Consider the following 230,686-nt stretch of genomic DNA (forward strand, 5'->3'; position numbering starts at 1 on the left):
CCCCGAGGCGGCTCCGGAAGAACCCACCTACATTACTTTGGGTTTTGAGAAGGGCGATCCCGTTTCTATCGACGGTGAGCGCTTAAGCCCTGCTACTTTGCTTGAGAAGCTGAATAAGTTGGGCGGAGCCAACGGTATCGGTCGTCTGGATATCGTGGAAAACCGCTACGTGGGAATGAAGTCCCGCGGCTGCTACGAAACACCGGGCGGCACCATTTTGATGAAGGCGCACCGCGCCATTGAGTCCATTACCCTGGATCGCGAAGTTGCGCACATGAAGGATTCCCTGATGCCGCGCTACGCCGAGCTGGTTTACAACGGTTACTGGTGGTCCCCGGAGCGCAGCATGCTGCAGGCTGCGATCGATGAGTCCCAAGATGTGGTTAACGGCGAAGTTCGCCTGAAACTGTACAAAGGCAGCGTGAGTGCTGTGGGCCGTCGCTCTGCGGACAGCCTCTTCGATGAGCGTATCGCTACCTTCGAAGACGATGCTGGCGCTTACGACCAGAAGGATGCGGAGGGCTTTATCAAGCTCAACGCCCTGCGTCTGCGCATTGCCGCAGGTAAAGGAAGAAAATTGATTTAGTTGATTTAGATCAGCAATCACCGGGCAAGGATGCGCTTAAATCCTTATCCGGCCAATAGTAACCACAGTGCCTCACACATTGTGGTTACACACCTTCTGTGGTGGGCCAGTCCCGCACAGTGGAACCGAATCTTAAAAGCAACGGAAGTAAAAACATGACGACAACGGTGGCAAAGACCGGCCCTGTGCCGGACTATGACTACAATATCGTGCGCCAGTTCACCATCATGTCCGTGGTCTGGGGCATTTTTGGTATGGGCATGGGCGTATTGATCGCAGCCCAGCTAGCCTGGCCTGAACTCAACGACTTTTGGCAGCCCTTCTCGCACTTTGGGCGCTTGAGGCCCCTGCACACCAATGCGGTAATTTTCGCCTTTGGTGGTAGTGTTCTCTTTGCCACTTCTTACTATGTGGTACAGCGTACCTGTCAGGTCCGCCTTTGGGGTGGCTGGCTGATCCCCTTCACCTTCTGGGGATGGCAGGCCGTTATCGTCGCCGCGGCAATTACTCTGCCGATGGGCTTCACTTCCACCAAGGAATACGCTGAGCTCGAGTGGCCTATCGATATCCTGATCGCCCTGGTTTGGGTTGCTTACGCGCTGGTGTTCTTCGGCACCATCATGAAGCGTAAGACTTCTCACATCTACGTGGCGAACTGGTTCTTCGGTGCTTACATCGTAACTATTGCTGTTCTCCATATCGTTAATAACCTGGAGATTCCTGTTGGCCCGTTCAAGTCCTACTCTATCTATTCGGGCACTAAGGACGCAATGATCCAGTGGTGGTATGGCCACAACGCAGTAGGGTTCTTCCTGACTGCAGCCTTCCTCGGCATCATGTACTACTTCGTACCTAAGCAAGCTGGTCGTCCGGTTTATTCTTACCAGCTGTCTATCGTTCACTTCTGGGCACTGATCTCCCTGTACGTATGGGCTGGTGGTCACCACCTGCACTACTCAGCGCTGCCCGACTGGGCTCAGAGCCTGGCGATGGTTATGTCCCTGATTCTGCTGGCACCTTCCTGGGGCGGTATGATCAACGGCATCATGACCCTGTCCGGCGCATGGCATAAGCTGCGCACCGACCCGACCCTGCGCTTCCTGGTGGTATCCCTGTCCTTCTACGGTATGTCTACCTTCGAAGGTCCGATGATGTCCATCAAGACTGTAAACGCTCTGTCTCACAACACTGACTGGACCGTTGGACACGTACACTCCGGCGCTTTGGGCTGGGTTGCCATGATCTCTATCGGTGCTCTGTATCACCTGGTTCCGGTTCTGTGGAAACGCCGCGAAATGTACAGCTCCAAGCTGATCAACGCGCACTTCTGGCTGGCCACTGTAGGTACTGTTCTGTACATCGCCGCTATGTGGGTTAACGGTATTACCCAGGGCTTGATGTGGCGTGCATTTAACGCCGACGGCACCCTGACTTACAGCTTCGTAGAGAGTGTTGTAGCCAGCCATCCGGGCTATGTAGTTCGCTGGTTGGGCGGCGCCATGTTCCTGGTGGGTATGCTGCTGATGGCTTACAACGTTTACCGCACGATTACCGAGAAGGTAAACGATGCCGAAGCCGATAACACCGTTCGAGCAGTGCCTGCGGCATAGGAGTTTAGATCGTGAAGAATCATGACCTCGTAGAAAAAAACATCGGCTGGATGATCTTTTTCACCATTATCGCCATCAGTTTCGGCGCCCTGGTTGAGATCGTTCCGCAGTTCTTTACCAAGGATAACTACACGCCGCTGCCGGGGCAGAAGCCGCTGACAGCAATGGAGCTGGAAGGTCGCGATATCTACATTCGCGAAGGCTGCCACGTTTGCCACACTCAGATGATTCGTCCTCTGCGTGCGGAAGTTGAGCGTTACGGCCACTACTCCATGGCTCAGGAATCCATTTACGAGCACCCCTTCCTGTGGGGCTCCAAGCGTACCGGTCCAGACCTGGCGCGCGTAGGTGGACGCTACTCTGATGAATGGCAGCGCGCGCACTTGTACAACCCGCGCAGTGTTGTGCCTGAGTCAATCATGCCTGCTTACCCCTGGTTGTTCGACAATGTGGTAACTGGCGAATACACCGCACGTAAGATGGAAGCGCTGCGCTTCGTCGGTGTGCCCTACACCGATGACGACATCGCCAACGCCGCTGAGCCTTTCAAAGGTGGCAAGGTCAAGGAAATTGACGCGCTGGTCGCTTACTTGCAACAGCTGGGTACCCTGGTTACCCAAAAACGCTAATAGCGAGGAAGGAAACTCGTGACTATTGAAACTTTGCGGGAAATCGGTCTGGTTCTGGGCTCTGTGGCTTTTCTGGCTATCTGCTGGTGGGCCTTCTCTCCGAAGCGCAAGAAGCGCTTCGAAGAAGATGCCAATTTGCCATTTGCCGATGAAGAGCGACAAGCCGACAAGGACAAGTCGGCCGCTCAGCAGGACGAATCCAATTCCGGGGATAAACCCGGAGCCAATCGAAAACAGGGGCAGGATAAGTAATGAGTACATTCTGGAGTGTGTGGGTAATTGTGCTCACCCTCGCCAATCTGGCGTTGATTACCTGGGTGCTGTTCGCCAACCGAAAGGTGGCAGTGGATGACCAGGCTGAACCGGAAAACAAAACCACGGGCCACGTTTACGACGGCATCGAGGAATACGACAACCCGTTGCCCAAGTGGTGGTTCATGTTGTTCGTCGCCACCCTGGTGTTCTCTGCGGGATATCTGGTGGTTTACCCGGGTCTGGGTAACTTCAAAGGTTTTGGCAACTGGACTTCTGTCGGTGCATTGGAAGCTTCCCAGGCCAAGGCTCAGGAGAGATTCCACGAGACCTTCGGTAAGTACGAAAATATGCCTATCGAGCAGATTGCGCAGAGCCCTGAAGCTCTCAAGATGGGTTCCCGGATCTTCGCTAACAACTGTGCGGTATGTCACGGTGCAGATGCCGGTGGTAACTTCGGCTTCCCGAACCTGACTGATAACGCCTGGCTGTACGGCGGCACTCCGGAAAAAATCCTGGAAACCCTGTACAACGGTCGTCAGGGCATGATGCCTCCTCAGGGTCCGGTGATCGGTGAAGAAGGTGTTAGAAATGCGACAGAGTATGTTCTCTCCCTGAACGGCCTGGAGCATGACACCGCCATGGCCGCCGAAGGTCAGAAGGTATTCAACACCGTGTGTATGGCTTGTCACGGTATGGATGCCAAAGGCAACCAAATGCTGGGTGCGCCGAACCTGACCGACGACATCTGGCTGTACGGTAGCAATCGCGAACAGATCCAACACACTATTCGCGGTGGTCGTACAAATATGATGCCCGCGCAAAAAGATAAACTGCGTGAAGACAAAATCCGCCTCGTAGCGGCCTATGTCTACAGCCTGTCGCAGCAGGAAGAAGAAAAGCAGTAATTAACTATTGAGGCCCGGCATTTGCTGGGCCTTGTTTTATCAAGGGACTCCGGGCGCTGCAGGGACGGAGAAAAAAGCCTCAACATAAGGGGCTACCTGGCCCACGTACAAGATGTGCCCGTGCGAGAGTGAGGTTTGTGTGAGTGATTTAATTCCAACCCGTGAGGAACAGGAAGGTGATGGCGAAGTTCGCTATCGCATGCTGTATGAGTCGGAAGACAAAGTCTACATCCGACATATCAAGGGTGTTTTCACCCGTGTTCGCAAATATACCGGCCTGCCTTTGCTGCTGGCTTTCTTCTTCCTACCCTGGATCAATATCGACGGGCGCCAGTCGGTCTTCTTTGATCTCCCCACCCGCCAATTCCATATTTTCTGGACTACTTTCGGCCCCCAGGACGGCTTCCTTCTAGGTTGGCTGCTGATCATTGCCGCCTTCGCGCTGTTTGCGGTCACCACTTTGCTGGGCAGGGTGTGGTGTGGCTTCACCTGTCCGCAGACCGTCTGGACCATGATGTTTATCTGGGCAGAAAGGGTTTGTGAAGGCGATCGCAACAAGCGAATGAAGCTCGACAAGGCCCCCTGGAACCTGGAAAAGGTTCTGCGCAAGGGTGGCACGCACACGATCTGGCTGCTGATCTCACTGGCAACTGCACTGGCATTTGTGGGTTATTTCTACGGTGTGCGCGAGCTGGTCGTGGATCTGGCGACGTTTAACGCGCACCCGCAGGGTGTTTTCTGGGTCGCTTTCTTCACTTTTGCCACCTATATGAACGCCGGCTTCCTGCGTGAGCAGGTGTGTAAATACATGTGCCCCTATGCCCGTTTCCAGTCGGTGATGTACGACGAGGATACGCTGGCGGTTTACTACGATGCCAAGCGGGGTGAGACCCGTGGTCCGCGCAAAAAGAACGTGGATTACAAGGCGGAAGGTATGGGCGACTGTATCGACTGCTACTGGTGTGTTCAGGTGTGTCCGGTGGATATCGATATCCGCGACGGCATGCAGTACGAATGTATCAACTGTGGCCTCTGTGTCGATGCGTGTAATAGCGTGATGGACAAGATGGGCTATGAGCAGGGCTTGATTCGCTTCACCTCTGAGGACGAATTGCAGGGTGGAAAGACCCGCTTCCTGCGCCCGCGCCTATTTGGCTACGCGTTGATACTGGTTGCGATGACCGGCCTGTTTGCACAGCAAGTGATGACTCGAAGCCCAATCGAGGCAGAAATCACTCGCGACCGCGGTGCTCGTATGTTCCGTGAGTCCCAGGGACAGGTGCAAAATGTCTACACGGTAAAAATCAATAATATGGATCAGGCTCCCCACGAATTCACCATAAAGGTGGAAGGTAAGCCTGAATACGATTACTCCATTCGCAAGCCGAAGACGATTTACCTGGTGCCTGGAGAGATGTTCTCCGTTCCCATTCGGGTAAGCGTTCCCAGAGACCAGCTGAAGGATACCAAGCACGATATCGAGATTGTTGTCCAAGCAGTCGACAATCCTGAGCTGGTTGATAAGCACCGAACGGTGTTTATTGGTCCAAAGCAGTAGACGGGACGCCAATCCCGTTGCAAAGTACGGGCCCGCCCAGGCGGGCTCGACTTTTGTGCACAAACGGTAACTTTTTGGTAACGCGATGAATGAATCAACCCCAAAACCCTGGTACCGGGAACCTTGGGCGTGGATGGTACTGGCCCCACTGATTACAGTGGTGGTTGTCTCCACAATTACAGTCTCGATAGCGGTGCGCTTTGCTGACGATAAAGTCAGTGATACTTACTACAAAGACAGCCGCATGTATCACTTCAGCGCCGAGCAGGACTTGCGTGCGAAAGAGCTGGGTTTGGCCGCTTTGGTCCAGTTTCAGCCGTCTGAAAAATCGGTTGTCGTGGAGCTGAATGGCGACCTCGACTACCCCAAGGCCCTACTGCTCACATTGAGCCACCCAGTGGAGTCTGACCTGGATAAGCATATCGAGCTCTCCCAGCTCTCCGTGGGCCGCTACCAGGGCACTTTGCCTGAAGGCGTTGGGAATCGTTGGTATCTGCGCTTGATGCCGGAGCTCGATCCCGATGCGCATCAGGACGCCAACTGGCGCCTGAAAGGTGAAATCAACTTCGATCTCGGCAATGCCGCGCCACTGAACGCAGTAACTCAATGACTTCGTCTTCCTCCTCCTGTTATCACTGCGGACTCCCAGTCCCACCCGGCAGCAACCACTCGGTGGTTATCGACGGGGCCGCCCGGGATATGTGTTGTCCAGGTTGTGAGGCGGTAGCCAGCGCTATCGTTTCCGGTGGTCTGGATGGCTTTTATCGCTTCCGGGAGAAGGAGAGTGACAGGCCGGAGGAAGCTCAACCCCAGGACCGCTGGGCGGCATACGATTTGCCGGAAGTGCAGCAGCAGTTTGTTCACGATTGGGATAACGGCAACAAGATTGCCTCGCTGTTGATTAGCGGTATTACCTGTGCGGCCTGTGTGTGGTTGATAGAAAAGCACCTGGGGCAGTTGGACGGGATTGAGAAGGTCTCTGTCAACGCCAGTACTCAGCGTGCCCAGATTGGTTTTAATCCCGACAAGATCAAACCCAGTGAGCTGTTTGGCGAACTGGAAAGGATTGGCTACCGGCCGGCCCCGGCTACTGCGGCCAACCAGGAAAGTGTGATCCAGAGCGAACACCGCGCCGCCCTGCGCCGCCTGGGTGTCGCTGGACTCGGCACCATGCAGGTGATGATGTTTGCCATCGCCCTGTATTTTGGTGCTGCAGCGGAAGAGGGCGTCGGCGAGTTCGAACGCTACTTCCGCTGGGTTTCTCTGCTGGTGGCAACGCCAGTGGTTTTCTATGCGGCGCGTCCATTTTTCAGTGCCGCTTTGCGCAGTCTGCGCGCCCGACACCTGAGTATGGATGTGCCGGTGTCCCTGGCGATTGGTATGGCCTATGTCGCCAGCTTTTACGCCACGGTATTTGGCACCGGCGAGGTGTACTTCGAATCTATCTCCATGTTCACCTTCTTCCTGTTGTTGGGACGAACGGTGGAGATGCGCGCCCGCCATCGGGCTGGCTTAGCCAGCGGTGGTCTGGCTCAGTTGCTGCCGATGACGGCGGCCAAATACCAAGGTGACGATATTGTCCATGTACCGGTGGCCGCATTGGTCGCTGGGGATAAAGTCTTATTGCGCCCGGGAGACACTATCCCCGCCGATGGGGAGGTGCTGGAGGGCGTTAGTGGTGTGGATGAATCCCTGCTCAGTGGTGAATCGGCACTGCAGCAGAAGTCTGCAGGCAGTCCGGTTTATGCCGGTAGTGTCAACGGCGATTCCACCCTGACTATTCGAATTACGGCAGCGGGGCAGTCGACTCGCCTGTCCGCCATTGAGCGCCTGGTAGAACGGGCGCAGTTAGATAAACCCAACCAAGTGGCCCTGGCAGATCGGGTCGCGGGTATTTTTGTCGGTGTCGTTTTATTCGCGGCACTAGCGGCGTTTGTTGTCTGGTGGCAAATCGATCCCAGTCGCGCTTTTTGGGTATCCCTGTCTGTGCTGGTGGTGACTTGCCCCTGTGCACTGTCGCTGGCAACCCCTGCTGCCCTGGCCTCTGCCACCCTGCGTTTACAGCAGTTGGGACTTCTTGTGGCTGGAGGCAGCCTACTGGAAACGCTGCCGCGTATCGGCCGGGTGCTGTTCGACAAGACCGGTACCCTGACGCGCGGTGAGCCGAGAATCCTGCATATTGATTTGCTGCGGGCCAACTGGAGCGAGCAGCGGGTTAAGGATGTTGCCGCTGCCCTGGAATCCCAGACCAATCACCCCCTGGCCAGGGCCTTCCGTGCCTGGCGTGGCAATCTCATCGCCACTGATCTGAAAGTTCATACCGGGGCTGGTCTGGAAGGGCAGATCGAGGGGGACAGTTACCGACTGGGTAAGGCGAGCTTTGTCTCCAGTGAGGATGTTTCTACACCCGAAGGGGAGGGGCAGTGGCTGCTGCTCGGCGACTCCCTGGGTCCTATTGCCTGGATTGCGTTGGGGGATAAGTTACGGGATTCGGCAACCACCGCTGTTGAGGGTTTGACTGAGCAAGGTCTTTCAGTGGAACTGCTCAGTGGTGACCAGTCTGCGGAAGTTGAGCGGCTGGCAGGGCGAGCGGGTATCGACAACTACCGCGCCGGTGCTTCACCAGAGGACAAGCTCAGCCATATGAAGCAGCTGCAAAGCGATGGTGAGAAGGTGTTAATGGTGGGGGATGGCATCAATGATGTGCCAGTGCTCTCCGGTGCTGATGCCTCTGTGGCGATGATGTCAGCGGCGGATCTGGCCCAGTCCCGCGCCGATGCCATTTTGCTGAACGGAGATCTCGAAGTGCTGCCCAAGGCTATAGAGCTGGCGCACAAATGCCGCCGAATTGTGCGGCAAAACCTGGCATGGGCTCTGGGCTACAACGTGATTGCCCTGCCGTTGGCATTTTGCGGTCTGGTGCCGCCCTGGGCTGCGGCAATCGGTATGTCCCTGAGTTCTCTGATCGTAGTGCTAAATGCGTTGCGTCTGTCCCGTGGACAGGAAGTCGACGAAAACCCTGTGAGCGCCGCGGCTTAATCCCGTGCTCACAGAAAGAGAGGAGGTGTAACTGATGGAAAGTCTGTATTTCCTGATTCCCATTGCGGTGATTTTGGTTGGCTTTGCGGTGAAGCTCTTTTTCTGGGCCGTGAATAACGGACAGTACGATGACCTGGAAACGGAAGGTCGTCGTATTTTGTTTGATGACGATGATGTTCAGCAGGATAAATCTGACGCGGAAAGGAAGCAGGAGAAGTAAGTGGGGGACTGGGGTTTTTTAGCGGCGGCTCTGGCTATCGGTTTTTTGGGTAGCAGTCACTGCATCGGTATGTGTGGGGGAATCTCCGGAGCGCTGGGTATGGCGACACCGGGGAAAAAGACTGCTTGGGTGCAGCTGGGCTCTTACCAATTGGGTCGCCTGGGTAGCTATGCGCTGATGGGAGCGCTCGCCGGTGCCCTTGGTGCGGCGATATTGCCCGCTCTAACTCCACTGCGCTTTGCCGCCGGGGTCATGCTGATCCTGATGGCGCTGTATATCGGCGGTATCTGGCAGGGATTGGCTTGGATTGAAAAAGGGGGCCGTTACCTTTGGCGCTATGTGCAGCCACTATCGGCCAAATTGTTGCCGGTTCGCTCAGCGGGGCAGGCATTGGCACTGGGCTCCCTGTGGGGCTGGTTGCCCTGTGGTTTGGTTTACAGCGCGCTGACGTTCGCTTTGGCCCAGGGCAGTGCCGAGCGGTCTGCCCTGGCGATGTTTGCTTTTGGTTTGGGCACCGTGCCCGCCATGCTGGCCACTGGTGCTGCGGCGGCACAGGTGCGTGGCATAGTGCAGAAGCCAGGAGTTCGCTATGGTTTCGCCGCAGCGATTTTGCTGTTTGGTATCTGGACCATTTGGGGGGCTATGGGCCACGGTGGACACGGAGACCACGCCAACCACGGGCAGATGAGCGGGATGGAAGCCCCCGCCGAAGACAAAGAAGAGCAGGGGCACCATCATCACCATCACTAAGCGCAGTGATGGTGGGTCTTGTGGGCGCTAGAGATCGATCCGCAGGGATAGGTCGATAGCGCGCAGGTGCTTGGTCAGGCTACCGGAAGAGATATAGTCCACTTCCAGTTCAGCTAACTGAGCGATGCGATCCCGGTCGACACTGCCGGAAAGCTCAATTTTGGCTTTGCCTTTGGCCAGTTTCAGGGCCGTTCTAGTGTCTTCATCATTGAATTCGTCGAGCATAATAACGTCCACACCGACGGCGAGCGCCTGCTCCAGCTCTTCAATATTTTCCACTTCGACTTCAATCAAGGCTTCCGGCTTGATTACTCGCGCTTGGGCGACGGCGTGCTCAATGCCACCGGCGGCGAAGATATGGTTCTCTTTGATCAGGAAGGCGTCGTAAAGACCGATGCGGTGATTGTGGCAGCCACCGCAAAGTACGGCGTACTTCTGTGCGCTGCGCAGACCGGGAATGGTCTTGCGGGTATCGAGAATCTTCACCTCAGTGCCTTCAGCTCGCGCGGCGAACTCCGCAGCGGTTGTGGCAGTACCGGATAAGGTTTGCAGGAAATTCAGTGCGGTGCGCTCGCCGGTGAGGATGGCGCGGGCATTGCCTTCCAGCTCAAAAATAACGGCGTTGGCTTTGATGCGGTCGCCGTCCTCGAAGTGCCAGGTGAGGACGAGCTCCGGGTCCAGGGTGTGGAATACAGCCTCTACCCAGGCGCGACCACTCAGAGTGCAATATTCGCGGGTGATTACCCGGGCCCGCGCATTGCGGTCCTCTGGGATCAGCTGGGCGGTGATATCGCCACTACCAATATCTTCTTCCAGGGCCACCTGAACTGAGCGTTGCAGGTCGGTAGTGATATTGGGAATAGCCGTGTCTTGTGGTCGCATTGGGAAACCTCGAAATTAACGCCGGCGCAGTTTACCAAAACACTCGGGGTTTTGACTGCTCAACTCAGTCATTGGCAAGTAGCAGTTGGCTCTACGAATAGCTGTGACAAGTGTCTCAAATATGTCGCAGAACTGTGTAAAACAGTCCTATAACGCGAGTAGAATGACCGAAGAGTTAGGCTTGATCGCAGCCTGAATTGTTTCAGAGCAGGGCCGGTAAACGCTGTTCTCTCGCGGTCAAAACTTGAGTGAAATCAAGAACTTCGGCAGATTTTTCGCGCATGATCGCGGCGGGATTTCAACAGTTTGGGAATGTGGTTAACGGGGAACAGAAAGCCCCCGTTTCCGCTTGGGAGACCACTTTTCCACTCACTAATTTTTGCTTTTGGCCTCAGCGCTACAAGTCGGACGGCATTCGAAGGACCTCTTGGAAATGAGTGAATCCAGAAAGGTAGTTTCCCTCTCAGAGAAAAGTGGAGCGCGAAATATTTCTGCATCAGGTAAGCCCCCTGTTCTGCCCGCCGCAGTAACAATGCTGAAGGACAAAGCGACGGCACAGCTGCTGGAGCGGATTAAAGCGCTGTTTGGCAAGGTGGATGATTCCCTGTTTGCAATGGCCGAGCGAGCTCATGGCCAGGAGGAGCAGGATGGGCTTTTCCAGGCACTGCGCCTGCTACGCGTTGAGCGCCGCAATATTGCCGAGCACTTTATCCAGAACGTCTCGCGCGCTTTTCAGGTCCGCCAGGAAGAAAAGACGGAAAGCAGTTTCGCCTCAGATAACCTGTCGCTGGTTCACAATGATGACCTGGAGCAGTTGGTCGCTGCCGATACCATGGTGGCCAATGCCAAGCGCGATTTCGCCGAGCCCCTTACCGAGCTGTGCATGAGGCTCGATACGCTCTACTCCGTCAAGGTGTACGACAAGAACAACCCTCTGGGGCCAGACGTAATCTGTGACGCCTTTGTAGAGGCGATTCAGGATCTGGACCTATTTATCCGCGCTCGCCTCACCCTGCTGAAAAAGTTCGAGCAGGTGGTCATGCTGCAGCTGCGGGACTTCTATGAATTCTGTAACCAATTACTTGTAGAGCAGGGCGTACTGCCATCTCTGCGTGAGCAGCAGCGAGTAGCCAGGCAGCGCTCGGCCTACAACGGTGCTCCCCACGCCGCCAGTGCCCCCACTGGTAGTGCCGGTGGTGTAGAGGCTGGCAGCCAGCCAGTACAAGGTGGAGTCGCAGCGACAGGGCACTTCCCCCCAGGGTTAGTGCCCGCAGCCGCAGGTGTTACTCCAATGCCTGCAGGGGATCTGCTTTCCCACTTGGGTGCACTGCAAAGTGGCAGCCACTATCAAGGTGGAAGTGCGGTACAGCTTTTGAATGTGGGCGAATTGCTACAGCAGCGCTTGGTGGATTCCAATCAGGCCGCCTCGCTGGCAAAAGTCGATAGCGATGTGATCAAGCTGGTAGAGATGTTGTTTTCCTTTATTCTGGAGGACCGCAGCCTTGCCACCCAAATCAAATCACTTCTGGGCCGCCTGCAACTGCCGCTGTTGAAAGTAGCCATTGCAGACAAGTCATTTTTCAGTAAAGGCGGCCATCCTGCGCGCAAATTGCTGAACGAGTTGGCCGATGCCGCTACCGGATGGCAGGCGGGGGATAACTACGAATCCGATCCCCTGTACAAAGAGATATCCGAAATTGTTGAGCGCGTGCTTAATGAGTTTGATCGGGATATCAATATCTTTGCCGTTTTGCTGGAATCCCTGCGCGAATTTATCGTCCGCGAGCGCAAGCGTGCCGAGATGTTGGAGCGCCGCGTTGTCGATGAGGCGGATGGTCGGGCTAAAACCCAAGCTGCCCGCGCACGGGTTGCCGCAGTAATGGATGCCTTGGTTGCAGAGCGGGATCTGCCACAGGTGGTGCAGGATTGGTTGAACAAAGTTTGGAACAACGTGCTGTTCCTGACCTGTGTCAAAGAGGGGACAGAGAGCGACGCCTGGAACCGCGACGTGCGCACAGCGAGAGATCTCGTGTGGAGTGTGCAGGCCCCAATGCCGGATTCCCGCAAACAGTTATTGAGCTTACTGCCTGTTTTGCAGGAGAGATTGCGCGAGGGAATTGAGGCGCTTTCCTATAACGCTTTCGAAGCGCGTACCCTTTTCACCGGCCTCAAAGAAGTTTATCGCGAGCGCTTTGCCCTGGCCCAGCAATTGGCGGAGCAGCGTGAACGTGAAGTGGCAGAGCAGGTTGCCCGCGAAGTGCGCGCAGCGAAATCTGCTGAGCCTGCGCCTGTTGTTGCTGATAATGTTGCTGACAAGCCTGTTGCCCCTGTAGTGGAGCAGGAGACTGATGCCGGACCTGCTGATGTTACTGAAGCTACGGTTGGTGAAGCTGCAGTGACTGAAGCGGTTATTGCAGAAGCCGTGGTTACCCGGGAAGTGATTTCAGACACTGCCGAAGACCAACTTCCAGATGAGCCAGCTGAAGTTACTGTTGAAGCTGTCCAAGCCGAACCCCAGGAAGTGGCCGTGCCGCAGATGGAAGAGCTTGAGCAGGCAGTTGCTGAAGCAGAGGTGGCTGCACCGGAGCAGGATGGACTGGCCCCCCTTGACGAAGATGATCCCCACTGGCAGATGACCTTCCGCCTGGCACAGGGCAGTTGGTTCGAGCTGAAGCGCTCTGAGGACGAGCAGTTCCGTTGTCGTCTGGCGGCGGTAATTCGCGATATCGACCAGTTTATCTTCGTTAATCGCAATGGCGCCAAAGTCGCTGAATTCGCCCGACTAGAGTTGGCCCATGCGCTGCGTTCGGCACAACTGTTGCCACTGGATGACGGCATGTTGTTTGAGCGGGCGCTGCAGTCCGTAATTGGCAATGTGCGCAAGAAGCGCAGTGAGCAGCGCTAATTTTCAGGAATTTAACGAGCGGACGTTGAGTATTTAGCAGGGATACTCAGTGGCCAGTGGTTTTCCGCAAGTTATGTCGCGATACTGCTCCGATCAGATTGGCATATCGATCAACGCTTCCATAGAATGGTAACTGCTGAAGCCCCGGGCGATACCGGGGCTATCAATAGGTTGCAGCGGAGATCGCAGATTGAAATATCAAGTGGAGTCTGGCTGGTTGGCGGGCGCGCGCCGGGTTCCGAGTCCTCATTGCAATAGCCGCCCGGAAGACTGTGCGGTGGATCTATTGGTGATTCACAGTATCAGCTTGCCGCCCGGACAGTATGGCGGCCCCTACATTGATGCCTTTTTCCTGGGGCAGTTGGATATCGATGCGCACCCCTATTTTGCCGATATCGCTGCGTTACAGGTGTCTGCGCATATTTTGATCGACCGCGATGGCCTGGTAACTCAATACGTGCCCCTTGATCGTCGTGCCTGGCACGCGGGCAAGTCCGAGTTTAAAGGTCGCACTAATTGCAATGATTTTTCCATTGGTATTGAGCTGGAAGGTTTGGATACCGATATTTACACCGACTCCCAATATCACGCACTTGCCGAGGTGAGCGCTGCGATTATGCAAGCTTATCCCGCTATTGATATCGATAGAATTGCCAGTCATTCGGATATTGCTCCCGGAAGGAAATTGGACCCGGGTCCGGGGTTTGACTGGGAGCGCTACCTCAACAAGCTGAAAGAAATCGTCTGATATCCAGTAGCGGTCCTTAAAAGCGGGAAGGGTTTCTGTATCAGGAGCCGTAGCACGATTTTGATAACTGAAACAGTCTCGGATTATTTATGACTCTGTTAATTGTTCTGATCACCGTTGCCCTAGTGCAAATCTGGGGCTCAGGGGCTCCGTTACATCGCGATGGTTGGTTCAGTCGCTGGGGCGAGTATTTACAGGCGTTGCCCAGCATTAATGGCAATAGTGGTCTGCTGCTTGGTATCACTATCCTGGTTCCAGTATTGATCTCTGCGATTGCGATGACGCTGGCAGAGGGCGCAGCGGGCGGTCTGGGCTACTTGCTGTTGGGGGTGCCACTGCTGCTCTATTGTCTCGGTCGCGGCAACTTCAACGATATCGTCGCAAATTACCTGCGCCACTGGTATAGCGGAGACCTGGAAGGTGCTACCAAAGCGGCGGCGCCCATTTTGCGCGAGTTACACGAAGCGCCCTCCGATGACACTTGTCTGCATGAGCAGGTATTTCGCGGCGCTGCCTACTGCGCCTTTGAGAGACTCTTCGCGGTGCTGTTCTGGTTTATTTTGCTGGGTATTCCCGGGGCAGTACTCTTCCGCTTGAGTGCTTTGTACGCAGAAAATACCCGGGGCTCCTCCGAAGAGGCGACGGCGGCGCGTTGGTTGTGGTTGCTGGAATGGCTGCCGGTCCGTGTGATGGGGCTGAGCTTTGCCATTGTGGGTAACTTTGCCGGCTGTTACCGCGCCTGGCGCCGGGTGTTGATGTGTCGTGAGAGCCATACCGATCAGGTTCTCGAAGCTTACCTGGAGGGGGCTCTCGGCGGTATTGACGCCAGTGAGTGCAGTGGTGGTTCCGATCTGTCTCAGATGCAGCGCCAAAGTGGTGCGGAGATTGAGGGGCTTCAAGCGCTGCTATCCAGAACCTTGCTTCTCTGGATCACTGGTTTGGCCCTTCTGGTTCTGTTTATCTAAGGAGCCTCTGAATAACTCCGTGATGCCTGTACCATCGCCCCAGAGATACTTTTGTCTTCTGGGACGATTGTTGAATTTGTCGCCATTTTCAAAATTTTCTTTCCTTCCTATCTTGACTTATCCCCCCCTTCCTACGAAATTGCGCGCCCCAGCGGCCGGACTTCGGCGCTTTGCCATATCAATAAAGCGAAGCTAGTCATTGCCTGCGACGGCTTATACTCATTGGAGGAAGTAGGGTTTGGAAGTTTCGGTATTGGAACCGCAAATGTTGTCAGATCTGGCTAGGGCAAACGATTGGAACGCAGCCACATTAGTGGCGGGCTTGCGAACCTATTTTCGCAGCGGCAGCACCACTGAATTGAGTTGGCGGCGCAAGCAACTGTCTCAGCTGCGCAAGATGATCTCCGAGAACGAGGCACATTTTGTCCAAGCCCTTCAGGATGATTTGCGCAAAGCCCCCCAGGAAAGCTACCTCACTGAAATTTCATTTCTCTACAATGATATCAATCACACCCTGAAGTCCCTGAAGAAATGGGTGCGCCCGCGCAAGGTCCAATCGCCGATGATGACCCAGCCGGCCAAGAGCTATGTGCAACCGGAGCCGCTGGGTGTAGTGCTGATTATCGGTGCCTGGAATTATCCGCTGCAATTATTGTTATCGCCGCTGGTACCGGCGATTGCCGCTGGCAATTGCGCGGTGGTAAAGCCCTCTGAATTATCGCCCGCAACCTCCCGGTTAATCGCAGAATTATTACCGCGTTATCTCGACAATGATGCCTTTGCGTGCGTCGAAGGTGGTGTGGCGGAAACCACGGCGCTGCTGGAGCAGCGCTGGGACCATATTATGTACACCGGCGGTGGCCGGGTTGGCAAAATCATAATGAGTGCGGCGGCTAAATACCTGACTCCGGTAACCCTGGAACTCGGCGGAAAGAGCCCTTGTATTGTTGCCGATGATGCCAATCTGGAAGTGGCTGCACGGCGAATTGCCTGGGGTAAATTTACCAACGCGGGGCAGACTTGTATCGCCCCGGATTATGTTCTCTGTAGTCGGCAGACAGCCGATCGGTTCACCCCCATGTTGCAGCGGGTTCTCTGGGAAATGTATGGGGAGCATCCGCGGGAATCTGCCGACTATGGGCGCATTATTAACAGCCAGCACACCCTTCGCCTGTCGGATTACCTGGGGGATGGAGAGGTGGTATTTGGCGGTGAAGTCGATGTGGATGACTGCTATATGGCGCCCACCATAATGCGCAACGTCAATCTCTCTGCGGGAGTTATGCAGGAGGAGATCTTTGGCCCGATACTCCCCATTATTGAACTGGATGATTTTTCCAAAGCGGAGGAGTTTGTCAATGAGCGAGAGAAGCCCCTGGCCCTGTATGTATTTACCCAGGATGAAGCATTGGCGGATCGGATTCTATCCCGTTGCAGCTCCGGCAACGCCTGTGTGAATGACTGTATGATGTTTATGCTGGCCCAGGATTTGCCTTTTGGAGGCGTCGGTGCCAGCGGTATGGGGTCCTACCATGGAGAGCATGGCTTCCGCACTTTCAGTCATTACAAGGCCGTAATGCGGCGCAGAAATATCCTCGATATCGATATACGATATGCACCCTTCAACGACAGGAAAATGAAATTCCTGCGTTTGCTCAGCAAATAATTCCTTATCGACAGGCACGGTTTTCCACTGTGCCTGCTCCGTAGAACACTGGATGTTATCGGCGGTGGATAAGCTGGATTATTCCCATGTAGTCGAAAAGGATACACAGTGTTATGCCCCTGGATCGCAACGAGATACCTGCCAGTGAGGATGTATTTAGTGCCGCACAAAATATTGCAGGCATGGTACACGAGACCCCTCTGCTCAGCTCTCGGCAGCTGAGCGAGCTGACGGGCGCCAATTTGTGGTTTAAGTGTGAGCACTTGCAGAAAGTGGGTGCCTTTAAAGCGCGGGGCGCGGCTAATGCGCTTTCGCTGCTCCCAGACGGGGTCGAGGAAGTTGCCACCCATTCGTCCGGTAATCACGGTGCGGCGCTCGCCTGGGCAGCAGCCCAGCGGGGATTGGCCTGTACGGTGGTGATGCCCGAAACGGCTCCCAAGACAAAACGCATGGCGGTTGAGGGGTACGGTGCCAAAGTGGTGACTTCGGGCCCCAGCCTGGCTGATCGCGAATCCACTTTGGCAAAGGTACTTGAGGAAACTGGTGCGCACGAAGTCCCGCCCTATGACGATAAGCGCATTATTGCAGGGCAGGGCACCGTAGCCATGGAAGTGCTCAAGCAGAGCCGCGAACAGGGCTTTGCTCCAGACGTTATTGTGGCGCCAGTGGGAGGCGGTGGACTTTTGTCCGGCGTGGGATTGGCTATGGCTGCGCTTGCCCCCGATATCCTGGTAATTGGTGCGGAACCCGCCGGAGCGGATGATGCCCAGCGTTCACTGCGCGGTGGCGTTCATATCACCACACAACAGCCCGATACGATCGCCGATGGTCTGCGCACAACATTGGGCGGCAAAAATTACGCCGTTATTGAGCGCACGGTGCGGGATATTGTGACAGTCAGCGAAGCTGGTATCGTCAATGCGATGCGGCTATTGTGGACGCGAACCAAACAGCTGGTAGAACCGTCGGCTGCGGTGGGTCTCGCTGCGATCATTGAGCACAGCGCGCGCTTTCGCAATAAGAATGTCGTGGTTGTTCTGACCGGCGGAAATATGGATCTGGACAAAGTGGGCCCACTGCTGTCCAGTGAAGAAAACTAAAAGGGGAACTGGGATATGAGCCATTTATTGAAAAAGGGCGGCCGGGGTTTGGCCGGGCTGCTTTGTGCTGCTGCGCTGTCACTGACTGGAACCAACGCGATTGCTGAGAAGCTGACACTGTCATCCAGCTCCCTGCAAGCTGGAAAGAAAATGCCCATGGCTCATGTTTATGGCAGCTGCGGCGGTGAGAACCTGTCTCCCCAATTGAGTTGGAGTGGGGCACCGGAGGGCACAAAGAGTTTTGCTATTACCGCTTACGATCCCGACGCGCCTACCGGCAGTGGTTGGTGGCACTGGGTGGTATTTAATATCCCAGTGGATACGACCAATCTTCCGGAAGGGGCCGGTGACCTGAAAAACGGCCTGATTCCAGAAGCAGTGCAGGGGCGCAATGATTATGGTAATTCCGGTTACGGTGGTGCCTGCCCGCCCAAGGGGCACGGGGATCATCGCTATCGTTTTCGTGTCTATGCCTTGAAAGTGGAATCCCTGCCGCTGGATGAAAACACTTCTCCTGCTAAAGTTGGCTTCAATATCAATGCCAATAAGTTGGCCGAAGCGGAGCTGGAAGTTTTGTGGGGCCACTGAGTAAATAAACTAATTTAATACTCCGCTGCACAGGAACACCTGTTGCAGCGGCTGAGGCTCTGGAGGCCCGCGCTTGACCAACTTACAAAAACAAATGACATGGGGGCAAGCGCTGGCTGCTTATTTGAAGCCCCGTGTACTCACCATGTTTTTCCTCGGCTTTTCCGCCGGCCTCCCATTACTGCTGGTCTTCTCTACCTTGACTGCCTGGCTGCGGGACTACGGTGTCAGCCGTACCGCCATCGGGTTTTTTGCCTGGGTAGGGATTACCTTTTCGATCAAGGTTCTCTGGGCCCCTATTGTCGATCAGCTGCGTCTGCCTTTTTTCACGGACAAATTGGGCAAGCGTCGGGGCTGGATGCTGGTATCCCAAATCGGGATAGCGATTGGCCTGATAGGTATGGCCAGTGTAAATCCCCAGCTCTCCCTGATGCACGTGGCCCTGCTGGCCTTGTGGGTCGCTTTCTGTTCGGCCTCTCAAGATGTGGCGATTGATGCTTATCGAATTGAGGCCATGGATGACGATTATCAGGGCGCTATGGCTGCCAATTATGTATTTGGCTATCGGGTGGCAATGCTGATAGCCGGAGCGGGCGCCCTGTTTATTGCGGATATCTTTAGCTGGTCCGGTGCTTATCTTGCGATGGCTGGATTGATGGGAGTGGGCCTGATTACCACTCTGATTATTGCCGAGCCTGATCACAGCAAGGTAAACAAAGAAGCCGATGAGCTGCAAAGCGAGTGGGCCCAGCGCCTATTGGGCAAGGGGGAGCATGGTCGCATGAAGCAGTGGTTTATTCGCGCCGTGGCCTGCCCCTTTATCGAGTTTTTTCAGCGCAATGGCCGCTTCGCAATCATTTTGTTGCTATTTATTGGTATCTTCCGTTTAAGTGATATTGCGATGGGGGTGATGGCCAATCCTTTCTATTTGGATCTGGGCTTTACCAAAACGGAAATCGCTGAAATCAGTAAGCTGTTTGGCTTCTTCTGTACCATTATCGGTTCCTTTCTAGGCGGGCTTTTAGTGGTGCGATACGGTGTTGTGCGCCCGTTGATACTGGGTTCGGTTATGGTCGCCTGCACCAACCTGCTATTTGCCCAACTCGCTGTGATCGGTCCCGATAAAGCTTGGCTGGCGCTGGTAATTAGTGCGGACAACATCAGTGGAGGAATTGCCAATGCGATACTGATCGCGTTTCTCTCCAGTCTTGCCAATAAAGCTTATACCGCCACTCAATATGCTTTGTTTAGCTCCCTGATGACCTTGCCGGGGAAATTTATCAGTGGTTTTTCCGGCATAGTGGTGGATGCTCAGGGTTATGCCTACTTCTTTATTTATGCGGCGCTTATGGGAATTCCAGCCATTGCGCTGTCCATTTATTTTTGGCGCCGCGAGCAGCGCGACTGGCCGGGAGAAGAAGTGCAGCCGGGAGCGGGCACTACCTAAGGTTTACAGGGATGTTATTTCCTCTCTAAGAGTACATCCCGAATTCAGCTCTTTTCTAAATCCCTATGTCATATCAAAACTCTTCGCCGGGCATTCTGCCCGGCTTGTGTCTATGGTGGTTGTAAAGGTGAAACCCACCCCTCCATAGACTCGCCCTTATGTTTGATTGTGTGTCTGTTGCCTGTCGGGTCGGGTATCACTGGTAGACGATGCTCAGCGAATAAAAGCGACAAACTATGGCCCACGAAACCATCCGGGAGGCGGTGTTTAATCGGCGTATGCTGATTTGTATTGGCACCGGTTTCTCTTCGGGGATGCCTCTTTTTGTATTGATACAGTTGGTGCCCGCTTGGCTGCGTACCGAAGGCGTGGATCTGGCCACTATCGGTATTTTTGCATTGCTCGGATTACCCTATACGTGGAAATTTATCTGGTCTCCTCTGATGGAGCGCTACGCATTCCCGATGCTAGGCCGCCGGCGGGGCTGGATGCTGGTAATGCAGCTGTTACTGATTGTTTCCATTGGCGTCCTGGGGATGTTCAGTCCCCAGTTTGATATCTGGTCAATTGCCGCAATTTGCTTTGCCGTGGCTTTTTTTAGCGCCAGCCAGGATATAGTCCTGGATGCTTTCCGACGAGAGATTCTGCCAGACCAGGAGTTGGGCCTGGGCAATTCCTTTCACGCCAACGCCTATCGTATTTCCGGCTTGATTCCGGGATCCCTCAGCTTGATCCTGTCGGACCACCTGGCCTGGGACCAGGTGTTTATGATTACCGCGGCCTTTATGTTGATTGCCGTCTTTATGACCTTGATGGTGGCTGAGCCAGACCATCCAGCAGGTCGTCCTAAATCTTTGCGCGAGGCCATTGTTTTACCCTTCGTCGAATTCTTTAATCGCAATGGCGTAAAACAGGCGGTGCTCGTACTAGCTTTTATGTTTTTGTACAAGCTTGGCGATAGCATGGCTACGGCACTGGCGACGCCCTATTACCTGGATATGGGATATTCCAATACGGATATCGGCATAGTGGCAAAGAATGCCGGTTTGTGGCCTGCGGTAATTGGCGGCTTCTTTGGCGGCTTATTAATTGTAAAGATCGGGATTAATAAGTGCCTATGGATTTTCGGGGTGGTACAGCTGGTTTCAATTTTCGGATTTATGATTTTGTCTGAAGTGAATGGCGAGCTGGTGGGCACTCCAGATTTCAATCCTAGCCTCTGGCTATTGGCGATAGTAATTGCCTTTGAGTATCTCGGGGTGGGCTTGGGGACAGCGGTGTTTATTGCATTTATCGCCCGAACTACCAGCAAGTTGCACACCGCCACTCAATTTGCCTTGTTTACAGCGTTGACATCGCTCCCGCGCACCTTCGCCAATGCCTCCACTGGCTATTTGGTGGAGGGAATGGGGTGGACACATTTCTTTCTCCTGTGTGCCGTTCTGGCGGTGCCTGGAATGATCCTGTTATTTTGGGTCGCGCCCTGGGGGGCTGATGAGGTAGCGTAGTTTTCTGTCTGCGATTGGGGTTAAGGTTTCCAGCGGTATTTGCCCATATCCACTCGCCCTTTCAGCAGTATGACCCCCTCTCTTTCCAGTCTTTCACGCTGGCGGCTGGCGCCGGGTTCCGGCAGGGAGATGCGCCCCTGGGCGTTGATTACCCGGTGCCAGGGTAGTTTGGTACCCCGGGGTAGCTTACGCAGGGTCTGACCTGCAAGTCTTGCAGCGCGTGGGTAGCCGGCCATCTCAGCCAAGTCCCCGTAGGTGACAACCCGCCCTTTGGGGATCGCCGCCAAGGCTTGGCATATTCTTTCCAGGGAGTTCTGTTTTTCCATAAAAAGCTCTAAATATCGGCGAATTACGCCAACTGGGCGCAATTTTTTACTTTGTAATCTCCTGAAAATGAGATTTTTATTCGCCATTTATGGATACTTTACCAGCTCGCAAGGTCACAGTCCCCAGGGCGCGAAAGCCTCTGCTGTGACGGCGTGCCACATGATTCTAGTTGTGGCATCATGGTGCGATTGTTGAAGCTGTTTGCACCGTTCATACTCCTAAAAAAGTCCAAGGTTTCTTAGTGGTTTTATCGACACGACTCCCCAGGTTCTTTACTCGAACTCTCTTATTTCTTGTGCCCTTCCAGGCCTATGCCGGTGTGCTGACCCTGGAAAATGGCGATCGTATTCAGGGCGAGTTGGTGCTGGTAGAGAAGGATCAGGTCACTTGGAAGTCAGAGACTTTTGGTGAGGTTAAAGTCGACAAATCCAAAGTGGTGTCGATGGACATCGATACCGATATCAAAATTGCCGGCAGGGATGAACCCTGTACCTTAGCCGGCCACCGCCAGGAGCGTTGGGAAGTGTACTGCGCTGAAGGGCGCGGTTGGCTGATCGATTTCCCCGGTATTGAGCGGGCAGAACCCTACAGCACATTTACCACCAGTCCGGTGTTATTCAGCGGTGATGTTACCGCCGGGGGCGTATTTGAGAGCGGTAACCGTGAGCGTGAAGACCTCGATGCCAGTATAAACTTGGATATCCGCCATGGAGATTTTAACCACTTGATGGGGGCGGTTTACCAGAACCAGGAAAGTGAAGAAGACGGTGACCTGGAAAAATACCAGCTCAATTATGATCTTCGCTGGATATTTGCTGAGAAGTGGTTTGCCGCGGCTAATAGTGAGCTGGAAAGGGAGGAGGCTCAGAACTTAGACCTGGGAACTACGCTCGGTCTCGGTATGGGTTATCTGTTTTACGATACCAGTAAAACCACTTTTTCCCTCGAAGGTGGTGTGAGTAGCCTGCATGAGAGCTTTATCGATGAAGAGTTGAGTGAAGACCAGGATGAGCGCTATGTCGCCGGTCGAATTGCACTTAACTACCGCTACAAGTTTTCCCTTGGGCCGGAAATTTATTTCGACCAGGAAACCTTACAATCCTTTGATCACAGTAACGACTACGAAGCTAACGCCAAGCTGGGGGTGCGCACACCGCTGGTTGAAGGCGTGCTGATGGAGATCGGTTACGAGTGGCAGTACGACAATACGCCCTCCCTGGAAAGTGAAAAAGAAGATACCAAAGTGACCGTTGGTGTCGGTTACGAATGGTAATTCCCCCTCGAGCCTGCATAGGGCAGGATCGAAGGCAGTCATAAACGATAAATCTAAAAAACGAGCGACGACGAGGAGTTCAATATGCAAATCGCTGACAGTATTGTTGCGATTACCGGTGCGGGCCAGGGGTTGGGCCGAGCTATGGCCGAGTATCTGGCTGCGCGAGGCGCCCGCCTGGCCCTGATCGATGTTAATGAGGAAGGCCTGAAAGACAGCGTTGCAGCTTGTGAAAAGCTCGGTGCAGAGGCTCGCAGCTACTTGATCAATGTTGCCGATGAGGAAGCGGTGGACTCCGGTTTTGCGAAAATCGCAGCAGACTTTGGCGGACTCCAGGTTCTGGTTAATAACGCCGGCATTATGCGCGATGGCATGTTGCTCAAGTGTAAAGACGGCAAAGTGACAGATCGCATGTCCCTGGCACAGTGGCAGTCTGTGATCGATGTGAATCTTACCGGTGTATTCCTTTGTGGCCGTGCTGCTGCGGGCATTATGGCGGAAAGCGGTAAGGGTGGGGTGATGGTCAATATCTCCAGTTTGTCCCGTGCGGGCAATATGGGGCAGACCAACTACTCCGCCAGTAAAGCGGGTGTTGCAGCGATGACGGTATCCTGGGCACGCGAACTGGCGCGCTACGGCGTGCGTGTTGCCGGGATTGCCCCGGGTTTTATCGGCACCGATATGGTTGCGCAAATGCGCCCTGAGATTCTTGAGAGTCTGGTAAAACAAGTGCCACTGCGCAGGTTGGGTGAGCAGGATGAGATCGCCTCGACAGTAGCGTTTATTCTGGAGAACGACTACGTCACCGGTCGAGTGATAGATATTGATGGCGGAGCCCGCTTGTAAGCTTCCCTCTTCCCCAGCATAAAAAGGGTGAACTGAGTTCACCCTTTTTTGATTCTGTAATTAGTTTCTGGATTTACAGCAAATAGTGCTTTAACTCAAACGCGTAACACCATCGGCGCGGAACTTCGAATACATTAGCTGCCATAGCTGAAGTGTGCGCCCCCGGAATGCACCGGCGTAAGATAGTAGATAGTAGCGCCACATCCTGTAGAAGCGCTGGCCGTAGCGATCGGCAAAGCGCGGCCAGTTTTTCTCAAAGTTTTCATGCCAGGCCATCAGGGTTTTATCGTAGTAGTATCCAAAGTTGTGCAGGTCTTCGCACACTAGCAAGCGATCTGTCGCGTCGCCCAGCTGTCCTACCGAAGGTAGCTCACCACCTGGGAATATATATTTTTCTGTCCACAAGTCCGTAGATGCGGTGCGCTGGTTGTTGCCGATCGTATGTAACATCATCAACCCATCTTTGTTCAGACAGCGCGCTGTTGTTTCCATAAATGTTCGGTAGTTCTTGCGGCCGACATGCTCAAACATCCCTACGCTGGCGATGCGGTCGAAGGGTTCTTTGAGTTCTCTATAGTCCTGAAGGCGAACAGTAATTGGCAGTTCACCATAGCGCTCTGTCACATAGGCTTTTTGCTCTCGGGAAATCGTAATCCCAACACACTCCACTTGATACTTTTGCGCGGCATAGCTAACCAGGCTGCCCCAGCCACAGCCAATATCCAGCAAGCGCATCCCGGGTTTCAATTCCAGCTTGCGGCAAATCAGGTCCAGCTTGGCTTCCTGGGCTTGGTCGAGGGTGTTAGCCTCTTTCCAATAGCCGCAGCTGTACGTAAGCCGATTGTCGAGCATGGCACTATAGAATTCGTTGCCCAGATCGTAGTGTTGCTCTCCCACATTAAACGAGCGGTTTTTGCTCTGTAGATTCACCAGATAGCTGCGTGTGGCGCGCCAAAAGTAGCGCCAGTTCTTGATACTGTGATGAATCTCAGCACTGAGTAACCGGTGGAAGAATTGATCCAGGTCTTGGACATCCCAATCGCCGCGCATATAGGACTCGCCCAGGCCCAAGCTGTGCCGGGCGATGACCTCATCAAGGGCTGCTTCCCGATGAAGTTGCAGGTCCCAGGGTCTTTCCCCGTTAATTTGAATGTCCGCTTTCGCCAATATATCGTCCACTAAGTGGCGACTGCGTCCGATGGCTGGCACTTCTATAGCATCCTGTTGCTCGCTTGCCATTCAATCCTTCCTCTCTCCAGTTACTGTGGGGTGGAATAAGGCGCCCTTGAATAATTTGCCTCCCCACTCCATTTACTACAGCATATTGAAAAAACCGTGATCGTCCCGGCTCTCAGCGAAGCTGGTTAACTAGGAATTTCCGCAATGCGCCCATTATTACTTCTATTTATAGCCCTACCTGTACTCGAAATGTGGGTGTTGATTGCCGTAGGGAGTGAAATTGGCGCCCTGCCAACGATCGGCCTGGTCATTTTGACCGCAGTGGTAGGAGTGACACTGCTTCGCCGCCAGGGAATCTCTACCCTGATGCGGGCCCAGGAGAAGATGCAGGCTGGAAATATTCCCGCCAAAGAGATGGTTGAAGGGATATTCCTCGCGGTGGGTGGTGTGCTGTTGCTCACCCCGGGCTTTATCACTGATTTCTTCGGCTTTATCTGCCTGATTCCGGGGCTCAGGAACCTGTTGCTCGGTTTTATCCTTCGCCACGTCAAGGTGGTTCCCCCGCAGAATTTTAACCAGCCGCCAAACCACAAGCGTGGTGACGACATTATCGAGGGGGAGTATTCGAAAGATGAGAAGCGCCCCGGAGAGAATCAACACTCCGTTGAAGATAAGCGCCCCAAGCACTGATTGGGTTAAAAAATATACAAAATGTCAGCGATGAGAATTTGCTTTGCAGTTTTTTCACCTGATGGTGTTGAAATCCTTATTCCCGCCCATAGATAGGGTTCAACTGAGAATTAAGCCCCGCCTCTGAGGATCAGAGAGGGGTGAGGTTACCGGCCCAAAGGGCCAGTGCCGCCCATGTTGGAAACCATTAAAACGACTCAATGGAGAACTTATCCATGAAAATTCGTCCTTTACACGACCGCGTCGTAGTACGCCGTAAGGAAGAAGAAGCGATGTCAGCTGGCGGTATCGTGCTGCCAGGCGCTGCCAAAGAAAAGCCGAACCAAGGTGAAGTGGTAGCCGTGGGTGAGGGCAAGCAGCTGGACAATGGCGACGTTCGCGCACTGTCTGTGAAGGTAGGTGACACTGTTGTTTTCGGTCGCTATGCCGACAGCAATACCCTCAAGGTGGAAGGCGAAGAGCTGATCATCATGAGCGAAGGTGACATCTACGGCGTGTTGGAAGGCTAAGGCCAGCCTTTAACTTTACTCGCAAAAAGAATTTGAGGAATAAGAATCATGGCAGCTAAAGACGTAATTTTTGGTGACGACGCTCGTCAGAAAATGCTGAAAGGCGTAAACATCCTGGCAGACGCTGTAAAAACTACCCTGGGTCCTAAAGGCCGCAACGTAGTTCTGGACAAGTCCTTCGGCGCTCCTACCGTAACCAAAGACGGTGTTTCCGTAGCGAAAGAAATCGAGCTGAGCGACAAGTTCGAAAACATGGGCGCACAGATGGTTAAAGAAGTTGCTTCCAAAGCTTCTGACACCGCTGGTGACGGCACCACCACCGCTACCGTTCTGGCCCAGGCTATCGTAACTGAAGGCCTGAAATCCGTAGCCGCTGGCTTCAACCCAATGGACCTGAAGCGCGGTATCGACAAAGCGGTAACCGCAGCTGTTGACCACATTGCTGGCCTGTCCACTCCTTGTGCTGATACCAAGTCTATCGCTCAGGTAGGTACTATCTCCGCTAACAGCGACGAGAGCGTTGGTACCATCATCGCTGAAGCCATGGAAAAAGTTGGCAAAGAAGGCGTTATCACTGTTGAAGAAGGTTCCGGCCTGGAAAACGAGCTGGACGTAGTAGAAGGCATGCAGTTCGACCGCGGCTACCTGTCTCCTTACTTCATCACCAACCAAGAGAACATGACTGCCGAGCTGGACAATCCGTTCATCCTGCTGGTAGACAAGAAAATCTCCAACATCCGCGACCTGCTGCCCCTGCTGGAGCAAGTAGCTAAAGCTTCCAAGCCGCTGCTGATCATCGCTGAAGACGTAGAAGGCGAAGCACTGGCAACTCTGGTTGTTAACAGCATGCGCGGCATCGTTAAAGTTGCTGCTGTTAAAGCACCTGGTTTCGGCGACCGTCGTAAAGCCATGCTGCAGGACATCGCTATCCTGACTGGCGGCACCGTGATTTCTGAAGAAGTTGGCCTGGAGCTGGAAGGTACCACTCTGGAGCACCTGGGTACTGCTAAGCGCGTAACCCTGTCCAAAGAAAACACTGTAATCGTTGACGGCGCTGGCAATGTTAAAGACATCGAAGCTCGCGTTAGCCAGATCCGTGCACAGATCGAAGAGTCCTCTTCCGACTACGACAAAGAGAAGCTGCAAGAGCGCGTAGCCAAGCTGGCTGGCGGTGTTGCGGTAATCAAAGTAGGCGCCGCTACTGAAGTGGAAATGAAAGAGAAGAAAGCCCGCGTTGAAGACGCGCTGCACGCTACCCGCGCCGCAGTAGAGGAAGGCGTAGTACCTGGCGGTGGTACCGCTCTGGTTCGCGCTACCCAGGTTATCTCTGTAACTGGCGACAACGAAGACCAGAACCACGGCATCGCAGCAGCCCTGCGCGCTATGGAAATGCCTCTGCGTCAAATCGTTTCCAACGCTGGTGACGAAGCTTCCGTAGTTGTTGACAAGATCAAGCAAGGCGAAGGCAACTTTGGTTACAACGCTGCTACTGGTGAGTACGGCGATATGCTGGAAATGGGTATCCTGGACCCAGCTAAAGTAACCCGCTCTGCTCTGCAAGCGGCAGCTTCTATCGCTGGCCTGATGATCACCACCGAAGCCATGGTTGCAGAAATTCCGGAAGACAAGCCGGCTGCTCCTGACATGAGCGGTATGGGTGGCATGGGCGGTATGGGCGGCATGATGTAAGCCGGCCTTTAGCCTATCTAAAAAGCCCCGCAATTGCGGGGCTTTTTTTTGCCTTGTTGAAAGTGGTTTACTGGGGGCAGATTTATCCAAGGTGTGAATTGGCGTAGATGAGAGCACTTAACTGCTGGAACTTGGTGTGATACAGGGCAGCAGTAAAATCGAGTGGAGCAGGGCTGGTAAGTGATGGTGAATCTGACTTAAGTTGAAATAACAAATATAGAATGAAATCGGTGCGGAAATATGGATATCTACGAAATGGTCGAGTCGGGAGATTTGACAGTACCTGAGTGTGCGAAAACTCTGGGATTTGAGTTAATAAGCTATTCACGTGAAAAAATGGAGATCAAAGCCCGATTTTTTGCCAGTGAGTCATTCTTAAACCCTGCGGGAACAATACAGGGTGGGTTTCTATGTGCAATGCTCGACGACGTAATGGGTCCTGCACTTGTATTTTCACTGAATATTGGTCAGTTTGCTCCGACATTAGAGCTAAAGACTCAATTTGTTCGCCCAGCTAAAGTGGGGCCAGTTGAGGGTGTTGGCAGAGTTGTATCTAGAGGTGGAACTGTCTGCTTTCTGGAAGGAGAGCTTCTTCAAGAGGGGAAACTAATTGCTAGGGCAACCGCTACCGCTTTAATAAAGGGACAAAATTTATAAATCCTTGATGAAGGATGTGATGTTTTCTGAGGTAAAAATGAGTTTTGAACAAGGCATATATAGCTCCCCGGAAAGTGAGCTTTGCCCGGAGGGAAATAAGCGGGTTAGGTTGGGGAGCGCTCTTTCTATATTGGGTACTGCTCTTCAAACCCCGATTATTGTGTTCTTTTATTTGGGAATGTTGGGTTTTTGGGAAACTTCTCAGATCGCCCAATCACTTGATACATCCCCTGAAGTAATGGCAGGCATGATGAGCCAATCCCTCTCTAATTTTGTTATAGGAGGTCTATTGTCTGCTCCAGGCTTGTTGATTTCCTGTACTGCTTTGTTTTTATCGTCTTTTCGAGCTAAGTGGTTATTCTGGTATTCTTTAATACTCTCACTGATTTGGATTGGCTCTTTTCCGTTTGGGACATTATTTGGTTTGATATATCTGTTAATAATTTTGATTAAACGAAAATCGTAAATGCAGATTTGATCCATTTTTTATTCTGATTTTTTAAGTGAAGTGAAATAAATGTTAGACACTATTTGGGATTATTTTCAGCAGCGAGAAATCGATGATGCGAGATATCGAGCTCAAAATGCAAAGCAGATGGCCGCTAACCTGGAACTGGAAGTCGGTGATATTCAGGGACGTATAGATACATTAGTGTTGGCGAATCAGGCTATGTGGGAGCTTTTATCGGAAAAATTAGGGGTAACCGAGGCCGAACTTATTGAAAAAATGGGGCAGATTGATCTGCGAGATGGTAAGCGCGATGGAAAAATAACAACTGGTAACCTGAAAGAATGCCCTTCCTGTGGCCATAAGGTGAGAAAACAAAGGGCCAACTGCTATTGGTGTGGAAAAGATTTACTAGTATCTAGCCACTTTGGTGGTTGATAGAGGCGAGAAGGTTTTTAGATCAAAGTTTTTTAAGTACTTTACTGAACTACAAACCTAGCTTTCTGGTTTTTTAAAAAGCAGGACTTACGGGTGTTGGATATGGATGGGCTTCGAAAAAAAATTTTGTGGGGCTGCATGGGTTTTCTTGTGATTACAGGTGTTGCTCTTGGTGGTTCTCCATTTTTCTTATCCTTGTTTCCAAGCTCATTAGCAGATAGGGAATATTTTTTATATATAGATCTTGATGATATTGGAGAAGATGCCATGATCTCCCTAGATTGGTCGTGGTATCGTTTAATTATTGTTAAGCCAAGAGATGAAGTTCTAGAGCAACTTGATGTTTTAGTTGAACCTGAAAAATATGGAAAGCAGCCACCTAAAGCTCAGGAGCGACTAGATCGTGAAATAAAAGTGTTTATGCTTCAAGTGAACTCTGAGGATGGTGTACCTAGGCTAGCCGAGCGTGATTACTATCGCTCAATAATCCCATGTTCTGAATTTACGTATTTGTCAGAGGGTATTTCTATTGAGGGGCAGGACTTAGCTGGGGCGCTACAGTGTGTTGAGAGTGAGTGGGAGAGTTGGGAGAAGTATATGATCTTTGACCTCAATGGTAGGAGTCAATCCTGGTACATTGCTGACCTAGATGTTCCCAGCTACTCCGTCGAGGACAATACCTTAATTATTGGTAAGAGGAAGTAGGGGTAAAACCTTTTTCTTTTAAATAATTTGACTCTAAGGCCGACACTCTACTAATCAATGATGTCACGATTGGATAGTCACTTGGCATCATCGGATTCTTAGTTGGCGCCTTCTGATCATATACTGATTTCAAGATTAACGCTTGGGAGACAGATAGATGGAAACGGCACTTATTACTGGGGCCTCTGGTGGCATCGGCCTTGAACTGGCCAGGATACATGCATCTAAGGGTGGCAACTTGGTTCTGGTTGCCCGGTCTGAAGGGAAGCTTTCTGCACTCAAACAGCAGCTGGAGAAGGAATTTGGTATCCAGGCAATGGTTATTGCCGAGGACCTTTCTGACCCCATGTCCGCGCAGAGAATTTTTGAGCGAACCCAAAGTGAGGGTGTGGAGATTGGCACTCTAATTAACAATGCGGGTTTTGGTGGTCATGGTCTTTTCCATCAGAGGGATTTGGAAGCTGAGCAGGGTATGATGCAGGTGAATATGGTTTCCCTTACCAATCTCACCCACCTGTATTTAAAGGGGATGGTTGGCCGCAATAATGGACATATTCTTAATGTTTCATCTACAGCCTCTTTTATTCCCGGCCCTTTACAGGCGGTTTACTACGCAACAAAAGCCTATGTAACATCATTCAGCCAGGCACTGGCTGAGGAATTGAAAGGCACAGGTGTAACAGTAACGGCTTTGTGCCCCGGTGCTGTTGCAACAGGGTTTGTTGCGGCTGGTGACCTTCAGGGTGTCGATATTTGGAAAAATGCCCGTTCGGCTGAGTCTGTTGCCAGATGTGGCTATCAGGCAATGGAGCGGGGAGATCTGGTTGCTTTTAATGAGACACGGCTCAAGTTGTTTCTGAATTGGATAATGCCTTTACTGCCCCGTAAAATGGTACTGAAGTTTTCCCGTCAGACGATGGAAAAGTCTTAATTGCAGGCAGGTCCGGTAATGATCAAACGTGCAGCGAAATTCCTGGTACCTCCCAGCTGGAAGTTGATATTACACGATATGAATATCGATACAGCGCTGGCTCTTGCCTATGCCGGGTTACCTGCGGATCTGTTACAGCGGGAGGCTGTGACACTCACTCCGGTGGAATATTTCCGTTTCTGGTGTGGTATCGATCAGGCCTCTAAGGATCGGCCACTACCACTTTTACTGGCGGAGCACCTTTCGGCTGAGTCGTTTGACCCTCCCATATTTGCGAGCCTGTGCAGTGCAAATCTGAATCAAGCTCTACTGCGGATACAGCAATACAAACCACTGATCGGTCCCATGGAATTGCACTTGGATATTACTGATGAGTACACCAAGCTCAATTTAGAGTGCTATGGAAGTGATGGGAATATCCCTGAAGCTTTGGGCCTGAGCGAATTTATTTTCTATATCCGCCTGGCTCGGTTGGGAACCCGGGAGGAAATTCAACCATTGGAATTGGCACTACCGCAGCTGCCTGAAGATCAAACGCCTTATCGGGAGTTTTTTGGTTGTTCAATTAAGCAGTCCGACCGGGTGAGAATTTGTTTCTCAGCACAAGATGCACAAAAACCATTTCTGACTGCCAATGCCCCTATGTGGGATTTCTTTGAAGGTAAATTGAGCCAACAGCTCAAGGATTTGGATAGCGAAGCCACAATGGGGGAGCGGGTAGGTTCAGTATTGATGGAGTTACTACCGGCCGGAGAGAGTTCTGTCGAAGCGGTGTCTGAACGCTTGGCTATCAGTAAAAGGACTTTACAGCGGAAACTGGGGGAGGAAAATCAATCCTTCCAGGCAGTATTACAGGGAGTTAGATCAAGTTTGGCCGATCACTACCTCGCCAAGTCCAGCCTTCATTTGGGTGAGATTTCTTTTATGCTGGGATTTAAAGAACCCAATTCATTTATTCGGGCCTACCGGGGCTGGAAAGGAATGACACCATTGCAATACCGGGACTCTATTCACTGAATAGATCCCTTAGTTAAAAAACCAATGTTTGCATATCACTGTAAATTTTTGTGACCAGTTTGGACCTAGAGGTTTAGGGAGCCTCTGAATAACTCCATGATACCTCTGGCATGCAGAGCGGTTCACAATCAAGGCGCGGCTTCGCAGGAATGTCTAGACCTTTCAAGAAGTCGCAACGCGGAGTGTGAATCGCTCTGAATGCCCCGAAGGGCGGGCCTTGAAGGCCGCAGAGGCATTACGGAGTTACTCAGAGGCTCCTTAGTTTTAACATTTAAACAGCGATTAATTGGCTGGCCGGTCAGCAATAATTATTCCGTTGTCCGGATTCACTTCCAGAGCCCTCAATTCTCCTCCGTAGACCGCCTGGATTTTCCATCTTCCGCCCACAAATTCGATATGCGTGATGGGGTTGAACCCTAGACCATGCAGTTTCGCTTTAATAGTGGATAAGTCCAAGGCAATGACCGAGGGTTCTGCTCCGTAAAGGTCGGGGCTGTCGTAGATGGGGGCGGGTTTATTGGGATCGAGGCCGGGGGGGATTGGGTTAGTGAGATTGCCAACCAAAGCTATGGCGGTAAGAAAAATCATCTACGGCTCCATACTGCTAACAAGCCATAGTATTAGTTTGGACTAGGGATTATCGCAGTGCCAGCGGGCTGTAGTGATTTCGATCTGACCTGAGCGCGATTATAGCAGTGGATGACCCGGCTACAGGATGTAGCCGGGCCATAAAAATACTAGCGGGTAAGTTTTAGCATAAAGTCGATAACACGAGTTGAGAGTTTGCCATAGGGAGGCCGCAGTAATTTTAATAGATCGATTGGGCCCTGATAGAAGATGGGGCGAAGTTTAGAGAAGGTCAAAAATCCCTCGTAGCCATGGTAGTGACCCATACCGCTTTCACCAACGCCGCCAAATGGAATATCGTGCTGACCAACGTGCAGTACACAATTATTTACCGACACGCCCCCAGACATTACTTTTTTGATATATAAATCTTGTAAGGTTTTGTCGTGAGTGTAAGGGTAAATCGCCAGGGGCCTGGGGCGAGCATTAATATAATCAATAATTTCCTCTGGCTTGGAGTAAGTGATAATCGGCAATAGCGGGCCAAAAATCTCACGCTGCATTGCCAGCATCTCGCTGTCTACGTTGGTCAGGATATGTGGAGGAAATTTTCGCAGTTTATTGTCCCTATCCAATTTGCCAGCACTTAAATCTATGGCATTAGCACCCTTAGCCTTGGCGTCATCCAGGGTTGCCCAGATTCGCTGGTAAGATGTGTCGTCGATAATAGAAGTGTAATCCTGGCCATCTAAGTCGGGGTAGCGCTTCTGAACATAATGTTTTGCGTGCTCGATAAACTCTTCGAGATGCTCCTCCGGCAAGAAAAGATAATCCACGTTGACACAGATCTGCCCGGCGTTTACCAGCTTCCAGTAAATTAGTTGCTCGGCGGCTTTCTTAACCGGGTAATCCGAGCCAACAATTGCCGGTGATTTACCTCCAAGCTCCAATGTGACTGGAGTTAGGTTTTCTGCGGCGGAGCGCATTACTGCACGACCGGTATTACTGGAGCCAGTAAAGATTAAGTGATCGAATTTAAGGCTGGAAAATACCGGGCCTATTTCATCGGCATCGGGAATAAAAACCAGCTTTTCTTCCGGGAAGTATTGTTCACAGACTTTACTGAGTAATTCTGCAAGGTGCTTGGAATTGGTGGACATCTTGACCATCGCCTGATTGCCTGCGGCGAAAATATTGGTCAGTGGTGAAAAGCTTAAGTTTATTGGGAAGTTCCACGGCACTATGACGCCAATTACCCCCAGAGGTTGTGGGACCACACGATTTTTAGAGAGGGGATAGGATTTAAAATCTGTATGGCGCCCCCTGGGTTTCATCCACTTCTTTAGGCGCTTGATAGTCTCTTTAATGCCGGAGAGCGCTGGGTAGATATCGTAGAGCAGTATCTCTTCCCTGGCTCGATTGCCGTAGTCGTTACTAATTGCCTGGATAATGGATTCCTGCTGTTCACGCAGGAGCTGGGCAAGGGTTCTAAGATCCTGCACACGTTGCTGATAGCTGGGAGCCGGGTTGGCCAGGTAGGCACTGCGCTGTTTGTCCAGATAGTTTTGCAGTACCGCTTTGTCTGCATCCTGCCGGGTCAGGGTTTGTGTTGTCATTTTATTATCCTGTGGCGTTGATCTCAGAAAGACTAAACGAAATTGAATCGGAGTGATTGACCAATCCGGTAAATTCCTTTGATGATCGGAGAACAAATTTTATCCGGGGAATGGCCAAGTTTGTTTTGCCATCGCAATTTATGGCGCGGATTACATCACTATGTTCAAGCAGAATAGGTTGGGGCCGGCTTTGGCAGCCGGCCCTGTCAGGATAGCTCGGAATGAGGACAGTAATCCTTAATCGTTGTCCGGTTTTTCCGACAAAACTTCCGCAGAGTTGGGGTCTACGTGCAAGTCGTACTTTTGGTCACCCTTATAGGCTTCAATCTTCCACTTACCCTTGTCCAGATCGACCTCAACAATTGGGGTGTAGCCCTGCTGTTCCAATTTGGTCAATACGGTGGAAAGGGCCATAGCTCCGGGTGGGGGCTTTTCTTTGGCGAGTGCATAGGGTAGTGCTGTTGCGGCGATAAAGGCCAGCAACAACTTGCTGATAGGTTGCATGGTGCTATTACCTCGCTGTCTATTTGCTAAATCGCAGTATCCTATGAATCAAATCTTCCCTTAACCGAGCGATCGGTATTTCCAAACTGTAAAATAAAAACTGATACGTTTGCGTTTGGTCTCCAGGCACTTACAACGGGTTTTGTGGGCTGCCCTGGGTAAGGTGCTTCTGGATTGCCTCGCACCACTCCATTCCTCCGGGTTTGAGACCGTTGGTATTGGCTCTGCTGAGCCGGGTGATGGCTGTGAACCATTCCTCACTACCGGTAGTCGGCATACCGGACGGGTATAGTTTCGCCATATCGCCATTTTGCTGGGCAAGCACTTGCTGTTGAACCCAGGCAAACCATTCCGGGGTGCATATAGCTGCAGCTTTCTTTTCCGCTTCCGCTCCATTGCCCGGTGGGGCAATGGGCTCCTTCATGGCGCTGGTAGCCGACTCATCTGCAGGAGGGGTTGCAGGTGACTTGGAGTCCTTCGGGCCCCCACAGCTGCAGAGGACAAAGATCAGTGCTATTAAAGGGCCAAAGCGGTACATAGGACCTCTATGGGTGGCGGTATCAAGCCTAAGCATAGGAGGAAATTGACGACTTTGCCTTATCGCCTTAGGTCATATGTATTTTTATTGACATTGCCATTAAATCAAATGAGAATGTTTCTCGTTTAATCCAAGGGTGATCTACGATAATGTCTACCAGAGCTCTATTTCAAAAAGTGCTGGCTGTAGCCGGCTTGTTGGGTGCTGTGGGTGCCAGTGCGGCCGAGCAGGTAAATATCTACTCCTACCGACAGCCTTTCCTTATAGAGCCGATCTTAAAGGAGTTCACCGAGAAAACCGGTATTGAGGCCAAAGTGGTCTACGCCAGCAAAGGCTTGAACGAGCGTTTGCAAAGGGAAGGGCGCAACAGCCCCGCTGACCTGGTCCTGACTTCCAATACCAGCAGCCTGATGGATCTGCTTAATAAGCAGCTGACCCAACCGGTAAGCAGTGAAATCCTGGAAGACAATATCCCATCACAATTTCGCGATAAGGCTGGCAACTGGTTCGGCCTGACCACCCGGGCGCGTTTGATCTACTCCTCCAAAGACCGCGTTAAGCCCGGTGAAATTACTCGCTACGAAGAGTTGGTAGACCCTAAGTGGAAGGGCCGAATCTGTACTCGTAGCGGCAAGCACCCCTATACCCTGTCCCTGATCGCCTCCATGATCGCCCATCATGGTGAAGCAGAAACCAAAGAGTGGCTGCAAGGTGTGAAAGCGAATCTGGCGCGTAAGCCCCAGGGTAATGACCGCGCTCAGGTTAAAGCTATTAGCGAAGGTGTCTGCGACCTTTCCCTGGGTAACAGCTACTACTTCGGTAAAATGATTACCAATAAGGAGCAGCCGGAGCAGGTTGATTGGGCCAAGTCTGTAAACCTGGTCTTCCCTAACCAGAAAGATCGCGGTACCCATATGTTTATTTCCGGTGCGGCGCTGACCAAGCACGCCCCCAACCGTGAAAATGCCGTTAAGCTGCTGGAATTCCTCAGCGGCGCCGATGCTCAATACTCTTACGCTGAGAAAAACTTTGAGTTCCCGGTACGTCCTGGCACTGCCCGCTCTGAGTTGATTAAGGAGTATATGGGTGAGTTTAAGGAAGACGATCTGAGTCTCACGGAGATCGGTTCCTACGTTCCAGCGGCTTCCCGTATGGTTGATGAAGTACGCTTTGACTTTTAGAATGGTTAACTGAATGGGAATTGCTGCCGAGTAATTGACAGCACTATCTCAGCCTTATTCGAACGGCCCTGTCGAGAGACCAGGGCCGTTCTTTTATAATGAGCTTTTGATTCCTTAATCCATGCTAAACCGAGCCAACTTATCAGCTTCCCGCTGGCTGCTACTGGTAGCTACTATTTCCCTACTGGTAGCCCTGCCAGTGCTATCCATTTTTTGGTTGGCATTTTTCCCTGAAGAAAATATCTGGCCGCACTTGGTGGACACGGTGTTGTTTCACTATGTGTCCTCCACTTTGATTCTGGCTGGCGGTGTCGGTTTGGTAACGCTGATAACAGGCGTGGGCAGTGCTTGGCTGGTGAGCATGTGCCAGTTCCCCGGGCGTCGTTTGTTTGAGTGGGGGCTGTTATTGCCGTTTGCTGTTCCCGCCTATGTGATTGCCTACGTTTACACGGACTTGCTGGAATATGCGGGCCCTGTGCAAAAGTCCCTGCGCGCCTGGTTTGGTTGGCAGACATCCAGGGATTATTGGTTCCCAGAGATCCGTAGCATGGGTGGGGCGATAGCCATGCTGTCACTGGTGCTCTTCCCCTATGTCTATATGCTCGCGCGAGCAGCCTTTATCGAGCAGTGCGGCAGTATACGTGCCGCGAGCCGGTCATTGGGCTGTACGCCCTGGCAGAGCTTCTTGCGCGTATCCCTGCCAATGGCACGCCCGGCAATTGCGGTGGGCTTATCACTGGTGTTGATGGAAACCCTGAATGATTTCGGCACTGTGGACTTCTTTGCCGTACGCACCTTGAGTGTCGGGATTTACGATACCTGGTTGAGCCACGGTAATTTAGGAGGCGCGGCGCAAATTGCCTGTAGCACTCTGATTTTTGTTGTTCTGTTAATTACGCTGGAGCGAATGGGGCGGGCGAGACAGAAGCACTTTGTACAATCGCCAAATTCCCAGCGTGAACGCTATGTATTGCGCGGCTGGCGATCCGGTGTCGCCCTGTTGTTCTGCGGGTTACTGTTGGTGGCCGGTTTTATTATTCCCCTGCTGGTTCTGGGAGGTTACGCATTTAGCAACTTCTCCAGTTACTGGAGCGAAGATTTTATACAGATCGCCAGCAATAGCTTGTTGCTGTCAATCACAGCGGCACTGGTCTCTGTACTGCTGGGCTTGCTGTTGGCTTACGGTAAGCGACTGCAACCCAAAAGATCCGTACGGGTCTTGGTCGGCTTTTCCAAGCTGGGTTATGCAATGCCCGGGGCAGTACTGGCGATTGGTGTCCTGATTCCCCTGGCCGCTTTTGATAATGCGGTGGATGGTTTTTTACGTGAACACTTTGATATCTCCATAGGGCTGCTGTTAAGCGGCAGTATTTCCGCCATTATTTTTGCCTACACGGTGCGCTTCCTGGCAGTGTCCACAGGGGCCATAGAATCCAGCCTGGAGAAAGTAACCCCTTCAATGGATCGCGCTGCCCGCTCCCTGGGACGCAATAGCTGGCAAACCCTGTGGGCTGTACATCTACCTTTGGTGCGTACAGGTCTACTAACGGGTGGCTTGGTGGTCTTTGTGGATTGTATGAAAGAACTGCCGGCGACTTTGTTACTGCGCCCCTTTGGCTTTGACACCCTGGCGACTTATGTTTACCAGTTTGCTTCCGATGAGATGCTGGAACGCTCGGCCCTGGGGGCTTTATTGATTGTCCTGGTGGGGTTGATACCGGTGATTTTACTAAGCCGTTCCATTGGTTGGCGCAGAGGTGAGGAGCGCACAGCCGTGGCGGACTCAGAAGCGCCCGCCCTGTCCTGATAGCTTTTATCGGGCCTGGTCAAACACCAGAGCAGAGGAAAGGTGCAGGGGAAGTTTATCACCGGGAGCCGCTTGAACATCTGCATTCAAAGCGGCCTCGACAGTTTCCCCTGCAACTAACTGAAAGCGATAGCTCACCTGGTTGCCGAGAAAATTCTTTTCCACAACCTGAGCCATCACAGCACCGGGATGTTCGCCTGCGGCAATATCCTCACTGCGCACAAACAGTTCGAGCTGATCTCCACTTTCGTATGCAGCTGTCGGCACCTTCACTTCCCCCAGAGGGGTACTGATCAGGCCATTGCCCACAACAGTACCGGAAATGATACTCCCTTCACTAACAATCCTTGCAACTGCCAAGTTTCTAGGTGTTTGATAAGTGTCTTGAGGGCTGTCCCACTGCTGTAATTGGCCTTGGCTGAGTACTCCCAGCTTATCTCCGGCAATAAAAGCCTCATGGCGGTCGTGGGTAACAATAATTGCAGGGATCTTCTCTTCGCGCAGTATATGGCGGACTTCGGCGGCGAGACTACGGCGCAACTCGGTATCCAGGTTGGAGAAGGGTTCATCCAGGAGTAACAGCTTGGGACGTGGTGCCAGTGCCCGAGCCAGAGCGACACGCTGCTGCTGACCGCCAGAGAGCTGATGTGGGTACTGTTGCCCAAAGCCTTCCAGACGCACTAACTTTAGCAAAGACTGGGTGCGGGATTGCCGCTTGCTTTTCGGCATTGACTGGATACCGAAGGCAATATTCTGTTCAACGGTAAGGTGTGGGAAGAGGGCGTAGTCCTGAAATACCACCCCAATATTCCGTTGCTCTGCGGGAATCTGTAATTCAGGAGAAGAGATTACTTCTCCAGATAGCTGAATATTCCCCTCAGCGATTGGCTGGAAGCCGGCAATGGCATGTAGCAGAGTTGTCTTACCGCAGCCGCTAGGGCCCAACAAACAGGCAATTTCTCCCGCTTGTAAAGCAAAGGAAACCGATTCGATAACTACCTGCTCATCGTAGCGGCATTGCAGGTTTTCTATAGAGAGTATAGGGAGCACGGGTTTTCCGGTAGTTTGGCCTGTAAACGATTAGGGCAGCTTTCGGGTTCATAGTTATCACTACACTAACCGGTAGCCAGTCCAGAGTGAAGTATACTTTTAGCTGTGCAGTAGTGTTGGATGTTTTTTAGACGAGTGAATCATCTAAACACTCGCCATCAACCTCGTATACTAAGGTATCCATTCTCGTGGATATTGAAATCTCGCCTGTTCCGGATTCACAGTGCTCAGCTGAATAGTAACGATATTTGATTTTAAGATAAGCCGGCCCAACTCCGATTATACCATCAGCCCCCGCATTTGGTGCATGTATCGGACTATGAGTGATCTCGAGAGAAGATAACGATACATTTCTTACATTAAATTTTTCAGGGAGGGATATCTTCACGGGTCGTTCATCAATACTGAGGTCGATATAACTAACGGAATCATCGTCTGGTGTGAGGGAAATTTGCAGCGAAAATTCTTTGAAGGGGCTAATTAAACTTCCGCTTACTCTTGTGTTTAGAATCTCGGCATAGAGATCTTGAGTTGTATACGCTATAGCAGGTGAAATAGCAAAAATTAATACAGGTAGGTACTTTATCAAGTGAACTGCCTAGCGCTTACTGACAACGATATGTACTAGTGCGTTGCTTTATTGCCAAGCATTTTTGTCACTCTTGGAACTTCCCCCCAGCAATCGCCGAAAAAGCCCGGAGAAAATATCTGCAACGATATCCTCTTTGTTGATAATGTCTTTTTCTCTTAGGTTCTCGGCCTTTCTGTCTAGTTGTGTAGCCATAGAATAGTTATTGCGGACCCTAGCTTCCTCTGCTTGAGCTTCAAGTTCGTTAGCTCTCGCGTTTCTTTCATATATGTTTGGGGTTGAGGCACACCCGGAAATAAATAAAACGGACAGTATAAAAAATAAACTCTTCATGTTCGGTAAAATAAATTCGAGTTTCATAAAATTATGACTGGTAGGTGTTGGCCTGTATAGGATTACCAGCAATATACCCTAGTAGCGAACTAAATGCTGGGCTTCTGATAATCAAAGCCCAGTGTAGTTGGCACGCTGACCGCATTTAAAATCCGCGTGTAAGCTATAAGGCAACCCTATTGATTTTCTATTAGCATGGACCTTTACGCATTCTCATTGTACTTCCGCGAACCATTTCAACTTTGCTTGGGGTAACTGATAAAAGTTTATGTGTCCCAACATTTGACATTATCAGCTTGTCGTCTTCAACAGACCAAGTGCCATCCTGCTTCCAAAAACTATCGACCCACTTATAGGAGCCATCTTTCTTGAAAGTAATTGTGACATTTTCAGCAGCGACATTTCCTGCTGCTTCTTGTTCGTAAAAGCACCAAGCACCATTAAGTTCATTTGCCTCGTAGGCATTGGTAACTTGTGAAGTTGAAGCAATAATAATTGCTAGTACAATTTTCTTCATTTTATATTCCTTTTAGTTTAAGGTTTCCAGTTTTCAGGTTTGATTTATATGGCCTTGAGGTTGGTTCCCCGCCTAATTATATACAGCATTAAACTTGACCAAATATTTAACGCGAAGTGACTAGGTGCTGTAATATAGCTTTCTATTATATTTTCCTTTGTCCTATCTCAAGTACATGCTCATGAGAATAGAATAAAATTTTGTTTGAATCATTGTGCAGAACTATTGCATCATCTCTGGCAGGCATAAATATATCCTGCCAAGCATCAAGGAAGATACTGGTTGCTAGAATAAAAACTTCATTCTCGCTAAATACCACCTGAACTGTTCCCTCAGTGTTGAAATTACTCTTTAGCCAAGCGTCTGTAATGGTATTACTCTCAATCTTAAGTCTAAAAATTGATTCAACGACTTCACTATTTAGCCCATAGAAGTCGGTCGCACAGTATTTGGCTGTAAAATCGTAAGCATTTTTGGCGTTCTTAGAATTAAGCCATCGAACACTTAAGTTGAGTCTTTCTATTTCAGCTTTTCGATATTTCATTTCGATGCACAAAATAGTACGAGTGCACTAATACGAGGACGTACTAACGTACAGGGCGGCAAGGAAGTGAATTGATTGGGCATAACCCGCCTCATCAGGTATTTGATTTTGCTTTTAGAGTAAGAAAGTACCCTGCTATGAACGAAGGTACCAAAACTATATTCGATGCTATTTCATACCAAATGGGGTACTCTTTATCTAGATTCGATGGAGATTGTCCAATATAGTACATAAAACCACCATACATGGCTGCGACTAATATCGCATTTACTATATTTGGACTTCCCGATATTTGAGCCGATAAGTAAATACCAATAACAATACCAACAAATATTGTGAACAATGAATATACCAAAGGCTCAACTGAGGTCATCAGTATATCCATTGGGGCCTTATCAACAATAAGGTAAGAGAATATAAAAATACTAAAGAATGAGAGAACCATTATTGTAACTAGCGCAACAATAAATCCAACGAATATACCAACTAAACTTTTAAATGCTACTTTCAATTTATCTATCCTAGCTAAGAACATATCCATATTTGGAGCAGTAGGAGTATTCTGCTACAAAGTGGTGAAAATTATAGCCTATTTTATCTTCAAAATTCACAAACCAAATGTGACATACTCCAAAAATAAAGAGATGCCTCTTAATTTCAGATGTTTTTGCTCTCACTCAGGAGTGATTGCGTACATGAAATGTTATCGGATCACAAGGGAGAAAAAATATCTCCTTTCTGTGATAAGAAAATAAAATATTTCAAGTTCTCAGGTTGCTGAGCGGATAGATTGTCATTAGTCAATGATTTATCTCGGAACAAAGAGAAAACTTAGTTTTTGTACTCGCTACTACCAACCTTTGGGTCTCACAGAGTGTCACAAGAGTGCGATCATTGATCTCGAAGGGGCTAATTTATCTCCGATAAAAAGATTGTCCTTACGGTACCACTATTATCTTAATTGCTACCTCAGGAGTAATCGCTCTGCTAAACAAAAAAATTGTTTTAAAGTAATAGAGATGAATCTATCTAGCTTGGTTGTAAAGATTATAATAACTATCAGTTTGGCTGCTATCCCATTTTGTATATCAAACTGTAACTCTTTCACCTTCAGATTATTTTCCCATATTCCTACGCGGGCCTCTGAATAACGGCAGGGGTGACTATAGATTAATTAGCATCTGCAATCCCTGTGGAGCTATTGAAGATCCAGAGGTTAAGTATGCCAAAAGAGGGTAGGGATTTGGTAGGCAGTTTGAAAATAGATAGTTGATGTTTGTCCGTTGGAATTAGTGCTAGTTTAGAGTCTGGGTGGATTACTCTCTGAGAAGAAAACTTAAATTGGTTCTTAAATTTTCATTTATAGATATTCAACATGAACATATTCAATAATAACTGCTAACTGCTAACTGCTAACTGCTAACTGCTAACTGCTAACTGCTAACTGCTAACTGCTAACTGCTAACTGCTAACTGCTAACTGCTAACTGCTAACTGCTAACTGCTAACTGCTAACTGCTAACTGCTAACTGCTAACTGCTAACTGCTAACTGTGGAAAAATTATATATCTCCTAATGTCGTGACTAATATTGGCTTTGCAGTGGTAATCATGAGGCTTGTTTTTTTATGTTTGCTTTATGATTGTTTCGCAATAGAAAATATATCCATAAAGTCGATATTGCAGCAAAGAAACACCAGGTTGATACCCATGTTTCACGATGGGTAAAGTAGACGATAACACCGAGTGCCATGACAAGTGCCCAAAACTTCCTGAAAATCATATTGCTAGATAATAAAAATAAAAATCCGAGTAAAGAATAAATAATATGTCCAGCTGTAATAGCAAACAAGCTGTAATCGGAAGTGATATAGCATAAACTATGTCCGCATACACTCGTTTTTATCAAGTGTCTTGGCCCTGTTTCTAATAGGATCGGTACCCAAAGATATAAGCCAAAAATAAAACCTATGATTATTAATGTAATAAAGAAAATTCTTTTCCATTTTTTTGTCTCAAGACTAAAAGCAACGGTTGGTATCCAGGCAAGCCAAAAAAATAGAGCAAAAAATAAATAAAAAATAGAAGATGCTGCGGTCAGTGACACTAAATTTTCGTTGTATCCAATCCATACTACCCCTTCACTTACTTGCTGTAACGCAAAAAGGAGGGGGGTGACTGCGAGTAATAAATAGGTTTTATCATTTTTTATTGCATGTGTTGTACACAAAGCACCACCGACAATAAGCAGAGCTGCTGATCCGAACGATGCCGTGGCTGAAAAACACATAATGATTTTCTCTATATATAAAATATTCTAATTAAAACCAAGGTCTTATAACTTGATGTACAACATAACAATACCCTTAACCAAGAAAATCAGTTGACTTCGCTAATTTGTACTAAGCTACTTAATTTATCTGCGAAGACTATCTCTACTTCAATGCTTTCAATTCATCTTATGAGTTAAGCTGAAAAGACTAATAAAGCTATATTGAGCTTGCCTATATAAGTAGAATCTATGCCGAGAGGGTTAAACAAGTCAGTGTAATGATACTGTGGTGGTTGCATTATCTATTCCATTAATCAAAGTGGGTCTCAGTTTTGTCTCTTGGGTGTGGGGTTGGCTCTAACGCTTAACAGTCTTAATACGTCCGTTAAATTAAATACATTGGGGGGTATTAATCCTAGCGATACTCACCGGTCATTTACGATGAACACATTTATCATAGAGCGCTATTAAATCGTTGATACCAGAGTAATTGCCTTTTACTCAAGACATCTTAGATTTCAGATGTGCGCCACGAATAAGCCTATCTACCGTAAACGAGAACTGACAGTCAAAGGTCATCACTGCCATAGACCCGGTATCCTTGCCATGCTTTACGACTCACTTTGGATATTGCGGTTAGGGCTGGCAGTCATGTCCATTTGACCCCCTATTTTTCCAGATGATTGGCCATATAAGAATGATTGGGGTGTTTAAAATGGCGTTGTCTTGTTCGCGGTGATTGTAAATGGGACAATTAAGGTTTAATCCAGCAGCTTGGTGAATGGATATACCTTATTTGTTTAGTCTAAAACTCATATTCAAATCAATAGGCTTTTAACAAAGAGTATGGGTGGGGGTATTGGCGCCATGCTCAACATTAAAGGGGCAATATTTTATGATCGCTAATTATCAAGCTTTTGGAAGTGGCCGCAGTCCTTGCACTTAACTCCATGTTGATAGAAAAATAAAGGCATCCCCAAAAGTAGGAAAACCAAAAATGCGGGCTTTTTCCCCTTGGTAAACGGCTCGACATTTCGTGATGAGCAGGACTCGCATACTCTTTCTTCATCATGCCCTAATTCTTGGTCTACAAGAATGGAACGGTCTTGATTTAGTATTTTATTGGCTTCATCAAGGTCTCTTTCCGACACTTGAAGCCTGACTCCACCCATAGCATTAGAATATAGCCACTGCATATTGACTGTGTGCTCATCTGCAATGAAAGCGTGTATTCCTTCAGACTCAAGTCGTGCTTTTGCAATCTGCGCTTCATATGGAAATGAGAATCTAGCAACGGTTACTAGCAAGTGATCACCTTAGCGCTTAACGTCTTGAGATGCGGAGCGAAGTGTCTGAAAATTTAGACGTGTTATGTTTTTATAGCCCACTAAGGAAACCCCACAACTTACCCCACCGTTCTAGCTTTTGATCAGGGCTCAATAGCCTTGGCTGAACTTGAATAGGGTCGCCAAGTTGATCTACACCTTTCAATAAGTTGAGATTTACTGCTCCGCGAAGCTGGCTATTTATATTGCAGCCTACGGCTAGCAGTTGATTACAACCTTTGCAATGGTAGAAAACTGCAAGCTGATCTCCATTTTGATTAGTTGAAATTCCATCGCCAATGAAAACCGCAGACATAGTTGGGTCACTTATAATTGGGGAAGGATTGGCTTGGCAATAACTGCAATCGCAAATGCGCGGATTCAAAGCTTCGATCGGCTTTGCTAACTGAACTTCAATATGCCAACGGTTACATTTACACGATCCCTTAAAGAGCATAAAAATTAGTTCCAATTATGATGAAGTATAGCGTCTATATAATGGGCAAGTGCAGCGGCTCCAGAGCTTTATCGTACCTGCCACCGTAAGGACCGTAGCAACGAATGCCTGGTTCATTTGATTGTAATGCCGCTCAGCTTGAACTGGACACATCGTTTGCCACCCCAACAACAATTACGAAGTTGGTGAAAAACTCACTCGCAGTGAAGTAACCACATTCCCCAGACAAATTTACACCAGAGTTCAAAGCAATTGTGTATTTGTAGCTTCCATTATTTTGCTCAATGACCAGTAAATTGTCCGGGACTCATCTGGTGCTACAGCACCAAACCTAAGTCTATTGCTTGGAAGCTGAACAACTGCCGAGTCTACCTATATTCCACTTTGGTTCTTGATCATCACATTCGGCATCACCCCAAAGAAGCCTTTCTAACACCAATAGTCAGCAATACAGCGGTAACTAGTAAGCAATATCTTCTCTTCAAAATCTGATACTCCACAGAACGGAATAATACCCGCCAGCAGTGGCCGCAGAGAAGTGGAATTTCCTCTGGCTGAGCTTGGATTAATGGAATGAAATCCCCTTTAGCAAGACCGTCGTTTATGACTCCCATTAAATGCCAACTACTAAAGAATGGCAACCAAAAGACGGCGAGATTCTGAGGGAAAGACACCCTATAAAAGTAACGAGCTGACGAACAGAAAACGATATAAGGCTTGACCTGTAGGTGAGGTGGTAAGGGACACCAAAACTATATGATCGTGAATGCGGAGGTTGTATTGTGAAAGTTCATATTCTTATATAGCGAGCTACTATAAAGCTATCAGTGTGGCCGCTGACTCATAAGAGAGTAGTGTTGGAGCCGGTAGTTTGAAACTACCGGCTACCCGATTTAGGCTGGCTGTATCTTTGTATTGCGCGGATTAGAATTTGGGTCTGTGTTTTTCGATGATTTGGGCATCTACCCAATAGATATCGCCCTCAGGATCGACATCATCTTCTCTCTTAATGGGGTTGTGATTGAAGAACAGATACTTACCGTCTGGTGACACATACGCGCTGGCCTCATTGCCGGCGGTGTTTATGGTATCTCCCAGGTTTATTGCCTTACCCCAGGAACCATCTTGTTGGCGGAAACTGATGTAGAGATCTTTGTCACCGTAACCGTCGTCTTTTTCGCTGTCCCAGATGAGGTAAGAGCCATCGGCGGCAATGAAGGGGTGGGCTGTCCACTTACCAGAGTTGATATGCGGCCCCAATAATACAGGTGGCTGCCGCTTGCCGTTTCTAACGGTTGAAATACGTAGCACGTCATCGCTTTTGTAGTCGTCAAATACTATGGTGCCATCAGCTGAAGACGTCAGACGCATGATGCCCCAATCTTTGCGGTCGAACATCGTCCCCATACTTTTAATATCTGACCAGCCTGATTCGGTACGCACCATGTACTTGTTCCCCAAGTGCATGGTTTTGCCATCTGGGGCGAGTAGAGGGCGGCCGACCCTTGGGCCAACAACGGATTCGTGCCACTGGTTACCTATCTGCTTGAAACGAATGAGCAACCACTTTTCAGTGTCGACATCCATTCGGCTAAAGTAAAACTCGGTCATATCTGGTGTGAAAGAGCCGCTATAGTCACGATGCCGGGTTGCGACATAGCCCGGCGCGAATATTTTGGGTGTTAGTCCCGGTGGTGTTTGCCCAAGGTAGGGGCCTTCCAGCAGGGGAAGTGCTTCTTGGCTACAACCGTGGCTACTCACCGCAAGAAGAGAGATCAGGAGTATGATAAAACTACAAAAATGCTTCACAGCTTGTCCTTGTTTTTACATCAACGAATAAATGAACTGCGGACAATTTAATCAGTTCAAGATGAAAACACCTGAAGTACTTATGATTTTTAAATGATTTTGAGCTGACGGCACCAAACTTTTAAATCTAAAGTGCACAAAAACCAACACACTTGGCAAAAGTAAAGACCGGCAGCTGGGCACTGTAGACTGGTCAGCTTTCAAATATCTAGGGCAGTAAGATCGTGGGAATCCGTACCAACCAGCTGTCCTTGAAAGAAGGATACTAGATTGAAGCGCTTACGAGACTGAAATCTTTAGTCTGGAGCATCGCATAGTGCCGCCATCAAGGGTATAAGGTCGCCTCTCGCTGCTGTGCCGAGAGTACCCACTATGGATGTTGTAGCGCCAGCACCAAGCTTTAAACACACCAAACTCAACTCTGCCATATCGGTGTAAATCGACCACCAGCTAAAAAAATCAGGTCCTGAGAAATCGTTGGGCGAATATGGCTAGTTGTTTAACGATTCATTACTGGGTGGCCGATATGAAGTTAGAATTTGCTGCGGCTGGAGTGTGACGTAAGCTGTCTGGTCGCGATAGCAACGAACGACATTCGCTAGTTAGGCCCTTGCCTTCTAAATTGGCTCATATGATGAAATTCCAATATATGAGTCATATTCCTGTTTTTCTCTTTCCGAACCAAGCTGCTCTCTTGTTACCCGCAAGGTGTAAGCACCTTTTACATGCCCGTTTTCAATCACTATCCAATCAAATACATCTTCTGGACCGAAACCAAGTCGCTCACCTACTTGATGCCACTTTGTAAGCTCTTCTGGGACTTCGAAGAATACTCCTGAAAGGAAGTTTTCTTCGACATGGAAATATACATTTGACAGCCAAAGGTATAGAAACCGGTCTTCTCCAAGCTTTTCAGATAAATCCAGATATCTAAACCTTAGCTTTGCTGCGTAAATGGCTTTAGGACCGGATTTCACAAGATCGATGAAATCAGCAATAGTGTTCGATGCTTGAGCGAATGCCTTAAGCATTTCTTGATCTTGATTATGCGTGATTTTGAATAACGGTTCGATCATTATCGATTTTTCCTTGCCTATTTGCGCCCAGTATATCAGCGACCAAAGCAGGGCGAAGTAGTACGTAGGCAGTCCAACTCAGTATTTTTTAAGAGTGTACGCGCTATTGTTTGTTATGTATTTTTTACGTGTTAAAACTGTCTAGCAGCAAATAAGCCCGCTATAACTATTGCAACAAGGCCGGTGGCACTACACCAAAAACCGTGACTATTGCCGTTATAACTATCTAGATAGACAGTTTGTTTTGGTGAAGGGTAGCGGCCGAGAGTGATTAGTTTACAGATGGGCCAGCCAGTCCAGTAGCAGATGGTGCCGAAGAATATTTCCGCTAAGATATATCCTATACCTCGGAGAAATCCCCTACCTATCTCCCCAATTAACTCATCCATAATTACCTTCCTTGTTGATACGTAAAATGCATTGCTTAGCGGCTCATTGGACGGTAGCGTAGTTTTGGCTACGCTAGAAATTCCCGCCCAAAACAAAGTGGACCTCAAAGCATCCACTGGATTAACTTTCTATAATTTCTTACTAGTATTCTCTGTATTTAACATTTGCTTTAAATGCTTCGGCTTCAATTGGGGAATCCTCATACCCATGCTCTAACACACCTAACAAATGACCAGAAAGGACGTCCTTAAAGCTAGCTCGCTCTACTTGCAAAACATGAACAAGCTCATGTGCTAACTTCGGAGTATCCATCTGGAATCCCTTTCTTATGTATATAGAATAACCAAATACTTGTGCGTTATTCACAACTCCGTCGCCTATAAGTCCGGCTTTCTCGCCAATAAACTTTAGAAGTGAATTCTCACGTGGAAATGGCACTTCATCCACATAAACCAGTCTTATTTTTTCAGGGTTCTTAATGCCTATCTCTTTCGCAATATCAAGGTGCTTCTGATCTAGAGGGTGACCAACTTGAAGGCCTTCAGTATCAATTTTTTCAGCCCACTCTGCATACGGATTTACAAAGGTAAATTCAATTATTTTCTGATGAAAAACAAAAGGCAAAGCTAAAACAGCTAAACCACAAAGCAAAAATTTACTTTTCATATTTTACTACCGCTTTATACTATTCAAGGGGCAATCTACCATAAAAGCACTCAAAAACCATTAAGAATCAGTGGGTTATATCTAAATTGTAGCGATGGTGTTAAGTACGATTACAGCGATTTGGCTACTATTCCTTGTGTATGAGCGGTCCCTAAACACTCAGTAATATAAAAGCTTTTCAGGCCTTTTAGTCTTTTATCAAAAATACGTTCAAGCAGATTAGGCATATAATCTCCAGTTCTACCTAAATCAGAAATTCTAAAAGCCAATTCAAACGTTTAGTCTGTTCTGGGTTGGATAAACGCATGGATGCATGGTTTACTCGGGGGGATGCCTGTTTATCCCAAAACAGATAATTGTCTGCGAGTCGGAATGCATTGTGGATAGAGAATCGCACACTATAGAGCCGAACGATAGATAGTGGGTAGCCAGAAGCTGGAAACTGCCGGCTGCCCGATTTTAATACATTTTTAGCACGGAAGTACTGAAAGCGCCGAGCCCAAGGCGTTTGCTATACCATTTATTAGCTCAGTTGTGACTCGTGCCTTATTAAGTGCGATGTCAACCAGCAAGCCAAAAATGACAGAGATATAGGCCAGGTATCCAAAACCCATATAGTCATTGTATAAGATGGTATAAAACCAATCTTGACCATATGTGTATATGGCGGAAGATATGATGGTAGCAACAAACAAAAGCACTGCAGGTAAGAACAAGTGAGCTATTGCTTTTGGTTTGACGAAAGATACGGCCAAGAGGATAAGAAACATTAGAAAATTTGACCCAAGGAATATACGAAGGTCAAGTTTTAAATTTCCCACTATCTCAAGGTACTTTCCCTTAATAAGATCGCCGAGTGTATGTTGCGCAACTTTAATGCTCTTAAGGCGATCGAGGTAGCCTGCTGTGATAGACTGAGCCAAAGTCTTTTGTCTTTCACAGTCATAACCACACATAGAGGCAATTACACTTGCTATTTTTTGCGGTAGATTGTTATCTAAGTCTTCTTTAATTTTTTCCGACTCCAGTCCAAGTCTATTAGCAATGCTCAGCGCTTGATTTGCAACTGTAGATTCGCTTACAAGATGCTGTTTTTCTCGAACCTCCTTCTCTATTTGGTATTTTACAAATCCTTTTGCTGATTCTTCTATGCTCTCAGGCGACAAGAATGTAATAGAGAATAGAATTCCAAAAAATAGAATTCCAAATAACCCGGTTGAGCGTAATGTAATATTCATAGTTTCCTTAGCATTTAACGCCTGAGTAACCCGTAGCAAAGCGTAAGCTGTCCGGGGCCGAGGGCACACAGTATGCTGTCTTGGTACTGCCGTATGGGTACGGACTAATGAGGTGAAAGTCCGTTGTAGAAAGATCACCATTTAAGGAGGGTATTAAATGCCAACTAATAGCGAATGGCAACTGAAACACCGTGAGGTCTTATGGGAAGGAAGTCTCTAGCAAAGTTATGAAGTGACGAAAGAGAATGTCATACAGAGCTTAGCCGTGAGGCGAGGTGGCCAAAGACAGCGAAGCCAAGTGATAAAATGGGTAAAGTAAATGATGTAGTTGTGTAGTGAAAGTTCACGCTCTTATCTAGGAATTTATGCTTAGCTTGTTGCAATTAAGTTGTCACTGCTGATTACATAAATAGGCCCAACCCACTAGCCACCATCGAAGGGATAAAAAAAGTGCTGGAACATAACAGCGCCTAGGTCAGTTATGATCAAGGTGATTAATCAGACGTTGGCTGATGGCCTAATAGCCTAATGCTGAGATTATTACCCTGGACATGGTTAAGGCCTGCTTGAGGCTGTCGCCGGGTAGAAATTCATTGAGAGTAGTGAGCCACAGAGAAGTAAAACTGAATTGAGTGCTAGGAACACACAATCGAAAATTACTTTCCTTAATAGCGAATGACTTTCTTGATACATTTGAAAACCTAGTACGGTAAGCATCTGCTGTTATTTAGTAGTGGAGCTGTGAAATGGATACCCTGTCCACGTAGTGGGAAATGATGCACTGCTATGTTATGCAGTAACACGGCTAAGCCCTTACTTATGGCTTGTAATTTTCATATTCCCAGTGCATAAGATTAGCCAATTGCCTGCTAATACCTATCCAGCTTGTACATTGACATTGTTCAAGCATTGACTCTACCGTGCGAAGCACCTTCTTCCAACTGTATTCATAAAGAATGATGGCGTATTTGGTAGAACCTTTGCCGTGGAGGTTGTTTGGTGTAACGATATGAACTTGAAAGTTATCCCCGCTTTCGGTATCAGGCCCAATTCTAAAATTAACCCATATATCCACATCATATGGGTCATTTGGCACCCACTGGTCAATTGGATCATGGTCAACACAATCATAGCTGTTGATGGTGGCTTTCATCATTTCTCTTAAAGGTTGGGGCGAAAGTCTCTTGTGGCGAGACCACCGTCTAATGGGCCCCATTAAATGCTATCTACTAGCAAGTGGCAACTGCAATATCGCGATTTCTTGTAGGAGGTGTGGCTAAGGAAACGGATGCGATGTGAATCAATGGGCAAAGTAAATGATTCAGTTGTGTAGTGAAAATTCACACCCTTACCTGGAGTAAACCGTTTAGCTATGCCCCTATCAGCATGTCAGTTGAGTCATAAGTCGGCCCAATCGGATATCCCCCATCATGAGAATAGAGAGAAGTGATGGAACACAGTAGTGATTGTTGAGGAAAAATTTATTGGGGCCTGGAAGGCACTCATTGTGGATCCGCACTATGGATGGTGTGGGAGCCGGTAGATAGAAACTACAGGCTAGAAACCTTCCCCCATTGAGTAGACGCCTACCTTTTGAATAGGGTAGGAAAAAATGCCGAAAATACTGAGTGAAGAGCGAGTTGTTGAATATTCAACAGAATTCAAAGTTAGAGTGGTAGCTCTCACTAATCAACTGAAAGTAGATACGACTACTATCGCCAACATTATTGGTTTGCATCCAGTAATGGTGTATAGATGGCGACAGGAAAGTAGAGAAGGCAAGCTGGTCGAGAAGCCCAGTCGTAGAATAAGTATGACAAAAACAACGAAAAATCGGTCTCAAACCGATGATAAAGAGATAAGACGTCTAAAAAAGCAGGTCGAGAAATTGCAAAAGGAGAATGATTTCCTAAAAAAGTGGGAAATGTACCTGAAAGATCCAAAGCTGAAAGATTCTCGTTCATAGCTCTTAATCGATCAGACTTTGGTGTCAGGTACTTATGTAGATACTTGAATGTTTCACCCCAAGGGTTTTATAAGTGGCTCAATCGAGATGAGAGCACTCGTGACATAGAGAATAGGCGAATTCTAGGGTGTATCGAAGCTATCTATACACAGCATGATGGTAATTATGGAAGTCCAAGAATTAGCGCAGAGCTGAAAGCTAATGGTGAACGAATAAATCACAAACGCGTTGAACGCCTTATGAGAGAGGCTGGAATCGTGGGGAAAGCTGGAAGGATCTATCGTCGACGCCCTTTGCCTGGAAATCCTTATATTAAGGTTGAAAACCTACAAAGAGAGCATGGTATGCCGAGTAAACCAGACTCTCAATGGGCTGGTGATGTAACCTATCTGAAGATCAATGGACAATGGCAATATTTAGCTGTGATTATTGATCTTTACTCCCGGAAAGTGTTGGGTTGGGAGTTGTCGGATACTCGAACTGTTGAGCTAACACTGTCAGCGCTAAATAAAGCTGTTCGTCGCAGAAATATAGAATCAGATCTAATATTTCACAGTGACCGAGGTTCTGAGTACGGTGCTTATGCATACCAAAGTCGACTCAAAGAACTGGGTATTGAGCCGAGCATGAACCGTCCAGGATTTATGAATGATAATGTGTATGTAGAATCATTTTTTCAAACACTGAAAACTGAGAGTTTCAAAGGATTTAATTTTGAATCCGTTGAGGAACTAAGAGCTAACTTAGCTTGGTATCTTGATAGGTACTATAACTTTAAAAGAAGACATGGTTCACTTGGGTTCAAAAGCCCAGATGAATATGAAAGAATGGCCGCATAAGATGAATATAAGGTGGCGTCTACTTTAAGGGGGGAGGCTTCCTACCGGATTGAAGCATACTACCCAGCTATTTTTTTATTTGCGTTAAAAAGTATTTTCATTTTGTTAATCGTTGGTTTGTGTGTTGCTTCGTCAAATAAAGATTGGGCCAATGTTAATCCTTTTTCTGAATCTAATAGAGATGAAAAGCAGGCGCCAGCTAATTTTATGTCTCTTATACCCAGAAGATAATGTGTTTGATACATTACTTTACAAGTTTCAAAAACAGTTTCGATACTGTCTTTGGTATTAATGTGCATCAGAAGCCACATAAGACTTTTAAGAATATAACTACTACTTTCTGTTATTTTCCATAGGTCGAATGACTCCTTTGTGGAGTCTGAGCTTAGGCCCTCTGGCTTGCCATAGATCATAGTTCTTCTACTATTGTGTGACTCTTTTAAAATGAGTTTAGCTCGCTCACTAAATGAATTTACACCTATAGATTCAACGAGTTCTTTACAATCTTTAAGCCATTTCTTACTAGGTTTCTTTGCCTTATTCAGGCACTTATTTAATAAACTGCACCATAGATTTTGGGTGCGATCATCATCATGAATAATGCTCTTAATAAAAACTTCACACCAGCTGTCGTGGATTGAGATTGAGTTTAGGGTATTTAAGCATGGTATTGTTGTTTCATATTTCTCAATCAAATATCTCTTCGCATTATATTCATCCAATATTTGTACAGCATCAGTAACTACATCGGCATTATCTCTAAAATGATAACGATATATGTGATGACTTCTATTCAAACAGATATCATATAAATTTCTCTCAGGAATTACTTCTTGATTTGGGCAAGCACCCAGGCTTAAGAATTTTTTGATTCCATCAGAACTCCATTTTGCGACAGAGAGGCGAAGTCCGAAGTTTAATAAATTCTTATTTATAGGGAAGAAACTATCTTGCGTAAAAATCCAACGGGATAGGTGACCCATATCAGGGACGCATGCATCGAGTGACCAATCGAGTATAGATAGTATATAACTTGGCTTTTCAGCTATTTTTTTAGTAATATACTCAATTAACTCTTGCTCTCTTCCTTGTTTAAGTGCTATAGCTAATTTATTTACTTCACCAATGTCAAAGATTTGATCTTCGAATCCTTTGTATATGCCAGTTGTAGATACGCTAACTTCTATATCATCTAATAAGTTCACTCTATATATATCCTATTCAAAACCGTAATCGCTTAACGCTTACCACAACCATAACCACATAGAGCAAAAACATGTATAGGAATAAATGTCGGATTGCTACCACTTGGTACTCTCAATACGGGCGGAGACTAATGGGGTGAAGTTCCCCTGTAGAAAAATCACCGTTTAATGAGTCCATTAAATGCTAATTACTAGCGAATGGCAACTGTAACATCGAGAGGTCTTGTGGAGAGAAAGCTGCAAGCAAAAAGCTGTGGGCTGAAGAGCAGAGATATCCTATAAGGCCCAGCCTGGAAGCGGGGCGTTCAGAGGCGGTGAAGCTATGTGCTTTAGTAGGTAGAGCAAATAAGGTAAGCATCTATTCGATGGGGAAGGCTTCTTACGGCATAGCTATAACTTGCTTTGATTGCTTTGTTGATTCTCACACTTTTGTAATCCCACGTTTTTCCTATGTGATACCAATTTGGCTTTAGCGGGAAAGACATATTCTTTTGCCACTTTAGGCCATACTGACTTTAGGTTGTGCTCCATTCTAAATGCGATATGACATAACCACTCTTCAGTTTTCGGAGCTCTTGTAATTCTGTCTTTTTCGAGCCCATCGATTATCTGGTAGATCGCTAAAGCATTCATGTAAGCTGCTTGTGAAGCGACTTCTCGTTTAAGAAAATATAATCCTGATCCTACAGTAATAGCTATACCTGTTACGAAAGCTAAAATCTGAGGTATATATTTCATATTTCTCTTGAAAAGTAACGTCATGCGAAGGCCCAGCCGATAGTAGCTTACTGCTTGCTAGACATTTCTCGGACTAGAGCCAACCCTTCTTTGCCAATGTCCCCGAGCAAACGAGTATGTGAGCATGAGTGAATCTTAGGTGTTGAGCCAAATTCTCCAAAAACCAAATATTGGTACCCGACCACCATGTGGGATGCGCACATGTCATCGGCAAACAGTGTGTTTTTTACTACCAAAGTATCTGCAGTGCCCTTTAATTTCTCAAGTACAACTAATTTGTTTGTGACGACACCATCGTCGCCGAGAGTAGAAGAGCGAACCTGGCCAATGTAGACATAGTCAGACTCCAGATATCTCTCCTTAAGTGGAGATTCTACGCAATAGCAACCGAGCGCGGCCTGAGCAGAAAACATAATTATTAAAAATACATAGATTCTCAATCTAAAACGACCTTATGGTTATTGTCCCGCGTAGGCCGATGGCTCGTAGTATACTGGCTAGCATTGTTATGGCTGGAGCTTCCCTTGCCTCTGCAACCAAAGTGCGCGCTCTTCCTCTTTTGAGAGATTAGGCCTAGTTATCAGCAAAACTATGAACATGTTCATCAAGCCAATGAATAGTGTAAACGGATTCATGGTTACATAGAATAGCATGGGCCCAAGTAGAAATATTAAAATGGCGGGTATTAGGCGTAATTTCAAGCTGTGAACACTTATTGCCAGACGGACAAATCCGCCTAATACTACTCCAGGAATAACCCAGTCAAGTACTGATATGAATAATTCTGGAGCAGAATAGAAGATGGCAATAGTTGGAATAGAGCCAATAATGGTGGCAATTAGCATGCCCCATAAACTCTCTTTGCTTTCTAGAGTCCTAAGTATGTCTTTTTCTTTTTTGTAATTGTCCATTTTACGTTCTTTCACTAGTTGCCATGATGCCTTGCTCAGCCGCCACCGGGATGGAACCACTTTTTACTAGCATAGCGTACAATACAAAACGGGCGGAGTGTGGGTGATCGTGCATAGCAAGTTGTTATAAATTTTGCGAGTTCCTTCTAATATGAGCTTCTTTAGATTTGCTATTTACGTATTGAATAGCGCCGTACACGTCAATATTTTCTGGATTGTAAAAAACCAAATAGTAAAAATCTTGATTTTTTTCTAGGCGTATCGTATCACACGGTTGATCGTTAATATCCTTCCACATAGATATAAGATGCTTTGACTGACTCAGAGCCTTACAAATATAGTGTGTAGCTTCATACCGCTCTTCCATGACCTTTATCTTACTTCTAATTGGTCCAAGGAAAGATCTTACTTTTAGCGGAACGTCATCCTTCGAGTTAACAAGTACCGCGTCCTTGGAAAGTAATTGCAATAAATCTTTCTTGGCAGGAAAATTGGAGTGGATCACTCTATCTAATAGCTGTTTTTTGTTCATACTCTCTCTACGTTGGCCTTGCCCACAAAAAGTAGACATTCTAACTATACATATTTAAGCTCATACTCTGCTGGACTTACATAGCCCAATACAGAGTGCATACGAACTCTATTGTAGAAAATTTCAATGTTTTCTAACACCTCAGATTTTACTGTTTCTTTGCTTTCAAATGTCCTAGCACAGACCAACTCGACTTTTAGCCTGATAACAGGCAATTCTATTGCCGCATTATCCCAGTACTTAATCTAATACTGAGGTTACTCTCCGCAGGCAGGAGTTCCTCAAAGCTTCTAATTTGGTTCAGCGCTTCATATAGGGTGCCTCACTGAACTGCACTGATGAGAGCAAACTTAAAGAGTTGATCGAGCTATGGCGAGAGCTATTAATGGATATCAACTGGTTTATGCGCTACTTAAATGAATCTATTGTCCGTCTGCATGGTCTATGTCGATCTCAATCCTATCCGTGCCGATATTGCAAAAAACCCAGAGGACTCCGATCACATATCCATTCAACAGCGTATTCGCACTATGACTTCAGGTGAGCAACCTAAAGACCTACTCCCGTTGTGGGCGGCGAGTGTCTTAATATGCCGAAAGGGCTACCTTTTTACTGGATCACTATTTGGCACTAGTAGACTGTAGTGCTCGCCATCTAGCCCCTCCAAAAAGCGAAATGCCATTTCTCAATAGACGACGCCTATCCTTGAACGGCTGGGCATCTCAGCCAAACACAGGCTCTATCTCAAGCGGATCTTTGAAAGCCTGGAGGGTTTAGCAGAGGCTGTACGGCAAACCTGTATTCAGCTCAATAAACGCTGGGTGCATGGCATAGGGGAGTGCCAACGTTTACTTTCGGCATCCCAGCCTTTCGATGCTACTCCTTCCGACTTGGCCAAAGTTACGTAATTTTCAAACCTAAAGTATAATTTTTTAGCGCTCCACCTTGCCGTACACCAGGCTAGGAGAAATAGTCGTTAAGACAGAAGCGCTGTACTATTTCTGGTGTCGCCTTTCAATCTATGGGGGTTCTAGTGTGTAGCCTGCTCAAATAGTAGGCATCTACTCTATGGAGAGAGGTTTCCCTCCGGAAGTATTGTTACGAAGTATCCAGTAGCTTTTCCTGTTATGGTTTTAACTGCCTTGAAAAGGATAGTTAATTTTCCGTGCTGGTTTCAGCTAGCTCTGTTACGTAAACAAAAGTATTCTCTAACCCAGCTTCTTTATGTTCTAAAGCCTCCTGTGCGGCAGGGTTTAAGAAAGCATTTAAAAAGGCATCACGACTGGCGTAACGCACAATCATAATCTTTTCCCAGTCGATAGTATCTTCAGTCAAAACAATATCAACATCCATTGAATAGGTAGGGCCGCTGTTGTAAGAAAAGAGTATTAGCCCAATGGTTTCACCATAGATGCTATTAGCTTCTTCGCCGGTTAATTCTGTTTCTCGCCCGTCAGAATATTGTGCTGTTTCATAAAAATCGATGAGGTTCATCATAAAAAACGGGGAGGGTGAGTCGCTGACAATCATGTCGATCATGACATCGATATTTGTGTAAAGCGATACCGCATCGCCGCTATCATCCAATACGCCTGTATTGAGAAGTAGTTCAATGGCTTCGTCTTCATCAAGATTATCCAGGCTTGGGTCAGAGAAGGAACCGGAAGGTTCAAACGGAAGATTCCCAGGTATTCCTAATATCCAAGTTTGATCAGTTGAAGCTCCATACAGCGTATTTATAGCGGTTGTAAAATCGTCTGAATTAATAGCTTCTAGTAGTGCATCAATGTTCGGAAATTCGGCGATACGAATCGCACTAAATTCCCGTTCAGCGAACATAGTTGCCGCTACTGTACTCGCAAAAACAGTGCCTCCACCTACGTTAGACCATACTGATTCAATCGAGCTCTCGTAATTGCTAAATCCATAGGTATCACTCACGGCGATAAGCTGCACAAGAGCCAATGTGTTCGACGTATCCTCATATTCTAATAGCGCCTGCATTGTTTCTTTGCTAAAGCGGCCCTGAGCATCGCCAAATTGTGCCAGCAACGATTCACTTGCTGTTGTGGTATCCTTGGGTGTGTCATTGCTGTCAGAACCACTATTATCGCAGCCTAGAGCCAAACACATACACGTGAGAATGAAGCACTTTATAAGTGCCTTATTAGCTGTGTTTAAAAAAATATTTTTATAGCCCCTTTCCATAAATTAACCACCCCATGAAGTATATTCTGTAGTTTTACTTAATCAAGCAATTAAGATCCTTACTAAGCTTGCTAATGAAAATAGCAAGGGCTCATAACCTAAGGCAGACTGAAGGGTATCAATGGTGTTTTTTTGCGTATGGAAGGTGATGAAGAACGTTATGCGATATCGAATAATAATTGCTTTAAGGTAATAGTGGGTAGATTCCCATTTAAATCAATCAAGCTTGCACTTAACAATTTAAGATTTATAAAAATTCTTAAATTTAAAAAATTTTTTATTAATAACTAGAATAGATATTTTCTGCGTTTTGATTGATGGCCACCGAGGCAGAGCAACCAAATATTACCTGTCCCTTTTTTTACGAAACTGAGACCACAGGGAGCCACATAAACATGCATAATATTGGGTATCCTTCGGAGACCTGAGGGGTCGAATAAAGCTACCAGTATTTGTTATACATCTAAAGTTGATCGAACCCAGAAAAAATTGCACAACGCCTCTCGCTAGGATAAAGCCATCCATGAGGGGAGGGGCCGCTAGCAAAGCTACAATCTGACGAACAGAAGCATAATATAAGACACTGTTGGCAACATCCCCCAGTCTTTGGTTGCCCCATTGTGGGCTGGTATATGTCGATTATCGTGTGAATTTAGAGCAGAGGAAATATCATTTAGCCCCTTCGCCATCTTATTCTTTATTATATTTCTCGAAAATAAATCGTTTAAAAACTTCGATCTGCTTAGCTTTGTATTGAGATTGACGATATACAAGGCTGAGTTTCTTAGGTGGTAACTTGTTGTTTTGGAAAAGAGGTATTACCAGTCCTGATTCAATTAGCTTAATAATACTCTGATGCAACTGGAACCCAATACAGATATTCTTTAGCGCCATGGTTTGAATGGCGTGAACATCATTTATTCTATGGTGAGCATACGTCTGATTATTAAACTTGTTGTTCTTTAACCACTTTCTTACTTCTGGTGAAAGGTCCTCGAGAGGTGGCATGGCAACGCGATGGGAAGTAAGTTCAGAGATTTGAGTAGGTGTACCATGTGTCGCGAGATATTCTGTCGTTGCAAAAAATGTGGGTCGAACCTCACATAGCTCGCGGGAGATTAAACGTGTACTGTCCGCAATCTCACCAATTCTAAAAGCAAAATCAAGATCAGAATCACTAAAGTTAATAATGGATTCGGAATACTCCAGCCGATATCTAACATTTGGATAACGCTCAGAAAACTCACTTAACCAAGAAGACAAGCTTGAGTCAACCAAAGACCGGGATAACGTTATTTTGAGGTCCCCTTCGACGCGCTCGTTATCATACTGAATGCGCCTTTCTGATTCGCTGATTTGCCTTAGTATTGCAGCACTGCTTTTGTAAAAGCTTGCGCCATGCTCTGTAAGTACCATTTGCTTATTGGAGCGATCAAATAGCTGCACGCCAAGATCATACTCCAGGTTTGTAATCTGCTTACTAAGCGCTGATGGCGTCTTGTTTAGACTGTCAGCGGCAAGCCGAATACTGCCAGAATCAACAACAGCCACAAAAGACTCATACTGGGTAAACTTCGACATATCACTTTCCAAAATGGAAACTCCGATCGCATTATAGGTCACTTTTTGTCATTCAAAAAGAACAATATAGTGGACTCGTAAATAACGAACCCGGAGTAAATAATGATTTTATTAGCGGAAGTCGCGATCACGGTTAAACGTCCGATTAACACGTTCTTTGAGTACGTCACCAACATGGAAAATTACGGAGAATGGTTCCCAGGGGTAATCTCTATTGCCTCTCACAACGAACTTCCCCATGGCATGACCGGAAAAACATATCAAGAAGTGATCGTCATGCCTGAAGGAGAAGCAACCCTTGTTATAGAAGTTAAGAAAAGCCGATTGAATCAAGATTTCTACACTGAGGGTGATCTTCTCCCTCTATTACCCGCCATGCTAATGGAGTTTAATGCTGAAACACCGAAGTCAACCAGGTTCAACCTGAAGTACTTTTCTCGAAGTGACATTCTCGATTCTAACTCTGATGTAATAAAAGAGATGAAATTAAATTTGGGTGGGCGAATATCAATTGCAGTCGATAATTTACAGCGGCGCTTTAGTTAGTCTTACTTGATCCAATAATTGTTCCTTAACTAAGTGGCGCCGATGCGAAGTGATGAAATAAAGAAATCCTCTCTCTATGGCGGGAGCGCCTAACGGATATCAGCTGGTTTATGCGATATTTAAATGAATCTGTCGCTCGCCAAGCTAATGCTGAAGACACTTGTACAGGTTGATTTCGGGAAGGCCGTTTCAGTCCCAAGCCTTACTGGATGAAAGAGCCCAGGCTGCTTCTATGGCTTATGTAGACCTCCTCGATCCGTGCCAATATCGCCAAGACACCTGAGAATCTGATTACACTTCAATTCAACAGCGTATTCGTGCGGCAGCCTCAAATGAGCGGCCCCAAAATCTACTCCCGGTTGTCGGCACTGAACATTTGAATATGCCGAAAGGGCTACCTTTTCAGCTGGATCACTACTTGGAGCTAGTGGACTGGAGTAGCCGACATTTAGACATCGGAAAACGAGGTTATATTGCACAAAAACGCCCCCTGTCCTAGATCGGCTTGGCATTTCGCCCAGGCATTGACTCTATCTCAATCTGAACTTTGAAAGCCGCTTTTAAAGCCTGCTGTGATCAGAAGAGGCTGTACGGCAAGCCTGTATTCAGTTCAATATACGCTGGGTGCATGGCATAGGCGACTGCCAATGCTTCCTTTTGGTGACACGCCACTATTTCCTCCCGGCTTTTCGATGCTATTCCTTTAGGTTGGCTAATTCACGCAATTTTCCAACCTAAAGTATATTTTTTCAGCATTTCACTTCGTCCGAGCCAGACCAGGAGAAATGGCCGTTAACGTGGAAAGCCTGTATCATTTCCAGTGTCATCTTTCAATCTGTGGGTGTCCTAGTGTGCACCTTCAATCAGTAGCGGTTCTTCGTTTTTTTCAACCTTCTGATTGGTGTTTCGATGGTTACGGCGGACGTTAATCGGTATTCTCGGGTTTTAATTGGGCTATTTGTCTGCCTTGGGTTCGGTAGGGTAATCGCTTAGCCACAAGTTCTGGCTATAGTATCCAATTTGGGGGAGTACTAATCTTTTGTCCAGCCATCGACAATCATTAATAATCTCTCCAGTCTTGATTGATTTATAAAGAGCATGTTATGTCCAGAAAAATATTATCCTTAAAGGTAAAGAGAAATACGGAGCCTAAGAAGGCTGATAAGAAACAAGAGGATACTTCTGATCCAAAGAAACGGTTCTTAAATGGAGTAGCTATTAATCCATCTGAGCCTATTCGCCTTGAGACAGGTTCTCGGGAACTTACGGTAAGGGCGATGGATTTGATTACGCCAATTGGTAAGGGGCAGCGAGGCTTGATTGTGGCTCCACCGGGCTGTGGCAAAACCACTATCCTGAAACATATCTGCCAAGCAGTGGGGGAGGCTTACCCCGAAATAAAGCTGTACGCTTTGCTTATTGATGAAAGGCCAGAGGAGGTTACTGACTTTAAGCGAAGTGTACCGGCCGAAGTTTATGCGTCCTCTTCTGATCATAGCTATGAAGAGCATGTGAGAGTAGCTAATGAACTCCATGATAGGGCCTGTAAGGAAGCCGGTGAGGGCCAGGATGTGATGATCGTGGTTGACTCGTTGACAAGGCTTTCACGGGTACACAATGCACAGCGGAGTGGTAGGGGACGTACGATGTCTGGCGGGATCGATGCCCGGGCTATGGAGGTACCCAGAAAGCTGTTTGGCGCTGCTAGGAAGATTGAAGGTGGTAGCTCACTTACGATTCTGGCAACGATACTCGTGGATACCGGAAGCCGAATGGACCAGGTGATATTTGAGGAGTTTAAGGGAACGGGAAATATGGAGGTAGTATTGTCCAGGGAAGTTGCGAGACAGCGAATTTTCCCTGCCTTGGATATTGCTAAAAGCAGTACTCGTCGTGAAGAAATCCTGTTTAACTCGAAAGATATTGCAACGATAAGAGCTTTACGAAGAACGCTTGCCAGCCTAAAGCCTGTAGATGGCACTAAAAAACTTATTGAACTCCTTGAAAAGTACCCGACTAATGCGGAGTTACTTGACCATTAATTTTTAGTTAAGTTTAAGGGTAGTATTTAGCCGCTTAGCATTTTTGGAGTTAGTTATTTAGCGACCGAGTTCTTACTGGGACAGCCGTTATTTAGTCGAGGGCTTTACACTTCGATTCTCTGGTGTGTTTTACAAGATATTGCTCAATGAAGAGCTTAGTGGAAATGTGGCCTTAATATGCCGAAGGGTTGCCCTTTCAGCTGGACCACTATTTGGCGTTAGTGGACTGGAGTGGTCGGCATTTAGCACCCCAAAAGCGCGGAGCCATTTCTCTAAAGACGCCCCTTATCCTTGAGCGGCTGGGCATCTCAGCAAAACACTGGCTCTATCTCAATTGGAACTTTGAAAGCCGCTTTAAAGGTTTGGTAGGATCAATAGAGACGGTAAAGCAAGCTTGCATCCAGCTCGATAAACGCTGGATACACCGAATAGGCATTGCCGGCGTTTCCTCTCAGCCACACCCTGCTAATCTACTTCTACCCCAAATACTCTATAACACGATTACCACTCTTTTATCTAAAATAGCATTTCCAAAAATCTGCATATCAATTCCCAGAACTTAATCTCTCTTACCTATAAATCAAAGGGTAAGAGCCCCCAGAAAGAGAGCTTGTTCTGCAGTACACAGCATCCTCCAGCCTTTGGGTGTCCTAATGTGTGTGTGCACTAATTTGTGCAATAGGGTAATAAACAATACCCGCAGCAACCAATAAGGTTACTAAACCGGGTGCTTTCATCTAAATTTATGCATCTTCTGAAGATTCTCGTATGCGCACTTTTCGTTCCAGTTCCTCTTGCATCACCGCTTTGATTTCTTCTAGCACGGCATCGACATCGGCGCTGTCATCGTCATCATCAAACTTGCCGCTGAGCGTTGAGCTAGTCGTTAAGTTACCCTCTTCAAACAGTGCCCACATTTCCTTGGCGTATTGAGTCTGTAATAAAGAGGGGGCAAATCTGCCATAGTAACGACGCATATTGTCGACGTCGCGAGTGAACATTTCTTGTGCGCTGTTATTGGCAGCGGCATTAACAGCTTGGGGTAAATCGATAATCACAGGGCCGGAATCATCCACTAGGACGTTAAATTCGGACAAATCACCATGTACAATTCCCTCGTGAAGCATGAGCATGATGTAATGAATCATTAATGCATGATCTTGAATTGCTTGCTCTTCTGACATTGTCACATCGCCAAGCCGTGGTGCGACATTGCCTGCTTCGTCAGTGATTAACTCCATCAATAATACACCGTCAACACAACCAAAAGTCTTGGGAACTCGTACATGAGCGCGTGCTAAACGGGATAAAGCATCAACTTCGGCATTTTGCCAAATCTCTTCCTGCTGTTGGCGGCCATAATTTGACCGTTTTTGCATGGCACGTGCTTGACGACCACTGCGAACTTTACGCCCTTCTTGATACTGTGCGGCCTTTTTAAAACTACGCTTAGTTGCGTCTTTATAGACTTTGGCGCAACGAATTTCGTCACGACAACGGACAATAAATATATCGGCTTCTTTGCCGCTCATTAGGCGGCTGATAACTTCATCGATTAAGCCATCATCGATGAGAGGCTGTAGACGTTTGGGAGTTTTCACTAGATACCAGCTTCGAGTGTTCGGCAATTAATCATATATGCTATTGACATATTTCTATGTGTATTTGAGGCAAGAAATCTAATCCTGCTTATGGATAAAGAGCGATTATGGGGCCCTATAATGCCCGCGTAAAGGATGGGGGCAATAAGAATAGCACTTGACATGTGAAATCCCCCAGTAGGCAGACCACCGTTTAATGACCCCTAACTACCAGCAAATAGCAATACTATAAGGTTTTGTGGGGAGGAAGCCGCGAGCAAAACTATGAGTTGGCGAACAGAAACATCCTATGTGGCTTAGTCTGGAGGCCAAGGGTGCCGAAGCCACGTGATCTAATGGATAGGGTTAATGATGCAGATGATTTGTGAAATTTTATACTCTTATCTTGGGGAATCTGTGTAATTTGTTTCAGTGATTCTGCCAGCGTGGCTACTGGCTGGTAAGTAGGTCCAACTGGTTAGCATTCATGACCCGCATGATGGGTGGTGTGGGGGCCGGTAGCTAAAAACTACCGGCTACTCGATTTAGCTATTTGCTTCGTGTCCACCCTTTGTTTTTAAAGCACTCAGTCGACTCTTTTTCTAGTGCTTGATATTCACTCCAATACTCTGGCTCTGCTTGACTTCCGCTTCTTATTCGCGCTAATGAATCTTCTACCACCTTGGAAATAACTTTACTTTGATCAGTATATAAGGTCCCATCCATTGTAATTCCTTTACTATATGCCTTAACTCCACAGGAATCTCTATCCGACGAGACAATCGGACTGTTCCCATCAAGCTTTCCGTATTCAGGATGTTCCCAATATGTTTTTTGGGTCGCGCATGAGATTAAAGTTAAGCTAGATATTATTGCAAAGAAATATTTCATCTCGTTGATTTCTTGTCCTTGTTGATAACTAATGCAAAGCTTTACGGACGCCGAAGCAACCCGTAGGTTTTCCGTAAGAACTTTTTGTTATTATTCTACTTTGATTAATTAACATACTCCAACCATTCATTACAAAATATACTTTCAACGGCCATTTCTAACTGAAATATCTGAGGGTCAATCAGGTCGCCTCTAAATGTTGCACCTTTATCAATCCATGCTGAGTACTCAATATATGGATAGTGGCCTATACAGTACAAGGCGTACGACAACTCTTTGCTCAAACTGCTTGAACTTTTTAGGTTTTGAAATAGTGAATGCAAGTCAGACAGCAGTTGTTCTATATATTCCTTTCCTGGATCTTCACCCATTCTGGCCAATACCGGCAACCCTTTTTCACCTAATCCCGCGTTTATAATTCTTTCTTTAATCTCTTTCATATTTGGAAGTCATAACGCCCTAAGCACTGGCCGGAACGTAGTTGATTGATTTTGTGCGATTAAAGCACAAAATAAAGCAATGCACAGGAAGTCCAGTGCATTGCTTTGTCAGTTTTTTGAATCGCAAAATGATAGCTTGTCGCGTAAAACCAAATCAATAATCCCATTAGGATCTGAAGAAAGCTCGACGATTGATTGTTTGTTATCGCCGATTGGTATTCGATGGCATGGATTAGACTGGATTTGATTGTTTTTCTGATAAAGAAAATACAGTTGAACTGAACCCAATTCAACAGGTATCCATGAGTCATTAAATGTAAATCGATCCCCTATTTCAAAAGTACCCGTGATTGAATTCAATACCAAGAAAGTTGAGTCGATATCTCGATTTAGATCTTGTAATCTCTCCCACGCTGGAGAGTCACGCCACTCAATAGGCTTTGCGTTATATGAGCTAATTTCATGTGTCAAATCTGCGTACGCGATGCGGCCAGAGATTTTCTTGGCAATAACAATATCAGTGGCATTATTCAAATCAACGCTTAAATCCTTATGGTCATATTCAAACGAAATGGCTCGCTGAGAATAAAGGATGATTAATAAGGTTAGATATATAACTTTCATTGATCGAAGCCTGATGAAAACTAACTCTTTGCTCAGTCGCCGCCGGAACGGAGCCGCTTTGTGCTAGCGTAAGCGTACAGTACAAAGCGAGAGGAGTGTAGGCAGTCGGATGCAGAAATTTGGTACGCCCAGCATGGGCGTGAGCTAATGGGGTGAAAGTCCCCTGTAGGAAGATCACCGTTTAATGGATTTCATTAAATGCTAACTACTAGCGAATGGCAACTGCAACACCGTGAGGTCTTGTGGGGAGGAAGTCGCTAGCAAAGCTACGAGCGGACGGACAGAAACATCATATAAGGCTTAGCCTGGAGGCGAGATGGTCAAGGACACCGAAGCCATGTGATCTAACGGGTAGAGTCAATGATGCAGTTGTGTAGTGAAAGTTCACGTTCTTATCTGGGGAGACCTGTTTAGCTTGCTGCTATGAAGCTGTCAGCGTGGCCGCTGACTCATAAGTAGGTCGCCACCATCGTGGGGTAAACAAAAATGGTGGGACACAGCTGTGCCTCGGTCAGTAATGATCAAGGTAATTAAACAGAAGTCAGCCGACGGCATAGTAGCCAAATGCCAAGATTAATACCTTGGACAGGGTGTAGGCCTGAACCCAAAATCCACGAGTTAAAAGACAGGGCTAGCCTACCGATTTGTTTCTAGTCGGATAAGTTGAGTTAGCGCGCTGCCATGACACTTAACTCAAATGAAGAGCTGCTCGACGCCAAGGTTGGGTAGAGATTCATTACGGATAGGGAACCGTCCATTGCGGACCCGCACGATAGGTGGTGTGGGGGCCGGTAGTTAAAAGCTACCGACTACCCGATTTATGAGCCTCACTGCTCGTAGACCTGAATAGTAATCGCACGTCTGTCGCCACGTACTCTGAATATTGTCAAAAGACCATATTGTTTGAAGTACATGATTTTTTCCCATTCTGGAAAGTTACTACTGCCTGGAAGACTAGATTTAGGCTGAAGCTTCCAAGAGCCACCCTCCTCAACGATCTTCATGAATGAAGCATAATCATGCTCTGACATCTCTATATAGAAAATTTCGTTATAGTCACCGAAATACTTTGCAATGTCAGAAGCTTTCTCCCGCGCGACAACTACGAAATCCTCTTTAGGCTTGAAGCCGATAGCTTCATTGACTATTAGCGAAATATCATATCGCTTCGTACAGCTGACAACTAAAAATAGAAAAAAAACAAATGTGGCCCGAGTCTTCATAATTCATAACGCCCGCATTTACGGCTGGTTTGGAGCACAGCGGAAAACCAGTCCGACAACATGTGCTAGCTAGGCTTTGACAGCATGGTAAAAGACTTCCAGCCCCTCGGGATCATAAAACTCCCAGCTAGCATTTTCATACCTAACGAATACCTCATCGGCCTGTAGAGCACCCCACCAACTATTCAACGCTTCGAAAAAGATTGATGTAGTAAAATCACCGCAAAGATCGTTTGGGAAATACGATATTTCAACAGCTATTTTTTCACCTTCAGGCCAATCGAGAAACAGATGAACTTGGCTTACAAAGCTATCTCTAGATTTCAGCTGTCCATGAATACAACCTTCTTCACGTTGTGTGATGTAAGACACTACACTTTCCGAAGACATTTCAACTACTTCACCGTCTTGATCTAGAAGCTCGCCATCGCTGAATTCCTCGAGAAATAGCTTTATGAACTTTTCGACACAAGCCAAAGTGGCTGGAGTAAACGTAATATCCCTAGTGCTACCATCACTGTCGGTTAAATATTCAAGTACTTCAGCTTCGTTCATATGAGAGCCTAACGCCGGTAGCAAAGGCGAGAGTTAGCGAGTCCAGCCCGCGTCTTTAGTGGGCGAATTTGCCTACCTTTATTAAGCCCTACATACGATGAAAAACCGTTTTTCATCTACATTTTCCCCAAAGCCAATTACTGGATTATCCATTCTTACCCATGATGAATCATCGAATTCTTTCTCTATTACAGAGACAAGAGAAAACCTGGAATCAATAGTTTCTATTTCTGCATATGCCTCAGATATTTTTAAAGGCTTGCCGCAAGGAGCTATATGAAACAAGCACTCTTTACTATCGATGTCAACACCAATTTTACCGATTGGTTCTATAGATTCAGTTGATGTCACCTCTCCAGAATCATCAATTTTTAATAAAATCATAAACAAACTAAAATCATCATCAGCTATATCTGATTCTTCAAGTTCATTAATAATACAGCCAACGTGCTTGCTCAATGATTGATATTCCTTTGTAGGCTAAACGTCAAGCGAATGGGCCGGCGCTACGAAGCAGTGACAACCCAGTCTAGGTTCCCTTGGCCGAGGATTACGGGCCTGGTTATGTGTTGAGTTTAGCCAGTGCTGTTTGAAAAGCTTGAACACTAGCTGCACGTATTGTTTCATTTCTTTCTTCGGCTGATATCCAGCCGCCAACGTTATTGAGACAAAATTGATTGTCTGAATCTCGAGCCACTTCGCGAACTGCTTGAAAAACGCGGTGTTGAATTTCGTTGCAATCTCTCAGTAGTCTCGGATCGGTAACACCCGATCCTTGAAATTCATAGCCACCACGAGCATGAATTGTTAACTGATGGCCGTAATTACACAACAGCTGAATCTTCTTATCATCAGGAAGTTCGTCTATTACTTTTTGTATTTGGTGTTCTTTCATTTTTTACACATAACTGCCTTGCAGTAGAAGTCGGCACGTAGCGACGGTCCTGCTGGCTGCGATTGTTATGTTTCGTTTTTCTTGAGCTGGTTTTCAAGGCTCTTTAAATCACCCATCACCCATACATCAGAGATTCGATCACCTTCAAAGGTAAATAAGGCGCACCCATTCCAAGTTACGCGTTTATGTGATGGTAAAAAGCCCATAAACTCATCGCTATGAAATCCGGTAAAGGACATCTTCGCAAAAACCTTGTCTCCTTCTTCTACGAGATCTTCAATAATGCATTTGTAATCACCCAGTGTTTTGTGAACCATATCGACATATTCAGCGAAACCTTTGTGACCTCGCTTTTCCTGCCCCAATGATCCTCTGAAGGAGAAGCTCTCATGCAGGATCGATGGCATTGCTTTCTTATCGTGTGCATCCCAAAGAACCTCATAAAATCTTCGAACTTGATCTTTATGCACCAGTCATCCTCAGAAGCATAACGCCTCAATAACTCGTAGCTGAAACATAGCGAAGCGACGTGTAAGCTATCGGGCGTCAAAGACGTGTAGTTAATTGGCCTGGTACGCCCAGCATGGGTGTGAGCTAATGGGGTGAAAGTCCCCTGTAGGAGGATCACCATTTAATGGGTCCCATTAAATGCTAACTACTAACGAATGGCAACTGTAGCATCGCGAGGTCTTGCAGAGAGAAGCGGCAAGTAAAACTGCGAGCTGACGAACAGAAACATCTTATAAGGATCAGCCTGGAGGCGGAGTGGCCAAGGATACCGAAGCCATGTGATCTAACGGGTGGAGTAAATGATGCAGTTGTGTAGTGAAAGTTCACGTCCTTATCCTGGGGAGATCTGTTTAGCTTGCTGCTGTGAGGCTGTCAGCATGTCGCTGACTCATAAGTAGGCCTAACCCACTAGCCACCATCGAGGGGTAGACAAGAGTGGTGGGACACAGCAGCGCCTCGGTCAGCAATGAACAAGGTGATTACACAGAAGTCAGCCGACGGCATAGTAGCCAAATGCCAAGATTAATACCTTGGACAGGGTGAAGGCCTGAACCCAAAATCCACGAGTTAAAAGGCAGGGCTAGCCTACCGATATGTTTCCAGTCGGGTAAGTTGAGGTGGCGCACTGCCATGACACTCAACTCAAATGAAGAGCTGCTCGACGCTATCGTTGGGTAGAGATTCATTGCGGATAGGGAACCGCCCATAGCGGACCTGCATGATGGGTGGTGTGGGGGCCGGTAGCTAAAAACTACCGGCTACCCGATTTAGCACTGTTATTTGCACGGTATAGCAAAATCAACATGGTAGTGTTCATCATGCCTGACCCACGACCGTTTTTTGGAAAACTGGATATTTTCCTTCAAATACTGCGCATACTTTGTCTTATATAAATTTGGCTGTAATTTTGGGTCGAAAATCACTCGCCATAAATCATGCCCATGTTCCTTGGCTTGTTTGTGTAAAGCTACAACATGAGCTGCAATCGCTTCGTAATCAATGTACATGCCATCATAATGATCATTAGCATCAAACTCGATGTTGTAACCCAACTTATTTAATGAGTTTGTTGGCAAATGGACTGATTTTCCATTCTTATCCTTTACTGGAGTCATGAAATCAACTGAAAGTCCATTTCTGTGAGTTTTATGAGGCTTGAATTGACCACCATCCTTAAATCCTGTTTCTGCGTATTTGTAGACTTTTTTTGGCTGTTCAGTCTCTAAGTCTTTATATGCAGATACTATGATATCTCTTACTTCTGAATGAACGTAGGTACGACCAGCCAATCTCGCCATAGTGCTATAGCCTACGTAGTTTTCCCCTTCTGATGGCAGTTTCACCCCATTAGTAAGGCTGCCATTGGAAGTCGTCCCAAAGCATGTGCTGGTTTCAGCCAAAGCTATCAGCGGAAACAAAAATGTAATTAATAAAAGATACTTTATGTTCATGTGGTGCTATCGCCTTGCGGGGGGGCGAAGTGCGCAGCACTTTGTCCCGCTTGCGCAATTTGTTATGACTGGGAGCCAATTCATGGCACGAGCTCATAGTCATTGCCGAATTCTTTTGTTTTAAACAAGCGGAATTGCACATTAGTTAGATCGAGGTAAGGAAAGCGGCTGGCGTACTCTTTGACCTGATCATCGAATGCCTCCCTACCATCTGAGTGATACCGCCATAATGTTGGACCATAAGCGCAATCTAGGTAAAAGTTGCCAATAAAAACGGCCTCGCCCGGCTTAACTGTGAATGTACCACCAACGGGTTTGCCAGCAGAATACAGTTTATCTCGTTGCGCCGTAAGAAAACCTACATTGGATACAGACTTTGCTGCCTTGATGCTAAAGGCGCTGATCGCATATTCTCCGGGCTCTAGAGAGTAAGCATAATTTGTAAACACTGGATCAACAGCCAAGCGTGAAGGGCTATGCAGTACAAGCGCTGGCTCGGCTTCATTATTGATAGAGCTCATTGGTAGCTTATCGAATGCCATGCTAACGAGTTGCGCATTTTCATAGCCTCCACAGTCCCACCAACGCCCCCAGTTTACGTCTAGCAGGACAACACCATTTGTTACTTTGGTATCGTGATAATAGTCCTCTGTTAAGACACTAGAAGCTTTAAACTTTATCGGCTCAGTGACACCCGCGCACGCAGTCAGCACGACAGACATTGCAATTAGGGTATATTTCTTGGTGATCATTCCTCGATCCCTGTGGGGTCATAACGCCGCTAGTAAAGGCGCCGCGGATGCGGTGTCCAATAGAGCGTAGCGTAATGTTTTTGCCTAGCCTTGGTACGCTCAGCATGGGCGTGAACTAATGGGGTGAAAGTCCTCTGTAGGAAGATCAGCATTTAATGGGTTCCATTAAATGCTAACTACTAGTGAAAGGCAACTGCAACACCACGAGGTCTTGCGGAGAGAAGCCGCTAGAAAAACTGCAAGCTGATGAACAGGAATATCATAACGCTTAGGCTGGAGGCGAGGTGGCTAAGGGCACCGAAGCCATGGAAGCCTCCCCCCTTAAAGTAGACGCCACCTTATATTCATCTTATGCGGCCATTCTTTCATATTCATCTGGGCTTTTGAACCCAAGTGAACCATGTCTTCTTTTAAAGTTATAGTACCTATCAAGATACCAAGCTAAGTTAGCTCTTAGTTCCTCAACGGATTCAAAATTAAATCCTTTGAAACTCTCAGTTTTCAGTGTTTGAAAAAATGATTCTACATACACATTATCATTCATAAATCCTGGACGGTTCATGCTCGGCTCAATACCCAGTTCTTTGAGTCGACTTTGGTATGCATAAGCACCGTACTCAGAACCTCGGTCACTGTGAAATATTAGATCTGATTCTATATTTCTGCGACGAACAGCTTTATTTAGCGCTGACAGTGTTAGCTCAACAGTTCGAGTATCCGACAACTCCCAACCCAACACTTTCCGGGAGTAAAGATCAATAATCACAGCTAAATATTGCCATTGTCCATTGATCTTCAGATAGGTTACATCACCAGCCCATTGAGAGTCTGGTTTACTCGGCATACCATGCTCTCTTTGTAGGTTTTCAACCTTAATATAAGGATTTCCAGGCAAAGGGCGTCGACGATAGATCCTTCCAGCTTTCCCCACGATTCCAGCCTCTCTCATAAGGCGTTCAACGCGTTTGTGATTTATTCGTTCACCATTAGCTTTCAGCTCTGCGCTAATTCTTGGACTTCCATAATTACCATCATGCTGTGTATAGATAGCTTCGATACACCCTAGAATTCGCCTATTCTCTATGTCACGAGTGCTCTCATCTCGATTGAGCCACTTATAAAACCCTTGGGGTGAAACATTCAAGTATCTACATAAGTACCTGACACCAAAGTCTGATCGATTAAGAGCTATGAACGAGAATCTTTCAGCTTTGGATCTTTCAGGTACATTTCCCACTTTTTTAGGAAATCATTCTCCTTTTGCAATTTCTCGACCTGCTTTTTTAGACGTCTTATCTCTTTATCATCGGTTTGAGACCGATTTTTCGTTGTTTTTGTCATACTTATTCTACGACTGGGCTTCTCGACCAGCTTGCCTTCTCTACTTTCCTGTCGCCATCTATACACCATTACTGGATGCAAACCAATAATGTTGGCGATAGTAGTCGTATCTACTTTCAGTTGATTAGTGAGAGCTACCACTCTAACTTTGAATTCTGTTGAATATTCAACAACTCGCTCTTCACTCAGTATTTTCGGCATTTTTTCCTACCCTATTCAAAAGGTAGGCGTCTACTCAATGGGGGAAGGTTTCATGCGATCTAAAGGGTAAAGTAAATGATACAATTGTGTAGTGAACGTTCACGTCCTTATCTGGGGAGATCTGTTTAGCTTGCTGCTATGAAGCTTTCAGGTGGCCGCTGACTCACAAATAGGTCCAATCCGCTAGCCACTATCGTGGGTTAAAAAAAAGTGGTTGAACACAGTAGTGATGTTGAGTAGAAATTTATTACAGATAGGGAGCTGCCCATTGTGGACCTGCACGATAGGTGCTGTGGGGGCCGGTAGCTAGATATTACCGGCTACCCGATTCAGAGCCTTACTCTTGATCCCACTCTTCTTCATAGCCATTACTCACCAAGTAGCCATTCAGAGAGTGAAAAATATACTCCATCCACTGCTCGATCCCTTCTTTCTCCAGCAGAGGGAATCCAGAACCTTGATCATCAGCAGCAACGTCTATCATTCCCCAATAGAATTGAGAAAGAGCTAATGCCTGCTCTCGATTAGAAACTACGCCTTTTTTAAGAATATCTAGTGCAGTTTCATTCTCCATCTTTTCAGCGTAGTGAATAAGGATCTCGCGTTCTTCTGGGTATTTATATTCAATCATAGTGCGTCTTGAGCCTCTTTAATTACTGACATCCGATCAGCAACCCAAGTTAACTTACTTACCAAGTCTTCAACCCTCATTCTTTCAGTAACTACAAGCAGGTAGTGTTTCTTATCTTTGGGGTCAGGTGAAAATTCTAAACCATTCGGTATATCTGCTTTTTCAATTACCCAAAATACATTAATAGGAAGGCCTTTTGTCACCTTTTTCTTCATTCTATAGATGCGCTTTAAATGCTGCCAGTGCGCCGAGAATGAGAGCCCCATTTGTGGATGTGGTAAAACCCAGCGCTCATCTTGTGAGAAAAGATAATCACGTTTTCTAACGCCACTAATGATAGATGCATCATTGCTATTTCTATAGAGAGTTGGGTGTGCTCCAGCCTCTGTAGGACGTGCATAGAAAGGGCCAAGTTTACTTATATATTCCCTTAAATTCTCTATGGTTTTAAACTGTTCCATACATACATTCCATGTGAACTACTTAATCAACTCTAATGCTTGCCTCAACCGTGAAGCACATTGTACTGAGTCCGACAGCCAAAGGCTGCGTATTGCTGCTACCTGGTACGCCCAGCATGAGCGTGAACTATAGGGGTGAAAGTCCCCTGTAGGAGGATCACCATTTAATGAGTTCCATTAAATGCTAACTACTAGCGAATGGCAACTGCAACACTGTGAGGCCTTGTGGGGAGTAAGCCGCTAGCAAAACTACGAGCTGACGAACAGAAACATCATATAAGGCATAGCCTGAAGGCGAGGTGGCCAAGGATACCGGAGCTATGTGGCTAATGGGCCGAGCTAATGATGTAGTCGTGTATTGAAAGATCACGTTCTTATCTGGAGAGGTCTGCTTAGCTTGCTGCTGTCTGCGTGACCTTGAAATCATATAGGGCCCAACCCGCTAGCCCGATTCAGGAAGCCCACTTTATAGCCTATGTAGATCTCAAGACGATCGGTGCCATTTCTCAAAACGCGCCCCCTATCCTTGAGCGATTGGGAATCTCAGCAAAACACTGGCTCTATCTTAATCGGAACTTTGAAAGCCGCTTTAAGGGACTGGTGGGATCAGCAGATGTTGCACGGCAAGCCTGTATTCAGCTCAATAAATGCTGGGTACATGGCATAGGCGACTGCCAACGTTTCCTTTCTGCAATGACCCACTAATTCCCTCCCAACCTTTCGATACTATTCCTTCCGGCTTGGCCAAAAACACGCAATTTTCAAACCTAAAGCATAATTTTTCAGTATTTCACCTTCCCCTATACCTGATCAGGAGAAATGGCTGTCAAGGTGGAAGGCCTATACTATTTCCGATGTTATCTTTCAATCTATGGGTGTCCTATTGTCAATCTATGGGTGTCCTATTGTTGATCACTGCGCGTAACATGCGCGCGAAGTTCGTTAGTTTGTTAAACTTTACTTCCATTAATATATCGGATTAGCTCTTCACCAAGTTTTGTAAGCCTCATGTTAATAAAGTTTGGCCCACCAGAACTAGCGCTGGCGCCTTTTGGTAATGCTACTACTCTTTCGTTCATAAGATCATTCATGAGACGATAAACAAGCTCTCTTGATTTGAAGTCATGGTCATAGCCTGCCAAATTCTTAAAGAACTTTAACTGTCTTTCCTGCGTTAGTTGAGTACTTTTGTCTACCTCCGGCAGAGAGGCCAAGTATTCAAGAAGCTTTAGATGCAGCGAAGTCAACCTAGCAATTGAGTTGAGATAAATACAAACAATTGCCTCTTCAATGGTTTGATCTAATGCGACTGAAATAAGGCCATTGGATAAGGCGTTAATTACATCTTCACTTGAGGTTCTAACAGCAATATCGCTTGATCTTAGAATGGCAGATAAAAATGCTTTATTTTCTCTAAGTTCACTTTCAGTCTTTGAATGATTGTCAATCAGGTCATTGATCGAGTCACTTAGCTTGTGCAGCCAATTATTTGTTCTCGTTTGATAGGGAGGGGCAATAATTGCGCTCAATGATTCTGCAAGAGCGCCCCCCACAGTGGGTACAGCTGATAAAACGCTTCTTGTGATTCGATATGCTTTATCAGAAGTGGGCTCCACCACAGGATCAAACTCTTCTTTTTCAATTTTATTCACGGGCATCCTATGAATGGGGTTATTACCAAAATCTAATGCCGCCATAAAAGGCGAGCAACTTGTTGCGAGCCCAGTGTTGAAAAGGTGATTTTTGATGGCTTTGTTAAGGTCTTTGCGTAATTGAAAAAATAAGCCAAGACAGCCACCCAAAACTAACTACTCTGGATAATACTGAATGCCCTTTTCGAAGAGTAAACCATGCAAATATATATGGGATTAAAAATATACCCACGCCAAGCAAGAAGCTAACAGATCTCTTGCCCTTGACATTAATAGAGCTTGAATTTTGTAGCTCAGTAGGTTGAGGGTTTTGTGCATTACCTGATTTATAAATCATCTCAGAACGAGATAGGCCAGAGCCTGGAATACTGGCCGTTGCTCGAATACCTTTACCGCTAGCGTTGAGGGTTAAACCCTTCCCGCCTAAAGATACGCTTGAAACACCTTTTTTACCTATATTAACTCTTACACCTTTAGCAATTTTTATACTCTTCCGAAACCTCATCCTGGATTCTCCTCTGAGCTCTAATACCTTAAGACAGAGTGCAGCTTTTCTGCATCTCGCTTGCTTGATTTGTTAGGGCTTTTTCTGATGCAAGTTGTTCTTGTTTATATTTGTACTTTTTGATGATATCGTCAAACTCAAGTGAGTAATCATATGCAGATAGGGTACTGGCAATAACATCTTTGTCCTTTAGATCTTTAAAATACACAAAGCGATCACTCTCATGATGCAATCTGGAAGTAAGATAAATTAAGGTGGCAAGTGTATTAACTATTGATCTAGCAGTTAATTGGTCTAGGTTTTTGGCGTTCCCATCACTTGATTTGGCAAGAAGCTCAACCTTTTGATTTATAAAGTTAGCAATTTCAAAAATAGACTTTATGGCATTTCGCTGATCATATGTAAGCGAAGAATATACCTCTAAGAGTGTTTCATCGAGTGAGTAGAAGTTTATAGTTCTTGGTATTGAGTAGTTCTTAGTATATTCATTATCGAGGCCAAGATATTCCGCTAAATATGATTTTGAATACGTTTCATATGCTATTTCAAGCATATGCTCTGCATCTGTTTTTAAGTCTGAAATCTCAAGGTATAGTGTTTCAAGCTTGTGTTTAAGGTCATATGACCTTTTCCTTTGTTCTACCCAAGGTGCAATTAAAGCACCTAAAACCACCCCAATAAGCGGTGCGAGATACTTCATAAATTCCATTTCTTGCTCCAAACTTTTTATGTCCTAACCCCGGGTATACCGGCGAGCGCAGCGAGTCCGGTAGAGGCCGCAGGCCGGAACGAAATACAGCCGCTTGTTAGGTGGTAAAACTCAGCCAAGGTACACATTTAATTTATCATGATATTCATTTGCCTTATTTAAAATGCAAATAAACCGTTCAATACTTGTTTTTACTGGTTTAAACAAAGCGTCTTCATCCATTAAAACTTTTAGCTCAAGGATAAACCGTTTTATTCTTCGAGGATCTATACCTAGACATTGATCCTCTTCGATAAGAGCTATATCAACTAGGTGGCTATATTTAGCTTCATTCGAAACATACAAATTTATTAACTGTTCATGGAGCACATCATCAATATGAATAGCGGCCCCGCGTATGTCTGTGCCTTTAAGAGCTGAATCGTAGTAAATCTCAATCGCCATTCTTATCGCCTAACGTCGTGCACAGATTAAGGCGTCGGTCTGTCATGCCTTGTTATGGCACCACATTATTGACACCCAGTTCTTTGTCTAATGCTTTTTTTGCGTCAGCTAACCGTTTTTCTCTTACCTCTTTAGTATTTAAATATCGCTGATGCCAACGGGAAGCAACAACCTCAAGTTCAATATATATCTCGTCATCGTTCAGGCGAATTCGACTGAATTCAATGTAATTTCTAAATTTTTGAAAAATATTTGTTACCTTCGCGGAATGCACGCTATATGCATAAGAATCATCCAGTGCATTCGCATTAACTGCTGCACATAATTGTTCAAATTTATTCAAAAAAAATCTAATGCATGTCCATGTGTCAATATCACTATAAATTTCTTTAGATGCATTCTCCGTAATCGAACCATCCTCACTCTTTTCCAAATTATCGACAATTTTCCATACGGTCGCTTCATGATCTTGGTTAGGGAGGTTTGAAAGCAACGCATGCTGGCTGCTAGCCTTATTCCACTGGTGGGTTGATTTAATTTGATACCAAAGAAGTATAATTCCAACGACACCTGCGCTAGAGACCAAAAGTTGCAATATTGGAACTATATTTTTTGAGAATTCTTCAATGACCAATTTATTCTCCTTATATTATTGCCATAATGCCTCAATCAGCCGCGGCTTGCTTTGTGTGCTTTTTGCGCGAAAATGAGAGCGTAGCGACCGTGTAAGAAGTGCATAAAGTAAGGCGTCGGCTGTATTACTAAGTTATGCGCGATCATAGTATTTACGGCCGGCTACGACAGTAGGCTTATCAGGTTTCTCATATGGCAAGCTGATATTTCTAGTGGACAGCTTCCGCTCTGTTCTCCACACCATATATTCATCAAGAGTTTTATTTGTTTTTTCTCGGTTACAACTTAAACAAGAAAGGCTAATATTATGTGCATAATGGCTTCCCCCTCTTGATACAGGAGTAAGGTGCTCCACTTCCCCCGCACCATTTAGTTCAGCATTACAAAATCTGCACCGGTCTTCCAGCTGTATTCGTATACGAGCTAGATCTGCAGATGTATGCTCTCCAACTGCACTTTCAGATTGAATTTTTCGTCTATCGAGGCGCTTTCTTACTAGGTCAGGGTTCTCTGAGGAGTGTTTTGCAGTTCTTTTGGCCATGCATTTACGGCATGAATTTCGAAACCCAATCTTAACTCCATTACTCGTTTTATTCTTGAACTGGCCAAAGTAGTCACGCGATTCAGGATAAGTGTTTCCGCAATCTTTGCATTTTTTTGATTGTGTCATTTTCTAGCCTGCATCCAGCTGAATTCCAGTGTTTGGCTTTGCAACATTTATATAGTAATCAGTCTGACCACTATTATCATGATTGTTCTCTTAGAATCAATTTCTACGCTACAGCAAAAAAATTTTATTTTAAAGCAGGTGCTTAATGCAATCTTATACATTTGTGCAAACTATAAAAATTATCACTTTGACTACTACTCTGGCTTTAAGGTTGGTTTGTAACCTATTGATTTAATACAAGTTTTTATGCATATATTCTTGCTCCATAATATAAAAGGCAAGATGATCATAAACTCCTAAGCTATCACTTACTAACTTTGTAGGTTGGTGATAGTTTGGGGAAAGGTATCGAGGTAGATTGGGGCACACGGAACCCCTGTAAGAGTTACTTTTCTTTACTCGATAAACGCTCAAAGCCACTACGGCAAAACCAAAACTAAGCGGATGTTTAATAAAGAGTATTTTGATTTTAGGTATCATCCAAAACCAACAGAAAACTATCTTCACTTACCCTTTATATATAGGATGCGATTCCCTTCGTTAAGGGCTCTCTTCAGCTTCTTAGTAGTGTATCTCAAAGCTGCTGCACTATATTGCCGGTCAATATATCTCGGTAGGAAAAAAATATAGGCACAAAAATAATCTTATTAGATTTTATTAGGATTGTTTTAGTGTCAAAGCCACGTAAAATCGATAGATATTTATTGGTAGTTTAGCCGCGATTAAGAATCCACCTGAAGCCAATAACCAAAGCAGCTCGATTTAAGAGAGCCAAGAGAATCAAGAACCCAAGAATTCTCTAAAAACCATCCTTAAAAGGAGAACGGAAGCGTGAAGTAAGAATAAGTAAAAGGCGCTGACCCAAGGTGCTGGAACACCTGGGGCCAGCTAACCAAATTGATAAATCACCTATCAAGATGGCTATATGCATAGTACGCTAGAAACCCGCTCGTCTTCAATAAAGTGGAGCACAATCAGCGGCTTGGAGAGATTCCCCAGGCCCTGGGGGCGTTGCGTCTGCCTTTTCTTTTTCTATGCCTACCGTTCTCGCGCACCTCCTCGCAGTTACTCAAAACATTTTTATCCAAACTTCCCTTTGTGGAAGGTCTACCTATGGTTTGAGTATCAGTAGGGAAAAATATGTTGATCTTAAAGCGCCGTACAGGCGAAAACTTATGGATTGGAGCGAATGTCTCAATCACCGTATTGGAAGTTAAGGGCAATCAGGTAAAGGTAGGAATAATTGCTCCCAAATCCCTGCCCGTACACCGCGAGGAGATTTATAGGCGGATCAAAAGGGAAGGAAATCTGGTCAGTGGGAATCGTTGAGAAGTTGATGGAGATCGTGGCGGGGTGGTGTTGCTATGAAAGCGCTAACTACTGTTAGTTAGCGCTTTCAGTTGAGCCTTTCGCTGCGGATAGAGACAGGTTAAGCTCGGAAGTGATCTGTATTAGTGATGTTTATGCTTAAATCCAGCTTCAAACTTTTCTGCTAATTTAAAGTAGTGATTCAGATCCTTGCGGGTTTTTTCTGGGCGGTTGTTTTCGGAGTTAATGTGGATATTCTCTACAACAACGGCGATGTCTTTTGCAAGCTTCTGTCTTTCACCTTTCAGGTTTTCAGCGAAATACTCAACACTTTTTTCGAGGGTGTAGGTGATGACATGAATCTGGTGAAGTTCAGCAGGATTCAGCTTTTGCTTGCTTTTAATTTCTGCTGTTTTCTCAATGAAAATCTTCTTGGCATCCTTCATAGAAGTAACGTCCGCTACTTTGAGATGCTGGATGGGCTTTTCGTCTGATGCGGGGCTAGCTTGAGCAGTGGTAGCAAAAGTAACAGCAAAAAGTAACGCAATTAAAGTTCTCATTTTTCCTCTCTAACGCCCAAACGCTAAGGGTTGATAAGGCATTGATCGGGCGAGGTGAATGCCTAACATTTATCAGTGATCATTTTGACCACTTTGATCGCTATCGTAAATGAGGATAACTATCATTAACATTCATGATACAGGAATTTTTAGGTGCTCAAAACACTTCGCGTAAAAATTGCTATCAAGCTGATCGAAATTTGTAAGGAATAAGAAAATTGAATCTGGAAAGGATGCGCATGGGAGGGGCAACGGAGGTTTTTAGCCGGGAAGAGGCGCCCCCGTGTTATGGAATTTGATCTGTTAACCCTCTCTTCGCGGTAGCAAAGAGAAGGTTACTTATAGGGTGAGTCGGTTAGTTCGGGTTTATTGAGATCGGCTTCACAAATTAATTGGTACGGAGGCTAGGAAATCTCTCCCAGTACATCAACCATCGCCGAAGTTAATTGGCTGAGGTCTTCTTCCGAAATCACATAGGGCGGCATGGCGTAGACCAGTTTGCCGAAGGGGCGCAGCCAAACTCCGCGTTCGATTAGGGCTTCCTGCACTTTGGCCGTATTTACCGGCTCGCGCATTTCCACCACGCCAATTGCTCCTAGGGCTCGAACATCGGCGACACCCGGTGCGGATTTTAACGGGGCTAGCTGTTCGGTCAGCTGCTGTTCGATCGCAGTTACTCGCTCCTGCCAAGGGCTGTTGAGTAACAATTGGATGCTGGCGTTAGCGACGGAACAAGCCAGGGGGTTACCCATAAAAGTGGGGCCGTGCATAAATACACCGGCTTCTCCCTGGCAAATACCTTCGGCCACTTTATCGGTACAGAGGGCGGCGGCGAGGGTCATGGTGCCGCCGGTGAGGGCTTTGCCCAGGGTGAGGATATCGGGGGTGATATCGGCGTGCTCACAGGCGAACATTTTGCCGCTGCGGCCAAAACCGGTGGCGATTTCATCGGCGATTAGCAGTACGTCGTGCTCGTCGCAGAGTTCGCGCACCCGGCGCAAATAATCGGCAGAGTAAAAACGCATGCCGCCAGCGCCCTGGACGATGGGCTCTAAAATAATCGCGGCCAACTGATCGCGGTTCTCTTCCACTTGCTGGCGCAGCTCGGCGATATCACTGTCACTACAGGTACTACCAAAGGGTGTTTGCGGAGCGGGTGCAAACTGGTGCTGGTTCAGATGCTCAGCAAACAAATGATGCATTCCGGTGACTGGGTCACAGGTGGCCATGGCCCCGAAAGTATCACCGTGGTAACCGTTGCGCAGGGCCAGCAGGCGGTTCTTTTCGGGCTTGCCATGGGAGTGCCAGTATTGGACGGCCATCTTGATCGCCACTTCCACAGACACTGAACCGGAGTCAGCAAGAAATACCCGGTTGAGGCCGGCTGGAGTGATTTCCACTAATTTCTTGCACAGCTCGATCGCCGGTTCGTGAGTTAAACCCCCGAACATCACATGGGACATTTTGTCCATCTGATCGCGCATGGCCTGGTTTAGCTCGGGCACATTGTAGCCGTGCAGGGCGCTCCACCAGGAGGACATACCGTCGATCAGGCCGCGCCCGTCTTCCAGGTAAATACGTACCCCTTCTGCCCGCGTCACCGGGTATACCGGCGGCGGGTCGATCAGGGAGGAGTAGGGGTGCCAAATATGTTTGCGATCGAAATCCAGGTCCATAAAAACTACATCTTTATTCTTAAGAGCCGACAATCATTCGTTAGGCCAGTTCGCGCAGTACTTTAAGCGGGGGCTGGCTGATCGAGCTGTAACAGGCCAGGGTACCGGCAGTGCCAACCAGTACAGCACCGGTGAGTGGTCCGGTTAGCCAAAGGACTGGGTGCAATATCACCGGCAGTTCAAAGACCCAATAAGACAGCACGGCCAAGGTGGCTTCAGCACCGATAGCCGCGAGCAAACCGGCGGCAAAACCCAGTAGGCCAAATTCCAGTATCAGGCTTCTCAGCAACAAGCGCCTGCGGCCTCCCAGTGTGCGGATAATTGCCGCTTCCTGCAATCGCTCGGCGATACTGGCGCGGACCCCGGCGATTAATACCAGGACCCCGGCAACCAGCATCAGGGCCATAACCGATTCGATAGCGAAGGACACCTGGTTAATGGTGTCGCGGATACGCTGGATGATCTTATCCAGCTCTATCACGCTGACGCTGGGGAAGGCGCGAACCAGGTCGTTGACCAGTAGCTTGTCCTCCGGTGGGAGGTAAAAACTGGTGATATAGGTAGCCGGGAAATCATCGATAGTGCCCGGTGCAAATATCATATAGAAGTTGGGGCGCATGCTGTTCCAGTCCAGCGAGCGGAAGCTGGCTACCGGGGCTTCTACTTCCAGTCCGCCGATGGAAAAGCGCAATTGATCTCCCAGTGATAGGTTCAGCTGGGCTGCCAGCTCTACTTCGACTGAAACACCTTCGCTGGCCTTGTCCCACCACTCGCCTTCCAAAATACGGTTGTCCGGTGCCAGGGTATCGGTGTAGCTCAGGTTCAATTCCCGGCGAACGCCGCCGGGGCGATCTTTTTTCTCTTTAATCGAGACGCCGTTAATCGCTACCAAGCGGCCGCGCACCATGGGGTAAAACTCGGTGCTGCTTACCTCGCCCTCTGCCAGCATATTTTCCATGGTTGGAACATCGTGGGGTGCGATATTCAGGAGGAAGTGGTTGGGGGCTTTTTCCGGTAATTGCATCCGCCATTCATCCACCAGGGCCGTGCGAGCAAAGACCATGGCCAGCATGGCCAATAAACCGGTGCCAAAAGCGGCAATCAATAATGTGTTAAATGCGGCGCGGCGTTGCAGGCTGCCCAGGGCAATACGCCAGGCGCCTCCCAGGGAGGCCAGCTTTCCGCGCACCAAAAGTCGGTTAACCAAGGCGCTGCCCGCTACCAATAGGAGCATGCCGACAAACAGGGCGAGCGTCATAAGCAAGCTGCCGGACAGCCACCAGATTAGAAGCAGCATGGCACTGGGGCCGAGAATCAGCCCGAGCCATTCGCGTCGGTCCGGATTGCTCCAGTCGTGCCGCAGGGTTTGCATCGGGTCTGTACGCGCCAAACGGAAAAGTGGCGGCAGGGCGAAGCCCAGGGCGCAGGCGAGGCCGGTGGCGAGTCCAATCAGCAGTGGGCTCCAGCTGGTGGCCGGGGGTTGTACCGGGAAGAACCCTTCCATCAGGTTGACCGCCTGGCTCTGGATAAAGGTGCCGAGTGCCAGCCCGATAGCGGTGGCAATCAGGGTGAGGGCGGCCAGCTGTCCCAGGTAGATACCGAGAATTTTGTTGCGCCCGGCACCGAGGCTTTTCATTACGGCTACGTAGGCGCCGTGGCGCAGTCCGTAGCGTCTGGCTGCCAGACCAACGGCGACGCTGGCGAGAAGTACGGCCAGGCTGGCGGCGAGAAACAGGAAGGACTCGGCTCTATCCAGGGCTGAGGCAACCCGGGGTTGGCCTTCGCGCAGGTCCAAGATCCGCTGGTGCTCAGTCAGTTGAGGTTTGAGCCAGTCAAAGTAATCTTTCAGGACTTGGTCATCACCGGCAAACAGATAGCGGTAGCGCACTCGGCTGCCGGGCTGGATCACACCTGCGGCGGGCAGGTCGGCGGTATTGGCTAATACTCGCGCGCCCATATCAAACAGGCTGGTGCCCCGGTCGGGTTCCCGCTCCAGTATGGCTGTCACTTTCAATTGGGTGTCGCCGAGGGCGATAGGATCGCCGAGCTGAATTCCCATCAAGGGTAGAAGGCGGGACTCCACCCAGGCTTCTCCCGGGGGAGGTCCTTGTGGTGCAATTTCTCCAGGGCCTCCCTGGGACTTGCTGATTTCCAGTTGTCCCACCAATGGATAGCCTTTGTCGACAGCTTTGACTGAGACAAACTGGAATTGGTCGTTGGCGGAGATCATGGATGAAAACTGGACTATCTGGGCTTGCTCCAATCCCTTTTTGTCGGCTTCCTCCAGCCATGAGCTATCCACGGGTTTGCTGCTGCGCAGCACCCGCTCTGCGGCCAGGAAGGTGAGGGATTGCTGCTCCATGGCACGGGTAAGGCGGTCGGTAAAATGGGCGATCGCAGTGACACAGGTAACAGCCAAAACCAGGGCCGAGGCAATCAGCGCCAATTCGCCACCGCGCCAGTCCCTGAACAGCAGTCTGAGTGGCAGCATCAGGCGGACACCTCCGACAGGTTGTCCCCGTCGATAAGTGGAGCGTAGGAATCTACGGCACCGGCCGACATATGCAGGTGGGAGGCACAGCGTTCTGCCAGTCGCTGTTCGTGAGTCACCAGCACCAGGGTGGTGTCAGATTCTTCGTTGAGTTTAAACAGCAGGTCGATAATTTTGGCGCCGTTGCCGGCGTCGAGGCTGCCGGTGGGTTCGTCGGCAAAGAGGATGGCATCTTTGCTGCTAAAGCTGGCAAAGGCCCGGGCAATGGCCACCCGCTGTTGCTCACCGCCGGATAACTGGCGCGGGTAGTGGCGCAGTCGCTGTTCCAGGCCCACCCGGGCGAGAAACTCTTCCGCCCGCTTGGCGGCGCCCCGCTCACCGCGCAATTCGCTCGGCAGCATCACATTTTCCAGGGCGGTAAGCCCGGGCAGCAGTTGGAAAGTCTGGAATACAAAGCCCACACAGCGGGCGCGCACCGCGGCGCGCTGCTCTTCGTCCATGGCGGTGATCTCGTCCCCCGCCAGCCAGATCTTGCCCTCGGTGGGTTTGTCCAATCCTGCCAGCAGGCCGAGCAGGGTGGACTTGCCGGAACCTGAGGCCCCTGTCACAGCGAGGCTCTCGCCACGGGCGACTTTCAGGGAGATATTGTTTAATAGGGTCAGTGGCCCTTCGCTGGTGGAGACCCTGTGATAGAGGTTTTCTGCCGTGAGAATGGCGGACATACTGTATTCCCTTTGCGGATACGCGAGATTTTTGGAGAGTATGACATGACAACAGCCTTTTTTCGGCAGTTACTGACTCGGTTCGGCTTGGTGCTGATGCTGTCGGTCCCCAATCTGGCACTGAGTGCCAACAAGCCCGGCACTCTGCTCGTATTAGGGGATAGCATAAGTGCGGCCTACGGTATCGATGAGGAGCTGGGCTGGGTCAACCTGTTGCAAGAGCGCTTGCAGGAAAAGGGACGCCCGGTGAAGGTGGTCAATGCCAGCATCAGTGGGGAGACCTCCGCAGGCGGCCTGACCCGGCTGCCGCGCCTGATGGAAGAGCACAATCCACAGTGGCTGATTGTCGAGTTGGGCGGTAACGATGGTTTGCGCGGCTACCCACCCCAGAGTTTGCAGCGCAATTTGCAGCAGATGGTCAAGCTGGCTAAAGATTCCGGGGCGGAGGTTCTGCTGTTGGGGATGCGTATCCCACCGAACTACGGCCGCGCTTATACCGAGGCTTTTGCCGCTGTATTCCCCAAAGTAGCCAAGGCCGAAGAGGTCGCCCTGGTGCCCTTCCTGTTGGAAACCGTGGCCCTGGAGCAGGGCGCTATGCAATCCGACGGTATCCACCCCACCGCTAAGGCGCAGCCGGCCCTGCTGGATCATGTCTGGCCCTGCGTGAAGTCCCTGTTGGGGGAGAAGGCGGCTGGTGAGTCGTGTACTCCGTGATCGAAATGCGTACAATCGCGCCCCCAGGAACAGGAAAGCCTGGCTCTGGTCCCAAAGTTTAAGGTTTTGTGCCGGTACTCTGGGCCCGGTCACTGGTCGCGAATGAGTTAGAGAGACACCATGCCCGAATTGGAAAACCGCCGCGAGCGGCTCGAGTTTAATAAGCTGCAAAAGCGCCTGCGCCGCCATGTGGGCCGCGCCATCGCCGACTTCAACATGATTGAAGAGGGCGACAAGATTATGGTCTGTTTGTCCGGCGGTAAGGATTCCTATGCCATGCTGGACGTTCTGCTGAATTTGCAGAGGACAGCGCCGGTTAACTTTGAACTGGTGGCGGTCAATATGGACCAGAAACAGCCGGGCTTCCCCGAGCATATCCTGCCGGAATACCTGCAGTCCCTGGGTGTTCCCCACCATATTGTCGAGAAAGATACCTACTCGGTCGTGAAGGAAGTGGTGCCCGAGGGCAAGACCACTTGCGGGCTCTGTTCCCGTCTGCGCCGTGGCACTTTGTATGGCTTTGCTGAAGAAATTGGCGCCACCAAGGTGGCACTGGGCCATCACAAAGACGATATCGTCGAGACCCTGTTTCTGAATATGTTTTACGGTGGTCGCCTCAAGGCGATGCCGCCCAAACTGCGCGCCGATGATGGCCGCAATATCGTAATTCGTCCGCTCGCCTATTGCCGCGAAGAGGACATCGCCCAGTACGCCGAGTACAAGCAGTTTCCGATTATTCCGTGCAACCTGTGCGGCAGCCAGGAGAACCTTCAGCGCCAGGCGATCAAGCAGATGGTGCGGGAGTGGGATAAGAAATTCCCAGGCCGCAGCGAGAATATTTTCGCCGCAATTACCCGGGTGTCCCCGTCACAATTGGCGGACAGGGACCTCTACGATTTTGAGAGTCTGGAACTGGATCGCTCTATGCCGTCGGCTGTCGAGCGTCCTGACCATTCAATCCAGCGCCAGGTGAATTCTTGGGAGCCTGAGGATGCTCAGGAAGTGGAGCCCCAGTATATCGAGGCGCTGAATCTGTAGGATCTGCACCGCTGACCAGTTGCGCGTAACTGCATTCAAAGTCCCGGGGACTGGCACTGGGCCCGTGGTGAAAGTGCTGATGCCAGAGACGCGCCATATTGGCCACGTCTGAGGTTTCCTCGTCCTGGATCTTGTGGACTTCGGCCGACCTGTAAATCAGCCAGGCGATAGCTGTGGCATAGCGCAGGTTGGTGGTCAGTTCGCTGTGGGGGTGATCGAGAAAATCCCGCTGGCTCGCCAGCCCCCGCACCTTTGAGGCGAGGCTTGGGTGATCGATCAGGTATTGATCCCAGATTTCCCGGTGGGTGTGGGGCTGGATTTGGTAAATACCCAGCCCGTGGCGCCGTCCCTGTTTGAGGTGGAAGCCCAATTGCGACTCCTGGGCAGCGGTTCCCAGAAGGAGATTCTCCATGCCCTGGCTCCAGGCTCTCAAGTGCTTGAGGGTTGGACGGATAACCTGGAGTCGGAGCTCGTCCAGACAAATGCCCATAGTGTTGTCTTTTTTTCTGTAGTTGTATCCAACATATATGTAGTTTGCTGATTGAGTCGGCGCCACCTTATGGGTAGATTTACGCGCAATAAACATAACAATTTTTAGGTGGTGCTCTTTCCATAGCTCAATGCGCTGAAAAATTGAGCAGGAAAACGCAGACTATTCCCGCGCCAAGTACCACCCCAGTTTGATCAGAAGGAATCCCTTATGGCCGCCGAGTGGCTGATCGCCCTTACTTTTGTCGCCTATTTGGCGTTGATTGTTGTTATCGGTATTTACGCCTATATGCGTACAAAAAATGCCAGCGACTATTTCCTCGGTGGCCGTTCCCTGCCGCCGGCTGTGGCGGCCCTGTCTGCCGGGGCCTCGGATATGAGTGGCTGGCTGCTCCTGGGGTTGCCAGGCGCGGCCTATGCGGCGGGGCTCTCTGCCGGTTGGATCGCAATTGGCCTTTTCTCCGGCATCGTTCTGAGCTGGGTGACAATGGGCCGGCGCCTGCGCATCTACACCTATGAGCTGGATGACTCCCTGACGGTGCCAGCTTATCTGGATCGTCGGTTTAAGATGGGGCACCCCTATCTGCGCACCGTCTGCGCGATATTCATCCTTCTATTTTTCCTTTTCTATGTGGCTTCCGGCCTGATTGCCGGCGGCAAATTGTTTGAAACGGTGTTTGGCTGGGATTATCGCTGGGCGGTGATTATCGGTGCGGTTGCCGTTATTTCTTACACCCTGTTTGGCGGGTTTTTGGCGGTGTCCTGGACCGATGTGTTCCAGGGACTGCTGATGAGTGCGGCGCTGATTGCGGTGCCTCTCGTTGTTATTTCCGACCAGGGTGGTTTTTCTGCCAGCTGGACTCGCCTGCAAACGGAGATGCCACAGCTGACCCACTGGATGACTGATAACACCGGGCAAACCTTAAGCCTGGTGGCGATACTCAGTTCCCTGGCCTGGGGACTGGGCTACTTCGGCCAGCCGCATATCTTGGCGCGATTTATGGCGGTGCGCAGCCCTAACGATATTCCGGTTGCGGCGACAGTAGCGGCGGTTTGGTCCCTGGCCGGTTTCTTGGGTGCAATGGCGGTAGGCCTGTTTGCCCACCTGGAAATCCAGCAGAGCCTGCCAGATGGCGAAACTGTATTTATGGAAATGGTACAGGTGCTGTTCCACCCGCTAGTTGCCGGTGTTCTTTTGGCGGCGATTCTATCTGCCATTATGAGTACGGCAGATTCCCAGCTGTTGGTGTCATCGGCTGCGTTGGCGGAGGATATTTACCACGTTTGGTTTGGGCGTGAGACCACTCCGGAAGCCATGGTGAAAGTGGGGCGCTGGGCGGTGGTTGCTTTATCACTGGTCGCTGTGTGGATTGCGATGGACCCGGATTCCAAGGTTCTGGATGTGGTGAGTTACGCCTGGGCTGGTCTGGGCGCTGCTTTTGGCCCGGCGCTGTTGATCAGTCTCTACTGGTCCCGTATGACCGGTAGTGGTGCTATTGCCGGTGTTATCGTTGGCGGCCTCACCGTTGTGGTGTGGGAGCAACTCTCCGGTGGCATTTTTGATGTTTATGAGCTGTTGCCGGGTTTTGTTTTCTCTTCAGCTGCTATCGTGTTAGTGAGCGCGCTGACGAAGTGCCCGGAAGCCGTTGCCTCACAGCACCGCAAGTTGCTTGGTTGAGGGGGCAGGGCAGGACTTGAGCCCGAGCGACTCGCTCGGGCCGAGACAGACCAGCCGCGCTAGGGACGCATCTCTGGCAAAGGTGCGACTGTTGTGAAGTGAAATGGATTTCCATCCGCAGCAATTATTCAAATAGCGGTTGGAGATGCTGAGTGATCAAAGTTCATCTCGGTGATATCACTCGATTGCACGTCGATGTAATCGTCAATGCTGCCAACAGCCGTCTCTTGGGAGGCGGTGGTGTCGATGGGGCCATACACCGCGCAGCGGGGCCCAATCTACTGGAGGCCTGCCGCAGTCTGGGCGGCTGTCCTGTTGGTGAAGTGCGCGCTACTGGCGCTTATTCCATTCCCGTAAAACGTATCTACCACACGGTTGGGCCAGTTTGGCGTGGCGGCAGTTTGGGTGAGCCCGAGTTGCTCTCCAGCTGTTATCGGCACTGCCTGGCATTGGCTCGGCGCGAAAATATGCGCTCGATTGCTTTTCCGGCGATCAGTTGTGGCGTTTACGACTACCCGCCGGAGCTGGCTGTAGAGGTGGCTGTAGAGCAGGTGCAGCAATTTCAGGAGAAGGAGGGGGCGCCGCAGCAGGTTGTATTCTGTTGCTTCGATAAATCGATGGCGGATCTCTATCTATCCCAGTTGGATGCCTACGTTAGGCGCTAAAAGCCACGTTTTGTAGGCCTCGTGGTATTTTCGGCCATTGATTGATATCCATGGGTTGGGGATTATTATTGCTCTGACAATAACAATATAAGAATGAGGAGATTGTCATGCGCAGTGCCCAGCAGTGGTTTTCCGAGTATGGTGAGAGTCATCAGAATCCGATCAACAAATCCATTCATTGGATTGCTGTTCCCGTAATTTATGCAACTGTGGCCGGACTTTTGTGGGCAGTTCCGCAGCCGGAATTTATGGCGACAATTCCCTGGCTGAACTGGGCTGTCGTGGTGACAATCCCGATTCTTCTGTTTTATTTCGCGATGTCGTTTCCCATTGCCCTGGGAATGACGGGATTAACTGTTCTGTGTTTGTGGGCTTGGTCGGTATTGGAGCGGCTGGGGGTGCCTATCTGGCAGACGGCACTGGCCCTATTCGTGATTATGTGGGTGTTCCAATTTATTGGCCACCATATCGAAGGCAAGAAACCCTCTTTCTTTAAGGACTTACAATTCCTGTTGATCGGCCCCGCCTGGGTGATCGGGTTTATTTACCGGAAACTGGGCATTCAATACTGATTGCCGGTTTATGCAGATGAGTGGCTGCGGCCACTCATCGATCTATCCCCCTATCGGTTGTAGTGAACCGGTACTTCCAGTGTCTCTTTGACTTCTTCCATCACCACATAGCTGGTGCACTCCTGCACCTCCGGCAGCGTTAAAAGCGTTTCGCCGTAAAACTTGCGGTAGGCGCTCATATCCGCCACCCGGGCCTTGATCAAGTAATCAAAATTCCCCGATACCAAGTAACACTCCTGAACTTCCGGCAGGGCGGCTACGGCGTTGCGAAATTCCTCAAAGGCGTCCTGTGCGGAGCGGTTCAGCCTGATCTGCACGAAAACCACCAGGGCAGCATCGAGGTATTCCGGATTAATCAAGGCGGTATAACCCTGAATAACATTGTCATTTTCCAGGCGCTTTACCCGTTCGACGCAGGGGGTCGCGGTCAATCCCACCTGTCGGGCCAGCTCGGCATAGCTGGTTCGTCCATTCTTTTGTAGAACACGCAATATGTTCCGGTCGATGGTACTTAGCTCTCCCGCACGTTTGCGCATAACTGCTGACTCCGAATTGGTCGACATGGTCAAAAAATAGACTTGGCGACAGGGTTGTTAGTGGATTCCACTAGTTTTATCAAAAATCTACTAAATATCCACTTCTTATCTGTTCTTATACTGGGGAAAACATAGAAATTAGGTACTCCTATTTGATTAAGGCAGTACCGAGCGCACAGAGCGAGGAGAAGGAAAATGTTGATTGGCGTCCCTAAAGAGATTAAGAACCACGAGTATCGTATTGGCCTGACGCCGTCGAGTGTTCGCGAACTGGTTGGCCACGGCCACCAAGTGATCGTACAGAAGGATGGTGGTGCCGCTATTGGTTTCCCCGATGAGATGTACGTTCAAGCCGGCGCCAAGATTATCGATACTCCGGAAGAGATTTTTGCCACTGCCGATATGATCGTCAAGGTAAAAGAGCCCCAGCCCCACGAGTGCGAAATGCTGCGTCCTGGGCAGGTTCTGTACACCTATCTGCACCTGGCTCCAGACCCCAAACAAACTGAGCTGCTGGTGAAATCCGGCGCTACCTGCATCGCTTATGAAACTGTAACCGATCGCTTCGGAGGCCTGCCTCTGCTGGCGCCCATGTCTGAAGTTGCTGGCCGTATGTCTGTACAGTGCGGTGCCCACCACCTGGAAAAAGCCCAGGGTGGTCTCGGCGTACTGCTCGGCGGTGTTCCCGGTGTAGCTCCTGCTAAAGTCCTGATTATCGGTGGCGGTGTTGTTGGTACTAACGCAGCGAAGATGGCCCTGGGTATGGGTGCTGACGTTACTATCCTCGACCGCTCCCTGCCGCGTCTGCGTCAGCTGGACGATATTTTCGGTGGTGCGGTTCGCACTGAGTACTCCACTAACGATGCTATTGAAAAGCACGCACTGGAAGCTGACCTGGTTGTTGGTGCGGTTCTGATTCCTGGCGCGGCAGCCCCCAAACTGCTGACCCGCGACATTATCAGCCGCATGAAGAAAGGCGCAGTTGTAGCTGACGTTGCTATTGACCAGGGCGGTTGTTTCGAGACTTCCAAGGCGACTACTCACCAAGAGCCTACTTACGTAGTTGATGGTGTGGTTCACTACTGTGTTGCCAATATGCCCGGCGGTGTAGCTCGCACCTCCACTATGGCCCTGAACAATGCCACCCTGCCTTTCGCGGTAGCCCTGGCAAACAAAGGCGCCAAGCAGGCACTGTTGGACGATTCCAACCTGTTGGAAGGCCTGAATGTTCACGCTGGCATGGTGACCTACCAAGCCGTAGCCGACGTATTGGGTTACGAGTTTGTAGATCCCAAACTGGCTCTGCAAAAACAAGCAGTAGCGGAAGACGCTGTAGCTTAATTGCCCCCAGTGGCCGCCTGCGGGCGGCCACATTGTAAATAAGCGGTAACGCGCTTGTTGTTGGGAAGTTTCCCCCGGAGCGCTCTTTGCGTTCCTCTCTGTGAGACCTGGTGGCATAGCCACTAATTGATAGCCGTGTATTTACGCGGCTTTTTTATGCGCGTTATTTATGCTTTAGAAAAAGCTGGATGTGTTGTTTAGGGAAAAACTGGGGAAGGGGAGAAGGAAAAACAGAAAGGGTGCTGAGGGACTTCCTTGTCGCCTCACGAGGGAGAGGGGTTTTGGGCTAGGGTTAAATAACCCAGATTTCTACCCGGCGATTTTTTATCTTTGAGCTGGAGCTGTTGGAGGCTACCGGCAGATAGGCACCAAAGCCCTGAACCGGTGCTGTATTAATCTGGTGATCCCTTAGAGCTGAGCGAACGGTAACTGCGCGTAGTTTTGATAAAACGATTGAGCGTCCCTCGCTCACTTTCTCATCGCCAAATCCGATCAATAGCAGTCGCTTGTGGCTGTTCTCAGGCTTTTGCATAAAGCGGACAAGTCGCTGTATATCCTGTTTTGCCTTGTTATCTAAAGAGGCGCTGCCTTCAGAGAAACGGAAGTTAATACTCAGGCGTTCTGCATTTTCCGTTAATTTCAGGTATTCGCTGGGCCCCTCCCGGTTGGCTTCAGGTTTTACACCCATTGGCGTCTGCGCGACAAATCCAGTGGCCTTTACCAGCTCCTGCCCCTGCTCGCTCTGTACAAAGTGCAGGAACTCTTCGGCGACGGGTTTTAAATTGTAAGCTGCGGTATAGAGAAATAGACGGCGGGAGAGGGGGTAGTCCTCGGTTGCAATTGTCAGATGCTCTGGAGCTTGCGGTTGGGTGTTCTGGTCAGATACCGATACGGCCTTGGCTCGTCGAATAGACGCCAAGCCGACAAATCCAATACTGTTGGGATTCGCCGAAACACGGTCTGACAATTGATCATTCGATTCGAAGCGTTTTGCATTAGTAATAAGGGAGTACTTTTTCCCGAGCACCAAGCTTTTAAACGTATCCCAGGTGCCGGACTGATTATCTCTCGCCAGAACTTTGATACGACCTTTCCGCCCGCCCACTTCAGACCAGTCGGTAATTTTTCCAGAAAATATTGCTGCTATTTGTTGCAGGGTTAATTGGCTGATGGGGTTTTGAGGGTGAACAATAATGGCGAGGCCGTCGATGGCAATAACATGTTCTGCACTTTGGCCGCGCATATCCCCAAAGCGACTCAGGGCTGCGTGCTCAGTATCTTTTATTGGTCGCGAAGCCATGGCGATATTGGCCTGGGAACGTTCAAGGCCTTTAAATCCGGTGCTCGAACCGTGTGCCGCAATATCGACATATATTTTTTTACCACCGAGGTCCCCTTGCACTCGAACCTCATTTTCTTTCCCTAAAGGGATAATCTCGAGATTACTGCCACCACGGGCTTCGAGGTAATCGCTCACCAGATTGGGCGCCAGCTTTGCGCCGACAGTGTTGGAGCCATGTAAAGTAAAAAGCAGGCCCGATGTGTCGGGAGGGAAGCGGGTTTGGGCTGTGGAAGTTGCAGCAGCCAGGGCCATCCCAAGAAGAAAAAGGGTAAGGGTTTGCTTTAGCCGGCTTAAGAATACGCTCATAGTAATTCGACCGTAAGGTGGTAAAACGAGGGCGCAAAATATGACTTAATTGTGACAAATTGATGAAATATTGATTGCTAAATTACGCAATTGTCTCATCGTGAGAGGTAGGTAACTTTAATGGGGTTTTTTTGAACAAATGAAGTATGGAGAGTTAAGCTTTCGTAAAAGCTTGCTCCATGTTTTAAAAAGCAATAAATCAAATAGATGTTTAGAGGCCCCCGTGAAGGTGTATTAGAGCCTCTAAAATTTGAGTAAGTTAAAAAGCGGGAAATAACCGGCTAATTAGGACTGGCAGTGCAGTTTCTACCCGCAAAATACGTGGACCCAGGTGAACGGATTGAAAGCCTGCTTCCTGGAGCTTCTCGACTTCATAGCTGATAAAGCCGCCTTCAGGGCCAATGGCTAAAGTGGTCGGTTGCTTTATGTCCACAGGGCAAGCCGTTCCCCCTACTGGATGAGCCACCAGTTTACGGGAGTCACTGGAGAGGGAAGGGAGTTCGTCTTCGACAAACGGTTTAAAGCGTTTGCGCAACAGAATTTCCGGCATTTGTGTATCGACAGCCTGCTCTAGTCCGAGCAGGCATTGCTCAAAGAGTTTGTCTTCCTGTAACCAGGGAGTTTGCCAGTAAGACTTTTCGACCCGGTAACTATTAATTAAAACCAGTTTTTTGACTCCGAGTGCAGTCAAATGCTGGATAACCCGCTTGAGCATTTTGGGGCGAGGTAGGGCCAAAATAAGTGTGAGAGGTAATGGCTGGGGCGGATCGATTGCGAATGCCACCTCAAGCTCAACGCACTTCTCGTCGAGCGTAACAATCTCGCCACTACCTATTTGCCCGTCGAGCAGTCCGACACGAAGTTGTTGTCCCGGCGCTGCTCTGTGAACCTTGGTGATATGCTCCAGCTGGCGTCCACTCAGGCGGACACGGTTGGGACTAATAAAGTCGTGCTTTTGTAAAACAATCAGGTTCAAAGTCGGGCGCCTTGGTACTTCAATTTATAACGGTGTCGGTGCTATGGGGCTGGGCTAGCTGGTTTGAGCTGAAGCAATCGCGCCTTTGCCAATACCTTCGTAGGCTCTTACGGTAATCGCTTTCCCCGGTTCTCTTGCCGCCAGGGTGTTGGCGATATATTGGGCCAACTGCTCCACCGTGGTATCACAGTCAAGAATTTCACAAACTTTGGCAGGGATGGTCAGGGTGAAGTTTCCCTGTTGCGCACTGTAAGCAAAGTTATGGATTTCCTCACCGCGATCATCGGCAGTTGTTGAAACCAGATCCTCGCGAGTGCCCAGGTAGATATCTTCCCAGCGCTCAGCCCAGTACTTTTCCAGCTCTGTATCGCGTTGGCCACCCGTCATGACCTGAATGCGTGAACGGTGTCCATGGGCGATACGTTGGCAGTTACCAAGGTGTTTTTTCAGGCCATGGCTGTAGTGGTAGAAGGCATCTTCAATCACTTCACAGTGGAAGCTGAGCTTGAGCTTCTCCACGCTGTCGGGGAAGTGGCTGGCCAGCTGCTGGACACACCAGACGGCGACGCTCTCAGGGGTAATTACCTCGGCGTCCACTAAGGCAAAAGCTTGTTCCGGACCTGACACTTTAATAGATGCCCCGTTTTCCAATAGCCAGGTTAGGTTAACCTGGTCTCCATTGTGCTCCAGGGTCAGTTGGGGTGAGCGGGTAGGTACCAGGAGGCGGTGGTCGACTTGATCATCCAGCCAATGCCTCAGGGTCTTTTTCACTATGCCAAAGTCGCAAACCATCCCCTGTTCATCCAAGGCGCCATCGAGGGCTGCGTTTGCCAGCCAGGTCTCGCCTACGATGCCTCGTTTTGAGTCGAGGTAGCTGAAGTCAACGTTGGTTAAATTATCGACAAACAAGTGCATGAGTAACTCTTTGCAGGGGGTGAGATAGTAGTCGTTTATTATAACCTGTTAATAGGGCTGGATCTTATTCGTTTATGCCTCTATAATCGCGCCCTCTTCGGATGCACTGGCACCGAAGATCGTTGTGGCGGCCCTCCCGGTCCCCTCGCAATGAGCAGCTGTGAACTCCGCCAGGCCCGGAAGGGAGCAACGGTAGCAGTGGTATCATGTGCCGAGGGTGTTGCTGGTTGGGCTGCCTCCAATCTCTCCCTTCTTTGTTTCAAAAATCATCCCCTGAAAAATCCCCGTTGAGAGTGTTTTGCTCGACCGTGTCCTGGGTTTTTGCTCTTTCCCTCACCAAATTTTTTCCCGCAAAGACGATATAAAAGGGGATTTTGTGTCGATCTGGCTCGATCTTCGGCCTTGCCGTCGCTGATCGTGTGGGGCTTATGCTATAAACGGCGTCAACTATAAGCAGATCTAAAAATGATTCTTGAGGAGAAAATGAAAAAAGTTGCTCTCTCGATAGCGGTTGCCGTTGCACTGTCTGCCTGTGACAGTGGGCAGCAAGCGGTAAAACCGGTTGGTGTAGCCCAGGCGACTGCGGAAAGTCCAGCTGATAATTCCCAGCTGACAGCCAAAGATGCGCAAGCTTTCCTAAATGATGCCCAGGCTCGCTTGGAAAAAATGGGGCAAGAGGCAAGTCATGCGGCTTGGCTTGCTTCTACCTATATCAATATTGATTCCCAATATGTAGAGGCTTTGGCTTCAGAGCGATACACCACCCTGGCAGTGGAGCTGGCTTCAGAGGCCGCCAAATTTAACGACCTGGATCTGGACCCGGATACCCGTCGCCAGTTGACCATGTTGAAGCAGGGGTTGGTATTCCCGGCGCCGAAAGATCCGGCACTAACTTCTGAGTTGGCGCAAATTGGCTCAAAAATGCAGGGCATGTACGGTGCCGGTAAATACTGCCACGAAGATGGCGGTGAAGAAAAGTGCTACACCCTGACCGAGATGGGGCAGGTGATGGCAACCAATCGCGATCCTGAATTACTCAAGGATCTGTGGGTTGGATGGCGTAAAGTTTCTCCTCCTATGAAGCCTCTGTATGAGCGCCAGGTGGAGATCGGTAATGCGGGTACCAAAGAGCTGGGTTATGACAACCTGAGTGTTTTCTGGCGCTCCAAATATGATATGGCCCCGGATGCCTTTGCTGAGGATATGGATACCCAGTGGGGTAAAGTGAAGCCGTTGTACGAAGCTTTGCACTGCCATGTTCGCGCCAAGTTGAATGAGCATTATGGCGATGACGTAGTGCCGGCTCAGGGTAAGATTCCTGCACACTTGCTGGGTAATATGTGGGCCCAGGAGTGGGGTAACGTCTACGACATCGTCAAAGACGACGACATGCAGGCCCCCTATGATCTGACTCAGCTGGTGGTTGATTCCGGCATGAGTGAAAAAGACATGGTTAAAGTCGGGGAGAAGTTCTTCACCTCCCTGGGCTTTAAGCCTCTACCGGAAACTTTCTGGGAGCGCTCCCAGTTCACCCAGCCTCGCGATCGCGATGTGGTTTGTCATGCCAGCGCCTGGAATATGGACGGGCAGGACGACCTTCGCATCAAGATGTGTATCAATAAAACGGGTGAAGACCTGGTTACCATCCACCACGAGTTGGGCCACAACTTCTACCAGCGCATCTATAAAGATCAGCCTTTCCTCTATAAAAATGGCGCTAACGACGGTTTCCACGAAGCTGTTGGCGATACCATCGCGCTTTCCATCACACCGAAGTACCTGAAGGAAATCGGTTTGATGAATGAGGTGCCGGATGAGAGTAAAGATATCGGTTACCTGATGCAGCAGGCGCTGGATAAGATTGCCTTCCTGCCATTTGGTCTGCTCGTTGATAAGTGGCGCTGGCAAGTATTCAACGGTGAGGTGAAGCCGGAAGACTACAACAAGGCCTGGTGGAAGCTGCGTGAAGATTACCAGGGCATTGCCGCTCCGGTAGAGCGCTCCGAAGAGAACTTCGATCCGGGTGCCAAGTACCATATCCCCGGTAATACGCCTTACGCTCGCTACTTCCTGGCGCGTATCCAGCAGTTCCAATTCCACCGCGCGCTGTGTGAAGCCGCTGGTGAAACCGGACCGCTGCACCGCTGCTCCATCTACCAGAATGATGAGGCTGGTAAGAAGCTGCGCGCTATGTTGGCAATGGGTGCAAGCAAGCCCTGGCCGGATGCTATGGAAGCGCTCACTGGTCAGCGCGACCTGGATGCTTCCGCCATTATCGATTACTTCCAGCCGCTGATGGCGTACCTGGAAGAGCAGAACCAAGGGCGTCAGTGCGGTTGGTAATCTGAGCTTTCAATTTTGTCGGTATTAGAAAAAGGGGCTTTGCCCCTTTTTCTGTTTTATGCGCACGTGAAATATGAATCTTGGGAATTAGTTGTGAGGCTCAGTTATTAGTGGACAGGGGGTTGTTCTTCCTCAGAATTTAGAAAGCTGGCAGCAGCATTTAAAAATGCTTCCAGCGGGGGGTGGAGAGACCCAGTGCCGACTTGATAACGGTTCATGCTTTTGTGGGCCAAGCCAGAATTAATTGTTGGTGTTGTACCGGTCCTGATAATTTTAAGTAGGTCGAATCCAAGAGGGGCGCCTCTCCCCTCGATGCCCGGAGTAACGACAAAGTCACTTTCCGAGTGACAGATATCGTACATTTTCAGTATGTTGTCGATGTTATCTTGGTATGTTCCTGAGAATATTTTGTGGGTGCCGCCAAAACCCATAGTCTCTGTGATGGCGCTGTCTCCCATATCTCGATTGACATCTGCAGGAGTGATGCCCGGCATTAATAATCCATGGCCAACCCCAGCCAAACCGGTAAACCAGGCCTTGTCCAGCCCTGAAACTTGAATACCAAATTCCGTCCCATTGCGAGCCATGGTTGTGATAATACTGCTGTGAGGAATACCGCTGCCTGCATCGGAAACAAGTTTGCAGGTGGCCATGATTGGGTTCAACGGGAATGTCTCATCCTTGTAAATTTGGTTCGCAATCTTTTCAATATCTTTTCGCTTTTTACTAGCCCGAATAACTCCCGGCATTAAAATTCTGGAGAAAATCAGTGTTGCGGCATTAGTCATGACATGGCAGTCGTCCCCCATAAGGAGGCTGCGGCCAATGATCGGTATAAAATCAATCCCGCCTTCATCTAGAATTGCTTGATTTAATACGGGAGCAATTTCGTCCTCTATCCAGCGAAGGTAATTGATTGCTGATTTATCGTAGACACCAAAGCGGATAGAGCTGCCGCGGTAATCGGCACGATCATCACTGAGATTGGAGTAAGCGCGATTACCAGATAGCTTATCTTCGACAATATACACAGACATTGAATAGGTAATAATACCTGCCATTGGCCCGACGGCACTGTGGTTATGGCAGGGCTCAAGATCAACTTGGCCTTCCTCCATAACCTGTTCAGCTTCCGCTTTATCTTTAGCGAACCCCTCATAAATTAGACCGGCAATTATTGCGCCCTTTAACGGGCCTGATGCCCGCTGCCAGGTTATCGGAGGGCCGGCATGCAAAATTAAATTTTTCCGCATTCCGGGGATGTTGTCGCTAGCTTTACCTATCCCGATCAAGATCGGGACAGCCTGCTTCATGCGCTTAATGGATTCGTCATTCGCTTGCTGATTGAGAGCTTGGAACTCAGGGGTTGCCAGTTTATGGAGGATTTCTTCGGTGCTGGGCCTGAATTCAATGTCTGTTCTCATTCCTACTCCCCTGAATTTAACAACTCAGCATATTGTTCAGTAACGATGTTCATATTGCGTAGCATCAGATCAGTGGTGCCGGTGATTACCTGAATCTGGCGCTTTTCAGATATTTTCATATCTCCCTCAAACCCCCGGCTAGCATAACTCAGGTGATCTTTTGCCTTGCGCAGGTTGTCATTGATCTCTGGTGTATTGAGGGGGCTCTCCAATAGTTGGTTCAGTCGGTTGGAGTACTCGGAGAGATCTTCCTGCAACCCGGTTTCGGCATCATCCAAGGATACTTCCCAAAGTTTAGCAGCGTAGTTCTTGGCGATTCTCTGGGAGAGCATACGCTGGCGGCCGGCGATATTAATGAGTTCGGCGCTGTTGTGATTGGCGACTTGTTGGAGTTGGACTACATAGGTGTGGGCAGCAGAAAGAAGGGAGTTGCTGCGCTGAAATAATTCGCTGGCGCTTTGTTTATTGACGGGTTGTAAGGCGACAGACTCAAACGCTTTCCATTCTCTTTCAACTTTAACAAGTTGATCCCTGATCTTTTCTGCGCCATGAAAATTATTTAGTTTCTCGTGATTCTTTTTAAATTCATGAATTGATCGGGTAAATACTTTTTCGTGGCGCTCTGCATCCGGTTGAATGCCGCGCAAGATGTAAGTCTGGGTGATGCGTTGGGATAGCATTCTTTGTCGACCAGCCGTATTGATGGCATCTCCCATAGAGAAGGCTGCGACATCCAGGCTTAAAATTAACAAGATAAATACTGCTGACAACTTCATGATTTTACTCTTGTAGTTTGACTTACTTCACAATTTAAGTGGGTTTGATGTTTGCAATGCATGCGTGATCCCTCTCAGTTAATGAGAGGTCGCAGAGGTATTACGGGGTTATTCAGAGATCCTTGAGTAATAGTGGTGTGAGCTTATGGGGCCTGCTTTCTGAATAAGGCGATTTTGAACAATATTGATAAGTTAAACAAATAAGCTCCAGATTCCATTAAATGAGCAAAAATAAATAATTTAAATGCGTTGTTAAGATATATGATTTTGCAAACTCATCTGGTTTTAGGATTTGACGTTCCTTATATCAAATTTAAGGATGGAGATATCTAACCCTTTTTTTCGGTGTTAACGCTTTGGTGGTATTTGGATTGGGGGTGAGGGGGAGTTTTCTGGGGAGTGGATTGTTGTGGGGTTAATGGAGGCTTAGGTGAGGAGGACAATAGCTGGGAATAAAAAAGGCCCTACCAGGGGTAGAGCCTTTTTCCTATCAGATCTAAGGTGACTTAGAACTGGTAATTCAGAGCCAAGCTGAACAGGTAAGCTTCGGTTTTGGTGGTGCCACCATCGAAGTAGGTAATCAGGGAGTCGTTAATGTTGTTAGCTTCCTGGATAACTTCGTCATCACCCCAGATGTAGGCGAAAGCGCCATCAACAGTGAGTTTGTCAGTTAGTGAGTAGGTGCCGCCAACAGTCAGCCACTGGCGATCAGTGTCGGGAATAGACAGGGTACGCCAGGTAATCGGAAGGTCTTCGCCTACCAGTTCTGAGAGTTCTTCGGTTTCATGGCGGTTCAAGCCGTCGCGGGCAGCGCCTTGATCGTAAGCGTAACCAAAGCGGAAGGTCCACTCGTCATTGCGGTAGTATTCACCACCGATACTGAAACGAGAACCGCTCTGGAAGTTTTCTTCTTTCAGCAGAAGCGGGTTGTAGTCTTCACCAGCGGAGGGGATAAAGGCTTCGAGGCGCTCGAAACGGTCCCAGTTGGTCCACATGTAGCCTACTGCCACACCCCAATTATTGTTGAAGCGGTGGTAGAAGCCTAGCTCCAGGGTGTCAGGCAGGTTCAGGGTCAGGTTGCCGGAAGTATCGTCAAATGAATCCAGCGGGCTCGGAGCGATGTCGGAGCTTACTTCACCCTTAATTTTGGGGTCGTACTTAGCGTGGTAAGAAATACCTGCGCGAGTGTTGTCGCTGATGCGCCACAGGCCGCCGATGGTCCAGCTCAGGTCCCAGGCATCCCCTTTTACGTCCAACACGGTGGCGCCGGAGGGGTTAAATCCAAAGGCGGGTGCTACAACGTCACCGATCAGGAAGTCATCGGGGAAGGTGGTGTTCAGTTCTGCATCAACGTAGAAAATATTCGCTGCCAGGCCAATGCTGAATTGATCGTTAAAATCGTAAGCAACAGATGGCTGGATGTTTACAGTCAGCAGAGAGGTTTTGTTAGCGATCGTAGTTGCGGGGAAGTTATCCGGGAAATCAGTTTCCAGGCCAAAGTCGGTGTACATGGCCAGGCCCCAGGACCACTCATCATTGATGGGGGCGGCCAGGTAGCCGTTGGGGATTACTGCGCTGGTGGCGTAGTCTTTGGCACTCGCGGGAGTTTCGAATCCCAGGTAGCCAGTTTCCTCACTGCCGACGTAGTAGGTGACATCACCATCAACATCGATTTCGGGATCAACGTAAGTCGCACCAAGAGAAATGGTGTAAGTATTGAATAGAGCTGAACCGGCTGGGTTGCGCGCCAGAATTGCAGCGTTGTCGCCGATAGTGTTTTCGGCAGCAAATGCGCGGCCAAGGCCTGTTGCACTGGTTTCCTGCAAGTAGAAACCTGCAGCCATAGCGCCTTGGGAAACGGAGCTGATAGCTGCGGCCAGAACTGCGTGTCGCAGGTATTTTTTATTCATGAGAACCCATCTCTAAGTCTGCTGATTACTGAAAGCCATAAACAGGTTGGAATAAACTCTGCCATGGCAGGAAGGCCTTTAGACTTATATAAGTACCTTCCACTTCCGTAGCAAATCCCTTACTAAAAAGTCTAGCAATACGTCATTGCCCTAGTGAGGGAGAGGAGTGACTTTATAAAGACAATGGGGACAAAAATCTATCCAAGTCGACGGATTTTTTTTCATCAGTCGAAAATGTGGCCATTTATTGGCTGGCAGCGACTTTTTCGCCGTTGATGGATAAATTTGTCAGGTTGATTTGATATCTTTTGCCATTTTCTTCTCTTTGGATAAGTTTCACCAAAGCGTAGTTCCATTGCGGTGCGATCCAGACAGTTGTCTCTCTTCCAGAGTCTTTATCTCTCACTCGAGCGACTTTAATTGTCTCCACCGAACCCAGAGGTGTTTTTAGGGTTTCAGTGCCAACTTGACTGAATTTGTAATCGCGAATTTTTTTGCCGTCGGCAACTTTGTATTGAAGGTCTGTTTTTCCTGCGGCGACATCGAGTGCCAGTTGGATTTGATAGCTCACCTTGTCAAGAGTATTGGGTGGGGCGTCTTTGAGATCCCGCTCCGGATTATGGACGTTAAAGATCATACCTTTTGACGGTTCGAAATTAAGTACCGTGGCGCGATTTCGACCAAGGCCTTTGCGGCGATATTCGTAATGTTGGGGGGTGATATGGCCATCCTGGCTGGTAAAGCGAGAGTACTCTTTAATGCTGGCAAAAAGGGCGCTGCTATCGAAGTCCAGGCGCCAGTTGCCGTCCTGTCCGGACAATTCCCGAGTAGCGGTAATGCTGATCCCATTAAATCGGGCGGCGTAGGTGGCTTTGAAAGGTTCCAGCTCAGCAGCAATTGCCTGGCCGGTAATTAAAAAAAGAAACAGAGAGGTAGCAAAAAGGCGCACTGTGATATCCCACAAAAAACTGAACCCTTTTGAATACTAGCTGGCGAGGCGCGCAAAGTACATTGAAGGACTTTTACCCCGCCAGCTATCAAGGGCTGGTTTTATGCGGAAACCTGAACCCCGTGGTGAGGTAGTAATTCGCCATCCAGCTGAACTCGATCATCCGCCATTTGCAGGCGCTGCTGGGCAAACCAGGTAACCGCCATGGGGTAAATGATGTGCTCTTGAACCTGCACTCGCTTTGCCAGTAGCTCAGGAGTGTCTCCCTCCTTAATAGGAACAATGGCCTGGACGATAGGTGGCCCGCCGTCGAGTTCCTCGGTGACAAAATGCACGGTTACGCCGTGTTCTTTGTCTCCGGCTTCCAGTGCCCGCTTATGGGTATGCAGGCCCTGGTACTTCGGCAGTAAGGAGGGGTGAATGTTGATCAGGCGGCCGTTGTAGTGGCGCACAAAGTCGGGCGTCAAAATACGCATAAACCCAGCCAGTACAACCAAATCTGGTTTGCACTTGTCGATCTCTTCGATCAAGGCGTGATCGAAGGTTTCTCTGCTGGAGAAATCCCGGTGATTCACCACAGAGGTGGGAACGCCTGCCTGTTCTGCGCGAGTCAGACCATAGGCATCTGCCTTATTGCTGACAACTGCAGTCACGGAAAAAGGCGCGTCCTCTTGTGCGGCGGCATCCAGCAGAGCCTGCAGGTTGCTGCCACTACCGGAGATTAATACGGCAACTCTACAAGACATTACAGCCCCGCCAGCTCTACTGCTTCCGCCCCTTCTTTGGCATCTTCGATAGTGCCAACGACAAAGGCGTCTTCGCCCATTTGCTTGAGAGCGGATAGTGCCGACTCGGATTGCTCTGCAGGCACGCAAATAACCATGCCAACACCGCAGTTAAACGTGCGGTACATTTCGCGGCTATCGATATTGCCTGCATCTCGCAGCCAATTAAATACAGGAGGCATTTCCCAGCTGGTGACATCAATACGCGCGCTGCAGCCTTCGGGCAGTACGCGGGGCAGGTTTTCCAGTAAGCCGCCGCCAGTGATATGGCTTAGCGCATTCACCTGGAAGGTCTTCATTAATTGCAGCAGGTTTTTAACGTAGATACGGGTCGGGGCCATCAGCGCCTTGGCCAGGGTTTCACCGCCGATGTCCTGCTGGAGATCGGCACCGCTGACTTCGAGAACCTTGCGGATCAGGGAGTAGCCATTGGAGTGGGGGCCACTGGAGGCCAAGCCGATCAATACGTCGCCAGCTTTAACTTTGCTGCCGTCGATGATTTCAGATTTTTCTACGACACCGGTGCAGAAGCCTGCCAGGTCATAATCGTCGCCTTCGTACATGCCGGGCATTTCGGCGGTCTCGCCGCCGACCAGTGCGCAGCCTGACAGCTCACAGCCTTTGCCAATGCCGGTAACTACTTCTGCAGCAATATCGACATTGAGTTTGCCGGTTGCGTAATAGTCGAGGAAGAAGAGGGGTTCAGCTCCTGCTACGATCAGGTCATTCACACACATGGCGACAAGATCGATACCGATGCTGTCGTGAATGCCCAAGTCCATTGCCAGGCGTAACTTGGTACCTACACCGTCGGTGCCGGAAACCAAAACCGGCTCTTTATAGCCGCTTGGAAGTTCACACAGGGCGCCGAATCCGCCCAGTCCGCCCATTACCTCGGGGCGGGATGTGCGTTTGGCGACATTTTTGATGCGCTCTACCAGTGCATTACCTGCGTCGATATCGACACCGGCATCTTTATAAGAGAGGGATGTTTGCGTAGATTGCGGCTTGGAATCGCTCATGATTCTTCCTGCGGTGGGTATTCGAAGGGCGCGTATTCTATCTGGGTCTTGCCTCGGGAGCCACGCCCAGACGGCATCTCGAAGGGGGATTTCGGCATTTTCTCACCATTTGAACTGTGAAATCACTCCGATAGTGAGAACTCGGGGCTGAGAGAAACGTCTGACGCTGATACAATAGCCGCAATTTTTAGTCCGCCCTAAAATCTGGCGTCTTGCACATCGATAATAATTTCTGCAAGCTCAGGGGCGGAAAATAAGAGGTTTGGAGAGAAGTCCTATGCACAAGCTGCTCCGGCAGGGATTGGTGTTGCAGTTGCTGGCTCTGATCATCAGTGTTCTAGCCCTACCGGTCCAAGCTCGAGTCATCTCGGATTTGTACGAAGTTGTCGAGGCTGTGTCGAGTCGCGGAGCCACGGATCGTGCAGCAGCCGGAAGTCGCGGCCTGGAACGGGTGTTCGTACGTGTTACGGGAGATGCCGCTGTCGGTAGTAACCCAAATGTGCAGCCGATATTAAAAAATGCACAGCAGTTTGTTCAAGGGTATCGCTATACCCGTGAGGACAATCAGCTCTACTTGCACCTTTCCTTTGATCCCCAAGCGATCTCCCGGCAAGTTAATCAAATGAACTTGCCCATGTGGCCTAACAATCGCCCCGGCACTTTGGTGTGGCTTGCAGTAGATACCTTGCAAGAGGGCCGCAGTGCTTTGAGTGAAGAGGCGACCCCGGAGCTATTTTCTGTACTCGAGGCAATGGCTATCGAGCGCGGTGTCCCCCTGGATTTCCCTGTAATGGATCTCAATGACCAGCGCAATATGCCCCTGGGAGCTCTCTGGGCCCAGGATGAGCAGGCAGCTGAGAAAGCGGGTTTTCGCTATAGTCCCGATGCCACTTTGATGGGTCGGGTGCTTCAAGCTTCAGGCCATCGCTGGCAGGCAGATTGGTTGCTAATTCACGGCGGTCGCAGCTATGCCTTCGATACCGCCGGAGGTTCGCTGGAAGAGGTCGCTCTGCGCGGCGTTAACCAGCTGGCCAATATTCTTGCGCAGCGCTATGCGGTGTCCCCGAATGGGCAGGACAATCAGTTGGGTGCGGTGATTGTTGAGTTGTCTGGTATCGACAGTTTTGCTGATTATGCCAAGGCATCTGGTTATCTACAGGGGTTGGCACAGGTCAGCAGTGCTAACCTGCTCTCTGTTGAAGGGGACCGAATGCGCCTGGCACTGGTCACTTCGGCAGGGTTGAGCAATTTGCGTGATACCCTGGCTCTAAACCATAAATTGCGAGCACAAGCGGACGGAGACGCCATTAACCTGAATGGATACCGTTCACCCTTGGGCAGCGCTGAGAATCCGTTGCGCTATCACTGGGATTGAGATGAGTATTCCGCAACAATTGCCGCTGGGGGTATCCCTGCGGGATGACGCCACTTTTGATAACTTTTACCTGTCGGATTCAGATCCAAATCGACAGGTAGTTGCCCTGCTGCAGTCTTTTGCCAGTGGCGAGAATCCCGAGTCTGTAATTTACATTTGGGGTGAGGCGGGTAGTGGTATTAGCCACTTGCTTCAGTCTGCTTGTCAGTGCGCAGAGGCCAATGGTCGCTCTTTCCATTATCTCCCTCTCGCAGACCTAATGAACATGGACCCGGCTGTTATTCTCGACGGACTCGAACGCCTGGACCTTGTCTGTATAGATGACGTTCATTTGTTGGAGGGGCAGCCCGAGTGGCAGACTGCTATTTTCCACCTCTATAACCGAGTTAAGGATGGCGGCAGGCAGTTATTAATGGGGGCTCGCAAGTCACCCCGCGGTATGGATATTGCCCTGGCTGATTTGCAGTCACGCCTACACTGGTCCCTGGTGTTCCAGCTCAAAACCCTGAATGACAGCGATAAAGTTGCCGCCCTGCGCCGTCGCAGCCGTCTGCGCGGTTTTGACCTGCCGGAAGATGTGGCCCAGTACATATTGCACCGCGCCCCGAGGGATACTCGAGCACTCTTTCTGTGTCTGGAGGAGCTGGACCGGGCTTCACTTATGGCTAAGCGTAAAATCACCATTCCTTTTGTTAAGCAGGTTTTGGATATCTGACCCCAGCATTGGACTCTGGCCGACCTGCTTTAGCCTCCTGAGCTCATTTGGGCTCCTCTGTCTCGTGTTATAGCGACACTTGACGCTTTTTCCGTCTAATATGGTTTGTGTTTACTCACTTCACCTTCCCTATCTGCTCCTGCGCCATCTCCTTCACCTGTGTATTTCCGTGTGAAATCTGCTCTACTCACGATACCAATTTGAGGCAGCGAGTGGGTTTATGGTGAGTCTTGCCCCTGTTTGCTCCCAAATATCTCTGGTTGAGGGCAGCGTTATGCCAAACATTCATAAAATCCTGTATGTCAGCCATGCTGCTGAGGATGAAAGCAGCGGACTCATGCAGGCTTTTGCAGTGGCGCGCAATCATCAGGCGGAGATTAAGGTTTTACTGGTCTGTCCGAAGGTGCCGGAGGGGTTTGAGGAGTTTAGTCGGCTCTGTGTGAGGACAATGCTTGATAGGGTCAGGAGTGAAATTGAGTCGGCCCGCGTACATATGGAGTTATCGGCGGAAAGGACCAATTTGGAGATTGAGTCAGATTGTGGTGCCCGACCTGCCGAGCGGGTGATCCGCCGGGTATTGGCTGAGGGCTATGACCTGGTGATCAAGAATGTTGAGGGTCGCAGCCAGCTTAAGGGCTTCAAGGCAATGGATATGGATCTGCTGCGAAAGTGTCCCTGCCCGGTATGGCTGTGCCGCCCAATCAAGGAACATCGCAACAAGATTCAGGTGGCTGTAGCTCTCGACCCTGAATGCGAGGATGGCAGCACTTATGACTTGGCGATCCGGTTGCTGCGTTGGTCGCGAGTACTCGCTGACAGTTGCAGTGGGGTGTTGAACGTTATTTCCTGTTGGGACTTCGATATCGATGAATACTTGCGGCGCCATTTTCCCTTGAGCGCTTCTGAGGAAGAGTTGGATGAGGCCACTGAATCAGCGCGGGCCCAACACCGATCAAAGCTCGATGTATTGATACGTGCATCCGGAATTGAGGGGGAAATACGTATTCACCATGTGGTTGCCCATCCAGATAACTTTATTCCATTGCTGATTGATGAAGAAGGTCTCGATTTGCTGGTTATGGGCACTGTTGGACGGGCGGGTATTCCCGGTTTCATTATGGGGAATACTGCAGAGAATATATTGCAGAAGGTCAGTTGCTCCCTGCTGGCTCTGAAGCCCAGTGACTTTGTATCGCCGATAAAATAGTTGTGAATTATGGGTCTAATTCAGCTTGGCCCCTGCGCTGATCGCTCTATCGGAATTCTCTGCTGCGGGAGTTGAGGTGATCCTGATACCGGGACAAAATTACAGCTAAGAATTCGGGAGAAATATAATGATTAAGACTATTGCCAAATGGTTTGGCGGCTTATTTTTTGTGGGGGTTTTGGCAGTTTCTGCTTTTGCTATTAATGCAGTTTATTTCAAGCCTTGGTCTATAGATGTATTTTTTGAACGTGTCTTTATAAAAATCGGCAGTAGCAGTCCGGAAATTCTTTCACAAATTAGAATTTTGGAACAATTTGGAATTGATGGACACAATGCGCATCTCGATGATTTGTCTGAAGAAGAGCAGTTGCGTGTTATTGAAATGATGAAGAGCGAGCTGGCGGTATTGCGCAGCTATGATCGCGAAAGTTTGGAAGGGCAGCAGGCCATTTCCTATGATGTGTTAGAGCATCTTCTCAGTATAAAGGCTGAAGTTGAACGCTGGAGGCACCATGATTACCCGCTTAACCAAATGTCGGGTGAGCAGAATAGGTTGCCGGAGTTTCTCGCTGAAGTACATCAGATCAACAATGTAAAAGAAGCTGATTATTACTTGTCTCGTCTGGGAGAGGTCGGACGTAAGTTTGATCAATTGCTGGATGGTCTGAAGATAAGGGAAGAGAAAGATATCCTGCCCCCGCGCTTTGTTGTCGATAGTGTTTTAGAGGAAATGCAGGGTTTTATCGCCGCGCCGGTAAAAGAAAATATACTTTATACCTCATTACTGGAGCGACTTAACAAAATTGAAAAGCTGGATAAACAGGAGCGGGAAGGTATTCTCAGCCAAGCTGAGTTGCTGATTGGTACAGAAGTTTACGCCGCGTATCAAGGGCTAATCGATTATTTCAGTACTCTCCGGTTAAAAGTTGGAGAGAACAATGGTGTTTGGGCATTGCCGGATGGGGATGCCTACTATGCCTATCAGGTACGCAACTTTACCAGTACAGATATTGCACCGGAGGAACTCCATCGTATTGGATTGGAAGAGGTTGCAAGAATTGAAACGGAAATGAATGAAATTTTTTCATCCGTTGGTAGAACCAGTGGCACTATTAGCGAACGTTTCTCTGCACTGAATAATGATCCGCAGTTTCTTTATGAGGATTCAGATTTAGGTCGGGAGAAAATTATTGCCGATTACCAGGTAATGATTGATGAAATTGATGCAGGCCTGGGTGACTATTTTGATTTAAAACCCAAAATGGGTGTTGAGGTGCGCCGAGTCCCAGAGTTTAAAGAGCAAGGTTCGGCGGGAGCCTACTACAACCCTCCAGCAATGGACGGGTCTCGCCCCGGCGTATTTTATGCAAACTTGCGGGATGTTCATGAAACCAAAAAGTTTGGAATGCGTACCTTGGCTTACCATGAAGCGGTGCCTGGGCATCACTTCCAGTTGGCAATAGCGCAAGAACTAAAAGGTGTGCCGACTTTCCGTAAAATGGGGTTGTTTAATGCTTACTCGGAAGGGTGGGCACTGTACTCCGAGAAGCTTGCTAAAGAAGCCGGTTTCCAGGAAAACCCCTATGATGATTTGGGTCGGTTGCAGGCGGAAATGTTCCGGGCTGTGCGGTTGGTCGTGGATACTGGAATGCACTATAAGCGCTGGAGTCGCGAGCAAGCGATTGATTATATGCTGGAAAAGACCGGTATGACTGAGTCCGAAGTCACCACCGAAATCGAGCGATATATGGTTTGGCCCGGTCAGGCACTGGCCTACAAAACCGGTATGCTAAAGATTCTTGAGTTGCGTGAACGCGCTAAAGAAGCGCTTGGTAGCCAGTTTGATATCCGCCAGTTCCACAATGTAGTTCTCACCAATGGCGCTTTGCCATTGGCAGTGTTGGAGCAGCAGGTAGATCAGTGGATAGCAACCAACAAGAGTTAGGATTCACTTTTGCAGAGTATTCGGCTATAGGATCGTCAAAAGAGTAACTTAAAAAGTTGAGCATCTTTACCGCTAGAAAGGGTGAAGGTGCTCGGATTATGTGGTTTTAGTAACTAAAAAGGGAGAAGGGAAGAATACACCGCGCTTGGGACCCTATGAGGCATGGATGCCGATTAGGAGCTTACAGGGATGTATTCACAGCGTGTCTCGAGTGCGGTGTATTCTTTGCTTCCACCCCAGTAGTAAGAGTAGTACTTGTAAGGGGTTGGTAAGTGCCGAAGTCAAAAGCTATTACGATAGATGATGGGTTTTCTAGAGTTAAATTTCTAAAAGGAAGAACTCCCGAAACAACGGATGAGGAAGCTAAAGATGCATTTGCCTTATTGTCCGAGTATAGGGATGGTGGAATATACGTAGCCCACTATTCAGGGAATAGCGAGTGGGAAAGACACACCAATGGAGATGAGTTTGTTCAAGTTATAGGTGGGGAAACAGCTCTAATTCTTCTCGTTAACGGTGATGAGAAGCGGAACGAATTATCAGCCGGGCAAATATTGGTAATACCAAAAGGTATCTGGCACCGATTTGAAACACCTAGCGAAGTAAAAGTTATGACTATCACCCCGCAGCCAACTGAGCACAGTATCACTAAGCCATGCGATACTTAAGAAATAGGATCATTCTACATGCTGCAGCGGTTTGCAGTACAAGAGTGCGTGCTGTTAGCTGGGGCTTTCAACCTTGAGCTATAGGGTTCTAAAAATGCAGGTAAACCAAGTATATCGCTTGTCCTCGTGTATATTTGGCTCTCGAATTGTTAGGTGTTCACTAATAGCTCAAACAAAAAAGGCCACAGATAGTGGCCTTTTTTAATTCTGTTTTAACCTTTTAGTTATACTTTTGGAGTTCTGGTGTTTGCTATCCACTCGTCAATAATTTCCTCCAGGGCATCCAGTGGTACTGGGCCGTTGGCCAGAACTGCATTGTGGAATTGGCGAATATCAAACTTTTCTCCCAGTTCTTTTTTGGCTTTCTCGCGGAGCTGTAAAATTTTGAGCATGCCAATTTTGTAGGCTGTTGCCTGGCCGGGTAATACGATATAGCGCTCGACTGCTTTAATCACATCCCCCTCAGGATTAGGGGTGTTTTCCATCAGGTATTGTATGGCTTGTTCTCGGGTCCACTTCTTAGTGTGAATTCCGGTATCGACTACAAGGCGTCCTGCTCGCCACAACTCCATGGCGAGGCGCCCAAAATCTGAGTAGGGGTCTTGGTAGAGTCCCATCTCTTTTGGCACCATTTCAGAGTAAAGGCCCCAACCCTCGGTATAGGCGGTATAGTGACCATATTTGCGGAATTTAGGGATATCCTGTAATTCCTGGGTGATAGAGAGCTGCATATGGTGGCCGGGGATACCCTCGTGGTATGCCAGTGCTTCCATCTGGTAACTGGGCATATCGTCCATGTTGTAGAGGTTGGCATAGTAGATGCCTGGGCGTGATCCGTCGGCAGCAGGTTGCAGGTAAAAAGCTTTACCGGCAGATTTCTCCCGGAATGGTTCTACCGCTCTCACATCGAGGTCCGCTCTAGGTTTGGTGATAAATAACTCGTCCAGCCTACCCTTCATGGTATCGATAATGGTAGTAGCCTTCTCAAGATATGCAGCTTTCCCCTGTTCAGTGGTCGGGTAATAAAATTGCTGGTCGGTGCGCATGAATTCGAAGAAGTTTTTCAACTTACCTTCGAATTTTACTTTACGCATAATTTCACGCATCTCATCATGGATGCGAGTCACTTCTTCAAGGCCAATCCTATGAATTTCTTCGGCTGTCATATCGGTAGATGTGTAAAAGCCGAGGCGAAAATTATAAAAGTCACTGCCATCTGCCAGTTTCCAGGCGCCATCATCAGTAGTTGCGCGTATCTCAAGCTCTTGCAGGTAGTCGATTAGGGTTTTATAGGCGGGGCCAGTGTTGTCTTTTAGTGCTGTTTTAGCTTTATCTATTAAGGACTTTTTCTGCTCTTTACTGATATCGAGACTTTCTACTTTTCCCTTAAAGTCAGCAAATAGAGGGCTGTCCTTTTTTCTGTCAAAAGGAGCACCAGTAATTAGGTTTTGTGCATCTCCAATAACATAGGGGAAAACGAATTTTGGGATAGTGGTGCCAGCTTTGGCGTTTTCTTCCAGTTGGTCTTGCAGCTGTGCGAAATACTGGGGAATTCTATTTAAGCGGGAAATATAAGCTTCGGCATCCCTGATGTTATCGATACGGTGCTGGCTGATAAGTGTTGAAGCGGCGCCGGTATGGGTGGCGAACATTTGGTTGACTGGATAATTATGATTTCGCCACTTATAGGCTTCGATTTCTTGTTGCAAATTGCGTTTTGCCAGTCGAAGATTAAGTTGGGTAGGTCGATCTAGTATAGCGGGATCAATTTTATTCAGCTCGGATAATTGACGTTTATTAATTTCATGGGTTTCTTGCGCAAACTCAGGAGTTAGATCATTCCATTTGCTGTACTCCTCTTTCAGACCCAAGAATGTTTTGAATTCAGGGCTGCGGTCTAGATGCTCCTGGAAGAACTTATCGAATAGCAAATTGACCTTCTTGCTGGCCTCACTCATTTCTTTGCTGACTTTCGGGGGAGGTGACTGATTAAGTGCACTTTCCTCTAAGGGGGCAATCTTATGTGCATCTGCATTGTTGGTACTATCGTTGCAGCCCGTGAGGATGAGTGAGCTTACTGCCGCTGCAATCAGAGTTACTTTTAACTTCATGAGTACAATCCTTGCGTTCAAAGAGTAGCTCTTACTTTTTTATCATTATTTTTGCAGTTAATGGACTTTTTTATGTAAAAGCATCCCATTATTTGGTTTTGTGGATATAAATTCAGCAGAAAATAAGAGCGGTGCACTTTTTTGGTATGGGGAATACTGGGTATGTTTTATTTTGGTGCTTTTATACGACAGTGGCGGCTAAGGTGAGCTGAAAATAGGGGGGGTTGAAATAAGACCACAGTGCCATTCATGCTGGGAGCTGGTGATTGCTTAATAAGAAGTCCGGAGTGTCATTCCGGACTTCCCTGTAAAACAATAAATGCCGTATTGTAAAAACTATACAGAATTTTTACTTCTGCAATGCTCTACTGACGATAAGAAAAAGACAGACAAGTAGTTATCAGGTACTTATCTGTCGCTTCTATTATTTATTGTTGGGTTTTTACTTTTGCAACCCACTCATTAACCAGTTCTTCCAGTACATCCAAGGGGACTGGGCCACTGGCCAGGATAGTGTCGTGGAAGCCGCGAACATCAAACTGATCACTCAGTTCTGTTTTGGCTTTTTCACGCAGCTCGACAATTTTCAGCATACCAATTTTGTATGCGGTCGCTTGGCCAGGCATCACAATATAGCGCTCGATCGCTTTAACCACGTCGCCTTTCGGGTTCGGGGTGTTCTCTACGAGGTAGTCGATCGCTTGCTCGCGGGTCCATTTCTTGGCGTGAAGGCCGGTGTCTACCACCAATCGGCCAGCGCGCCACAGTTCCATAGCCAGGCGTCCAAAGTCAGAGTAGGGGTCTTCATAGAAGCCCAATTCTTTGGGCACCAGTTCGGAGTAGAGGCCCCAGCCTTCGGTATAAGCAGTGTAACCACCGTATTTACGGAACTTGGGAATATCCTGTAATTCCTGAGCGATCGAAAGCTGCATATGGTGGCCGGGGATACCTTCGTGGTAGGCCAATGCTTCCATCTGGTAAGACGGCATATCGTTCATATTGTACAGGTTGGCGTAGTAGATACCTGGGCGCGAACCATCGGGGGCCGGGCGCTGGTAGAAGGCCTTACCTGCAGATTTTTCGCGGAAGGCCTCTACGGCTCTTACATCGAGATCGGCTTTGGGCTTGGTGATAAACAGTTCATCCAGGCGGCCCTTCATGGTGTCGATAATTGCGGTGGCCTTTTCCAGGTACTCCGCTTTACCTTCCTCAGTGGTGGGGTAATAGAACTGCTTGTCGGTACGCATGAATTCGAAGAATTCCTGCAAGTTACCTTCGAACTTCACCTTGCGCATAATCTCGCGCATTTCGTCGTGAATACGGGCAACTTCCTTAAGACCGGTTTGGTGGATCTCATCGGCAGTCATATCCGTAGTGGTGTAAACACCGAGGCGGAATTTATAGAAGTCTTCACCGTCTGCCAGTTTCCAGGCACCGTCGTCAGTGTTGGCTTTTTTCTCAAGTTCTTGCAGGTAGCTGATCAACTTTTCGTAAGCGGGGCCGGCGCTTTCAGTCAGGGCCTGGCTGGCTTTATCGATCAGAGATTTCTTTTGATCTTCACTGATTTCCAGCTTTTCTACTTTTTCCTTAAAGTCTGCAAACAGCGGGCTGTCTTTCTCACCGTTAAAAGGTGCACCGGTGATCAGGTTGCGGGAATCGCTAATAACGTAAGGGAATACAAATTTGGGTACGATGGTGCCGGCTGCAGCATTGGCTTTCAGTTGTTCTTCCAGCTGGGAGAAATACTTGGGCATGCCATTCAAGCGGGCGATATAGGCCTCTGCATCGCTGACATCATCAATACGGTGCTGGCTGATCAACAGTGTGGCGGCGCTGGTATGGGTGGCATACATCTGGTTAACAGGGTAGCCGTGGTTACGCCACTTGTAGCCATCAATATCCTGTTGCCAGTTGCGTTTTGCCAGGCGCAGGCTCAGGCGGGTAGCGTCATCCAAGGTGGAAGGATCAATTTTATTCAGTTCCGCCAGCTGACGCTTGTCGAGCTCCAGGGTTTCCTTGGCAAATTCTGGGGAGAGGTTATCCCACTTATCGTAGTCTTCTTTTTTACCCAGGAAAGTTTTGGTCTCAGGACTACGGGCGAGGTGCTCTTGGAAGAAGTCCTCGAACATCTGGTTTACGCGTTTGACTGCGGCTGGGTCCACTTTTCCTGCGACTTCTTGAGTCGCTGTGCTCTCCGTGGCTGTGGCGGTTGCACTCTGCTCGGCTGTGTTCGGGGCGCGGTCACAGCCGCTGATTACCAGCGCGCTTATGGCGGCTGCGATCAGGGTTGGTTTCAACTTCATGAGCATATTCCCAGTGTTCGGTTCTTCGTTGCTAATTTGTGCCACTCCAGTGGCATTCTTTAGGTTGCCTGCCTAAATCCCCCACACTTTATGCGGGATGTGTAGTGCAGATCAGCAGGTATTGTGCTGACTGGAGCAGCATTTGGCCAGTAGTGGGGAGAATTTGATTGAGGGGAGGGTATTCAGGAAATAAAAAAGCGGGCACATGGCCCGCTTTTTCTGGTGACTTCGGGATTAAGCGAAGTTCTGGTTTACAAACTCCCAGTTCACCAGGGCCCAGAAAGCTTCCATGTACTTCGGGCGCAGGTTGCGGTAGTCGATGTAGTAAGCGTGCTCCCAAACATCGCAGGTCAGCAGGGGAGTAACGCCTTCTTCAGTCAGCGGGGTTGCTGCGTTGGAAGTATTTACAATAGCGACTGAGCCGTCAGCATTTTTTACCAGCCAAGTCCAGCCGGAGCCGAAATTGTTTACAGCACTGGTGGTAAATGCTTCTTTGAACTGGTCGAAGCTACCGAAGGCTGCGTTGATAGCCTCGGCAATCGCGCCAGTGGCTTCACCGCCACCATTGGGGCTCAGGCAGTTCCAGTAGAAAGTGTGGTTCCAAACCTGGGCTGCGTTGTTGAATACACCACCGGAAGAGGACTTGATGACTTCTTCCAGGGACTTGTCAGCATCAGCAGTGCCTTCCAGGAGGCCGTTCAGCTTGTCTACGTAGGTTTTATGATGTTTGCCGTAGTGGTACTCCAAAGTCTCTTCGGAGATATGTGGTGCCAGGGCATTCTTAGCGTAGGGGAGTTCAGGCAATTCGAAAGCCATGGGTTTTCCTTCCTTTGTTTTGGGGTTATTGGTGAGGGCATTCTACACGCGCCGCACCTCAGAATTAAGCCGGCGCGGTGGATTAGGGGAGTTTGGGACGATTTCCTCAAACACAAGGGGGGGAGCTTTTGCTGTCAGCTCTATTCGACTGTCGTCTATTATTACTGACGACCGCTTACTTTTTCGTCAATTTTTGGTATAACTGCCGCAGAATTCGACGAATCTGAATGGATTCTATTGTCATATATTTCTGAAAATACGGTACCGGAAAGAGCAGCATAGAACTGGCGGGTACCGGACTCATCAGCACAGTTATCGGGTGTATCGAACCATGCAACGCAAAGAGCCCACATTGGGCGGCAGCGCCGCTCTTGAGCCATCACTGGATCTCACTACCAGCGAAGAAAGGAGTGATTCACCGGAGCCCCAGGTGATCGTGGAGGAGCGCCGGGGTGGTTTCTCTTTCTTGGGTCTATGTGCCCTGATTATGGCGATGGGTGGGCTGGGTGCCTCGGGTTTCCTGTACCAGCAATGGCAGGACAGCCGGACCTTGTTGAATGATGCAGAGACTCGTATTGCCGATGCGGAAAACCGTATTGCTGAACTGGAGAAGCGCTTTAGCCTCTCCGATGAGGAATCTACGGCATCGGTTGAAGTTCTGAATGCAAAAGCGAAGGAAAACTCCTCGGAGATCCGCAAATTGTGGGGTGTTGCTTATGACACCAACCGCAAGAGTATCTCCGCCAACAAAACAGCAGTTGCGGCTAACAAAAAGCAAGTCGCCGCTCTTAGCACAAAGCTCAGCGGCCTCGAGTCCAGCGTGAAGAAAATCGCCGCTGTAGAGGCTTCGCTGGCAGAGTTGCGCAAGGGCAATACAGATTCCCAGCGTGAGATGACCGACAAGCTTGCACGTCTGGAGCGCCAGCTGGCTTCAGTGCGCAGTGACCTGACTATGCGTGTCGGTGCGAATGAAGAGGCTGTAGAGTCTATCGATGCTTACCGCCGTTCGGTGAATAAGGATTTGGTGCAGCTTCGCGATGCGATTCGCTCCCTGCAGTCCAGCGGTGATTCCACAGCTTCATCCATGTAGTTTTCCGGTTGAGTTAAAAAAGGCGGACCTGGTGTCCGCCTTTTTTTATTCCGTTTTCCCTTTAGGTGAATGGGATTTCTGGGAATATCTGGGTCAATAACCCTACATTTCGTGTAGAATCGCCGGCCTCGAGACGTTAATCGGAGTTGGCAATGACCACTATCCGCCAGGATGATCTGATCGGCAGCGTGGCCGATGCGCTGCAATTTATTTCTTACTACCACCCACAGGACTTCATTCAGGCCCTGAACAAGGCTTATGAGAAAGAGGTCAACCCGGCGGCCAAGGACGCCATGGCCCAGATCCTGATCAACTCACGCATGTGTGCCGAGGGCCACCGCCCAATCTGTCAGGATACCGGCATTGTCACCGTGAAGTTGAAAGTGGGCATGAATGTGCGTTGGGAAGCGGACATGAGCGTTACCGATATGGTTAACGAAGGTGTGCGCCGGGCCTATCAAAATGCCAGCAACGTGCTGCGTGCCTCTATTCTGGAAGATCCAGATGGTGCTCGTAAGAATACCGGAGACAATACTCCGGCGGTGATTCACTATGAAATCGTTCCCGGTGATACCGTAGAAGTTTATGTGGCAGCTAAGGGCGGCGGCAGTGAAGCCAAAACCAAGTTTGCCATGCTGAATCCATCAGACTCGGTGGTTGACTGGGTGCTGAAGATGGTTCCACAGATGGGTGCCGGCTGGTGTCCGCCCGGCATGCTGGGTATTGGTATTGGCGGTACCGCTGAGAAAGCGATGCTGTTGGCCAAAGAATCCCTGCTAGACCCCATCGACATTCAGGAACTGCAAGAGCGCGGAGCCTCTAACCGTGCTGAAGAGCTGCGTCTGGAACTCTATGATTCCGTCAACAAACTGGGCATCGGCGCCCAGGGCCTGGGCGGACTGACCACTGTGTTGGATGTGAAGATCAAGGATTATCCTACCCACGCTGCCAACAAGGCTGTGGCGATCATCCCCAACTGCGCGGCTACCCGTCACACCCACTTTACCCTGGATGGCTCCGGGCCCGCTCGCCAGACTCCGCCTAAGTTGGAAGACTGGCCGGAAATTACCCGCGAAGCGGGCAGCAATACCCGTCGGGTAAACCTGAATACCATTACTGCAGAAGATATCCAAAGCTGGCAGCCGGGTGAGACCCTGCTGCTGAACGGCAAGATGCTGACTGGTCGCGATGCGGCGCACAAGAAAATGGTAGATATCCTCGCCAAAGGCGAGAAGTTGCCTGTGGATCTCACCGGCCGCTTTATCTACTACGTAGGCCCGGTAGATCCGGTGCGCGATGAGGTTGTTGGTCCCGCTGGCCCAACCACTGCTACCCGTATGGATAAATTCACTCGCACTATGCTGGAAGAAACCGGCTTGGCGGGGATGATCGGTAAGGCGGAGCGCGGCCCCATGGCAATTGAGGCGATCCGCGATAATAAAGCGGTATACCTGATGGCTGTCGGTGGCGCTGCTTATCTGGTTGCCCAGGCGATTAAAGGCTCCGAAGTAATCGCCTTCCCCGAGCTGGGAATGGAAGCGATTTACGAGTTCGAAGTAGAAGATATGCCGGTAACTGTGGCTGTCGACAGTCAGGGTGAGTCAGTACACACTACTGGCCCGCTGATCTGGAAAGCCAAGATTGCCGAAGGTGAGGTGTAACGCTTCCGCCATTTAAAGAAAGGCCCCAACAGGGGCCTTTTTTATTGGAATTTATTGCCTTGCTCAGCTAAGTCCGCCAGCATCAGTTCGCGAATAATTGGTATAGGTGCACTGCCATAGCTCAGGAACATCTCATGGAATCCCTTGAGGCTAAAGTTGTTGCCCATTTTCTTTTTGATTTCCTCGCGCAGGGCCAAAATATCTGTAAAACCAGCAAAATAGCTGGTGAGCTGCACTTGGCTTAAGGTCGCCCTGCGCCATTTACCCTCTGCTTCAGCCTGTTGTTGAAAGGCATCCCTGACCATTAACTTCATCGCCTCTGCTTGGCTGATACCCTTTACCTGTACCTCATAATCCAAGATGGTATTAGTGATAGTGCGCAAGTTCCACTTGTAGTACATCAGCCACAGCTCGGGGGAAAAATCACCGTAACCCGCATCCAGCATCATGCGTTCCGCATAGACGGCCCAGCCTTCGATCATGGCAGTATTGCCGAGAATAGTTTTCAGGATACTGGGGGACTGGTTGGCGTAAACCAGTTGAGTGTAGTGCCCGGGGATCGCTTCATGGATATTGAGTATCTGCAGGATATAGTCGTTGTATTCTCGCAGTAAGCTCTCCGCCCGTTGATCGGAGTAGGTCTCTATGGGCATCACGTTGTAATAGGTATTTGCATTTTTATGGTAGGGGCCAGGCGCATTAATGGAAGCTACAGCAAAGCCTTGCATGTAGGCTGGAGTTGTTCGAACTACCAGTGGCTTTTCCTTGTCCAGGCTTAACAGGTTTTTTTCGGTCACGAACTTTGCCAGCTCCGGGATCTGTTGCTCTACTTTTTCCTTGAAAGTTTCTTTGGTGGCATGATATTGGGAAAGCTTGTTCAGCAGCTTTTCAATTTTTACCAGTGGCTCGTTGGGTGGGGAGTCAGAAGGAAAGTATTTTGGCCAGAGTTGATCGGCAAGCTTGGTCATTTTATCGTGGGTTAGCTGCTTCTCTATGATGGCGCGCTGGTATAGTTCAGCAGCGCTCATTCCAATATTGATATCAAACTGGAATTTTTCTTCGTAGAGTTTTTCACCGATACGAAAATCACGGAATTTTCCGGATTTAGTCAATTTCTTTTGCAGGTTTTGTAGGAAGTGGATATAGCTTTGAATCGCTAAGCGAGAATCGTGCATTCGCCGCAGGAAAATCTCCTTTGCGTCCGCAGGCATCTGACTTTCTTTAACCGTTTTTTCCAGCTCTTCACCAAAGACTTCCAATGAGCCTGTACTCTGTTGAATTGCTAATTCAAGCTGTGGCGCTGCCGGACGATAGATAGCGGCCTTAGCGGCCTGATAGTACTCGGGCACTTGCAGCATACGAGTGCTAACGGTATGTAGGCGCTTTAGAAGTGGCGCATAGTCGGTGTTTAGGATCAGGGCAAAAGAATGGGAAACATTATATATGGATGGGTCCCATTGGTATGACTTAAAGCGGGTATATTGCCATTGCAGTCGATGCAGAAAATTTTCTATAAGAGCGAGATTACTGCGTGAATTGATATTGAGCTGGCTTTTATCCAAGGCTGCAAATTTGCGTTCATAGATTTGAGCAAAGTCCAATACAAATTCACGATAACTCTTATCGGGCACCTGAAGCTCTTTGGCTACTTCATAGTAGCCTTCACTGAGCGCCCAGGATGGGAATAGATTCCATAGGCCGTGTATAAATTGCTGACAGAGCTGCTCGAATGCCAGGTTTGTCTCGGAGCGCATTTCCTCCAGGATAACCTTCTCAGGTGGAGGAAGGCGCTCTCTATCCACTTGCTGGCGCTCACAGGCTCCTAGAGATACTAGAAGTAGTAATAGGCTGAGGTGTGCTTTCATGACAATCCTCACGTTAATCTGCCGATGTCGACCCAAGGCTGCGGTGGCCATAGATCGTCCAATATTTTTAGCATGCGGTTCCATTTTGTGATGGTAAAACCGGATAAAATGCGTTTTTGAGCCCTGTACTTGTTTCGTTAAGGGGGGGCGGGTAGAGTGAGGCCGGCCCAATTGAGCCGATAATAAACAAGGTTTTGAGGACCGATTCATGACCGAACTAGCTCAACAACAATGTGAAGCCTGTCGTGCCGATGCGCCGCTGGTGAGTGATGACGAACTGCCAGGACTGCTACGGCAGATTCCCGACTGGACGCCGATGACCCGTGACGGAATTATGCAGCTGGAACGCGTGTTTAAGTTTCGTAACTTCAAGCAGGCTCTGGCGTTTACCAACCGTGTCGGCGCGATTGCTGAAGAGGTGGGGCATCACCCCGCACTGCTGACTGAATGGGGTAAGGTTACGGTTACCTGGTGGAGTCACGAGGCTAAGGGCCTGCACAAAAATGACTTTATCATGGCTGCTCGCACCGATGAGCAGGTGGATGCCGCTTAACTAGTATTTCTTGTGGCGCCTATATCCGGCTTTGGGAGGCGATGGACCATTTGAAATAGCACTCACCGGTTCTTGGTAATCTTAGGGCTGGTGAGCATCCCAATTTAGCCCCTTTTCCCCCAAGGCTAGGGGTGTCGTCTAAAGGGAGATAAGTCTTGTCAGAGTATACTTCAACGGTGACCTGGAAACGCGACGAGCAGATTTTCACCGATAATCAATACAGTCGCGCCCACACCTGGCAATTTGATGGTGGGGCATCTATCCCAGCCTCCTCTTCCCCCCATGTTGTACCCATTCCCTATTCAGTAGTTGAAAACGTTGATCCAGAAGAAGCTTTTGTAGCGGCTCTTTCCAGCTGCCATATGTTGTTTTTTCTATCGATTGCAGCCAAGCGAGGGTTTGTGGTTGATGAATATTGCGATGAAGCTATAGGAATTATGGGGGCTGATAAGGATGGTCGAATTGCTATGACTAAAGTTACCCTGCGTCCTTCAGTGCGCTTCTCCGGTGAAAAACAACCCAGTCGCGAGCAGTTAGAAAAAATACATCATCTTTCCCACAAACAGTGTTTTATTGCGAACTCCGTGAAAGCTGAAGTGGTGACAGAGATCCAGGAAGTTCCAATTTAAGGAGCCTATAGCGGTTTGGTTGTCGCTGGGTACTAGGTAGGCTTAGCGGCACTATTAATTTGTTTATTTTTTTCGGCGATGTATGTACACAATTATTGAGAAAGTAGCTTCTACCGAGGATTTCCTCAAACTGCGAGAGATAACAGGCTTAACCCCCAGAAGCCGTGAAGCAGCGGAAAAAGGCCTTCCAAATAGTTTGTATGGTATCCATATAAAAAGACAATCTGAAACTGTCGCTATGGGGCGGGTAGTGGGGGATGGCGCACTTAATTTTGAGATAGTGGATGTTGCTGTCGATCCCAAATTCCAAGGTGTTGGCCTGGGGCGTCAGATCATGGAGCACATTATGGCTTACCTGGATCGAGAAGCCCTTCCTTCAGCATATATTACGTTGATGGCAGATGTTCCCGAGCTTTATAGAAAATTTGGATTTGAATTGAGCCGTCCAGATACTGAAGGGATGTATCTTATCAAATAATGGCACAGAGCTATTATTTTGGATTCGAAGTTGGCTTTACATCAATGAACGAATGATTGATTCAGTGTTGGCTATATCGTTTATGGTATTGAAATCATTTAGGTGTTGAATAGGTTGCTTGTGTTTCATCATACAGTTGATTCCTTTAATTGCGTTACTTTGGATCTCGAGAATTTTTCTGGTACGGAAAATCAGTTCTTGGTTGAACTGGTAGCCATTATAGAAGTATCCAGAGTTAACAGACGAAAGTTGATATGGATAGATCTCCGAGATGCACTTACCCGGTTTATCCCGATATGCCTAAAGCATGGTTTTACATTTCATAGCTGTCGGGATTCTGCTACAAGGCTGGTTCTTAAGCTTCAGGAAGATGCATATGTTCCCTTCTACCCAACCCATACGGTGGGAGTTGGGGGATTCGTACTTCTTGATGGGCAACTGCTCTGTGTCCAGGGCCACAGTGCAGCATCGAGCCCGAAGCTGCCTGGAGGAACCGTTGACCTGGGTGAAAAGATAGCCGATGCGGTGATTCGTGAGGTTTATGAGGAGACCGGTGTGTCCTGCGAGTTTTCCTCAGTACTCGGATTTGCCACCCGATTTCCTACAAATTTAGGCTACACGGATATCTACTTCGTATGTGAATTGAGTGCCTTAAATCGGGATATTTCAATAACAGATACGGAAGAAATTAAGCATGCTTCCTGGGTGGATATTGACCACTACTTAAATGGAGGGCATATCTCAGCATTTAATAGACATGTTGCTGAAATGTCCTTGCAGAGGCTTGGTTTAACTCCTGTCAGCCAGGACTCTTACAAGGATCCTTTCGCAAAGCAGGAAATATTTTGGACTAATGCCTGAAGGGGCCAAATGATTAGTTGAGTATATATTGCTGTTTAACCACTTACTTTGGGGGCAGAGGGAAAGACTAGACTGCATTCTAAACACATTGTGAATTCTTCATTCTCATTGAGTCCAGAACGCGGCGTATGATTTCTTCCTCTTCTGATTATTAAATTATTAGTGGGTTAAATGGTTAGCTGGTGGAAAGATGGAGTGTTCCTATGAAAAGCAAACTTATAGCTATTTTAATTACTGCAGTTTGGAGTTTAACTGCTCAATCCAAAGAGTTAACTATTGGTGAGCGCAAGGTTATTGCCTCGCAAACTCTTGAAGAGAAAAGGGAGTACTGGATTTCTCTTCCCACATCCTTTAAAGAAGGTGGATATAAAGATTACCCGGTTCTCTATTTACTTGATGCAGATTTTAATAGCTTCTTTCATGTCTTCACAGGTATGGTTCGGCAGCTGAGCTCTGATGCCACCCCAGTAATTCCTGAAATGATTGTCGTAGGTATCGTAAGCCAAGAACGTGTTAGAGATAGCTCACCTACTAGATCGCTAATTGAATATGGCGGGCGTAAAAATCAGGCGCTTTCCAATACAGGGGGCGCTGATCAATTCCTTGAGTTCTTAAGAGAGGAGCTTATCCCAGAGATAAACGCAGAATATCCGACATCCGGGTATCAAATTCTTGCAGGTTACTCATTTACAGGTCTACCTGTTATCCATAGCTTATATTCGGCGCCTGAAGACTTTAATGCGTATATCGCTATTGATCCAAGTATGTGGTGGGATGAGCAGGTTATGTTAAAGCGGTATTCTGAATTCCTACAAGGTAAATCAACTGAAAAGCGCAGGCTGTTTATCGCTACTTCAGAGAGAATAGAAGGTGTATATCCTGATGAAAACTATGTTGCAGAATTTATTAGGCTGCTAAATGAGAAGCCCAAGAAAGGGCTGTACGTAGATTCAGTAACATATGGGGCAGAAGAAAATCATCATACCATGCCCGTTATTAGCTTTTATAGAGGGCTTCGATCAATTTTTGATGGTTATATGATCGATGATCAAGCTAGATTTCGCACCGCAGTGAATGTTAAAAATCACTTCGAACAGTTCTCAAGAAAGCTCGGAGGGACGTTTATGTTGAGGGAAGATGTTATTAGTTTCTTTGGCTATGATCGTCTCTATAATGATCAGTTTGGCATAGATGTTGATAAGGCAATAGAATTTTTCGAATTGAATACACAGTTTTATCCAGGTTCATATAAAACCTGGGATAGTTTGGCTGAAGCTTATATGGTAAAGGGGGAGAAAGAGCTTGCTATAGATTGTTATAGAAAATCATTGTTAATAAATCCTGATAATGAAAATGCTAAAAGTAGAATGTCTGATTTATTGATATATTAGTTTTTTTAAGTCTAGCTCCTTATAGTCGTGTGCTGCCCTTGGGTAGGTGGTGAAAAAGACTCGCTGATAGTGGCTCGATTGATTGCTGCACAAGCAGGCTGGAAACTCTTTTGAGAGTGAGGGTTAGACAGTTGACGCTCAAAGAGAAATGTTTTAGCTGAGTCCTCATAAAGTCGTGCACTGATCTGTAATTTGAGCTTTCAATATGAGCTCTGTGTTAGCTGGAAGTAGTCTTATCTATTTGATATTATTTCAGTATAACCTGTGAGTGTACTTGTGATAATCAGGTTTGATTATATCGGCAAAATAATATTTTCTATTTGTGCCCATAAGGAAGTTATAGTCGATTGTGGCTAGGTACCCCTAAAGCTTGAGCTGACTATTTAAGTTTTAGGGCAATTTATTATGGTAAGGTTGTTTAATGAGAAGGATAGTTCTCCCGTTTTTTTTACTTTTTTCTGGTTGGGTATTTTCTGGAGAAAGTAAAGATGAGGCGGTTGGAGATATTTTTACTAGCGCAAAATTAATTGAGCGTTCCCCGCTTAAGTATCCGCCCTCAGAAGCTCGCTCCCAAAGAGAGGGGTGGGTTGTTTTGAGTTATGTTGTTTCGGTTGAGGGTGTTGCAGTTGATGCGATAGTTGTCGATTCTAGCGGCAATAAACAATTTGAGAGGAGTGCGTTAAGTAATATTAAAACATGGACTTGGGAGCCGGCGACATTAAATGGGAATCCGGTAGAGCAAATTTATACTCGGAGCAAGTTTAGTTTTAATATGAAAAGGACACCCTCTGGGGCAAGGCGTTCTTTTGTTTTAAGGTATAAGGAAGCGGCCTCTCTCATTAAGAATGGTAGTCTCGATGAGGCCGAAGTGAAAATTAAAAAGCTGGGAAAGCGTGAGAAATGGAATCACTATGAGGATTCCTGGTTTTGGTGGTTAAAGGCACAATACAATTTGGCACAGGGGAACAAAGAGGCAGCTTATGGGAACCTGTTAAAGTCGATAGCTTATGACGGCGTTTATCTTCCTGATAATTTTTATATGACTGCACTGGAAATTTTATTTCTATCGCAAGTTGAGCGTGCTTACTATGCGGATGCCTTGGATACCTTTTCCAAGATGAAAGAATTTTCGGATGGCAAGTATGAGGATAAGATCTTAGAGTTAAGCAGTATTGAAGAAAAGATCAAAATTTTTCTTGCTAGTGATAGTCCTATTGCTGTTAGTGGTGCCATTGGCGAGCATGAAAACTGGCCGTATAAGCTCAATAGAAGAAAGTTCTATTATCAAAATATAGTTGGTAGTGTTGATAAGTTTGAATTAAGGTGCGATAGGAATAGGCAGGTCTTTGAGTTTTTGCTGGATAATACTTGGGAAGTACCGGAAAGTTGGGGGGCATGTACCGTGTATGTTTATGGTGAGGAAGGCACTAAAGTTGAAATTGTCGAGCTTAGAGGTTAATAGGGCGGGGCAATTTGATTGCTTTGGGTATCTATTTTTGTTGGCTGTATATCGCTGTAAAATAGAGGCTTAATTCAAGAGGGTCCCTGCTTTGTCGGGGGTCCAGATAGTAATAGTTTGTCAAATGATTACTCTAATAAATTTCTGGCAAATTGTAGTAATTCAGACTTGACCTGACAGAGTACCTCCAGAAAAACCAGTAACTGTCAGATCAAATATGAACTAATCCAAATTAGAATCGCTACTTTAGAAGTTAAGTAGCTATTGTTTTCAATGGTTATACTCAACTTGGTGATCTGAAATTCTACTGTTTTCCTAAAGTCAGATCGCCAAGTTATTTGACGCAGTATTTTTCTGATTTTTATTGCGTTTGATCTAGTTATCTAAAATTAAGTTGTTCTCTGGGTTGTAGTAGCAGTAATCAAAGTCCAAGTTCTTGCGAAAACAGTAGGGGTCTATAGCATCAGCATCCGACCATAACCCAAGGCCGTAGTAGTAGGCGAATTCCTGCTCTAGTTCAAATTCGCTGCCGCAGTAGTATTCATAATTCCAGGCAGCCCCACGTATCACCATTTCCTGATTGATATTGTAACCATTCACATATAAGTACCCGGTCTCCCGGCCATAGACATCTTTTCCGGTAGATTCGAAATCAACTGAACCAAATGACAATAAGTAGCTGAGAGTTTGAGTGGCTTCGGATCCGTAAGATTGGGTGTTGGGATTGGTTTCAGGGGCATCAATGCAGTTTAAACGGATCTTTACGTACTCACTGTCGACGTAACCGTGAACTGTATCGCCATCAATAACTTGATAGTTTGTTAACGGCGCTGCCTGTGTCGAAGTAGATAGGGCCGCCATGATAAGTAGTCTTTTCATTATGATTATCCTAGATAAAGTTACATGGCGCAGCATAGGTAGGGGTTGTTACGTTGCTATGTATAAATAGTGATATAAAAAATGGATTTTTATTAAATGTATGGTAAGGTCACATTTTTAATAGGAGGGAGTAGCTTTTAACCATGTTGTAAAAGATGTACTGAAATCTATGGCCAAGGTATATGAGAGGGTGGTAAGCGTTAAGACGGTGGAGTTAATTTTTATTTTGCGCGGACCGATAGCTCTTATCTTCAAGAGCTATCGGAGATGGAAATAGAGTTGATTTATTCAAAGATACTTTAAGCTTGGCGTGGACTTGCCCAGAGTAAAAACTCCCGGTTGCCATCGCCGCCTTTTATTGGACTGTCAATATACTCTTTCACTTCAAGTCCCAAGTCTTCACATAAGGCAGTAATGCGCTCGCGCACCTCCGGGTAGTATTTGGCATCACGCACCAGACCACCCTTGCCGATCCCCTCCGGGCCCACTTCAAATTGCGGTTTAACCAGACTTAAGAGTTGCCCCGAAGATTTAAGCAAGGCGGGTAACTGCGGCAGAATGAGTGCTTGGGAAATAAAAGAGACATCCATAACGATGGCATCAAAACCTGTGTCTCCGTGGGGGGCGATTTGGGAGGCTTCCAGGTGGCGTGCATTTACCCCTTCAAATAGGTACATACGGGGGTCATCCAGTAACTTCTGCGCCAACTGATCTCGCCCAACATCAACACCGACGACTGATGCTGCTCCCCGTTGAAGTAGGCAGTCGCTAAAACCGCCAGTAGAGCAGCCAACATCCAGTGCGTGCCACCCAGAGGGGTTTAGTCCTGTCTGGTCGAGGATGGCGGCCAATTTCACGCCCGCTCGGGAAACATACTGGTCTTCCGGTAGGGGGGTGACTTCAAGGGCGCAATCTTCTGGAATGTTCTGCCCGGCCTTGCGCGCGGGCTGGAGGGTACCGCCATCGGATACCATGACCCTTCCGGCATCAATCAGTTTCTTTGCATGGGTGCGGGAGTTTGCCAGCTCTCTCTGTACAAGCAGTTGATCCAATCGGGTCATGTTTCGCGGTGCAATCCTGTTTACATAATTGAGAATACAGGGCCCATGCTAACCTCTGGCTCCAGCAGGTAGAAGTGCGGCTCCGCAAATTGTGGGACTAATCTTTAGTAAGGAGGATGTTAGCTGATGGCAAAAAGCGTTCTGGATAAGTTCAAAATTCGCAAGGGAAAGGTCTTTGAGGCGCCACTTGAGGGTGCCTTTGGGCGCCTGGTTACTCCCTTTGAAGAATTTATCCATCGCCAAAGTAGCAGTGGTATTTTGTTGATGCTATCAGCTCTGGCGGCGTTGGTTATTGCCAACTCTCCTTTGCAGGAGGCTTACAAGCACCTGTTGCACATGCCCATCAGCCTCAGCGCGGGAAACTGGGAATTCTCTCTCTCCTTACATCACTGGATCAACGATGGCTTGATGGCGATCTTTTTCTTTCTGGTGGGATTGGAATTAAAGCGCGAATTTATGGTGGGAGAGCTGTCCGACCTTCGCCAGGCTGTACTTCCGGTGATGGCGGCAATTGGCGGAATGGTGGTGCCGGCACTTATTTACGCTTCTTTTAATGCGGATAGTGGTGCAGAACGCGGCTGGGGCATTCCCATGGCCACGGATATAGCATTTGCTGTTGGCTGTATTGCCCTCTTGGGGAATCGGGTGCCTCGTGCGGTAGTTACTTTCCTGGTTGCACTAGCCATTGTGGATGATTTGGGCGCAATTTTAGTGATTGCAATCTGGTATACCGAACAGGTGAATATCACCGCGCTGATTGCGGCGGGTTGCCTGGTAGTGATTATGTGGCTGCTTAAAGCGGCGGGGGTTCGCAGTTCTCCGGCCTATGTATTTGTCGGTGTGCTGCTCTGGTATGAGTTCTACCTGGCGGGGGTACATGCGACTATTGCGGGGGTGATTACGGCAATGGCACTACCGGCCAAACCCAAATATGACCCGGTGGCCTTTAGTACCTTTGTAAAGGATATTATTCGCAGCTTTGACCGCTGTTTCCGTCCAGGCGATAAGATTATTGCTAACGATGCGTTGCGCGCCCGAGTGATGGCGCTGGGAAATGGCGTCAACCTGGCGCAATCGCCGCTACAGCGCATGGAAACCCGCCTGCACACACCGGTGGGTTTCGTAATAATCCCTATTTTTGCATTGGCTAACGCCGGTATTCCCTTTAGTAGTTTTACCAGTTCTTCGGCAGTGATAAACCCTGTCACCCTAGGGGTCATTTCCGGCTTGGTTGTGGGCAAGCTGGTGGGTATCGTTGGCGCCACCTGGATTGGCTGGAAGCTTGGCTGGGGCAAGTTGCCTAAGTCCGCCAATTTCCAACATATTGTCGGTGTTGCACTCCTTGGCGGGATTGGCTTCACTATGTCGATCTTCATTGCCGAGCTGGCCTTTAGCTCTGAATATGAGCTGTTGATCCAAGCTAAAGCGGGTATCCTACTGGCATCAGTAATTGCTGGGGTGGCGGGGTTCCTGGTTTTGCGCAAAGCTCCGGTGGCCGATGAGTTTGAAGTTCATGGGGAGGGGGAGCCCCTGGATGAAGGTGGCAGCGATAGCCTTGGGGAAGGGGAAGACGCAGAACAGCAGCCCAGCCGCCAGGGTTAAGTTGTTTTAGCGTTCCTGATGTCACTGCCCCTCGGTCCTGGAGGGGCCTGATTCCATTAGTCTCCAGTTCCCATTGTTAATGTACGTGAGAGAAATAAGAATTATGTATTTGAGAACACTGGCACAGGCGCTACCAGTGCTGGCTATTTCCCTTCTGCTCGGGGCTTGTGATGGCCAAACTACAGCTAATAAAAAAGCCGATTCTGAAGTCGGGGTTGATAATCAATCGACTACAACCAATCCCAAATCCGATAATGGAGTTAGTGCGATGGATAGTCTGGCCCAGGCTTATGTCCTTCTAGTACTTGAACTGGGAAATCATGACGACAGCTATGTCGATGCCTATTACGGTCCGGCTGAATTGCGTGAAACTGCCACCAAGAGTAAGGCGAGCGCTGCAGATATTGCCCGGCGCGGTGAATCTTTACTGGCAGAGCTGCCAGCGGTAATCGACGGCGATGGGTCTATCGAAAACCTGCGTATGCATTACCTGAAGACACAGTTGCGGGCCCTGGTGTTCCATGCTCGTAGTCTGGCAGGAAAGAGCCCGAGAAGCTTCGCCAATGAAGCTCGAACCCTCTACGACACCGAGCCCCCGCAGCAGGATTTGGAAAGTTTTGAACCCATGCTGGAGGAGTTGGAAGCATTACTCCCAGGTGAGCAGCCCTTGAGTGAGAGGGTAGCCAGCTTCCGCAAAGCTTATGAAATTCCTGCTGATCGCCTTCAGGCCGTATTTGATGCCGCCATTAAAGAATGCCGCGCGCGCACTAAGCAGTATGTATCGCTCCCAGCGGATGAGAGCTTTGTTCTGGAGTATGTCAGCGACAAACCCTGGAGTGGCTACAACTGGTATAAGGGGCGTTCGCACAGTCTTATACAGGTGAACAATGGCCTGCCTATTACGATAGATAGGGCTATTGATCTGGGGTGTCACGAAGGGTATCCGGGGCATCACACTTATAACGCGCTGTTGGAGCAAACTCTGGTCAAGGAACGGGGTTGGGCAGAGTACAGCGTTTACCCGCTTTTCAGTCCACAGTCACTGATTGCCGAGGGAAGTGCAAACTACGGGATAGAGCTGACTTTCCCCGGTGAGGAGAAAACCCGTTTTGAAATGGAGGTTCTCTACCCCTTAGCTGGCCTGGATCCGAAAACGGCGGGAAAGTATGAGCAGGTAATGGCCCTGGTAGATAAGTTGGGTTTTGCCGGCAATGAGATTGCCCGCCAGTATATCGACGGGGAAATTGAGGGCGCGCAGGTACCTGCGTTGTTTGAGAAATATACTTTGATGAGCCCCGCCAAGGCAGCACAGCGGAAGGATTTTGTAGATGCCTACGGCGCCTACGTAATTAATTACAATTGGGGTAAGACACTGGTTGCTGATTATGTAGAGCAGGGCAGTCAAAATAGTGAAGAGCGCTGGCAGCGCTTTACCCGCTTATTGTCCTCGCCGCGCCTGCCGTCATCCCTGGATTGGTAATCATGCAAAAAGGCACTTTGAGAGAGTATTTACTATCGCGCCCGGAAGCTATCGAGGATTTTCCTTTTGGCCCGGATGTAGCGGTATTTAAGATTAAGGGGCGTATGTTTGCTACCTTAAGCTGTTACCGCGGGGTGAACGCCAGTAATCTCAAGTGCGATCCCGATGAAGCCCAGGCCTTAAGGGACATCTTTTCCGGTGTTATCCCGGGTTACCATATGAACAAGAAACACTGGAATACGGTGTTGTTGGATGGCACAGTGCCCGATTATGAGATTGAGCGAATGGTGGATCGCTCATATGGCCTGGTGGTTAAGGGGCTTCGCAAGCTTGAGCGGGAGTCCCTGGAACTGGCCTATGGAGCGGAGCTGCTCTACCGCTAGAGGCCCCTGAGAATAGAAATACCCAGATTTAGTCTAGGAGAGGATGTGAACGAATTTATTGTCGATGTAACGGCAGAGAACGCCCAGCAAATTCTGATTGAAGAGTCCATGAAGCGCCCGGTAGTGGTGGACTTTTGGGCCGATTGGTGTGAGCCGTGCAAGCAGTTGATGCCGGTGTTGGAAAAACTGGCCAATGAGTATAGCGGTCAGTTTTTATTGGCGAAGGTCAATGCAGATACCGAGCAAATGCTGGCGGGTCAGCTGGGTGTACGCAGCTTGCCCACGGTAATGGTTTTAAAAGATGGCCAGCCGGTAGATGGCTTTGCCGGTGTGCAGCCAGAGACACAGATTCGTGAGATGCTGGATAAGTATCTGCCAAAACCCTGGGACATAAAGTTGCAGCAGGCACAGGCGTTAATCGGTGAAGATAAAGTGGCGGAAGCCCTGCCTCTGTTGCGTCAGGCTTATACGGAATCGTCTGAACGCACTGATATCGCCAAACAACTGGCTGCTATCTTGCTCGACCAAAACCGTGCCCAGGAAGCGGAGACTGTGCTCAGTAAAATTCTGCTGGCAGATCAGGACGCGGAATATCAGCAGCTGATGGCTCAATTAGAGCTGAAGCAACAGGCAGCGGAAACTCCAGAAATTCAGGCTCTGCAAAAGGCGCTGGAAGAAAACCCTGCGGATAGCGATTCTGCTTATCAATTGGCCGTACAGTACAGTCAGGCCAACCGCCATGAAGAAGCATTGGAATTATTGCTGGATATTTTGCGTAAAGACATGGGCTTTGCCGATGGTGCTGCCAAGCAGACGTTCCTGGATATTGTAAAAAGTTTGGGTGCTGGCGACCCTGTTGCCACTCAGTACCAGCGCAAGTTAATGACTATGATGTTTTAAAAAATACTTTACCGGTAAACAAAGGGGCCCAAGAGGCCTCTTTGTTTTTGGGGGAGAGAAGGACGATTATTTATGTATAAGCTATGTGTTTATATTCCCGAGTCTCACTTGGAAGCGGTAAAGCAAGCGCTATTTTCCGTGGGGGCTGGGCGTATTGGTGACTACGATAGTTGTTGTTGGCAAGTCCTGGGAGAGGGGCAGTTCAGGCCGCTGGATGGGAGTCAGCCATTTATTGGTCAGTCGGGACAGGTCGAGACTGTAATGGAATACCGTGTGGAGATGGTCTGTGCCGATGAGCTGGTGGATGCTGCTCTCAATGCAATGCGAGCAGCCCACCCCTATGAAGAACCGGCGTTTGACCTCTGGCGATTGGATGATCGCTGCAGTAGTGCCGGCTTAAATAAAGCAGAGGTCTCTTAAAGGCTATCGAGTACCTTTTGTCGTTCGTGGCTTTTTTGCTCGATCGCTTTCGCATCTTCCAGTAATTTTGAAACACTGGTGTGATGGGTCGGCAGTTTATTTTCGGCGGGGCTACTGTCTTCAACGATCGAGTCGGATCTCAACTCAATAGGGTCATTGGCAGTGACTGTATTTAGAGGCTTGACGCGGTGAATACGCACGTGAGAATCCAACCCCTCCGGCACGGTGTCTGAGAAGTGCCAGTTCCCATCTTTATCTTTCCAGGTAAAAACCTCAGATGTTTGCTTGTCAGAATCCCCTTGAGATACAAGCCCGCTGGAAGTTGCCAACTCTTCAATTTTTGACACTGATTCCTGGGTGGTTTCGCGCACACTTTGCATAGCTCGCTCACCGGTTTCGCGAATCGCTGAAATATCCGGTTTTTGTGGCAGCCAGTCGGAGGGTGACATAATGGGTTTGCCATCTGGGCCCGGTAAGATCATAGGCAGGACAATGCCTACCAGTAACAAGGCACCGAGCATTGGAAAGTATTTCATGCAAACATCCTTTTAATGCAGGGTCATTAACTAACTAAGTAAAGTGGTTTACAGCTTTCGATTGATGACACCGCGGTGTAACTGGTATTGCCCGATACGGGTATCTTCGAAATAGTGCTCCAAAGTGCGGTGCATGATGGGAAATGCAATCTCCCTCCAGGGAATTTCGTCTTCGCGAAATAGCTCAACTTCGAGCGATTCAGGCCCGGGTCCGAAATTCATATCGGTCAATTCACCCCGGTACATCATGTAGACCTGATTGATATGGGGAATATCGTAGACGGAGTAGAGCTCGTCCACGCGGATACTGGCCCGGGCTTCCTCCCAGGACTCCCGCAAGGCGCCCTCTTCGCTAGTTTCGCCACTCTCCATAAACCCGGCAGGCAGAGTCCAGAGCCCCAGGCGCGGCTGTATGGCGCGCTTGCACAGCATCACCTTGTCGCCAACGTAAGGGACAACCCCGACAATAACACGGGGGTTGATGTAGTAAATGGCGCCGCAACTGCCACAGATGTGGCGGGGGCGGTCATCGCCCTTGGGAATGGAAAGTGTTACGGCGTTACTGCCGCATTGGCTGCAAAATTTCATGGCGTCAGTATACCCATGCGAGATTTGAGCGCCAGCTTCCGGACCGGTTGACGCCTATAGTTGTTAGTGATGTTGAAGTATAAAGGCGGTATCTACCCTGCGATGGCGCGTTTTTTTCTGCTCGGACTAGCGCTCCTTGCCCTTTGCGCCTGTGGTGGTAAAGGCGAAGAGGAAAAGGCGCCACCTCCCCCGCCAGTAGAAGTACTGGTTGTTAGGGAGGAGCCTGTTATCCCCCGCTTTGAATTCGTCGGACGGGTAGAGGCAACTGATGAATATCAAGTCCGCCCACGTGTACAAGGATATATCCAGAGTCGCAATTTTACCGAGGGGGAAACCGTCCAGAAAGGGCAGTTACTGTTTGAAATTGACCCGCGCCCTTTTATTGCCGAACTGGCGAATCAGCGCGCCACTCTGGAACAATCCCAAGCCTCCCTGAGAGTTGCTGAACGGAACTTCCAGCGTGGCCGACGTTTGGTGGCCACAGGGGCTATCAGTCAGGTACAGATGGATGAGCTTGAAGGTAATTTTGAGGAAGCGGAATCCCAAGTCGATGCCAATCGCGCCAAAGTTCAAAGCGCTGAGCTGGATCTTTCTTATACCAAAGTTTACGCGCCACTCACTGGAAGAATCGGGCGTACAGAATTTCCAGTGGGTTCCCTGGTAGGGCCAAGCACCGATCCCCTGGCCACCATAGTAAAAATGGATCCCATTTATGTGCTCTTTGAAGTGCCAGAAGAGCAACTTTATGCGGTGCAGGTGGATTCCCAGCGGCGGCAGCGAGAGGGTTTAAGTCCCACTCGCCTGGATGTCCGCATTGAGTTACCCGACGGCAATTACTACCCCCATAAGGGCAAAATCGTATTTATCGATAATCAGATCGATCCCAATACCGGATCGGTAGCGGTGCGCTCCCTGTTTCCCAATCCAGGCCAACTATTAGTACAGGGCCAGTTTGCCCGAGTTTCCATAAGCGTCTACACCGGCAATGACGCCCTGAGGCCGCTGGTACCCCAGTCAGCGGTCATGGAGGATATGCAGGGGCGTTATGTCTTTGTTTTGGGCAAAGATAATATTGCGGAGAAGCGCTACCTGACCTTGGGGCAGAGGGAAGGGGAGTTGTGGGCTGTAGATCGCGGGCTTGTCGCCGGTGAATCTGTAATCGTTAATGGTTTACAGAGGGTTGTCGCAGGGAAGCCGGTGACGCCGCAAAACACCCCTAGAAACCCCTACGATGTTGAAGCGCCACCAGCCCCTCCCGCTGAGCAAAGTAGTAGTTCTGCGGCGAAATCTGGCTCTACAGACAGTCAAGGGGAGAGAGAACTACCGGTAATTGATGGGGAAGCGGCACCAGCAAGCCCTGAATCTGAGGGGCATGACGATGACTACAAATAGCTGTCGCTGCCCATGATTAGCGCCTTTTGTATCCGGCGGCCACGATTCGCCTTTGTTATTTCCATATTGATCACCCTCGCTGGGATACTCTCCTTGCCACAATTACCGGTGTCGCAATTCCCTGAAATAACGCCACCGACCATCAATGTCGCCGCCACGTTTGCCGGTGCCAGCGCCGAAGTAGTGCGCGATAGTGTGGCTGTGCCGATTGAGTCGCAAGTTAATGGTGTGGAGGGCATGGATTATATGTCTTCCACCAGTGGCAATGATGGCTCCTACAGTCTCACGGTGACATTCAAGCCTGGCTACGACGATGACATCGCCCAGGTTAATGTTCAGAACCGGGTGGAGCAGGCCACTCCCCAGCTACCTGAGGATGTGAAAAGAGATGGGGTGGTAGTTTCCAAGCAGAGCACCACGCTGTTACTAGTAGTCAATTTGTTCTCCCCAGATGAAAAGTTTGATGAATTATTTCTGGCAAATTACGCCGAGATTTATTTAAAAGATGAATTGGCGCGGGTGCTGGGGGTGAGCAGTGTTGTTATTTTTGGCTCGCGCAATTACGCCATGCGCCTCTGGCTCGACCCCAACCGGATGGCCTCGTTAGATGTGACCGCCCAGGATGTTATCTCTGCTGTGCAGGCACAGAACGTAGAGGTAGCCGCCGGTCAGATCGGGGCGCCACCGATCCGCCAAGATCAGCAGTTCCAATACAATATTTTGGTGCAGGGGCGCTTGGTATCTCCCAGCGAATTTGAGGACATCACCATCCGCGCCAAGCCCGATGGGGCCATGGTAAAAGTCAGGGATGTGGCGAGGGTGGAGCTGGGAAGTGAATCTTACTCTTCCTATGGGCAATTGGATAACCAGGCTTCAGCAGTGATAGGGGTGTACCAGCTGCCCGAGGCAAATGCGATCGAAGTGGCCGATGGCATAAAGGCCAAGGTTGCTGAGTTGTCGAAGCGCTTCCCGGATGGGCTGGAAGCGGAGATTCTCTACGACACCACATTATTTGTAGAGGCCTCAATTAAAGAGGTTGTGGAAACACTGATTATTGCCCTGATACTGGTAATCCTGGTGGTTTTTTTGTTTCTGCAGGATTGGCGCTCTACGCTGGTACCAGCCATTGCTATTCCCGTATCCCTGATAGGCACCTTTGCCTTAATGCTGGCATTTGGGATGACGATTAACACCATCACATTGTTTGCCTTAATCCTTGCGATCGGCATAGTGGTAGATGATGCGATTATCGTGGTGGAAAACACCCAGCGGTTAATGGCTGATGGCCTCCCGCCAAAGGAAGCCGCGCTGGAATCCATGCGTGAAGTTACCGGCCCCGTTATTGCTACGACCCTTGTTTTGTTTGCAGTTTTTGTCCCGGTAATGTTGATGCCGGGAATTACGGGAAAAATGTATCAGCAGTTTGCTGTCACCATTTCAATGGCGGTGGCCATTTCCTCCCTGAATGCACTGACACTAAGTCCGGCTCTCTGTGCCAGCTTGTTAAAGCCGAGTAAAGACGGGGAAGTTGCCGGTATTAAGGAGACCGGTATTTTTGGTTTCTTTAATAAAGCTCTGCATATTTCTACAGGTTTTTATGTGGGAATGGTGAGGGCTTGTATCAAAATACCGCTTATCGGTATCGCCTCAATTATTCTGATTTTATTATTCTGTTATTTGCTCTTTACCCGAATCCCCACCGGTTTTATTCCCGATGAAGATCAGGGCACGTTTATGTTGCACGTGCAGTTGCCTGATGGATCTTCCCTGGAGCGAACCGGACCCATTGTCAATCAAGTGACCGATGTTCTAATGGAAGAGCCAGGTATGGCTCATGTGGTTGGTGTGCCCGGTTACAACCTGCTTACCAGCAGTGTTTCTTCCAACACGGCAATGATGTTTGCTGTGCTAAAACCCTGGGATGACCGCACGAATAGAGAAGATAGCCAGTTTGCCATTATGGATCGGGTACAGAAAAAATTATCTGCAATTCCCGATGCGCAAGTGCTGCCGTTTGTCATTCCACCACTTCCGGGTATTGGCACTGTTGGTGGATTTGAATTTGTACTCGAAGATCTACAGGGGCGTAGTATTACTGAATTGTCACAGGTCTTGTTTGACCTGCTGGGCAATGCCAATCAGCGCAGTGAAATCTCTCAGGCCTTTACCAGTTTTCAGGCCGCTACACCGCAGCTTGAATTAAAAGTAGATAAAGAAAAATCGCATGTGCTTGGGGTCCCCCTGCCGGATGTGTATTTAACGTTGCAAACCTTTTTGGGGGGCTATTACATCAATGACTTTAACCTATATGGAAAGGTCTTTCGGGTAATCGCTCAAGCCGATGCACAATTTCGCGATAAAGAGGAAAATCTGGCTGGCTTTTATGTTCGTGCCAATAGTGGCGGTTTGGTACCGCTGACTTCTATCTCAACTATTACCCCGGTGGTCGCGCCACAAACAATAACCCGTTACAACTTATATAACAGCGTCACTATCAATGGATCACCGGCACCGGGGTATTCCAGTGGCCAGGCAATGGATGCTATGGAAGACTTGGCATCAAAGTTGCCAGAAGGTTATGGATACGAGTGGACGGGCATCAGCTTACAGGAGGTGACCGCGGGTAATCTGGCCCCAATCCTGTTCTCTTTGGCCGTTATATTTGTCTACTTGTTTTTGGTCGCCCAATATGAGAGCTGGACTATCCCCTTTGCAGTGATGTTGTGCGTCCCCATTGCGATTGGTGGCGCTATGTTTACGGTATTTATCGCGGGGTCTATCAATAATCTCTACACACAGATCGGTTTGGTATTACTGATTGGGATGGCAGCAAAGAGTGCGATTCTGATAGTAGAGTTTGCCTGCGTGGAACGCGATAAGGGTCGGTCTATTGCGGATGCGGCTCTGTCGGCCACGCGCCTGCGATTCCGCGCGGTATTAATGACGGCCATGTCCTTTATTTTAGGGGTAATTCCACTACTGGTCGCCACCGGTGCTGGCGCAGTGAGCAGGGTTTCCCTGGGGCTGGTGGTCTTTGGCGGTATGTTGGCTGCGAGTCTCTTCGCAACTTTGCTAGTGCCTGTGTATTACGCCTTGGTGCAAACGGTGCGGGAAAAGCTGAAAGGGGGCTATACCCCCAAAATTGATGAGGATAAGACCGCGAATGGTGGGTCTGAATCCACCTGAGCCAAGCTGTTGATTGTGTGGTAGGGTGGTAAGTCACAAATGGATATTGTGGCATATCGCTCAGTGTTACCGCTGAAAAACGGTATGATGAATGTTATGGAGCCCCCGCAGCGATCGGGGCAGGGCACAGATTTATGCTAGAGATTATTGAACAGAAAATCGTAGGGCAAATTGAGGACTTGGAAGCAAGGGTTCCGGCAGGACCTGACCTGCAAGGCCATGCCGCAGTATTGATTGCCCTGACAGAAGAGCCGGACCCTCAAGTAATTCTAACTAAGCGCTCTGCAAATCTCTCCACACATTCCGGTGAAGTTTCTCTCCCTGGGGGGCGCTGGGATGCCACAGACCCATCGCTTCAATTTACCGCCTTGCGTGAGGCGGAAGAAGAAGTCAGCCTACCTATGGATGACGTGCGCGTACTCGGCCCCCTTTGGCCGCGGACTACCCGCTGGCAGGTACATGTGACTCCTTGGGTAGGTATAATTTCACCGGATATCCAATTATTCCCAAATCCAGGAGAATTGGATGCGGTATTTCGAGTCCCCCTGTCTTTCTTTCTTGCTGACCCGCGTATTCGCACTGATCGTATTATTATTGATAACCAGGAAATATACCTTCCGGCGTATATGTATGAAGATTATGAAATCTGGGGCTTTACTGCAGGGGTATTAACCGAATTTTTAGTAAAAATATTAGGGGCATCAATAGGGCGTCGCGATGATGTGCCGCTGCGTGCACTTAATTAGCTCGGCTTACTAAATAGGATTTATTTTTATTTTTGGGGAGGCTTAGGTATTGGCTCACCTAAGTCATCCCAAGCATCGATTAATATTTTCATTATTTTTCCGGCATCCGGGTCGGCGCTGAGGATTGGGAAATCAGGGTCTTCAGGAAGTTTAACTTCTTCTCCTCGTCGACATTCGATTAACCAGTTGTCATCGACTTTAACGAGTTTGTCCCGGTACTCTCCAACAGCAGAAATGCGATAGCCGGATCGTGTTGCTATGATTTCTACGGTCGTTGCTTTCCCTGAGGCGGATTGCCCATCTTCAGAAATAAAATGTAGGGGGGAGCTTGTAATATGCCGGCTTCCCAACTTGCTGTGAACCGCTGCGTAGCGCTCCAGTTTTTCTCTTCCTCGAATCATAATATTGCCGTGCTCAAATCGGCCATTGGGTGTAAATAATGAAGCCCAACCTCGGGCATCATTACTGTCGATAGTTAATGTATAACGGGCGAGTAGATCACTAATCGCTAGTCGATCTTTTAGCTGTTGAATCTCATCCATTTCTTCACCTTAACCTTTATCGCCAGTAGCTATTGAAGAGGATAGTTTCTAGTGATGGTTTTTGGGGGCGCACCTAGGATATTAATAGAGTATTAATCAAAACCCGTTATCTAACCCCAAATCCTGCAAGTAACCTTGAGAGAATTATTAATAAAATCGGGAAGTGTTTGTTTGTGTAAAGTGAAGTAATACCAAGCCCTAAAATCCTTTGTCGTTTGGCGACTATTTCACGATTTGAGCTAATGGTGGGATTTATTTGAGACGTAAGTACTAGATATACTGTAAGGTTCTTATATCCTTAATTTTTCTTATTATATACGTTATTGGATTGCTTGAATGAGATCTCTCTCTTTTTTCTGTGTGTTGCTGGGAATCGGATTAATCCAGGCTTGTGCAATGTCCACTGTACCTCCTAAGTATCAGGGACAATGGGCTGGAACCGAGGAATCCTGTAACGCTTCTTCATCGGCCGACTCGATGACTCTGGCAGGTAGTCGTATTCAATTTACGGAGTCTTCAGGCCAGTTGATGTCTGCTAGCCAAAGTGATGGCAATCTTCATCTGGTTTTCAATATGCAAGGTGAAGGAGAAGCTTGGAAGTCAGAGGAGGTGTACTCTCTGACATCTGGCGGAAAGGTACTAGTGCGTTATACCCAGGATTCTACGTTTAAGTACTTTCGCTGCAATTGATTGGAATTGAAGCCTGCTGAAAATAGTTGAAAAATAATAAGATAAAAATCATAGAGCCCTCCACTCCTCAAGCTTACAGTTCAGAATATGGAATCTGAGGGCGTGGAGGCTGGGCTAGCACTGAGAATAGAACTCAGTCGTTTAAATGACTGGAGCTTGCAGCTCTGGTCATTTAAATGTGGATTTGCTTGGTAAAATATCTACTCGGTCCAAACGTCAATTTTGCCTTGCATTTCTTTGTGAAATGGATAAGCCCCTCCTTGTACCTATTGAATTAGTAGGCTATCTGTAGCTCCTTGTAAAATGACAAGTTCGTCATTGCTAAAGTTTGAGATGGAAGTCTATTCGGATGGCTATAAGGTTAACTTGATGGTTTTAAATAGACTAAGCCGGCTTCTACCATTAATTTTTACTACAGGTTTGTAATTCGGATTTAATAGCCTTAATAAAAGTCTGTACTTTTGTTGGCGGCCTTTTGGAAAACAGATGCATATAATGAATGGGTGCAGCGGCAACAGATGTTATTGGACAAAGTGTGCCGTTAGCCACTTTTTTTCGAGCGATAATATCGGGCAACCTGGCAATCCCAATTCCGGCTTCGGTTAACTGTACTATATCGTGTAGGGAGTTACAGCGAACCTTAGGCGTGGCTTTTACCTGAATCCCACTTTTCAATTCATACTTTAATGGCATGCCCTGCCAATCATTAGCGATATGCGGCCAATTTTGTAGTTCAGTAAGGTCGGAGGGAATGCCACATAGCTTTTCAATAAGCTGTGGGCTGGCGTAGAGACTTTCTCCTAACAATCCTAGTTTTGAAACTTTTGCCGATTGAAGTGCAAGACTGCCTACGCGAATGGCCAGGTCTACCTGCGATTCAATCAAATCCATGGGTGAGTCATTGGCTAACAGTCTGATTCTCAGTTGCGGGTGCTGCTCGGCCAGCTTAATGATTGCAGGAATAATTACTGGCTCGCACAGTGCGTGAGGCGCTGTTACCGATAGGGAGCCCGCCAATTTGTCGCCGCTATTCCTAAGACCCGCTATTGCTGAGTTATAAATATCTTTGATCTCCCGGCAATGGGCGTAAAACTCTGAGCCGGCCTCGGTGAGAGATAGGGAGCGGGTACTGCGGTAAAGCAAGCGGGTGCCGATATCAGACTCCAACCGGGTAACTGCTTGGCTTACTGCCGATTTGGTGCGCTCCAGGCGGTCGGCTGCCAGTGTGAAGCTGCGCGCCTCTACAACGGCTAGGAATACCTGCATATCCTCCAGGCTTGGCTTCATTGTTTAATTTTCCTAAACACTAATATCAATTAATGGATGTTTATCACAACCATGGCTATGGGGCAATCTATAGGCACAAGGTCGTTACCTATTACAGAAGAGGATTTTGATATGAGCGACATTCTGATTGAGAAAACAAAAGCTGCCAGTGAACAGTGGAAGTCTTACTTCAATAGTGGCAATGCAGCTGGGTGTGCATCCATGTATGAAGAGCAGGCTCAGATGACTGCCAAACCCTTTGGCCAGTTCGAAGGTCGAAAGAATATACAAGCTTTCTGGCAAAATCTGGTAGATCAGGGTTTTGCAGATGTGACCTATATTGGCGCAAAAATTGAAGTAGTGGATGAAGTCTCAACCGTACTCTCAAGTAATTGGAAAATGAACAACGCAGAAGGTGTCATCACTCGTGAGCTCTGGGTCCTACAGAAGGACGGTACTATGCTACTGCGTGATGACCAGTTCGAAGCTATAAATCCTAGCGAAAAGTAAGGGTGCTAGCCGTGAGTGAATTTTGGAATAGCTTTACCCGTGAGAAAACGGACGAGCAATATAACCCTACGTTGTGGACCCGCCGCCTTCCAACCGATCTGCTGCTGCCTTCTCATGCTGAGTTTACTGGCAGCCGTAGCTCGGCATACCGCAACGCGATTAAGGGCGGTTTGCAAACTGTCAATTTTGGGGAAGGTGATTTAGCTGGCTCGATGGATGTTTTCAGGTCAGACGAAGTTGCTGAGGATGCACCGGTCGTAATTTATATTCACGGTGGCTGGTGGCAGTGGTTTTCAAAAGAGCAGTTTTCTTTTCTGGCCGAGCCTTTTAATAAAGAGGGATTTGCGGTCTATATGCCGGGTTACCGTATGGCCCCGGATTGGGAAAATGATACTCCAATGGAGTCTATTGTCTCCCAGGTACAATGGGCAGTGGCGAGCGTGCTGAAAGAGGCCGATGAAAAAGGGGCTCCATCTGTCTACATCGTAGGGCATTCGGCAGGTGGCCAACTGGTAGCACTGCTGCATCAGACGGACTGGAGTCAATTTGGCGTACCGGCATCTGCTCAAAGTAAGTTTAAAGGTGCATTTTCCCTAGCGGGACTATTTGACATTCGCCCACTGGTTAATAGTTTTGTCAATGACGCCATTAATATGTCGATGGAATCCGCCGAAAAGGTAAGCCCCCAGCTGGTAGAGCCTGGTATTGACACAACTGAATGCCCGCTACATTTAATTGTGCCTGAATTTGATACGCCAGAGTTTTTTCGGCAGACCAAAGAGTATCAGGAGAAAATGCTAAAAATGGATAACCCCTGTTATTTCAAATTAGCGAACAATCGGGATCATCTTGACCTGATAGAAAAGTTGGTAGATGACCGTGACGAAGTTTTAACTTATATGCTGGAGCATATGAAAGACTAGCAACGATTTATTGCTTTGTGTCTTAGGCAGGTCTGCAATGATGTTTTGTGATTTGGTGGCTTAAGCTGTAGCCTTGACGAAATCATTAGTGTCACGGCCTGCCAGAGGGGTGTGAGGATAGGTGCTTCTAGGTATTACTTTGAGGCGGCGCTTTAGAGACAAGCGTCTATATAAGTTCTATTGACGAATTATAATGGGCGCCTGTTTTCTCCTCCTGGATAGATTATGCCGAGACCCAAATCCACTGTCTCTTTGGATGAGGTGCACTGGGGTGCACTCAAAACTCTCTTTCCCTACTTATTGGAGTTTCGCCGCGCCGTCGTCTTGGCGATCCTCTGCCTGATTGGCGCCAAGGTTGCGGGTGTTACCCTGCCATTTTTGCTCAAACATATTGTCGATGACCTGGATAGTGCTGGGGGTATGGCCCAGGCAGTGGCGTTACCTTTGGGGCTGCTGTTGGCCTATGGGGCTGTGCGCCTTTCCAGCACTCTGTTTGGCGAACTGCGAGACACGATTTTTGGCCGTGTCACTGAGCGGGCCCAGCGCCGGATCGGGCTGGAAGTGTTCCAGCATTTGCACAAGCTGGACCTGGATTTTCACCTGAACCGCCGTACCGGTGGGCTCTCGCGAGATATTGAGCGGGGCAATAGCGGCATCGGGTTCCTGATGCGGTTTATGGTCTTCAATATCGTACCCACGCTGGTAGAGATAGCTATGGTGGCGGGGTTGCTCTGGTGGAATTACAGCGGGTTATTTGCGCTATTAGTGCTGGCCGCAGTGATTATTTATATCGGCTTTTCTGTGGTAGCCACTGAATGGCGTACGCGCTTTGTCAGGGAGTTGAATGAGGCGGAGTCACAGGCCAGTAGCCGTGCAGTTGATAGTCTGCTCAACTATGAGACCGTTAAATACTTTGCCAATGAGCGACATGAATCCGGTCACTATGACCGGGAGCTGGCCAGTTGGGAGAAGGCCCGGCGTAAGAACAGGCTGTCCTTGTTTGGCCTAAATAGTGGCCAGGCGCTGATTATTGCCAGCGCAATGTGTGCAGCAATGGTTCTTGCCGCGGTAGGAGTCACCAAAGGCACTATGACCATCGGTGACTTCGTATTGGTGAATGCCTTTATGATGCAGATCTTTATACCGCTAAATTTCCTCGGCTTTGTGTACCGGGAGATGAAGGGGGCGCTGGCAAATATTGAGAAGATGTTCTCTTTACTGGCGGTAAAACCCGCTGTGGAAGATCTTCCCCAGGCGGGGCCCCTCACCGTGATGGAAGGCCGAATTGAGTTTGATAACGTCCAATTTGGCTACAAAGATAATCGCCAGATCCTCAAAGGTATCAGCTTTGTTGTGGAACCACGGCAAAAAGTGGCAATTGTTGGCGCTAGCGGTGCAGGTAAGTCCACCCTCTTTAAGCTCCTGTTTCGTTTCTATGACGCTAACAGCGGTTCCATTTCCATCGATGGCCAGGATATTCGCAGTGTTTCCCAGGAGTCGCTGCGCAGGGCTATTGGTGTTGTGCCTCAGGATGCAGTGTTGTTCAACCAGTCGATCCGGGACAACGTGCGTTACGGACGTGTAGATGCCTCAGATACTGAGGTGGATGAGGCGATCCGTCACGCTCAGCTGGAAGGCTTTGTTCAGCAACTGCCAGAGGGGGCCGATACCCTGGTGGGGGAGCGGGGTCTCAAATTGTCCGGAGGGGAAAAGCAGCGGGTTGCTATCGCTCGGGCCCTGTTGAAAAAGCCTCCGATTATGATCTTTGACGAAGCGACCTCATCTCTCGACAGCCACTCAGAGCAGGGCATAGTGGCATCTCTGCAGGATATTGCCCGCGAGCAGACATCATTAGTGATCGCTCACCGCCTCTCCACAATTGTGGATGCGGACTGCATTCTGGTAATGGATCAGGGCGGAATAGTCGAGCAGGGAGCCCACCGGGAATTGATGCAGGCTGATGGACACTACGCGGCCCTCTGGCGTATGCAGCAACAGGAGCGTGGAACTGAGACCCAAGCAGCCGAGGTGCCTACGCCATGACGGTTGATAAATCCCTACAGCCAGACTAATGTGGCGCCGATACAAAAAAATGATAGGCAGAGCGATATGACCATTCCTTTTCAGGCTACCAAGATAGCGGCAGCAGTGTTGGCACTGGCCCTTGTTGGCGCTTGTTCCAAAAAAGAGCAGCAGCCCGAAGAAGTTGCCAAAGCGGAAGCTGAGGCTCAGATTGTAGAGTCCAAGACTGTACCTGTGCCCTCAGGCCAAAAGGTAGAAGATGCGGATAAGCGTTTTGATATCTATGTACCGGTTGAGCTCACTGCAAATCTAAGCGGTCTCTCCGACAACCAGCGCAAAATGATTGGCCTGCTGATTGATGCCAGCCAGATTATGGATCGCTTGTTCTGGTTGCAATCCTACGGCCCAGCTGAGGAATTGCTGCCGGATATTGAAGACAACCGCGCTCGTAAGTTTGCCGATATCAACTATGGCCCCTGGGATCGCCTTAACGACAATAAGCCGTTTATTGTTGGTTATGGAGATAAGCCCCTGGGTGCTAACTTCTACCCAGCGGATATGACCCGCGAAGAGTTCGAGAAATGGGACCAGGCAGGAAAAGACGGCTTGTACTCGCTGGTACGCCGCAATGAGTCTGGCAGTCTCGAACTGGTGCCTTACAACGAAGCCTACAATGCGGACCTGAATAAGGCGGCCAGCATTCTGCGCCAGGCAGCTGAATTGGCTGAGAGCAAGGAATTTGCTAACTACCTCACTATGCGTGCCGATGCACTTCTCTCCGATAATTTCCGCCCCAGTGATATGGCCTGGATGGATATGAAGGAGAATGATATCGATGTGGTTATTGGTCCTATTGAAAACTATGAAGACCAGCTGTTTGCCTATCGTACCGCTTATGAGTCCTACGTCCTGCTGAAAGACAAAGAGTGGAGTAAAAAACTGGCCAAGTTTGCCGCTCTGCTGCCCGAGCTGCAGAAGGGTTTGCCGGTTGAGGAAAAATACAAATCTGAAGAGCCCGGTACTGATTCAGACTTGAATGCCTACGATGTACTCTTCTACGCCGGCCACAGTAATGCTGGCTCCAAGACTATCGCCATTAACCTTCCCAATGATGAGGAAGTACAGCTGGCCAAAGGCACTCGACGTTTGCAGCTGAAGAATGCAATGCAGGCCAAGTTTGACAAGATCCTGGTGCCGATCAGCGATGTATTGATCGCAGAAGATCAGCGCAAGAATATTACCTTCCCGGCTTTCTTTGCCAACACCATGTTCCACGAAGTGGCCCACGGTTTGGGAATTAAAAAGACCGTAGAAGGCGGCAATAATGTTCGCCAGGCTTTGAAGGAAACCTCCTCCGCCCTGGAAGAAGGTAAGGCTGATATCCTCGGTCTGTACATGGTTACCCGCTTGCATGAAAAAGGTGAGTTGGAAGAGGGCCAGTTGATGGATAACTATGTCACCTTCTTGGCGGGTATCTTCCGCAGCGTACGTTTTGGTGCGGCCAGTGCCCACGGTAAAGCCAACATGATGCGCTTTAACTACTTTAAGGAGCAGGGTGCCTTCACTCGCGATCCCAAGACTGGTCAATACAGTGTTGATTTTGAAAAGATGCAACAGGCGATGACCAACTTGTCTCGTTTAATCATTACTATTCAGGGTGATGGCGATTACGAGAAAGCCAAATCATTGCTGGAGACCAAAGGCGTAATTGGCCCTGAACTGCAGGCTGATTTGGATCGCTTGGCCGAGGCCAATATTCCGGTTGACGTTACCTTTATTCAGGGTAAAGAAGTACTCGGTTTGAAGTAATTTTCTTACCTTTTGTTTAAAAAACCCGGCACCCGCCGGGTTTTTTTGTGCCCCTAAACTTTATCCCCGCACGATTTGTAATTTTCCCCGCTGATTGCAGCTTAGTACTTTAAGTACTTTTTCTTATGGCGGAATTAATAGTCACGTCCAAACTAAGGAGGCGGTCTGTATCCCGGGCAAGGAAATCCAACTCTTATACACAATTGATAGAGGTTTTACATGGATATTAAACAGTCAGTTATTAAGTCATTAATATTAGGCGTAATGGGGCTATTTACAGCGTCATACTCTTTTGTAGCTTCAGCTCAGGTATCCTGTGGTGATGTTATTACAACCGCCGAAGTGCTTACACAGGATTTATCCTGTGACCTTACTGCTGCTGAGCCAGATGCCCTTACGATAGTTGGTCCTGAAGGTAGTTTGAGTATGGGAGATTTTTCTGTGACCTGTGATACAGGTGCGGGATTTGGCGGTGCTGGAATACGTATCCTGGGTCAAGGTGCGGTGTTGACTGGCGGCACCATTAATGAATGTTTTGACAATATTTTTATAGGCGGTGTGGGTTATCACACGGTGGTCGGAACTGAGCTAGTTGGTAGTGTTGACGATGGTATTGATATTGACAGTATCTTTAACAATATTAGTGGATGCATAATCACTGATAGTGGTCGAGTAGGTGTTGATATGGATGATGATTTTAATACTCTCTCTTCTTGTGTTGTATCGCTCAGTGTCTCTGATGGAATTCAGGTAGATGATAGCTTTTCAAATGTGTTCAATAATATATCTACATCCAATGGTGGAGCAGGAATTCTAATCGAGGGCTCATCCAGTAATATAATCTCCCAAAATTTAATAGCAAGTAATGATGGTGGAGGTATCGTTTTGGAATTCACGAGTTCGACTAATAATGTCATAACTGGAAATTTCTCTGAACTTAATCTTTCCTTTGATTTATATGATACGGTTGACCCCGATTGTAGTGGCACCAACACTTGGTACGCTAATGTTGCCATTACTAAAAGTCCAAGCTGCCTGGATTGAATTTTTTGGCGATTTTCGAAACTTACTAAAAAGGGAGAAGGAAAGAATACACTGCGCTCGGGACCCTATGAGGCATGGATGCCGATTAGGAGCTTACAGGGATGTATTCACTGCGTGTCTCGAGTGCGGTGTATTCTTTCCTTCCACCCCAGTAGTAAGTTGTGTCTCTTAGGCGATTCAATTGAATAGTGAGAGCTAACCTAAACTTGAGCCGCCTTTTGGTTTCTTTAAGTTTGTGAGGCGATTCAAAAAAAATAGCTGTTTGTGATGAGGCATTGATGGCTATGAACCGTAGTGTTGTTAATGCACAATAAATTTGATGCTATATTCTAATTGTTTGGCGGTTAAGCGGTATAATTGAAGCTCCCAATTGATCAATATAATTCAACTATAACAATGGATTAATTATGTCTCGTGTTCTGTACTCGGGTACTAAAAATGCATCCACTTGGGCCTTTAGGGCTTGGTTGGCATTGCGTGAACAGGAAGTTCAATTTGAGGAAGTGGTTGTAGATATTCGCCGGCCACAGCGATTCCAGAATTTACAGCGTATAGGAGAGCTATCCCCTGCGAGATCAGTACCCGTACTGGAAGAGGGGGAGATGATTATTTTTGATTCCTTGGCCATTATGGAATATGCCAATGATATTGGTTCTGGTGAACTGTTACCTCAAGATCCATTGATGCGGGCCCGAGCCCGGGCCATGCTTAGCTGGCAACATTCTGGGTTGTCCGGGTTGTGTCCACGTCTTTCCTTTGAAAGTGCATTTTATCCAGATAAACGTCTAATGACCCCTGAAGAAGAGATGGATGCGGAGCGCTTATTTGCCGCTTGGGAAGGAGAGCTTGAGCAAAATGGTGGCCCTTATTTGATGGGTGCTTTGTCCCTGGCAGATTTAGCCTTTGTGCCAACAGTGATAAGAATTTTCTCCCACGCCCCAAATTTGCAGCCCTGGCCGCTTACTAAACAGTGGATAGACCGGTTGCTGGGGCGTGACAGCGTAAAAGAGTGGATGTCAGAGGCCACTGAACTGCCGCCGGTAGTACTGTCGGATTATCGGTAGGGACTAACTTCCGCAGAGATCAGGATTTTTTTAGTGACTAAACCCGTTAGGTGAAGCTGTACCAGCTTCACCTTTTTTACTATTAGTGGCGTAAATTAATCGGAAAAAGAAGCAGGGTACGTATTTTTTATCGTGAGAAAGTTTCAAGCGCAATCACTGGCTAATAGTGATGCCAATGAGGTCTAAACTGTGCTGGGTTAACCAGTGCGCCAGTTGATGTTTGAGGCGATCAATTTATCAAATATTAAGGATAATATTTAGATCAATGAAAAGATTAGCCTTTAGTCTATGTTTCTTGTTGAGTAGTGGGGTACAGGCATCGTGCCACTTGGAAGAATATGAACGCTTTATCAATACTCAAAGCTTGGTAATGCTTGAAGCATCCGTGAAACTATTTGAGGAGGATAAGGAGAAGTTTAAAATCATTAAACCGTTTGTAAAATTGGAAGTGCGCAATAACAAGCTTAAAGTTTATGTGGCGAAGAAGTTGAGTGAGAAGGAATCCACCGTTCTTAACTTTGAAGGCCCTATTGCGAATTACGTTCCCAGCGTATCCGTGCAAATTATGCCGGATGGCTCCATACGGGATAAGGTTGATTTGGCGATGTCTGATGATGTTTTTTATCGCACAGAGAAAACTGCCATGGCGCCACTGCAAAGTTTATATATGTTTAACGAGGGAATGAATGCAGCGGAAAAGAGAAAATTCACACATGCAAGAAACTCCCTGAGTAAGCATATGGAGACCATTGAACAATTTTCATATATGAAAAGAGCTTTCACAATGCGTCTTGAAAATGTTTGTCCGCTAAATAGCTAAATATCTAGACGTTCATGCTGCTGTTTGAAATAAAAACTATAGCTTTGTTCCTGGCTACGGCGCTTGCAGAGATAATAGGCTGCTACACAGCTTACTTGTGGTTAAAGCAGGGTGAAAGTATTTGGTTGCTAGTGCCAGGTGGTATTAGTTTGGCAATATTTGCTTGGCTTTTGACATTACATCCGGCCCCTGCGGGTCGGGTGTATGCGGCGTATGGGGGAATTTATATTTTTACTTCAATAATGTGGTTGTGGCTGGTTAATGGCGTTAAGCCCACCATTTGGGATGTGAGCGGTGCCGCTGTAGCAATGCTGGGTATGGCTATTATTATGTTTTCACCGAGGCAGATGATCAATTAGATTTGATAAATCTACGCCCTTATTTAAGGGTGACTTTGTGATTAATCCTTAAGGCTAATAAATTCTTGGATCGCGTAAATATCTTACAGTTTATTAAGCCAGCTGATAATTGCTTCGTGTTCAATATTTCCAATGGTCGATATGCTTGGGTGGCTTCTATTGGGAATTTTCACCAAATTAATATTTGATTGATCTAAAGCTATATAATTACCATAGGGTGCAATTAGATCCGAGGGGGAGGATATTAGCAGTATGGGGAGCTTGGAAGAATAGAGAAGGGGAAGTATATTGGTATCACTCGGTTCAATACCAGACTGCTCCAGAGCCAGATTTGCTCCTTTTCGAATTTTATTTTCGGGTATAACCCGGCTAAGTATGGGATGATTGAGCCTACCGTAGTTATACACGGCTTGATCAAAAGGGACCATTGGGGCAAGTAAAATAATTCCATTTAAGTCAGATCTCATGGCTGAGATATAGAGAGCCGTTAAGGCTCCCATAGAGTTTCCTACGATATATAAGGGCTTGTCCTTGATGTCCCCTTTACTGATTAGTGCATCAATAAGTTTATTGATGATTTCACTATCTCCTACACCATATTTTTTGGTGCTATTCGATTCCCCGTGACCAAGGAGGTCCGGAGCTACAACTTGAAATCCAAGAAAGCGAAAGTATTGAGCAGAAAATAACATGAACTCTTTTGATGATCGGAACCCATGTAATAAAATCACTGTTCCAGAATATTTTTCTTTCAGTGCATCTTTTGGTAAATCAAGTTTAACGGTGCTTTCTTTGCCGTCGGTGTCATATTTGACTGAGTAATGAATGCCGTCTTTAGATGAAGCAGGAGCGTGATAATACCTGATGTATTCTTTGCTTTTTTCTATATCATAGCTGCCTTTTTTAAACCCTAAGTCTTTAATTTGTTCTTGGGTTATTGTCTCATTGAAAGGAAAGCTTTCAGATTTTTCAATAAGTTTAGCAATTCTCTGAGAGAAGCTGGATACGCTAAAGCATGTGCTAATGACAGCAAATATCGTATTTAGTTTAATTGCATTTTTCACTGGCCGTTGATATCCAATGGACCTAATCGTATAGAGAAGGATATCTTGTTGCGATTAGGTTTGGCTGGAATTGGTGCCAATATAGCCAGTTCCTGAAAATGGTAATTTATTTAGAGAGGCTAGGCGAAATCCCTCTAATGCTGGCAGGAGAGAACACCTTGTTTCTTTAGAGCTTGTTCGATCGTGCCAAATAAATGCTCGCCGAGTGTACTTTTTGTCTTAAATCAACAAGAGTGACGGCAAAATCAAAATTTGAGAAATTAGATTTTAATCTCTGTGGGCTGCGTGATACTTTATGCGCCACTATAGCTACATAGATGCGATTGCTGTATTTATGTACAGTATTGAGCTGTATAAGGCAAGAGATGAATATTTCCCTAGAGGTTGTGCAAGAACTGGCCCCAGACCAGGCTTCTTTAAACGCAGCCAAAAAACTGTTGAAGCCGGCTAAATGGCCTTTGCGCGGTAAAGCGGCTTCTGTAAATTGTATATGGGGGCAATGCCAAGGGTCGGGGGCCAATCCCTATTACACCATGGCAGATACAGTAGATCACGGTTACAAGTGTACCTGCCCCTCACGTAAGTTTCCCTGCAAGCATGTTCTAGCCCTTTTGTGGCAATTCGCCGACGGCCCGGATGACTTTATTGAGACTGAAACACCGGAGTGGGTAGTGGAGTGGTTGGGGCGGCGGCGTAAGAGTAAGCCTGAAGCCCAAGCTGAGACAAAAGCTTCTACCAATAAAAACATTCACGGTATTTCTGAGGAAACCTCGGAAAGTAAAGAGGCGCAGAAAAAAAAGGAAGCGGCCAGGGCTAAGCGGGCAGGGCAGACACGCGCTAAAACCAACAAGAGTATCGCCACTGGACTAGGTGAATTCCAGCAGTGGGTTGAGGATCAATTGCGTACTGGCATGGTGGGATTTCTCAAGGAACTTCGCCAGCGCTGCCGCTATATCTCTGCGCGCTTAGTGGATGCCAAAGCTGCCGGCCTGGCATCCAGGGTTGATGAGCTTCCAGCCAAGGCCCTGGGGCTTGCACCACAGAAACAGGCGGAAGTGGTATTCAAGGAGCTGGGGCAATTAATGTTACTCAGCAGTGCTTGGCTAACCGATGAGGAAGATGTGGATGCTCGCAGAGCTATTGCCGTTGCCGAGAACCGTGACCAGGTCTTGGAAAACCCAGCCAGCCTCAGGCAAAGGGGCATTTGGCAGAATGTAGGAGAGAAAGTGAGCACCCGCCGCGATGGTTTGGTGAGCCACGCTTCCTGGTTGCTCAAGCTTGATAGTAATACCCCAGTATTTGCCCTGTTGTTGGATCACTATCCGGCTTCTGCGGGGCGCCGGGAGGTGGGAATTGGTATCGGCGCCAGTGTAGAAGGGGAGTTGGTTTTTTATCCCGGTCGCATGCCCCTGAGAGCTTTCCCTGTGGAGTTTAAAGTCGTGCAGGATGGTGTGAATCAGAGATGGCCAGCCCAGCAAGAGAGCGTGTTCTCCCACTACCAAAAGCAGCTGTCTCAGCAACCCTGGATAGAGCAGGTACCGCACCTTCTTGAAGGGGGGCGTCTACTGCGCTGTGCCAACGGCCATTACTGGTGGCGCTGCTCGAGTGGTCAGCAAACGCTACCGCTCAACAATGAACAGATTCCTTCTCTATTACTGGGTTCAAAATTACAGGCGGCGTTTATTTTGTGGGATGGAAGCAGTGCTGAACTGCACAGCGCGCGGACAGATGAGTGGGGGACAATCGCATGCTAACGCCTGAGAAAATCCAGGAAGAGCAGTTGTTGGTAGAGCGCCTACAGCAGCGTTGGATGGTGGGCAGTGATTTGCCCTTAGAGCTCGACGCCCTACCTGAGTCCTGGCGTCCATTGTTTGAAGGCCTGGAAGAGGAGCGCTTGGCATCAGCGGCGGTAGCGCTTCTCAGCCAGCATCAAAGCGCACTCTACCAGCCCCAGGCTCCAGCAGAATTACGCGAATTTCCCTTGTTGCCCGAGTTGAATAAGCCCGTGCTTCCCTACCCAATGCGGGCCCATTTTCGTCGTGTCACTGAAAGCGTTCAGTCCCGCTCTATGGAGCAAACCGGATTGCTCCTGAAGTTGCTGTTACAGCGGGGATTTATTGCCCATCCTGCGGACTGGCTTCCCTCAAGTAATGATGAAGGCTTGCCGGAAGTATATCTTCCCTGGTCACAATGGGCCGCGAATGAGCGGGGTAGTATTGATAATACTGAAGTGTTAACTGAGGAAAACTGGGATGATTGGTATCCTGCCAGTCGCCTGGCAAAGCTCAGGGAGTTGCGCTTCAGTAAACCCGCCGCCGCTTTAAATTTGATCCAGACCTGCGCCGGGCGTGAACCCGCTGATAAACGTTTAAGGATCGTGCGAGTTCTTGCTATCCGGCTGAGTGAGTCCGATGGGGAATATTTACAGTCCCTGCTTAAAGATCGTTCACAAAAGGTGGCGCGTCTTGCCAATCAGTATTTATCCCGATTGGGATTGTCATCGGAACTTGAATCCAATACTCAGGAAGAGTCTTCTGCGCAGGAATTGGCTGAGTTTTACGAATTAAAAAAAGTGGGCTTGGTAAAGAAGCAGTTGCAACTATTGCCCCGCAAGCTCAAGAGCAAAAAACAGCAAGCCATTCGCTCGGAATTTTTGCAGAAGGTATCTCTACAAAGCCTTGCGGAAGCACTGGGTATCACCGTGACTGACTTAGCTGGGGCTTGGCAGCTCGATAAAAATCGCGATTATGACAACCACAGTTTTGTTACCAATGCGGTAGATACTTTGCCAGATAAGGCTATTGCCCTGTTGGTCACCAATATTGAGAGCTACCTGGATACCGGTGAGGCCGGTATGTCTCTCTTACACAGTTTATTGCCGCGTCTTGAACAGTCCCGCCGTGCCGAATTGATGTTTGGACTTTTGCGCAATAAAAAGGCCAAAGTGGATTTTCAAGAATTACTCAAGTTTTTGCCCGAACCGTTAACGGAGCTTTCCTGGGATGATTTGAAAAAAACGTCGCCCTGGAAGGCACTGTTAAAGCTTGTTGTCGAGGAGTTAAGTGAGAGTGGTTATTTGCAGTCTATTTATCTCCAGCGGGAGTTGACCGCGTTGGGCTTGATGTTACCCAGAGAGACCGCTCGACAGTTACTGGAAGCGCTTTTTGAGCAGGGCGTGCTACGGGCAGACCCCGCAACCGACTGTCTTCGATTTAATAGCGAGCTTGCCGGCGTGGATGGGCTTTAGTCCATACACCCAACACAGATTTAATTTTAAGACCGATCGTTGTCCGGCAAAATTCATAAAACAAGCAGTGAATTTACGGGCAGGTAAAACAAAAGGATTCCCCATGAGTGACGTACTTCGTCAACCCGCTGAAATTACCTATCAATCAGAACTGGATGCCTTAAAAGCAGAAGACACCGGCAAAAAACCAGAGAACTGGAGCCTGTCTCCGCAGGCAGTCGTGAAGTACTTGATGGGCGGCACAACGGCTGAAGGTACTGAGATCAGTGCAAAATATATCGGCAACCGCCGCCTGATTGAAACTGCTGTTGCCACCCTCGCCACCGATCGAGCACTGCTGTTACTCGGTGTGCCGGGTACGGCAAAGTCCTGGGTATCTGAACACTTGTCTGCGGCGATCTGTGGCAACAGTACCCGTGTGATCCAGTGTACGGCGGGCACCGACGAAAACCAGATTCGCTATGGCTGGAACTACGCTCAGCTACTGGCAAAGGGCCCCAGCAAAGAAGCCCTGGTGCCAACGCCTTTATATCGCGCTATGGAACAGGGTACCTTGTGTCGTTTGGAAGAGCTGACTCGTATGGGTTCTGATGTTCAGGATACATTGATTACTGTGCTTTCAGAGAAAATGTTGCCGATCCCCGAGTTGAATGATGCGGTTTATGCGCAGCGCGGTTTTAATGTGATTGCAACAGCCAATAACCGCGATAAGGGTGTTAATGAATTATCCTCTGCACTAAAACGACGTTTCAATGTTGTGGTATTGCCGCTGCCCGATGATATGAATGAGGAGGTCAGTATTATTTCTCGCCGCGTGGCAGAAATGGGTGAGAGCCTGGAGTTGCCAGTGCCGGCAAATGCCGGCGAAGAGATCGAGAAGATAGTGACCATTTTCCGCGAGCTGCGCGGCGGTGAAACACTGGATGGAAAAATAACCCTGAAAACACCGTCCGGTAACTTGTCTACGGCTGAGGCAATTGCGGTAATGGTGGGTGGATTGAGCCAGGCGAACTGGTTTGGCGATGGTAAATTCAGTGCAGAAGAGCTTTCCAGTAATTTGGTCGGCGCCATTGTCAAAGATCCAGTGCAGGATAAAGCTGTATTGGAGGAGTATTTGGAAACGGTCCTGAAAAAGCGCCGTGACTTTGCCGGTTACTACCACACCATGAACGAAGTACTGTAAGGGATATCCCGTGTCCAAGGTGGATTGTCATTATTTTGGTATTCGGCACCACGGGCCCGGTTCTGCGCGGCGACTTGTCGCCGCGTTGGATCAGCTGAAGCCAAAAAAAGTATTGATAGAGGGCCCCGCTGATTGCAGTGAATTACTGCCTCTGCTGGCTAGCGCACAGATGCAGCCGCCGGTAGCGCTACTCGGCTATGCCGCAGAGTCGCCCGGCTCCAGCCTTTACTACCCGTTTGTGGAATACTCCCCTGAGTACCAGGCCTGCCTGTGGGCTGTACAACAGGGGGTAGAAGTTAAATTCATTGATCTGCCCATTAATATCCAGCTGGCGCAGTTACTCCAATCTGAAGCCCAGGACCCTGAAGCGGAGCAAAACGGCGGAGAGTCTGATTCCCCTGCGGTGGCAGGCGAGCCAGAGCCACCATCTGATACCTCTGATCCTATCGGCCTTTTGGCGAAGCTGGCGGGTTATGAAGATGGTGAGGCCTGGTGGAATGACCTGATCGAGCAGAATAACGATGACAGTGCGGAGATATTTTCCCGGGTAGAGTCGGCGATGACCGCGCTGCGCGGAGAAATAACTGAAACCGCGCCGTTGTCGCAAAGGGATTTACTGCGCGAAGCCTATATGCGCCTGGAAATTGCCAAAGAAAAGAAAGGGGTGGAAGGTGAGGTCGCTGTAGTCTGCGGGGCCTGGCACTTACCGGCATTTCGTGAAAAGCACACAGCAAAAGATGACCGCGCACTGATTAAACAGCTGCCGGCGAAATTGCCCAAGAGCAAAGTGAAAACCACCTGGATTCCCTGGACATCGCCGCGATTGGCGATGGCTTCCGGTTACGGGGCTGGGGTTGCTGCACCTATGTGGTATCAGCATATTTGGCGCGAGGGCACCGGCGAGCAGTGGCTGGAGCTTTGGTTTGGGCGGCTGGTGCGCGCATTGCGCGAAAGTGGACAAGTGGTCTCTACGGCTTCGGTTATTGAAGCCGTGCGTCTGAGTCGCAGTTTGGCAGCCGTTAGAAATCGTCCAGCTCCGGGGTTTGAAGAAATTATTGAAGCCGCTGTGGCCTGCCTCTGTTTTGGCGAGCGCCTTATTTGGCAACAGGTAGAAAGAGAGTTGCTTCTGGGTGAGCAAGTTGGGGCTATCCCCGAGGATGCCCCACTGGTGCCCCTGCTGGAGGATCTACAGCGCTGGCAGAAAAAGACCAAGCTAAAGCCCACGGCTCTGGATAAAGAAGTTTCCCTGGATTTACGCAGTGATATCGGCCTGAATAAATCTACGTTACTGCACCGTCTTGCTGTGCTGGAAGTGCCTTGGGGTAAACCCTCCCATACCGGAAAAAGTCGCGGTACTTTCCGGGAAAACTGGGTGCTCAGCTGGCAGCCGGAGTATGCAGTTAAGTTGGTGGAAAACTTAGTTTACGGTTCCACCATTGAGCAAGCGGCTAACAATAAACTTATCGAGGCGATCTCGGCTGAGAGTCATTTGGGCAAATTAGCAGAAGTGGTTTTGCTGTCCCTTGAATCTCAGTTGCACCGGGCTTCTGAAGCGGGGCTGAAGCGATTGGCCGAGAGAGCGGCTCTGGCCAGTGACGGTATCGAGCTTCTCGACAGCCTGCCGGCGTTAATCCAGGTACAACGCTATGGTACCGCGCGAGAATTAGCGTTGGAGCAAGTTGCCGGCCTGGTAGAACGCTTAGCCATGCAATCTGCCCTGGCCCTGCCGTACGCCTGTCGCAATCTTAACGATGCAGAGTCACTACGGCTGCGAAATAGTATTCACAGCGCTCACCAGGCACTGCAATTGGCAGAGTTGGGTGATGAAGTTATGGAGGACTGGTGGCAAGCCTTCGAGCAACTGGTAGACAGCTCTCTTTCCAGTTTACAGGTCAGCGGTCTTTGTGCGCGTCTTTTGTATCAGGCTGAAAGATTTGATGGACATCGGTTACAGCAATTGCTGGAAAAATCCCTGTCTCCAGCGGTAGCTGCCGCCGATGCAGCACGATTTTTTGAGGGCTTTTTTGCTGAAGCGGTTGAGCGCCTGCTGTACGACCCGGTATTGATGGGAGCGGTACAGCGCTGGTTGCTGCATCTGGACGAAGAAATATTTATCGAGTATTTGCCCTTGTTCCGACGCGTATTTTCCAGTCTCGATGCGATGGAGCGTCGGCGCATGATGGAGCTGGTACTCGGTGCCCGATCTAACCACTCGGTATCCAAAGCCATTAATCCCGAAGTTTTTCCGCTGTGGTCAGAGCATCTATTGCGTATCGGCAAATTAATCCACAAGGACAAGACATGGGCGCAGTAAACGAAGTGTCTGAAGGGCAACAACCCGATGAGGTAACGGTCGATAAAGACCAGCAAAAGGAACGCCGTTGGCGCTTGGTGCTAGGGGCTGATGAAGGTGAGTCCGGGCTTTCTGAGCGGGATATGCGTTTGTCCCAAGCGTTAAGTGCGCTTTATGGCAGCGGAGACTCGGAGTCTGGTAAAAAAGGTCGAGGTGGTTTGTCCCGCTCGTCGCCACAAGTTTCCCGTTGGCTGGGTGATATCCGCGAGTTCTTTCCGACTTCTGTAGTACAAGTTGTCCAGCGCGATGCGTTTGAACGCCTTGGCCTCAAGCAGATGCTCATGGAGCCTGAGTTTTTGTCAGCGATTGAAGCGGATGTTCACCTGGTCGCAGACTTGGTTAGTCTTCGTTCAGTGATGCCCGAGAAGACTATTGAGACTGCTCGCCAGGTCATCAAGAAAGTGGTCGATGAGCTGATGGAGCGTTTGGAGCGAAAGACCACAGAAGCGGTTAGGGGAGCTGTCAATAAATCAAAACGCAGTTTCAGGCCGCGTTTTGCCGATATCGACTGGCATAGAACTATTCAGCAAAATCTCAGGCACTACCAACATGACTACCACACAGTGGTGCCTGAGAAGTTGATTGGTTTTATGCGACAAAGCCGCCGGCTTGCGGACCTGGATGAAGTCATTCTATGTGTCGATCAGTCCGGCTCCATGGCGACATCGGTGGTGTACAGCTCAATCTTTGCAGCAGTAATGGCTTCAATACCGGCAGTGAAAACCAAACTGGTCTGCTTTGATACCGCAATTGTCGATCTCACTGAGGAATTGGAAGACCCGGTCAGCGTTTTATTTGGCGTGCAACTGGGAGGTGGCACAGACATTAACCAGGCGGTGGCTTATTGCGAGGATAAAATTGAACGGCCTGGCAAGACACATTTAATCCTGATTACCGACCTGTATGAAGGGGGGAATGAAGAGGAGTTAAAAGCACGGGTTGCTAACCTTGTTCGCCAGGATGTAAATGTGATTACCTTACTGGCACTCAGTGATGATGGGCGTCCATCTTATGACCAGTCGCTGGCGGAAGAGTTTGCTGCGATAGGCTCTCCGGTTTTTGCCTGTACACCGGATCAATTCCCGGACCTGATGGCAACGGCGCTGCGTCGTGATGACGTTCTTAACTGGGCTGCAGATCAGGATATCAAAGCCGTTCGGCCAAAAGCCTAAATTCTTATCCACTAAATGATGGAGCAGGGGCGACGCCCACTCCATCATTTGGCCATCTCCCTAACTCTCGTTTCTTTAATAAAATCCATAAAATCGTAGCCGTATTGGCGCATATTAAACATAAAACCCAAACTAAATTCCCATTTTATTAGGAATAATTTCTCATGGTTCTTTCTTAATGCTGGATCAAAATCACCTAGGCATGACCCTGGACTATGAATAACGAACACAGCGCTAAGGAAAAATTTGATGAAACTCCCTCGTTCAAGTCTCTATAAAATCGCCATTGTCTCAATGATCGGGATATCCAACATTTCCATTTCCAAGCCAGTGATTGCGGATGATGTTGAATGTGGGGATACGATTACCACATCTGTTACTTTGGATGAGGATCTCACTTGTGATGTCAGCCCTGCTTTAACTGTGATAGGCCCTGATGGACGCCTGAATATGACCGGGTACGAGGTTCAATGTGATGGTAGTGAAGTTGGAGTGCTGTTAGAGGGGCGTGCTGCGCTACTTCGAGGAGGGCAGGTTGCAGATTGTGAGGTGGGTGTTTTAGCGAATGGAGATGGATTCCATAATATTCAAGCGGTATCGGCCACGGCAAATGCCAGCGCTGGATTTCAGTTAGTGAGCAATAGCAACTATATGACAGCCTGTACCGCTCAGGAAAATACAGGGGTTGGACTGATTGTTAGTGGGGAGAGAAATAATGTCTTCCAGAATACTTTTGAGGAAAATACCCTGAGTGGTATCCAGATAGATGGTGATCGGTCATATATAACAGAGAATTTCTGTTTTGAGAATATGGGCTCAGGAATAGAGATTAATGATTCCAGTAATAGCTGGATCGTTGAAAATGCATCGGAAAATAATGGCACTTCAGGTGCAGGAGCGGCAGGAATCTTAATGAATGGTTTTGATCAGCAATATAATTTGATCATTTTAAATGTGGGGATTCTCAATGAAGATTTCGATGCGCAAGATTTAAACAGTGATCCCTGCAATGGTACAAATTTATGGCGAAATAATACTTTTGATACTGTAGATCCTAGCTGCCTGGATTGAAATATACGGATATAAAAAGATAGTGCCACTATGGTGGCTTCGGTAGTGGTGTTATCTTTTACAATTTATATTCCTGTAGCTTGTATATCAATATGCTCCATTCCCCGCTTAAACTATTTTACTAAATTTTGCGGACAAATTTCCCATGGCTGTTACCAGTTTTTGACTCAAAATCAGCATGACATATCTTTTCTGTATTTGAGCTTTATTTGGGAGGACTCTCGTGAGCTTTATATCTCGATCTGTGATAAGCAAGGCATTGATAACTTCTTTGGCGGCTTCTTTATTGTCTGCATCTTTGTGTTCACTAGCAAATGGTGCTGTTGAGTGCGGAGACACCATAACCAGTCCGGTAATACTGGATCAAGATTTGCTCTGCAATGTTACCCCGGCTTTGACTGTAACTGGGCCGACCGGATATCTGGATTTGAATGGTTATACGCTGGGTTGTGATGGAACTACAGTGGGAATTTTGGTCGATGGCTTTGCGGCCATAATATCGGGCGGGGTGTTACAGGATGGGTTTGTATCTAATTGCAATACAGGTATTTCTGTAGAAGGTTCCGGTATTCATAATTTGTTCGGCCTGAACACCTCTGGTAATACTTCTTCTGGTATTGAATTTGTTAGTAGTAATAATACGCTAACCATATCAAATATATCGGATAATGCAGGTACAGGTATTATAATCGCGGGGGAAACAAATAATCTGTTTTCTAATGACATAAGTCGAAATGAAATAACGGGTATACAGGTAGATGGTAGCAGTTCAATAATATCGTCAAATACAGTATCGGATAATACTTTAACTGGAATACAAATTAATAACGCCAGTAGCTGTCTTATCAGCCAGAATACGGTGGAGAATAATGGCACTCAAGGGTCAAATACTGCAGGAATCTTAATGGAGCTATTTGGCCAGACTGGAAACAATATCGTAGGCAATACTGTCTCTGGCAATGTGGATTTTGACTTGCAAGATGACAACTCTGCCCCCTGTGAGAATAACTGGATAGGAAATTCTCCTGATGCTACTACCTCTGGTGAATGTGTGACATCACAGTAACATTAATTTAGTTTTAAATTTGAATCTGAAGGCAGTTCATTATTTGCCTTCAGATCTCTAGAGTTAATGTCTTTGCTCTACAAAAATTTCATGAGACGTGCCGCAAGTCTTTTTAAAGGTGCCTTACGTCTATCTCTATTTCCCATAGGTTTTATTATTGTGTGTGATTTTTTGCTGGTGAGGTTAGCTAAGACTACAAGGGATATATTCTATAGTTATTTTGTCTGCGTGAGATAGCCCAGCCTTTTGGTTGGCTGAGGGATATGATTGTTAAGGTGATTCAAGGAGGATTGTATGGTGTATGAATTTAGGGGATCCGCTAGGCACTTTGTGGTACCTGGTATTTTATACTTTGCTTTAGGTAGTTCCGCCTTTGCGGTTGATTGTGGTGACACAATTACTAGTCCTGAAGTACTTGATCAGGATCTTGTGTGCTCAACAGAACCGGCACTAACGATAATGGGGCCTACGGGTAGCCTAGACATGGCAGAGTACACCCTTAGGTGCGATGGCTCTGCTGTTGGTATCCAGATTGACGGTGTTGCGGCTTTCCTATCAAATGGTGTGGTAACACTATGTGACATCGGAATATCGTTGGATGGAACTGGAGCCCACAATATACAGGCAATCAGAGTAGATGGAACAGATATATCAGGGATCGCTGTTAATAGTAGTTTTAACTCTGTTATTCAGTCAGGAATATTTAAAAACAGTGGCACCGGCATATTTATAGCTGGTGATAATAATAATGTGTCTTCTAGCTCGATCCTAGATAATTTAGAGAATGGTATTCAGTTAGAGGGTAATAACAATCTTATTGTAAGCAATGAGATCAGTCGAAGCACATTAAATGGTATCTTAATTGGTAAAGCAGATGGTAATACGGTTGCCCAAAATACCGTCTCAATGAGTGGGATTGGAGGGGCGAATACCGCTGGAATCTTACTGGAACTTTTGGGGCAGTCTGGCAATGTGATTGTTGGGAATACTGTTTTCAGCAATATAGATTTTGATCTGCAAGATAATAATAGTTCACCCTGTTTAAATAGCTGGGTTGGGAATTCACCTGACGCTACTACCTCCGGAGATTGTGTAACGTCAAATTAATAGCGTTTTACGATAAGTTGATAGGCTTGCAGGCAGTTTAATGGTATCGCCACAGTATTACGGATACTGCAGCTAGTGTAATTGCTGAAAGCCTGATCTCCCTTTAGATTTTCGTTTTCATATTTATTCCTGAGGGATATCCAGTCGGCCAGTGTGGATTGATGTAGTGAGAGGAGCGTTTGGTTTGCTAGGCTGGTTCAGTTATAGAGGGATATTCTCAGAAGTAAGGTATAGATAAGCGTTAATTGTTTTTATGCGGGATTCAAAAGCTAGAAGTTTAATGCCTTGAATCCCGCAATTGTTTTTAAGCTAGTTTATGCAGGCGTCATTTGATGAGCTGAAAATATTACCGTACCATGTGGTTCCTACACAGGCAGGAGTATTATCATCAAATAGGTCATCTATATCATTAGATTCAGCAGTATTTCCTGTTACGAAATTCCCTACTTGCCCAAAATTACTTACTGAAATACCGTATTCATTATTACTGGATGTAGTGTTTAGTGTAATGTTGGTGTAGTTTGCATCTTGGATTGCTATTCCAGAAAAAGTATTATTTCTGGCGGTGCTTTGGAAAACTTGATTGTTATCTCCTGAGATAATAATGCCACCTTCCCCATTGCTGGTGGCGCTTACTTCAAAAAAACTATTCCAGTCGCCGAGAACGATAATGCCATTACCAAAATTAAAGTCATTGATTGAGCCGCTGACAATATTGCGACTGCTACTGACTGACATTCCCAAAGATCCATTTTCTTGCGTTGTAACGCCGATGACATTGTGAAGGCCGCTGCCTTCTACAGATACGCCTATATCACATGATGTAATGATGCCACTGGATGCTTGGCTATTAATAAGTACAGCTGTAGTTCCTTCCAGTAGAATTCCTGTGCCAGCCAGGCCATCACAGGATAATGAAAATCCATTGAGATCGAGACTACCGGTAGGGCCCATTATTGTGATGGCAGGAGAAATCGCACAATTAGATATATCCGCATCCAATACTTCGGCAGTAGAGATTACATCACCACAACTTACGGCTAAAGCAATGCCCGGTGCACTTATTAAGCAGCAGCTTGCTGCTGCGATTATTGATGTTTTAATATTTAAAATCGCCTTCATTGATATATTCCTATTGTGATTGTCTGATATTTGAAGTGGTTGATAGGGTGTAAATATCTCGAATTTTGGTCTTTGTTTGGTTGATGACAATAGGAAGTTGTTCTCATATTTATGGAGAATAATTCCTATTGATTAACTATGTTGATGGGATATGTGCTGGAGGAGTTGGATTTTTATTATTTGGTGTTTTATAGATGAGTTTAAAGGTTGGCTTTTCGGTTCAAATATGCGTAGTGTTTCCATAATTGTTCTTTGGTGGCGTGTCAATTAGTGAGGGCGTGATTTTCTAGAGTGGTTTGTGGCCTGGTTGATATTAAGAGAGGGTGTGTTTGAGAGGTTTCGTTGTATGTGTGTAGTGATGGCGTTAAAAATAATGGATTCGCCTACAGTATGGCTGTTTTCCTAAATAGGGGGGGGAACTTTCTTCCTATATTTTCCGCACTATTCTCCTATTGCTGAAAGTGCCATCGGAGATAAGACTCAACACAGCATCAAGCATAGATTCCTGAAGGAAGCTGGGGATTGAGTCCTTGAGAAGCAAGAGTTTATAAGCATAAATGCTGAAGTTCCGGTATTTGTTTTAGCAAAATTAAGCGCAGCTGATCGTAAATTGCTTTCTCTTAATGTTGTTGCATATGGTGCTAATTAATTTTGTGTGTTGATGCAGTATAAGAATCTTAATTTAGCGACATTTCATATTCTAAGGAGATAAATATGAAAAGGTGTGCCCCGTTGGCGGCTGCGGTCCTGCTTGCTGTTGCAAGTCAGGGTGTTTTTGCTTCCAACAATGTTGCGGTTCAGAACCAAAATGGAGTAGGTAATAACGCGACAGCAGATCAAAGTGATCCAACCGTTACATTTAACTTTATCAGCCAAACCCAGACTGGAGACACTAATACAGCCACTGCCACTCAGGTAAACGGAAATACCGGAAGCACAGTTAATCAGGTACAAACAGGGAATTTAAATACTTCCACTGTTGCTCAAAATTCATCTGATACTGTGGCTGCCGTTATTACTCAAAATGGGAATACTAATATTGGCGTAATTAATCAGGTGGCATCTACAACCAGTGTTGCAACTATAAATCAGTTCAATCTGGTTAACTTTGCCACTGTTACACAGTCGAGTAGTACTACTGATACAGCAGTTATTAATCAAGTGGGTGACAACAACACCGGTACGGTTGTTCAAACCAACAGCACGACGAACTCGGCGGTAACTGCCCAGCAAGGGAATTTGAATGTGGCTACCGTGTCGCAATTTGTATCCGACACTAACACTTCCACATTAAGTCAGTTGGGAAATAGTAATAATGCTACTGTGAATCAAACAGATAATAATAATACCAGTGCTATTAGTCAGCAAAATGAATTTAACACTATTATCCACGCTCAATCTGGCAGCTTTAATTTGGCAAGTACCACTCAGATCGGTTTGACTAATATGGGTTCGACTATCCAAAGCGGAGCGAATGGTGTTGCTACGGCATTACAGCAGGGTAACTTAAATATGTTTACCGTTAGCCAGGTTAACGATTTTCAAAATGCTAATGTTTCCCAGATTGGAAACAGCAATATGGTAATAATTGTGCAGTAGGGCGAGGCTTAGGACGATATCGGAATTCCGGTCCCTGTGTGAGATAAACTCATTCAGGGCCGGATTTTTAGCGGGTAATAACGTCGCTATTTAGAATCGGTAGGTAGCAGATAAACCAACATTGCGTGGCTCAACAATGGCTGCGTAGCCATCTGGGTAGTGGCCACCTTCTACTGCCGGTTCAATAGTGAGAAATCCTTCTTCATTAAAGGCATTGTTAACATAGGCTGCGATGCTCCAATCTTCACCTTCATAGTTAACATTCAGGCGGGCGAGAGTGTAATCGCCGGCAACCCGCTCTTCAGTATTGGTGAAATCACCGTAGTACTCGCCTACATAGTTGGCGGAGAGACCTACGCTAAGCGCATCACTAATCCAGTATTTTGTGCCTAGATTAGCGGTGACATTTGGCGCGGAATTGAGTTCGTTGCCGTCAGCATCTGCATAATCAGCACCGGCATCGGTGATTTCAGTCTCCAGTAGTCCGAGTCCGGCACGTAATTCCCATTGCGGAGTCAGCATTGCGATAGCTTCGAGTTCAACACCATAGGTCTCTACTGTATCCATATTAACAATTTTGCGAGTAGAGCTGAGTGCCTGATAGCCGGAGTATTCATTGAAAAACAGGTTACCGTTTAGGCTGACGGTGCCATTTGCCAAAGAGCTACGTACTGCTAACTCATAAGTGTTAACGGTTTCTTCGTCGTAGTTGTAATAGTCACTTGCGCTAAAATCTAGGGCACCACCTGCTGCGTTGTAGCCTTTACGAGCACTGGCAGAAACAATAGTGTCCTCAGTCAAGTCGTATTGCAAAGCGAGTTTAGGGAGGGTGATGGTTTTATCAGTATCCAAACCTGCAATTAAGAAGCCATTATTGAAGTTAAAATTACGATTTTGCTCTTCATTTTCAACACGCAATCCACTGATCAGATTTAATTTATCAGTTAATGCATAGGTAACTTCACCATAAATAGCGGTGGAGGTACTTTCATCGTCACCAAAATAAGTAACGCTGTTGGAGCTATTAAAGTCTTGCTCTCTTTCGAAGTGTGCAAAGCCGATAAAGCCGTGCAGGGTGTCACTGGTGAGACCAAAGTTTAACTTTGCATCGATGGTGGTGTTCTGTTCGTCCATACGAACATACTGTTGGCTGGTGGCTTCTTCTTCATAGGAATCAAAGCCCCACTGGTAATCCATATAAGCTGCCAGGACTTCAATAGAGATATAATCGTTGATCTGGTAATCCACTTTAACGCTGGTAGTTGTGGATTCAGTGTCCATATCGCGATAGAAGTATGTTTCGTAGTCATCAACACCGGTTAGGGTGTAGTACATACGCCCGGTATTTCCCTCTTCACTGTTAGTGGACACAGTAAATAATGCCTCTAACTTTTCAGTGGGTGTCCACAGAAGCTTGCCTTTCAGTCGCTCGGTTTCCAGAGTGTTCAGGTCGAAGTCAGCGGGGTTGCCCTCATACTCTTGGGCATTACTGATAGTGTCGCCGGTGAGTTGCTGGGCCGTCAGGCGGAAGGCGAGGGTATCATCAACAATTGGGCCGGAAATCATGCCAGAAGTATCGATGTAGCCGTCCTGGTCGCGGTAACCTACGCGAGCTGCACCTTCCCAGTCGAAGCTGGGATCTTTGGTTTTGATAAATACAGAGCCGGCAATGCTGTTACGGCCATTGCTGGTAGACTGGGGTCCACGAAATACTTCAATTTGTTCTACATCCCAAATACCGGAATCACCCGTGAGGTCTGCAACAAATGGCTCGGCGACACCATCAATTAACGTGGAGACACGGGCTTTGGCACCACCGGTAAAGGAGTTAAAGCCGGTGGCTGAACCGTTACCGGACACACCGCGAATATCTGGAGTAGCGCCGGAAAGTACCACCACGTTAGAGATATTAGACACCGCATCGGTAATGCTCAGGTGTTGCATGCTATTTAAGGTTTCTTCGGTAATCACGGATACCGAAGACGTGGTTTCCTTGAGGGAGCGCTCTGTTTTCTCGCCAATAACAATGACATTTTCCATTGCCTGCGGCGCATACTCTTCTTTCTTCTCATCTGCGGCGATCGCAGTCGCTCCAATCGAAGTAAGAATAGTGAGTGAAACGGCTTTGCTGAGCAGGTGGCGTTTATACATAGCGTAATCCCTAGCAAGGTAAAGAAGTCAGGACGACAAGGAAGATCGGCAGCGAATATAATGCTAATCATTCTTATTTGCAAATAGGGAATTGCCGCAATAAACTCTCACTATTATTTGGTCTGGCAACGGCTTAGCTGCACCGATTAATCAGTGCCTGGCAAACAATTTTCTACCACTTTAGTGGTAGTGCTTCTAACCCTTAAGTGAAACTAGAAATGTATTCCTCAGTTTTAACGGGACTCGGCCTATTGAGTTGTCTCCTTGCGTCTTCTGTCTTTTATTTAGGCTGTCCCAATCAGCAGTGGCGTGAGCAGAGACCAATCCAGTTTTACCCCGCTCTTCTCATCAGTTTTGCGCTCCTTGTCATTTCCTGGGCACTTTTCCACCAAAATTTTTCGGCAACGTCAGCTTCCTTTACGCTTCTTAGCACTTTTATGTTAGCGCTGGGATTGCTGCCTTTTAGCGGTGTATTGGACAAGCCGGGCAAAGTCTTGGCAAAGAAAAAGAAGCGAATTCAAAAAGGGCTGGAAGGCTACAAACCCCACTGGTGGATTAAAAGCCTTTGTGCGGTTTTCTTGGGATTACCCATTGCAGTTGCCATTGCTGGGTTGATTGCTCTGTGGGGCCCCGGTGATGTAGTGGTCGACGATAAAAGCCAATTTGTGATGTGGCTGATCACTCCTGTCTGGCTCACATTTGTGAGTCTGGTTTACCTATTCATTAGTGTCAGACGTATGTTGTCTCTCTACCTGGGGCTAAATTTGGTGCTGTTTACCCTGTTGTGGGTAGCGAGATTCGGAGTCTAAGAATATGCGCGTTGAATTGATTAAAACTTATAAAAGCGTGCATACCTGGACCGGTATTCTTGCGGGCTTGTTTCTGTATATCGCTTTTGTCGCTGGTGCCCTGACCATGTTTAAAGGGCCCCTCAATCAATGGGCCCTGCAGCCTGAGACTACCCTGCCAAGTATTTCTATCGATCAGTATGACAGCCTTATTTCCGAGGTTCTGCAGGCGCACCCGGAAGCAGCAAAACAGATGACTGTCCAATTGCCACTGGCGGGTCTACAGGCGGCACCGGTGAGTTGGGAAATAGAGGATGAAAAAACCCATGACCATACTCTCTGGTATGCGAGTTTCAATGAGAAAGGGGAGCTAATCACTCAAAGTTTTACAGTTTCCGCCATTGGCGAATTTGTCGACCATTTACATCGCACTGCCGGTATTCCCGGTGGCGAGGGCCACGATGCTTTTGGTACTTATGTATTGGGTGTTGTGGCGGCTCTGTATTTTGTGGCGCTAATTTCGGGCCTGATTGTTTTCCTGCCCACTTGGTTCAAGGATTTATTGGTACTCCGAAAGGGTAAGAACCGGAAGCGCTACTGGCTGGATTTTCACAATGTACTGGGTATCACCTCGCTGCCGTTTCACTTGATTATTGCTTTTACCGCCTTTGTATTTGCCTTCCATGATCCGCTTTATGGTGCCCTGCGCGTGGCGGTCTACGGTGATTCCCCTATGTTCACTCGCCCGGCGCCAGCAGAGGTGAAGAATTTCTCTGAGTTGGTACCGGTCACAGAGTTGGAAGCTGCGATTCAGGAGCGGGAGCCCAAATTCCAAATAGCGGAAATCCTCTATTTAAATCTGGATACTCGCGGTCCACGCATGCGTGTAGGTGGAATCATGCATGGTGAGGTGGTGCGCGGTGCTGAGTACGGCTATGTGCTCGGTAATCCCTATCAAAGGGAGATTCCCTATAGCAGCTTTCTACCCAGCAACTTGAATGGGTACAGTGGCGCAGTAATGAGTTTTTTCTCGCTGCATTTTGGCAGTTTTGGTGGAAATGCCGTGCGCTGGGTGTACTTTATTCTCGGCATTATGGGAGCGCTGATATTCCTCACCGGCAATCTGCTGTGGATTGAAAGCCGCCGTAAAAAACGCAGAGGGCAGGGGACTCTACCGGTACAAACAACCTCATCAATGGTAATGGCAAAGCTTACAGTGGGCGTTGGTCTGGGTACTATTCTGGGCATAGCCGCCAGTATGCTGGCAGTTAAATGGCTGCCCCATGCGCAGGTGGATATTGAGTTTTGGCAGAAAGCCGCTTATTACACAGGGTTCTTATTTGCGCTGATCTGGGCATTTATACGTCGTCCCATGGCTGCTGCTCGACAGCTTCTTGCCTTCTGTATTGCCACTATTTTCCTGATACCAATTAGCTCACTTATCAAAGGTGATTTGCTGGGGGCTGCTACCCAGGTATGGGCGGTTGACTTTGTTACGCTACTCATAGGTGCATCATTTATTTTACTTTTGGTTCATCTTCGCAAGCGGCAGGCAAAAATCGAAGCGGACAGTGTCTGGTCTGAGTTTGTGAAGAAGCCCGTGATAGAGAATAGTATTCGAGATCCTTTACCTGATACCCATCCACAGGCATCGGGATAATAAAAAGGGGCTCTATTCAGAGCCCCTTTTTTGATGATATATGGGTATCATTGGGATGATTGTTTTACCTTTAGTTCGTGCCTAATGTACCTATAGGCATTGCTAGACAGGCTGACTCCAATTCTTGTGCTTATGCGCATATAAATAAGTTGAATAGCCTGCCCATTCCTTTTCATCAGATTTTGATCCGGATTAAATAGAAAGCGTTTAAAAGCTAATAATCTTTGTATCACTACTTGCTAAATAGAAGGCGCTAATTTAAATAAAGGCGTTACCTCGTTTGATGTGCTTGGGCTTTATTACGTCCTATGGCGAAAGTATTGTTCAGTGTCAATTTGTTTTAATTTCAACCTTTAAGGTATGAGAAAATATTCTTATCGTTAAGTTAATAACCGTAGCTAGACTAAAAAATGCTTCGCCTCCGTTAAAAGTAAAATCTTCGGATGCGAACTCTCTTTAATTGTTGTTTTTATAGACTTAAAGGTTTGGCTCATGAAACTAATGGATGTGAAGCTTCTGGTGTCAGCAATATTGGCTCTTCCCTTTGTGTCAGTGGCTGCGGTGGAGTGTGGAGATACTATTACAACTGCAGAGATTCTTACTGAAGACATATTAAATTGTGGTAGTACGCCCGCGCTAACGATTGAGGGGCCAACAGGAAGTTTAGATTTGAATGGGTTCACCTTGGAGTGTGGAGGTGGAGCTGCTATAGGTATTGAAGTGCTGGGTAACTCTGCTGTCCTCTCAAATGGCATGATTGATGGGTGTAACATAGGAATCTTTGTAAATGGAGATGGATTTCACAGCGTGCAATCGATGACGGTGCAAGATGGTCTCTCTACAGGTATTTGGTTGGTAAGTGAAAATAATATCGTAAATGGATCTACTGTTACTGGCGCTTTTGATCGAGGTATAGACCTTAATGGTGCAAACAATAGTGCGATTGGGAATTCTCTTGTAGATAATCTTGGAGCACCATTTAGTGGAATTACTATTAGTGGCGACAATGCATTTGTTGCACAAAATTTTTGTGATGATAATAATGAAGGTGGAATAGTAATAGAGCCTTCATCTGGTGGCTTGGTTGTTCAAAATATAGTGACAAATAATGGGCAGGCAGGGATATCAATGGAAGGAGGCAATCAAAGCAACTATTTGGTTACCGGAAATATAGCAACGGGAAACCCGGATGGTGACTTGGTTGATCCAAATCCGGATGCTTGCATGTCTACCAATATCTGGTACGGAAATATCTTCGATACGGCAGATCCAAGTTGTTTAGAGTAAGTAATAATCTACAGAGCAGTCGAAGTTTTTGGCTGCTCCTTCACTTTCTAGGAAACTGTATTCAATCTTTTGATGCTAGGCAGCGAAAGTAGAGCACTTTCTTCCCATTAGCACACAACTAATCTCTCATAGAAAAGCATTTTTCTCTCAGCAATACTGTTTACAGCATCGTTGTATCACTCAAGAAGTATCGCAATATTGTTGTTTGTATGCGAAGTAGTTTGAGTTTGGCTTATGGATCTAGTCAATCATCTGTCACCGCTCCCCCTATGTGGCGTGTATTACACGCCACAACCTCAATATTTGTTTTACTCAATGATGCTATTTTCCTGAAAAAATTGTCGTAAAAGCTATTTAGCTGGACTTGTCATCGTTAAGGAGTATTAGATGAACATGTACAGACCTATCGCAGCAGCTGTTTTACTTTCAATGAGCGGTACTGCCGCTTTTGCCGCAGATCACACCTATGATGTCCTTCAGGTAGGGTCGGGTAACACCGCTAACTCGGACCAAAGTGACCCTTCTGCCATTGGTGATACAGTAATCCAAGTTCAGGTGGGCGATGATAATGAGGTGTATGCCACTCAGAACCTATTTACTTCCTTTAGTTTGATTCAGCAATCACAGGTAGGTGATAGTAACTATATTGAGGCAACTCAGGCAGGCTCTGTATTATCAAGCATTTTAGTGGAGCAGATTGGGAATAATAACTCAGCGACACCTGCGCAGGAGTTTGCCGAGTTAAGTACTATTTTGATAGTGCAAATTGGGGATAATCATGAAGCCTCATTTACTCAAACAAATACACTGAATGAATTTATTAGTATTGTTCAGGTGGGAGATACCAACGCTCTGAGTGTATCGCAGACTGGCTCGGCAGCAAACTCTATCTCTATGCATCAAGAAGGTAGTGCGCAGAATGCGGCAGTGACACAAACTGCAAGCGTAGGGAATAGTATTACCACTGAGCAATATGGAAGTTCCAATACGTTAAATATAAGTCATATTCTTGCCTTTGATTCTACTGCAATTGTGGTTCAGGATGGCACAGGTAATAGCGCAAATACTCTGCAGCAATCTATCGGGCACTACAGTGAAATTCGCCAGGAAGGCGAAGGCCTGGAAGCCTGGCACTCTCAGTCCGGTGTCTACAACGAGGCATACACTCAGCAATTTGGTGAATCAAATAGTGTAGACATTACTCAAAGTGGAGAATTTAGTGTTGTTTCTACGGAACAGCATGGCAGCACCAATACTGCTGAAATCGATCAGGCAGGTGCCTTTAATAGTGTAGATATTATGCAATTAGGGGGATCAGGAAACTCTGTAATGGTCACTCAGCTGGCTAGCTTTAATGCCAGTTCCACTTCCCAGCTAGGAAACTCAAATCAGATCACTCTTACACAAGCCAACGCTAATAATACTGTGTCTACTACTCAAGTAGGGGACGGTAATGTGGGTCTGTTGACTCAGTAAATGATAGGTTCGAGTGCTGAAGTGATAAGGGGCATATCTGTCACGCTCTTTGGCTCTGCAAAAAATTAGCGGCGGCAAGCCTAATTGCCTGCTGCTTTAAGGAGTTAGTAATGAATTCGTTTAAGCCTATTTCGGTGGGTATTTTAGCTGCGATGGTTAGCGCTTTTTCAGTGGCTGCTGATAACACTTATGAGCTTATCCAAATTGGTAATGGTAATACCGCGTCAGCGGATCAGAGTGAGATAACGGTAGTTGGCAGTACCGTCATTCAGGTACAAATTGGCAATTCTAATAATGCTCAGGTAACACAGGAAGGCTTGACTATATCTAGTACAGTTATCCAGCGACAAGTTGGTACCGCCAATATGTCAGATGTGCTGCAGGAAGGTGCGATATCTACGACCTCTACAGTTGCTCAATATGGAGAAAGTAATACTGGTAATTCCCAGCAGTTTGATACGGAGGGAGATGTAAGTGATATTTTCCAGGCGGGTTCCAGTAATACCATGTTCGTTGAACAAGCGAGTAGTTTTAATAATTCCATAAGTATTAACCAGGTAGGGGTTAATAATAATGGGTTTGGCTCTCAGGCGGATGCATCTGGTAATGTGGGAGTGATGGTTCAGACGGGTGAAAACCTCAGCTTTTTTATGAGTCAGAACGCTGGTGCGATGAATACTGCAACAGGTTTTCAGGCTGGTAACTTACTCTCAATGTCTCTTAGCCAGAATTTTGCCTCAGCATCTAATTCTGTAGGGATTCAAGCAGGTGGGAATAATAATATTGCGATTTCGAGTCAGGTAGGTTTAGGACATGATAGTTTTATTTTTCAAAATGGAACCAACCTTGGAGCCGAAACTGAGCAAACGGGGCTATTTAGTACAGCGTATACGGAGCAGTTTGGTGGAATAAACACGGCTATAACGATACAGACCGTTGGGTTTAACACTGCAGAAACACTCCAGTTTAGTGGTTTACTTAATGAATCTTTGATATTGCAGTTTGGCGGATTTAATACAGCGGCTGCTGTTCAAACAGGAGCCAGCAATTCTACAAGGCTTAGCCAAACAACAGCCGGAAACCTTGCAGGTTCTGCCCAGTATGGTGATAACAATACGGTATTGGGACTTCAGTAACTTGTTGATTTAAGTTCATTAGGAGGTCCAGTCTCCCTTATTATATGGGGAGGCTGTCTAAAACTCACAATATGAGACGATTTTTTTCCTCCCAAAGGGTTTAGTGATGACTAAATTTGAGCCTCTCTCGGTAGGTGTGTTACTTGTGATAGTCAGTATATCCTCTGTAGCTGCCGATAACACCTATGACCTCATTCAAGTGGGGTCAGGAAATACAGCAATGGGTGAGCAAAGCGATCCCAGTGTTACCAATAGTCTAATTAGCCAAACGCAAATAGGGAATAACAATAATACTACTGGAGAGCAGCAATCATTTACCGAATCTAGCGAAATAGTTGTAGTTCAGTTGGGTCAAGGTAATACTGCAGAAGTTGAGCAAAGCGCTTCTGTTTTAACCAGTGTCACAGTTACACAGATTGGTTCGAGTAATATTTCAAGTATTTCACAAGATGGGGTCTTACTATCTATCATTGATTCCGTACAGCTAGGAGACGGTAATGTCAACGGTCTTGTTCAAGATAGCACTTTAGGAAGTATTATAAATATCGTGAGCATTGGTGATGGTAATACTGCTAATGTGATACAAAATTCCAGTGTGGATATTTCTGCCAGCGGAATAACTTTAGGTGATTCAAGTAATATAACAATTACCCAGGAATCTGGTCAGGTCAGTTCGGCAAGTGGATTTCAGTTTGGGTCAATGAATACTCTATCACTTACCCAGAACGGTGGGGCTGGTAATAATGAGGTTACAGTGCAAACGGGAAATGCACTAAATGCTCAGGCATTTCAGGTTTCTGCTTATGGTTCTCGTTCATTCATCTATCAAAATAATAATAATAATTCTTTTGAAAGTCGTCAGGAAAATGTGGGTAACGTTAGTATTGGATTCCAAAATGGAACCAGCTTAGAAGGGATTCAGAATCAGATAGGTAACTTTAGTAGGGGGTTTATCCAGCAATTTGGTGGACTGAACTTTGCTGAGCTTGCTCAGGGCGGTGATTTTAGCACTTCAGATATCTTGCAGTTTAGCGGGATTCTCAATAATGCAGTTGTTGTGCAGCTGGATGCATTTAATACTGCCGGTGCGACACAGACCGGTGATACAAACTCTACACGTCTCAGTCAGGCTACAGTAGGAAATTTTGCTACCTCTGCACAGTTTGGTGATGGTAATACTGTGCTGGGACTTCAGTAATCTTGCGGAGCTTTTATAGCTGGATCAAGGATGAGCAGTTTGCTGGATTGGCGCTATAAATTTGATGTCGAAAATTGTGCTTGGTTAATCCTCTTAAAGGAGTGTTAGATGAATAAGTGCAAACCCATTGGTGTAGGTTTTATATTGATGTTGGCTGGAGTGGTAGCTGCAGCCACTGATAATACCTACGAACTTATTCAAATCGGTGATGATAATATGGCTTCGACTGATCATAGTGATGCAGTCGTAGTGGACAGTACGATAATTCAAGTGCAAATTGGTAGTAATAATGACGGAGAGGTGATCCGGAGCGGACTAGTAGTGTCAAGTAGTATCGTTCAAGTCGAAATTGGAGATTCAAACTCAGCAGCTTCTCTTCAAGGGAATACTATTTTTACATCTTCGACAATTAATTTGATTGGGGATAATAATTTTGGCTCTTCGTTGCAGTTTGAGTCTATAGGTAGCTCAAGCTCAATTGTACAAGTGGGTTCTTCTAACCGAGTAATGGTGGATCACCAAAACAGTATTGATGATTCTTCTAGTGTAACTCAGATAGGGGTTAATAATAATGGTTCTACTGCGCAAAGAGATGGTGCTGGCAATCAGGGGGTTATGATTCAAGTAGGGGGGAATCTCTCTTACCTTATTAATCAATTTATGGGGTCAGCGAATACTGCAACAGGTTTTCAGGCGGGCAACTTGCTGGAATTGGTTATCGAGCAAAATTCGGCTTCACTATCTAATGCTGTCATTATACAGGCGGGAGGAAATAACAACTTTGCTCAATCTACCCAGGGGGATTTAGGGCATGATAGCTTTATACTACAGAATGGAACCAGTCTTGAGACTGTACATGAACAGGTTGGTGCTTTTAATACTGCATATACAGAGCAATTTGGTGGAATAAATACCGCTGAAACTGTGCAAGGTGTAGGGTTTAACTCTGCTGAAACACTTCAGTTTAGTGGCTTGCTAAATGAATCGTTAATCGTACAGTTGGAGGTATTTAATACAGCGGCTGCCGTACAAACCGGGGTTGGTAATTCTACTCGGCTTAGTCAAACTACGGTTGGGAACTTAGCTGCTTCCGCCCAGTATGGTGACAATAATACAGTTTTGGGGCTTCAGTAATTGATATTATCAGACGAAAGGGAGTATTCGGTAATGAAGTACGGTTCTCTAATGGCCTGCATTCTATTTTCGATTTCCAGTGCAGTAGGGATAGCTGCTGACAATACCTACCAGCTCATTCAAATCGGGCAAGGTAATATGGCAGAAGCTGATCAGAGTGATCCTGGCGTGAATGGAAGTACTATCATTCAACTACAAGTTGGTGCCAATAATGAGGCTACGGCAACTCAGATTTTTTTGACAGAATCTAGCACTATTGTACAGAGGCAGATTGGTAGTAATCTATCTGCCTCTGTACAGCAGAGGGGGGTCACAACTAACTCAACCTCTGTTCAGTATCAGTTTGGCACGATGAGCACGGTTAATTCACTTCAAGCTAATTCTGAAAATAACTCTGCTTTTGTCTTGCAGAGTGGAATAGGACTTGATGTATCCATCTTACAGACCAATGCCGGTGATAATTCGGCTGTTGTTCGGCAGTTTGGTAATAATAGTAGTTCTGGAATTTTTCAGGATAATAATAGCTTTGGAAATATAGCGGTTCTTTTTCAAGCGGGTGACAATGGAGGATTTAACATATCACAAACTACCGCGAGTGACAGCTATGCTTCTGGCGTCCAGGTGGGAAATGCTGTTAGAGTGGAAATTGAGCAGAAGTTTGTCGTCGGCTCCAGTTCTTTTGTAATTCAGCGTGGTAATAATAACTTCGTAACAGTTACTCAAGAAATTCTAGGAAATGATAGTTATATCCTGCAAAGTGGTACTAGCCTTCAGGCGACTCATGATCAGGTGGGTGAATTCAATACTGCAATTACCGAACAGCGCGGCGGTATCAATGTTGCTGCGACAGGGCAAACGAGTCAGTTTAATTTTGCTGAAACCTTCCAGTTAAATGGCTTGCTTAATCAGTCCGTAATTAACCAGACTCAGGGGTTTAATACTGCAGCGGTTGTACAGGATGGTGATTCCAACCAAGTGGGGATAACGCAGGGAACAGTAAGTAATATAGCTACTGCCACTCAATTTGGAAATAGTAATACTGTGCAAGGGCTTCAGTAAGTTGGCTTTTAGCGGCCAATTCTATATCAGGTTAGACAACGGACGCGCCGATAATTTCCCTAGAGTTATTTAGTGACGCATCACTTGATAGGATTGTTTGAATAACTCGGCTGGTTCGGGCTTTTCCAATTGCACATTAAAAATAAAAAGGTTCTAGTAAGGTGAGAAGACTTTTAATGCGTCATTAAAAACGCATAAGCATAGATTTCGGAGGCATTTAAAGTTTTGCTTTAATTGTTGCTATACTTCTTCGTATATCAAAACTCTTTAGCAAACATTTATTCTCGAGAAAATGATGAATCTGAAGGTATGTGCATCATTGGCATTATTAACAATCTTTATATCAAAGCCAATTTTCTCTCTAGCAGATGTTCAGTGTGGAGATACGATAACGACTGCAGAAGTTCTCAGTCAGGATATTTCCTGTGATCTTGATACACAGGTCACAATAGAAGGGCCTTCCGGAAGCCTGGACATGAACGGTTATGTACTTACTTGTGAAGATAGTGATAGCGCAGGGATCTCTCTTGAAGGTTTAGGAGCAGTATTAGTAGGAGGTACCATAGGCACTTGTGGAATTTCTGTCTTTTTAGAAGGCGATGGATTTCATTCAGTTCAAGGTTTGATTTCTGATAGTCCAGGGGTGGGTTTTATAGTGGAGAGTGACAACAATTCTATTAATGGCTCAATGTTTCTTTCAGGTGGCCCTGGTAGCATTGGTTTTCAACTCAATGGGGATTTCAGTCATATTTCAGGGAACTCTCTAAGCGGTAATAGTGATGCCATAGCAGGGATTGTCATTGCGGGTAGTTTCAGTCAGGTTATTCAGAATACCATTGATGGATCTATTTTTGGAATTATTATAGAGCCTCCAACTGTTAATGGATTGGTGGTGCAGAATGTGATATCGAATTCTTCAGATAGCGGTATCATGATGGATTTTGATATAGTGGATCCACCCTCAATGAACTACATTATTTCTGGAAATCAGGTGACTGGTAGTAATGGTGAAGGTGATTTGGTAGATGAGACTCCTGATGCTTGCCTCTCCAGTAATACTTGGTTTGGTAACATATTCGATACAGCTAGCCCAAGTTGCTTGGAATAATTGAATTCTTGTTATTGGTGGGAGAATAGCGTGTTGCTTGCTCAATAAGTATGCCATCCAAAGCTATATAGCTCTGATTAGAACCTCTTTTGTCTTAGCGCCATGGCTAATATCAGGAGAAGACAAAATGAGACTGTCATTGATATGGGGACGAATTTCACTGAAGGTATTTCCATGTATCCTTGTGAAACTGTAAATTGCGGAAGTGAAGGCAAAAGAAAAGTTGAGCAGTGCGGATGCCATATCGTGCCCACCTTTAATTTTAGTAAAGTTTCAAAACCCTTAATGTTGGTAGTTTGTCGTAGTTAACTAATTACCTGAATAATAGTATGCCCACTATATAATTAGTTGTAGTAGTTCAGACTTCAAGGGCTGAAAATAGTAGCTGCCTTATGGTATGTCTTTACCTGCAAAAGCATCACCGACCGCCTTAGTCTAATGTAGTAACAGACCATGCTTTCGAATCTTTCTTAATGCTGATATTCGATCACTTAGTTGTTATCACTTTATGCTAGTGTTCGCCATAATTCACTGGGGTATTTAAAGAAGTAGTTATGGAGAGAAATGAGCCCGATGGCACTCCAAATCCGTCATTGGCTGAAAATGCCCGGTTCAGCGAACACCATTCGGCTGACTATTACATTGATGAAACTCCCGTTTGGTGTGATGGAACCTCGATTCCGCAGAATATTTTTACGCCAATGCAGTGGCGAATTTGGTGGCTTGCGACAGCTGGTAAATTTTTTGAGGGAATGATCGTCTTCATGACTGGGGTATCCCATATTTTAATTGCTAAAGAATTTGGTTTGACCGCCTTTAGTATGGGCTTTGTGACATCGGCGACATTGTTTGGAATTCTGGTTGGAGCGATAACCCTAGGAGGGCTCAGCGATCATTATGGCCGGCGGAAAATGTTCATCGCTGAGATGATCATGTTTATCTTTTTCCTGGTGATATTGACCTTCGCAGATTCTTATCTCGTGATTGTTATTTCATTATTTGGTCTGGGATTGGCGCTTGGGTGTGATTATCCCACAGCTCACATGATGATCTCTGAAAGTATGGCATCGAGGATGCGGGGCAGGTTAGTTCTCGGAGCCTTTAGTTTTCAGGCTGTTGGAATTTTGGTGGGTACAGGTCTCGCATTTTTGGTCCTCTCTTGGTATCCCTCTCTGGAAGCTTGGCGGTATATGTATGCTGCGGCGATTGTTCCAGCGATTTTGATCACGATTGGTCGTTTCTATATTCCAGAGAGTGCGATGTGGCTTCTGGCTAAAGGTCGTATGCCTGAGGCGGAGAAATCTATCAGCCAACTGTTGAAAAGAGATCCGCCATACCCATCCAGATTCTTATTGAAGAGTGTTGCCACAGCGGAGACGAATGAGAAAAAGATAGGTGAACTATCGAGTATTAAGCATTTACTTCAGGATAAGAATTCTCGAAAAGCAATCAAACTCTCTTCTATTCCCTGGTTTTTGCAGGATTTGGGAACCTATGGCGTTGGTATCTTCACGCCAGTAATTTTAGCGAATGTGCTTGGATATGCGTCACCTCATGCACACTCCATTTCGGAATTAATCCATAACAAAGTCGAGGCGGCGAAAGGGGCAGCATTAATCGATGTAATGCTGGTAGTTGGCGTTATTCTAGCAATTATATTTGTGGATAGGGTGGGGCGTATCCGTTTGCAAGTTCTTGGCTTCCTTGGTTGTGCACTAGGCCTTCTTATTGCCGCCTATGGAGAATCTTTAAATACCAGCCAGCAGTTACCATTCATTTTCGGGGGGCTTATGTTGTTCAACTTGATGAATAATCTGGGGCCAAATTCTCAGACTTATCTAATCGCTGGGGAGGTATTCCCGACCCGCTATCGTGGTGCTGGTGCGGGATTGGCAGCATCCGTCTCAAAGTTCGGGGGTGTCGCAATCGCATTTTTTTTTCCAATTTTACTTAGCGACATTGGCGCAAGTATGTTGCTTAATGCACTAGCGGTGACTTCCTTGATTGGCGCAGTGATAACCTGGAAGTACCGGATAGAAATGACGGGGAAGTCACTTGATGACGTTGGCTAATCATTAAAAAGCCATGGAGTTCCTCGTTAAGTACTTCACCTCCGAATGTACAGATACATCTGCATGTTATTGATAATGGCAAGCTCATATTTTTTCTAAAGTCTAATTGCAGCTGGAATGGTTTCTGAGAGGCGTTCGAGTAACTATAAGTTTAATTGTTAATTATGCCTAAAAAATAAGTCGGCCAATATATATTTAACTTACTGGTCAGTAACCGTAAGGCGCGCCGCTGTCAATTTGATCAGTCCTATCTTGATTGTTTTAAAGAGTTTTATTTTTTAGGGTTTTTGATTTTGTAATTTTTGGTGTGTGGGCAACAGGTGAGGGGTAAATAAGTTTTTTAGCTTGCGTTCTTTATTGTTTTAAAGGTTGGAATTAGTTTTCTCTATGTGCTTTATTCCTTTCAATTTAATTGTAAATAAAAAGTCCCGGCGTACCGGGACTTTTTATTTCTTCTTTTAGTTATGGCTGGCTCACAGGTTTTGAGCAGGCCAGGTAAACATCCAGTTGGTTGTTTATAAAGCTCAAGCCGCTCAAAGATAGCCTGACCTGATCAAAATCACTATTCGTGGTGACTAATAGCAGGCGGTGATTGCGTGCACCGTTGACTTTGAATGGAGCGAGACGATATCCACTAGTGGACTCCCCTGTAGCTACTCCGTCCAAGTATGTGCTGATTGTGATGGTGTTCAGGTAGATGATATCCAGCAGTGGTGTGGTGTGCTCTACCAGGAAACCGACCACATGGCGTCCCTCTTTAACCGAGTGGTGGTTGATTTGAATATGAGTAGAGCCGCCTGCACCGCTGACAACTTCCATTCTGGCTGCATCAGATAGGACACCGTTAAATACCCTTTCTACTGCAGTAATAGAACATCCATCACAGGGCTGTTCAATTCCGTAAGTCAGGTCTGCATCTACACCGTTAACAATCTCCAAGTCTTCAAACGCTGCGCAGGACAGGCCTGATTCGAGGTCGCAGGCGTCGCCGATACCATCGTTATCAGAGTCCTCCTGGTTGGGATTGTGAGTCTGGGGACAGTTATCGAGATCGTTTTCTACTCCGTCCCCATCCAGGTCTGCATCGCAAACATCTCCCACTCCATCACCATCAGTATCGGTTTGGTTTGGATTTGGAATCGCGGGGCAGTTGTCGACGGTATCATCAAGGCCGTCATCGTCGCGGTCGTTATCGCAGAGATCTCCGGCACCGTCGTTATCGCCGTCTTCTTGCCCTGGATTCGGAATCATTGGGCAGTTGTCGACGTCATCATTAACGCCGTCACCATCCAGGTCTTCGTCACAGGCATCCCCAATACCGTCACCGTCAGTATCAGTTTGGTCGTTTGGCGTTAGTGGACAGTTGTCATCGGTGTTGTCTATGCCGTCGCCATCGGCATCACCATCACATTCATCGCCTGTACCATCGCCATCCGTGTCTGATTGATCTGGGTTAGGGGTCGTCGGGCAATTATCTTCACCATCGTCGTGGCCATCGTTGTCGGTATCACTATCGTCATCACAGACATCGCCGATGCTGTCGCCATCCTGATCGGCTTGGTCGCTATTTGGAATAGACGGGCAGTTATCGGAAGTATTGGGCACATTGTCGTCATCTTTATCACTGTCACAGACATCGCCAACGCCATCCTGATCGATATCCGACTGATCGCTGTTGGCAGTATCCGGGCAGTTATCGTTAGCGTTATCTACGCCGTCGTTATCGTTGTCGCCGTCGCAGGCATCGCCGATTCCGTCGTTATCACTATCTTCCTGTAGTGTATTGCTGACGTAGGGGCAGTTATCGTCGTCATTGAAGATACCATCGCCATCGAGGTCTGGATCGCAGGCGTCACCAACTGAATCCCCGTCGGTATCTGCTTGATCACTATTGGACTCAGTAGGGCAGTTGTCGGCTACGTCATCGACGCCGTCGTTGTCGTCGTCGCTATCACAGATATCGCCACTGCCATCCCCGTCAGTATCGAGTTGGTCTGAGTTGGGTATCGATGGGCAATTGTCGGTATCGTTATCGGTGCCATCTCCATCCAGGTCGCTATCGCAGGCATCCCCGACACCATCTCCATCCTGATCAGTTTGATCGGTGTTGGGGATGAGTACACAGTTGTCGACGCTGTCAGGTACCTGATCGCCGTCGACATCGGTGTTGTCATCGCAGGCATCTCCGTAACCGTCGCCATCTGTATCTGTTTGATCTGCGTTGGGTACCAGCGGACAGTTGTCATTTTCATTTTCAACGCCGTCATCATCGCGATCGCTGTCGCAGGCATCGCCGGTGCCGTCGCTGTCGGTATCGGTTTGATCATCGTTGGCAACTGCCGGACAGTTGTCATTACTATCGTCTATACCATCGCCGTCATCATCGCTGTCACAGCTATCGCCTTGCCCGTCACCATCGATATCGCTTTGGTCTGAATTGGCAGTAGCAGGGCAGTTGTCATCTTCGTTATCAATGCCATCACCATCCTGGTCGCTATCACAGGCATCGCCGACACCGTCTTCGTCGATATCACTTTGGTCGGTATTGCTATGGCTGGGGCAGTTGTCGTTCTCATCCTCGACAGAGTCATTGTCGTCGTCGCTGTCACAGGCGTCGCCAATGCCATCTCCGTCGTTATCGTCTTGGCTCGGGTTGTGGGTGGATGGGCAGTTGTCATCTTCGTTATCGATACCGTCACTGTCCGCATCGTCATCGCAGGCATCGCCTATACCATCGCCATCCTGGTCGGTTTGTGAGGAGTTGGCTGCGGTTGGGCAGTTGTCGTCTTGATCGTCTACGCCATCACCGTCGTCATCGCTGTCACAGGCATCGCCAATGCCGTCTCCGTCAAGGTCGGCTTGGTCTGGGTTGGATACGGCTGGGCAGTTATCCTGGCCATCGTCGTGGCCGTCATTATCAGTATCGCTATCTTCGTCACAGGCGTCGCCGATACCGTCATTGTCCTGATCCGACTGGTCTGGGTTGGCTACATCTGGACAGTTATCCAAGCTGTCGGTGTAGTTGTCCCCGTCGCGGTCGTTGTCGCACACATCCCCGACGCCGTCGCCATCGATATCTCCCTGTTCACTATTTGAATCAGCAGGGCAGTTGTCAGAATCGTTGGGGACGTTGTCGCCATCCAGGTCGCTGTCACAGGCATTACCTATGCCGTCGCTATCACTGTCGGCTTGGTCCGAATTCGGGGTTTGTGGGCAGTTGTCTGAAGTGTCTGGGTGGGAGTCGCCATCGTCATCAGTATCACAGGCATCACCGCTGCCGTCGCCATCTAAATCATCCTGGTCTGAATTACTAACACTCGGACAATTGTCATTATCATCATCGATACCGTCACCATCTGAGTCTGTGACGCCAGGGGGCGGGAGCAAATCATCGGCGGCATCGCCCCGGCCTCCATCAGAACCGCAGGCACTTAAAAGCACCACTGAAAATAGTATCGCAATAAGCGAAGGTAGACGCATGGTCATAATCTCCCGAACAAAATCCATTTTTGTTATCTGTCAGACAAACGCAGTAGACCTATAAAAAATACGCCTGCAATAAATCATTTATGCTGGCGCACTTGGGCTCCGGCTTATTTTTAGATAGATGTCATTATTTTGGTTGTGCATATTTCTAATACTAAAGTTATGGCGCGCAACCGTTTATGAGTGTGGTAACTATGCGTTCTTTCTCACTAAAAGTGTGATGAATGGCGAAATTTTGGCGGGATAATTTATGGGTGATAAAGCATGTAATTAGTAAAGATAAATTCACGCCATTAAAAATATCGGAATAGATAATTTGACAGTTTGTTTTGCTATTGGTCTTGACTCTTTCTAAAGTGGAATCTGATTCTGAGCCTGATTAAGCCGCTGCTAAGATGGGGAGTTACCCCGCCATTTCTAGTTGATTATAAATCTTGCAGGCAGGTATTTAGATCGAAGTATATTGACTAAGCCTTATTTAATAACACTCTTTGAAATCGCCTGGTGTAAATCAGGTGAGTCAAGGGCATCGACATCACCTGGGTTTATAGGCTGTGAACTTTCTATTTAAGATTTAACTTCATTTCCATAAGTGATGGTTGGAAGCCAACTTTTTCATAGGCTTTTATCGCTGAGCTATTTTGAGAGTAAACATCAAGATAAAAATCTTGAACTCCATTCTTTTTACCCCATGCAATTAATTTTTCTATTAGCTTTGAGTTAATGCCCTTTCCTCGGTGTGCTGGTGATACATACATAAAACCCAGATAAGCATGCCGCTCATGATCAAGAGATATTTTTGAGCTTCGAATCTGGGCATATCCCGTTCCAATAACCTCACCTTCGATTTCAACTACCAGAAGATGTGAGTCATCAGATAGTATCAACTTCTCCATATCATAATAGAATGCTGATTCAGCTTTAATGGATGAATTGTATGGCCTTTCGGCTTCGATAAGACACTGTTCCAGCTTAAGTAAATCAGGAAGGTCTTCTATAAGTGCTGTTCTAAAATTTAACATCTCTATTTTCAGTGGTGATAGATTTGGTAATGAAAACTGCTCCAACTCTACAAAGGCCTGTATCTGACTTTGGTGTGGGCTAACAAAGCTAGACAAATTTCTATTGAGTGGCGGTTAATTCATACTTGTATCTGGCCTCTACTGCAGGCCGTGATCTGTGTGATTGCGTGAGGATAGCAGATTGTAAGTCTTGAAGCAGCTTTTGTGATTCAAGCCTTGCTTGTTTAGGAAATTAGCCCCAGGGCCCTGTCAATTGTCCAATACCCGCTGGCTATTCCAACTGGATAAATAGCGTATTTTGATTGTGTTAGAAAGTGTTGATACAAAATTGAGATCTTCCAGATCGAGAATATCCACTGAACTGTAGATGATAAGAAAATCAAAACCAAGACAAATAATGTCTGCCCCAGTTCTACACCTATATTAAAGCTAAATAATGCGGTGATTTTATTGCTGTGAGGAAGGCCTAATTCCGCTAGCGCACTGGCAAAACCAAATCCGTGAAGTAACCCAAAGCCACTGGCAACAATCGCAGGATAGCGTCGGGTTAAACTCGTTTTACTCTGTCCATTATGCGCGTATACAATTTCTGCGGCTAACAGCATAATACTCAATGGGATCAACACTTCAACAACATCTACTCTTATGGTGAATAAATCTAAACTTGCGAGTCCCAGGGTGAGGGAGTGGCCTAACGTAAATCCGCTAATCGCTATTAAAGTGCTTCTAAAATTTCTGGCGATAAAGACTAAACATAACACGAATAGTAAGTGATCATAGCCCTCCAATATATGTAAGAAACCTGCTTCAATATATTGTTTGACACAATCCCAAATAGTTAGGCGGGAAGGTAAATTTATCTCTAAGACCTTGGGGCCATTAAAGAGATTAATAGTGTCACCGTCTGATTTTTCAAAATGAATTAAGCTCGATAAGGCTGGATTGGCAATGGGGTATGTGATTTTTATTGTTAGGAGATTATATGGTCTTGTAAAATTGTTTGGGTGGGGGTTCCTGCATAGGTAACTCTTCACGTTGGGTCCGGCAGGCCCTGTTATCTCTGGTTGTATTTGGCAGAATTCGCCCTTTAAATGTATCTCAGGTTCAGTGCCTGGCTGCATGATAGGGGGGATTTTCCATCGAAGGATATATCTGCTTTCCGTGACTTCTTTTAACTCAATGTATATCGGTCTTCCGTCATGAGCGAAACTAACATTACTAATTATTGTAAGTAACAATAAGAATAGAATGGCTTTGATGATCTTGTAGGGATTTTTAGTTGGCATAGGTGATGTCCACAGGAACATATGGTATCGAGGCATCACTCTCTATTCTGTAGCCTGCCAATAGCTCTTGTATCCTAAGTTGTCTGTTTTCCTCCATTTTATTTCGTCGATAATCCTCAAGTACTAAGGGGGAGGCTTCTCTAAAGCTGGGTAGACGGCTTGTTTTGTTTTCACTAACCAAAATTAGATGTAGACCATACGGAGATTCAAATGGACCGGACCAGGTATTCAATGGTAGTTGAAAGATACTTTCTGCGAAATTATCTCCGAAGTGGCTGGCCACTAGATGGGGAGTGCGATCTACATAATTCCGATGAAAGATAAATCTATCTCCGTAGAGGGCGGACTCCTCGAATGGAACTGACTGCTTTATTAAGTGGTTCAAGTTCTGTTTGACAGTCTCCTCTAACTTTTCTGTAGAGTGCCGCCTAAAATCAAAGAAAACATGAGTAAAGGTAAAAGATGCTTCAATTCGATATTTTTCGAGATGAAGCTGGAAGTAGTTTTCCAGGTCTTCTTCACTAATATCAGTGTTACTGGAAAAGCCACCATTTACATAGTCCAGCTTTTGAATAAGGCGTCGTCGTATAATCTGATCATGCTTCTGCAGGCCTAGATTAAGGGCTTCACGGTAAAGTACTTCTTCTTTAATGTAATCATTAATCAGGTTGGACTTCTCTGGCTGAGTCAAGCCCTCCCAATAACGCCGTGCAAAATTCTGGTTAAATGTTTTTTTCTGGAATTGGAGGTGCTCAATTAGTATGTCCTCGCTGATAAGCAAGGTATCTTCATAGTTGGTTCCATTTTCCTCTATTAACAACTCTGCGAAAACGAACAGAAATAAAGCGATAATACAAAAGTGTACCAGAGGCTCCCTCTTCAGAATCTCTAATTTCCGCTGCATGAAGCTTCCTCCATTGAAACCTGCAGAGAGTATTGATATCAGTATGTAAGCGACTTTTTTAGATATGCTATTTGCTTGCTTTGGTGTCGAGGTTCCTGCCAGTCTTAGGGGGTATACCAAATTGGGGATGTATAAGCGCGCTCCTGGATAACGGCGGGTCCTTCAGGCGGTACCTGAATATTTCCATTATTGATTTCTTTTGCAGCTATCGCATCGTAGAGTGAATGGCGTGGGGTAGGGATTTGCAATACCCGAACATAGTAAAAGGCTCTTTCGTTCATATTAAACTTTGGATCTTGCCATAGGGTTGATAACTCTATGGAGCCAATGTTGTTAGTGTATTGCCCCGTTTCTCGATTTACCGTGTCCCCCACAGGCCTTAGCTGCCCCTGGTTATCAAGCGTGCGTTCCCCAGACCAGGCAACATTAAATATTTTTTCATGGCTGTTTCCTGTTGAGTCCAGCCAAGATTTAACCACCTGAACTCGATCCAGATTTGCTCCTTTAGGATCTTTTGTCGCGCGTATAAGTAGCTGAATTGGTTGGTCAGTTCCTTGTGGTTTCACTAAATCACCCCCCATAGGTACTCCATGGGAATAACCTAGTTCAGCAATATTTTCAGCATCGATGGCGTGCTTAGGAAAATTCCAGCCTGCAAAGACGCGCACCTGAATTCTAGGGCCTGTAGTGGCATATACTTCACGGCGTTTAAATGCAGCAAAAAGGCTTTCTCTGGTATTTTCTTCAGCCCAAGCGGCGGCGAGTCCAGAAGCGGACATGTTCCAACCTGTAGCCTTGGTTCCGCCAATGACAGTGTTAGTTCGCTTGCTGCTTGGTACTGAGTCATGGGCAAACTTGCCCCAAAAGTTATTCTCCTCAGCAGTTGACATACCCGTATGTGAATCTGTGGACCCCACAAACCCCAGCTTATAAGGGTTTACACCAATTTTCTTCTGCATTTCCAGTCCTGTGCGTAAGGCGGATCGGACGAAATCACCTTTAGCGACACGGTACGACTCCGGGTCAGCTTGCAGATAGAATGGATAATTCTCAAAGTCTGCGAAAGGATCGTCCGGGGAAAGCGTTGAATGGGTTTCTGAGTCCCCCTTAATTTGCGTTATTTCAACCAGGGGCTCCCAGCGCATGCGTGTACGCGCATACTGTGTATCAATTGGCTCACCACGCAGAGTGGTTTCTGCAAACATATAACCTTTGGACACATTGGAATTGTGGGGGATCGCAATGAATTCACTGCCAGTTCGTTTAGATGTCTCGTCTAACCACTGCCACAAATCTGCTGGGTACTGGCTCTGATCAGACCCAAAAGGAAGATACTGCTTAGCTTTTTCCGCCCCATCTGGGGAGACAACCACCCGGTGTAAGTTGGCCCCGGTTGGTGTTGAGCTCCATTCCCAGCCAATAAAACTGGTAAAAGTGCCCGGGTTATTATGGCGCTCTGCGGCATCGACTATTGCACTCCATGCGCTTGTCCGGGTCTTATCCAGATCTCCAAGAACGGGCTCAGGGGGCGTGTTAGCTGGGTCCTGGACAGGGTCAGCGGGAGCTACTGTGTCTAGCGCCTTTTTGGGCAGTAACTCATTGAAAATATCCATACCTTCATTTATTGAGACTTTATATCTAATATGCTGCTTGGCAAACCAGCGCATCATTGACTGGTATAAGGACATATCGCTGTCGAGCTCATCTGTTTCATTCACCACTGCCCTCATAACTCCCAGCCCTTCAGCGTGATCTGAAACCACGAGAAAATCCAACGGGGTGTCTATACGTACTTTTGCATGAGTGTAGGGGTGAATAACCGGCTGCCCCTTGGCCCACCGATAAGCGGTGTCCGGAGTTGCCGAATAATTTTGGCTTAAGAAGGCATCGAATGAGTAGGAGGTATGAAGGTGCATATCTCCCCAGAAAACCTGAGTGGGCTCACTAGCAGTAACACTTAGGTGAGTGATGGATAATGTAACCCCTACCAGACGTGCTATTCTTTTTATGGGATTTTTCATATTTCCAATTACCAGCGTCGGCTGGCTATCTTTTAGGTGACTAGATCCTCTTAACATGTCAGGATCGTTAGGATAATCTTGGTAAATAAGGAAGTGATTGATTAGATGCTAATCATTTGGCTTTTAGGTTTCTTTGCAAATAAAGCCAATCTCTTGACCAATTAGGACACACTTGTAGATGGCTGAGTATGGACACACGACCATTGCAACTTGGGTATTACCTATTATTGAGGCCCTAAAACCATTCTGTTCTACCCAAGAAATTTTGCAGCGTGCAGAAATTGACCCCAAATGCATAGTGGACGCGAACCAGAGAATTCCTTTAGAGAATATGAAAAAACTATGGGGTCTCGCTGAATCTATATCAGGTGATGATTGTATCGGCCTGCAAGTCACTAAGTATGTGAATCATACAAACCTTCACGCTCTAAGCTATGCCCACTTGGCCAGTAGCTCCATCAGGGAGAGTTTACTAAGATCTGCTCGATTCTCAGAAGTGGTTACCACCGCTATGCGAATCAATGTTCATGATGAACAGCAGCAAGTAGTAGTATCCTGGGAAAAGGTTGACAATTTTCCATATGATCCAAGTATTCATGCTATAGATGCCTTTATGGCTTTGCTAATAAAGTCCATCAGAAAGATATGCCCTGATGTGCATCATCATTTGATTTCTATTAATCTGGAGAGGCACAGACCTGCCACCCTTGAGCGGCATCAATTGATGTATAAGTGCCCAATTAACTTTTCGGCAGACATTTGTGAGATTAGATTTAAACAAGAGTTTGTTGATCGAAAGCTCTCTTCGGGAAACGATGAGCTGGTTAGAGTTAACGAGCAAGCCCTAATTGGTTATTTGGAACGTTTGCAGAAGAATGACATGGTTAGTATGACCAGTAGAGTGCTTGTTGATCTAATGGCTACAGGTAATTTTTCACAAGAGGTCGTGGCCAAGGAGCTTGGTATTAGTAGCCGTGGTTTGCATAGAAAGCTAAAAGAAAGAGGTTCCAGTTATCAGACTGTGCTAGATGAAATACGCCAGTATCAGGCTGTGCAGTACCTTAAGCAAAACGATACCCCGATCACGTCAATTGCCTACAAATTAGGATTCTGTGATACCAGTAGTTTTTCGAGAAGCTTTAAGAAGTGGACTGGGCAATCTCCACGAGAATTTCGGACTAAGCTTAGTAGAGATACCTCAACAGAAATCTGTTTAGATTAAGAGCGATTTAATATCACAAAAGTGAAAATGCCCGGCAGTGCCGGCGCATATTGTCGAGTTCCTCATCATAAAATTGAAACCTCTCTATAATTGTTACGACTCACCAGTTATAGGGGCTCTTATATCTGTCGGAAATTCTCTCGCTACCCATTTATTCCCCCGCTTGCGGTCAAGTAAAATAGGAATAAAGCGGCAGCGAAATATAGGGGGATACGAATAATGCCTGCAATTCTATTTGAGCCCCGCTCATCTTTAGCTATGGCTGTCTTGAACTCATTTAGAATGAAATAACAAAATGCGCAGCCAAGTAAAAAGGAGCCTGCCCGAGTATTGAAAATGGGCAGATTTAGCATCTCAGGATTCAAAAACCGGATAGCCAGCAAGCCAAGCATTGCCAGTAGGGTGGTGAGGATAATAATTTCATTAATCCCAAATGCCTTCTTGCTCATAAAATACGATGTTCCAATTAGTGTGGACTAACTACTAAAATAACTTTCCGATGATGGACTCTTTTCTAGGGGCTTGCTAAAGTGGTGCATGTCCTCGCAAGCTTGTATGGTTGCTCTCACCCGAACTTGATCTTAAAGCCTCCACCGCGAGGGGATAGGTAGGGCTCCGTCTTTGGAGCCCACAGATCGTTTGTTTTTTGGTCGATAGATGTCGCTACCCGACTGTACATTCAAAGTTCATATAGTACTTGAATTCAAGTTTATTACCACTGGGATCTTTTATAAGAAACTTGCCTGACTCATCTTCAGCGCCTTCGTTTTTAATAAGGCTATTTGCTACAAACTCTACATCATTTGATTTACAAATTTCTAATACGGACAGCCATTCCTCTTTACTTAGAATTGGTCCAAAATGGTCAATTTGGTAGGCCGGCATTTTGTCGGAAGCTTGATGAATTGTAATTTGATGGCCGTAAAATAAAATGTCGAACCAGGTGGGGTTGTCACGACCTATAGAGCAGCCCAAAATGTCTAAATAAAAGCGCTTCGCTTCCTCTTTATCGGGAACCACGAAAGAGAGATGGAATGGATTTAGCATAAGTTTCACCTTGTTGTTCGTAAGCTTGGGTAAGTCTTAGGTATGGCGTCTCTATAACCATACTTAAATGGGATAGCGTATTGGCATCTACGTAAAATTGATAGTGTACGGAGGTCATGTTGGCAATTTAGGCATGATTAGCAGGTTCGATACACGTATATTACGATTGGGCTTCACTTTCTGATATACACTACGAACATTTAGAATTTATAGTTTCACTCTATGAGTGAAGTGAATTCTTAGGGGTTGTCGCATCAAAAAGTCCAATCTCTAAAGGGTTATAAAATAATGCATTACTATTCCTAATAGGATGGTTACCTAAAATACTCTGCAATATATTAAAAATATCTAAGCAATTTTGGCTGTAAGCAGAAGGGGGCTTGTGGTAAGTAGCAGTATTGAAGATCTATTCTCCTGAGTTCTTTCGAGTGAGCTTAATAAAAGCACCAGGATAAATGGTTTGTTTTGTGAATAACTCAGATTATTCAAAGCATAAAGTTAAAAAATATAGGCACAAAAATAATCTTATTGGATTTTATTAAGTTTGTTTTAGTGTCAAAGCTGCGTAAAATCAATGGATACTTATTGGTATTTTGGTCCGCCTTTTAAAATGCCAACAACCAAAGAAGTTTAACCAAGTCAATAACTTCCTAAAAATCAGCCCCTCAAAGGAGGGCGGTATTGTGACGTAAAAGCAAGTAAAAGGCGCTGACCCGAGGTGGTGCAACACCAGGGGCCAGCTAACCAAATTGATACACACACTATCAAAATGGCTATATGGATCATACGCTAGAAACACGCTCGTCTTCAATAAACTGGAGTATATTGAGCAGTTTGGAGAGGTTCTCCAAGCTCTGGGAGCGTAGTGCCCGCCTTTTCTTCTTCTATGCCTACCGTTCTCGTGCACCCCCTCATATTTCCTCAAAAAGTTACTTACAAAGCCTTCCATTAGGGGTGGTCTACAAATGGTTTGAGTCTTAGAGGAAACAAATATGTTGATCTTAAAGCGCCGGACGGGTCAAAACTTAAGGATTGGAGCAAATGTCTCAATTACCGTATTGGAAGTTAAAGGTAATCAAGTGAAGATAGGCATACTTGCTCCCAAATCCCTGTCTGTTCACCGCGAAGAAATATATATACGTGTACAAAAGGAGCGGGCACTCGGAAGAGGAGATCGTTGATAGCCCCGCTGTGGCTAAGGATTTCCCAAAGCATCCATGTCAAAACCATGGCGGTAGAGGTTTTGATATAGGGTGCCTTTGCTAGCGCCTCCTATTTGCTGGATGTAATCAATGAGTTAGTGTTGAACTCACCTACCAATATGCCATGTCATAGATGTCCAATTTATGGGCGCCCAAGATCGTTCCAACTCAAATGAAGAGCTGCTCGACAGTATTGTTGAGTAGAGATTCATTATTGAGAGGGAGCTGCCCATGTCTGACCCGCACGATAGGTGGTGTGGGGGATGGTAGCTAGAAACTACCGGACACCCGAGTTATGTTTTTTAGCTCTTTCATAAAGACTGAAGACTATTAGATAACCTAGAGCCTGGATTACCCATACTTCAAAACCTAGAATAGTGTTGCCTATATCCAATAGCTCTTGAATGCCAAGATATATTGATACTGGCCACCAACACACAATGGCTATGGCAAATTCGATTTTATAGTACCATTTCAAATATTCATCACCATCACTTGCCATCCCAGCGTGCAGGAAAAATAGATACCCGACTATAGATACGATGATTATGAATATACTTCGCTTAACCCATTTCATTTGAGTGCCTAGGTAAACATACGCTTTGATTTTATCTGCACGTTAGCGCGTCTTGTTGAGCTATACTTTTCATGGTTAAATCGAACAAGACAAACTTGTTAAGTATCTCGATTTGTGTTAGTAATTTGACCATTTGATAGTTGTATTTCTAATAACATTACATGATTTTAGTTTTACCTTTTTAAATTCAAGTTTAGTATTAATCTTGTCCTTAGCGCTTAGAGTAATCATAGTTCTGTTATTAGACCATATCATGCCAGTATTCTGAAAAAGATAAGCCTTATCATCTAAGGCTATTAATTCTGCGGTAACACATCCTTCAGGGTACTTTCTATCAGCTATTTCACGTGCCTCAAGGATAGCAGAAGCATTGATCTCACTAGATGTATCAATTTTTAGATTTGCCCCCATAGTAACCACATTTAAATTTTGGGCTGGGATAAGTACTACTGGATTGTCATTAACTGTAATTGGATTTTGATTTAGTTGTATTGTTGCACCAAAAAATATTATTTTTAGAAAGGTTGACACGGATTTATCCTGTATACACAACGCTAAAATAACCGACGGCTCTAAGCCGTCGCGCTTGATTGTTTTATTAGGCCTTTACTTGAAGATATGCACGACCTCTCCAATTATGCGATCGCCGGTAACATAGCCCCAAAACCTGCTATCTGCTGAGTTGTCTCGGTTGTCACCCATAAAGAAATAGCTTTCCTCAGGTACTACAATTTCCTCCATATCACTAGCTGGACGCATTTTCATTCGTTGAATCAAATACGTGATACCATTCAATTGCTGCTCATAGACTGCTAGATGATCTGTTTCGTATAGAAGATTTGTGATTAATAAAGAGCCATTAATAGTAATGTCATTGCCTTTGATAGCAATCCTATCACCAGGTAAAGCGATCAATCTCTTGATAAAAGGAGTGTCCTTATGAGGTGGATAGAACGCATACAATTTCCCTCTCCGCATTAGATCTGTTGAAGTTATATTCCCGCTGGTTAAAGAAGCACCATACGTTCCATATGTGCGATAGCCTAACTTCTGAACAACGATGTAGTTTCCGTTATCTATTGTTGGTTGCATTGATGCGGAAGGAAAAAGAAAAGGCTCGTATAGGAAAGACCTAAATAGAAAGACTGTTGAAAAAAACGTAATATAGATGGTAGGGATGCCCCACCACTTGGAGTACCAACCCCGCTCACTAGAACTCTCAAATTTCTTTACAACAAAATACGCATGTATTGGGCAGATTAATGAAAAAATGGCCGCAAATAGAGTTTGATACTTCCAATCAAGTATAGAAACAATACAAGAAAGAAGGACATAGAGCCAAAACAGTTTTGGCCTATTTAAGTATAGAAATGTGAACGCTTGTAGGACTACACCTAACAGTACTGCAATCCATGCCTTCGGTTTCCAATTGATATTCAAACTTTCTCCTTAGTTCCGTAGGTCTAATTCCACCAGCGGTGGTTTTTGTTCCCATGTCTTAGCTTGTTAACAGCTGATGCGACGGATATCGCCATCAGCTGCGAATGATTCAAATAGCGAATCTAGTGGCTCATATATGTGCCACCGATCCACTGACCAAATCTGGAGACGGATTCCTAGCCAGTTCTTCCATCATTTTTGCAGCATATATTTCGCCTAGTAAATGAATACTAACAGCGCCTAGAACAATATATATCGAAACACAGATGCGGCTGTCTCTTTTACTCATGTTGCCTCGGGTTATAGGGAACGTCTAGAGCCCTGTGTCAAAACCAAAGTTAAGTGGCGTTTTTGATCTCGGGTACCTTTACTTGGTACGCCCAGCATGGGCGTGAACTAATGAGGTGAAAGCCTCCTGTATAAGGATCACCGTTTAATGGGTTCCATTAAATGCTAACTATTAGCGAATGGCAACTGCAGGACGTGAGGTTTTGTGGGAGGAGGTTGCCAGCAAAGCTACGAGCTGACGAACGGAAATATCCTATAAGGCTTAGCCTGGAGGCGAGGTAATAAAGGACACCGAAGCAGGGTGATCTAGCGGGCAAAGTCAATGATACAGTTGAGTATATATAGTTTACGTTCTTATCTGGGGAAATCTGTTTAGCTTGCTGCTGTGAACCTGTCAGTGTGGCCGCTGACTAATATGTAGGCCCAGCTCGCTAGCCGCCATCGCGGGGATAGAAAAAAGTGGTGGAACACGGCAGCGTCTCGGTCAGAAATGAATAGAGTGATTAAATAGAAGTCAGCTGACGGCATAGTAGCCAAGTGCCAAGATTTATACCTTGAACAGAGTGAAGTCCTGAACCTAAACTCCACAAATTAAAAGACCGGATTTGCCTACCGATATGCTTTCAGTCAGATAAAGTTGAGGTTGGGCACTGTCATGGCACTCAACTTAGATGAGTATCTGCTAGACGCTATCGTTGGGTAGAGATTCAGCGGATAGGGAACCGGCCATTGCAGACCGGCACGATGGGTAGCGTGGGGCAGGTAGCTAGAAACTACCGGCTACCCGATTTAACTGTATGCTACAAAATATTTAAATATTATTTGTATCGTTTACGGTTTCTTCAAGCATCTCTGAAAATTCTTTGGGCTTGGCCCGATAAATCACATGATCACCATTAAATGTACGAATTGTCCATTTCCGCTCTACTGCCCGATGCCAAGAAGGATCTTTAGCTCTATCAGCTTTCGACACCCCCTCAGGAATAAAAGCTACATAAGTGACATTGAGTTTTTTTGCCAGAGGATTCTTATACGATACAGGTTCCGTAAGTGTTTTTAATGGCTGCGTAACATCTCGTGGAAATTCGGAATTAACATCAATCCATGAGAAGTGAACTTGATCATTTACCACTTTATGTTCCGCAGGTATTGGCTGCCCCTCCATCATTGACATGCCATCCTCAGGTACTTTCGCGTCTAAAAATGTAACATGATGAATTCGCTCTGGAATACGATCGATAACTCCGGTGATTACCATGCCACCATAGCTATGACCTACAAGTACCACATTTTTCAATTTTTCAAAAATAATCAGGTTAACGATATCGTTGATATGTGTGGTTAAGTTAATATCAGGAGAGGAAAGATGGTGCCTCTCACCTAACCCCGTCAGTGTTGGCCTGTAGACGGTATGACCTTTAGCGCGAAGGTGTTTACCAACCTCTTTCCAGTCCCATCCACCGCCTGTAGCACCATGTACCAAAACAAAGGTGTGATAATCTTTTTTTGTATCAACTTCTTCAGCAACAGTTTCAAATGTCGCAAATATTAAGAATATTACTAATGAGAACATAGTTTTCAATGAAATCCCTCTTTTTGTATTCTTGATTTTCCACTTGCAAGTAAAATTGCTAATAAAGCAGTTAACGCTTCAAGCTGCGGAGCGAAGCGTCCGATAGCCTTGACTTGGTACGCCCGCCCAGCATGGGCGTGAACTAATGGGGTGAAAGCCCCATATAGGAAGATCACCATTTAATGGGCTTCATTAAATGCTAACTACTAGCGAATGGCAACTGTAACACCATGAGGTCTTGTAGGGAGGAAGTCGCTAGCAAGACTACGAGCTGATGAACAGAAACACCATATAAGCCTTAGCCTGGAGGGGAGGCGGCCAAGGACACTGAAGCCGGGTGACCTAACGGGTAGAGCAAATGATGCAGCTATGTAGTGAAGTTTACGTTCTTATCTGGAGAGATCAGTTTAGCCTGCTGCTATGAGGCTGTCAGCGTGGACACTGATTAATAAATATGCCCAACCCGCTAGCGACCATTGCGAACTGGCACGATATGTGGTGTGGGGGCCGGTAGCTAAAACTACCGGCTACCCGATTTATGGGCCTGTTCCTGCCTAATCACAGAGACATCTATGTAGTTACCAAATGGTACTTATTTACGCTTAGCCCACGGAGAGTTATTTTCAAAAGTTGAGATATACAGATCCTCGACTTTATCTCGTGCCCACTGGGTTTTGCGTAAAAACTTGAGCGAAGACTTAATTGATGGGTCGCTCTTAAAGCAATTGATATTGATCCTATCTGCCAAACCATCCCAGCCATAATGTTCCTGCAATCGTGTAACAACTTTCTCAAGAGTAATACAGTGTAGCGGATTATTTGGTTGATCTTTACTCATTTTTCAATTAATACTCTATGTTTAATGGCGCATAATGCCGTGAACATGGGCTGATGAAGTTGGCACCTAATCGCAAATAAAATTAGGTGACAGGCTTGCAAGTCCTTTCCCTAAACTTATTATGTGTTTAAAGCCCTTTAATAATTATAATTGATATACTAATAAATGTGGATATAAGTAATATAGCGATACATTGTTTGAATCTTTGATTACTTCGTTTTATTAACTTTTTAGTAAAGGTGGTATCTGTTTCGATAGCATCTTTTAATAAAATACTTGAGCTAGATTGCAATAGTTTACCTATCTTTTCAGCTTCCTCTGGGTTCATTTCAGCCTTCGATGATATTTCAGATATCCTCTGGTGAATCGATGACAGCTCATTGTATTCAGCCTTGTTGATTTTACCTGACTGAAAAAACTCTTCCTGCTTTTCTCTCAGTGTAGTTGCATCCACGATTCTTCCTTACGTATAACACCTTGCACAGGTGCCGCTGGAATGGAGCCGCTTTGTGCTAGCGTAGCGTACAGTACAAAGCGAACGGAGTATAGGTGGTGGGATGCAGCTACTTGTTAAAAACTCACTGGGACCAGTAACCCAATATATGGCATTTGCCGGACTCTTCAGGTTTTAAGCGAATGCCAAGAACTCTAAAGCCAGGGCAGATAATATGAGCATGATTGCTAGCGCTACCATCACCTTCTAGAATGTTGAGGGCGCATGATGAAGCAATACTTCGCCGCTTATTGAATTCTGACTGTGTGCTGTTTCCGACGTGAACAAATCTATCTGTACTTCCTGACTCCAATAGAGCACTGACGGCCGTTGAAAGTGCCTGATATGATAAGGCACTAGAAGATAGAGCAGTCAAAATTAATGCTGCGATTAACTTCATAACTTTTAACGCCTTATACACAGGCGAGTGGAGCGACGTGTAGCGAGTCCAGCCTGTATCCTATGTGGGCGATTGTGCCACAATTTGTAAGTGCTATTTAACAGCATTGATCTGAACTACCGTGACATTTGCAATGCGACCACCGCGCCACCAAGTCCCTTTTGTACCAATCTTAAGCCTTTTATGGTGATACTCACGGCGCTCTTCACTTAATATCCACATATTGGCAAAGCCTTCATTAGGAATATTACCTGGAGTAGTATCTCTTATGACTCTGCCATCTTCATCAAGAATCTCTGGCCAGATCATGTGTATACCTTCAACTTGCGGATCATCCCCGTCATAAAGAAAATCCACTCTCATTCCTTGTCCCGGCTTGGCATTTTTATTCTCTTCAGATAAGTCTATCTTGTACCTGACTACAAAATCCGGTTTTCTTCCAGATCTTTCTTCATAAGGTATATGTGCTTTCATATATTGTGTTAACGCGAAGTTGTGGGGCGCCGTAGGCGTCCCTGGCAGTTTGCTGCCGAACGCTGACGTTTTGTTATACCCACCGGTTTTATTGCATAAATGTGGTTCGCAAAGCGCTCACTGTTAAGGCTATTAATGGAATGTTTGATAGAGCAAATATTAAAAACCTGATTTCAATTTTGTTGAAAGTTGCTTGCACAATACTATGAATTACTCGAATACCGACATATGTCCATGCCAGAATAAAATTTATGCCATCTCCTGCGCCAAGGACTGCAAGTGATATTGCCAAAGCATAGAAAATAGTTGGTTGCTCCATGAGATGATTATAATTATCAGCTTTCCAACGAACATGGGGAGGTAGGGTTGACATTTGCTCTCCGCGAGGAGCATTCGGATCAAGCTTTAATTTAGCTTTCTTCACTGCAGGCAATCGTGTTGCGTACATCCACAGCCACATAACCATAGACCAAGCTATCAAGGCAATTACAGGCTGAATTATTTGGGCACTTTCAATCATTCGTTGATTCCTTTTTATTATTTACTGATATTAGAGAGCTGAACGCGGGATAATGGCTACAAAAATGGGCTGCTGGAGCATCGTGTAGGCCGTCCCGTGAAGGGCCATAGTCACTTGTTATACGATTACCCACAATAGAATACTTCTTGTAGTTTTATATCCTGGTTGAAATGCGCATACATGCAGCCATCGTAAATTTCACCATCTATAAGGAAAGATTTTCTAAGGCGTAGGTATTCGTTGGTTCGAAAGCGTACAGAGGTACCTTTCTCGCTACGAACTATTTCGTATGGGTGGCTATAGATAGGTATCTGATTTGATTTGGCTAGCTCTAGATAAGCCTTATTGAGCGTTATTCGATCTTCTTCACTCCAGTGGATATTTGGGTGTTTTGGTTTGGCGAACATTAAATCTTGAGTAACAAATACCGCTCCAGCTAAGGATGCCAAAAGCAGCATAGAAAGTAATATGATGATGAGATTTTTCATATATATAACAGCTAAATCAGTGCTCCATATGTATAAGGCTCAGGTCACATGTACCTGTTTGTTAGTCAAAAACCTATCTTAGCTACAATAGTTTTCTCTACACTTGCTGCAGTAAAGAACCTCTTTTGTCTTTGCATCTTCAATCCAGCAAGGCCCATAAGCCACAACATTAGCGTAAGGATAGTTTTCATTAACAGTTCGTTGCTCAATTTCTGTAGGAGATCTTCTTGTGCCATAGATGATTTCAACATCATCTAGCTCAAATTCAACTTGATGCAAATGGCAGTATTGAAACAACGGCCATATTTCTGGGTATGCTTTGTAGCCTAGATTATACTCGCTAGAAAAATTTTCCCATTCAAATTCTTGTTTGAATTTAAGGCGACCATTTTCTTTGTTTGAGCAGCAGATAGTAGCCAGAAAGTTCATATATCTTTTTGTGCCAATGAACTCTTCAAATTTTTTCCTTATATCGTTAATTTCCATCAGGTACTTGATTTTCTTGGACGCCTAACCCCCTTGGAGTGGGCAAGCTAGTTATATTGCATTTACTTGAAATCCATTGAAGCTATTATTGGAAGGAGTTCATTGTTTATAGTCTCTGCAAGAGTCTCTAGTTGGATCTTAATCTCAACGAGGCGATTATTTAGCTCAGGGTTTGATGACCAAAAATTGGCATTCAGCTTTGCTACATTTACTAGTAAGTCACCCTCATACATACCACCACTAACCATGGGGTTTTGCTCGAGCATATCTAGAGCCAATGGAACGGTATACTTTAAACCTAGTTTTTGACCGACGAGCATTCTTAGATTCTCTACTGAGAGATCGCACAAAGGAAGCTTGTACAAGCGCTGGCACTTAACGGCTAAATGCGATTGAAAGACAGAGCTTTGTATTGAGCCCTCTAGCTCTTCTAACGACCTAGAAGTCAGCACATTGAATCCTTATACAATATAACGCTCAGCGCACAGGCAACCGGACCGAAGGTTTGGCTGCTCAGGCCATAGGCCGGTTGTGCCGCTGCTTGGTACGCCCAGCATGGGCATGAACTAATGGGGTGAAAGTCCGCTGTAGGAGGATCACGATTTAATGGGTTCCATTAAATGCTAACTACTAGCGAATGGCAACTGCAATACCGTGAAGTATTGTGGGGAGGAAGCCACTAGCAAAACCACGAGCTGACGAATAGAAGCTTCATTTAAGGCTTAGCCTGGGGGCGAGGTGGCCAAGGAAGAGTTGATCTAAACTCCCACCAAACAGAAGGTAAAAGCCGCCAGCCCTATTTACAAAGGGAGGAAACACTAGAAAATACTTGATATTAATCCAGATAGATGTGTGTTCAGCTGATGACTCTACCTCGAAGTAGTCAGATATCTCTTGATGTAACCCCTTATTACCACTGCGTATCCCGCTGTGTGCGGCGAGCATTCCTTTGTGGTCGGGATAGTGAATCTGGGAGATATTACGAACATCGGCGCGAATGGATTGAAAATCGTATACAGCAATTGGCCGGGGTTTTTGCGCTGGATATTGCCGCTTTTGCGGTTATGAGCAACCACTACCATGTAGTACTCTACATCGACAAAAAATCTTCTGATAAGTGGTCTCTTGCAGAGGTAATTACCCGTTGGGAGAAGCTGTTTCGAGCTCTCTCTGGCTATACGCTATCTCAAAGGCGATACCCTCGATCACTGTGAGCAGGAAAAACTAAAAGAAGTCACCGCTATATGGCGGGAACGCTTAACAGATATCAGTTGGTTTATGGGCTGTTTAAACGAGTCTATCGCGCGGCAAACCAATGCTGAAGACAAGTGTACAGGCCGTTTTTGGGAGTGGCGATTTAAATCGCAGGCTTTACTGGATGAAAAAGCCTTCGCCGCTTGCATGGCCTATGTAGACCTGAACCCTATCCGCGCTAATATTGCCAAAACGCCTGAAGACTCTGATTACACCTCTATTCAACTGCGTATTCGATCTGCAATCACCGCTGAGCAACCCAGAAGTTTACTGTCGTTTGTGGGAGATGAGCGCTTAAATATGCCAAAAGGTTTACCTTTTCAGCTGGACCACTATTTGGAGTTGGTGGATTGGAGTGGTCGGCATCTAGATCCCAGAAAGCGCGGCACTATCGCTGAGAATACCCCTCCTATACTTGAACGCCTGGGTATTTCACCTGAGTACTGGCTTTACCTCAACCGAAATTTTGAAAGCCGATTTAAAGGTTTAGTCGGGGCGGTTGAAGCAGTACGGAAAGCCTGTAACTTATTGAATGAACGCTGGGCCCAAGATGTGCGTGATTGCCATAATTTTCTCTCTTACCCTTCATCTCAACTAAATTGAATCATTTTTAATCCCACCGATTGATCCCCGTTCGCTCTGTGTCCTGAAAGGCCTACACGCCCCAAATAGACAAAATACTCCACACAATTGTGCTTCGATGCCCCTCTGGTGAGCATGGCTTTCTATTTTGCCGATTTCTCCCTCTCCCATATGATTCATGGATGTCCTATTTGCAATTTTCTCGTAGAATCACCATTTGCGGTTAATATTTGATCATGCCTAAGAAGGCAAAGACATAAATTAGTTTTTCTACAGCCTGAACGCCTCAATCAGCTGCCGCTTTAGCGGTCGGCTGAATTGATTTGTTAGATGCTTCTATGAGAGACTCTTTTAACTTTGGAGGCATTTCATTGATAGCTTTCCCATCAACCATTGCTAATGTCACTATTGCCATATACCCGAAGAAAAATACCACGCCAGCTAACACGCCTATGGGCTTAGCCAGCTTTTGAAGCTGTGACTTATGCCTGTCGTGAAGTTTGGATGCAGCAAAATTTGTTAACTTTGTAAACAAAGCTACAACTGCAATTCCAGCCACAATAAGAGCCATAAAAATTCCTACTACGGGGAAATACCACCTCCAGAAAATTCTACTTTCAAGTATTTGATCGCTAGCGATCCCATTCTCTGGAACTCCTTCGAGATCTCCAGATAATCGTAATTTTGCAGACCTATCTCCTGCATATATAATTTGACCCGAAAATCCATCATTGCGCTCTAAAGTTCCAAAGTCTATATTGGCTGAAACACTGTTAATATTGCTTAATTTCGGTTTTACAACACTGCTGCGCGTTGATGCAATCACACTTTGATCAAGGATTTTTACATCTTCTCCATCTAGGTTAATATTCAAATCTTCTAAAATGTCACTTCCTTTAATAGGGTGTCGGCCTTCATTCCAAAAATTGAAACGAACAGCAATAACATCCCCTTTTATAGGTTTACCATTTTCATCCACAACATTTACTTTTTTGCTTCCTGCCCGATTTCCATTAGCAATTAATGTTCTAACTGGGTCACTAATAAAGACGGGCTCTCTCTCAATTTTACTTGATAGGTATATATATGAAGAAAATGCGATACTTAATACAAAGCTTAGAATTCCAAACCATTGTTTTATAAAAAAACCTTTCATTTATATCCCTATTTCGATATTTGAGTGCATCTAACGCCCGCAGGTCCGGCCCGGTAGGGGCGACTGTGCATAGCCTTGTATGGTTTTAACCTTCATAGGTAGCAGCCTCACTTAGCCACCAATTTAGTTTGTCATCTAGCTGTCATTACTCAGGTGTTTCAAATGACTTTTGAAGAACTTGGTTCTCTGACTCAATATTGATTGCCTAAACTACCAAGCTACCACTTTCCCAAAGAGTTGCTCTTACTAGAAGGCCGTTTCCATCGATTTCGATGTATCGAGATTTGACTGTATTCCCCAATTCTTCGGTGATAGAGACGGCATAGCCCTCAAAGATCTAGACACCTACCAACCCTATTGGTCCCGATTTATGGGTGTCCTATTTGTGCTCTGCGCTTAAGCAACTTGTTAAATGCCTATTCATTCTTAAGATTTTTCTTTTCTATAAAAGCTAAGAAATCTTGACCTTTCTTCGTTATAGAAGTTCTTCTCCATCGTACACTAGCCACTTTATCGTTTTGAACTAGACCATGTATTTGCAACTTGGGGCATACATTTTGGTACAGAAAATAAACAGCGTCATCTTGTTGTGTTTGATTGGTTACACCATTAATAAGTGCTTCTTTTACATTTAGGAATAAGCTATACAAAGTGTTTGTTACATCTTCCTTCCCGTCCACGATGTTTGGGGGGATTTTAATTTCAATGGCTTGTAATATCTTAGTTAGCTCTTCAAATTCTTGCTCCGAAGACAAGTTTGTATTTTGAGAAAGCTTTTTAGATAAAGCTGAATTTTCTTTAACAAGCTTTGCTACGTCAGCGTTTAGTTTAGCTATTTCGTCAACCAAACCTTTAGTGTCAGGTACTTCATTCCCTGAAACCCAACCAGATAAATCTCGAGATGCAGCAATCTCTGGCAAGCTTTCCATTACACATAATCTAATATCTTTTAGATCTTCAAAAAATGAAGACATATTCGTTAGAACTTTTTCCTTAAAGAGTTTTAATTCTGATGGCCTTTCAGTTTCCATAACAGCTGTGCCATTAGCTTTAACTTTTTCTTCTAAGGCAGCATCATGAATCACTACTGCAAATAATGGTTTGCCTGCTTCTAAAGCATAGTTGTATTCGAGCTCGGTATAACTTACCCCTGATTCAGCTTCAACACTACCATATCTTCCGCCTAAGATAAGCATGTACACGTCGGATTCATCAATCCATCTTTTAATAATTTCTAATTGACTTTTATCACCAGCAGTAAAAAGCTCCATTCCTGCTGGTATGTGACCTGACTTTAATATTGAACTTACTGCAGCCTGCCTTTCTTCAATTAAATCTACATATGTCGAAGAAACAAAAACTTGTAATCTTTTTTTCATTAATTAGTCCTTTAGTGATATTCAACACGATTCAGCTAGGCATTTAACATCTTGCACGCGGGCTTGAGCTGCGAAGCAGCGAGAGTCCGAGGCCACGCAGTGGCCTAACGTGCTGCAACTGGTTATGTGCCATTTTAAGTTTAAAGGTTAATCTAAAAACTCTGCTGGTAAATCTTTACAATACTTTTGGGGTCTTTTAATAAGAGTATCCCACTCTTCAGTCGACTTGATGCCATGGCCATGCTTAGTTAATTTATTTTCACATAAATCTTCTAGAGCCCATATTGCTCTTTTATCCACTTCTGTGAAATTTTCGTTTAGTGGAACACTTGATAGCTTATTAGAGGTAAGATCCCAAAGAACAATTAAATGCCAACAGATCTAGACACCCATGCAAACAAAAAGCATAAGCAGCCCACTCTATTGGGTATGATTCGTGGATGTACTATTCTATTTGGGCAAAAACCCTTTGTGTTTGTTGCTTAAGCTTGTTGGCGGCTCTCCCACTGGCCTGTTCTTAAACCCTTTTGTATTTTTAGTTGCACTTTCTGAAGTAGGTCTTCTGGGTAGCCTTCAAATGAACCAGCGGAATACCCACAATCTTCACATGAATAATCATATCTGGGAACTGCTGAGAAAGCACTTACGTCTTTGGGTAAAATTTGATATTCACACTGAGGGCACAAGGAATGCAAATTGTATATTTTGTTTCCGGTATAACGCCAAGACCAGAGCAATCCTAAAAAATTATCGCGGGTATAGCTTTTCCAAGTTTTAGTTGGCTCGCTTGCCGAAATTTTACCTTTGATTTCAACTAGCACAGAAAAAATTAATAGGATGCACGGGATGGCCATTAAAGCTAATAGCCAGTTGGGTGTTGAAGTGCTCGCAATCGTAAAACTCCATGCTTGGCTGAATGCGCTACCGATTTCCGGCCAAACACCAAAAATGTATGTGCCAAAGGATGCAATCACCGCAAGAATCCCTGTGGCTATTACTTTGCTCCAAACTGGATCCTTCCAAATTCCTTTTAACATTTGCTCCCACTCAGGTCGTGTATGGTGCTTAACGCTTGTATAGCGATACTTCTGACCACTATTATCCTTATTGCCATCCTGGAATCAATCTTACGCCTTGCCTAAAAAATGCTATTCAAATCAAAAGTTACCTGCTCTTATCTCAATCGTGACAAATATAAAAATGATTACTTTGGTTACATATCCCAAATATGGATTCATCTGCTAATCAATTATATTCCAACAAATTTTTTGCCTATTAAATCCATTCTGAAAAAATAACAGTCAAACTGATCAAAAATATCCCTGTACACCTTTTTATTACCCGCTGGGGCTAACACATATAGAGTTGGTGTTGAGCAAAGCAACGGCCCAGCTGTTTGCAAAACTAAAGAGCCACTGAATGATTTCATGGTGCCTCTGGCTTACAGAGCGATTCAACTCCGCATTACGACTTCCTTAACGGCCTAGGCATTTCTGCGTAGCTGCGCCTTGACTGTGAACTGTTCTGTAAGCCAGAGGCATCAAGGAGTTGTTCAGAGGTTCCTTAGCTGCGACTTCTCAACCGAGGCATTCTTAAAGAGATATCTAAAGTGAGCCCAATTGGCCCCTTTCCCTTTGGACCTCACTTCCCTGACTTATAAGTCTACACCCCAAAATGGTCAGTTCCGTTTATGACTAGTTCCGATACCGTCCAATCCATACACTGGTAGTCAGAAACGAGAGAGACTTATGAAGATTGATGCAGCAGTTTGCTCCAGTGCGCGATTGGCCCGAGACCGTCGCTTTGATGGGCGCTTCTATACCGCAGTGAAAACAACCGGCATTTTCTGCCGCCCGATCTGTCCCGCTCGGCCACCGCTGGAGCGCAATGTCACTTATTTCGAGACTGCGGCGGAGGCGGCCAATGCGGGCTTTAGGCCTTGTCTGCGCTGTCGCCCCGATTCTGCGCCGGGCAGTCCAGCTTGGGGATTGGTGTCGACCACCGTGCAGCGCGCTTTAAAACTGATGCGCAGTGAGCGCGAGCCTCAATCTGTGGAGCGGCTTGCAGAGCGTCTCGGAGTCAGCAGCCGCTATTTGCGCCGTCTGTTCTCTGAGCACCTGGGGGTAAGCCCCTTAGCGGTTTGGCAAACCGAGCGGGCACTGTTTGCTTTTCGTTTACTGCGGGATACGGACCTGCCTATTGCTGAAATCGCTTACGAGTCTGGTTTTAACAGCTTGAGACGCTTTAACGGCGTATTCAAACAGATCTATCAGCGCACCCCATCCGAGGTTCGCAGGGAGGGACACGCAGTGCGCGCCGAGACGGCGAGCGCCACACGGGTGCGGTTGTACCTGGATTACCGCCCGCCATTAGATTGGCAACAACTCCTGGCTTTCTTGGGAACTCGCGCTTTGGCCGGGGTAGAGCAGGTGGAGGGGGAGGTCTATTCACGCAGTTTCGAACTGGATGCTTGTCGTGGCGTGATGGAGGTTTCCCACGATCCGGAACGCAATCGCCTGGTGGTGGAAGTTTTTGGTCAGGAAGGTGGGGCAGGGTTATACCTACTGAACCAGCGCCTGCGCCGGTTGTTTGATCTGGATGCGGATATTGAAGAGATCCAGACGGTATTAAATGAAGATCCACTGCTGGCGGATCAGTTGGCGAAGAATCCGGGCCTGCGCTTGCCCGGTGCCTGGGACCCATTCGAATATGCACTGCGGGCGATTCTCGGTCAGCAGATCAGTGTCGCGGCGGCGACCACTATTGCCGGACGTATCGTGGCCCGCTACGGGGAGTCGTTTGTGGACGATGCTGGCAGGGAGCGGTTTTTATTCCCAACGGCGGAGCGTCTCGCCGAGGCAGACTTTGCCGATCTGGGCTTGACTCGGGCTCGGGTGAAAACCCTACAGGAGTTTGTCGCCGCAACTTTGGATGGCCGTGTGAGTTTTGCCGATCAGTCCCTGGAGGATTGGTGCAGCCAAGCCACAGCACTGCCGGGTATTGGCGATTGGACGGCGCATTATATCGCTATGCGCGGCCTGTCGATGCCGGACGCTTTCCCCGCGTCGGATTTGGGTATTCTGCAAGCCCTGGGCAGTGATGGTGAAAAGGCAAAACCCAAGCAGGCCCTGGAGCGGGCAGAGCAGTGGCGGCCCTGGCGGGCATATGGAGCCATTTTGTTGTGGCAGTCCCTGAAATCTGGAGAGAAAAAATGATTGTCTATGAGAGTTACACCACGGAATTGGGTGATGTTGCCATCGCGGCCTGCGAGCAGGAGGGAGAGGGTCTCTCCCGAGGTATAGTTGCACTCCAGTTTTATGACGATGAACGACCATTGCGTTTGGGGGCCGGTTGGCAGCGGGGCGTCTCGGAGCTGACGGATTTGGCCGCCCAGCAGCTGCGGGAATATATCGCCGGCCAGCGCAAAAGCTTTGATCTGCCTCTGGCGCCAAAGGGCACTGAATTCCAGCGCCGGGTTTGGGATGCGCTGTTGCAAATTCCCTTTGGCGAAACCCGCAGTTACAGCCAGCAAGCCCAGTGGTTGGATCAGCCACGGGCTATTCGCGCGGTAGCGCGGGCCAATGGTGCGAATCCGATTGCCATCGTTATTCCCTGCCACCGTGTAATCGGAGCCAATGGCAGCCTTACCGGCTACGCCGGCGGCCTGTCTTTGAAAGCGCGCTTGCTCACCCTTGAGGGTGCCAACTTTGTCCAGCAGGGCGAGCTGCTCTAACGGGTAATATTGGGAAAAGCGCAATCATCTCTCCCTAGCCACGGCCTCTTTGGCGCGAGATAATAAGCGGTTCATAATCATATCGAGCCGGAGGCCAAATGCTGTACAGATTGGGGGATAAACAGCCACAACTGGAAGGTGAGGGCCACTATATTGCGCCCGGTGCCCATGTGATTGGAGATGTGCGTATGCTTGCGCACAGCTCCGTATGGTTTAACGCGGTGGTGCGCGGCGACTGTGCGCCGATCACTATCGGTGAATACAGCAACGTACAGGATGGCTCGGTTCTGCATGCCGATGTCGGTGTGCCATTAACCATCGGCACCGGTGTCACCGTAGGCCATAAAGTGATGCTGCACGGCTGTGACATTGGTGATTACAGCCTGATTGGTATCAATGCCGTGATCTTAAACCGGGCCAAAATCGGCAAGTGCTGTATCATTGGCGCCAATGCGCTGGTGACCGAGGGCACAGAAATCCCCGATTACTCTATGGTGCTGGGCTCTCCCGGCAAGGTAGTAAAATCTCTCGATCCCGCCACCTACGAGCTGCTCAAAGCCAGCAGCGATCACTATGCGGCCAACGGCAAACATTTCGCCAGTGAACTGGTCCCGCTTGAGGCTAAAGATGTCTGAACAACCGGTAAAAACCGTGGAGCCGAAAGAGCGCCCGGTGAAATCCCCCTGTATCTCCGTATGCGCCCTGAATGAGCAGGACCTGTGCGAGGGCTGTTTTCGCAGTGGTAACGAAATCAGCCGCTGGGGCTCCATGAACAATGATGAGCGCCGTGCAGTGTTAAAGCTCTGCACCGAGCGCGCGCGGCAAATGGGCCGAATCTGGTAAACAATCGATAGCGCTTTGTCGGGGCCGGGCCTCGCAGGGCCCGGAACTAAATGCGACTATGACCCAACCCTTTGTCCACCTAAGAATTCACTCAGAATTTTCCCTGATCGATGGCCTGGTAAGAATCAAGCCGGCCATCGCCCGCGCCCAGGAGCTGGAAATGCCGGCCCTGGCGATTACCGACCAGTGCAACCTCTACGGGCAGATCAAATTCTACCGGGCCTGTTTGGGTTCCGGTATCAAGCCGATTACCGCTGCGGATTTTTGGCTCAGCGAAGGCGGCGAAGGCAAGCCTACGCTGATCACGCTCTATGCGATGAACGCCGACGGCTACCGCAATATTACCGAGCTGATTTCCCGCGCCTGGATGGAGGGGCAGTACCACGGTAATGCCTATATCAAGCGCGAATGGGTTAAGGAGTACAGCGAAGGGGTGCTGATGCTGTCCGGTGCCAAGTACGGCGATGTGGGCCGTGCATTGGTAGCGGGGCGCCGCGCCCAGGCGGAGGAGCTGGCCCGGGAGTGGGCGGAGTTATTCCCCGGTCGCTACTACCTGGAATTACAGCGCACCGGTCGCGCCGGCGATGAGGACTACCTGCACTCGGCGGTGAAGTTGGCCCAGAACCTGAACTTGCCAGTGGTAGCCACTAATGACGTGCGCTTTATGGACGAGAGCGAGTTCGAGGCCCACGAGGTGCGCGTTTGTATCCACGAAGGCCGCGCCCTCGATGACCCTCGCCGCGAACGCCGCTATTCCGCGCAGCAGTATTTCCGCACACCGGAAGAGATGTGGGAGCTGTTTAGCGATATCCCCGAAGCCCTGGAAAACACTGTGGAGATCGCCAAGCGCTGCTCTGCACCGATCCAGTTGGGTAAATACTTCCTGCCGGAATATCCGATTCCCGAGGGCATGACCGAAGACCAGTTCTTCGAAAAGGTCTCCTATGAAGGTATGGAGCGGCGCCTCGCCACCATCCTCGACAAATCCGCTGCGAACTATGCCGAGCGCCGCCAGATCTACGAAGACCGCCTGCGCTTTGAGCTGGATATCATTATCCAGATGGGATTTCCCGGTTACTTCCTGATCGTAATGGACTTTATCCAGTGGGCCAAAGACCATGATATCCCGGTGGGCCCGGGGCGGGGTTCCGGTGCCGGCTCCCTGGTGGCCTACTCGCTGGATATTACCGATCTGGACCCGCTGCAATACGATCTGCTGTTCGAACGATTCCTGAACCCGGAGCGGGTGTCGATGCCCGACTTCGATATCGACTTCTGTATGGAGAAGCGCGACCGGGTAATTGGCTACGTTGCGGATAACTATGGCCGTCAGGCGGTGAGCCAGATTATTACCTTCGGAACCATGGCCGCGAAGGCGGTGGTACGGGACGTGGCGCGGGTACAGGGCAAGTCCTACGGCCTCGCCGACAAGCTGTCCAAAATGATTCCCCCCGATGTGGGCATGACCCTGCAAAAGGCTTTCGACCAGGAAGAGATCCTGCGGGAATTCCTCGACCACGACGATGAGGGCCAGGAAATCTGGGAGATGGCCCTGCAACTCGAAGGTGTCTCCCGTAACGTGGGCAAGCACGCCGGTGGTGTGGTTATCGCCCCCACCAAGCTCACCGATTTCGCACCGCTCTACTGTGACGAGACTGGCGCGGGCCTGGTGACCCAGTTCGATAAAAACGATGTGGAAGATGCGGGCCTGGTGAAGTTCGACTTCCTCGGCCTGCGGACGCTGACCATCATCGACTGGGCCAAGCGCATGGTGGACGAGACTCGTGCGCGAGAGGGTGAGGAGCCCCTGGATATTGCCGCGCTGCCGCTGGACGATGAAGAAACCTTCAAAATGCTCAAACGGGCAGAGACCACGGCGGTATTCCAGCTGGAATCCCGGGGTATGAAGGACCTGATCAAGCGCCTTCAGCCGGACAACCTGGAAGATATGATCGCCCTGGTGGCCCTGTTCCGTCCGGGTCCGCTGCAATCGGGCATGGTTGATGACTTTATTAACCGTAAGCACGGTCGCGCCCAGGTGGCCTACCCGGATGCCAAATACCAGCATGAAAAACTGCAACCGATCCTGGAGCCCACTTACGGGGTTATTGTTTACCAGGAACAGGTGATGCAGATCGCCCAGGAGTTGGCGGGCTATACCCTCGGTGGCGCCGACCTGTTACGCCGGGCGATGGGTAAAAAGAAACCGGAGGAAATGGCCAAACAGAGGGCCACTTTTGAAAATGGGGCAAAAGAGCAAGGAATTGACCCCGAACTTGCGATTAAGATCTTCGACCTGGTAGAGAAGTTCGCAGGCTATGGTTTTAACAAGTCGCACTCTGCGGCTTACGCACTGGTGTCATACCAAACCGCTTGGCTGAAAGCGCACTATCCCGCCCAGTTTATGGCGGCGACCATGTCTTCGGATATGGATAAGACCGATAAGGTGGTGACCTTTATCGAAGAGTGCCGAGCCATGGAGCTGGTACTGGTGCCGCCGGATGTGAACCTGGGTAGCTTCCAGTTCTCGGTGGATATCGACAATCGCATTATCTACGGTCTCGGTGCGATTAAGGGCCTGGGTGAAGGTCCGATTGAAAATATTATTGCGGCGCGGGAAGAGGGCGGCCCCTTTACCGACCTGTTCGACTTCTGCTCGCGGGTTGACCCACGCAAGGTGAACAAGCGCGCGCTGGAGGCGCTGGTGCGCTCAGGGGCACTGGACAGCATAGGCCCGGATACCAATGGTGCCGACGGATTGGATTACTCCCGCGCTGTGCTGTTTAACGCGCTGGATGAAGCGGTAAAAGCGGCGGAACAGCAAAAGGCCAATGCCAATGCGGGCATGATGGACCTGTTTGGCGAAGTGGTGCCCCAGGCATCCGAAGGTGATGTGTACGAGGATTTCCGCCGCACACGCTGCTGGAGTATTCGCGAGCGCCTGGAAGGCGAAAAGAATACCCTGGGCCTGTATCTCACCGGGCACCCGATTGATGAGTATGCCGGTGAGTTACAACACCTGGTGAAGGCGCGAATCGCCGATTTGAAACCCGGCCGGGAATCGCAAAAAGTTGCGGGCCTGGTGGTGGCGATGCGGGTAATGAAAACAAAACGCGGTGATTCCATGGCTATTGTTACCCTGGATGACCGCAGTGGCCGTATTGAAGCGGCCATGTTCAGCGAGGCCTTTGGCGAACATAGAGACAAGTTGGCCAAAGATGCATTGCTGGTATTGGATGGACCGGTTGCCACTGACGATTACAGCGGCGGCCTGAAGATGACAGTAAACAGCGTTTCCACGCTCGATGAGTTGCGCCAGAGCCGGGTGACCGGGGTGCGCTTGCGAGTGGATAGCGGCAGTGTGGCACCGGGGCTGGCCAAGCGGCTGGCCGCTTGCCTGCAACCCTATACCGGTGGTCAGTGCGGGGTGAGCCTTGAGGTTTCCCGCCACGATGCCCGGGGCTTGTACCGACTGCCGCCGCAGTGGAACGTAGAACCAAACGACCAGATGGTCCAGTCTCTCAGGGAACTGTTGGGACGTGAGCAGGTGGCGCTTCAATACGCACAACGGCGTTAAAATCTACCGGGCTCGACTGGCTGGTTCTGTACAGTTAAGCTATGCCGCTGTGATAGCCCGGTGGTAACAAAAAGAGTTAAAGGCGCAGATTTCATGAATTTTAATTTTCTCGAGTTTGAGCAGCCAATTGCAGAGCTGGAAGGCAAGATAAAAGAGCTGCAGCTTGTGGGTGATGACAACGAGCTGAATATCGCCGATGAAGTTACCCGGTTGCGGGAGAAGAGTAGAACTTTGACCGAGTCCATCTACTCCGACCTGAGCCCGTGGCAGGTCGTACAGGTAGCCCGCCATCCGCAACGTCCCTATTCAAAGGACTATATCGAGCGTTTATTTACCGATTGGGATGAGCTGCATGGCGACCGTCACTTTGGTGATGACAAGGCGATTATCGCCGGTATCGCGCGCTTAAATGGCAAGCCGGTAGCGGTGATTGGTGAAGAGAAAGGCCGCTCTGTAAACGAGAAGGTTGCACGCAACTTTGGTATGCCGAAGCCGGAGGGTTACCGCAAAGCCCTGCGTGTTATGGAAATGGCCGAGCGCTTTAAAATGCCGGTGCTGACCCTGATCGACACTCCGGGAGCCTATCCGGGTATCGACAGTGAAGAGCGCGGTATCAGTGAAGCCATCGCCCAGAACCTAGCAGTGATGTCCCGCCTGCGCACGCCGATTATTTGTACCGTGATTGGTGAAGGTTCCTCCGGTGGTGCACTGGCGATCGGTGTGGGTGACCAGCTGAACATGCTGCAGTACTCCACCTACTTTGTGATTTCCCCTGAGGGTTGCGCCAACATTATCTGGAAAACTGTCGAGAAAGCGCCTTTGGCCGCTGAGGCGATGGGGGTGACTTCCAGCGTGTTGGAAGAGTTGGGTATTGTGGATGAAACCATCCCCGAACCTCTCGGCGGCGCTCACCGCGATCCAGATGCAATGGCCAATAACCTCAAAGACCGTCTCAGTGAGCAACTGGACCAGCTGAGCAGCATCCCCATTGATGAGCTGCTGGAGAAGCGCTATCAGCGCCTGATGAGCTACGGCAATATCGTTTCCTAAGCTTGGTCCTTTCCCGCCGTGCCAAGGGTATAAATATATTGCCCTTGTGCGCGGCTGGTGTTTCCTTCCTAGTCCCTTCTTTCCCTACTCATAGATACTTGCGGTTACGTGTCATTTTCCACGTGATTAAGTTTTCCTTTTCGCTATCCCTCTGCCTGAAAAAACTACTATTTACAGAGCTGCCTTGTGGTCAGTCTCGTCAATGCAGCTAGGTTATTGGACTCCCGGGAAGTCTTAGAGAGAAATAAAGTACTCAAACAGGTTGATCTACTCTTTCGAGGGAGGCCGTTGAGAAAGCGGTTCAGCTGGCCCGATAGCAGACAGTCTGGAGCCTGGCGGCCACTGATTGTCCACGCTGCCCCCATTTTGAACCCCCTTATCGAAAAGCCCTCTGAGGCGGCGCTACCTCCATGATAGAAAGTACCAACAATAAAGATTGGTGCAATAGGCACAGGTTTGCCCGGATAAAAATATCGACCGGAGAGGCCTGTGAGCTGAAGTCTCAGGATTAATAATTATGGCAATAATGCAGAGTAATACAGCAACGGATGCTGCGCAGATACCGACGGGTGACCAGTCGGGGCACAGGTTTGCCCTGGTGGCGCTGACCTCACTATTTTTTATGTGGGGCTTTATCACCTGCCTGAATGATATTTTGATTCCCTACTTGAAAGGAATTTTCGAGCTGAACTATGCCCAGGCAATGCTGGTGCAGTTCTGCTTTTTTGGTGCTTATTTCCTCGTTTCCCTGCCTGCCGGTGCCCTGGTCAGTAAAATTGGTTATCAGAAAGGGATCGTGACCGGCTTAAGTATTTCGGTGGTTGGCTGTTTGCTGTTTATCCCCGCTGAAAGAATGGAAGTCTATGCACTGTTCCTCGGTGCACTGTTTATTCTGGCTTCCGGTATTACTATTTTACAGGTTTCCGCCAACCCTTATGTGACAGCACTGGGCGATGAGCGCACGGCGCCCAGCCGCCTGACCCTGACCCAAGGCTTTAACTCCCTGGGCACCACTATCGCCCCTCAATTTGGTGCATTGCTGATTTTACCCGCTGCCGGTGTTGCAGCGGGTGCTGCCAGCGCTGCTGTTATTGAAGTGCCTTACCTGATCCTGGCCTCCGCGCTGGCGATCCTGGCTATCGTCTTCGCATTTTTGAATTTGCCGGCGATTGTCAGTAGTGCAACTTCTGAGTCTGTTTCCAATACTGAAGCCGCTTCCGCCTGGAGCTACCGTCACTTGGTGTTGGGTGCGATCGCTATTTTTGTCTACGTGGGTGCTGAAGTCTCTATCGGCAGCTTCCTGGTGAACTTTATCGCTGAGGATTCCATCGCTGGTTTGGAAGAGTCTGAAGCCGCTTTCTATATCTCCCTGTATTGGGGTGGCGCTATGGTTGGTCGCTTTGCCGGCGCTTTAATTATGCGCTTTATCTCTGCTGGCAAAGTGCTCGCAATCTGCTCTATCGGCTCCTGTGTATTGTTGTTGATTACTGTTACGGGTAGCGGCTATCTGGCGATGTGGGCGGTACTTGCTGTGGGTCTGTGCAACTCTATTATGTTCCCGACTATCTTTAGTTTGGCGCTGGCCAAGCTGGGTCCATCGACCAGTCAGGGCTCCGGAATCTTATGCCTGGCCATTGTAGGCGGTGCCATTGTGCCGTTGTTACAGGGGCTTCTGGCTGACCAAATTGGTATCCAATTGGCGTTCGTTCTGCCGATCTTCTGTTACCTCTATATTCTCTACTACGGTCTCTCAGGACACCGTACAGATAAACGCGCTTAAGTTTTCTTTTCTTCTCTTCTGAGCTCGTTTGCCGGCATTTTTATGCCGGCTTTTTTGTGTCCGGAATAAATGGCCAATTTGAAATGTATTTGATTGTGGGGGGAGGGGGTACCGGCGATCCCTGCCAGTTTTAGAGAGGTTGGGGGTTAGGAAGCTTGGGGGGCAGTTAGATCAGACTGTTTGTTGGAGTCGAGAAACTCTTTGATCGGTAAGCGATAGTTGCGACTTACTTTCAGTTTTGCACCGCTGCTCAGGGTGAGAAAGTACTCGCCTTTGGTTAAAACCTTGATATGTACAATAAAGTTCAGGTTAACCAGTGTGGACCTGTGAATGCGTTTAAAAGTGTCTGGGCAGAGTTGTTTTTGCAGGTCTTTAATAGTGCTGCGCATTACATGGGTTTCCCCTTTGGCATGCACACACATATAGTCACCCGCCGCATCGATCCACTCGATATCCGGTTGGCTAACCATGGTGATACTGCCCCGGTCTTTAATGGCGAGACGCTGGGTTGAAGTAGCGGCGTTCTCTCCGCTTGATGCTTTGCCGGCACTGCTTTCGAAAGATCGCATCAGGCGATTTTTCTCTTCCTGATGGCCATCCTCTCCTTTGGATATCATCTGTGCCTGGCGCTGGCGGGCCCGATCGAGGGCTGTTTCCAGTCGGCGCGGGTCCAGTGGCTTGAGCACATAGTCAACCGCATGGACTTCAAAAGCCTTAAGGGCGTATTGGTCGTAGGCTGTGGCAAAGATGACCAAGGGCATGGTGTCAGCCTGCAGGTTGCGCACCACATCAAAACCGTTCATTCCTGGCATCTGCACATCGAGAATGAGTAGGTCTGGGTTGTGCTCTGAAACTGCTTGGACAGCTTCCCGGCCATTGCGACAACAGGCGAGAATATCCAGGTCCTTGCGTTCTTCGAGCATACTTTTCAGTAGTCTTAAAGCCAGGGGCTCGTCGTCCACCAGTACGACGCTGAGCTTGCTCATTGAACTTCTCCCTGTGTCAGGTGGGTTGATTGGTTGGAAATTTCCAGTGGAATATTGATGAGTACTTGCATACCGCCATCAGGAGTCTTGTTTTGTTCTATTTTGAAATCTTGCGGGTAGAGCGTCGATAGCCGTTCGCGTACGTTTTTGAGGCCCACTCCCGTTGAGGAGGATTCCGGGTCACATTCGCTGGCAAAGTGATCTGGGCAACCGGTATCGTAGACTTCCAGCACTAGGCGATCATCGGTGTTGTGCGCGTGGATACCGATAGTGCCCCCCATTTCGTTGGGGGCTATGGCATATTTTACCGAGTTTTCTACCAGTGGTTGCAGCAACATGCTGGGCACTTGTGCGCGGCGTACGGTTTCATCGATCGACAGGTCTACGGACAACCTGTCGGCAAAGCGGGTTTTTTCAATCTCCAAGTAGAGCAATACCGCCTCGATCTCTCGTTCAAGCTCAACTTTCTGCATCGGGTCTTCTTTTAGGGAGAGCCTTAAAAAATCACTGAGACGCACAACCATTTCCCGCGCTTCATCAGCTTGCTGGAATCGAATTAGGGCGTTAATGGAGTTGAGCGTATTGAAGAGAAAGTGGGGGTTAAGCTGGTAGCGCAACATTTTTAGTTGCGCTTCATTGGCAATGGCCTCTGCTTGAAGTCTGCGGAGCTGCTCCCGTTCATGTACTGCTGCAACCTCCAGCATTTTCTTGTGCTCTTCATTGAGTAGGAAGTGATATTTTACCCCGCAGTACAGGGCGCTCCAGAATAAAAATACAAATAAAGAGGCGTAATACCAGCCGCCGAACTCAGACCAGATCGAGTGTTCACCACTGAGGCGTATATAAGCCTCCATTCGAACCAGGGTCCATATTCCGGAAATAACAGCGACAGCCAGAAGGTAGATCACGGTGCGGAAAGCGAGCTCTGACTCCCAGGCGACATCAAAAATCGGTTTTAGAAACAGGGATAATAAAAATGCAATAGCGCACTGGAATACTGTATTGACCGGCTCGAAGTGAGGCCACTCGGTAGGGGAGTGCCACAGGGTCAGTGAAAGAAAAGTGACCAGCAGTATGCCAACCCAGCTGACCAGCTGCAGTTTCCAAAACCAGCGGGTCGACTGAATTTCAGTGTTCGGTCTCGTATCTAGACGGGTCGAGTACTGCATGATTTCCCGCATATTTAGTATTGTGAAAAGGACGGGATAGACGCTCATCGTCGCGTTCATTATTATCCGCAGAATATTACCTTGCAGAAACGTGACCCGCCAGAGGGGTGAGCGCCACACTTCCGACTTATCCCCGAGAAAGTCCTTTTTATCTGATTTCGGGGTGAATAGTCGAGTAATTTTCGGCAATCTCGATTCAGAAGACAACTCCTCTCTATTTTTAAATACGAGTTAATCAGCCCGGACTTCTTTGAGGCTAAAGTTCAGTGGTACTTCTGTTTATCCAGCTCGACACTTTTAGATTGTCTATCTGGTCAAAAACAGTAATTTGAAATTTGGTTGAGTAGATAGGTAGTTGCCAATAATTGTGGTAAAAATGTGCAGGGCCTTTAACGGCTTGAATGAATCCACAGTCGCAGAGGTGATACTAACTTTTGCGCAAAATCATGTGGTGGCGGAAAAAATTCCGGGTGAATGGACCAACCGCTAGAAAGAAATAGTTTAGATTTGGGGATCGGTTTCCGATGAGCCAGATGTTGCCCGAATCGGGGTTCTCCTCGAGCGAGATGGCTAAATATGACACTGATGCCCGTGCCGGAGTAGCGGCCGGCGTTGCCCCGCGTTATATCAACTTAATTGCACTTACGTCCCTATTTCTGATTTGGGGATTTATTACCGGCCTGAACGATGTGCTGGTGCCACACTTAAAAAATGTTTTTGAGTTGAGTTACACCAAGGCTGTCTTGGTGCAGTTTTACTTTTTTGCCGCCTATTTTCTGGTATCTGTGCCGGCAGGCATGTTGTTGAGGCGGGTTGGTTATCAGCTTGGTCTGGTGCTCGGGCTTTTGGTGGCTTGTGCGGGCTGTCTGGTCTTTATCCCCGCTGCCCGCCTACAAATCTACGAAGTGTTTTTGCTGGGGCTGTTTGTTCTGGCTTCCGGGATTACCCTGCTGCAGGTTTCTGCAAACCCCTATGTTATCGCGCTGGGCAGTGCTCGCACGGCGCCCAGTCGACTGAATCTTACCCAGGCTTTTAACTCCCTGGGAACTACCTTGGCACCGGTGATTGGCGGCGCAGTTTTCTTTGCGGGACTTACTATTACTGCTGACCCGGATACCGCGGCGAGTATTATCGAGTTCAGGGCCCGCGAAGCGGCTTTGGTGGAGACGCCTTATTTCTGGTTAGCGGTTCTACTACTGGTGATGGTCGCTTTCTTTTCCTGGATCAGGTTGCCGGCTATTCCCGAGCACCAACAGGGTGGAGGAGCGGATGGTCACGATGTGTTTTCTCTGTGGCGTTTCCCCCGCTTGACCCTGGGGGCTGTAGGTATTTTTGCCTATGTGGGTGCGGAGGTGGCTATTGGCAGTTTTCTGGTGAGTTTCTTTGGTGAACCATCAGTGGCAAAGATGGCTCCTTTTGAAGCGTCAAAGTATGTCTCTTATTACTGGGGCGGAGCGATGATTGGGCGCTTTGCCGGGGCCTTTTTGCTGCGCTTTGTCTCTGCTGGAAAAACCCTGGCGGTTTGTGGCCTGGGTTCGGTGGTACTTATAGCAATCGCGATGATGACGTCTGGCCCGATCGCGGTCTGGTCCATAGTTGCGGTGGGTCTGTGTAACTCGATTATGTTCCCGACTATATTCAGCCTGGCCTTGCGCGGGCTGGGTAAACATACCAGCCAGGGTAGCGGTATCTTATGCATGGCAATTGTAGGTGGTGCAATTATTCCTCTTTTCCAGGGAATGCTGGCTGATAGCGCCGGTATACAGTATTCATTTTTGGTGCCTCTGGTGTGTTACTGCTATATCGTTTATTACGGCGCTTTTTCACGAACCCTGCGCGGTAGCGCAGTGGAGTAGAACCTTCATTTATCCTTTCCGCCTTGTCTGCAATTTGGACCAGCCCATCGGATTTCTATTGGCCTGTAGAGACAAGTACTGCAATTTGTTGTCATTGCGAACTGTGCCCACTGGGTAGCCATGACTCAGTTTTATGGCCGATCGGTGAATACGGCATTAGCAGAACTTGATTCCGACGAGAGCTGGATCTGGAGTTATCTCTAATATTTCAGCTCGGTGGAGGCAGACCGTGCACAACTGCCGGGGCAGGTGATGTGCGGCATAATAAATATGGCGATAGTAGGTCGCGCTGGGTGTAGGGCTTTGGAGATATTTCCTCTGAAGTTTGTCTGAGCGCAACTCGTAGAGCCAGTTAACAAGCGTGGAATAATTTTGGGAGTTATTCGTGAATTTTAGTAAGCGATTTTCGCTGGGCTTTGTGCTCTGTGCTTCTGTGCTCGCCGGGTGTCATTCCGAGAGCCAACAAACTGAGCCAAAAGCCGATAAAGCGCAGGCCGATACTGGCACCAGTGCCGCCGAGGGCATCGACAACTGGCCTGAACTCAAGCCAGCCTTACCGCGCGATGAAAAGCTGGAAGCCCAAATCACTGAAATCATGTCCCGCATGTCTCTGGAAGAGAAAGTGGGTCAGATGATCCAGGCGGAAATCCGCAGCGTTACTCCTGAAGATGTGAAGACCTATCACCTGGGTTCCGTATTGAATGGTGGTGGCGCCTTCCCGAACAACGATAAGTTTGCCACGCCGCAAGACTGGTTGGCCCTTTCTGACGCCTTCTTTAAGGCTTCTATGGACACTTCCGATGGCGGTGTTGCGATTCCCCTGATCTGGGGTTCCGATGCGGTTCACGGCCACAACAATGTGATCGGTGCGACCCTGTTCCCGCATAATATTGGTCTGGGTGCCGCCCAAGACCCGGAGCTGATTGAGCGTATTGGTAGCGCCACCGCCCGCGAAGTGGCAGTGACCGGTATCGATTGGACTTTCGCTCCCACCGTCGCGGTAGTGCGCGATGACCGCTGGGGCAGAACTTACGAGAGTTATTCCGAAGATCCCAAGATTGTTGCGGATTATGCCGAGGCAATGGTGAAGGGGCTCCAGGGCGAAAAATCCAGCGCTGAGTTCCTGCGCGGCGAAAATCTGGTAGCCACTGCCAAGCACTTTGTCGGTGACGGTGGTACGAATCGAGGAATTGACCGAGGTGATAATGCGGTTCCGGAAAAAGAACTGGCAGAGGTCCATGCGGCAGGTTACCTGACATCTCTGCCGGCAGGCGTACAGACCGTTATGGCTTCATTTAATAGCTGGAACGGTGAAAAACTCCACGGCCACAAATACCTTCTGACCACCGTTCTGAAAGAGCGCCTCGGTTTTGATGGCTTTGTTGTGGGCGACTGGAATGGCCACGGTTTCGTGCCCGGTTGCACTGTAGAGAGCTGTGCAGCGGCGATTAATGCCGGCCTCGATATGTTTATGGTGCCGGCGGACTGGAAAGCCCTGTACAACAACACCCTGGCCCAGGCCAAAAGCGGTGAAATCGGTGCGGAGCGTATCGATGATGCCGTTCGCCGCATCCTGCGAGTGAAGATCCGTGCAGGTCTGTTTGACCGCAATATGCCGCTGGCAGGCAAAGACGGCATCCTGGGCAACCCGGAGCACCGCGCAATCGCTCGTGAAGCGGTACGCAAATCCCTGGTGTTGCTGAAAAACAATGACAAGCTGCTGCCATTGGCTGCGGACCAGAATATTCTGGTTGCCGGCGATGGTGCGGATAACTTGTCCAAGCAGAGTGGTGGCTGGACGATTTCCTGGCAGGGTACCGGCAATACGCGCGCTGATTTCCCCGGTGCCACTTCAATCTTTGAAGGTATTTCATCGGCGGTTAAAGCCGCTGGCGGTGAAGCGGTATTGAGTGCTGATGGCAGCTTCTCAGATGCCACTTTTGCCAATGGTAAGGCACCCAAGGTTGCTGTTGTTGTATTTGGCGAAGAGCCCTATGCAGAGTGGCACGGCGATATTACCAACCTGGAATACCAGCGCGGTAACAAGAAGGATTTGGCGCTGCTGAAAAAACTACGCGAGCAGGGTGTTCAGGTAGTCAGTGTGTTCCTTTCAGGCCGTCCTCTCTGGATTAACAGTGAATTGAATGCATCCGATGCCTTTGTTGCCGCCTGGCTGCCTGGCTCTGAAGGTGCTGGTGTTGCGGATGTGCTGATTAAAGGCGCCAATGGGGAAGCCCGTTACGACTTTACCGGCAAGCTGCCATTCAGCTGGCCAATGCACAGCTATCAGAATGTCCTGAATCCATACCACGAGAATTACGAGCCATTGTTTGAGTTGGGCTATGGCCTGGCTGCTGAACAGGAATCCCTGGTGAGTAACGAATTGCCGGAGACCAGTGAATCCAGTGCCGGTGGCGGTTTGGAAGAAGCCTGGCTGTTGGTATCCCGCCCGCAAGCTCCCTGGGTGTTGAATATTGCTGAAGCTGGGGCAGAGGTTGTACCTGTACACGGTAACTTCGCGGTTAGTGGAGACGATAAAAACATCACTGTCAGCTCCATCGATATGTCTTCCCAGGAAGATGCTCGACTGATTACCTGGAAAGGCCTGCGTCCTGGCGCAGTTCAGTTGTCTGCTGAATATATGCAGGACCTGAATGTCTACCTGGAAGAGAAATCTGCGCTGACACTGAATATCCGTGTCGATCAGCCAATTGAAAAGCCGGTGGTGGCTACCATGAACTGTGGTGATGGCTGTTCTGCCAAGGTACCGTTGGAGTCTGCGCTGAAATCCATGGAACAGAAAAGCTGGACCCGGGTTTCTGTAGATCTGCAGTGTTTTGTAAAAGCCGGTGCGGATTTCGGAAAGGTCTTTAGCGCCTTTGGTCTGGAGAGTGAAGCTCCGATGGCTATTGCGGTTGCCAACGTTAAGTTGACCCCGGAAGCTGGAGTATCTGCTGATATTCGTTGTGACGGTTAAGTTACAACACACTGAAAGGGCTAATTACCCTCAGTTCTAACCGGAGCCTGTTTTTTGGTTCCGGTTAGTGGCTGAAACAATTTGTTCTCACAGGAATGGTGCCAGTGTGATGTTCTATCCCGTTGGCACTTCTTTGCCCGCCAATCTCTTCTTTCCAGATATTTCTTTTATCCCATAGATTTACTACTGGGGTGGAAGGAAAGAATACACTTCACTTGAGACACGCTGTGAATACATTCCTGTAAGCTCCTAATCGGCATCCGTGCCTCATAGGGTCCCGAGCGCAGTGTATTATTTCCTTCTTTAGTATATTGGATAGTGTTATCCCGCGATAAATCTACCTCTCCTGATTTTTGTTATTTCACGCCTTCATAGTATTACTTGTCACAAAATTATTGCCGCTATTGGTGCTGTATTGAGTTGTCAGGCACTGCAAACGTGCAGGCGAATAAATAATTCAATAAATTTTATTTTCTAATCTTATTTAAATTTTGGAGTGGGGTAGGCTTTGCGCAGGTTCCATTTTCTCGGGAACAGAAAGGTAATTGATTTGAAATGAAGCTGCCATTCCTCTCTGGTTAGTATGACTTTGCTCTCAAAATTAGGGCTCTTGGATAGTTGGCATTCTTATTGCTGGTTATTTTTCGAGTGTTTACTTTTCAGACCTGGCCTTCCATTGAATTATGGCGGTTATGGTGGGTTGGTTCCCTATTTGATTTTTGTGCATTTTGAGGTCCTCGGTCATGGTGGTGCCGGGGATGGTGCGGATAAATTAACTTGAAATGGAATTGGAGGAACTAATGGCACCTTGTCATATCGTTTTTTTACCAGGACTTTTCGCGCGTGGGTGGATTTGGAACCAGGTTGCAGGCGCTTGTCGGCAGCAGGGGCATAAAATAACTGTTATCGAGCCATCTATCCCCGAGGTTTTTATGGGTAAGTTGGATTCGGCGCACGAAATGATTAGAGAGTGTCTCCAGTTAAATGGAGGTATGGATAATAATATTTTGGTCGGCAACTCGATGAGTGGGCTTATTACGTTAGATTTTGCCGCAAAATATCCTGAATTGGTGGCTGGGGTGGTTATCAGTGGAGCCCCGGGGCTTGAGGAATTGGAGGCAGGAGTTTCCCTTTCTGATTTACGCGGATCGGTACCTGGAGCAGCAAATACACTTTGTGAGCGGGTCTTCCGGGATATTAACCGCCTGCCGAAACCGGACTACGAAAAGGGCGTAGCCGATATCAATACTATTTTCTCCACTAACGAAACGTTTAAATCAGTGGTTAAATGGCTGAATATAAGTAGGAAGTATGATGTTTATGGCAGTCTGAAGAAAGTGAGATGCCCGATCAAGTTAATATGGGGAGACTTCGATCAAATAACACCGGCTGAATCCTGGCGGTCGCTGGCCTTCCAGAATGATAATTTGGATTATTGTGAAGTGTATGATTGTGGGCACAGTCCTATGCTGGAAAAGCCTGAAGAATTTTATCAGCTTCTCTCTGGGTATCTTCTTGGTATAAACAGGCCCTTGGCGCGGACTGCTTGATGACAAGCATTTCCCGGGTGGCTCGAGATGCATAGCTATGACAGAAGTTGCGCTTGTCATAGCTATGTATCTCGAAGGCTGTTATTAATGTTCTCTCGAAGTTTTTTCCTCGAGACGATAGTCGGGTCGTTAGGTTCCCTGCATATAGTCTGTAATTGTTTTTTCCTCAAAGTTAATATCAGAAAACAAAGCTTGTACTTTGGGGCCTGTAGGTGATTGGGCGAGAAAACCAATCCTGGTGGGCTTGGAGGTCTGCAGGGAAAATGATCGAAGGTATGACCAGTGTCTGCTATCCTCTTAGTGATAAAAGAAGTATGTAGTTCCTTTCCTTGCAATTTTTAGATGGCTGTATTCCCTCTGGGTTTCTATATGGTAGGCATCGTCACCACCTTTATAAACGACGGTAGACGCTATGCCATTTTTGCCAGAGTTAAACCTCTCAAGTAGAAGTTTTGCCCAGTTTCCCTCGTCTGCATAAACAATTAAAGCGGCTCCATCAAAATTTTTCTCAAAGTCTACAGAGACTTTTGCGGAAAAAATAAAGTCAGTATTCGGTGCGAAAAGTAACCTTGGGGCATTGTCTATTTGATAAGAGCTGTCGGCATTGGTGAATAAGTCGCTGCCTTTTGTGGCGGTGATGGTGATTTTTGAAGGTGCGATGTTTGGTTCTTGAATCGTGTGCTGTTTTTCCAGCGGATAGGGAATTCTTAAATAGTTGTAAATTTCTGGGGCGGCTGTCATTGCTATGCAATTGCTGGCTTGAAGTATCAAAGTCAATAGGGCGGGGAGTAGGTATTTCATGATTTTATATCCTTTCTAGTGGACATATACGATGAAAGGTATTGCTGAAGATTTGCTTTTGATTTTATAAGTGCCTCTATTGTTTCCATGCCCTTTGGTGCAGTCTCCTGCTCAAGAATAATCCACTGGCTGCCGCCGACTTCGATACTGGCCTCAATAATTGAAGGCCAATCTATTAGATCCATGCCGATTATAGGGAGCCTCTGAACAACTCCGTAATGCCTCTGCGGGTCTTGAAGGCTGCAGATGTTAGGCGCAGCTCGCCGCGAATGGCCGTAGCCCTTTGCAAGAGCTGCAACGCAGCAGCTGTAGCCTTCAAGGCCCGCCCTTCGGGGCTCGCAGAGCGATTCACACTCCGCGTTGCGACTTCTTGAAAGGTCTAGACATTCCTGCGAAGCCGCGCCTTGATTGTGAACCGCTTTGCAAGCCAGAGGTATCACGGAGTTATTCAGAGGCTCCCTAGCTTTATTGTTAATATTCTCATCAGGAACCCAGGATTTAAAGTGAGTGGTATAGGTTCGCCCCGGATATCGTTTTAGATAGCTGATAGGATCTTTGCCTGCCGCAGAAACCCAGCCGATGTCTAACTGCAAAATGAAATTGTCATCAGTAGACTGGGATATATAGTCCCAGAAAGTTGTGTTTTGGTAAGTGGAAAATTCTCTATCGTGATTATGAAATCCCATTTTCAAACCGTACTTGGAAAGAACGGATTGCGCACTGCGAAGCTGCGATATTAACTTGTCTACCCCGTTAGGGTCCCAGCTTCTCGGGTCCCAGCCAACAATTAGGTATTCGGCACCCAGGGTCTGGTAATAAGTGGCCGTTGCATCAATTGATTCCGGGAGCAGCTGGGTAATAGAAACGTGTGCACCGCTCACTTTTAGCTTTAATTGCTCCAGTAGAGAGCGGAGTTCCTTTGGCTTTTCTTTGTACGGACCTAGTTCCGTAGCCAGTTCTATCGCATTAAAACCTGCTGCTTTTAGTCTTTTTAGGGTGCCTGAAAAGTCCCGGTTTAACTCATGGCGAACAGACCATAGTTGAACCCCGAGTTGGGGTTCAATTTTCTCAGTAGCCATATTCACTTCAATTGCGACTGATTTTAAGGTGGGTAAAGTTGTCAAGAGAAGAGCTGTAAACAGATTGCGATATAAACTTCGTAGGCTTATCACTTTTATAATCTCCCCGCAGAAAGTTCGCTGGCTGCATAGTTTGCGGCTCGAGCAGTTAATGCCATAAAAGTTAGAGAGGGGTTTTGAACTGCTGAAGAGGCGAAGCAGGAGCCATCGGTTACAAAAAGGTTGGGTATATCGTGCGATTGGTTGTGCCCATTTAAAACTGAGTTGGTTTTATCACTACCCATTCGTGCTGTGCCTACCTCATGGATGGCACTTCCAGGGGGATATTTATCACTAGTGACTTGTCCACTGACTTCATTTAGCCCCAAATTCTTAAGCATAGCTTGCATGGTCTCACAGGCATCCTCCATCATTAGGCGCTCATTTTCAGACCATTGGCAATTGATATGTAGTTGCGGGATTCCCCACTTATCTTTTTGGGTGGAGTGGAGGCTGACCTGGTTTTCGTGCCTCGGTAACATCTCTCCCTGTGCACCAATCCAAAATCCCCAGCGCCCAGGTTGTTGCAGTTTTTCTTTGAAAGATTTTCCAATCCCCTCGGAAGCAGCCATTGTCCGCCAGTCCTGCCGATAGGCGCTTCCTGAAATCTGGTAGCCGCGCTTGTAGTGTTTTCGGTAAAGTTCGGGGCGATATTGGAAATTGGGAATCAGGATGCCGGTTGGTCTCCACCCGGAGAAGTACTCATCTTCATAACCATCAATAAAGCCGTGGGCTGAGGCATTGTAATTGTGATCCATAAGGTAGTGGCCCAGTACACCAGAGCTGTTGGCGAGCCCCTTGGGGAAATGCTTGTTGGCTGAGTTGAGGAGTATTTGGGTTGAGCCCAATGTGGATGCGCAGAGGAAAACGATTCGGCCAAAATACTCTCGTTGTTGCAGGGTTTCGCTGTCGATTACCCTTACGCCAGCTACTCGGTTCTTTTGCGAGTTGTAAATAAGGCTGTGTACCACGCTATTACTGGCAATTTGTAGTTTGCCGGTTCTCATTGCGGCTGGCATGGTGGCGCTTTGTGTCGAAAAGTAGCCGCCGAATGAGCAGCCTCGTTGGCACTGGTTACGAGCCTGGCAGTTGTATCGGCCTAGGGCTACCTGTTCCCGGTTTGGCTTGGTCAGGTGAGCAGCTCTTCCAATAATGAAATGTTTATCACTGTACTGCTTTTCAAACTTGGACTTGATGTCTTGTTCACACTGGTACATCTCAAATGGTGGTTGGTATTCGGAGTCTGGCAGCTGCTCAATATTGTCCGTATTGCCACTGATTCCGGCAAAGCGTTCGACTTTGCTGTACCAGGGTGCAATATCCTTGTAGCGAATGGGCCAATCAACTCCTACGCCATCACGTTTGTTTGCGAGAAAGTCGTGGTTACTAAATCGATATGACTGCCGGAACCAGAGAAGGCTTTTGCCCCCTACTTGATTGCCGCGAATCCAGGTAAAGTCTGAGCCGGGCTCTGTGGAGTAGGGTTGTTCGTTGTCATTACAGAAAAAATGCTTGGTGCTTTCATTGAGAAAAATACTACGACTTTGTATCGGATAGATTTCTTTTTTCTCTTTCAGGTTCATTTTAGTACGGAGTGGGAATTCCCAAGGTCCCTTGTTTTCTGTGGGGTAGTCCTGACCGTGTTTTACCATCCGGCCCCGATCTATCATCAGGGTATTTAATCCCCGTTCGGTTAGTTCTTTTGCTGCCCAGCCGCCGCTAATACCTGACCCTATAACGATTGCGTCAAATATCTGGCTTTCTTTTTGGATCAATAATTCATCATTTTGCATAGTGCTTTCCTTTAAATACGTGGCAGTGAACCCCAGGCCTTCCCGGTTTGATCCAATGGAACTGAACTTTTGAATCCACGGGGAATTGCTTGGTAAGCAAGCTCACGAGTGGCTCCGGTAAAGCTGGTGTAGTAGCCAAGGCACACCAGGAATTTAAGATTCCTGAAATCTTGCTGTAAGTCTGGGTTAAAGGGGGCTATTCCGGTGTCGAGTGATTCGAGTAGAGCAACCGATTGTTCTGGGGCAAGATGAATAAAGGGGTGTCCATACCGGGTGGTGGCACGCTCATCCAACTCATGTAAGAGCTTTTTGGTTTTTAGCTGGGTCTGCTCTTCTATGCAGTCGGTTAAATAATGATCGATAAATAAATGGCACTCTGTTTCAGCTGCGCCGGGAGTATCCGTTGCGGGTATCAGGTAGGAGCAGATTTTGTGCAGGGTGGTGAGTTGTTCAATAGAGAAGAGCCGTGCCCGGTAGGCGTCAGTTCTTCGCGATTTGAAAAAATTATCTGCTGCCGCAAGAGCTTGCTGCTCTGTACAGGTTAGGGCCAGAGAGGTCCCGCCCACAGTGGCCAGTCCTTGAATAAATTTCCGACGGTTTATCATCCCGGTCTCCTCTTGTTGCTTGAAGAGTTAGTTCTTTTCTAGTGAATCGATACTGGTAGGGAGATTTTGTCTTGGGGGCTTCAGCTCGTCGTCTTGATTTGTGGTGATACCCAAATCTGGACGTACAAATTCAGGTATTACCTAAAGCTATACCCCTTATTTGGGCGGGCTGATGGTGGTTTAGTGGTAATATCTTTCTAGGGAGCCTCTGAATAACTCCGTGATACTTCTGGCATGCAGAGCGGTTCACAATCAAGGCGCGGCTTCGCAGGAATGTCTAGACCTTTCAAGAAGGTAGAAGGGCTATTTGAGTATCAATGGACGCTTTACTATTCAATTTCCACGATATTGTTCTGATAATGACCAGTTATCAGTGCGCTCTTTTTGCACTGTTGTTGTTAGTGATTCGTCGCGAGCGGCGTTTCAGCAACACCTTGTTGGCGCTATTTCTGTTCTCACAAGCCGCTATTCCCCTGGATATCCTGATTAATTTTGGTGAAGGTTTCCGCAGTTGGTCCATTGAGACTTCCCCGAACTTGTTCTTTGTATTTGGCGCAGCCTACTGGTTAGAAGGTCCCCTGTTACTTTGGTATACCCGCTCCTTAACTCGCGAGGGGTTTAGGATTTCCAGGCGAGACCTTTGGTACCTGCTGCCTTTTTTACTGGCAGTCGTGTTTGAATATTTCTCCTACTGGCAATTTGATAGCGAAACCAAGACAGCCATGCTGCGTGGGGAGAATTTAACTACTGGCTCAATGTTCGATCACTTGTTGGGATTGGCTCGTGAATCGCTTCGGGTACTTTTCGGTGTTTTGTGTCTTTTTGAGGTGCGTCGATGCCGCAGGCAGATTCGAGATAATCATTCCAGTATTGAGAAAATTGACCTGACTTGGCTGTTGGTGTTGATCTGGGGCTTCTTGCTGGTTCGTATTTGGGCTCTGATGATTAACCTGGCGGTAGGGTTGGCGCAGGAGTGGCAGCTCCAGTTGGATATTGGAGCGATGGGGCTGTTTAGTAACTACGCCGTATTTGTTTTGGTTAGTGCCATGATCTTCTTTAGTCTCAGTTACTCCTCAATGTTTGAGGGCGATGGGCATAAAGTGGAGAAGTCCGGGGAAGATGTAAGTTCTGATCAGGAACAGGATGCTAATGGGGAGCCTGAGATTGATCTGGAGTTGGCAGCCCAAATTGAAAATTATATGCGGGAAGAAAAGCCTTACTTGGTTCCAGCCCTTACCCTAGAGCAGTTGTCAGGGCAGTTACAGGTATCACGCAGGTTGCTTTCACAGACGATTAATCGTCATTTTCAGTGCAACTTCTTCGAATTTGTAAACCGTTACCGTATAGATGAGGCAAAACGGATGTTGCGGGAGCCGCAAAATGCGGGGCTCACCGTGATGGAGGTAATGTTGTCCTCGGGCTTTAATACCAAGGCTACATTTAACTCCTTTTTTAAGAAAATGGTGGGTATGACGCCGACCGAGTAC

At 47.6% G+C, this 230,686-nt stretch carries 213 protein-coding genes and 1 other RNA gene (2 of these 214 cut by a window edge); 107 read left to right on the forward strand and 107 right to left on the reverse strand.

What is annotated here, in order from left to right; all coding sequences use genetic code 11:
* From ACG1BZ_RS05310 to ACG1BZ_RS05355, 10 genes are all read left to right on the forward strand, one after another.
* Positions 1-586 carry the final stretch of an argininosuccinate synthase gene (locus ACG1BZ_RS05310; RefSeq protein WP_413664699.1) on the forward strand. It extends 635 nt beyond the left edge of the window, so the window shows 586 of its 1,221 coding nt (coding positions 636-1,221); its start codon lies off the left edge, out of view; the stop codon is at positions 584-586.
* Positions 587-741: 155 nt separating this feature from the next.
* On the forward strand, positions 742-2,196 hold the full coding sequence (gene ccoN, locus ACG1BZ_RS05315) for a cytochrome-c oxidase, cbb3-type subunit I (protein WP_413664700.1): 1,455 nt from the start codon (positions 742-744) through the stop codon (positions 2,194-2,196).
* Between the two features lie 11 nt (positions 2,197-2,207).
* Complete coding sequence (gene ccoO / locus ACG1BZ_RS05320; protein WP_413664701.1) at positions 2,208-2,825, forward strand: cytochrome-c oxidase, cbb3-type subunit II; 618 nt, start codon at positions 2,208-2,210, stop codon at positions 2,823-2,825.
* A gap of 18 nt (positions 2,826-2,843) precedes the next feature.
* A complete protein-coding gene (locus ACG1BZ_RS05325; RefSeq protein ID WP_413664702.1) occupies positions 2,844-3,077 on the forward strand; it encodes a cbb3-type cytochrome oxidase subunit 3 in 234 nt (77 codons plus the stop codon).
* A complete protein-coding gene (gene ccoP, locus ACG1BZ_RS05330; RefSeq protein WP_413664703.1) occupies positions 3,077-3,985 on the forward strand; it encodes a cytochrome-c oxidase, cbb3-type subunit III in 909 nt (302 codons plus the stop codon). Before ACG1BZ_RS05325 ends, ccoP begins: the two co-directional genes overlap by 1 nt.
* A 139-nt stretch (positions 3,986-4,124) precedes the next feature.
* Positions 4,125-5,543 carry a cytochrome c oxidase accessory protein CcoG gene (gene ccoG / locus ACG1BZ_RS05335; protein WP_413664704.1) on the forward strand — a complete coding sequence of 473 codons (1,419 nt, stop codon included), beginning with the start codon at positions 4,125-4,127 and terminating at the stop codon, positions 5,541-5,543.
* An 85-nt stretch (positions 5,544-5,628) separates the two neighbouring features.
* The gene (locus ACG1BZ_RS05340; protein ID WP_413664705.1) at positions 5,629-6,153 is read left to right on the forward strand and encodes a FixH family protein; all 525 of its coding nucleotides are present in this window, start codon (positions 5,629-5,631) and stop codon (positions 6,151-6,153) included.
* Positions 6,150-8,582 carry a heavy metal translocating P-type ATPase gene (locus ACG1BZ_RS05345; RefSeq protein ID WP_413664706.1) on the forward strand — a complete coding sequence of 811 codons (2,433 nt, stop codon included), beginning with the start codon at positions 6,150-6,152 and terminating at the stop codon, positions 8,580-8,582. The genes ACG1BZ_RS05340 and ACG1BZ_RS05345 overlap by 4 nt, the downstream gene beginning before the upstream one ends.
* A 34-nt stretch (positions 8,583-8,616) precedes the next feature.
* Positions 8,617-8,802, forward strand: coding sequence for a cbb3-type cytochrome oxidase assembly protein CcoS (gene ccoS / locus ACG1BZ_RS05350; protein WP_108732140.1), 186 nt, complete (start codon positions 8,617-8,619; stop codon positions 8,800-8,802).
* The gene (locus tag ACG1BZ_RS05355) at positions 8,803-9,552 is read left to right on the forward strand and encodes a sulfite exporter TauE/SafE family protein (RefSeq protein ID WP_413664707.1); all 750 of its coding nucleotides are present in this window, start codon (positions 8,803-8,805) and stop codon (positions 9,550-9,552) included.
* 27 nt (positions 9,553-9,579) lie between these two features.
* On the opposite strand, the gene nadC is transcribed toward ACG1BZ_RS05355, so the two are convergent.
* On the reverse strand, positions 9,580-10,434 hold the full coding sequence (nadC, locus tag ACG1BZ_RS05360) for a carboxylating nicotinate-nucleotide diphosphorylase (protein ID WP_413664708.1): 855 nt from the start codon (positions 10,432-10,434) through the stop codon (positions 9,580-9,582).
* A 433-nt stretch (positions 10,435-10,867) separates the two neighbouring features.
* Between nadC and ACG1BZ_RS05365 the strand changes: the two genes are divergently transcribed.
* From ACG1BZ_RS05365 to ACG1BZ_RS05400, 8 genes are all read left to right on the forward strand, one after another.
* Entirely contained in the window at positions 10,868-13,339 is a 2,472-nt protein-coding gene (locus ACG1BZ_RS05365; protein WP_413664709.1) for a DUF1631 family protein, read from the forward strand.
* 190 nt (positions 13,340-13,529) lie between these two features.
* Positions 13,530-14,087 carry a 1,6-anhydro-N-acetylmuramyl-L-alanine amidase AmpD gene (gene ampD, locus ACG1BZ_RS05370; RefSeq protein ID WP_413664710.1) on the forward strand — a complete coding sequence of 186 codons (558 nt, stop codon included), beginning with the start codon at positions 13,530-13,532 and terminating at the stop codon, positions 14,085-14,087.
* Between the two features lie 89 nt (positions 14,088-14,176).
* The gene (gene ampE, locus ACG1BZ_RS05375) at positions 14,177-15,052 is read left to right on the forward strand and encodes a regulatory signaling modulator protein AmpE (protein ID WP_413664711.1); all 876 of its coding nucleotides are present in this window, start codon (positions 14,177-14,179) and stop codon (positions 15,050-15,052) included.
* A gap of 238 nt (positions 15,053-15,290) precedes the next feature.
* Positions 15,291-16,718: an aldehyde dehydrogenase family protein gene (locus tag ACG1BZ_RS05380; RefSeq protein WP_413664712.1), complete on the forward strand. Its 1,428-nt coding sequence runs from the start codon at positions 15,291-15,293 to the stop codon at positions 16,716-16,718.
* Positions 16,719-16,831: 113 nt separating this feature from the next.
* Positions 16,832-17,818 carry a threonine/serine dehydratase gene (locus tag ACG1BZ_RS05385; protein ID WP_413664713.1) on the forward strand — a complete coding sequence of 329 codons (987 nt, stop codon included), beginning with the start codon at positions 16,832-16,834 and terminating at the stop codon, positions 17,816-17,818.
* Between the two features lie 15 nt (positions 17,819-17,833).
* Positions 17,834-18,406, forward strand: coding sequence for a YbhB/YbcL family Raf kinase inhibitor-like protein (locus ACG1BZ_RS05390; RefSeq protein WP_413664714.1), 573 nt, complete (start codon positions 17,834-17,836; stop codon positions 18,404-18,406).
* A gap of 73 nt (positions 18,407-18,479) precedes the next feature.
* Complete coding sequence (locus ACG1BZ_RS05395) at positions 18,480-19,853, forward strand: AmpG family muropeptide MFS transporter (protein WP_413664715.1); 1,374 nt, start codon at positions 18,480-18,482, stop codon at positions 19,851-19,853.
* A gap of 236 nt (positions 19,854-20,089) precedes the next feature.
* Positions 20,090-21,361 carry an AmpG family muropeptide MFS transporter gene (locus ACG1BZ_RS05400; RefSeq protein WP_413664716.1) on the forward strand — a complete coding sequence of 424 codons (1,272 nt, stop codon included), beginning with the start codon at positions 20,090-20,092 and terminating at the stop codon, positions 21,359-21,361.
* Positions 21,362-21,381: 20 nt separating this feature from the next.
* Here the strand turns inward: ACG1BZ_RS05400 and ACG1BZ_RS05405 are convergent, their stop codons facing one another.
* Entirely contained in the window at positions 21,382-21,687 is a 306-nt protein-coding gene (locus ACG1BZ_RS05405; RefSeq protein ID WP_413664717.1) for an MGMT family protein, read from the reverse strand.
* A gap of 242 nt (positions 21,688-21,929) precedes the next feature.
* Between ACG1BZ_RS05405 and ACG1BZ_RS05410 the strand changes: the two genes are divergently transcribed.
* Positions 21,930-22,961, forward strand: coding sequence for a DUF481 domain-containing protein (locus ACG1BZ_RS05410; RefSeq protein ID WP_413664718.1), 1,032 nt, complete (start codon positions 21,930-21,932; stop codon positions 22,959-22,961).
* An 84-nt stretch (positions 22,962-23,045) separates the two neighbouring features.
* Positions 23,046-23,807, forward strand: a complete 762-nt coding sequence (locus tag ACG1BZ_RS05415) for an SDR family oxidoreductase (RefSeq protein ID WP_413664719.1) — start codon at positions 23,046-23,048, stop codon at positions 23,805-23,807.
* Positions 23,808-23,897: 90 nt separating this feature from the next.
* On the opposite strand, the gene cfa is transcribed toward ACG1BZ_RS05415, so the two are convergent.
* Positions 23,898-25,046 carry a cyclopropane fatty acyl phospholipid synthase gene (gene cfa / locus ACG1BZ_RS05420; RefSeq protein WP_413664720.1) on the reverse strand — a complete coding sequence of 383 codons (1,149 nt, stop codon included), beginning with the start codon at positions 25,044-25,046 and terminating at the stop codon, positions 23,898-23,900.
* A 144-nt stretch (positions 25,047-25,190) separates the two neighbouring features.
* On the opposite strand from cfa, the gene ACG1BZ_RS05425 reads away from it, so the two are divergent.
* From ACG1BZ_RS05425 to ACG1BZ_RS05440, 4 genes are all read left to right on the forward strand, one after another.
* Positions 25,191-25,676, forward strand: coding sequence for an FxsA family protein (locus tag ACG1BZ_RS05425; RefSeq protein ID WP_413664721.1), 486 nt, complete (start codon positions 25,191-25,193; stop codon positions 25,674-25,676).
* Between the two features lie 215 nt (positions 25,677-25,891).
* Complete coding sequence (gene groES, locus ACG1BZ_RS05430) at positions 25,892-26,185, forward strand: co-chaperone GroES (RefSeq protein ID WP_020412315.1); 294 nt, start codon at positions 25,892-25,894, stop codon at positions 26,183-26,185.
* Positions 26,186-26,233: 48 nt separating this feature from the next.
* Positions 26,234-27,874 (forward strand): chaperonin GroEL, encoded by a 1,641-nt coding sequence (gene groL, locus ACG1BZ_RS05435; RefSeq protein WP_108732154.1) that lies wholly within the window; start codon positions 26,234-26,236, stop codon positions 27,872-27,874.
* A 240-nt stretch (positions 27,875-28,114) separates the two neighbouring features.
* Positions 28,115-28,531, forward strand: coding sequence for a PaaI family thioesterase (locus ACG1BZ_RS05440; RefSeq protein ID WP_413664722.1), 417 nt, complete (start codon positions 28,115-28,117; stop codon positions 28,529-28,531).
* A 201-nt stretch (positions 28,532-28,732) separates the two neighbouring features.
* Here ACG1BZ_RS05440 and ACG1BZ_RS05445 read toward each other — a convergent pair whose 3' ends face one another.
* Positions 28,733-29,014 carry a hypothetical protein gene (locus ACG1BZ_RS05445; protein ID WP_413664723.1) on the reverse strand — a complete coding sequence of 94 codons (282 nt, stop codon included), beginning with the start codon at positions 29,012-29,014 and terminating at the stop codon, positions 28,733-28,735.
* 34 nt (positions 29,015-29,048) lie between these two features.
* Between ACG1BZ_RS05445 and ACG1BZ_RS05450 the strand changes: the two genes are divergently transcribed.
* The 4 genes from ACG1BZ_RS05450 (at position 29,049) to ACG1BZ_RS05465 (ending at position 32,070) form a co-directional block, all read left to right on the forward strand.
* Positions 29,049-29,417: a zinc ribbon domain-containing protein gene (locus ACG1BZ_RS05450; RefSeq protein WP_413664724.1), complete on the forward strand. Its 369-nt coding sequence runs from the start codon at positions 29,049-29,051 to the stop codon at positions 29,415-29,417.
* A gap of 102 nt (positions 29,418-29,519) precedes the next feature.
* On the forward strand, positions 29,520-30,122 hold the full coding sequence (locus ACG1BZ_RS05455; protein WP_413664725.1) for a hypothetical protein: 603 nt from the start codon (positions 29,520-29,522) through the stop codon (positions 30,120-30,122).
* Between the two features lie 157 nt (positions 30,123-30,279).
* Entirely contained in the window at positions 30,280-31,053 is a 774-nt protein-coding gene (locus tag ACG1BZ_RS05460; RefSeq protein WP_413664726.1) for an SDR family NAD(P)-dependent oxidoreductase, read from the forward strand.
* Positions 31,054-31,071: 18 nt separating this feature from the next.
* On the forward strand, positions 31,072-32,070 hold the full coding sequence (locus tag ACG1BZ_RS05465; RefSeq protein ID WP_413664727.1) for an AraC family transcriptional regulator ligand-binding domain-containing protein: 999 nt from the start codon (positions 31,072-31,074) through the stop codon (positions 32,068-32,070).
* A 282-nt stretch (positions 32,071-32,352) separates the two neighbouring features.
* Here the strand turns inward: ACG1BZ_RS05465 and ACG1BZ_RS05470 are convergent, their stop codons facing one another.
* The 4 genes from ACG1BZ_RS05470 to ACG1BZ_RS05485 form a co-directional block, all read right to left on the reverse strand.
* Positions 32,353-32,658, reverse strand: coding sequence for a hypothetical protein (locus ACG1BZ_RS05470; RefSeq protein ID WP_413664728.1), 306 nt, complete (start codon positions 32,656-32,658; stop codon positions 32,353-32,355).
* Positions 32,659-32,807: 149 nt separating this feature from the next.
* A complete protein-coding gene (locus ACG1BZ_RS05475; protein ID WP_413664729.1) occupies positions 32,808-34,253 on the reverse strand; it encodes a coniferyl aldehyde dehydrogenase in 1,446 nt (481 codons plus the stop codon).
* Positions 34,254-34,490: 237 nt separating this feature from the next.
* Entirely contained in the window at positions 34,491-34,757 is a 267-nt protein-coding gene (locus tag ACG1BZ_RS05480) for a PepSY domain-containing protein (protein WP_282931601.1), read from the reverse strand.
* Positions 34,758-34,887: 130 nt separating this feature from the next.
* Positions 34,888-35,295 (reverse strand): hypothetical protein, encoded by a 408-nt coding sequence (locus tag ACG1BZ_RS05485; RefSeq protein WP_413664730.1) that lies wholly within the window; start codon positions 35,293-35,295, stop codon positions 34,888-34,890.
* A gap of 149 nt (positions 35,296-35,444) precedes the next feature.
* On the opposite strand from ACG1BZ_RS05485, the gene ACG1BZ_RS05490 reads away from it, so the two are divergent.
* Together ACG1BZ_RS05490 and ACG1BZ_RS05495 are read left to right on the forward strand one after the other, a co-directional pair.
* The gene (locus ACG1BZ_RS05490) at positions 35,445-36,476 is read left to right on the forward strand and encodes a Fe(3+) ABC transporter substrate-binding protein (protein ID WP_413664731.1); all 1,032 of its coding nucleotides are present in this window, start codon (positions 35,445-35,447) and stop codon (positions 36,474-36,476) included.
* A gap of 121 nt (positions 36,477-36,597) precedes the next feature.
* Positions 36,598-38,283 (forward strand): ABC transporter permease, encoded by a 1,686-nt coding sequence (locus tag ACG1BZ_RS05495; RefSeq protein ID WP_413664732.1) that lies wholly within the window; start codon positions 36,598-36,600, stop codon positions 38,281-38,283.
* A 6-nt stretch (positions 38,284-38,289) separates the two neighbouring features.
* Here ACG1BZ_RS05495 and ACG1BZ_RS05500 read toward each other — a convergent pair whose 3' ends face one another.
* The 14 genes from ACG1BZ_RS05500 to ACG1BZ_RS05565 all read right to left on the reverse strand — a co-directional run bounded on the left by ACG1BZ_RS05500 (position 38,290) and on the right by ACG1BZ_RS05565 (position 51,700).
* Positions 38,290-39,333, reverse strand: a complete 1,044-nt coding sequence (locus ACG1BZ_RS05500) for an ABC transporter ATP-binding protein (RefSeq protein ID WP_413664733.1) — start codon at positions 39,331-39,333, stop codon at positions 38,290-38,292.
* Between the two features lie 127 nt (positions 39,334-39,460).
* Positions 39,461-39,922, reverse strand: coding sequence for a hypothetical protein (locus tag ACG1BZ_RS05505; protein WP_413664734.1), 462 nt, complete (start codon positions 39,920-39,922; stop codon positions 39,461-39,463).
* A 48-nt stretch (positions 39,923-39,970) separates the two neighbouring features.
* On the reverse strand, positions 39,971-40,282 hold the full coding sequence (locus ACG1BZ_RS05510; RefSeq protein ID WP_413664735.1) for a hypothetical protein: 312 nt from the start codon (positions 40,280-40,282) through the stop codon (positions 39,971-39,973).
* Positions 40,283-40,445: 163 nt separating this feature from the next.
* Positions 40,446-40,772, reverse strand: a complete 327-nt coding sequence (locus ACG1BZ_RS05515; protein WP_413664736.1) for a hypothetical protein — start codon at positions 40,770-40,772, stop codon at positions 40,446-40,448.
* Positions 40,773-40,917: 145 nt separating this feature from the next.
* Entirely contained in the window at positions 40,918-41,316 is a 399-nt protein-coding gene (locus ACG1BZ_RS05520) for a hypothetical protein (RefSeq protein ID WP_413664737.1), read from the reverse strand.
* A gap of 94 nt (positions 41,317-41,410) precedes the next feature.
* Entirely contained in the window at positions 41,411-41,827 is a 417-nt protein-coding gene (locus ACG1BZ_RS05525) for a hypothetical protein (RefSeq protein WP_413664738.1), read from the reverse strand.
* Between the two features lie 1,096 nt (positions 41,828-42,923).
* Positions 42,924-43,604: a DUF6629 family protein gene (locus ACG1BZ_RS05530; RefSeq protein WP_413664739.1), complete on the reverse strand. Its 681-nt coding sequence runs from the start codon at positions 43,602-43,604 to the stop codon at positions 42,924-42,926.
* An 884-nt stretch (positions 43,605-44,488) separates the two neighbouring features.
* Positions 44,489-44,893 carry a DUF2007 domain-containing protein gene (locus ACG1BZ_RS05535; RefSeq protein ID WP_413664740.1) on the reverse strand — a complete coding sequence of 135 codons (405 nt, stop codon included), beginning with the start codon at positions 44,891-44,893 and terminating at the stop codon, positions 44,489-44,491.
* A 1,399-nt stretch (positions 44,894-46,292) separates the two neighbouring features.
* On the reverse strand, positions 46,293-47,177 hold the full coding sequence (locus ACG1BZ_RS05540; protein WP_413664741.1) for a hypothetical protein: 885 nt from the start codon (positions 47,175-47,177) through the stop codon (positions 46,293-46,295).
* 617 nt (positions 47,178-47,794) lie between these two features.
* Positions 47,795-48,253, reverse strand: a complete 459-nt coding sequence (locus ACG1BZ_RS05545; RefSeq protein WP_413664742.1) for a DUF2314 domain-containing protein — start codon at positions 48,251-48,253, stop codon at positions 47,795-47,797.
* Between the two features lie 131 nt (positions 48,254-48,384).
* On the reverse strand, positions 48,385-48,642 hold the full coding sequence (locus ACG1BZ_RS05550; protein ID WP_413664743.1) for a hypothetical protein: 258 nt from the start codon (positions 48,640-48,642) through the stop codon (positions 48,385-48,387).
* A gap of 142 nt (positions 48,643-48,784) precedes the next feature.
* A complete protein-coding gene (locus tag ACG1BZ_RS05555; protein ID WP_413664744.1) occupies positions 48,785-49,309 on the reverse strand; it encodes a hypothetical protein in 525 nt (174 codons plus the stop codon).
* Positions 49,310-49,779: 470 nt separating this feature from the next.
* Complete coding sequence (locus tag ACG1BZ_RS05560) at positions 49,780-50,547, reverse strand: hypothetical protein (RefSeq protein ID WP_413664745.1); 768 nt, start codon at positions 50,545-50,547, stop codon at positions 49,780-49,782.
* A gap of 817 nt (positions 50,548-51,364) precedes the next feature.
* The gene (locus ACG1BZ_RS05565; protein WP_413664746.1) at positions 51,365-51,700 is read right to left on the reverse strand and encodes an Imm8 family immunity protein; all 336 of its coding nucleotides are present in this window, start codon (positions 51,698-51,700) and stop codon (positions 51,365-51,367) included.
* Between the two features lie 459 nt (positions 51,701-52,159).
* Between ACG1BZ_RS05565 and ACG1BZ_RS05570 the strand changes: the two genes are divergently transcribed.
* Both ACG1BZ_RS05570 and ACG1BZ_RS05575 read left to right on the forward strand, forming a co-directional pair.
* Positions 52,160-52,513 carry a transposase gene (locus ACG1BZ_RS05570; protein WP_413662312.1) on the forward strand — a complete coding sequence of 118 codons (354 nt, stop codon included), beginning with the start codon at positions 52,160-52,162 and terminating at the stop codon, positions 52,511-52,513.
* A complete protein-coding gene (locus ACG1BZ_RS05575) occupies positions 52,465-53,352 on the forward strand; it encodes an IS3 family transposase (RefSeq protein WP_413662311.1) in 888 nt (295 codons plus the stop codon). The genes ACG1BZ_RS05570 and ACG1BZ_RS05575 overlap by 49 nt, the downstream gene beginning before the upstream one ends.
* Before the next feature lie 59 nt (positions 53,353-53,411).
* On the opposite strand, the gene ACG1BZ_RS05580 is transcribed toward ACG1BZ_RS05575, so the two are convergent.
* From ACG1BZ_RS05580 to ACG1BZ_RS05615, 8 genes are all read right to left on the reverse strand, one after another.
* Positions 53,412-54,557: a hypothetical protein gene (locus ACG1BZ_RS05580; protein WP_413664747.1), complete on the reverse strand. Its 1,146-nt coding sequence runs from the start codon at positions 54,555-54,557 to the stop codon at positions 53,412-53,414.
* Between the two features lie 390 nt (positions 54,558-54,947).
* Positions 54,948-55,295, reverse strand: coding sequence for a hypothetical protein (locus ACG1BZ_RS05585; RefSeq protein ID WP_413664748.1), 348 nt, complete (start codon positions 55,293-55,295; stop codon positions 54,948-54,950).
* A 47-nt stretch (positions 55,296-55,342) separates the two neighbouring features.
* A complete protein-coding gene (locus tag ACG1BZ_RS05590; RefSeq protein ID WP_413664749.1) occupies positions 55,343-55,735 on the reverse strand; it encodes a hypothetical protein in 393 nt (130 codons plus the stop codon).
* Positions 55,736-55,801: 66 nt separating this feature from the next.
* Positions 55,802-56,206 carry a hypothetical protein gene (locus ACG1BZ_RS05595; protein ID WP_413664750.1) on the reverse strand — a complete coding sequence of 135 codons (405 nt, stop codon included), beginning with the start codon at positions 56,204-56,206 and terminating at the stop codon, positions 55,802-55,804.
* A gap of 124 nt (positions 56,207-56,330) precedes the next feature.
* Complete coding sequence (locus ACG1BZ_RS05600) at positions 56,331-56,738, reverse strand: hypothetical protein (protein ID WP_413664751.1); 408 nt, start codon at positions 56,736-56,738, stop codon at positions 56,331-56,333.
* Positions 56,739-56,782: 44 nt separating this feature from the next.
* Positions 56,783-56,878 (reverse strand): hypothetical protein, encoded by a 96-nt coding sequence (locus ACG1BZ_RS05605; RefSeq protein ID WP_413665849.1) that lies wholly within the window; start codon positions 56,876-56,878, stop codon positions 56,783-56,785.
* Between the two features lie 1,015 nt (positions 56,879-57,893).
* Positions 57,894-58,946 carry a hypothetical protein gene (locus ACG1BZ_RS05610; protein ID WP_413664752.1) on the reverse strand — a complete coding sequence of 351 codons (1,053 nt, stop codon included), beginning with the start codon at positions 58,944-58,946 and terminating at the stop codon, positions 57,894-57,896.
* A gap of 690 nt (positions 58,947-59,636) precedes the next feature.
* Positions 59,637-60,527, reverse strand: coding sequence for a LysR family transcriptional regulator (locus tag ACG1BZ_RS05615; RefSeq protein WP_413664753.1), 891 nt, complete (start codon positions 60,525-60,527; stop codon positions 59,637-59,639).
* A gap of 102 nt (positions 60,528-60,629) precedes the next feature.
* Between ACG1BZ_RS05615 and ACG1BZ_RS05620 the strand changes: the two genes are divergently transcribed.
* Complete coding sequence (locus ACG1BZ_RS05620) at positions 60,630-61,073, forward strand: SRPBCC family protein (protein ID WP_413664754.1); 444 nt, start codon at positions 60,630-60,632, stop codon at positions 61,071-61,073.
* 1,103 nt (positions 61,074-62,176) lie between these two features.
* Complete coding sequence (gene rho, locus ACG1BZ_RS05625) at positions 62,177-63,115, forward strand: transcription termination factor Rho (protein ID WP_413664755.1); 939 nt, start codon at positions 62,177-62,179, stop codon at positions 63,113-63,115.
* Between the two features lie 743 nt (positions 63,116-63,858).
* On the opposite strand, the gene ACG1BZ_RS05630 is transcribed toward rho, so the two are convergent.
* The 21 genes from ACG1BZ_RS05630 to ACG1BZ_RS05730 form a co-directional block, all read right to left on the reverse strand.
* On the reverse strand, positions 63,859-64,716 hold the full coding sequence (locus tag ACG1BZ_RS05630) for a PA4780 family RIO1-like protein kinase (protein ID WP_413664756.1): 858 nt from the start codon (positions 64,714-64,716) through the stop codon (positions 63,859-63,861).
* A 528-nt stretch (positions 64,717-65,244) separates the two neighbouring features.
* Positions 65,245-65,586, reverse strand: a complete 342-nt coding sequence (locus ACG1BZ_RS05635; protein ID WP_413664757.1) for a hypothetical protein — start codon at positions 65,584-65,586, stop codon at positions 65,245-65,247.
* Positions 65,587-65,690: 104 nt separating this feature from the next.
* Entirely contained in the window at positions 65,691-66,026 is a 336-nt protein-coding gene (locus ACG1BZ_RS05640) for a hypothetical protein (protein WP_413664758.1), read from the reverse strand.
* A 108-nt stretch (positions 66,027-66,134) separates the two neighbouring features.
* Positions 66,135-66,650, reverse strand: coding sequence for a hypothetical protein (locus tag ACG1BZ_RS05645; RefSeq protein WP_413664759.1), 516 nt, complete (start codon positions 66,648-66,650; stop codon positions 66,135-66,137).
* An 827-nt stretch (positions 66,651-67,477) separates the two neighbouring features.
* The gene (locus tag ACG1BZ_RS05650) at positions 67,478-67,873 is read right to left on the reverse strand and encodes a hypothetical protein (RefSeq protein ID WP_413664760.1); all 396 of its coding nucleotides are present in this window, start codon (positions 67,871-67,873) and stop codon (positions 67,478-67,480) included.
* 69 nt (positions 67,874-67,942) lie between these two features.
* Entirely contained in the window at positions 67,943-68,428 is a 486-nt protein-coding gene (locus ACG1BZ_RS05655) for a hypothetical protein (RefSeq protein ID WP_413664761.1), read from the reverse strand.
* Between the two features lie 81 nt (positions 68,429-68,509).
* Positions 68,510-68,887: a hypothetical protein gene (locus ACG1BZ_RS05660; protein WP_413664762.1), complete on the reverse strand. Its 378-nt coding sequence runs from the start codon at positions 68,885-68,887 to the stop codon at positions 68,510-68,512.
* 103 nt (positions 68,888-68,990) lie between these two features.
* Positions 68,991-69,323 (reverse strand): hypothetical protein, encoded by a 333-nt coding sequence (locus tag ACG1BZ_RS05665; RefSeq protein ID WP_413664763.1) that lies wholly within the window; start codon positions 69,321-69,323, stop codon positions 68,991-68,993.
* A 65-nt stretch (positions 69,324-69,388) separates the two neighbouring features.
* On the reverse strand, positions 69,389-69,793 hold the full coding sequence (locus tag ACG1BZ_RS05670; protein ID WP_413664764.1) for an ester cyclase: 405 nt from the start codon (positions 69,791-69,793) through the stop codon (positions 69,389-69,391).
* Positions 69,794-70,609: 816 nt separating this feature from the next.
* Complete coding sequence (locus tag ACG1BZ_RS05675; protein ID WP_413664765.1) at positions 70,610-71,284, reverse strand: penicillin-insensitive murein endopeptidase; 675 nt, start codon at positions 71,282-71,284, stop codon at positions 70,610-70,612.
* 80 nt (positions 71,285-71,364) lie between these two features.
* The gene (locus tag ACG1BZ_RS05680) at positions 71,365-72,036 is read right to left on the reverse strand and encodes a hypothetical protein (protein ID WP_413664766.1); all 672 of its coding nucleotides are present in this window, start codon (positions 72,034-72,036) and stop codon (positions 71,365-71,367) included.
* 349 nt (positions 72,037-72,385) lie between these two features.
* Positions 72,386-73,273, reverse strand: a complete 888-nt coding sequence (locus ACG1BZ_RS05685) for an IS3 family transposase (protein ID WP_413662311.1) — start codon at positions 73,271-73,273, stop codon at positions 72,386-72,388.
* Entirely contained in the window at positions 73,225-73,578 is a 354-nt protein-coding gene (locus ACG1BZ_RS05690) for a transposase (protein ID WP_413662312.1), read from the reverse strand. Before ACG1BZ_RS05690 ends, ACG1BZ_RS05685 begins: the two co-directional genes overlap by 49 nt.
* A gap of 337 nt (positions 73,579-73,915) precedes the next feature.
* Positions 73,916-74,209, reverse strand: a complete 294-nt coding sequence (locus ACG1BZ_RS05695) for a hypothetical protein (RefSeq protein WP_413664767.1) — start codon at positions 74,207-74,209, stop codon at positions 73,916-73,918.
* Positions 74,206-74,670: a hypothetical protein gene (locus ACG1BZ_RS05700; RefSeq protein WP_413664768.1), complete on the reverse strand. Its 465-nt coding sequence runs from the start codon at positions 74,668-74,670 to the stop codon at positions 74,206-74,208. The genes ACG1BZ_RS05695 and ACG1BZ_RS05700 overlap by 4 nt, the downstream gene beginning before the upstream one ends.
* A gap of 950 nt (positions 74,671-75,620) precedes the next feature.
* Positions 75,621-76,322 (reverse strand): hypothetical protein, encoded by a 702-nt coding sequence (locus tag ACG1BZ_RS05705; protein ID WP_413664769.1) that lies wholly within the window; start codon positions 76,320-76,322, stop codon positions 75,621-75,623.
* Positions 76,323-76,425: 103 nt separating this feature from the next.
* Positions 76,426-76,827 (reverse strand): DUF4236 domain-containing protein, encoded by a 402-nt coding sequence (locus tag ACG1BZ_RS05710; RefSeq protein WP_413664770.1) that lies wholly within the window; start codon positions 76,825-76,827, stop codon positions 76,426-76,428.
* A 28-nt stretch (positions 76,828-76,855) separates the two neighbouring features.
* Positions 76,856-77,536 (reverse strand): hypothetical protein, encoded by a 681-nt coding sequence (locus tag ACG1BZ_RS05715; RefSeq protein WP_413664771.1) that lies wholly within the window; start codon positions 77,534-77,536, stop codon positions 76,856-76,858.
* Positions 77,537-77,647: 111 nt separating this feature from the next.
* The gene (locus tag ACG1BZ_RS05720; protein WP_413664772.1) at positions 77,648-77,980 is read right to left on the reverse strand and encodes a hypothetical protein; all 333 of its coding nucleotides are present in this window, start codon (positions 77,978-77,980) and stop codon (positions 77,648-77,650) included.
* A gap of 52 nt (positions 77,981-78,032) precedes the next feature.
* Complete coding sequence (locus tag ACG1BZ_RS05725; RefSeq protein WP_413664773.1) at positions 78,033-78,614, reverse strand: DUF4760 domain-containing protein; 582 nt, start codon at positions 78,612-78,614, stop codon at positions 78,033-78,035.
* Positions 78,615-78,746: 132 nt separating this feature from the next.
* Complete coding sequence (locus ACG1BZ_RS05730) at positions 78,747-79,283, reverse strand: HNH endonuclease (protein ID WP_413664774.1); 537 nt, start codon at positions 79,281-79,283, stop codon at positions 78,747-78,749.
* A 1,140-nt stretch (positions 79,284-80,423) separates the two neighbouring features.
* On the opposite strand from ACG1BZ_RS05730, the gene csrA (ACG1BZ_RS05735) reads away from it, so the two are divergent.
* On the forward strand, positions 80,424-80,612 hold the full coding sequence (gene csrA, locus ACG1BZ_RS05735) for a carbon storage regulator CsrA (RefSeq protein ID WP_413664775.1): 189 nt from the start codon (positions 80,424-80,426) through the stop codon (positions 80,610-80,612).
* Between the two features lie 122 nt (positions 80,613-80,734).
* On the opposite strand, the gene ACG1BZ_RS05740 is transcribed toward csrA (ACG1BZ_RS05735), so the two are convergent.
* The 4 genes from ACG1BZ_RS05740 to ACG1BZ_RS05755 form a co-directional block, all read right to left on the reverse strand.
* Positions 80,735-81,151 carry a DUF6746 family protein gene (locus ACG1BZ_RS05740; RefSeq protein WP_413664776.1) on the reverse strand — a complete coding sequence of 139 codons (417 nt, stop codon included), beginning with the start codon at positions 81,149-81,151 and terminating at the stop codon, positions 80,735-80,737.
* 404 nt (positions 81,152-81,555) lie between these two features.
* Positions 81,556-82,827 (reverse strand): adenosylmethionine--8-amino-7-oxononanoate transaminase, encoded by a 1,272-nt coding sequence (bioA, locus tag ACG1BZ_RS05745; RefSeq protein ID WP_413664777.1) that lies wholly within the window; start codon positions 82,825-82,827, stop codon positions 81,556-81,558.
* Between the two features lie 40 nt (positions 82,828-82,867).
* Complete coding sequence (locus ACG1BZ_RS05750) at positions 82,868-85,318, reverse strand: ABC transporter permease (protein WP_413664778.1); 2,451 nt, start codon at positions 85,316-85,318, stop codon at positions 82,868-82,870.
* Entirely contained in the window at positions 85,318-86,040 is a 723-nt protein-coding gene (locus ACG1BZ_RS05755; RefSeq protein WP_413664779.1) for an ABC transporter ATP-binding protein, read from the reverse strand. The genes ACG1BZ_RS05750 and ACG1BZ_RS05755 overlap by 1 nt, the downstream gene beginning before the upstream one ends.
* 45 nt (positions 86,041-86,085) lie before the next feature.
* On the opposite strand from ACG1BZ_RS05755, the gene ACG1BZ_RS05760 reads away from it, so the two are divergent.
* Both ACG1BZ_RS05760 and ttcA read left to right on the forward strand, forming a co-directional pair.
* The gene (locus ACG1BZ_RS05760; protein WP_282931664.1) at positions 86,086-86,754 is read left to right on the forward strand and encodes an arylesterase; all 669 of its coding nucleotides are present in this window, start codon (positions 86,086-86,088) and stop codon (positions 86,752-86,754) included.
* A 120-nt stretch (positions 86,755-86,874) separates the two neighbouring features.
* Positions 86,875-87,792, forward strand: a complete 918-nt coding sequence (gene ttcA / locus ACG1BZ_RS05765) for a tRNA 2-thiocytidine(32) synthetase TtcA (RefSeq protein WP_413664780.1) — start codon at positions 86,875-86,877, stop codon at positions 87,790-87,792.
* Here the strand turns inward: ttcA and ACG1BZ_RS05770 are convergent.
* A complete protein-coding gene (locus ACG1BZ_RS05770; RefSeq protein WP_282931666.1) occupies positions 87,677-88,378 on the reverse strand; it encodes a hypothetical protein in 702 nt (233 codons plus the stop codon). The two genes, ttcA and ACG1BZ_RS05770, sit on opposite strands and share 116 nt — an antisense overlap.
* A gap of 114 nt (positions 88,379-88,492) precedes the next feature.
* Between ACG1BZ_RS05770 and putP the strand changes: the two genes are divergently transcribed.
* The 3 genes from putP (at position 88,493) to ACG1BZ_RS05785 (ending at position 91,196) form a co-directional block, all read left to right on the forward strand.
* Entirely contained in the window at positions 88,493-89,959 is a 1,467-nt protein-coding gene (putP, locus tag ACG1BZ_RS05775) for a sodium/proline symporter PutP (RefSeq protein WP_282931667.1), read from the forward strand.
* 152 nt (positions 89,960-90,111) lie between these two features.
* On the forward strand, positions 90,112-90,624 hold the full coding sequence (locus ACG1BZ_RS05780) for an O-acetyl-ADP-ribose deacetylase (RefSeq protein ID WP_413664781.1): 513 nt from the start codon (positions 90,112-90,114) through the stop codon (positions 90,622-90,624).
* Between the two features lie 107 nt (positions 90,625-90,731).
* Positions 90,732-91,196: a DUF962 domain-containing protein gene (locus ACG1BZ_RS05785; RefSeq protein ID WP_108732210.1), complete on the forward strand. Its 465-nt coding sequence runs from the start codon at positions 90,732-90,734 to the stop codon at positions 91,194-91,196.
* A 50-nt stretch (positions 91,197-91,246) separates the two neighbouring features.
* On the opposite strand, the gene ACG1BZ_RS05790 is transcribed toward ACG1BZ_RS05785, so the two are convergent.
* A complete protein-coding gene (locus ACG1BZ_RS05790; protein ID WP_108732211.1) occupies positions 91,247-91,732 on the reverse strand; it encodes an Lrp/AsnC ligand binding domain-containing protein in 486 nt (161 codons plus the stop codon).
* 195 nt (positions 91,733-91,927) lie between these two features.
* On the opposite strand from ACG1BZ_RS05790, the gene ald reads away from it, so the two are divergent.
* Positions 91,928-93,073, forward strand: a complete 1,146-nt coding sequence (ald, locus tag ACG1BZ_RS05795) for an alanine dehydrogenase (RefSeq protein WP_413664782.1) — start codon at positions 91,928-91,930, stop codon at positions 93,071-93,073.
* A 292-nt stretch (positions 93,074-93,365) separates the two neighbouring features.
* Here ald and ACG1BZ_RS05800 read toward each other — a convergent pair whose 3' ends face one another.
* From ACG1BZ_RS05800 to ACG1BZ_RS05810, 3 genes are all read right to left on the reverse strand, one after another.
* A complete protein-coding gene (locus tag ACG1BZ_RS05800; protein ID WP_413664783.1) occupies positions 93,366-94,721 on the reverse strand; it encodes a substrate-binding domain-containing protein in 1,356 nt (451 codons plus the stop codon).
* A gap of 259 nt (positions 94,722-94,980) precedes the next feature.
* Positions 94,981-95,697 (reverse strand): 16S rRNA (uracil(1498)-N(3))-methyltransferase, encoded by a 717-nt coding sequence (locus tag ACG1BZ_RS05805; RefSeq protein WP_413664784.1) that lies wholly within the window; start codon positions 95,695-95,697, stop codon positions 94,981-94,983.
* Positions 95,698-95,751: 54 nt separating this feature from the next.
* Positions 95,752-96,612, reverse strand: a complete 861-nt coding sequence (locus ACG1BZ_RS05810) for a 6-carboxytetrahydropterin synthase (RefSeq protein ID WP_413664785.1) — start codon at positions 96,610-96,612, stop codon at positions 95,752-95,754.
* A gap of 134 nt (positions 96,613-96,746) precedes the next feature.
* Here ACG1BZ_RS05810 and ffs point away from each other — a divergent pair.
* Positions 96,747-96,844, forward strand: an RNA gene (gene ffs / locus ACG1BZ_RS05815) — signal recognition particle sRNA small type.
* Between the two features lie 251 nt (positions 96,845-97,095).
* Positions 97,096-98,955, forward strand: coding sequence for a M2 family metallopeptidase (locus ACG1BZ_RS05820; protein ID WP_413664786.1), 1,860 nt, complete (start codon positions 97,096-97,098; stop codon positions 98,953-98,955).
* Between the two features lie 107 nt (positions 98,956-99,062).
* Here ACG1BZ_RS05820 and ACG1BZ_RS05825 read toward each other — a convergent pair whose 3' ends face one another.
* The 6 genes from ACG1BZ_RS05825 to purM all read right to left on the reverse strand — a co-directional run bounded on the left by ACG1BZ_RS05825 (position 99,063) and on the right by purM (position 105,821).
* Positions 99,063-100,379, reverse strand: a complete 1,317-nt coding sequence (locus tag ACG1BZ_RS05825; RefSeq protein ID WP_413664787.1) for a DUF1116 domain-containing protein — start codon at positions 100,377-100,379, stop codon at positions 99,063-99,065.
* Between the two features lie 2 nt (positions 100,380-100,381).
* A complete protein-coding gene (locus tag ACG1BZ_RS05830) occupies positions 100,382-101,155 on the reverse strand; it encodes a type IV pili methyl-accepting chemotaxis transducer N-terminal domain-containing protein (protein ID WP_413664788.1) in 774 nt (257 codons plus the stop codon).
* Between the two features lie 506 nt (positions 101,156-101,661).
* Complete coding sequence (locus tag ACG1BZ_RS05835) at positions 101,662-103,065, reverse strand: outer membrane protein transport protein (protein WP_413664789.1); 1,404 nt, start codon at positions 103,063-103,065, stop codon at positions 101,662-101,664.
* Between the two features lie 244 nt (positions 103,066-103,309).
* The gene (locus ACG1BZ_RS05840; protein WP_413664790.1) at positions 103,310-104,014 is read right to left on the reverse strand and encodes a DUF3108 domain-containing protein; all 705 of its coding nucleotides are present in this window, start codon (positions 104,012-104,014) and stop codon (positions 103,310-103,312) included.
* Positions 104,015-104,115: 101 nt separating this feature from the next.
* On the reverse strand, positions 104,116-104,760 hold the full coding sequence (purN, locus tag ACG1BZ_RS05845; protein WP_413664791.1) for a phosphoribosylglycinamide formyltransferase: 645 nt from the start codon (positions 104,758-104,760) through the stop codon (positions 104,116-104,118).
* Positions 104,760-105,821, reverse strand: a complete 1,062-nt coding sequence (purM, locus tag ACG1BZ_RS05850) for a phosphoribosylformylglycinamidine cyclo-ligase (protein ID WP_282931681.1) — start codon at positions 105,819-105,821, stop codon at positions 104,760-104,762. The genes purN and purM overlap by 1 nt, the downstream gene beginning before the upstream one ends.
* A gap of 277 nt (positions 105,822-106,098) precedes the next feature.
* Between purM and ACG1BZ_RS05855 the strand changes: the two genes are divergently transcribed.
* From ACG1BZ_RS05855 to ACG1BZ_RS05875, 5 genes are all read left to right on the forward strand, one after another.
* The gene (locus tag ACG1BZ_RS05855; RefSeq protein WP_282931682.1) at positions 106,099-107,196 is read left to right on the forward strand and encodes a DUF2066 domain-containing protein; all 1,098 of its coding nucleotides are present in this window, start codon (positions 106,099-106,101) and stop codon (positions 107,194-107,196) included.
* Between the two features lies 1 nt (position 107,197).
* Complete coding sequence (hda, locus tag ACG1BZ_RS05860; RefSeq protein ID WP_282931683.1) at positions 107,198-107,911, forward strand: DnaA regulatory inactivator Hda; 714 nt, start codon at positions 107,198-107,200, stop codon at positions 107,909-107,911.
* 274 nt (positions 107,912-108,185) lie between these two features.
* Positions 108,186-109,118 carry a universal stress protein gene (locus ACG1BZ_RS05865; RefSeq protein ID WP_413664792.1) on the forward strand — a complete coding sequence of 311 codons (933 nt, stop codon included), beginning with the start codon at positions 108,186-108,188 and terminating at the stop codon, positions 109,116-109,118.
* A 127-nt stretch (positions 109,119-109,245) separates the two neighbouring features.
* Complete coding sequence (locus ACG1BZ_RS05870; protein ID WP_413664793.1) at positions 109,246-111,063, forward strand: DUF885 domain-containing protein; 1,818 nt, start codon at positions 109,246-109,248, stop codon at positions 111,061-111,063.
* Positions 111,064-111,335: 272 nt separating this feature from the next.
* Positions 111,336-111,731: a cupin domain-containing protein gene (locus ACG1BZ_RS05875; protein ID WP_282931686.1), complete on the forward strand. Its 396-nt coding sequence runs from the start codon at positions 111,336-111,338 to the stop codon at positions 111,729-111,731.
* Positions 111,732-111,955: 224 nt separating this feature from the next.
* Here ACG1BZ_RS05875 and ACG1BZ_RS05880 read toward each other — a convergent pair whose 3' ends face one another.
* From ACG1BZ_RS05880 to sodB, 3 genes are all read right to left on the reverse strand, one after another.
* Entirely contained in the window at positions 111,956-113,842 is a 1,887-nt protein-coding gene (locus tag ACG1BZ_RS05880) for a DUF885 domain-containing protein (protein ID WP_413664794.1), read from the reverse strand.
* Positions 113,843-114,270: 428 nt separating this feature from the next.
* Positions 114,271-116,145 carry a DUF885 domain-containing protein gene (locus ACG1BZ_RS05885; protein ID WP_413664795.1) on the reverse strand — a complete coding sequence of 625 codons (1,875 nt, stop codon included), beginning with the start codon at positions 116,143-116,145 and terminating at the stop codon, positions 114,271-114,273.
* 234 nt (positions 116,146-116,379) lie between these two features.
* Positions 116,380-116,961, reverse strand: coding sequence for a superoxide dismutase [Fe] (sodB, locus tag ACG1BZ_RS05890; RefSeq protein ID WP_413664796.1), 582 nt, complete (start codon positions 116,959-116,961; stop codon positions 116,380-116,382).
* 331 nt (positions 116,962-117,292) lie between these two features.
* Between sodB and ACG1BZ_RS05895 the strand changes: the two genes are divergently transcribed.
* Both ACG1BZ_RS05895 and ACG1BZ_RS05900 read left to right on the forward strand, forming a co-directional pair.
* Positions 117,293-118,051, forward strand: coding sequence for a hypothetical protein (locus tag ACG1BZ_RS05895; protein ID WP_413664797.1), 759 nt, complete (start codon positions 117,293-117,295; stop codon positions 118,049-118,051).
* A 152-nt stretch (positions 118,052-118,203) separates the two neighbouring features.
* On the forward strand, positions 118,204-119,712 hold the full coding sequence (locus ACG1BZ_RS05900; RefSeq protein WP_413664798.1) for a fumarate hydratase: 1,509 nt from the start codon (positions 118,204-118,206) through the stop codon (positions 119,710-119,712).
* Between the two features lie 41 nt (positions 119,713-119,753).
* Here the strand turns inward: ACG1BZ_RS05900 and ACG1BZ_RS05905 are convergent, their stop codons facing one another.
* Positions 119,754-121,577, reverse strand: a complete 1,824-nt coding sequence (locus ACG1BZ_RS05905) for a DUF885 domain-containing protein (RefSeq protein WP_413664799.1) — start codon at positions 121,575-121,577, stop codon at positions 119,754-119,756.
* A 208-nt stretch (positions 121,578-121,785) separates the two neighbouring features.
* Here ACG1BZ_RS05905 and ACG1BZ_RS05910 point away from each other — a divergent pair, with 208 nt between their 5' ends.
* From ACG1BZ_RS05910 to ACG1BZ_RS05935, 6 genes are all read left to right on the forward strand, one after another.
* Positions 121,786-122,130, forward strand: coding sequence for a 4a-hydroxytetrahydrobiopterin dehydratase (locus tag ACG1BZ_RS05910; protein ID WP_108732232.1), 345 nt, complete (start codon positions 121,786-121,788; stop codon positions 122,128-122,130).
* 155 nt (positions 122,131-122,285) lie between these two features.
* Entirely contained in the window at positions 122,286-122,759 is a 474-nt protein-coding gene (locus tag ACG1BZ_RS05915) for an OsmC family protein (protein WP_413664800.1), read from the forward strand.
* Positions 122,760-122,841: 82 nt separating this feature from the next.
* Positions 122,842-123,237 (forward strand): GNAT family N-acetyltransferase, encoded by a 396-nt coding sequence (locus ACG1BZ_RS05920; protein WP_413664801.1) that lies wholly within the window; start codon positions 122,842-122,844, stop codon positions 123,235-123,237.
* A gap of 120 nt (positions 123,238-123,357) precedes the next feature.
* The gene (locus ACG1BZ_RS05925; protein WP_413664802.1) at positions 123,358-124,098 is read left to right on the forward strand and encodes an NUDIX domain-containing protein; all 741 of its coding nucleotides are present in this window, start codon (positions 123,358-123,360) and stop codon (positions 124,096-124,098) included.
* 203 nt (positions 124,099-124,301) lie between these two features.
* On the forward strand, positions 124,302-125,489 hold the full coding sequence (locus tag ACG1BZ_RS05930) for an alpha/beta hydrolase-fold protein (protein WP_413664803.1): 1,188 nt from the start codon (positions 124,302-124,304) through the stop codon (positions 125,487-125,489).
* Positions 125,490-125,910: 421 nt separating this feature from the next.
* Positions 125,911-126,948: an energy transducer TonB gene (locus ACG1BZ_RS05935; protein ID WP_413664804.1), complete on the forward strand. Its 1,038-nt coding sequence runs from the start codon at positions 125,911-125,913 to the stop codon at positions 126,946-126,948.
* 375 nt (positions 126,949-127,323) lie between these two features.
* Here ACG1BZ_RS05935 and ACG1BZ_RS05940 read toward each other — a convergent pair whose 3' ends face one another.
* Positions 127,324-127,827, reverse strand: coding sequence for a thermonuclease family protein (locus ACG1BZ_RS05940; protein ID WP_413664805.1), 504 nt, complete (start codon positions 127,825-127,827; stop codon positions 127,324-127,326).
* Positions 127,828-128,126: 299 nt separating this feature from the next.
* Positions 128,127-128,888, reverse strand: a complete 762-nt coding sequence (locus tag ACG1BZ_RS05945) for a TlyA family RNA methyltransferase (RefSeq protein ID WP_413664806.1) — start codon at positions 128,886-128,888, stop codon at positions 128,127-128,129.
* Positions 128,889-129,014: 126 nt separating this feature from the next.
* Here ACG1BZ_RS05945 and nhaA point away from each other — a divergent pair, with 126 nt between their 5' ends.
* The 5 genes from nhaA (at position 129,015) to ACG1BZ_RS05970 (ending at position 133,673) form a co-directional block, all read left to right on the forward strand.
* Positions 129,015-130,490, forward strand: coding sequence for a Na+/H+ antiporter NhaA (gene nhaA / locus ACG1BZ_RS05950; protein WP_413664807.1), 1,476 nt, complete (start codon positions 129,015-129,017; stop codon positions 130,488-130,490).
* 103 nt (positions 130,491-130,593) lie between these two features.
* On the forward strand, positions 130,594-131,970 hold the full coding sequence (locus tag ACG1BZ_RS05955; protein ID WP_413664808.1) for a hypothetical protein: 1,377 nt from the start codon (positions 130,594-130,596) through the stop codon (positions 131,968-131,970).
* Positions 131,971-131,972: 2 nt separating this feature from the next.
* Positions 131,973-132,353 carry an MmcQ/YjbR family DNA-binding protein gene (locus ACG1BZ_RS05960; RefSeq protein WP_413664809.1) on the forward strand — a complete coding sequence of 127 codons (381 nt, stop codon included), beginning with the start codon at positions 131,973-131,975 and terminating at the stop codon, positions 132,351-132,353.
* Positions 132,354-132,398: 45 nt separating this feature from the next.
* Positions 132,399-133,253 (forward strand): thioredoxin, encoded by an 855-nt coding sequence (gene trxA / locus ACG1BZ_RS05965; RefSeq protein ID WP_413664810.1) that lies wholly within the window; start codon positions 132,399-132,401, stop codon positions 133,251-133,253.
* Between the two features lie 72 nt (positions 133,254-133,325).
* Complete coding sequence (locus tag ACG1BZ_RS05970; RefSeq protein ID WP_413664811.1) at positions 133,326-133,673, forward strand: NGG1p interacting factor NIF3; 348 nt, start codon at positions 133,326-133,328, stop codon at positions 133,671-133,673.
* On the opposite strand, the gene ACG1BZ_RS05975 is transcribed toward ACG1BZ_RS05970, so the two are convergent.
* Together ACG1BZ_RS05975 and ACG1BZ_RS05980 are read right to left on the reverse strand one after the other, a co-directional pair.
* The gene (locus ACG1BZ_RS05975) at positions 133,670-134,209 is read right to left on the reverse strand and encodes a DUF4124 domain-containing protein (RefSeq protein WP_413664812.1); all 540 of its coding nucleotides are present in this window, start codon (positions 134,207-134,209) and stop codon (positions 133,670-133,672) included. The two genes, ACG1BZ_RS05970 and ACG1BZ_RS05975, sit on opposite strands and share 4 nt — an antisense overlap.
* Before the next feature lie 48 nt (positions 134,210-134,257).
* Positions 134,258-134,797 carry an NUDIX hydrolase gene (locus ACG1BZ_RS05980; RefSeq protein ID WP_413664813.1) on the reverse strand — a complete coding sequence of 180 codons (540 nt, stop codon included), beginning with the start codon at positions 134,795-134,797 and terminating at the stop codon, positions 134,258-134,260.
* 69 nt (positions 134,798-134,866) lie between these two features.
* Here ACG1BZ_RS05980 and ACG1BZ_RS05985 point away from each other — a divergent pair, with 69 nt between their 5' ends.
* The 3 genes from ACG1BZ_RS05985 (at position 134,867) to ACG1BZ_RS05995 (ending at position 140,121) form a co-directional block, all read left to right on the forward strand.
* Complete coding sequence (locus ACG1BZ_RS05985; protein WP_413664814.1) at positions 134,867-136,189, forward strand: efflux RND transporter periplasmic adaptor subunit; 1,323 nt, start codon at positions 134,867-134,869, stop codon at positions 136,187-136,189.
* Positions 136,190-136,201: 12 nt separating this feature from the next.
* Positions 136,202-139,375: an efflux RND transporter permease subunit gene (locus tag ACG1BZ_RS05990; protein ID WP_413664815.1), complete on the forward strand. Its 3,174-nt coding sequence runs from the start codon at positions 136,202-136,204 to the stop codon at positions 139,373-139,375.
* A gap of 134 nt (positions 139,376-139,509) precedes the next feature.
* Positions 139,510-140,121: a CoA pyrophosphatase gene (locus ACG1BZ_RS05995; protein ID WP_413664816.1), complete on the forward strand. Its 612-nt coding sequence runs from the start codon at positions 139,510-139,512 to the stop codon at positions 140,119-140,121.
* Positions 140,122-140,147: 26 nt separating this feature from the next.
* Here ACG1BZ_RS05995 and ACG1BZ_RS06000 read toward each other — a convergent pair whose 3' ends face one another.
* Positions 140,148-140,663 carry a nuclear transport factor 2 family protein gene (locus tag ACG1BZ_RS06000; protein ID WP_413664817.1) on the reverse strand — a complete coding sequence of 172 codons (516 nt, stop codon included), beginning with the start codon at positions 140,661-140,663 and terminating at the stop codon, positions 140,148-140,150.
* 396 nt (positions 140,664-141,059) lie between these two features.
* Between ACG1BZ_RS06000 and ACG1BZ_RS06005 the strand changes: the two genes are divergently transcribed.
* Entirely contained in the window at positions 141,060-141,353 is a 294-nt protein-coding gene (locus tag ACG1BZ_RS06005; protein WP_413664818.1) for a hypothetical protein, read from the forward strand.
* A 402-nt stretch (positions 141,354-141,755) separates the two neighbouring features.
* Here ACG1BZ_RS06005 and ACG1BZ_RS06010 read toward each other — a convergent pair whose 3' ends face one another.
* Positions 141,756-142,640 carry a LysR family transcriptional regulator gene (locus tag ACG1BZ_RS06010; protein WP_413664819.1) on the reverse strand — a complete coding sequence of 295 codons (885 nt, stop codon included), beginning with the start codon at positions 142,638-142,640 and terminating at the stop codon, positions 141,756-141,758.
* A 111-nt stretch (positions 142,641-142,751) separates the two neighbouring features.
* On the opposite strand from ACG1BZ_RS06010, the gene ACG1BZ_RS06015 reads away from it, so the two are divergent.
* From ACG1BZ_RS06015 to ACG1BZ_RS06050, 8 genes are all read left to right on the forward strand, one after another.
* Positions 142,752-143,129, forward strand: coding sequence for an isochorismatase (locus ACG1BZ_RS06015; protein ID WP_413664820.1), 378 nt, complete (start codon positions 142,752-142,754; stop codon positions 143,127-143,129).
* Between the two features lie 11 nt (positions 143,130-143,140).
* Positions 143,141-144,052 carry an alpha/beta hydrolase gene (locus tag ACG1BZ_RS06020; RefSeq protein ID WP_413664821.1) on the forward strand — a complete coding sequence of 304 codons (912 nt, stop codon included), beginning with the start codon at positions 143,141-143,143 and terminating at the stop codon, positions 144,050-144,052.
* A gap of 225 nt (positions 144,053-144,277) precedes the next feature.
* On the forward strand, positions 144,278-146,095 hold the full coding sequence (locus ACG1BZ_RS06025; RefSeq protein WP_413664822.1) for an ABCB family ABC transporter ATP-binding protein/permease: 1,818 nt from the start codon (positions 144,278-144,280) through the stop codon (positions 146,093-146,095).
* Positions 146,096-146,161: 66 nt separating this feature from the next.
* The gene (locus ACG1BZ_RS06030) at positions 146,162-147,883 is read left to right on the forward strand and encodes a dipeptidyl-peptidase 3 family protein (protein ID WP_282931726.1); all 1,722 of its coding nucleotides are present in this window, start codon (positions 146,162-146,164) and stop codon (positions 147,881-147,883) included.
* Between the two features lie 219 nt (positions 147,884-148,102).
* The gene (locus ACG1BZ_RS06035; protein WP_282931727.1) at positions 148,103-148,927 is read left to right on the forward strand and encodes a right-handed parallel beta-helix repeat-containing protein; all 825 of its coding nucleotides are present in this window, start codon (positions 148,103-148,105) and stop codon (positions 148,925-148,927) included.
* 407 nt (positions 148,928-149,334) lie between these two features.
* Positions 149,335-149,991 (forward strand): glutathione S-transferase family protein, encoded by a 657-nt coding sequence (locus tag ACG1BZ_RS06040; protein WP_413664823.1) that lies wholly within the window; start codon positions 149,335-149,337, stop codon positions 149,989-149,991.
* A 328-nt stretch (positions 149,992-150,319) separates the two neighbouring features.
* On the forward strand, positions 150,320-150,811 hold the full coding sequence (locus tag ACG1BZ_RS06045; protein ID WP_413664824.1) for a hypothetical protein: 492 nt from the start codon (positions 150,320-150,322) through the stop codon (positions 150,809-150,811).
* A 14-nt stretch (positions 150,812-150,825) separates the two neighbouring features.
* The gene (locus ACG1BZ_RS06050; protein ID WP_413664825.1) at positions 150,826-151,170 is read left to right on the forward strand and encodes a YnfA family protein; all 345 of its coding nucleotides are present in this window, start codon (positions 150,826-150,828) and stop codon (positions 151,168-151,170) included.
* A gap of 83 nt (positions 151,171-151,253) precedes the next feature.
* Here the strand turns inward: ACG1BZ_RS06050 and ACG1BZ_RS06055 are convergent, their stop codons facing one another.
* Positions 151,254-152,234: an alpha/beta hydrolase family protein gene (locus tag ACG1BZ_RS06055; protein ID WP_413664826.1), complete on the reverse strand. Its 981-nt coding sequence runs from the start codon at positions 152,232-152,234 to the stop codon at positions 151,254-151,256.
* Positions 152,235-152,599: 365 nt separating this feature from the next.
* Here ACG1BZ_RS06055 and ACG1BZ_RS06060 point away from each other — a divergent pair, with 365 nt between their 5' ends.
* From ACG1BZ_RS06060 to ACG1BZ_RS06095, 8 genes are all read left to right on the forward strand, one after another.
* Positions 152,600-153,988 (forward strand): SWIM zinc finger family protein, encoded by a 1,389-nt coding sequence (locus tag ACG1BZ_RS06060; RefSeq protein WP_413664827.1) that lies wholly within the window; start codon positions 152,600-152,602, stop codon positions 153,986-153,988.
* A complete protein-coding gene (locus tag ACG1BZ_RS06065; protein WP_413664828.1) occupies positions 153,982-155,481 on the forward strand; it encodes a DUF5691 domain-containing protein in 1,500 nt (499 codons plus the stop codon). The genes ACG1BZ_RS06060 and ACG1BZ_RS06065 overlap by 7 nt, the downstream gene beginning before the upstream one ends.
* A 103-nt stretch (positions 155,482-155,584) precedes the next feature.
* Entirely contained in the window at positions 155,585-156,664 is a 1,080-nt protein-coding gene (locus tag ACG1BZ_RS06070; protein WP_413664829.1) for an ATP-binding protein, read from the forward strand.
* Between the two features lie 10 nt (positions 156,665-156,674).
* Positions 156,675-158,978 carry a DUF5682 family protein gene (locus tag ACG1BZ_RS06075; RefSeq protein WP_413664830.1) on the forward strand — a complete coding sequence of 768 codons (2,304 nt, stop codon included), beginning with the start codon at positions 156,675-156,677 and terminating at the stop codon, positions 158,976-158,978.
* A complete protein-coding gene (locus ACG1BZ_RS06080) occupies positions 158,966-160,189 on the forward strand; it encodes a VWA domain-containing protein (RefSeq protein WP_413664831.1) in 1,224 nt (407 codons plus the stop codon). Before ACG1BZ_RS06075 ends, ACG1BZ_RS06080 begins: the two co-directional genes overlap by 13 nt.
* Positions 160,190-160,438: 249 nt before the next feature.
* A complete protein-coding gene (locus ACG1BZ_RS06085) occupies positions 160,439-161,260 on the forward strand; it encodes a right-handed parallel beta-helix repeat-containing protein (RefSeq protein WP_413664832.1) in 822 nt (273 codons plus the stop codon).
* 223 nt (positions 161,261-161,483) lie between these two features.
* On the forward strand, positions 161,484-162,326 hold the full coding sequence (locus tag ACG1BZ_RS06090; RefSeq protein WP_413664833.1) for a right-handed parallel beta-helix repeat-containing protein: 843 nt from the start codon (positions 161,484-161,486) through the stop codon (positions 162,324-162,326).
* A 294-nt stretch (positions 162,327-162,620) separates the two neighbouring features.
* Entirely contained in the window at positions 162,621-163,433 is an 813-nt protein-coding gene (locus ACG1BZ_RS06095; protein WP_413664834.1) for a NosD domain-containing protein, read from the forward strand.
* A 309-nt stretch (positions 163,434-163,742) separates the two neighbouring features.
* Here ACG1BZ_RS06095 and ACG1BZ_RS06100 read toward each other — a convergent pair whose 3' ends face one another.
* Positions 163,743-164,555: a NosD domain-containing protein gene (locus ACG1BZ_RS06100; protein WP_413664835.1), complete on the reverse strand. Its 813-nt coding sequence runs from the start codon at positions 164,553-164,555 to the stop codon at positions 163,743-163,745.
* Between the two features lie 732 nt (positions 164,556-165,287).
* Here ACG1BZ_RS06100 and ACG1BZ_RS06105 point away from each other — a divergent pair.
* Positions 165,288-166,154, forward strand: a complete 867-nt coding sequence (locus tag ACG1BZ_RS06105; RefSeq protein ID WP_413664836.1) for a hypothetical protein — start codon at positions 165,288-165,290, stop codon at positions 166,152-166,154.
* A 90-nt stretch (positions 166,155-166,244) separates the two neighbouring features.
* Here ACG1BZ_RS06105 and ACG1BZ_RS06110 read toward each other — a convergent pair whose 3' ends face one another.
* The gene (locus tag ACG1BZ_RS06110) at positions 166,245-168,305 is read right to left on the reverse strand and encodes a TonB-dependent receptor (protein ID WP_413664837.1); all 2,061 of its coding nucleotides are present in this window, start codon (positions 168,303-168,305) and stop codon (positions 166,245-166,247) included.
* A 437-nt stretch (positions 168,306-168,742) separates the two neighbouring features.
* Here ACG1BZ_RS06110 and ACG1BZ_RS06115 point away from each other — a divergent pair, with 437 nt between their 5' ends.
* The 10 genes from ACG1BZ_RS06115 to ACG1BZ_RS06160 all read left to right on the forward strand — a co-directional run bounded on the left by ACG1BZ_RS06115 (position 168,743) and on the right by ACG1BZ_RS06160 (position 181,223).
* Entirely contained in the window at positions 168,743-169,114 is a 372-nt protein-coding gene (locus tag ACG1BZ_RS06115) for a hypothetical protein (RefSeq protein ID WP_413664838.1), read from the forward strand.
* 4 nt (positions 169,115-169,118) lie between these two features.
* Positions 169,119-170,753, forward strand: a complete 1,635-nt coding sequence (locus ACG1BZ_RS06120) for a PepSY-associated TM helix domain-containing protein (RefSeq protein ID WP_413664839.1) — start codon at positions 169,119-169,121, stop codon at positions 170,751-170,753.
* 492 nt (positions 170,754-171,245) lie between these two features.
* On the forward strand, positions 171,246-172,040 hold the full coding sequence (locus ACG1BZ_RS06125; protein WP_413664840.1) for a right-handed parallel beta-helix repeat-containing protein: 795 nt from the start codon (positions 171,246-171,248) through the stop codon (positions 172,038-172,040).
* A gap of 387 nt (positions 172,041-172,427) precedes the next feature.
* Positions 172,428-173,516 carry a hypothetical protein gene (locus tag ACG1BZ_RS06130; RefSeq protein ID WP_413664841.1) on the forward strand — a complete coding sequence of 363 codons (1,089 nt, stop codon included), beginning with the start codon at positions 172,428-172,430 and terminating at the stop codon, positions 173,514-173,516.
* A gap of 110 nt (positions 173,517-173,626) precedes the next feature.
* On the forward strand, positions 173,627-174,652 hold the full coding sequence (locus ACG1BZ_RS06135) for a hypothetical protein (protein WP_413664842.1): 1,026 nt from the start codon (positions 173,627-173,629) through the stop codon (positions 174,650-174,652).
* A gap of 106 nt (positions 174,653-174,758) precedes the next feature.
* A complete protein-coding gene (locus tag ACG1BZ_RS06140; RefSeq protein WP_413664843.1) occupies positions 174,759-175,850 on the forward strand; it encodes a hypothetical protein in 1,092 nt (363 codons plus the stop codon).
* Between the two features lie 108 nt (positions 175,851-175,958).
* Entirely contained in the window at positions 175,959-176,984 is a 1,026-nt protein-coding gene (locus tag ACG1BZ_RS06145) for a hypothetical protein (RefSeq protein WP_413664844.1), read from the forward strand.
* A gap of 138 nt (positions 176,985-177,122) precedes the next feature.
* Positions 177,123-178,043 carry a hypothetical protein gene (locus ACG1BZ_RS06150; RefSeq protein WP_413664845.1) on the forward strand — a complete coding sequence of 307 codons (921 nt, stop codon included), beginning with the start codon at positions 177,123-177,125 and terminating at the stop codon, positions 178,041-178,043.
* A gap of 292 nt (positions 178,044-178,335) precedes the next feature.
* The gene (locus ACG1BZ_RS06155) at positions 178,336-179,151 is read left to right on the forward strand and encodes a hypothetical protein (RefSeq protein WP_413664846.1); all 816 of its coding nucleotides are present in this window, start codon (positions 178,336-178,338) and stop codon (positions 179,149-179,151) included.
* A gap of 554 nt (positions 179,152-179,705) precedes the next feature.
* Positions 179,706-181,223 carry an MFS transporter gene (locus tag ACG1BZ_RS06160; protein WP_413664847.1) on the forward strand — a complete coding sequence of 506 codons (1,518 nt, stop codon included), beginning with the start codon at positions 179,706-179,708 and terminating at the stop codon, positions 181,221-181,223.
* A gap of 462 nt (positions 181,224-181,685) precedes the next feature.
* On the opposite strand, the gene ACG1BZ_RS06165 is transcribed toward ACG1BZ_RS06160, so the two are convergent.
* The 5 genes from ACG1BZ_RS06165 to ACG1BZ_RS06185 form a co-directional block, all read right to left on the reverse strand.
* Positions 181,686-184,730, reverse strand: a complete 3,045-nt coding sequence (locus tag ACG1BZ_RS06165; RefSeq protein ID WP_413664848.1) for a thrombospondin type 3 repeat-containing protein — start codon at positions 184,728-184,730, stop codon at positions 181,686-181,688.
* 542 nt (positions 184,731-185,272) lie between these two features.
* Positions 185,273-185,827, reverse strand: coding sequence for a GNAT family N-acetyltransferase (locus tag ACG1BZ_RS06170; protein ID WP_413664849.1), 555 nt, complete (start codon positions 185,825-185,827; stop codon positions 185,273-185,275).
* Positions 185,828-185,955: 128 nt separating this feature from the next.
* The gene (locus ACG1BZ_RS06175; RefSeq protein WP_413664850.1) at positions 185,956-187,017 is read right to left on the reverse strand and encodes a HupE/UreJ family protein; all 1,062 of its coding nucleotides are present in this window, start codon (positions 187,015-187,017) and stop codon (positions 185,956-185,958) included.
* Positions 187,007-187,921: a peptidyl-prolyl cis-trans isomerase gene (locus ACG1BZ_RS06180; protein ID WP_413664851.1), complete on the reverse strand. Its 915-nt coding sequence runs from the start codon at positions 187,919-187,921 to the stop codon at positions 187,007-187,009. The genes ACG1BZ_RS06175 and ACG1BZ_RS06180 overlap by 11 nt, the downstream gene beginning before the upstream one ends.
* A gap of 104 nt (positions 187,922-188,025) precedes the next feature.
* Entirely contained in the window at positions 188,026-189,942 is a 1,917-nt protein-coding gene (locus ACG1BZ_RS06185; RefSeq protein WP_413664852.1) for a DUF3604 domain-containing protein, read from the reverse strand.
* 178 nt (positions 189,943-190,120) lie between these two features.
* Between ACG1BZ_RS06185 and ACG1BZ_RS06190 the strand changes: the two genes are divergently transcribed.
* Positions 190,121-191,164, forward strand: a complete 1,044-nt coding sequence (locus ACG1BZ_RS06190; RefSeq protein ID WP_413664853.1) for an AraC family transcriptional regulator ligand-binding domain-containing protein — start codon at positions 190,121-190,123, stop codon at positions 191,162-191,164.
* A gap of 143 nt (positions 191,165-191,307) precedes the next feature.
* Here the strand turns inward: ACG1BZ_RS06190 and ACG1BZ_RS06195 are convergent, their stop codons facing one another.
* Both ACG1BZ_RS06195 and ACG1BZ_RS06200 read right to left on the reverse strand, forming a co-directional pair.
* Complete coding sequence (locus ACG1BZ_RS06195; protein WP_413664854.1) at positions 191,308-191,613, reverse strand: hypothetical protein; 306 nt, start codon at positions 191,611-191,613, stop codon at positions 191,308-191,310.
* A 214-nt stretch (positions 191,614-191,827) separates the two neighbouring features.
* Positions 191,828-192,211 (reverse strand): VOC family protein, encoded by a 384-nt coding sequence (locus tag ACG1BZ_RS06200; protein WP_413664855.1) that lies wholly within the window; start codon positions 192,209-192,211, stop codon positions 191,828-191,830.
* Between the two features lie 992 nt (positions 192,212-193,203).
* Here ACG1BZ_RS06200 and csrA (ACG1BZ_RS06205) point away from each other — a divergent pair.
* A complete protein-coding gene (gene csrA / locus ACG1BZ_RS06205) occupies positions 193,204-193,392 on the forward strand; it encodes a carbon storage regulator CsrA (protein WP_413664856.1) in 189 nt (62 codons plus the stop codon).
* Between the two features lie 298 nt (positions 193,393-193,690).
* Here csrA (ACG1BZ_RS06205) and ACG1BZ_RS06210 read toward each other — a convergent pair whose 3' ends face one another.
* From ACG1BZ_RS06210 to ACG1BZ_RS06260, 11 genes are all read right to left on the reverse strand, one after another.
* Positions 193,691-193,990: a hypothetical protein gene (locus ACG1BZ_RS06210; protein WP_413664857.1), complete on the reverse strand. Its 300-nt coding sequence runs from the start codon at positions 193,988-193,990 to the stop codon at positions 193,691-193,693.
* Between the two features lie 117 nt (positions 193,991-194,107).
* Entirely contained in the window at positions 194,108-194,521 is a 414-nt protein-coding gene (locus ACG1BZ_RS06215) for a hypothetical protein (protein ID WP_413664858.1), read from the reverse strand.
* A gap of 75 nt (positions 194,522-194,596) precedes the next feature.
* Positions 194,597-195,430, reverse strand: a complete 834-nt coding sequence (gene lepB / locus ACG1BZ_RS06220) for a signal peptidase I (protein WP_413664859.1) — start codon at positions 195,428-195,430, stop codon at positions 194,597-194,599.
* A gap of 1,099 nt (positions 195,431-196,529) precedes the next feature.
* Entirely contained in the window at positions 196,530-197,291 is a 762-nt protein-coding gene (locus ACG1BZ_RS06225; RefSeq protein WP_413665850.1) for an alpha/beta fold hydrolase, read from the reverse strand.
* 592 nt (positions 197,292-197,883) lie between these two features.
* Positions 197,884-198,129, reverse strand: a complete 246-nt coding sequence (locus ACG1BZ_RS06230) for a VF530 family DNA-binding protein (protein ID WP_413664860.1) — start codon at positions 198,127-198,129, stop codon at positions 197,884-197,886.
* 127 nt (positions 198,130-198,256) lie between these two features.
* Positions 198,257-198,583 (reverse strand): hypothetical protein, encoded by a 327-nt coding sequence (locus tag ACG1BZ_RS06235; protein WP_413664861.1) that lies wholly within the window; start codon positions 198,581-198,583, stop codon positions 198,257-198,259.
* A 532-nt stretch (positions 198,584-199,115) separates the two neighbouring features.
* Positions 199,116-199,496 (reverse strand): hypothetical protein, encoded by a 381-nt coding sequence (locus tag ACG1BZ_RS06240; protein ID WP_413664862.1) that lies wholly within the window; start codon positions 199,494-199,496, stop codon positions 199,116-199,118.
* An 88-nt stretch (positions 199,497-199,584) separates the two neighbouring features.
* On the reverse strand, positions 199,585-200,016 hold the full coding sequence (locus ACG1BZ_RS06245; protein ID WP_413664863.1) for an MAPEG family protein: 432 nt from the start codon (positions 200,014-200,016) through the stop codon (positions 199,585-199,587).
* A 125-nt stretch (positions 200,017-200,141) separates the two neighbouring features.
* Positions 200,142-200,504 carry a hypothetical protein gene (locus ACG1BZ_RS06250; RefSeq protein ID WP_413664864.1) on the reverse strand — a complete coding sequence of 121 codons (363 nt, stop codon included), beginning with the start codon at positions 200,502-200,504 and terminating at the stop codon, positions 200,142-200,144.
* 78 nt (positions 200,505-200,582) lie between these two features.
* Positions 200,583-200,990, reverse strand: a complete 408-nt coding sequence (locus ACG1BZ_RS06255; RefSeq protein ID WP_413664865.1) for a hypothetical protein — start codon at positions 200,988-200,990, stop codon at positions 200,583-200,585.
* A gap of 62 nt (positions 200,991-201,052) precedes the next feature.
* Complete coding sequence (locus ACG1BZ_RS06260) at positions 201,053-201,442, reverse strand: contact-dependent growth inhibition system immunity protein (RefSeq protein WP_413664866.1); 390 nt, start codon at positions 201,440-201,442, stop codon at positions 201,053-201,055.
* Between the two features lie 411 nt (positions 201,443-201,853).
* Between ACG1BZ_RS06260 and ACG1BZ_RS06265 the strand changes: the two genes are divergently transcribed.
* Positions 201,854-202,204: a hypothetical protein gene (locus ACG1BZ_RS06265; RefSeq protein ID WP_413664867.1), complete on the forward strand. Its 351-nt coding sequence runs from the start codon at positions 201,854-201,856 to the stop codon at positions 202,202-202,204.
* A 64-nt stretch (positions 202,205-202,268) separates the two neighbouring features.
* A complete protein-coding gene (locus tag ACG1BZ_RS06270; protein WP_413664868.1) occupies positions 202,269-202,847 on the forward strand; it encodes a hypothetical protein in 579 nt (192 codons plus the stop codon).
* Positions 202,848-203,112: 265 nt separating this feature from the next.
* On the opposite strand, the gene ACG1BZ_RS06275 is transcribed toward ACG1BZ_RS06270, so the two are convergent.
* The 4 genes from ACG1BZ_RS06275 to ACG1BZ_RS06290 form a co-directional block, all read right to left on the reverse strand.
* Positions 203,113-203,982 (reverse strand): hypothetical protein, encoded by an 870-nt coding sequence (locus tag ACG1BZ_RS06275; RefSeq protein WP_413664869.1) that lies wholly within the window; start codon positions 203,980-203,982, stop codon positions 203,113-203,115.
* A gap of 416 nt (positions 203,983-204,398) precedes the next feature.
* Positions 204,399-205,361, reverse strand: a complete 963-nt coding sequence (locus ACG1BZ_RS06280; protein WP_413664870.1) for a DUF4062 domain-containing protein — start codon at positions 205,359-205,361, stop codon at positions 204,399-204,401.
* 482 nt (positions 205,362-205,843) lie between these two features.
* Complete coding sequence (locus ACG1BZ_RS06285) at positions 205,844-206,398, reverse strand: hypothetical protein (protein WP_413664871.1); 555 nt, start codon at positions 206,396-206,398, stop codon at positions 205,844-205,846.
* 212 nt (positions 206,399-206,610) lie between these two features.
* Entirely contained in the window at positions 206,611-206,790 is a 180-nt protein-coding gene (locus ACG1BZ_RS06290) for a hypothetical protein (RefSeq protein WP_413664872.1), read from the reverse strand.
* A 319-nt stretch (positions 206,791-207,109) separates the two neighbouring features.
* Here ACG1BZ_RS06290 and ACG1BZ_RS06295 point away from each other — a divergent pair, with 319 nt between their 5' ends.
* From ACG1BZ_RS06295 to ACG1BZ_RS06325, 7 genes are all read left to right on the forward strand, one after another.
* Complete coding sequence (locus ACG1BZ_RS06295; protein WP_413664873.1) at positions 207,110-208,576, forward strand: AlkA N-terminal domain-containing protein; 1,467 nt, start codon at positions 207,110-207,112, stop codon at positions 208,574-208,576.
* Complete coding sequence (locus ACG1BZ_RS06300; protein ID WP_413664874.1) at positions 208,573-209,094, forward strand: methylated-DNA--[protein]-cysteine S-methyltransferase; 522 nt, start codon at positions 208,573-208,575, stop codon at positions 209,092-209,094. Before ACG1BZ_RS06295 ends, ACG1BZ_RS06300 begins: the two co-directional genes overlap by 4 nt.
* A 98-nt stretch (positions 209,095-209,192) precedes the next feature.
* Positions 209,193-209,729, forward strand: coding sequence for a gamma carbonic anhydrase family protein (locus tag ACG1BZ_RS06305; RefSeq protein WP_252085074.1), 537 nt, complete (start codon positions 209,193-209,195; stop codon positions 209,727-209,729).
* Positions 209,722-209,937, forward strand: coding sequence for a DUF1289 domain-containing protein (locus ACG1BZ_RS06310; protein WP_108732299.1), 216 nt, complete (start codon positions 209,722-209,724; stop codon positions 209,935-209,937). The genes ACG1BZ_RS06305 and ACG1BZ_RS06310 overlap by 8 nt, the downstream gene beginning before the upstream one ends.
* Before the next feature lie 58 nt (positions 209,938-209,995).
* A complete protein-coding gene (dnaE, locus tag ACG1BZ_RS06315; RefSeq protein WP_413664875.1) occupies positions 209,996-213,514 on the forward strand; it encodes a DNA polymerase III subunit alpha in 3,519 nt (1,172 codons plus the stop codon).
* A 93-nt stretch (positions 213,515-213,607) separates the two neighbouring features.
* On the forward strand, positions 213,608-214,564 hold the full coding sequence (locus ACG1BZ_RS06320; RefSeq protein ID WP_282931792.1) for an acetyl-CoA carboxylase carboxyltransferase subunit alpha: 957 nt from the start codon (positions 213,608-213,610) through the stop codon (positions 214,562-214,564).
* 517 nt (positions 214,565-215,081) lie between these two features.
* On the forward strand, positions 215,082-216,344 hold the full coding sequence (locus ACG1BZ_RS06325) for a sugar MFS transporter (protein ID WP_413664876.1): 1,263 nt from the start codon (positions 215,082-215,084) through the stop codon (positions 216,342-216,344).
* 146 nt (positions 216,345-216,490) lie between these two features.
* Here ACG1BZ_RS06325 and ACG1BZ_RS06330 read toward each other — a convergent pair whose 3' ends face one another.
* On the reverse strand, positions 216,491-217,330 hold the full coding sequence (locus ACG1BZ_RS06330) for a LytR/AlgR family response regulator transcription factor (RefSeq protein WP_413664877.1): 840 nt from the start codon (positions 217,328-217,330) through the stop codon (positions 216,491-216,493).
* Complete coding sequence (locus ACG1BZ_RS06335) at positions 217,327-218,499, reverse strand: sensor histidine kinase (protein ID WP_413664878.1); 1,173 nt, start codon at positions 218,497-218,499, stop codon at positions 217,327-217,329. Before ACG1BZ_RS06335 ends, ACG1BZ_RS06330 begins: the two co-directional genes overlap by 4 nt.
* A gap of 524 nt (positions 218,500-219,023) precedes the next feature.
* Here ACG1BZ_RS06335 and ACG1BZ_RS06340 point away from each other — a divergent pair.
* The 3 genes from ACG1BZ_RS06340 to ACG1BZ_RS06350 all read left to right on the forward strand — a co-directional run bounded on the left by ACG1BZ_RS06340 (position 219,024) and on the right by ACG1BZ_RS06350 (position 224,882).
* The gene (locus ACG1BZ_RS06340; RefSeq protein ID WP_413664879.1) at positions 219,024-220,355 is read left to right on the forward strand and encodes a sugar MFS transporter; all 1,332 of its coding nucleotides are present in this window, start codon (positions 219,024-219,026) and stop codon (positions 220,353-220,355) included.
* A 385-nt stretch (positions 220,356-220,740) separates the two neighbouring features.
* Complete coding sequence (locus tag ACG1BZ_RS06345; protein ID WP_413664880.1) at positions 220,741-223,332, forward strand: glycoside hydrolase family 3 protein; 2,592 nt, start codon at positions 220,741-220,743, stop codon at positions 223,330-223,332.
* Between the two features lie 782 nt (positions 223,333-224,114).
* Positions 224,115-224,882: an alpha/beta fold hydrolase gene (locus ACG1BZ_RS06350; RefSeq protein WP_413664881.1), complete on the forward strand. Its 768-nt coding sequence runs from the start codon at positions 224,115-224,117 to the stop codon at positions 224,880-224,882.
* 297 nt (positions 224,883-225,179) lie between these two features.
* Here the strand turns inward: ACG1BZ_RS06350 and ACG1BZ_RS06355 are convergent, their stop codons facing one another.
* The 4 genes from ACG1BZ_RS06355 to ACG1BZ_RS06370 all read right to left on the reverse strand — a co-directional run bounded on the left by ACG1BZ_RS06355 (position 225,180) and on the right by ACG1BZ_RS06370 (position 229,199).
* Positions 225,180-225,683 (reverse strand): DUF1349 domain-containing protein, encoded by a 504-nt coding sequence (locus ACG1BZ_RS06355; RefSeq protein ID WP_413664882.1) that lies wholly within the window; start codon positions 225,681-225,683, stop codon positions 225,180-225,182.
* Positions 225,680-226,762 (reverse strand): sugar phosphate isomerase/epimerase family protein, encoded by a 1,083-nt coding sequence (locus ACG1BZ_RS06360; protein ID WP_413664883.1) that lies wholly within the window; start codon positions 226,760-226,762, stop codon positions 225,680-225,682. Before ACG1BZ_RS06360 ends, ACG1BZ_RS06355 begins: the two co-directional genes overlap by 4 nt.
* Before the next feature lie 95 nt (positions 226,763-226,857).
* A complete protein-coding gene (locus ACG1BZ_RS06365) occupies positions 226,858-228,594 on the reverse strand; it encodes a GMC oxidoreductase (RefSeq protein WP_413664884.1) in 1,737 nt (578 codons plus the stop codon).
* 11 nt (positions 228,595-228,605) lie between these two features.
* Positions 228,606-229,199: a gluconate 2-dehydrogenase subunit 3 family protein gene (locus ACG1BZ_RS06370; RefSeq protein WP_413664885.1), complete on the reverse strand. Its 594-nt coding sequence runs from the start codon at positions 229,197-229,199 to the stop codon at positions 228,606-228,608.
* 317 nt (positions 229,200-229,516) lie between these two features.
* Between ACG1BZ_RS06370 and ACG1BZ_RS06375 the strand changes: the two genes are divergently transcribed.
* Positions 229,517-230,686, forward strand: the 5' portion of a protein-coding gene (locus tag ACG1BZ_RS06375; RefSeq protein ID WP_413664886.1) for a helix-turn-helix domain-containing protein. Its footprint extends 60 nt past the window's final position; 1,170 of the gene's 1,230 nt are visible here — the first part of the coding sequence; the start codon lies at positions 229,517-229,519; its stop codon lies off the right edge, out of view.

Source organism: Microbulbifer sp. CNSA002 (assembly GCF_047324085.1).
In the GTDB taxonomy this organism is placed as follows: Bacteria; Pseudomonadota; Gammaproteobacteria; order Pseudomonadales; family Cellvibrionaceae; genus Microbulbifer.

Bases quoted from the DNA above. Each gene is read 5' to 3' on its own strand.
- ccoN (WP_413664700.1), top strand. From the start codon at position 742: ATGACGACAACGGTGGCAAAGACCGGCCCTGTGCCGGACTATGACTAC.
- ccoP (WP_413664703.1), top strand. From the start codon at position 3,077: ATGAGTACATTCTGGAGTGTGTGGGTAATTGTGCTCACCCTCGCCAAT.
- ACG1BZ_RS05340 (WP_413664705.1), top strand. From the start codon at position 5,629: ATGAATGAATCAACCCCAAAACCCTGGTACCGGGAACCTTGGGCGTGG.
- ACG1BZ_RS05345 (WP_413664706.1), top strand. From the start codon at position 6,150: ATGACTTCGTCTTCCTCCTCCTGTTATCACTGCGGACTCCCAGTCCCA.
- ccoS (WP_108732140.1), top strand. From the start codon at position 8,617: ATGGAAAGTCTGTATTTCCTGATTCCCATTGCGGTGATTTTGGTTGGC.
- nadC (WP_413664708.1), bottom strand. From the start codon at position 10,434: ATGCGACCACAAGACACGGCTATTCCCAATATCACTACCGACCTGCAA.
- ACG1BZ_RS05365 (WP_413664709.1), top strand. From the start codon at position 10,868: ATGAGTGAATCCAGAAAGGTAGTTTCCCTCTCAGAGAAAAGTGGAGCG.
- ampE (WP_413664711.1), top strand. From the start codon at position 14,177: ATGACTCTGTTAATTGTTCTGATCACCGTTGCCCTAGTGCAAATCTGG.
- ACG1BZ_RS05385 (WP_413664713.1), top strand. From the start codon at position 16,832: ATGCCCCTGGATCGCAACGAGATACCTGCCAGTGAGGATGTATTTAGT.
- ACG1BZ_RS05390 (WP_413664714.1), top strand. From the start codon at position 17,834: ATGAGCCATTTATTGAAAAAGGGCGGCCGGGGTTTGGCCGGGCTGCTT.
- ACG1BZ_RS05400 (WP_413664716.1), top strand. From the start codon at position 20,090: ATGGCCCACGAAACCATCCGGGAGGCGGTGTTTAATCGGCGTATGCTG.
- ACG1BZ_RS05405 (WP_413664717.1), bottom strand. From the start codon at position 21,687: ATGGAAAAACAGAACTCCCTGGAAAGAATATGCCAAGCCTTGGCGGCG.
- ACG1BZ_RS05415 (WP_413664719.1), top strand. From the start codon at position 23,046: ATGCAAATCGCTGACAGTATTGTTGCGATTACCGGTGCGGGCCAGGGG.
- cfa (WP_413664720.1), bottom strand. From the start codon at position 25,046: ATGGCAAGCGAGCAACAGGATGCTATAGAAGTGCCAGCCATCGGACGC.
- ACG1BZ_RS05425 (WP_413664721.1), top strand. From the start codon at position 25,191: ATGCGCCCATTATTACTTCTATTTATAGCCCTACCTGTACTCGAAATG.
- groES (WP_020412315.1), top strand. From the start codon at position 25,892: ATGAAAATTCGTCCTTTACACGACCGCGTCGTAGTACGCCGTAAGGAA.
- groL (WP_108732154.1), top strand. From the start codon at position 26,234: ATGGCAGCTAAAGACGTAATTTTTGGTGACGACGCTCGTCAGAAAATG.
- ACG1BZ_RS05440 (WP_413664722.1), top strand. From the start codon at position 28,115: ATGGATATCTACGAAATGGTCGAGTCGGGAGATTTGACAGTACCTGAG.
- ACG1BZ_RS05445 (WP_413664723.1), bottom strand. From the start codon at position 29,014: ATGGATCAAATCTGCATTTACGATTTTCGTTTAATCAAAATTATTAAC.
- ACG1BZ_RS05450 (WP_413664724.1), top strand. From the start codon at position 29,049: ATGTTAGACACTATTTGGGATTATTTTCAGCAGCGAGAAATCGATGAT.
- ACG1BZ_RS05455 (WP_413664725.1), top strand. From the start codon at position 29,520: ATGGATGGGCTTCGAAAAAAAATTTTGTGGGGCTGCATGGGTTTTCTT.
- ACG1BZ_RS05460 (WP_413664726.1), top strand. From the start codon at position 30,280: ATGGAAACGGCACTTATTACTGGGGCCTCTGGTGGCATCGGCCTTGAA.
- ACG1BZ_RS05465 (WP_413664727.1), top strand. From the start codon at position 31,072: ATGATCAAACGTGCAGCGAAATTCCTGGTACCTCCCAGCTGGAAGTTG.
- ACG1BZ_RS05470 (WP_413664728.1), bottom strand. From the start codon at position 32,658: ATGATTTTTCTTACCGCCATAGCTTTGGTTGGCAATCTCACTAACCCA.
- ACG1BZ_RS05475 (WP_413664729.1), bottom strand. From the start codon at position 34,253: ATGACAACACAAACCCTGACCCGGCAGGATGCAGACAAAGCGGTACTG.
- ACG1BZ_RS05480 (WP_282931601.1), bottom strand. From the start codon at position 34,757: ATGCAACCTATCAGCAAGTTGTTGCTGGCCTTTATCGCCGCAACAGCA.
- ACG1BZ_RS05485 (WP_413664730.1), bottom strand. From the start codon at position 35,295: ATGTACCGCTTTGGCCCTTTAATAGCACTGATCTTTGTCCTCTGCAGC.
- ACG1BZ_RS05490 (WP_413664731.1), top strand. From the start codon at position 35,445: ATGTCTACCAGAGCTCTATTTCAAAAAGTGCTGGCTGTAGCCGGCTTG.
- ACG1BZ_RS05495 (WP_413664732.1), top strand. From the start codon at position 36,598: ATGCTAAACCGAGCCAACTTATCAGCTTCCCGCTGGCTGCTACTGGTA.
- ACG1BZ_RS05510 (WP_413664735.1), bottom strand. From the start codon at position 40,282: ATGAAACTCGAATTTATTTTACCGAACATGAAGAGTTTATTTTTTATA.
- ACG1BZ_RS05515 (WP_413664736.1), bottom strand. From the start codon at position 40,772: ATGAAGAAAATTGTACTAGCAATTATTATTGCTTCAACTTCACAAGTT.
- ACG1BZ_RS05520 (WP_413664737.1), bottom strand. From the start codon at position 41,316: ATGAAATATCGAAAAGCTGAAATAGAAAGACTCAACTTAAGTGTTCGA.
- ACG1BZ_RS05530 (WP_413664739.1), bottom strand. From the start codon at position 43,604: ATGTGTTTTTCAGCCACGGCATCGTTCGGATCAGCAGCTCTGCTTATT.
- ACG1BZ_RS05545 (WP_413664742.1), bottom strand. From the start codon at position 48,253: ATGATCGAACCGTTATTCAAAATCACGCATAATCAAGATCAAGAAATG.
- ACG1BZ_RS05550 (WP_413664743.1), bottom strand. From the start codon at position 48,642: ATGGATGAGTTAATTGGGGAGATAGGTAGGGGATTTCTCCGAGGTATA.
- ACG1BZ_RS05555 (WP_413664744.1), bottom strand. From the start codon at position 49,309: ATGAAAAGTAAATTTTTGCTTTGTGGTTTAGCTGTTTTAGCTTTGCCT.
- ACG1BZ_RS05560 (WP_413664745.1), bottom strand. From the start codon at position 50,547: ATGAATATTACATTACGCTCAACCGGGTTATTTGGAATTCTATTTTTT.
- ACG1BZ_RS05565 (WP_413664746.1), bottom strand. From the start codon at position 51,700: ATGAAAGCCACCATCAACAGCTATGATTGTGTTGACCATGATCCAATT.
- ACG1BZ_RS05570 (WP_413662312.1), top strand. From the start codon at position 52,160: ATGCCGAAAATACTGAGTGAAGAGCGAGTTGTTGAATATTCAACAGAA.
- ACG1BZ_RS05585 (WP_413664748.1), bottom strand. From the start codon at position 55,295: ATGAAATATATACCTCAGATTTTAGCTTTCGTAACAGGTATAGCTATT.
- ACG1BZ_RS05595 (WP_413664750.1), bottom strand. From the start codon at position 56,206: ATGGACAATTACAAAAAAGAAAAAGACATACTTAGGACTCTAGAAAGC.
- ACG1BZ_RS05600 (WP_413664751.1), bottom strand. From the start codon at position 56,738: ATGAACAAAAAACAGCTATTAGATAGAGTGATCCACTCCAATTTTCCT.
- ACG1BZ_RS05610 (WP_413664752.1), bottom strand. From the start codon at position 58,946: ATGGAAAGGGGCTATAAAAATATTTTTTTAAACACAGCTAATAAGGCA.
- ACG1BZ_RS05615 (WP_413664753.1), bottom strand. From the start codon at position 60,527: ATGTCGAAGTTTACCCAGTATGAGTCTTTTGTGGCTGTTGTTGATTCT.
- ACG1BZ_RS05620 (WP_413664754.1), top strand. From the start codon at position 60,630: ATGATTTTATTAGCGGAAGTCGCGATCACGGTTAAACGTCCGATTAAC.
- rho (WP_413664755.1), top strand. From the start codon at position 62,177: ATGTCCAGAAAAATATTATCCTTAAAGGTAAAGAGAAATACGGAGCCT.
- ACG1BZ_RS05635 (WP_413664757.1), bottom strand. From the start codon at position 65,586: ATGAAATATTTCTTTGCAATAATATCTAGCTTAACTTTAATCTCATGC.
- ACG1BZ_RS05640 (WP_413664758.1), bottom strand. From the start codon at position 66,026: ATGAAAGAGATTAAAGAAAGAATTATAAACGCGGGATTAGGTGAAAAA.
- ACG1BZ_RS05645 (WP_413664759.1), bottom strand. From the start codon at position 66,650: ATGAAAGTTATATATCTAACCTTATTAATCATCCTTTATTCTCAGCGA.
- ACG1BZ_RS05650 (WP_413664760.1), bottom strand. From the start codon at position 67,873: ATGAAGACTCGGGCCACATTTGTTTTTTTTCTATTTTTAGTTGTCAGC.
- ACG1BZ_RS05655 (WP_413664761.1), bottom strand. From the start codon at position 68,428: ATGAACGAAGCTGAAGTACTTGAATATTTAACCGACAGTGATGGTAGC.
- ACG1BZ_RS05665 (WP_413664763.1), bottom strand. From the start codon at position 69,323: ATGAAAGAACACCAAATACAAAAAGTAATAGACGAACTTCCTGATGAT.
- ACG1BZ_RS05675 (WP_413664765.1), bottom strand. From the start codon at position 71,284: ATGAACATAAAGTATCTTTTATTAATTACATTTTTGTTTCCGCTGATA.
- ACG1BZ_RS05680 (WP_413664766.1), bottom strand. From the start codon at position 72,036: ATGATCACCAAGAAATATACCCTAATTGCAATGTCTGTCGTGCTGACT.
- ACG1BZ_RS05690 (WP_413662312.1), bottom strand. From the start codon at position 73,578: ATGCCGAAAATACTGAGTGAAGAGCGAGTTGTTGAATATTCAACAGAA.
- ACG1BZ_RS05695 (WP_413664767.1), bottom strand. From the start codon at position 74,209: ATGATTGAATATAAATACCCAGAAGAACGCGAGATCCTTATTCACTAC.
- ACG1BZ_RS05700 (WP_413664768.1), bottom strand. From the start codon at position 74,670: ATGGAACAGTTTAAAACCATAGAGAATTTAAGGGAATATATAAGTAAA.
- ACG1BZ_RS05710 (WP_413664770.1), bottom strand. From the start codon at position 76,827: ATGAGGTTTCGGAAGAGTATAAAAATTGCTAAAGGTGTAAGAGTTAAT.
- ACG1BZ_RS05715 (WP_413664771.1), bottom strand. From the start codon at position 77,536: ATGGAATTTATGAAGTATCTCGCACCGCTTATTGGGGTGGTTTTAGGT.
- ACG1BZ_RS05720 (WP_413664772.1), bottom strand. From the start codon at position 77,980: ATGGCGATTGAGATTTACTACGATTCAGCTCTTAAAGGCACAGACATA.
- ACG1BZ_RS05730 (WP_413664774.1), bottom strand. From the start codon at position 79,283: ATGACACAATCAAAAAAATGCAAAGATTGCGGAAACACTTATCCTGAA.
- csrA (WP_413664775.1), top strand. From the start codon at position 80,424: ATGTTGATCTTAAAGCGCCGTACAGGCGAAAACTTATGGATTGGAGCG.
- ACG1BZ_RS05740 (WP_413664776.1), bottom strand. From the start codon at position 81,151: ATGAGAACTTTAATTGCGTTACTTTTTGCTGTTACTTTTGCTACCACT.
- bioA (WP_413664777.1), bottom strand. From the start codon at position 82,827: ATGGACCTGGATTTCGATCGCAAACATATTTGGCACCCCTACTCCTCC.
- ACG1BZ_RS05750 (WP_413664778.1), bottom strand. From the start codon at position 85,318: ATGCTGCCACTCAGACTGCTGTTCAGGGACTGGCGCGGTGGCGAATTG.
- ACG1BZ_RS05755 (WP_413664779.1), bottom strand. From the start codon at position 86,040: ATGTCCGCCATTCTCACGGCAGAAAACCTCTATCACAGGGTCTCCACC.
- ACG1BZ_RS05760 (WP_282931664.1), top strand. From the start codon at position 86,086: ATGACAACAGCCTTTTTTCGGCAGTTACTGACTCGGTTCGGCTTGGTG.
- ttcA (WP_413664780.1), top strand. From the start codon at position 86,875: ATGCCCGAATTGGAAAACCGCCGCGAGCGGCTCGAGTTTAATAAGCTG.
- ACG1BZ_RS05770 (WP_282931666.1), bottom strand. From the start codon at position 88,378: ATGTTTATTGCGCGTAAATCTACCCATAAGGTGGCGCCGACTCAATCA.
- putP (WP_282931667.1), top strand. From the start codon at position 88,493: ATGGCCGCCGAGTGGCTGATCGCCCTTACTTTTGTCGCCTATTTGGCG.
- ACG1BZ_RS05785 (WP_108732210.1), top strand. From the start codon at position 90,732: ATGCGCAGTGCCCAGCAGTGGTTTTCCGAGTATGGTGAGAGTCATCAG.
- ACG1BZ_RS05790 (WP_108732211.1), bottom strand. From the start codon at position 91,732: ATGCGCAAACGTGCGGGAGAGCTAAGTACCATCGACCGGAACATATTG.
- ald (WP_413664782.1), top strand. From the start codon at position 91,928: ATGTTGATTGGCGTCCCTAAAGAGATTAAGAACCACGAGTATCGTATT.
- ACG1BZ_RS05800 (WP_413664783.1), bottom strand. From the start codon at position 94,721: ATGAGCGTATTCTTAAGCCGGCTAAAGCAAACCCTTACCCTTTTTCTT.
- ACG1BZ_RS05810 (WP_413664785.1), bottom strand. From the start codon at position 96,612: ATGCACTTGTTTGTCGATAATTTAACCAACGTTGACTTCAGCTACCTC.
- ACG1BZ_RS05820 (WP_413664786.1), top strand. From the start codon at position 97,096: ATGAAAAAAGTTGCTCTCTCGATAGCGGTTGCCGTTGCACTGTCTGCC.
- ACG1BZ_RS05825 (WP_413664787.1), bottom strand. From the start codon at position 100,379: ATGAGAACAGACATTGAATTCAGGCCCAGCACCGAAGAAATCCTCCAT.
- ACG1BZ_RS05830 (WP_413664788.1), bottom strand. From the start codon at position 101,155: ATGAAGTTGTCAGCAGTATTTATCTTGTTAATTTTAAGCCTGGATGTC.
- ACG1BZ_RS05835 (WP_413664789.1), bottom strand. From the start codon at position 103,065: ATGAATAAAAAATACCTGCGACACGCAGTTCTGGCCGCAGCTATCAGC.
- purN (WP_413664791.1), bottom strand. From the start codon at position 104,760: ATGTCTTGTAGAGTTGCCGTATTAATCTCCGGTAGTGGCAGCAACCTG.
- purM (WP_282931681.1), bottom strand. From the start codon at position 105,821: ATGAGCGATTCCAAGCCGCAATCTACGCAAACATCCCTCTCTTATAAA.
- ACG1BZ_RS05855 (WP_282931682.1), top strand. From the start codon at position 106,099: ATGCACAAGCTGCTCCGGCAGGGATTGGTGTTGCAGTTGCTGGCTCTG.
- hda (WP_282931683.1), top strand. From the start codon at position 107,198: ATGAGTATTCCGCAACAATTGCCGCTGGGGGTATCCCTGCGGGATGAC.
- ACG1BZ_RS05865 (WP_413664792.1), top strand. From the start codon at position 108,186: ATGCCAAACATTCATAAAATCCTGTATGTCAGCCATGCTGCTGAGGAT.
- ACG1BZ_RS05870 (WP_413664793.1), top strand. From the start codon at position 109,246: ATGATTAAGACTATTGCCAAATGGTTTGGCGGCTTATTTTTTGTGGGG.
- ACG1BZ_RS05880 (WP_413664794.1), bottom strand. From the start codon at position 113,842: ATGAAGTTAAAAGTAACTCTGATTGCAGCGGCAGTAAGCTCACTCATC.
- ACG1BZ_RS05885 (WP_413664795.1), bottom strand. From the start codon at position 116,145: ATGAAGTTGAAACCAACCCTGATCGCAGCCGCCATAAGCGCGCTGGTA.
- sodB (WP_413664796.1), bottom strand. From the start codon at position 116,961: ATGGCTTTCGAATTGCCTGAACTCCCCTACGCTAAGAATGCCCTGGCA.
- ACG1BZ_RS05895 (WP_413664797.1), top strand. From the start codon at position 117,293: ATGCAACGCAAAGAGCCCACATTGGGCGGCAGCGCCGCTCTTGAGCCA.
- ACG1BZ_RS05900 (WP_413664798.1), top strand. From the start codon at position 118,204: ATGACCACTATCCGCCAGGATGATCTGATCGGCAGCGTGGCCGATGCG.
- ACG1BZ_RS05905 (WP_413664799.1), bottom strand. From the start codon at position 121,577: ATGAAAGCACACCTCAGCCTATTACTACTTCTAGTATCTCTAGGAGCC.
- ACG1BZ_RS05910 (WP_108732232.1), top strand. From the start codon at position 121,786: ATGACCGAACTAGCTCAACAACAATGTGAAGCCTGTCGTGCCGATGCG.
- ACG1BZ_RS05920 (WP_413664801.1), top strand. From the start codon at position 122,842: ATGTACACAATTATTGAGAAAGTAGCTTCTACCGAGGATTTCCTCAAA.
- ACG1BZ_RS05930 (WP_413664803.1), top strand. From the start codon at position 124,302: ATGAAAAGCAAACTTATAGCTATTTTAATTACTGCAGTTTGGAGTTTA.
- ACG1BZ_RS05935 (WP_413664804.1), top strand. From the start codon at position 125,911: ATGAGAAGGATAGTTCTCCCGTTTTTTTTACTTTTTTCTGGTTGGGTA.
- ACG1BZ_RS05940 (WP_413664805.1), bottom strand. From the start codon at position 127,827: ATGAAAAGACTACTTATCATGGCGGCCCTATCTACTTCGACACAGGCA.
- ACG1BZ_RS05945 (WP_413664806.1), bottom strand. From the start codon at position 128,888: ATGACCCGATTGGATCAACTGCTTGTACAGAGAGAGCTGGCAAACTCC.
- nhaA (WP_413664807.1), top strand. From the start codon at position 129,015: ATGGCAAAAAGCGTTCTGGATAAGTTCAAAATTCGCAAGGGAAAGGTC.
- ACG1BZ_RS05955 (WP_413664808.1), top strand. From the start codon at position 130,594: ATGTATTTGAGAACACTGGCACAGGCGCTACCAGTGCTGGCTATTTCC.
- ACG1BZ_RS05960 (WP_413664809.1), top strand. From the start codon at position 131,973: ATGCAAAAAGGCACTTTGAGAGAGTATTTACTATCGCGCCCGGAAGCT.
- ACG1BZ_RS05970 (WP_413664811.1), top strand. From the start codon at position 133,326: ATGTATAAGCTATGTGTTTATATTCCCGAGTCTCACTTGGAAGCGGTA.
- ACG1BZ_RS05975 (WP_413664812.1), bottom strand. From the start codon at position 134,209: ATGAAATACTTTCCAATGCTCGGTGCCTTGTTACTGGTAGGCATTGTC.
- ACG1BZ_RS05980 (WP_413664813.1), bottom strand. From the start codon at position 134,797: ATGAAATTTTGCAGCCAATGCGGCAGTAACGCCGTAACACTTTCCATT.
- ACG1BZ_RS05985 (WP_413664814.1), top strand. From the start codon at position 134,867: ATGTTGAAGTATAAAGGCGGTATCTACCCTGCGATGGCGCGTTTTTTT.
- ACG1BZ_RS05990 (WP_413664815.1), top strand. From the start codon at position 136,202: ATGATTAGCGCCTTTTGTATCCGGCGGCCACGATTCGCCTTTGTTATT.
- ACG1BZ_RS05995 (WP_413664816.1), top strand. From the start codon at position 139,510: ATGCTAGAGATTATTGAACAGAAAATCGTAGGGCAAATTGAGGACTTG.
- ACG1BZ_RS06000 (WP_413664817.1), bottom strand. From the start codon at position 140,663: ATGGATGAGATTCAACAGCTAAAAGATCGACTAGCGATTAGTGATCTA.
- ACG1BZ_RS06005 (WP_413664818.1), top strand. From the start codon at position 141,060: ATGTCCACTGTACCTCCTAAGTATCAGGGACAATGGGCTGGAACCGAG.
- ACG1BZ_RS06010 (WP_413664819.1), bottom strand. From the start codon at position 142,640: ATGAAGCCAAGCCTGGAGGATATGCAGGTATTCCTAGCCGTTGTAGAG.
- ACG1BZ_RS06015 (WP_413664820.1), top strand. From the start codon at position 142,752: ATGAGCGACATTCTGATTGAGAAAACAAAAGCTGCCAGTGAACAGTGG.
- ACG1BZ_RS06025 (WP_413664822.1), top strand. From the start codon at position 144,278: ATGCCGAGACCCAAATCCACTGTCTCTTTGGATGAGGTGCACTGGGGT.
- ACG1BZ_RS06030 (WP_282931726.1), top strand. From the start codon at position 146,162: ATGACCATTCCTTTTCAGGCTACCAAGATAGCGGCAGCAGTGTTGGCA.
- ACG1BZ_RS06035 (WP_282931727.1), top strand. From the start codon at position 148,103: ATGGATATTAAACAGTCAGTTATTAAGTCATTAATATTAGGCGTAATG.
- ACG1BZ_RS06040 (WP_413664823.1), top strand. From the start codon at position 149,335: ATGTCTCGTGTTCTGTACTCGGGTACTAAAAATGCATCCACTTGGGCC.
- ACG1BZ_RS06050 (WP_413664825.1), top strand. From the start codon at position 150,826: ATGCTGCTGTTTGAAATAAAAACTATAGCTTTGTTCCTGGCTACGGCG.
- ACG1BZ_RS06060 (WP_413664827.1), top strand. From the start codon at position 152,600: ATGAATATTTCCCTAGAGGTTGTGCAAGAACTGGCCCCAGACCAGGCT.
- ACG1BZ_RS06065 (WP_413664828.1), top strand. From the start codon at position 153,982: ATGCTAACGCCTGAGAAAATCCAGGAAGAGCAGTTGTTGGTAGAGCGC.
- ACG1BZ_RS06070 (WP_413664829.1), top strand. From the start codon at position 155,585: ATGAGTGACGTACTTCGTCAACCCGCTGAAATTACCTATCAATCAGAA.
- ACG1BZ_RS06080 (WP_413664831.1), top strand. From the start codon at position 158,966: ATGGGCGCAGTAAACGAAGTGTCTGAAGGGCAACAACCCGATGAGGTA.
- ACG1BZ_RS06085 (WP_413664832.1), top strand. From the start codon at position 160,439: ATGAAACTCCCTCGTTCAAGTCTCTATAAAATCGCCATTGTCTCAATG.
- ACG1BZ_RS06095 (WP_413664834.1), top strand. From the start codon at position 162,621: ATGGTGTATGAATTTAGGGGATCCGCTAGGCACTTTGTGGTACCTGGT.
- ACG1BZ_RS06100 (WP_413664835.1), bottom strand. From the start codon at position 164,555: ATGAAGGCGATTTTAAATATTAAAACATCAATAATCGCAGCAGCAAGC.
- ACG1BZ_RS06110 (WP_413664837.1), bottom strand. From the start codon at position 168,305: ATGTATAAACGCCACCTGCTCAGCAAAGCCGTTTCACTCACTATTCTT.
- ACG1BZ_RS06115 (WP_413664838.1), top strand. From the start codon at position 168,743: ATGTTAGCGCTGGGATTGCTGCCTTTTAGCGGTGTATTGGACAAGCCG.
- ACG1BZ_RS06120 (WP_413664839.1), top strand. From the start codon at position 169,119: ATGCGCGTTGAATTGATTAAAACTTATAAAAGCGTGCATACCTGGACC.
- ACG1BZ_RS06125 (WP_413664840.1), top strand. From the start codon at position 171,246: ATGAAACTAATGGATGTGAAGCTTCTGGTGTCAGCAATATTGGCTCTT.
- ACG1BZ_RS06130 (WP_413664841.1), top strand. From the start codon at position 172,428: ATGAACATGTACAGACCTATCGCAGCAGCTGTTTTACTTTCAATGAGC.
- ACG1BZ_RS06135 (WP_413664842.1), top strand. From the start codon at position 173,627: ATGAATTCGTTTAAGCCTATTTCGGTGGGTATTTTAGCTGCGATGGTT.
- ACG1BZ_RS06140 (WP_413664843.1), top strand. From the start codon at position 174,759: ATGACTAAATTTGAGCCTCTCTCGGTAGGTGTGTTACTTGTGATAGTC.
- ACG1BZ_RS06145 (WP_413664844.1), top strand. From the start codon at position 175,959: ATGAATAAGTGCAAACCCATTGGTGTAGGTTTTATATTGATGTTGGCT.
- ACG1BZ_RS06150 (WP_413664845.1), top strand. From the start codon at position 177,123: ATGGCAGAAGCTGATCAGAGTGATCCTGGCGTGAATGGAAGTACTATC.
- ACG1BZ_RS06155 (WP_413664846.1), top strand. From the start codon at position 178,336: ATGATGAATCTGAAGGTATGTGCATCATTGGCATTATTAACAATCTTT.
- ACG1BZ_RS06160 (WP_413664847.1), top strand. From the start codon at position 179,706: ATGGAGAGAAATGAGCCCGATGGCACTCCAAATCCGTCATTGGCTGAA.
- ACG1BZ_RS06165 (WP_413664848.1), bottom strand. From the start codon at position 184,730: ATGGATTTTGTTCGGGAGATTATGACCATGCGTCTACCTTCGCTTATT.
- ACG1BZ_RS06175 (WP_413664850.1), bottom strand. From the start codon at position 187,017: ATGCCAACTAAAAATCCCTACAAGATCATCAAAGCCATTCTATTCTTA.
- ACG1BZ_RS06180 (WP_413664851.1), bottom strand. From the start codon at position 187,921: ATGCAGCGGAAATTAGAGATTCTGAAGAGGGAGCCTCTGGTACACTTT.
- ACG1BZ_RS06185 (WP_413664852.1), bottom strand. From the start codon at position 189,942: ATGAAAAATCCCATAAAAAGAATAGCACGTCTGGTAGGGGTTACATTA.
- ACG1BZ_RS06190 (WP_413664853.1), top strand. From the start codon at position 190,121: ATGGCTGAGTATGGACACACGACCATTGCAACTTGGGTATTACCTATT.
- ACG1BZ_RS06195 (WP_413664854.1), bottom strand. From the start codon at position 191,613: ATGAGCAAGAAGGCATTTGGGATTAATGAAATTATTATCCTCACCACC.
- ACG1BZ_RS06200 (WP_413664855.1), bottom strand. From the start codon at position 192,211: ATGCTAAATCCATTCCATCTCTCTTTCGTGGTTCCCGATAAAGAGGAA.
- csrA (WP_413664856.1), top strand. From the start codon at position 193,204: ATGTTGATCTTAAAGCGCCGGACGGGTCAAAACTTAAGGATTGGAGCA.
- ACG1BZ_RS06210 (WP_413664857.1), bottom strand. From the start codon at position 193,990: ATGAAATGGGTTAAGCGAAGTATATTCATAATCATCGTATCTATAGTC.
- ACG1BZ_RS06225 (WP_413665850.1), bottom strand. From the start codon at position 197,291: ATGTTCTCATTAGTAATATTCTTAATATTTGCGACATTTGAAACTGTT.
- ACG1BZ_RS06230 (WP_413664860.1), bottom strand. From the start codon at position 198,129: ATGAGTAAAGATCAACCAAATAATCCGCTACACTGTATTACTCTTGAG.
- ACG1BZ_RS06240 (WP_413664862.1), bottom strand. From the start codon at position 199,496: ATGAAAGCACATATACCTTATGAAGAAAGATCTGGAAGAAAACCGGAT.
- ACG1BZ_RS06245 (WP_413664863.1), bottom strand. From the start codon at position 200,016: ATGATTGAAAGTGCCCAAATAATTCAGCCTGTAATTGCCTTGATAGCT.
- ACG1BZ_RS06250 (WP_413664864.1), bottom strand. From the start codon at position 200,504: ATGAAAAATCTCATCATCATATTACTTTCTATGCTGCTTTTGGCATCC.
- ACG1BZ_RS06255 (WP_413664865.1), bottom strand. From the start codon at position 200,990: ATGGAAATTAACGATATAAGGAAAAAATTTGAAGAGTTCATTGGCACA.
- ACG1BZ_RS06265 (WP_413664867.1), top strand. From the start codon at position 201,854: ATGACTCTACCTCGAAGTAGTCAGATATCTCTTGATGTAACCCCTTAT.
- ACG1BZ_RS06270 (WP_413664868.1), top strand. From the start codon at position 202,269: ATGGGCTGTTTAAACGAGTCTATCGCGCGGCAAACCAATGCTGAAGAC.
- ACG1BZ_RS06275 (WP_413664869.1), bottom strand. From the start codon at position 203,982: ATGAAAGGTTTTTTTATAAAACAATGGTTTGGAATTCTAAGCTTTGTA.
- ACG1BZ_RS06280 (WP_413664870.1), bottom strand. From the start codon at position 205,361: ATGAAAAAAAGATTACAAGTTTTTGTTTCTTCGACATATGTAGATTTA.
- ACG1BZ_RS06285 (WP_413664871.1), bottom strand. From the start codon at position 206,398: ATGTTAAAAGGAATTTGGAAGGATCCAGTTTGGAGCAAAGTAATAGCC.
- ACG1BZ_RS06290 (WP_413664872.1), bottom strand. From the start codon at position 206,790: ATGAAATCATTCAGTGGCTCTTTAGTTTTGCAAACAGCTGGGCCGTTG.
- ACG1BZ_RS06295 (WP_413664873.1), top strand. From the start codon at position 207,110: ATGAAGATTGATGCAGCAGTTTGCTCCAGTGCGCGATTGGCCCGAGAC.
- ACG1BZ_RS06300 (WP_413664874.1), top strand. From the start codon at position 208,573: ATGATTGTCTATGAGAGTTACACCACGGAATTGGGTGATGTTGCCATC.
- ACG1BZ_RS06305 (WP_252085074.1), top strand. From the start codon at position 209,193: ATGCTGTACAGATTGGGGGATAAACAGCCACAACTGGAAGGTGAGGGC.
- ACG1BZ_RS06310 (WP_108732299.1), top strand. From the start codon at position 209,722: ATGTCTGAACAACCGGTAAAAACCGTGGAGCCGAAAGAGCGCCCGGTG.
- dnaE (WP_413664875.1), top strand. From the start codon at position 209,996: ATGACCCAACCCTTTGTCCACCTAAGAATTCACTCAGAATTTTCCCTG.
- ACG1BZ_RS06320 (WP_282931792.1), top strand. From the start codon at position 213,608: ATGAATTTTAATTTTCTCGAGTTTGAGCAGCCAATTGCAGAGCTGGAA.
- ACG1BZ_RS06325 (WP_413664876.1), top strand. From the start codon at position 215,082: ATGGCAATAATGCAGAGTAATACAGCAACGGATGCTGCGCAGATACCG.
- ACG1BZ_RS06330 (WP_413664877.1), bottom strand. From the start codon at position 217,330: ATGAGCAAGCTCAGCGTCGTACTGGTGGACGACGAGCCCCTGGCTTTA.
- ACG1BZ_RS06335 (WP_413664878.1), bottom strand. From the start codon at position 218,499: ATGCAGTACTCGACCCGTCTAGATACGAGACCGAACACTGAAATTCAG.
- ACG1BZ_RS06340 (WP_413664879.1), top strand. From the start codon at position 219,024: ATGAGCCAGATGTTGCCCGAATCGGGGTTCTCCTCGAGCGAGATGGCT.
- ACG1BZ_RS06350 (WP_413664881.1), top strand. From the start codon at position 224,115: ATGGAATTGGAGGAACTAATGGCACCTTGTCATATCGTTTTTTTACCA.
- ACG1BZ_RS06355 (WP_413664882.1), bottom strand. From the start codon at position 225,683: ATGAAATACCTACTCCCCGCCCTATTGACTTTGATACTTCAAGCCAGC.
- ACG1BZ_RS06360 (WP_413664883.1), bottom strand. From the start codon at position 226,762: ATGGCTACTGAGAAAATTGAACCCCAACTCGGGGTTCAACTATGGTCT.
- ACG1BZ_RS06365 (WP_413664884.1), bottom strand. From the start codon at position 228,594: ATGCAAAATGATGAATTATTGATCCAAAAAGAAAGCCAGATATTTGAC.
- ACG1BZ_RS06370 (WP_413664885.1), bottom strand. From the start codon at position 229,199: ATGATAAACCGTCGGAAATTTATTCAAGGACTGGCCACTGTGGGCGGG.